This is a genomic window from Streptomyces sp. NBC_01013 (assembly GCF_045162765.1).
In the GTDB taxonomy this organism is placed as follows: Bacteria; Actinomycetota; Actinomycetes; order Streptomycetales; family Streptomycetaceae; genus Streptomyces.
Map to the genome: position 1 here is coordinate 4,872,335 of NZ_CP108687.1, position 229,657 is coordinate 5,101,991.

The window sequence follows — 229,657 nt, forward strand, 5'->3', positions numbered from 1 at the left end:
CGGACAGCTTCCTCCTGGTCGACGAGGCGGGGGTCGAGCTCGGTACACCGACCGGTGAACTGCGGTTCAGCTGGGCGGAGATCGGGACGGTGGAGTACGCCGCCGCGGGCCCGAAACACCTCGGAGTCACGGTCCGCCTCCGCGACGGCGCCGCCTGGCCGTGCGTGATCGCCGCGCGCAGGCGGTCCCGACTCCGGGAGTGGCTGGAGGACCTGCCGCTGATTCTCGAGTACTACGGGTAGCGAGGTCTCTCCGTACTCAGCGAAGACCGCGCTTCTGGCGTTCGGCTTCGACCAGCTCCTCCATGAGCTTCTCCGGGTCCACCCGGTACTCCGGTTCATCAAGGGCGTCGTAGTCCTGGGTGCTCAACGGTAGCCCGAGCCGAGCGAGTTCGGCGGCCAGGTGTGTGAACGCGACCCGCTCCTCGGGCTCATCCCGGTAGCTTGCCCGCTCGGCGGCGGCTCCCTCGGTCAGAGCGACACCGACCAGGCTCCAGAAGCTGAACTCGGTGTCCAGCTCGATGAGACGCCAGGCACGGTCCGCCGGTTCGTCGGGGTGCAGCCAGTAGCCCATCCACCCCTTTCCGCCCTTCGCCACGAGCTTGACGTACGTGGCCATCTCCGCGGCAGCGGCGTTGACGGCCTGCATCTCCGGGTCCGCGCGTTCCTTCTCGCTCAGATAGCTTGTGTCCAGCAGCGGGTGTACCTCTCCCGCCTCGAAGAAGTCGAGGTCGAGGAGACGGGTGAAGTCGGTGCGGCCTTCCCACTGCGCCACCAGCAGCACCCGCAGATCGTCCGGTACGGGGCGGCCGTCCAGCCGCTCGCGGGAGAACTCCGCGAGCCGTTCGTCGTGCATACGCCCTCTCCAGAGGTGGGCCTGACATCCTCACGTCAACGTAACAGCGGCGTCTGACAAGCGAGCGGCGCAGGGGGCGGACACGGCCAGGGCGACGGCGGTCCGGACGCGCTTCGTCACCCTCCGCAGCGGGAGCCGGGGATCCTCCTCACGGCGGCGGTCCGTCCAGGATGCGGCCCACCAGGTCGGCCACCGCCCCCTCGGAGCAGGGTGCGACCACGATGTCCGCGGCCTTCAGGACCTGGGGGTGGCCGTCGCCGACCGCCGCGCCGAGCCCCGCGAGGCGGATCATGCCGGTGTCGTTGGGGTTGTCCCCGATGGCGGCGATCCGGGTGACGTCCATGCCGTACCGCGCGGCCATCTCCCGCAGCGCGGCCTCCTTTCCGGCGCCGGGAGGCAGCACTTCCAGGTACGTGTCCTCCGACTGGACGAGCAGGGCGTCCGGGCAGTGGCGGGTCACCAGGTCGGCGAGCGGCGCCGGGCTCCGGCCGTCGGAGATCAGCATCACCTTGGTGGGCGGGCGGTCCGGCGGGTCGGGGAGCAGCGCGATGCGGTCGCGGCGGGCGTAGTCCGTCAGGGCGGGGGCGGGGCGCAGGATGTGGGCGTCGCCCCCGCTGAAGGCGACCGCGCCCACGCCGTCGGGGAGGGCGGGCAGCACCAGGTCCCGCAGTGGGGGCCAGACCGGGCCCAGGTCCAGGTCCAGGAGGTGGGCGCCGGTCCCGGGGTCGGTGATGCGGGCCCCGTTGTAGAGGATCATCGGGGTGTCCAGGCCGAGTTCCCGGTGGTACGGGGTGGCGGACTCCTCGTTGCGGCCGGTGGCGATGAAGACCGTGCCGCCGAGGTCCCGGTAGCGGCGCAGTGCCTCGACGCTGCGGGGGACGAGGCCGAGGTCCCGGTCGACGAGGGTGCCGTCGAGGTCGGTGACGATCCACGCGTGGCTCAGCCCGGTCTCGGGGAAGGCGGCGGCGCTCATCGGCCTTTCCCCGCCGCCCGGTTGGTGTACCAGGTGGTGAACTCCCGCAGCGCGGTGGGCTTCAGGTCGCGGGTGTGCGCCGCGTAGCACGGCTGGTCCCAGCCGGGCTCGCCGCCGAACGGGGTGTAGGTGCCGCCGGCCTGCTCGACGAGCATGTGGGCCGCGCAGATGTCCCACGCGTTGACGGTCGTGCCGAGGGCGGCGTCGCTCCAGCCCGCGGCCACATGGGCGAGGGTGAGCGCGGCGCTGCCCGTGCGGCGCACGGTGCCGTAGCGGGAGACGAGGCCGGCGAACCGCACCGGGGACTCGGGGTCGCCCGAGGCGAGCTCCCTGCTGTTGGGGAAGCCGGTGATGAGGAGGGCGCGGGCCTCGTCCGTCGTACCGGCCGATATCAGGGGGGCGTCGCCGAGGCGGGCGCCGGAGAGGTCGGCGGAGAAGACGTGGCCCGCGATCGGGTCGACCACGGCGGCGGCCACCGGACGGCCGTCGATGACGGCGCCGATCGCGGTGCAGAAGAAGGCCAGACCATGGGCGAAGTTCGCGGTGCCGTCGATCGGGTCGACGTACCAGGAGATCCGGCCGCTGCCGTCCTGGCGTCCGCCCTCCTCGCCGATGACCGTGCTGTCCGGCACCTTGCCGAGGAGGGCGTGCCGGATGCGTTCCTCGGCCCGCCGGTCGTGTTCGGTCACGGGGTCGTGCTCGTCGCGCTTGAACTCCACGTCCATCCGGCCGCGGAACGCCGCCCGCAGGTCGGGTGCGACCGCGAGCGCGGCCTCGACCGCCACGGTGCGCAGGTGGGCGGAGAGTTCCTCGGTCTCGTTCATGCGTGTTCCCCTCGGTCGTCCGTGTCGGGCCCGGTCAGTGCGGAACGGAGCAGGGCCAGCAGGCCGTTGCCGCCGTGGACGACGGTGTCGGGCTGCGGTTGTGCGGCGGGGTCGAGGCGGTCCGCCGGGCGCATCAGGACCGTGCGGCCGACCCCTGCCCGGACCCCGCACACCACATCGCGGTCGTAGTTGTCGCCCACGTACCAGCAGTCCGCCGGCTCCGTGCCGAGGGCCCGGGCGGCCAGCAGGATCAGCTGCGGGCCGGGCTTGCGGTGCCCGGTCTCGTCCGAGTAGACCTGCACGCCGAGGTAGGGCGTGAGGCCGCCGGCCGCCGCCATCTCGCGGTTGAGCGCGCCGACCAGGGTGTTGCTGACGATGCCGGTGCGGATGCCGTGCTCCTTGCAGAGCCGCAGCACCTGGACCATGGCGGGGTCGTGGGTCTTGTCGCTCTCGGCGAGGACCAGGGCGCGGCACAGCCCGGTCGCCTCGGCGCTCACGGCCGCGCGGGCCGGTTCGGGCCAGTCGGCCGCGATGAACTCCGCCCACAGCTCCCGGTGGGTGACCTCGCGCGGGGCGGTGGAGCGGACGCCGCCGTTCTTCCAGTGGCCGTACGCGGCCCGGCCGGCGCGGATGTCGTGGAGCACCCGGTCCCGGTCGAGGCCGGTCAGTCCGCCGGCGAGGGCGAGCACGTGGTCGGCGAACGCGGGCAGACGCTCCGGGCGTTTGACCGACCGGGCCAGGACGCCGCCGTGGTCCAGGAGCAGGGCGCGGGGCGGACAGTCCGGCGTCCGGGGGCTACGCGGCATGGTCCGCTCCCGTGCCCGGCTCCGCGAGCGTGGCGATCAGCAGGTCGCGGAGCCCGTACGGGTCGGCGACCACGGCGTCCGGCTCGACCCGGACCACGTACGGGCGCTCGTACGTCCCGCGGGCCTCCATCAGCACGCTCGCGCCGACCCCGGCCCGGCGCCCGCACAGCACGTCGCGGTCGAAGTTGTCGCCGACGTACCAGGTCCGCGCCGCGGGGACGTCGAGGGCCCGGGCCGCGAGGTGGATCATCTCGGGGTTGGGCTTACGGACGCCCGCCTCGTCGCTGTAGACCTGCAGGGCCAGTCGCTTGTCCAGGCCGGTGCTGCGCAGGTAGTCGCGGTGCACGGAGCCGCTCAGGGCGTTGGAGACGATCGCTACCGGAAGGCCGAACCGGTCGGCCGCGTCGAGCAGTTCGACCATGCCGGCGCGTGTCTCGCGGTCCTGCCGCAGCTCACCCTGCCGGTGGCACAGCACCAGGGCGTGGGCGGTGACGAAGGCGCGGGCGGCCGGGGGCCAGTCGGCGGCGACGAACTCCGTCCAGTAGCGGTGGGCGGTCATCTCGACGGGCGCGGCCGGCCGGGACATGGCGTTCTTCCAGTGCGAGTCGGCGACGGCCGCCGCCTCGAGGTCGCTGACGATGTCGTCGTGCGTCAGCGCGTGGCAGCCGGCGGCCACGAGGTCGTGGTGCAGTTCGGCTGCCAGCTCCTCGGTCCAGGAGGGGCGGTTGGTGGTGGCGACGACGACTCCACCGAAGTCGAGAAGCAGAGCTGCGGGGCGGATCAGCTGGTCCACGGTGCGGTGTTCTCCTTGCTGGGCCGTGCGGCGGAGGGCTCGGGGGCGGTGGGCGGCTCGGAAACGGCAAAGGGCCTGGCAGCGGCTGCGGTCCTGGCGGTGGCGGAAGGCTCCGGGAGCCTGGCCTGGGCGCCGTCGAACAGGTGCAGGTCGCTCAGGTCGACCGAGCAGCGGACGGTGTCTCCGGGGGCGGCGGTCACCGCCTGGAAGGACACCAGGTACAGCTCGGTGTCCGCCGCGTCCAGCGACACCGTGGTGCTGGAGCCGGTCGGCAGCACGGTGGTGACGGTGGCGTCGAACTCCAGGACGCCGTCCGGATCCGGGCCGGTGGACCGGGGGAGCGTGGAGATCCGGATCGCCTCCGGGCGGACGCCGACCGTGCGCAACCGCCCGTTCAGCTCCGGGCGTTCGGCGACGATGCGGTCGTGTACGGCGCCACGGAACGGGCCGTCGTCGTCGGTCCCGGCGTCGAACAGGTTCATCGGGGGGCTGCCGACGAACTGGGCCACGAACGTGTTGGCCGGGCGGTGGTAGACCTCCAGCGGCGGGGCGAGCTGCTGCACCTCTCCCTTGTTCATCACGACGACGTGGGTGGCCATCGTCATGGCCTCCAGCTGGTCGTGGGTGACGAAGACGATGGTGTGGCCCGTCTCGTCGTGGAGCCGCTTCAGCTCGGCCCGCATCTCCAACCGCAGCTGGGCGTCCAGGTTGGACAACGGCTCGTCCAGGAGCAGCACTTCGGGGTTGATGACGAGCATGCGGGCCAGTGAGACGCGCTGTTGCTGACCGCCGGAGAGCTGTGCGGGATAACGGTCGGCGGCCCAGTCGATCTGCATCATCTTCAGGGCCTTCATGGTGCGTTCGGCCCGCTCGGCGGCGCGGACCTTGCGGACCCGCAGGCCGAACTCGACGTTCTTGGCCACCGTCAGGTGCGGCCACAGGGCGTAGTTCTGGAAGACCAGGCCCATCCCGCGCTCCTCGGGAGGCACGAACACGCCCTGCTCCACGCTGTCCCTGAGCCGCCCGCCGACCTCGATGGATCCCGAGTCGAGGTGCTCCAGGCCGGCGATCATGCGGAGCGTGGTGGTCTTTCCGCAGCCGGAGGGGCCGAGCAGGCAGGTGAAGGACCCGTCGGGTATCTCCAGGTCGAGATTGTCGATGGCGGGGGGATTGGAGCCGTAGCTCTTCCGCACCGCGGTGAGCGCAATGGTGGGCATGGCGTCAGCCTCCGAGTCCCGAGGACAGGTTGGTCCTGGTCAGGCGTTGGGTCAGGTACGTGGCGAGGAACGAGATCAGCGAGATGACGAGCACCACCGCGTTCGCCATCTGGTCGTAGGCGTAGTCCACGAGGTTGATGGAGAGCGTGGTGAGCAGCTGGGTGCCGGTGGTGGTCAGCATGATCACGATGCTGAGTTCCTTGAGCCCGGAGATGAACGGGAGCACCACCCCGGTCACCAGGGCACCGCGCTGGATGGGAATGACCACCTTGCGCATGCGGGTGAACCAGCCGGCGCCCGTCACCTGCGCGGCCTCCTCCGGTTCCGGGCCGAGCTGCATCATGGCGCTGATGCCCGAGCGCGAGGAGTACGGCAGATGGGTCACCGCGAGCACGATGACCAGCAGGGTGATCGACCCGTACAGGGCAGGAACGGGCCCTCGCTGTACGGCGAACAGGGTGAGGAACGCCGCGGCGAAGGCGATGCCGGGGACCATGTAGGGCAGGAAGCTGATCTGCCGCAGGGCGGTGCCCATCCGGCTGCCGCCCGAGCGGACCACGACGTAACCGATCAGCAGTCCGACGGCCCCGCAGATCAGTGAGGCCAGGCCGACGATGCGCAGGCTGTTCCAGGCGGCGTCCCACAGCTGGGTGCCGCGCAGCACACCGTGTGGGAAGCCGGGGGCGCCGGCGATGTGCTCGCCGATCCAGTACTTCAGCGTGAAGTTGTCCAGGCTGAACACGCCGGGTGTCTTGCTGACGGTGGACAGGGCCAGGGTCGCGACGGGGACCACCACCCCCACGGCGAAGATGGAGAGCGCGACGCCCAGTGCGGCCGGGCGCCAGCGGCCGAGGGGGCTGATCCGGTCCATCGCCCCCTTGCCGCCGACGGTCACGAACCGGCGCTGCTCGCGCACCAGCCGGGTGTCGATGATGATCACGACGATGCCGATCGCCACGATGACGCCGGCGAGCACGGCGGTGACGCCCTGCTGGTGGTCGTGGACGGCGCGGAACAGCGAGGTGGACAGCAACTCGTAGTTGACGGGCAGCCCGAGGATGTACGGCGTACCGAAGGTGCCCAGGATGCGGCCGAAGACCAGCAGTACGGACGAGGACATGGCCGGCAGCATCAGGGGCAGGGTGATCCGCCCCAGTACCGTGCCGCGCCGCGCTCCCAGCACCCGTGCGGAGTCCTCCAGTTGACTGTCGATGCGCCGCAGCGCGTTGCCGAGCAGCAGGAGGACGAAGGGGTAGTAGTGCAGCCCCAGGCAGATGATGATGGGTACGGCGCCGTAGGCGAGCCAGTCGGGGGTGTGGACGCCCCAGGCCTCCAGCAGGCCGATCTGGCCTCCCGAGCTGTCGTTCTTGAAGAGCGCCAGCCACGCCAGCGCGAACGTCCAGGACGGCAGCATGTAGGGGACGACCAGCGCGGTGGAGAGCCACTTGCGACCCGGTATGTCGGTACGGGTGAGCAGCCAGGCGGCGGTGCCGCCGAGTATCACAGCGAGCAGGGTGACGCCGAGGGCGACGACCACGGTGTGCCGCAGCGGTTCCCAGAAGAGGAAGTCGCTGACGGGTGAGCGGAACACGCGCCACAGGTAGTAGCCGGTGAGCGCGCCGACCGACTGCCCGGACTTCCCGTCGTCGCCGACCTGGACACGGGCGGCGTCGGAGAGCACCGCGACCAGGGGTGCCACCACGAGGTAGGCGAGCAGGACGACGAGTACGCCCCCGACCAGGTAGGTGGGTTCGTGGCGCAGCACGTTCAGGCGGTAGCGCAGTCGGTTGAGTCGTCCGGAGCCGCGCTTCCCGGTGGGGCCGCCTCCCCCGGCGGGGGCAGGGTCGGGACGGGGCGGATCGGCTGCGGGAGCGGTGTCGGGGTCGGCCACGGCCATGGGCGTTCTCCAGAGAGGGTGCGTGGTCCGGCCGGCCCGTCGGGGGAGGCCGGGCCGGCCGGAAAGGGGCTACGTCTGCGGGGGAGGGGCCGGGGAGGTCAGCTGTGGCTGATGCGCCACAGGTCCTGCATGGCCTCGGTGTCGGCGAAGTCCTTCGCCAGGTACTTGGGGTCGAAGGCGAACAGCTCCTTCTTCCAGTCGGTCAGACCGGGCGGGCTGAAGGAGCCCTGCTTCACCGCCGAGCTGCCGGGGATTCCCCCCGCGTCCATCTCGTGGCTGATGCCCTCCTCGGTGAGGACGAAGTGGGTGAAGAGCTTGGCGGCGTTGGGGTGCGTGCTCTTCGTGGCGATCGCCGAGTACTTCGGGTAGAGGTATCCGCTCCACGGCTTGAGCGTGTCGCAGACCTTCATCGAGTAGTTCTTCTCCTCGACGTCACGGAACTTGGCGTTGGACACGAGCCCGATGCGCGGCTGCTTCTGGTTGGGGGAGGCCACCGCGGCAGCCACGTCGTCGTCGGCGGAGGTGAGCACGGGGGAGTTCTTCGCCAGCCTGACGACCCACTCCTGGCCTGCCGACTTCTGCGAGGTCTTCAGCTCCCCGCCGGGGTGCGCGGCTGAGTGCGCGTCACGCAGGGCCTGGTCGGCGCCGTTGGACATCTGGTTGAACCACTCGACGATGTTGGGCTTGCCCAGCGGGTCCTGGAGGGCGACCTTGCCCTTCCACTCGGGCCCGACCAGGTCCCAGATGTTGTCGACCGGGCAGCCCTTGGGGAAGAGCTTCGGGTTGTACACCCAGACGTTGGCCTTCTGCAGGACGAGCAGCGGGCTGCGGTTCCCCTGCGGGATCTGCTCCGCCAGGTCGGCGGGTATCCAGGTGTGGACGACCTTCTGCGGCAGCAGCTCGCCGACCAGGCTGGGGCCGTCCTCGTACAGGGTCATGTCGATGGTGACGTTGTCGGCCTGCGCCTCCCTGGTCATCTTCTCCAGGGTGTCACCGACCTTGTTCTTCACGCCGGTTGCCTTGATCCCGTACTTGGCGGTGAACGCCTTGGCGACCTTGGTGATGTCGCCGGAGCTGTCGTAGACGGTGATCGACCCCTCCTTCTTCGCGGCCGCCTCCAGGGCGTCCAGGTCGAAGTCGGCGGCATCGTCGATGACGGCGGACGGGGTCGCGCCGCCGGGGGCGGCCGCGCCCCCTCCCTGTTGGCTCGACGGTGCGCAGGCCGCGGCGCCGGCGAGGACGGTGACCAGGGCCGCGAGGGCGATTCTGGGGACCGGTCGCTGCGTGCCACCGGTGCCGTGAGTGCTGCTGGACAATGCCTGACCTCCTGCGTGGGCCCGGCGGAGCCGGGCTGCTCCTGAGTGGGTCGGCCTTCTCCGCAACGCGGTCGGGGCGACTTGGGGAGCAGCTTCCGCCCGCCTTCTTCACTATGTCAAGACATGCTGATGTAACTCTGTGGAAAACCACGGATGTTGGCGTATCCGGGAGGCGCTTATGTCCGCAGCCTTTTATGTCAGCACATACTTATGTACTGTCCTGGCCATCCCGCACCGCCCAACCCACTCCGGGAGGCACGATGCACCTGTCCAGACGTTTGACCACGGTCTGTCTGGCGGCGGCGACCGCCGCACTGATGGCGACACCGGCGAACCCCGCGGCCGCCGCGAACACCCCGTCCGTGTACGCCGTCAGCGAGACCCCGGCCCAGTTCGACGACACGGCCGGCGGTGACGCCAACGCGGACGACCCGGCGATCTGGTTCAACGAGGCGGACCCCGACGCCAGCCTCGTCATCGCCACGGCCAAGCAGGGTGGACTGCGCGTCCACGACCTCGACGGCAACGAGATCCAGTCGATCCAGGCGCCCCCCGCGCCCGGCCCGGACAGCGAGCCCGGCCGGTACAACAACGTCGACCTGCTCCCGGGGTTGAAGATCAAGGGCACTCGTACCGACATCGCCGTCGTCTCCGACCGGGGACGCGACCGGCTGCGGATCTACGGCATCGACCGCAACCACCCCGACGCGCCGCTCACCGACCTCACCGACCCCGCCGCCCCGCGGGTGTTCAGCGCCACCGAGGCCGACGTGGACGAACAGGAGACCGCCTACGGCCTCGCCACCTGGCGCAACGCCGCCAACGGCCGCTACTACGCCCTTGCCAGCCAGCGCCACACGACCGGCCTCGCGCTCATGGAGCTGACCGCGACCGCCGCCGGAAAGGTCACCTACCAGCGGATCCGGACCCTGAACCTGCCGGCCTCGTTCGACATCGGCAACGGCACCCGCTGGACCCCCTGTGACGAGCCCGGCCGCACCCCCCAGGTCGAGGGCATGGTCGTGGACACCGAACGGGGTGTCCTCTACGCGGCCCAGGAGGACGTCGGCATCTGGCGGATGCGGGCCGACCTCACGGGAACGCCCCGGATCGTCGACAAGGTGCGCGAGTTCGGAATACCCGGGACCTATGACCCGGTGGCGGACGAGTGCACCGCCGGCACGGACCCGGGTGTGGGCGGCAAGCGCATCACCGCAGACGTCGAAGGACTGACGATCTACCGCGAGGACGACGGCGAGGGTTACCTGCTCGCCTCCAGCCAGGGCGACAACACCTTCGTCGCCTACGAGCGCCAGGGCGACAACGACTACGTGGGCAACTTCCGCGTCGCCCCATCGGCTTCCGGGGGGTCGGACGCGATCGACGGCTCCGAGGAGTGCGACGGCGCGGCGGTGCTCAACGCCCCGCTGGGCGACGCGTACCCGCACGGACTGCTCGTGGTCCACGACGGCTTCAACGCCCCGGACGTGACCGGGGAGGACGGAGAGGTCCGCACCAACACGAACTTCAAGTTCGTCGACTGGGACGACGTGGCCGACGCACTGGACGACTGACGGCCCCCGGGGCGGCGCGCACACCGGGGTCACCGGGTGCGCGCCGCCCCCACCACGTGAGGTAGCACCTTCCTTGACCACCACTGTCGCGTTGATCGTCACCGCCCTGGCCTTCGTCCTCGTCTGCGGTGCCAACGACGGTGCCTCGCTGCTCGCCATGGCCGTACGCCACAGCAGCGGTTCATCGGTTCCCGTACTGCTGATGCTGACCGCCGCCGTGGCCGCCGGGCCCGCCCTGTTCGGGGTGCGGGTGGCCCGCACCTTCACCGACGGACTCATACCGGGCGACGCCGCACACCCCGCGCTCATCTTCCTGTGCGGAGCCGCGGCCGCCCTCGTCCTCGTCCTGCTCCTCACCTGGCGGGGCATCCCCACCTCGATCACGCTGGCCGTCCTCGGCGGGCTGGCCGGCGCCGGTTCCGGACTGGGCGAACGTCCGCAGTGGGTCAGGCTCGGGCTGGTTCTGGGGATCGCGGCGGCAGCCCCGCTGATCGGCGCCGCCGCCGGGTTCGCCCTGGGCCGCGGTGCCCGCCGGATGCCGGCGACACCCGGGATGCCGCGCCTGGTGCACGGGGCGCACCTGGCGGCCTTCGGCTGCCAGTGCCTGGCCTACGCGGCCAACGACGGCCAGAAGATGTTCGCCGTCGCAGCCGTGGCGTCGGCCGGCAACGTCGGTGGCAGCCTGGACACACCCCCCGGTCTCGCACCCACCGTCGCCGTGGCGCTGGTCTTCGCGGTGGGGACCGTCCTCAGCCTGCGCCGGGTCTCCGGCGGGGCGTCGGTCCGGCTGCTGGCCGCCCGCCCCTGGCAGGTCGCCTCGGCGGAGATGGCCTCGTCCGCCACGGTGCTTTCCAGCGCCGCCCTGGGCGCACCCGTGAGCATGACCCAGACGGTGATCGGCGGACTGGTGGGTGCGGGGGCCAGTGAGGGGGGCCGCCGGGTGCGCTGGCAGTTCGCCGTCCCGCTGGTCACCGCATGGGGTGTGACCCTGCCCGCCGCCTACGCGGCCGGCCTGCTGGCCGGCCTTCTCGCCAGAGGAGTGACCGCATGACCCTCCGCAGAATCGTCGACGATCTCACCGGCCGTTCGCACCATCAGCTGACCGACCTGATCGCCTCCCAACTCGACGCGGCCATCGAGGGGGTGGGCCTGGCCTCCGCGATGGCCGACGGCACGCTCACGCCCGCCGAGGCCCGCGGGGCCATGGTCGAGGTCGAGCACCGGGGGGACACCGGCCGTGCCCGCCTGGTCGCCGAACTCGCCGTCGCCCTGACCACGCCGATCGACCGCGAGGACCTCTACCGGTTCTCCCGCTGCGTCGACGACGTACTGGACAACCTCCGCGACCTGGTGCGGGAGACCGATCTGTACGGTGCCGAGGGGGAGCCCGCGGACCTGCCCGCACTGGCCGGGGTGGCGGAGGGCCTGGCGGCGCTGCGCGGCGCGGTGCGGGGGCTGGCGGACCGGCCGGGGGAGGTGGACGCGGCCACCTCGGCTGCCCGTAAGTCGGCGGGACAGGTGCGCCGGCACTACCAGTTGGCGATGGCCGAGCTGCTGCGGCAGGACGTCGGCAGCGACACCCTCACCCGGCGCGAGCTGCTGCGCCGGCTGGACGTGGTGGGTCTGCGGCTGGGTGAGTCCGTGGCCGCGCTGTCGGACGCCATGCTGAAGCGCAGCCACTGATACCGACCGGCCCCTGCGGGCGGCCTGGTGCGGGCGGCGCCGAGGGCCGCCCGCACCAGGCCGCCCGCAGCGCCGTTCAGTGTGCGGTCAGCGTCATCTCGAAGGAGTACCGCGACGCGCGGTAGAGGTGGGACCCGAACTCGACCGGGCGTCCCCCGTCGCCCTGGACCGTACGTTCCATGGTGAGCAGCGTGCCGCTGCGGCCCTCACCCAGCAGCCGGGCCTCCGCCGCCGTGGCCCTGCGCGCCCCGACGGTCTGACGGGCGGTGCGCAGGGAGACGCCCGCCCGCTTGAGGAGTTCGTAGAGCCCGTATTCGGTGAGGTCGTTCTCGGTCAGGGGCAGCAGGTCCGCCGGGAGGTGGTTGTGCATGACGGCTATGGGTTCGTCGTTCGCGTAACGAAGCCTGCGCAGCGCCACGGTCGGCGTTCCGGGCTCGACTTCGAGCGCGAGGGCGACGGTGCCCATGGCCGGCACGGTCTCCATGGACAGCACCTCGGTGCGCGGCCGGCGGTCGTCCCGCTTGAGGTCCTCGAAGAGACTGGTCAGCTCGATCTGCCTGCGCACCCGGTTGTTGACGACCTGGGTACCCACGCCGCGCTTGCGTGCCAGGAGCCCCTTGTCGACGAGATGCTGCATAGCCTGACGCATCGTCGGGCGGGAGAGCCCGAACTTGTCCGCCAGCGCGATCTCGTTCTCCAGGCGGGTGCCGGGCGCCAATGTGCCGGACTCGATGAGCTGTTGGAGCTGCTGCGCGACCTGGAAGTACAGCGGTACGGGACTGCTGCGGTCGATGCTTATCAGCCTGGTGATCGATTCCATGGGGACTCCTCGACGCGACGAACCAGGCGTTCAGTATGCCGCACACTTCGACTCAAGCTCTGTACGTATATATGTCAGAACAAATGCTTGACTCGTTGTGAGTGCCGAGGATACAAATCAGGGACAGGCATCCACTCCTCCTCGAACCGGAGGCATTCGCGCATGCGCATCGGACTCATCGGTACCGGCCGCATCGGCACGTTCCACGCCGAGACCCTGATCGGACTGCCCGCCGTGTCGCGGGTCGTCCTCCACGACGCCCGTGAACACCAGGCGCACGACCTGGCCCTCAAACTCGGTGCCGAGCACGCGGGCGACCTCGACGGCCTGCTGGGATCCGGCCTGGACGCCGTCGTGATCGCGGCCCCCACCACCACTCACGCAGACCTCGTACGGGCCGCGGCCGCCGCGGGAGTGCCGGTCTTCTGCGAGAAACCGATCGCCGGCACCCTCGACCAGACCCGCGCCCTGCTGGCCGAGCTCGACGGCACCGGCATCCCGCTCCAGGTCGGCTTCCAGCGCCGCTTCGACGCCGGCTACGCCGCACTGCGTGACGCCGTCGCCGCCGGCGAACTGGGCTGGCTCCACACCATCCGGGCCTGTACCGCCGACCCGGCACCGCCACCGGCCGGATACCTGCCCGCCTCGGGCGGCATCTTCCGGGACTGCGCGGTTCACGACTTCGACATCGTGCGCTGGGTCACCGGCCGCGAGGTCGTCGAGGTCAGCGCCACCGGATCCAACCGGGGCGAGCCCTACTTCACCGCCGCCGGGGACGTCGACACCGCCGTCACCGTCCTCACCCTGGACGACGGCACGCTCGTGACCTGCACCGCCACCCGCTACAACGGCGCCGGTTACGACGTACGGATGGAGGTCGCCGGCTCCACCGGCACCCTGGCGACCGGCCTCGACCCCCACGCCCCCCTCCGTTTCACCCCCGGCGGACCGCAGCCCGCGGCCGTTTCCCACGACGGATTCCTCAGCCGCTTCCGTGACGCGTACGTCGCCGAGCTGACCGCCTTCACCGAGGTCGCCGCGGGTACCCGCCCCAGCCCCTGCACCGGGGAGGACGCACTGGCCGCCCTGCTGGTCGCCGAGGCCGCCGACCGGTCCTGCCGCACCGGTCGTCCCGTACGAGTAGAGGAGGCGGGCCGATGATCCGCGTTGCCGGAGCACCCATCTCCTGGGGCGTGTGCGAAGTCCCCGGCTGGGGACACCAGATGGCCCCGGAGCGGGTCCTCGACGAGATGGCCGCCGCCGGTCTGGCCGCCACGGAGTTCGGGCCCGACGGCTTCCTGCCGCAGGACCCCGAGGCCCGCTCCGCCCTGCTCGCCGGACACGGGCTGGCCGCCGTCGGCGGATTCGTCCCCGTCTTCCTGCACGACCCCGGCCGCGACCCGCTGCCCGGGGTCCGGCGCGCCCTCGCCGGGTTCGGCTCCGCGCGGACCCTGGTCCTGGCCGCCGCGACCGGGTCGGACGGCTACGACGCCCGCCCCGAACTCTCCGCACGGGAGTGGGGCGCGCTGCTGACCAACCTCGACCGGATCGCCGCCCACGCGGCGACGGAGGGCATCACCGCCACCCTCCACCCGCACATCGGCACGATGGTCGAGGGCCCGGACGAGGTCGAGAGGGTCCTCACCGGCAGCACCGTCCCCCTCTGCCTGGACACCGGCCACCTGCTGGCCGGCGGCAGCGACCCCGTGGACCTGGCCCGCCGGGCCGCCGACCGCATCGCCCACGTCCATCTCAAGGACGTCGACGCGGCGCTCGCCGCCCGGGTCCGGGCCGGGGACGTCACGTACACCGAAGCCGTCCGGTCCGGCCTCTACCAGCCGCTCGGCCGGGGCGACGTGGACATCTCCGCGATCACCACCGCCCTGGACGCGGCCGGATACGACGGGTGGTACGTGCTGGAACAGGACACCGTCCTCGATGCCGAACCCGCGCTCGGAGAAGGCCCGTTGGCGGACGTGACGGCCTCCCTCGCCCATCTGCGCAAGGTGACGTCGTGACAGCCCCGGCCCGTGCCCCCGAGGTGCTCGTCATGGGGCGGCTCGGCGTGGACCTCTACCCGCTCCAGCAGGGGGTGGGTCTGGCCGACGTCGAGTCCTTCGGCAAACACCTGGGCGGCAGCGCGGCCAACGTCTCCGTCGCCGCCGCCCGGCACGGCCGCCGCACCGCCCTGATCAGCCGCACCGGCCAGGACCCCTTCGGCGACTACCTCAGGGCCGAACTGGGCCGGTACGGGGTCGACGCGGCCCGCGTCCGTCCCGTCGCCGGACCCCCGACCCCGGTCACCTTCTGCGAGGTCTTCCCGCCCGACGACTTCCCCATCTGGTTCTACCGCCCGCCCGGCACCCCGGACCTCCGGATCCACCCCGGGGAACTGGACCTGGACGAGGTGCGCGCGGCCGGACTGCTCTGGATCACCGGCACCGGACTGTCCGCCGAACCCAGCGCCGCCGCCCATCTCGCCGCCCTGGCCGCGCGCGACCGGTCCGGGATCACGGTGCTCGACCTCGACTACCGGCCCGGGCTCTGGTCCTCCCCGCAGGCGGCCGGACCCGCACTGCGGGCCGCTCTCGCGGGGGCCACCGTGGCCGTCGGCAACCTCGACGAGTGCGAGGCAGCCGTCGGCGAACGGGACCCGGACGCCGCGGCCGACGCCCTGCTGGCCACCGGCATCGAACTGGCCGTGGTCAAACAAGGACCCGCGGGGGTGCTGGCACGCACCGCGAAGGAGCGGGTCGTGGTCGCACCCCACCCCGTCCGCGTCGTCAACGGCCTCGGCGCGGGCGACGCCTTCGGCGGCGCCCTGTGCCACGGCCTGCTCGCGGGCTGGCCACTGACGCGGACCCTCCGCTTCGCCAACGCCGCAGGCGCCTTCGTCGCGGGGCGGCTCTTCTGCGCCCCCGACATGCCGACTACCCCACAGGTGGAGGACATGATGGACCACGCGCACTCCCCGGAAGCGGCACCGCATGCGTGACGGAGCGCTGCAGACCCTGATGGAGACCCGGGCCCGGCGGCCCGAGGCGATCCTGGAGGCGGCCCAGCGCCGCAGCCGACGCCCGATGATCCAGCCGTCCGGCCGACTGATGCTGGTGGCCGCCGACCATCCGGCCCGCGGCGCCCTCGGTGTACGCGGCCGGCCCGACGCCATGGCGAACCGCGCCGGGCTGCTCGACCGCCTGCTGACCGCCCTGGAACGCCCGGGCGTGGACGGCGTGCTCGGCACCCCCGACGTCCTGGAGGACCTGCTGCTGCTCGGCGCCCTGGAGGACAAGGTCGTCATCGGCTCGATGAACCGCGGCGGCGTGCCCGACACCGTGTTCGAGATCGACGACCGGTTCACCGCCTACGACGCCGCCTCGATCGAGGAGATGGGCTTCAACGCCGGAAAGATGCTTCTTCGCATCGACCCCTCCGACCCGGCCACCGCTGCCACCCTGGAGGGCTGTGCGGACGCCGTCTCCTCCCTCGCCGACCGCAGGCTCACCGCCCTCGTCGAGCCCTTCTGGGTCCGGCGCGGCCCGGACGGGCGAGCCGTCAACGACCTGCGGCCCGAGCCCATGGTCCGAGCGCTGGCCATCGCCCAGGGACTGGGACGCACCTCCGCCTACACCTGGCTGAAGGTGCCGGTCGTCGACAACATGGAGGCGGTGATGGAGGCGTCGACGCTGCCCGCGCTGCTGCTCGGCGGAGACCCTCCGGGCACCCCTGACGAGACGTACGCCTCGTGGGAGAAGGCACTCCGGCTCCCCACCGTGCGGGGACTGGTGGCCGGACGGTCCCTGCTCTACCCGCCCGACGACGACGTGGCCGCCGCGGTGGACACCGCCGTCGGCCTGCTGTGAGAGGAGACGCCATGGACGGCCATCAGCCCGCGGGCAGCACCGCGCACGGCCCCTGGACCGTGGACACCGGTATGCGGCACACCGGACTCAGAGTGCTGGAGCTCGCCCCCGGCGGCTCGCAGTCCTTCGGTACGCAGGAACGCGAGGTGATCGTGCTGCCCCTGTCCGGCTCCTGCTCCGTGCGCTGCGGAGCCGGGGAGTTCGAACTGGCCGGGCGCCCCGGCGTCTTCGAGGGCGTGAGCGACTTCGCGTACGTCCCCCGGCGCAGCGACGCCGTCATCAGCAGTCCCGGGGGCGGGCGCTTCGCGCTGGCGAGCGGCACCGCCCGGCGGGATCTGCCGTTCCGCCGCGGCCCGGCCGAGGCGGTGCCGGTCGAGACACGGGGCGCGGGCTCCTGCCGCCGCCAGGTCAACAACCTGGCCAGCGCCGACGGCTTCGCGTGCGACCGGCTGATCGTGGTGGAGGTCCTCACCCCGGACGGCAACTGGTCCAGCTATCCGCCGCACAAGCACGACGAGCACACCGCGACCGAATCGGAGCTGGAGGAGGTCTACTACTTCGAGATCGGCCGCGGCGGCTTCGGGCAGCACCGGCTCGGCGGCAGCCCGCCCGGACCCGCCGGCGAGACGGCCGAAGTCCGCACCGGTGACGTCGTGCTGGTCCCCGACGGCTGGCACGGCCCGTCGGCCGCACTGCCCGGCTACCCGATGTACTACCTCAACGTGATGGCCGGCCCGCACGACGAGCGCGCCTGGCGGATCACCGACGACCCGGCGCACGCCTGGGTCCGGGAAACCTGGGAAGGCGCGACGGACACCACCGGAGCACCGTCCGCGGAAGGAGCAGCATGATCCGGCTCACCGTCGCACAGGCACTGGTACGTTTCCTCGTCGCCCAGCACACCGAGCGGGACGGGGAGAGCAGGCGCCTGTTCGCCGGCTGCTTCGGCATCTTCGGGCACGGCAACGTGGCCGGTCTGGGCCAGGCGCTCTGGGAGAACCGCGACCTGACGTACTACCAGGCCCGCAACGAGCAGGCGATGGTGCACACCGCCGCCGCGTACGCCCGGATGACCGACCGGCTCTCCACGTTCGCCTGCACCGCATCGGTCGGCCCCGGGGCCACCAACATGATCACCGCCGCCGCCGGGGCCACCGTCAACCGGCTCCCCGTGCTGCTCCTGCCCGGGGACACCTTCGCCACCCGCGTCGCCGAACCGGTGCTCCAGCAGCTGGAGATGCCATGGGCGGGCGACATGACGGTCAACGACGCCTTCCGGCCCGTCTCCCGGTACTTCGACCGGATCGGCCGACCCGAGCAGCTGATGGGCGCCGCCCTGGCGGCCGTACGCACCCTGACCGACCCCGTGGACACCGGTGCGGTGACGCTCGCGCTGCCGCAGGACGTCCAGGCCGAGGCGTACGACTGGCCGGAGGAGTTCCTGGCGCCCAGGGTGTGGCGCATCGACCGCCCGGCCCCGCAGCCCCAGGTGCTGGCCGATGCCGTCGGGATGATCCGGGCCGCGCGCCGCCCCCTCGTCGTCGCCGGGGGAGGCGTCGTCTACGCGGGCGCCACCGAGGCGCTGGACGTCTTCGCCCGCGCCACCGGCATCCCGGTCGCCGAGACCCAGGCGGGCAAGGGGGCGCTCCGGCACGACCACCCGTCCTCGGCCGGCGCCATCGGGCACACCGGCACGACGGCGGCCGACGCACTGGCCCGGGAGGCCGACCTGGTGATCGGGATCGGTACCCGCTACAGCGACTTCACCACCGCCTCGCACACCCAGTTCGCCGACGCCGGGGTCCGGTTCCTCAACATCAACGTCGCCCGGTTCGACGCCGTCAAGCACGCCGGACTGGCGATGGTCGCCGACGCCCGCACCGCCCTGGAGGCGCTGACAGCCGCACTGTCGGACTGGCAGGTGCCCCCGGAGCACCGCGCACGGACCGTCGCCCTGGCACGCGACTGGGACGCGGCCGTGGACGCCGCCCACCACCTGGGGCACACCCCGAAGCCCGCGCAGTCCGAGGTGGTCGGGGCGGTCAACGAGGCAGCCGGCGAGGACGGTGTCGTGGTCTGCGCGGCCGGATCGCTCCCGGGCGACCTGCACAAGCTCTGGCGGGCGGCGGACCCGAAGCAGTACCACGTCGAGTACGGGTATTCCTGCATGGGTTACGAGATCGCCGGCGGGCTCGGCGTGAAGCTCGCAGCCCCGGAGCGCGAGGTCTTCGTCATGGTGGGCGACGGCTCCTACCTGATGATGGCGCAGGAACTGCTGACGGCCGTCTCCGAAGGGATCAAGCTCATCGTGGTGCTGGTCCAGAACCACGGCTTCGCGTCGATCGGGGCGCTCTCCGAAACGGTGGGCGCGCCCCGCTTCGGCACCTGGTACCGCTATCGCGACGCGGACAGCGGAGCGCTGGAGGGCGACCGGCTGCCCGTGGACCTGGCGGCCAACGCGGCCAGCCTGGGGGCGGACGTCCTGCGCGTCGCCGGTATCGCCGGACTCCGCAAGGCGCTCGCCGAGGCCAGGGCCGCCGACCGGTGCACGGTGATCCACGTCGAGACGGACCCGATGGTGTCCGCGCCGTCCTCCGGGGCCTGGTGGGACGTGCCGGTCGCGGAGGTCTCCGACGCCCCGGAGACCAGGGCGGCCCGGGAGGCGTACGTGAGGGCCAAGTCCGTCCAGCGGCCGTACCTCTGAGGCCGGCACCGGTGGGCCGGGCACCGCGTGCGAGGCGGGGCCCGGCCCGCGGGCGCAGCCCGCGTACCGGAGTCCGGCCGGGCGGGCACAGGGCTACAACGCCCGCAGCACCCTCGGGCGCGTCGGCTCCGGCGCGTCCGGTGTCCTGCTCAGGAGGGCCGGCAGCTCCGTCAGCGCGTTGATACGGAAGTCCGCGGTGTCCACCACGTCCGGGTGGTCCGCCCACCAGTACCCGCACGCCCCCCGCCGGATGTGCGCCGCCCGCAGCCCCGAGGACTTGGCCGGGAACAGGTCGCCCGCCGGGTGGTCACCGACGTACAGCGTGGACCGCGGGTCCGAACCGGACAGCTCCAGCACGCGTGCGAAGAAGGCCGGGTCGGGCTTGGCGACGCCCCACTCGTCCGAGGTGGCCACCAGATCCGCGGGCAGGTCCAGCGCCCGCAGCAGCTCCCCGGCCCGCACCGTCCCGTTGCCCGCGACCAGTACCCGTACGCCCAGCGACCGCAGTTCCGCCAGCGCCGGCCGCACGTCCGGGTAGAGGTCCGACTCGTCCAGGTGCTCGCCGCGCCCCGCGGCGGTGCGGGCGAGCGAGGCCTCGGTGACGTCCATGTCGGGGCGCAGCATGGTCAGCGCGTCGGCGCTGTCCCGCCCCTGGACGACCGCGGCCCCGACCAGCGCACTCAGCGTGTGCGGCGGGACGCCGAGCCAGTTGGCCCAGGACGCCCAGTAGCGGTCGTCGCGGACGAGTGTCTCGCCGATGTCGAAGACGATCGTTTCCATCACCGGGCCGAGCCTACGGGTCGGGGACCGCTGCGCGGCCGAGGCGCCAGGGGCGCGGGTGACCTGCGGGAGATCCACCCCGTCACCGGCCGGATCCTCGCTCGTATGCTCGGTTCATGACCGATCCTCAGGGCGGACGCCCCACCACCAACTCCATGCGACGTGCGCTCAAGCGTGCCAGAGACGGTGTCGCCCTCGACGTGGGGGAGGCCGCCGTCCTGCTCCAGGCGCGCGGCGACGATCTGACGGATCTCGCCGCGTCCGCCGCACGGGTGCGGGACGCGGGTCTGGAGGCGGCGGGCCGGCCCGGTGTCATCACGTACTCCCGCAAGGTCTTCATCCCGCTGACCCGGCTCTGCCGCGACAAGTGCCACTACTGCACCTTCGTCACCGTCCCCGGCAAGCTCCGGCGCGACGGCCACGGCATGTTCCTGTCCCCGGACGAGGTCCTCGCCATCGCCCGCGAGGGCGCGGCGATGGGCTGCAAGGAAGCGCTGTTCACGCTGGGCGACCGGCCGGAGGACCGCTGGCCCGAGGCGCGGGAGTGGCTGGAGGCGGAGGGATACGACGACACCCTCGCGTACGTACGGGCCATGGCGATCCGGGTCCTGGAGGAGACGGGGCTCCTCCCGCACCTCAACCCGGGCGTGCTGACCTGGACCGACCTCCAGCGCCTGAAGCCGGTCGCACCCTCCATGGGCATGATGCTGGAGACGACCGCCACCCGGCTGTGGTCGGAGCCCGGCGGCCCGCACCACGGCTCCCCGGACAAGGAACCGGCCGTGCGACTGCGGGTGCTGGAGGACGCGGGCCGGTCCAACGTCCCGTTCACCACCGGCATCCTCATCGGGATCGGCGAGTCGTACGAGGAGCGCGCCGACTCCCTCTTCGAGCTGCGCAGGACTGCCCGCGCCTACCACGGCATCCAGGAAGTCATCGTCCAGAACTTCCGGGCCAAGCCCGACACGGCGATGCGGGCCATGCCGGACGCGGAGCTGGAGGAACTGGCCGCCGCCATCGCCGTCGCCCGCCACATCCTGGGCCCGTCCGCCCGCATCCAGGCCCCGCCGAACCTCGTCGACGCGCAGTACGCGCTGATCGTCGGCGCCGGGATCGACGACTGGGGCGGCGTCTCGCCGCTGACGCCGGACCACGTGAACCCCGAGCGCCCGTGGCCGCACATCGACGATCTCGCCGCCAGGACCGCCGAGGTGGGTTTCGAGCTGCGCGAGCGCCTCACCATCTACCCGGAGTTCATCCAGCGCGGCGAGCCCTGGCTCGACCCCCGCCTCCTCCCGCACGTCCGCGCCCTCGCCGACCCGGAGACCGGGCTGGCGAAGGAGGGGGCGATCCCGGCCGGGCTGCCCTGGCAGGAGCCCGACGAGGGGTTCAACGCCTCCGGTCGCACCGATCTGCACCGCACCATCGACACCGAGGGCCGCACCGGCGACCGCCGCGACGACTTCGACGAGGTGTACGGGGACTGGGAGGCGCTCCGCGAGGCGGCGGCGCCCGGCATGGTCCCCTCCCGCATCGACACCGATGTGAAGGGCGCCCTGAGCCAGGCCGCCGCCGACCCGACGAAGCTCACCGATGCCCAGGCGCTCGCCCTGCTGCACGCGGACGGGCCCGCGCTCGACGAACTCTGCCGGATCGCGGACACCCTGCGCCGTGACGTCGTCGGCGACGACGTCACGTACATCGTCACGCGCAACATCAACTTCACCAACGTCTGCTACACCGGCTGCCGCTTCTGCGCCTTCGCCCAGCGGCGCACCGACGCCGACGCCTACACCCTCTCCCTGGACCAGGTCGCCGACCGTGCCGCGCAGGCCTGGGATGTCGGCGCGGTCGAGGTCTGCATGCAGGGCGGCATCCACCCGGACCTGCCCGGCACCGCGTACTTCGACATCGCGCGGGCGGTGAAGGAACGCGTCCCCGGCATGCACGTGCACGCGTTCTCGCCGATGGAGGTCGTCAACGGCGCCACCCGCACGGGAATGTCCATCCGGGACTGGCTGGTCGCCGCCAAGGAGGCCGGGCTCGACTCGATCCCCGGCACCGCGGCGGAGATCCTGGACGACGAGGTCCGCTGGGTCCTCACCAAGGGCAAGCTGCCCACCGCGACCTGGCTGGAGGTCATCAGGACCGCCCATGAGGTGGGCCTGCGCTCCTCGTCCACGATGATGTACGGCCACGTCGACCAGCCCCGCCACTGGCTGGGCCACCTGCGCACCCTCGCGAACCTCCAGCAGGAGACCGGCGGCTTCACGGAGTTCGTGACCCTGCCGTTCATCCACACCAACGCACCCGTCTACCTCGCCGGCATCGCCCGCCCCGGCCCGACCGACCGCGACAACCGGGCCGTGGTCGCGATGGCCCGCCTCCTGCTCCACCCGCACATCACCAACATCCAGACGAGCTGGGTGAAGCTCGGCACGGAAGGCGCGGCGGAGATGCTCCGCTCGGGCGCGAACGACCTGGGCGGCACGCTGATGGAGGAGACCATCTCCCGCATGGCCGGGTCGAGTTACGGCTCGTACCGGTCCATCCAGGACCTGGTCGCCATCGCGGAGCTCGCAGGCCGGCCGGCGAAGCCGCGGACGACGCTGTACGGGGAGGTGCCGGCCGAGCGCGTGACGGCGGCGACCGCCTCGGACGGGCACCTGCCGGAGCTGCTGCCGGTGCTGCCCTGAAGAGGTAGGGGGGCGGGCGGCCCGGCGCGAGCCGGGCCGCCCGCCCCCCTACGCCACGGGTGAGCGACACACCGCGCAGCGGCCGTGACGCCCGGCGAGTGCCGGGCCGGCGGCGCGGGTCGGGGGCTGCGTCAGTCCAGGCGGCGCGGGCTCCCGAGGAGCCCGGTCTCGACGTCGGTCGGCACCATCTTGACCAGCTTCCGGTGCTGGGTCGTGCACCACAGCATCATGTCGTCACCGAGTGAGGGCAGCGCTTCCGCCTGCACCCGGGGCAGTCCCAGAATGCGCCCGAGGACGGCCGCCTCCTCGGGGGAGACCCGCTGGATGCCGACCAGTCCCGCGTGCTCCAGCAGCTTCGGCGCCGTCGGGCCCAGGAACGGCAGCAGTGTCAGCACGGACTGCCACGGCCCGGGCGCCAGCCGGCTGCGCGGCGGGCGCACACCGCAGTCCCGCACGACCAGGACGGGACTGGCGACCGACGCGCCCTGCGGTCCCACCTGCTTGACGTCGTGCACCGTCATGCACTGCTGCCCCCCGCCTGCGGCCTGCGCGAGCCCCGTCCACGCCTGCGGCCTGGCGGTCTCGACGGCGACGCGCGCGCCGGTGCCCGCAGTGCGCAGCGCCAGTACCTGCGCCGTCCACACGCTGCCGATGACCACGACGTCGAGCTGGGTGGGCCGGAAGAGGCCGAGTACCGCGGGCTGCCTCTTCGCGTCGACGCCCACCACGACCCCGTCGTCGCCGAGCGGCAGTGACAGCGCGGCGAGCTGTTCCACGGGCAGCACGTGCCGGTCGCGGCGTGGGCCGAGCAGCCCGAACCCGGCCCTGGCGCGTCCGCCCGCCGGCGGGGCGGGGACGGCCGGGCCGGCGGCGCCGGGGGGCGTGATGCGAGGGGTGGTCAACGGGTACCTCCGAGGGGCAGGGTGGCCAGCACACCGGGGAGCTGTTCGCGGTCGAGCCGTACGAGACTGACCTTCACACTTCGTGCGGCCCGTTCCAACTGTCGTCGTACCGCGACCAGTTCGTCACTGCCGCGCGCGGTGAGGCGCACGTAGCCGCTGACGGCCGGCGTGCCACCGGTCCCGCGCGACACCGCCATGCTGAAGGTGCTGGCCGGCGCCGGCATCGACGTCAGCAGCGCCACCAGCTGTGCGGACGGCACGGCCTCCGTGCCCAGGTGCGGCCAGCGGCCGACCCAGTAGGTCGTGTGCCAGCGGTCGTCGCAGCGCCAGGCGCGGGCGGACTCGGCGGTGCGCCGCAGCGGCACGTCTGCCCGCATCGCCTGCGTGCTGGCCTGCGGATTCACCCCGGCCGACGTCGCGAGCGCGGACGTCACCTGCGCCTCGGTCAGTACCGAGGCGTCGAACCCCGCCCCCGCCAGCCTGCTCGCCAGCTGATCCGTGGCCCGCAGGAGCGCGCGCTGCGCTCCGCCGACCCCGCCGCCGCGTGCGCGTACCGCCTCCGGACACAGCTCCGGGTCGAGCTTCAGGGCTATCCATGTCAACCGGACCGCGGGGGTGCCGACCTGGGCCTGGAGCGGCGCGTAGGACCGTGCCGCCGCGGCCTGCTCGGGCACGTGCGGTCCGGGCGCGGGCTGCGTGTGCTGCACGACCTGGACCGACTCCAGCCGGATGTCGTCCACCTCCAGGGCGTCGTGCAGCAGCCCGAGCTCCAGGGGCCGCGCGTCCCGGGCCATCCGCAGCGGCTCGTTCCGTGGCTGCACGAGCAGCACGGCCGTCAGGAACGTACCGTCCCCCACCATCCCGATGCTGCGCTCGCGCTGCCGGTCGGTGTAGGTGTACGTCCGCAACGCCGTCTCGCACTCGACGACCGGCGCCAGAGCGGGATCCACCCCTTCCGCGGACCACGGCCGTCGTGCGGCCCTCAGCCGCCCGCGCAGAGCCATGACCGCGTTGATCCACTCCATCACCGGCCGCCCCCGCCGCCGCAGGACCGCCAGCAGCACCAGAACGGCCGCGACCAGGCCGATCGGCACCATCAGGATCCTGTTCGTCACCCACGCGATCAGCATCAGCGCGCCGGCGACCTCCATCAGCACCACCTGGTGCAACCGCACCCCGCCGATCCGCCCCGGCTTCGGGTGCACGCTCATCACTGCAGTCGTCGCGCTGCTCATCCCCCGGTATGTCCCTCCGTGTCACGGCACTACGGCGTGTGCGAGCCGGCCCGCCCCTCGGCACACGGGCCCGCGACCGCCCACTGTCCCACGCCCTGCGATGAGGGGGTCGAACGGGGGTTCGCGGTGCGCCCTGTCGAGCAGGGGTGTCGGCCGCCTCCCCCAAGCATGGACCCGCACGGCGGCGAACGAGCGTCGGCGGGCATAGTGGGTGGCGCTCGCGCGGCAGTCGTAACCACGGGGAGAAAAAGGGCAGATGGCATCACGGCGGGACGAACTCAATGCCTACACCTTCGCGAAGAAGCGGCTGACCGCCGCCTTTCTGCAACCGTCCGCCGTCGGTACGGACGAGGGGGCGCCGCGCCCGCTGCGGGCCGTGCTGCCGGGAGTGGTGGTCGGCGCGCTGCTCGTCGCGGGCTTCGGGGCCTGGGGCATCTTCAAGCCCAAGGTTCCCGACGGCTGGGACGACCCCGGTGCCCACGTCATCGTCGGCAGTGAATCGACGACCCGTTACGTCGTCCTGGAGACCGACGGGGTCAAGCGCCTGCACCCCGTGCTGAACTTCTCCTCCGCGAAACTCCTCCTGGACCCGGACACCTCCTCGGTGGTCCAGGTGGCCGAGTCCGAGCTCGACAACGGAAAGCTCCAGCGCGGCCCGATGCTCGGCATACCGTACGCACCCGACCGGTTGCCCAGCGGCGAGGACGCGGGCCGGAGCAAGCTCTGGGCCGTCTGTGAGCAGCCGGGCGCCGGCTCCGGAGGCAGCGTGCAGAAGGCCGTCTTCCTGCTCGCCGAGCGGGAGGCGGACAAGGTGGGCGGCAAGCAGCAGCTCCGCGCCGGTCAGGCCCTCTACGTCGAGGCGGACGGCGGGACCGGAACGCGGTACCTGGTGGACGCGGACGGCACCCAGCACGTCATCGGGACCACCGGCGGCAAGAAGCTCTCGGCCCGGGACGAGGTACTGCGCCGCTCACTGTTCAGTGAGGGAGCCAAGCCCCAGAAGGTCACCAAGGACTGGCTGGGCACCCTCCACGCCGGCGCGCCCATCGACTTCCCGAAGCTCCCCGGCAAGGTCGGCGACCCGGCCGGCGTCCAGGGCCTGGACCCCGCCCTGAACAAAGTGGGCACCGTACTCAAGGCCCTGGCAGGCACCGGCATGCAGCAGTACGTCGTCCTGCCGCGGGCGGTCGCTCCGGTGTCCGATCTCGTCGCCAGGCTCCTCCTGACGAGCCCCGAGGCGGAGGTGCTGGGCCAGAAGGCGCAGGCCACCGAAGTGGGACCGCAGTCCTTCACCCCCTCGCCCGACGAGTTCTACGCGAAGTACGGCTGGCCGGAGAAGGTGCCGACGCAGGCCAACGACACCTCGGTCGGCACCGGAACCGTCTGCAACGTGCTGCACGGAGTCAACGCGGCGGGTGTGCCGGAGCTGACCACGTGGGCCGGGTCCGCGTATCCGGTCGGCTTCCTGGACGGAGCCACCAGCGCGTACGTCACGCCCGGCAGCGGCGAGCTCTACCGGCAGTTCAACGGCTCGTCCCCCACCACCGGTTCGCTCTTCCTCGTGACGGACACCGGGTTGCGGTACGCCGTGCAGACGAACAACGACAGCAGCGCGGACCCCTCCAAGATCGGGGCGGACCCGACGCCCGGGTCCGCGGAGGAGCAGGCCGCCGACGTCAACCAGGCCCAGATCAGGCTCGGTTACCAGGACGTGAAGCCGGTTCCGGTGCCGGACAACTGGTCCGCGCTCCTGCCCAAGGGGCCGCGACTCGACACCAACAGCGCCAAGCAGCCGCAGAGTTCCTGACGACGGAAGGGAGGAAGCGCGTGATGATCTCTCGCAGGAGGTTTCGTTCCTCGGCCGTCGTGCTGCTCCTGACGGGCTCGGTGGCGGTCGGACTGCCGACGCTCGCCCGGACGCCCGCGGTGGCGCAGGAGGCCGGCCCGCAGACGGGTTCCGAGGGCAGCGGTGAGTGCACGTTCCCCATGAAGAAGCAGATCCAGGGCCGCCCCTGGGCGCTCCAGCGGCTGGTGTTCGACCGGCTCTGGCAGGACACCAAGGGGAAGGGTGTCCGGGTCGCGGTGATCGACACCGGTGTCGACACCACGAATCCCCAGCTGAAGACCGCGGTGGACCGGGCGGCCGGGGCCGATCTGCTCCCGCCGCCGAAGGACGGGACCCAGGACCCCGCGGCGGGCAAGGGCGGCGGTAAGGGCACGACCGATGTCATCGGCCACGGCACCAAGGTGGCCGGCATCATCGCGGCCCGCTCGCGTCCGGGCACGGGTTTCGTCGGTCTGGCTCCGGAAGCGACGATCATCCCCATCCGGCAGAACGACGACAAGGGCACCGGCACCGCGGCCACGATGGCCGCGGCCATCCGCCACGCCATCGCGAAGCGCGCCACGGTGATCAACATCTCCCAGGACACCGCCAAGCCGTTGAAGGCCGATTCCGACCTGGCGCTCGCGGTGCGCGAAGCCCTGGACAAGGACATCGTCGTGGTGGCGTCGGCGGGCAACGACGGCCTCGCCGGCAAGGTCAAGCTGACGTATCCGGCGGCCTATCCGGGCGTCCTGGCGGTGGCCGCGTCGGACCGCAACGACGAGCGGGCTCCGTTCTCCCAGACCGGATCCTTCGTGGGCGTCGCGGCGCCGGGCGTCGACATGGTCTCGACCGTGCCGAAGGGCGGCCAGTGCGTCGACAACGGCACGAGCTTCTCGGCGCCCTACGTCGCCGGGGTCGCCGCACTGATACGGGCCAAGCACCCGGGCTGGAAGCAGTTCCAGGTGGTCGCCCAGATCGAGCAGACCGCCGAACGGGCGGTCAAGGGGCGGGACGACTTCATCGGGTGGGGGGTCGTCGATCCGGTGCGCGCACTCAATGAGGACGAACACCCCGTAAACGCCCCCACTCCGGACCGGGCCGTTTCGAATGGGCCCGCCGGACCGGAACCAATCGCGCTCCAGATGGGTGAGACAAGGCAGGAACGGTTCGAGCGAATCTCGATCTATGTCCTGGCGGCCACGGGGCTCCTCGTCGCAGTGATCGCGGGAACAGCGATTGTGTTGCGGGACCGTCGCCGACGGTAATTAAGTGAATAGCCAACAACTTCACTCGTGGGTATCGCTGTTGGTTTGAGTGGCAGCCGCAGCTAAAGTGATTATTGACAACTTTGGTCCGATGCAGACGTGGCGCCCGACAGTCCGAGCCCACGACATCCGATTCATGGGGGAAGGTGCGTTATGGGAGACAAGCTCAGGCTTTCAGCCGATCAGATCGACAAGCTGATCGGCGAACTCGGCAACATGCACGACACGCTCGAGAGCAGGATCAGCCACCTCAACGGCATCATCGACGCCGTCGAGGGTCACTGGAAGGGTGTTGCCGCCAACGCGTACAACGGCCTCCAGACGCAGGTCAACCTCGATGTCCGCAACCTGAAGGAGCTTCTCGCCTTCACGAAGGAAGCGGTGCAGATGAGCCGCGACGGCTTCGACGCGGAAGAGGTCGAGCGACTCAACAGCTTCAAGGGTGTCGACGGCGGCAACTTGGGCAGCAACGGCGTCCTGGACCGGTTCCAGGTCTCTTCGTAACCCTCTTCCATCCCGCCTCGTACCAGGAGACTTTCCATGGAGATTACGTACTCCGGGGTCGTCGAAGCCTCTAACCAGGTCAAGTCGACTGCCAACACCATCAAGACCCAGCTCGATGAGCTGAACACCAAGGTCAAGGCCGTCGTCGCCACGTGGGACGGTGAGACGCAGCAGGCGTTCTACGACCGCCACAGCGGCTGGGACGTCAAGGTGAACCACATGCACGAGACGCTGCTGACGATCTCGACGAAGCTTCTGGAAGCCACCGAGGGCTACCGGGCGAACGACCTGGCCCAGGCCCGGCGCTTCCAGGGCTGACCCAGGCTCAGATGAACACAGACGGAACCGGCATGCTGTGGGTGTGGGACGCGGTCACCGCGTCCCACACCCACGCCTGCGGTTCCGCGGCACTTTAGGGGAGGTGCTTTCATGGGATCCGAACTTCCGGACGACGGCCCGCACGCGCCGGTGTACGGGCCGTTCCTTCCGGGCAAGGGGCCGAGCGCGCCGGATCTGGCGACGCCCTCCGAGTCTCTGCAGAAGTTCAAAGTCCGGGTGGACAAGCTTCTGACGACGCTCGACGGGTCGCCGGCCGCGCACAGCCGCATCACCGAACAGAAGGTCACCAGCGCCGCGTACGGCACCGGCTTTCCGGAGGCGATGGGACTTTCCAGCGCCTACGACATGGTGCACGCGCGCCTGGCGGTGCTCTCCAAGACGCTCGGCGATCAGCTGGAAGCGATGGGTATCACCGTCGACATCGCCGACCGCGGCTACCAGAACGTCGATCAGGAGCACTCGGAGCGGCTGAACGCCATCCAGCAGCGCACCGAGATCTACTACAGGAAACCGGGAGCCGACAAGGATCCGGGAGCGCCTGGGGCGGACAAGGGCAAAACCGGTGAGGGTTCGTCCAGCGGCAACGACGGTTTCTAACACGTGATGTGAACGGGGGAGAGGGACAAGCATGGGTGACTCAGGCAAGCTGCCACCACTCAACGCCTGCTACAACACCAGCGACTTCGAGCACGCTTCGTACGAGGACATGCTCGCCATGGTCCGTGGCGTCGACCCCACGGCGATCATGGGCCGCGGCACGGCCCTGGTCGACGCGCAGACCGAGATCGAGAAGATCGGCACCGAGCTCAAGGAACACGTCGGCCGCACCACCTGGAAGGGTGCGGGCGGTGACGCCTTCCGCGAGTGGGGCGACGACTTCGCCAAGGAGACCCTGAAGCTGGCCGACTACGCGGGCGCCGCGGGCACCTCGCTGCAGACGGCGGGCCAGGCGCTCAGCGAGGTCGCCAAGGTGATCCAGGGACATCCCGACGCCACGCTGATGTGCTACGCGGACGAGAAGAAGGAAAAGGCCCGGATCGCGGCCGTCGAGACGGCGCGGAACGAAGCCATTCCGCAGATGAACAAGCTCGCCTCGTACTACATGATGGCGCAGCAGTCGATCTCCTCGCAGGAGGAGCCGAACTTCAAGCCGCTGCCTAAGGAAGTCCTGCCGGACAGGCCCTACGACGGTGGGAAGACGAGCTACGGCACCTCGGGTAGCCCTTCTTCCGGCAGTACGTACTCGGTGAACGGCCCTCAGGGCAGTGGCACGTCGACGGGCGACCACCACTACTCGGTCTCCAGCCCCGGCGACGTGAGCGGGTCGTCCCAGAACGGCGCCTCCATCGTGCACACACCGCAGCACGTGTCCGCGGTCCCCAGTGCGCCGGACACCACGGGGACGAACATCGACACGGTGACGATGCCGCAGGCCCCGCCGACCACCGCGCCCCTGCCCACGGGTGGACTGCCTCCGCAGGGCCCGGGTGGCGGCGGACTCCAGACACCGCCGCCGCCCATGGTGGTTCCTCCGCGGCAGGGCCCGGTCAATTCCGGAAACTACACAGTGCGCCCTCCGACCACCGGGCCGGGTGGCAGGGGCGGCGTCGACGCCGTACGGCCCCCCACGACCATCCCCGGCAGGGGCGGCGTGGAAGGTGTCCGGCCTCCCCTGTCCACCACCCGGACCGACACGGGCATCCACGGCGGTACACCGGCGCAGGGCGGCCGGACCGGGACCGGCCCGGTCCGGGGCACGCCGCGTGGAACGGTGATCGGTGGCGAGAAGCCCTCGGCCGGCCGTGGAATGATGCCGGGCCACGCGGGTGGCGGCCCCGGCATGACCGGGCGTCCCGGGGGTCTCGGCGGCGGTTCGCAGCGCCTGGTCACGGAGCCCGGCGGCACCGTGCGGGCCCCGCGCGGAACGCAGCCGGGAGCAGGCCGTGAGTTCACCCAGGGGGGCACCGGACTCGTCCGTGAGTCGTCCAGGACGGGCGGTGCCATGGGCCCGATGGGCGGGGCGATGGGCGGTGCGTCCAAGGGCACCCGACGTCCGCAGCGACGTGACGGCGGAAACCCGGGATACCTCGAAGAGGACGAGGAGAGCTGGACCACGGGAGACGACGGCGTCGTTCCCCCCGTGATCGACTAGATCCGGTCGCGGAGCAGCGACGCCGGATGGCGGACAGAGGACGACGAGTGGGTGGCATGAGGTCAATGGTCAGGCGTCGAGGCAGGCGAGCGCCGGCGGTGGTGGCAGCGCTGGGCTCCCTGCTCCTCCTCGGCGGCGCCGTCGCTCCGGCCGCGTCCGCGGACACCATGCGCGATCGCGAGTGGTACCTGGACCGGATGCAGGCCGCGGAGATGTGGAAGACCAGCACCGGTAAGGGGATCACGGTCGCTCTCCTCGATACCGGGGTGATTCCTTCTGTTCCCGAACTTGCGGGGAAAGTGCTCCTGGGGAAGAACTTTGTCGAGCCCAAGCGGGGTGCGCACAAGGACAAGGACGGGCATGGCACTGCCATGGCGATGCTCGTCGCGGGGAACGGGGCGAACAATCAGGGCGTGAAGGGTCTCGCGCCGGACGCGCGCATCCTCCCCCTGACCGTCTTCGGATCCAGCAAGGAATCGGGCACCAACAGCATTCCCGCTCTGGTTGCGGCCATTCGGTACGCCGCCGACAGTGAAGCCAAGATCATCAATATGTCGTTGGGCTACGAGGACTACATGCTCGACGACGAGGAGCGGGACCAGATCCAACAGGCAGTGGATTACGCCGTGGCACGCGGGAAGCTGCTTCTGGCGGCGACCGGCAACAGGGGCGACAAAGAGAATAATGTCTCGTACCCGGCGGCGAGCGTCGGCGTCGCGGGCATCGGGGCCGTCGACAAGACCTCCTCGGTCACGAAGTTCTCGGTGTCAGGACCTCAGGTGGCGCTTGCCGCCCCGGGTAAGGACATCCCGATCCTGTGTGGTGGCGGCATGGCCGGCTACTGCAGCAGCTGGGGCACCAGTCAGGCGACCGCCATCGCCTCCGCATCGGCCGCCCTCATCTGGTCCAAGCACCCCTCCTGGACCGGCAACCAGGTCCTCCGCGTCATGATGAACACCGCGGGCAAGCCGACCGAGGGCAAGGTCCCCAGCCGCTACATCGGCTACGGCACGATCCGGCCCCGCCTGGCCGTACTCGGCAATCCCGGAGACCCGGGCCCGGCCGACGTAAACCCGCTGGTGGCCGCCCGGTCGCCCAAGTCGCCTTCGCCGTCCGCCCCGAGCGGATCCGGCAGCCCCACGGCCGACTCCAAGCAGTCGGCAGCGCCCGCCGCCTCGGCGACGGCCGATGAGGGCAAGGGCGGCGGCGCGACCGTCTGGATCATCGTCGGAGCCGGCGTGGCCGTCGTCGTCGGCGCGGTGCTCCTGCTGCGCCGGAGAGCTGCCGGCCCTCGGCGTTGAACGTGTGTCGTCACGCACGTCACCCTCATCTGTGAAATCACCCGTACGCACATAGGCCAAGAAGAGGCATCGTGGACGAAGAATTCATACGCGGACTGCAGCAGTTCCAGGAACATGCCTCGAATCTGCAGAACATGATGACGGACATGCAGAACCGGATGCCCCAGGGCGCCGAAGGAACGGACGCCCAAGGCGCCGTGACCGTACGGATGGCGGCGGACGGGCTTCCGGAATTCATCCGGGTCACGTCGGACTGGCAGCGTCGGCAGGAGCCGGAGGCTGTCGGCGCTGCGGTCAGCGAGGCTTACGGGGCGGCCATGAGCCAGCAGATGACGGCATGGGCCCAGGCGTTCGAGGACGGCAACTGGCAGGCCAAGGCGGACCAGCTGGACAGCCAGGCAGCTCGACCGGCTACTCCTGCCGCTCCCGCCGTGCAGCCCGAGATCCCTGAACGGGACCTGCGCTATGTCATCTCCCGCCCTCTCGATGAGCTGGCCGAAGATGTCCTTTCGGCTTTCGACATGGTGGACCGGCTGGGCGAGGCGGCCTCCGAGCCCGCCGAGGTCGAGGGAATCTCCGCCGGCCGCCAGGTGACCCTCGTGGTGACCAAGGGCGCTCTGCGCTCCTGCGAGGTGGATCGACAGTGGGCGACCGGGCAGTCGTACATCGGGCTGAACCAGGCTTTTGAAGAGGCCCTCGTTGATGCCAGGGACAAGCTGAGCAGCACCGAGGCCGCCGGTGCGGACGGCATTGCGGGCCTTCAGGTGGACAGCTTGCTGGACGAGGCACTGGCCATGCTCCGCAATCCGCAACGTTTCATTGACTGAGTGACGAAGGGCAGGTCGGCATGGCAGATCTGAAGCACATCACCGATGCGCTGCGGACCGAGGCGGGAATGTGGGACAAGCAGAGCGCTTCCATGGGGGAGGTGGGACACGCTGCTGATGGGATGAGGCTGACACGTCTCCAGGCCGGCCTGTTCCAGCTGGTCGTCTCCAACTACAACGAGGCCATCGATCAAATCTCCTCCCGATGCCTTGAGGGACAGAGTCGCATGTCGGAGGTCGCGGATGCATTGATCAAGAATGCAAACGCCTACGACAATCACGAGGCGGATACCACCAAGTCCGTCGAAGACGCCTACTGATACGAGGGACTTGAAATGGCGTTCAACGTAGCTCAAACAGAGGCGACCGTGGAGAAGCTGAACTCCGGAGTCGTCAAGATGCAGGCCAAGCTGCAGGCAATCGGTCCGGCCGCCGAGTCGGCAGTGAATCACTGGTATGTGCCGGATGCCATCGCCAAGCCGCTGATTTGGTTTGCGAACAAGATGATCGAACTCGGATCCTGGATCCTGGACAAGATCGTCGAATGCCTCCAGGGTGCTGTCGCGCCGGTTATGTTCTACCTGGATGCTCAGGAATGGGAAGGGGCGTCGATCCGCGGCAAGGTGTCAGGCGTTGCCGGGAACACTGCAGGCGAAGCACTCAAGGCACCCCTCAGCTGGAAGGGGGAGGGCGCCGACGCGTACGCCGCAGCCGTGAAGGGCCAGCCGACCGCCGCTACCCAGATCGAGACGAGTGCGGACAAGCTCGCGACGGCACTGACGATCTGCGCGGTTGCCGGGGCGGCGTTCTATTTGGCACTGCTGGCTGTCTTGATCAAGGCGATCGTCGTCATGATCGCGGCAGCCGTGGCTGCGGGCTCCGTCGTGTTCTCGTGGGCAGGGCTTCTTGCCGGTGTCGCAGAAGCGGCGTCGGACGCCGGCATCATCACCGGGCTCGTGGTGACCCTGGTCGGGGTGCTGACAGCACAGGCCGCTCAGGTAGCCGTTGCCAAGGGTGAGGCCAACGACAACAGCGCCTTCCCGAACGGTAAGTGGCCGGTCGCAACGGCCTGATGGAGCTGCGAGGCGGGCGGAGCTTCTGCTCACCCAGCAGTGCTTGATGAGGCGGGAAGGCAGAATCTCGGAATGATGGGTGATGGTCTCGTATGCACTGGATTCGAGTAACGCTGTGGGGTGTGGCCTTGGCCTGCTTCTATGCGCTGTTCTCTGTCCGGCCTCATAGCGTGCCGCTGATGATCCTTCTTTACGCCCTGTTCGTTCTCCTTCCGGCCTGTGGCGAGGGATACGCGCAGCGGCGGCGCCAGAAGGACTGGTACGGACAGTTCGGGTCCACCGAAGCATTGCGGTCGATCGTGACGAACGAGGCGGAACTTCGCCGGATCCGTGACGAAAAGGGGTTGCTGGTGGCTGCCCGCCGGTTCAGGCGCCAATTCCCTCGGTGCCCCTTGCCCGAAGCCCTGAAGCTCGTTCAGTCGCTGTGACCGCTCCACGCCCTGTCCCGCGGCCGTCGAGGTCGGAACTGGCACTCATGAGGCCGCCTTGCGTTCGGCGCTGTCCGGTGTCGGCAGGGTCGCCTTCTACGTAGCGCCGGGCGTCATCCTGGCGCAGTGCAACGGAACCCGGCGTCGCGATCGTGTCGCCGGGTTTTGCGCGTCATGAGGGTGGGCGGCTCGGTGCATTGCGCGAGATCAAGCGTCAGTATCCGGGGATCCTGATCGATATGGCCGCAACACAGATCAAGGAGCTGTGAGCCCGCGAGTCCCGAGTTGTCGAGTTGTGGGTCCGCGCATCGCGGGACGAGCCGGCTCGCCGTGCGCACGGCGGCGGAGCACGGTGTGCAGCATGTCCTCAGTGATGACGGGCATGACTACCCGGCCCGTCGGGCGACTGAAAACCAGGGGAGGGACCGTGGCAGTTCACGTGTTGACATTGCGCTGCCAGCTTGGCCAGCTCATACGGGATGTCCCTCACGCTTCGCCGGCGAGGAGTTGAGCGTCATGCACTCGCCGCCCGAACCTCAACGAAGGAAACACCATGACCACACCCTCCAACACCACCGAAGGGCTCTCGCTCCCCGCTGAGCGGGCGCGCCGCGGCGGGTTCTACCTCGGGTTGATCCTCGCGGCGATGCTCTGCCTGGTGCTCCTCGAAGGACTCGTTTTCTTTGTGATCGGTGTACTGATCATGGGTGAGGACATGGGGTTCATGGGCGAGCCCGGTGTCGCCGGATACGTAGGACTACCGGTGCTGGGAGGGGTGGTGGCCCTGCTGCCGCTGGTCGCCCTGGTGTCGCGAACGCCGGCCCTGCGCATCGATCCGGCGGGCATGAGCAAGGTGCGGCGTGGGGGCACCGAGACCGTGCGGTGGGCTGATATCGACCAGGTCCGGTTCAACAGCAGGCAGAGCCTGCTGCTACTGGAGCTGAAGGACGGGGCTCTCCCGGACAGGCCGATCGGCGGGGGCGGGCGGAAGATGGTCATTCTCTACTCGCTCGGAAGCTCCCTCTGGCGCCGGCGGAGGCCGCATCACGCTGCCCTGATCGTTGAGGCAGTCGAGCGCTTCGCGCCAGGAAAGTACACCGTCGAACCCTGGAACCCGGGCAAGGCCGGCGCGTAGAAGAGGTGCCGTCTCGGCGCGTATCGAAGGAGGGGGTCAGCCCGAAACCGGGCCGACCCCCTCCTCCGTTTCCTCCGTGACCCGCTCAGCCCAGGTCCGGCGGCAGCCAGCCCGTCTGGATCAGGGCGGGTGCCCCGCGGCGGGAGACGAACAGGCCGCGGCCCGGAGGCAGCGGGCGGGCCTTCACGTCGCCGAGGAGTTCGCCCTCGCCGGGGTGGCCGGACAGGACGACGCCCTGGGCGCCGAGCTCCTTGAAGCGCTGCATGAAGGGCTCGTACGAGGAGCGACCCGCTCCTGCGCTGCTGCGCGCGATGATGAAGTTGACGCCTGCGTCGCGTGCGTAGGGCAGGTTGTCGACCAGCTGCGCCATGGGGTTGCCGGACGACGTCGCGACCAGGTCGTAGTCGTCGACGATGATGAACGCCCGCGGCCCCCGCCACCAGCTGCGCGTGCGCAGCTGCTGCGGGGTCACATCGGGGCCGGGGATGCGGCTGGTGATGAGGGTGTTCATGTCCTGGAGGTACTTGTCGAACGCGTTCTGAGTCGTCGAGTATCCGACCAGGTACGGCTCGGGCACGCACTCCAGCAGGCTGCGCCGGTAGTCACCGACACAGATCAACGCCTCCTGCGGGGTGTACCGCTCGGTGATCTGCTTGATGAGCAGCCGCAGCACCGCACTCTTCCCGGACTCCGACTCACCGAAGACCGCGAACAGCGGATCGGTGTCGAAGTCGACGAAGACCGGTGCGAGGTTCATCTCGTCGATACCGAAGGCGACACCGCCGCGCGACTGCTCGGGACCGCTCGGCAGCTCGCGCGCGGACAGCATCCTGGGCAGCATGCGGACCTGCGGGGCGTGTGGGCCGGGCCAGTTGTCCGTCGCGGCCCGCACGAAGGCCGCGGTGGCCTCGGACAGGTCGTCGCCGGAGCCCGCGGAGTCGTCGATGCGCGGCAGCCCGCCCATGAAGTGCAGCTTCTCCGCGGTCAGGCCGCGGCCCGGTGTGCCGACGGGGACGTTCACCGCGATCTTGCGGTCCAGTTCGGAGTCGGTCGGGTCGCCGAGGCGCAGCTCCAGCCGGTTGAGCAACTGGTCCTTGAGCGCCGCCCGCATCTCCATGTACCGGGCGACCGTGGCGATCAGGTGGACGCCGAGCCCCAGACCGCGGGCGGCGATGTCGGCGACGACGGGCTCCAGGAACTCGTAGTCCGTCTTGAAGGACTGCCAGCCGTCGATGACCAGGAAGACGTCGCCCCACGGCTCGCCCGGCAGCTGGCCGGCGGCGCGGAGCCGTCGGTAGGTGGCGATCGAGTCGATGTTGTTGTCCCGGAAGAACTCCTCGCGCCGGTTGAGGATCCCCGAGACCTCGGCGACCGTGCGGCGGATCTTCTCCGGGTCGAGCCGGGAGGCCACTCCGCCGACGTGAGGCAGCCCTTCGACGGCGATCATGCCGCCGCCGCCGAAGTCCATCCCGTAGAACTGCACCTCGTGCGGCGTGTGCGTGAGGGCGAAGGAGCCGATGAGCGCACGCAGGAGGGTGGACTTGCCGGAGCGGGGGCCGCCGACGATCAGCATGTGACCGGCGGCACCCGAGAAGTCCCGTACCAGCGAGTCGCGGCGCTGCTCGAAGGGCTTGTCCACCAGACCGAAGGGGACGACGAGGGCGCCGTTCCGGTCGTACTGCGGGGAGTGGAGTCCGCGCTCGGGCGTCACCGCCAGCGGCGGCAGCATCTGGTCGAGGGACGGGGCCTCGGTCAGGGGCGGCAGCCATACCTGGTGAGCGAGGGGTCCCTGACCCTCCAGGCGGCGTGCGATGACGTCGAGGACGGTGTCAGCCAGCGCGTCGGGCGTTCCCTGACCGGGGCTGTAGGAGACGTGCGGATCGGGCTCGGGGTAGTGGACCGCCACCGGGTCCGCGGTGAAGAGCACGGGGCGCCGGTCGATGGGCAGTTCGCCGCTGCCCACGACGGGGGTGACCCCCGGGCGGTAGGTGCCCGACACGTAGGCGGCCTTGAAGCGGGTCATCCCCTCGGTGCCGAACTTGAGGAACCCGGAGCCGGGTACCGAAGGCAGGTGGTAGGCGTCGGGCACGCCCAGAGCGGTACGGGATTCGGCGGCGGAGAAGGTGCGCAGACCGATCCGGTAGGACAGATAGGTGTCCAGACCGCGCAGGCGGCCCTCCTCCAGCCTCTGCGAGGCGAGCAGCAGGTGCACGCCCAGGGACCGGCCGATACGGCCGATCTGGATGAACATGTCGATGAAGTCGGGCTTCGCGGTGAGCAGCTCGCTGAACTCGTCGATCACCAGGACGAGCGAGGCCAGGGGTTCGAGCGGGGCACCGGCGGCGCGCGCCTTCTCGTAGTCGGTGAGGTTCGCGTAGTTGCCCGACGAACGCAGGAGCTCCTGGCGGCGCTGCAGCTCACCCGTGATGGAGTCCCGCATGCGGTCGACCAGGGTGAGGTCGTCCGCCAGGTTGGTGATGACCGCGGCGACGTGCGGAAGCTCGGACATCCCCGCGAACGTCGCGCCGCCCTTGAAGTCGGCGAGGACGAAGTTGAGCGTCTCGGAGGAGTGGGTGACCGCCAGACCGAGCACCAGGGTGCGCAGCAGCTCGGACTTGCCGGAACCGGTCGCACCCACACACAGTCCGTGCGGGCCCATACCCTCCTGCGCGGCCTCCTTGAGGTCGAGCATGACGGGCGAGCCGTCCTCGCCGATGCCGATCGGTACGCGCAGCCGGTCGGCCGTGGAACGCGGCCGCCAGACGGTGTTGGTGTCCACCGCTGCCGGATCGCCGATCCCCAGCAGATCCGTGAAGTCCAGGTTGGCGAGCAGAGGCTCGTCGTCCTCCGACCCGATGCCCATCCGCAGCGGGGCGAGCTGACGCCCCAGGGCTTCCGCGGTCTCGACCGGCAGGAGGTCGGGCGTGCCGTGATAGGTGGCCGCGGCCGACTCCAGCCGGAGCCGTCCCGGCCGTACGGCGATGTGCAGCTGGCCGCGCGGCTCGTCGAGCTCTTCCGGAACGATCTCCACGACGGTCACCCCCTGGAGTCCCTCCGAGGAGGCGAGCAGCGACTCCGCCGGGACGAGCGCGCCGTCCAGCACGACGATCACGTGCGGCTGGTCGAGGAGCGGTGATCCCTCGCGGTTGAACCTCGACCGGCCCGTGAGGGTGTTCTTGAGCAGCTCCTCGACCTCCGCCAGGTTGTCGGCGAACAGCCGCTTCGTGCCGGCGCCGTCGGACGACCCGGGGACCTGGGCGTGCGGCAGCCACTTCGTCCAGTCCCACTCGTCGGTCACGTCCGGGGACGCCGCCACGGCGACCATGAGGTCGTCGGGTGAGTGCAGCGCGACCAGGCCGGCCACCATCGCGCGTGCCGAAGCGCGCACCGGACCCGGCTCGCCCGAGAACACGACGTGGTAGAAGGCGCGGAGCGATACCGCCATGGGAAGCCGGTCGAGCGAACCGTGAGCGGCCAGGAACTGGTGCATGGCTCCGGCCGACAGCGGCTCCAGCTCGTCCAGCGGCGCGGTGCTCGGAGCCACCAGCGGCGTCCACAGCTGCTGCGGTCCGAGACCCACGCGGACCTGGGCGAAGTCGTTGTCGCCGATCCGCCGCTCCCAGAGCCGCTCGCCCTCGGCCACCAGCGACCACAACTGGTCCGGGTCCGGGTGCAGGTAGAACTGCGCGTCCCTCTGGGCCCGCGCGGTCTTGCGCACCTTGCGCCGGGTCTGCGCCAGATACTTCAGGTAGTCCCGGCGGCCTTCCGAGGCTTCGCCCTGGGTTCCCTTGCGGTGCCGCATCACCTGGGCTATCGCCATGGCTACCGTCGACATCAGCATCATGACGCCCATGATCTTCATGAACGGCTGCGAGCCGGGCATGAAGAAGAACACCACGGACGAGCCCATGCCGAGCATCGGCAGCAGCTGCATGGCCATGCCCTCCTGCTGCCCGCGCGGCAGTTCAGGAGGCGACTCAAGTCTTACTTCCGCCGCGGACGTCTCAGGCGGCATGGCCCGGGGCGGGCGTTTGACGACGATCTGGGTCACCGGCGAATCAATCCCTCAGTGCGGCCCGGAGAGTTGTGGGCCGGCACCCCCGTGGCAGCGACCTACCTCCGCGTGCCGATAATCCTACGTGCAGTCCGTGCAGGCGCCCCCGATAGGGTGACGCTCTTGCCCAGGAGCGCGGTGCACAACGAACCAGGGGGATGTATCAGGTGAGTTCGACCCTTTCAACCGGTTTTTGCCGAATAACGGTCGTGGCACCGGACAGCCGCATCGACGTCGCCCTCCCGGACGACGTCGCGGTCGCCGATCTCCTTCCGGAGATCCTGCGGCTGACCGGCCAGACCACGCCCCCGGGGGCACCACCCGGCTACCACCTGGTCCGCCGCGACGGCACCCTCCTGGACCTCACCCACCCGATGGCCGTCCAGCGTGTCCTGGACGGGGACGTCCTGCGGCTTCGGCCCTTCGCCGAATCGCTGCCGCCGGCCGTCTTCGACGACGTCACCGACGCGGTCGCTTCCGCTGTCCGCCGCGACCGCGCCCTCTGGAGCGACCAGCTGTTCCGCGCCTCCGGCCTCTTCGGCGGTGCGCTCCTTCTCGTACTCATGGGCTTCGTGCTCTGGTTCTCCGACCCGGTCCAGCACGACATGCACGGCCTGCCGGGCATCGTCGCCGGCGTCGTGGGTGTCCTGCTCGTCACGCTCGCCGCCATCAGGGCGCGGAGCTACGGCGACCGGGCCTCCGCGATCGCGCTCGGCCTCGCGGCTCTGCCGCACCTGATGATCGCCGGGTCCGGCATCCTCGCGCTCGATCCGGGCGTCGGCATCGGGCGCCTCCAGTTCCTGCTCGGCTGTGCCACGGTGCTCTGCTTCTCCGCCGGACTCGTCGCCGCGATGCCGTCCGGCGACGCGCCCTTCGTCGCCGTCGTCTTCGCCTCGGCGGTCGGCACCCTCGCGACGTTCTGCGCGATCCTCACGGAAGCCAGTCCCAGCGAGACCGCCGCCGTCTGCGCGGTGGTCGCGATCGGAGCCGTGGCCTTCCTCCCCGGACTCTCCGCGAGGGTGGCCCACCTGCCGATCGGCTACGCGGCCCCCCGCCCCACGACGGACGCCGACCTCGACCGCGAGCCGGGTGCCGGCGACCGCGGTCCCGTCGACGCCGAGCGCATCGCGGCCCAGGCCCGGCGCGGGCACGAGCTGCTGCTGGGCCTTGCCGGAGGCTGCTGCGTGGTGGTCGTCGCGGCTGCCGCCGTCCTGGGCTTCTCCTCCAACGTCTGGGGCCAGGCCCTCGCCCTGGTCGCCGGCCTGGCCATGCTGCTGCGGGCACGGCTCTTCCGCTACACCGCCCAGGTCGTCGCGGTGCTGGGTGCGGGCCTGGCCTCCCTCGGCCTGCTGGTGCTGGGGCTCTCGCTCAACCCGCCGGCCGACGCCGTCATCAAGCTCCTGACGGAACAGGACCGCGGACCGCTCGACATCCGTACCCTGTGGCTCGCCGCGGCCGTCACCGCCGGTGCCGCCCTGCTGGTCGGCATCGCGCTGATCATTCCGAAGAAGGGGCTGTCCCCCTTCTGGGGCCGCTTCTCCGACCTGGCCGAGGTGATCCTCCTCCTCGCGCTCGTCCCCCTGTGCCTCGCCGTTCTCGACATCTACTCCTCGGCGCGCAGCATGACCAGCTAAGGGCTGTCCCGCGACTCCCGGGCCGGTCGCCGCGCCAGTGCCGGCGACCGGCCCGAGCCGCCTGAACGGCCGCCCAGGAGGCGGCCGTCACCGGTATCCCGTCGCGTCCGCCGGCCTCCCGGCGGCGTCCACCTCGACCAGGTAGCGCCAGCAGTCGGGCCGCGAACCGTCGAGGTCGGTGAACGCGTACTCCCGGGCGAGCTGCCCGCTGGACAGCGACTGACCGTTCCAGCGGGCAAGGTCGGCGTCACCGGCCAGAGCCGCGACCGCGCGCCCGACGTACGCGGGGCTCTCCGAGATGCAGAAGTGCGGCACCTCGGTCAGCGCGTCGCGCCAGTTCTCCTCGGCCACGCCGAAGGCGTCGAGCATCATCTCCGAACGCAGCCAGCCCGGGGTGAGCGCCACCGCCGTCCCGCCATGCGGCTTCAGCTCGTGGGCGAGCACGAACGCCATGCGCAGCACGCTGTTCTTGACCAGGTCGTAGAAGTAGGAGTTGCGGTAGTTCGCCGCGTTGTACGCGGACGTCCCGTCCGTCATCTCGACCACGAGCCCGCCCGGTTGCCGCACCAGCAGCGGAAGCGCGAAGTGGCTGGTGATCGCGTGCGTCTCCACGCCGAGCCGGAGCAGCCGCAGTCCGTCGTCCAGGTCGTGCTCCCACACCGGCTTGTCGAACGCGAACAGCCGCTCGCCGCCCCAGATGTCGTTGACGAGCACGTCGAGCCGCCCCTGGTCGGCATCGATGCGTTCGGTCAGCGCGCGGACCTGGTCGGGCACCAAGTGGTCGGTCGGCACCGCGATGCCGGTCCCGCCCGCGGCGGTGACGAGTTCCGCGGTCTCCTCGATCGTCTCGGGCCGGTCGTACTCCGAGCGCCGTTCCCGGGTCGTGCGGCCGGTGACGTAGACGGTCGCACCCGCTGCGCCGAGCTGGACGGCGATACCGCGCCCGGCACCCCGGGTGGCCCCCGCGACCAGCGCGATCTTTCCCTGGAGTGCTGGTTTCGATGTGTCGGACATGAATCCCCTTGAGGTCGCTCGTGCCTGCCGGCCCCGGCCGTACGACATGGATGACGACCGGTGCCCCCATGCTGGAGGTAAAACCGGACACCATCTGTCGTGTTTCTTCACCCATTGCCACGCAACCGCCCGGCGGCGCTCCAGGACGGCACGACGGCAGGGCGGCAGAACGGCAGAATGGCGCGGCGGCAGGGAAGGGCTGTGGCAGACGGGCCCCGGTGTCAGCCGAACAGGTCGTGATCGGTCAGCACGGCATCGATGACACGCAGCTCCGACGCGGCCCGGTCCCGGTCCGTTCCGAGGAACCCGGTCAGGTTCAGCAGCGCCTTCCACAGGAGCCAGCCCCGCGCCCGCGCCCAGGTCCCGGCGTCCTGGCCGACCGCGCGCCGGAACGCCTCCCGGCTGTCGCCGGAGAACATCCCCCACGCGATCACCAGGTCACAGGCCGGGTCGCCGACGCCCGACGTGCCGAAGTCGATGACCGCCGACAACTCGCCGCCGTCGACCAGCAGATTGCCCGAGGCGATATCGCCGTGGAACCACACGGGTTCCCCGTGCCACTCGGCGGCGAGGGCGGCGTCCCAGACCGCGCGAGCCCGGTCCGTGTCGACGTGGCCCTCCAGCGCGGCCAGGCAGCGCCGGGTCTCCTCGTCGTAATGGGCGGGCGAGGCGCCGCGGTACCAGCTGTGCTCCCCGGCGAGCGGGCCGCCCGTCGCGTCGCAGCCCTGGAGGGCGCGGACGAACTCGGCCACCTGGACCGCGAACTGCGGTAGATCGTCGATACGGCCCCGAGCGGCTGTCTCGCCCCGCAACCAGCGCCGGACCGACCACGGATGCGGATAGCCCTCGCCCGGCGCCCCCAGGGCCAGCACCGGCGGAACAGCGACCGGCAGCCTCGGGGCGAGACGGGGCAGCCAGTGGTGCTCCTTCTCCACCGCGGGGGCGTACCCGGCGGCAGTGGGCAGCCGGACCGTCATGGCGTTGCCGAGTCGGTAGGTCCGGTTGTCCCACCCGTCGACTTCGACCGGTGTCACGGGCAGCCCGCTCCACTGCGGGAACTGGCCGGCGATCAGACGCTTCACGAGCGCGGCGTCGATTCCGGCGCGGCCGTCGGGGTGAGGAGATGCCATCGCGCGATCATCGCTCCGCGGGTCTCGCCCCGCAACGGAATTCGGACTGGTCCCGCGGCGTGCGGCGGACCGGTCCGGCGGTCCGCCCGGCCCACCGGCAGGTCCCGCTTCAGCGCGCGGATGTGCCCGGCGTCCGGCCAGGCGCGCGCTTCTCGTACGGGGTGAAGGAGCCGACCCTCTTCCCCGCCTCCGTGAAGCCCGAGTTCAGGTACGCGGGGCGCACGCCGAGCAGCGGCTCGTACCGCGGCCTGCGGTGGTGAACCGTCGAGCGCGTCGGAGCAGTAGGTCCCGCCCCTCTTCACCCAACGGCCGTCCGTGGCGCGGCAGCCGCCCGCCTCACGGAAGCCGACCGCGCCCCGTAGAGGGATCAGCCGGTCCGCGAGATGCGGGACGCCGCCGCGCTCGGGCACGAGGCCGAACCGCTGACGGGCGGCCGCCGGCAGCCTCCGGACCGTGATCCGGCCCGTCGGGCCGCCGGTGCGAGCGATCGCCTCAGCGAGGGCGTGCCCCTGATCCGGCGAACCCCACGAACGCGGACCAGGCCCCGGGCCCGAAGACGAGCGCGGGACCGGCGGGGGTCTTGCTGTCGCGCACGGGGACGAGGCCGGGGAAGCTGTCCGACACCTCGACGCAGTTGTTGGCACCGCCGTCGCTGTAGGTGGACTTGCGCCAGGCCGCTGCGGAGAGGTCGGGGATACGGCTCATGATCTGTGCTCCTCCAGGACACCCCTGATGAACGCGGTGGAATCCGGCGGGGGCAGCGCCAGATCCCGGAGCCGATCGTAGGACAGCCGGTAGCGCGTCACGGCGGCCGGATCCTCGATCAACTCCGCGCATCCGTTGCCTTCCGTGTAGGCAACCGCGCTCGCGTCGTCCTGCCACAGCAACGTCAGGGAACCATCCATCAGATGGTGCGCCCCGGCAGAGAAGGGCAGGACCTGGAGCACGACGGAGGACACCTCGCTCATGTCGACGAGGTGCGTCAGCTGTTCGTCCCACGCCTTGGGGTCCGTGACCGGACGGCGCAGCGCGTACTCGTCCATGATGATCCGCACGGAGGGCGCCGGCCTGCGGTGCAGCAGTTGCTGTCGGCCCATGCGCACGATGACCTGCTCCTCCACCAACTCGGCCTCGGCGTCGCTCTCCTGGGCGCCGGACAGCAGCTCCCGTGCCACCTCCTCCGTCTGGAGCAGGCCCGGGATACCGAGCGTGAACAGGTGCATGATGCGGGCCGTCGGCTCCAGCCGCATGAACTCCTTGTACCGGTCCTTGAAGACCTCCTTGCGCGCCACCTTCCAGAGCTGCACCAGCAGGCCACCGGAGTCGTAGAACCAGTCCAGGTCCTCCATCACCGCGAGCTTGGACAGGCGTTGGCTCACCTCCAGGCGGTAGAGGTAGCTCTTGTCGTAGCGCGTCTTCTCGGCGAGCTGTCCGAGGGACAGGCCGGCCTTCTCGCGGAGGTAGCGCAGTGCGCGCCCGAGCGCGGCGCGGCCCGACTCCTCGTCCGCGGGGGTGAGTTCGGTCATCGGCGGCCCTCCGTTGTCCTGCGTACGGGCAAGCGTGTCCCTCTGTCCGAGCGTACGGCGGTCGCGTAATCATCGGGGCACGTTCCGTCACCGTCACCCGTCGGTGGCACGTACCCGCTCACCGACCGTCAGGAGCAGTCATGACCGACCTTCCTCCGCGCCTCCTTCCCTGGGCCTCCCCGGAGGGCAAGCCGTGCTGGCTCAGCACCGACGATCCCGACAGCCTGATGTCACGGCTGGCCGACGCCATGGAGGACGAGCAGATCGAGTGCGGCGAGCAGGTGTGGGCCGGGACGCGGGCCGTGCTGGCGGACCGGGCTGCGGGCGAGCGAGCGGTGCGGTTCGCGCTCACCCGGGCCGTCGAATCGCTCGGGGACGTACTGCGGATCGCACACAGCAGGGGCGGCCGGATGCAGGGGCAATCCCCGGAGATTGCCGCGCAAAACTGAACCGAACCAGCAACTTCGTACATACCGTTCCGGCCCCGTCGGCCCCGTGGTCGTTCGGTTACAGTGCTGCGCAGTTACCGAACAGTCGCACACGGGAACGGACCGACCGACCGAGGGAAGGGGCACGGTGAGCTCAGCGACCACCGCTGTCTGGGGCCGTGCCGAACAGCAGGACTTCCGCAGCCGGGTACGCGGCGCACTGCTCGGCGGCGCCATCGGGGACGCGCTCGGCGCGGGCGTCAGCGGGCTCACGCTGGAGGAGATCCGCGAGGCCCACGGGGCCGACGCCGTCACCGACTTCGTCCCCGCACACGGCGGCCGCGGCTTCGTCACCTCGGTCACCCAGCTCACCCTGTTCACCGTCGACGGGCTGATCCGCGCCCAGGTCCGCCGCGACACCGGCGCCTGGCACCCGCCCACCGATGTGCACCAGGCCCATCTGCGCTGGGCCGCCACCCAGCACGACTGGGGGCCCGACGAACGGCGCAAGGACAACGGCTGGCTCGCCACGCAGGAGTGGCTCTACAGCCGCCGCGCACCCACCCGCGAGTGCCTGGGCGGCCTCGGCGACACCGTCATGGGCACCCTCGACCGGCCCAAGAACCCGGCCGCGCACGACTCGGCCGCGCTCACCCGCTCCGCGCCCTACGGGCTGCTCGTCGGCTGGGAGCCGCAGCTCGTGCTCCAGCTCGCCGTGGAGTGCGCCGCCCAGACCCACGGCCACCCCACCGCCCTGCTGTCCGCCGGCGCCCTCGCGGTGATCGTGCACGGGCTGGCGCGCGGCGAGACGCTGGACGGCTCCGTGCAGCACGCGCTGGCCCTGCTCACCGAGCGGCCGGGCCACGAACCCGTCACCGAGGCGCTCCAGCAGGCCCTCGGCACCGTGCGCCAGGGCATCCCGGGCCCCGCGCTCATCGAGTCGCTGGGCGCCACGGACTCCGCAGAGGAGGTCCTCGCCGTGGCCGTGTACTGCGCCCTCGTCGGCGAGGACATCCGGCACGGGCTGCGGTTGGCCGTGAACCACGGCGGGCCTTCCGCGGCCACCGGGGCCCTGTGCGGGGCGCTGCTCGGTGCGCTGCACGGCGAGACCGCGCTGCCCCCGGCCTGGCTGGCCGAGCTGGAGGGGCGCCCCACCCTTCTCGAACTCGCCGACGACTTCGCCATGGAGATGACACAGGGACCCGCGCTGCACGGTCCGGCCGCCGCCGCACCGGGCTGGCTGGCCCGCTACCCGCGCGGCTGAGCCCGGGAACAGGTGCGGGGCGGGGTTACGGAAGCCGCCGCATCCGTAACCCCGCCCCGCACCTGCGTACAGCCGCAGGCGTCAGTCCTTCACGCCCTTGGCGCCCTCCACGACCTCGACGTCCTCGGGGCCGCGCTGGACGGGCAGGGGTGCACCGGTCCGGGAACCGTCGCCGTCCGAGTTGATCTGCTCGATGATCGCGTCGCGCTCCGGGGTGTCCTCCGGCTTGATGAAGCCGATGACGATGTAGAGCACCAGCGAGATCGCCAGCGGCAGCGCCACCTGGTACTGCAGGGCGACGTCCGTCTTCACCGAGCCGTCGAAGTTGTAGTTGGTGAAGTAGAACGCCAGCAGGCCCGCGGCCCAGCTGGTGAGCGCCGCCGTCGGCCCGGACTTACGGAACCTGCGCAGCAGACCCAGCATGAACGGGATCGCGATCGGCCCCATCAGACCGGCGACCCACTTGATGACGACCGAGATGATGTCCTTGAACGTCGGCGAGTTGATCTGGGTCGCCAGCGCCATGGACAGGCCCAGGAAGCCGAGCGTGGAGAGCCGCGCGGCCATCAGGCCGGCCCGGTCGCTCCAGTTGCGGGCGGCCTTGGAGAAGACCGGGGCGATGTCGCGGGTGAAGACCGCCGCGATGGCGTTGGCGTCCGAGGAGCACATCGCCATCGTGTGCGAGAAGAAGCCGACGACGACCAGGCCCAGCAGACCGTGCGGCAGGAGCTGCTCGGTCATCAGCGCGTAGCTGTCCGAGGCGTCCGGCTTCTGCGCGTGGACGAGCAGCGGGGCGCACCACATCGGGAAGAACAGGACCGTCGGCCAGACCAGCCACAGGAGGGCGGAGAGGCGTGCCGACCGGGTCGCGGAGGCGGCGGAGTCCGTGGCCATGTAGCGCTGGGCCTGGTTCCACATGCCGCCGTTGTACTCGAAGGTCTTGATGAACAGGTACGCCAGCAGGAAGGTCACGGTGTACGGACCGGCCGTCGGGTCCGTGTGGCCCTCCGGCAGCTTGTCCCAGACGGTCCACAGGGTGCTGACGCCGTCGAGCTTGCTCATCGCGGTGACGAGCATCGCGATACCGGCGAACAGCTGGATGACGAACTGCCCCAGCTCGGTGAGCGCGTCGGCCCACAGGCCGCCGACCGTGCAGTAGACGGCCGTGATGAGGCCGGTGATGAAGATGCCCTGGGTCAGGGTGATGCCCGTGAAGACGGAGAGCAGCGTGGCGATGGCCGCCCACTTGGCGCCCACGTCCACGATCTTCAGCAGCAGACCGGACCAGGCGAGCGCCTGCTGGGTCTGGATGTTGTAGCGGTTCTTCAGGTATTCGAGCGGCGAGGCGACGTGCAGGCGCGAGCGCAGCCGGTTCAGCCGGGGAGCGAAGAGCTTGGCGCCGATGCCGATGCCGATGGCGATGGGGAGCGACCACGTCACGAAGGACGTGACGCCGTACTGGTACGCGATGCCGGCGTAGCCGGTGAACATCACGGCGCTGTAGCCGGACATGTGGTGCGAGATGCCGGAAAGCCACCACGGCATCTTGCCGCCGGCCGTGAAGAAGTCGCTGACGTTGTCGACACGCTTGTGGGACCAGAGTCCGATCGCGATCATCACGCCGAAGTAGCCGATGAGCACGACCCAGTCGAGACTGTTCATGTGCCCCCTCCTGGGGTCCGCCTTGTGAACGGGTACGCACTTCGTCAGTACGGCCGTTCAGCGGGGTCCCCGTGCGGGAGCGGGGACTTCGGGGATTGAACCGCCTGTTCGGTCCCTCGGTCAAGGTCTGCAGCGGTCAGGGATGTGAACGCGGATCAGTAAGTCGAACGATTTTGCTTGTTCTTGACCGGCGAGGGCGTTGTCGCGAACGTGACGGCGGCCACACCATGAGCGGGCACTTCGTCAGGCTGTGCAGAGAACCCAAGAACGTCCAGGAGCGCCGAAGAGCACAGAAAGACCGCACGGGATGCGGGTCCCGTGCGGCCGAGAAGGAGGAGATCTGATCCTGCCGAACCCCCTGCGGGGCGGGCCCGCGCGTCAGCGCATCAGCTCGCCGGCGTTGACCAGCAGGGACTGCCCGGTGATCGCCCGAGCCCGGTCGGAGGCCAGGAAGACCGCGGCCTCCGCCACATCGCCGTCCGTCGCCAGCTCCGGCAGCGCCATGCGGTCCGAGAGCCTCCCCAGTACCTCGGACTCGGGCACCTTCTCGGTGTGGGCGGTGAACTGCACGTAGGCCTGCACCGGCGGCCCCCACATCCAGCCCGGCAGTACGGTGTTCACCCTGATCCGGTGCGGTCCGAACTCCCACGCCATGGAGTACATCGCCGAGGTGAGCGCACCCTTGGAGGCCGCGTACGCCGCCTGCCGCACCTGGGACGGTGCCGCCACCGCGGACTGTGTGCCGATGACGACGACCGAACCGCCCCGCTCCTTGAGGGCGGGCAGGCAGGCGCGCGTCATCCGCAGGGTGCCGAGCAGATTGACGTCGACGACCGCCTTCCAGGTGTCCAGGTCGGCGTCCTCGACGCCGCCGAAGTAGCTGTCCCAGGCCGCGACATGGACCACCGCGTCGATCCGCCCGAACCGCTCGACGGCCAGCGCCGCGAGCGCCTCGCACTGCGCCTCGTCGGTGATGTCGGTGGCCAGGTGCGCGGTGTGCAGACCCTCCGGGTCGATCTCGGCGGCCGACTTGGCGAGGTTGGCCGCGGTGCGCGCGCCGAGCACCGCGTTGCCCCCGTCCCGTACGACCGTGGCGGCGATCCGATGCCCGAGCCCGGCACCCACCCCGGACACGATGACGGTCCTTCCCGCGAGCAACATCGGCGCCTCCCGGCTCTGGCAGTTTTTCTGACGGGGCGTCAGAGTAGGTCCCTCCGGCGGAGTACGGAAGGGGAACGGCATGGGCGAGGGAGCGAAGGGTGAAGGGGTGCGGGACGGCGGGACGCGGAGCGACACCTACGCCGAACTGGCCGCGCTGGGGCCGTACGGAGTCCACCCCGGTCACGCGCTGATCACCATGGTGGAGCCGCACCGGGGGCATGAGTTCGCGTACAACCGCTGGTACGAGGACGACCACTTCTACGCCGGCGCGATGGCGATGCCCTGGATGTTCTCCGGTCGGCGCTGGGTGGCCACGCGGGAGCTCCAGGAGCTGCGATACCCGGACGAGTCCGCGATCGCGCAGCCGGTCGGTGCCGGGTGCTACCTGTCGACGTACTGGGTGACGGACGGGCGCTACGACGACCACATGAAGTGGACCGTCGGCATCAACAAGCGGCTGAACCGCGACGGCCGCGTCTACCAGGACCGTACCCACGTCTTCACGGCGTTCCAGGACCACGAGGCGACGGTCTACCGGGACGGGGCCGCGGGCCCCCGGGACTTCCATGCCCTCGATCATCCGTACCGCGGGCTGGTCCTGGAGGTGATCGACAGTGAAGGACCGCAGCAGCGCGCCGAGCTGCTGGAGTGGCTGCGCTCGCGGCATCTGCCGAAGCGGCTGAGCGGGTCGCCCGCGGCGATGGTGACCGTGTTCCGTCCCACGCCGTTGCCGGGCGACCGGATGACCTATGTGAAGCAGGTCGAGGGCGTCGACTCCCGGCTGACCCTGCTCTGGTTCCTCCAGGAGGATCCGCGAGCGTGCTGGGCGGAGCATTTCGCCGGGCTCGGCGCGGCGGTGGCGGAATCAGGTCTGGGGCGGGTGGAGCTGATGGCGCCGTTCATCCCGACCGTGCCGGGAACGGATCGGTACGTCGACCAGCTGCGGTGAACCGGGCGACGGGCACTGCCGTGCGGTGGGCTCGCTCCCCGCTGTCGCGCGGGGAGCCCCCTCGGCCAGGACGGCGAGCCGGACGAGAGGGCAACCGGCAGCACCTGGAGCGGTGCGGCTCAAGGAGGACATCGCTCAGGCGTTGAGGGAGCCCTCGGCGACATCACGCACGAACGCACTCCAGGCGCCGGGGACGAAGGTGAGCGAAGGGCCTTCGGGCGCCTTCGAGTCACGTACGGCGATCGCCTGCACAAGAGGGGACTTGACTTCGACGCAGGCGCCGTTGCCCCCGGAATACGACGACTTCGTCCAGTTTTCCGTAGCACCCTGACGAATGGCCATGTTCACTCCGGTTCAAAGAGTTGTGTGAGCGCCATCGGATTCCCCGGTGGCGTGATCGACGCTACTCGCCAAGCTCCCTGAGTGAAGGGGTCGTTCACTCGACCGGATGGTATATACCACGTAGGTCTTCCATTGCGAGGTGGCGACGGTGTACCGTGCCGTCGCCTCACTCGTAACATCGCTTCATTTCTCTCATACCGGACTTTGTGGGCTGGCTGGTTTAAGCGCCCGTCCATCCGGATTTCACGCTGCGTTCAGGCGGGTGTAGTCCTTCGCGATCCTGTCGATGAAATGCCGGGTCTGTTCCACATTCAGCGCCTGTGCCCTCAGGTGCTCGTACATGACGCTGTACCGCTGGACGTCATTCGCCTTCTCCAGATAGAGGTCGCTGGTGACGCCCTCGATATAGACCACGCTGGAATCCGCGGCGTCCGGGAATTCCAGAATGGCGTACTGCCCGTTGATGCCCGGATGTGCGCCCATGTCGAACGGCAGCACCTGGACGGTCACGTGCGGCAGGTGCGACAGCTCCACCAGGCGCTCCAGCTGCTCGATCATCACCTGCTTGCCGCCCACCAGCCGGCGCAGCGCGGACTCGTCGATGACCGCCCACAGGCGCAACGGGTGCTCGGGGTCGGTGATCCGGTCCTGGCGGCGCGCGCGGACGCTGACGCGCTTGTCGATGTCCGTCTGCGGGGCCTCGGGCAGCGCGCCGTTGATCAGGGCCTCGGCGTACTGCCGGGTCTGCAACAGGCCGGGCACCACCTGGGGTTCGTACACCCGCAGCGACTCGGCGTCGGTCTCCAGGCCGATGTAGACGCTGTACGGGATGTCACCGAAGGCATGCCACCAGCCCTGCTGGCGGGAGTCCTTGGCCATCTGCATGAGCGAGTCGACGACCCGGTGGTCCTCGACCTCGTACACCCCGCAGAGGTCGCGCACGTCGCGCTGACTGATGGAGCGGCGGCCGTTCTCCAGGCGGCTGATCTTGGACTGCGAGACCAGCAGCCGCTCCGCGACCTCCTCGGCCGTCATGCCCTTGATCTCGCGCAGTCGGCGCAATTCCTGACCCAACCGGCGTCGCCTGACGGTGGGATTGACGTTGGACGGCACGGAAACGGCACCTCCGGCTATGTAGCTGTGCGTATCTACTGCTCAGCAGATTGCCACCCGTTCCCCCGGCCGCGCTGGAAAACGGCCACACGCAGCGGCGCGGGGCAGCCGGTGGTACCGGCTGCCCCGCGCTTGGTGCGGCTCCCGAACCGGGTCTTTGGGGACGTCGGCGCGGCGGTATTCGGTTGTTGCGGTGGTGCGTGGTGGTGCGGGTGCTGCGTCAGGCCGGTGCGGTCCCAGGTTCAGTGGACCGCGGTGTGCGCCATGCTGTCGCGGCGTGACTGCGACTGCACTTGCTGTTGCAACGGAACGCCGGCCGCCTGGTTGCGGCGCGGTTGTGCGACCGCCCCGTTCTGGACGTCCATCACGGCGTGCGCCACGAGACCGCCCATGGGGTCGTGCCTGATCAGGTCCCGGAGCCGGGAGCGCGAGGAGCGCCCCTCGTTCCCGGGGTACAGGTGCTTGCCGAGTCCGACCGCGTGGGCCAGCGCGGCGAGCGCCGCGGTCCGCGGGTCCGGCGGTACGCCGGTGCGGATCGCACTGTCCAGCCTGGCTCTGATGTCCCGGCTGATTGCCGTGTCCGTCGCCTGGTAGCGAGTTGTCGGCAGCACTCCGCACATCTGGCCCGCCACGGCATGCACCATGCCGCACCGCTCCAGATGAGCGAGGTAAATCTGGCGGAGCCCCAGCCGGGGTCCGCCGATCCAGTGGACGGCCCGGACCGGGCTGCCGCGTCTGCGCAGCAGTTCCAGTGCGGAGTCCAGAGTCGGATCTCCTGTCGGCCGTGGCATCACCACGGCGATACGATCCCCATCAGGGGCTATCCGTCCTGCCAGAGCCAGCTCTACTAGCTGTGCTCCGGCGAGGCCGAGGTCGAGCGACTGCGGCTGCGCTGTGGTACCCGTGGTCGGGTCCAGAGCGAGCAACAGAAGCTCCTCCGGAATTGTTCTGCGGCTCCTGCCCATCCATGCCTCCCCGCGTGGATGAGTGACAGGGTGACCCCTCTCACATCTGTCTGTCGAGGGCGCCTGGGTGCTTTATACGGGAACCAGTAGGTATGTCGTTCTCGTCTAGCAGCCCGGCCAAGGGTTCACACGGGACACTGGTAGATGGTTCGGACAGCGCGGGGATGTCCCCGCGCCGCATGGAGGAGGCATCGGTGGCGGGCGAGTCCCCCGACAAGTCGGAGCAGCAGAAGTCGTCGGGAACGACTCGGAGCGACGCCGATCCGCGTCTTGCCGTGTTCCGTGAACCCGGCTCTCCGGTGGAGTCCGGGAGCGGTGTGGACACGGCCACGGCCGTTTTCCGTACGCCGGCGTCGTCCGGAACGCCGGCGAAGGCCGCCGAGGGCGGGGCAGTGGACGAGGCGGAGGGTGCGGGGCCTGCGGGCGCCGATGGCGATGGCGATGGCGATTCCGGCACCGAGGTCGACGTTGCCGCTGACGCCGGCGCGGACGCCGGTGAGTCCGCTTCGAGTGACTCGGCGGAGCCGGACGAGGTGGCTCCTGCGGCGGCCGAGGCCGCCGAGGGCGCCGAACGTGACGCAGCAGGGCCCCCAGAAGGCGCTGAGAGCCCGGCAGAGGCCTCTGGGGCCGCCCCGGACGCCTCGGAGGCGCACGCGGAGCCCGAGGAGCCTGTGGAGCCCGCCGAGGCCGTGGAGCCCGCCGAGGCGCTGAAGGCCGCCGAGGACGAGCCCACGCGGGAGCCGGCGGAGACTGCCGAGCCCGAGGAGGGCGATGCGCGGCTGCGCGCCGCCGTGGCCGCGTGGGTGTCCAAGGGCGAGGACGCGGAGGGCGGCGACGCGAAGAGCGACACGCCCGCTAGCGCTACCGACACCGCTACCGACACCGACACCGACACCGATGCCGGGGCGATTGCGAAGCCCGCTCACGGTTCCGACGAGGCGGCGGCCGTGGAGCCTGCGGAGTCGCGAGGTGAGGACGCGGCGCCCGAGGACGGCGGGACGCCGACCGGATCCGCCGACGCCGACGCCTCCGAGGCCTCGGACGACGACTCTGTTGCCGCTTCCGACGATGCGGCTTCCGACGGCGATGCGACCGACGACGCCGACTCCGCCGATGCCACTACCGGAGACGCCGCTACCCGCGATGCCGCTTCCGGCAGCGCTGTCCCGGACAGCGCTTCCGAGGCACGCGTACCGCGGAGCCGCGAGGAGTCCGGCGACGAAGCGCAGCCTGCCGGGGACGACCGCGGGATCGATCAGGCGACGGCGGTCTTCAAGGCGCCGAGGCTGCCCCGCGTCGACCAGCCGACGACCGCGCTGAAGATCACCCCGCCCCCCGCCGAGCAGAAGCCGGAGACCGGATCCGAGCCGGAGGCCCCCGCAGAGCGGACCAGCACGTTCGTACCGCTGCGTGCGGACGATGTACGGCCGGCTCCCGCGCCCCGCGCGCCCGAGGCACTCGCACCTGCCCGCCCCGCGCCTCCCGGTGCGGGCCAGCAGCCGCCAGCCGCGTCGCTCAGCGGCGCCGAGCGGACCCGGCAGCAGCCGATGCCGCCCCGGCCGCCGCTCGACCTGCTGGCCGAACTGACGAACACCCCGCCGCCGCCGGAGACCCCGGTCCGCACGGCCGTGCGCCGGGTCAAGATCTGGACCCCGCTGGTCCTCCTGCTGCTGCTCGTGTTTGCAATCGTGCAGATGGTGCGTCCGCTGCCGGTCCCCGCACTCACGATGACGGCGGAGTCCGCGTACACCTTCAAGGGCGACGGCCTGAACCTCTCCTGGCCGGAGCAGGGTCAGTCGGCCGTCACCGTGGACGGCGTCGGGACGATGGGTTCGTCGGGGGCGCAGAAGCCGGCTCCCATCGCCAGCGTGGCCAAGATCATGACGGCGTACGTGGTGCTCAAGGAGCACCCGCTCACCGGCAAGGAGCAGGGCGAGAAGATCACCGTCGACCAGCAGGCGGAGGACGAGTCCAAGCTGGGTGACGAGTCCACCGCCCCGATCTCCAAGGGGCAGCAGTTCACCGAGAAGCAGCTGCTGCAACTCCTGATGATCCCCTCCGGCAACAACGCCGCGCGCCTGTTTGCACGTTGGGACTCGTCCGAGACCGAGTTCGTCGCGAAGATGAACGCCGCGGCCAAGGACCTCGGGATGAACGGCACCACGTACACGGACCCGAGCGGGCTGAAGAAGACGACGGTGTCCACCGCCGTCGACCAGCTGAAGCTGGCCCGGGCCGTGATGCAGAACGAGGTGCTGCGGGAGATCGTCGACACTCCCCAGATCAAGATCGACGGCGTCGCCCCGACGATCTACAACAACAACACGATCCTGCTTCAGCCGGGCGTGAGCGGCATCAAGACGGGCTCCTCCACGCCGGCCGGCGGCAACCTCGTCTGGTCCGCCAACACGGTCGTGGACGGCAAGAAGCTGTGGATCTACGGCGCGGTCATGGGGCAGCAGGCGGGCACCGGCCAGCCGTACGACAGCCTGGTGATGGCGCTGAACAACAGCCTCGATCTGATCAAGGACGTGCAGAAGGCCGTGACGTCCGCCACCGTCGTCAAGAAGGGCGATGTCGTGGGATACGTCGACGACGGGTTCGGCGGCCGCACGCCGCTGGTCGCGACCGCTGATCTCAAGGCGAAGGGCTGGCCGGGGCTCAAGGTCGAGCTGTCCGTGAAGGACGCCGGCAAGGAGATCTCCCGCAGCATGAAGGCGGGCACGAAGGTCGGTGTGGTGACCGTGGGTACGGGGCCCGGCAAGGTCAGCGCCCCGGTCGCCCTCCAGCAGGACCTGAAGGACCCCACCTTCGGCCAGAAGCTGACGCGGATCGGCTGACGCGTCCGCGCCGGCCCGGCGCGCACCGCCGGTGCCCTGCGGGATCCACTCCCGCAGGGCACCTCCGCATCCGGCGTCCGCCGAGGTGCGAGCCACCTCACGGGCTGTTCCGGGGCGGCGACGAGAGTGTGCGTGTTAGCGTCCCGGGGGCAACGCGTGGACCCTGGAACGCGTCTTCCCGCCCATGAGACCCGAGCAGGCAAGCCGGCGGTTCCAACGCGTCCGGGGAGGGACGGGGAGAGTCGCAGTGACCACTGCCGAGCCGACACGGGCGAAGCGCAACGCAGGCTCCACGGAGGCGCCCGCCGGGGCCGGCGGTCCGGACGGGACGGGTGGGTTCCCAGAAGGGCTCGACGGCCTCAAGCAACGCTGTCTGCGGCACCCGGTGCTGCTGACGACCGCCGTGGCGGCGGCCGTGCACGTCCTGTGGTTCCTCTTCTTCGCCAACAGCGGCGGTGACATCGCGGCCCAGGACGCCTGGGCCGAGTTCGTCGGCCGGCACCCCGGAACGGCGTACAACCTTGCCTGGTACGGGGGCATGCACCCCGTCTCGTACAGCGTCGTCTCGCCCTATCTGATGTCGCTGCTCGGCGTACGCACGACGATGATGATCGTCGGGACGGTCTCGTCCGGACTGACCGCGCTGATCCTGTACCGGGTGAAGGCGGTGCGCAATCCGCTGGCCTGCTCGATGGCGGGTGTCTTCGCGTATCTGTGCAACGCGCTGTCGGGCCGGGTGACGTTCGGGCTCGGCATGATGTTCGCGGTCGGCGCGGTGGCGGCGGTGTTCTGCTGGCCGCACCGCTGGCGGTACAAGCGCTGGGCGAAGGCGGCCGTCGCCGCACCCCTCGCCGCGCTCGCGACGGCGGGCAGCCCGGTGGCCGGACTCTTCCTCGGTGTGATCGCGGCCGCGCTGTTCCTGAACAATCGGCGCCCCGGCGCGTACGCCCTGGGGCTCGCGCCGGTCGCGGTGGTGGCCCTGTCCGCGTGGCTGTTCCCCTTCTCCGGTACGCAGCCGATGTCGATCGCGACGCTGTCGCTGCCGTTCGTCTTCGCCGCTCTCGTCTTTTTCCTGGTGCCGGGCGACTGGAGGACGGTGCGCACCGCCGCCGCCGTCTACGGGATCGGGACGCTGCTGACGTACGTGATCGACTCGCAGATCGGCTCGAACATCTCGCGGATGGCGATGCTGTTCGCCGGGGTGGTGCTGCTCGCGGCCCTGCCGTACACCGTGCCCCGCTCACGCAAGTGGTACGCGCTGGTCATCGCGTTCGCCGGACTGAACTTCTGGATCGGGTTCAAGGGCGTCGACGACATCGTCCGGACCGCGCCCACCGCGTCATGGGCGCGGGCGCTGGCTCCGCTCGTCGATCAGCTCCAGCAGGTCGGTGCCGACCGGGGCCGGGTCGAGGTGGTCCCCCCGAGCAGCCACCGGGAGGCGGCCGCGATGCTGCAGCACGTCAACCTGGCCCGTGGGTGGAACCGGCAGGCCGACATGGAGCGCAACCCGCTCTTCTACGACGACACCCTGAACCCGGTCAACTACCGCCAGTGGCTCGACCGCTGGGCCGTCCACTACGTGGTGCTGCCGAAGGGCGACCCGGACTCCAGCGGCGCCGTCCAGGAGACGGAGCTGGTCGACAAGGGACTGCCGTACCTCAAGGCGATCTGGTCCGACGAGAACTGGCGGCTCTTCGCGGTCGACAGCCCCGTGCCGATGGCCGATCCGCCGGCGACGGTGGACAAGGCCGGTGCCGAGGAGCTGACCATCCATGTGAAGAAGGCCGGCCGGGTACTGATCCGTATCCCGTACTCGCCGTGGCTCGCCGTCGTCGACGAGGAGGGCAGGAGCCTGGAGCGGCCGCAGGAGACCGAGGCCTCCAAGCGGCGTGCGGACGAGGACACCCCGAAGTCCTTCGCCAACACCAACGGCTGCCTGATCAAGTTGGAGGAGGACGAGTACGGCGACGAGTGGACGGAGCTGCTCGCCCCGCGCCCCGGCGTGTACCGGCTCGGTGCCCCCTACCAACTGCCCCCCGGGACCCCGTGTCCGGACGAACTGCGCTGACGCCCGGGACCTCGTCTCCGGGCGAACGGCACTGACGCCCGCCGCCGGTGCCCGGGCAGGGCGCGGGCCGGCCGGACCAATTCCGCACGACCTCTCCCAGCGGGGACGCGGCACTGGCATGGTGTGCTGCCATGAGGTGCCAACAGTGCGGCGGTGAACGGCGTGGGGCGCTGCCCGGTATGCGCTGTCCCGATTGCGAGTCCGTGACGCGTGCGGGCAGCGGGGACGGCGCGTGGATCGCCCGGGAGACGCTCGCGGGCCGGATATCCACTCTTCCCGGAAGCCGTAAGGCATGGCTGGCGGCGGGTGTCGTGGTGCTGACCGGCTCGCTGGTCACGGCGGTGTCGCTCATCGCGTCGGCCGGCGGGGAGACCCGCATCGGGGCCGTCGGCCGCCCGGGCACCGGGGCTGGCGACCGGGTGGGCGGCGCCCCCACCCGCATCAGCCCTTCGGCTGCCGGACCGGGCGCCTCCGCCTCCGTCCCCGCTTCCTCGCCGGCCACGGCTCCCACCCCGTCGGAGCAGCCCCGGTACCGCTACACGGCGTGGGCGGGCCCCGGCTGTTCGACGGGGGAGTACCGCGAGCACGGGCGCTTCGAGAACGGGGACGTGGGCTGGTACACGGTCACCTCGGGCGGCTTTCACGGTGATACGTGCGACGGCCGGTTCAGTGCGGTCCCGATGTCCGGCAGCCCGGACGAGGACCGCGGCAACACCGCGACCTGGTCCTGGCATCTGGGAGCCGGATACCGGGAGTGCGCGCTGACCGTCTTCGTTCCGCGTTCGGACCGCGACCGGGACGTCGCCGGGAACCCCACCGTCTACCGGGTGCTGTCCGACCCCGCGAACGCGGACTCCGCGTACACCGGCTTCGCGGTCCGCCAGACCGTGCACCGGGGCAGCGCGGTCGATGTGAACAGCTACCCGGTCAAGGGCGACACCTTCGCGGTCCAGCTGATCGACCGCGGCCGGGACTGGGGCAGTGCGCACCTGGTGGGCGCGCATCATGCGGCGGCGCAGCTCAAGGTCTCCTGCCGCTGAGGCGGCAGTCCGCCGGGCATAATTTCTTGATGGACACATCAAAGGCTGCCTGGCGCAACACGACGCACGACTGGGCGGGCGTCGTCGATGCCGGCCATCTGGAGAGCATCCGGCGCAACCCGGCCGCGTTCGCCCCGGGTGGCGTGCGGCACCTGATCCTCGAGGTCGTCGCGTATGCCGCCGACGAGGCGGAGTGCAACGACGGAGGGAATGCCCTCCTCACGCTGTACGCCGACGGGTCGGTGTCCGTGGCGGACGACGGGCGGGGCACCGACACCCGCCGCGACGAGCGGGGCGAGCTCGTGAAGAAGCCCGTCATGGCCACGAAGGACCTGCGCTTCTTCGACCTGCCGGACGTGCGGACACTGCCCGACGGACACCCGCGGCGCGGCATGTCCGTCGTCGCGGCGCTGAGCGAGAGCCTCGTCCACACCAACCGCCGCCGCAACGGCTCCTGGACCCAGCGCTACGAGCACGGCGTTCCCGTAACCGGTCTGGACCCCGTCGACGACGACGGCACGACGGGCACGCTGGTCCACTTCCGTCCGGCCGGGCCGCTTCGCGCAGGGTCCGGGCCGTCGGCGGACGAGCTTGCGCGGTGGGCGGCGGCGTGGCCGGACCTGACCGTCGAGGTCGACGACCGCCGCGAGGACTGACGGTGCGCCCCTGCGTGACCGACGCGGGCCGGTGCGGTCAGGGGCGCCGGTCGGTACGCGGAGGGGCCGGCACTCAGCAGTCGCGCTGAGTACCGGCCCCGGTGTTTCCTGCCCGCGCCGTTACGGCGTCAGCGTCTGGCCCACGTGGGCCGCTGCCGGAGTGCCGATGTTGGAGCGGCCGTAGTAGATGGTGCTCTTGGGGGAGACACCCGCGCTGCCGCTGTCCAGCTGCAGGAAGACGCCGTCGCCGGCGTTCTCGCCGTCCGCGCCGATCGCCAGGTCCGCACGGCCGTAGCCGGACAGGTCCTGGAGGAGGACGGAGGACCCGAGCCGGTCGCCGGACTCGGTGTCACCGGAGATGTCGGCCGTGTCCTGGCTGTACGCGATCGAGCCGGTGCCGGAGATGCCGGTGGAGCTTCCCTTGAAGAGGATCACCGTGCCGGCGTCCACCCGGCTCACGCCGCCACGGGCGATGTCCTCGTTCGGGGCTCCGGCCAGGACGTCCGCGTAGCCGTCGAGGTTGTAGTCGCCGACGGCGACGGAGGCGCCGAGGTCGTCGCCCGTCTCGCCGGTGCCCGGCACATTGGCGGAGTCCTGTCCGAGGGTGATCGCGCCGGTCGCGGTGAGGCCGGTCGTCGTGCCCTTGAGCAGGGTGACGCTGCCGCCCTTGACGGTCGTACCCGACTCGGTCGTACCCGGCTGGCCGACGACCAGGTCGTCGATGCCGTCGCCGGTGACGTCGCCGGCGGCGAGGGAGCGGCCACCCTTTGCGGAGAGAATCCCGACGCGCTGCAGCCCGGCGGACGAGCCCTTCAGCCACAGGACCCGGGAAATGCCGGTCGGGTCACGGAAGTTGACGGCTGCGTCCGCGTATCCGTCCTGGTTGAAGTCGCCAGTGGCGACGGCCGCGTAGGAGACGGCCGCGGTGTACGCGGAGGTGTTCAGGTACCCCGACTTGGCTGCGCCGGTCTTGGAGTCGTACGACCACCAGCGGCCGGGCTTGCCGGGCGCGACCGAGAAGACGTCGGAGTTGCCGTCCGCGTTGAAGTCACCGGTGGCGACGGAGGTGCCGAGCTTCTCACCGGCGGCGCGGGTCGCGGTCGCGGTCCCGTACGACGTGCCGGTGGTGAGCGCGGGGCCGTACATCACGGAGATGAAGCCCGAGTCGGCGTGGCCGCTGGTGTCGTCCTCGCCGGGCGAGCCGATGACCAGGTCGCCGTATCCGTCGCCGTTGACATCGCCGTACGCGTTGGACGAGCCGAACAGGTCGCCGGACTCGCTGCTCCCGGGGACACCGTCGCTGTTCTGGTCGATCGTCTTCTTGGCGGAGGCGACCGGGCCGCTGTCACCGCCGGGGACGACCGTGAGCGAACCGGCGCTGCTGCTCGTCTTCGGGGTGCCTGCGACCATGTCGGTCACGCCGTCACCGTTGAAGTCCGACCGGGTGAGGGCGTGCGAGATGCCGGGCGAGGCGGCGAGGGTACGGATCAGCGGCAGCTTGTTGTAGAGGGCGTCGCCGGGGCAGAGCGTGGAGTTGGTGTTGCGGTGGCCGAAGACCCGGGGCAGCGTGATCGAGGTGCCCTCGGCGACCTTGTTGCCGTCCTGGCCGAGCGGTGAACCGGACACCAGGGTCACGCTGGAGGTCGGGCTGATGCCGTACATGCCGAACTTCCAGGCGACGACGCGGGAGATGGCCTCCAGGCCGGCCCGCGTCGGGTTCAGCGTCATCGTGTTACCGATGTACGAGATGCCGACCGTGTTGGTGTTGAAGCCGACGTCGTGGGCGCCGATCACCGGAAGGTCCATGCCGCCGCTTCGGCCCTCGAAGATCTGGCCGCAGCGGTCGACGACGAAGTTGTAGCCGATGTCGTAGTAGCCGCGGGCGAAGTGCTCCTGCTGGATGGTGCGCATCCGGGCCATCGACTGGCTGCAGGGGACGCCGTTGTCCTGGTCGACGCCGGTGTGATGGATGACGGCGGCCTTGATCTCCTGGCCGTAACCGGGCGTGCCGTCGTAGTCCGTGGAGGCACCCCACTGCGCCTGGGTGATGATCGGCGGCTTGACGACCGTCGAGGGGAGGGGTGCCGGGACGGTCGGCGACGGGGAGGCCGTCGCCGTCTCGCTGGAGGTGGCGCTGGGCGACGCGCTGTCCGTGGCCGTGGCCGTGTCCGTGGGCGTCACGGTGCCGGCCGGGTCCGTCGGGGTCGCCGTGTCACCGGCCGGTGGCGTCGCGGTGTCCGTGGGCGTGGCCGTGTCGGTCGCGGTGTCCGCCGGGGTCGGCGTGACGTCCTGCGCGTACGCGACGGGCTTCGCGGTGCCCGTGGGGTCGGTGCCCGGGTCGAGGAGCTTCACGTCCATGCCGGACGGGAGGGCGGCGGCGGAGCCGTCGGCGGCGACCACCCGCACCTCCACACCGTCCGACGGTCCGGTCCACACCGCGGCGGTGCCGCCGCGGGTGGCCGCGTCCTCGGCCTCCTTGCCGTCGGCGGAGAAGGGATCGTCCGGCAGGGCCTGCCAGCCCGACCACTTGCCGCTCTCGACCTCCTTCGAACGGATCTGGGCGGTCCCCTTGAGCTTGGCGTCCGGGTCCGACCAGGTCAGCAGGACGGCGCTGTACTGCTTGGTGTCCTGCTTCGGCAGCCCCTTGCGCCCGGCACCCTGCCCGGCGAGCTTGACCGTACGCACGGCCGCGTCCCGCCCCTTCTGGTCGCTCGCCGGCCCGTTGTCGGCCGGCCCGGCGACCGCGTAGGCAGCTGCCCCCGCCCCGCCCAGCACGACGGCGCCGACGGTCAGCAACGCCCGTCTCTTCAGGCTCAGCGGTTTGTACGCGTGCTTCTTACGCGGGCTCAATGCCCCACCCCATTGGTTCCGTTCGCGGTCTCGTGTGCACCACAAGTCTCATTGATGGTCTGAAGTATCCAGCGTCTGTGGAGCGTGGAGTGTCACACCAAGGGGCTTGCCGGGAAGTGTCATTGGGCCCGGCTGCCCGCCACGGAGCGGGCCGATGAGCGCGCACCGACGTATGGCCGGGGCACGGCACGGAGTCGCGTCAGGGCCTTCCGGACCCGCGCGACATGGCCGGGCGCCCGGCCCGGCCAGGCCGACGGGTCCGGGCCGGCTTCTCAGTCTGCTGGGAGTAGGTGCGCCCAGACGGCAAGGAGTCTTCCGAGCAAGACACGCTGCTCGTCGATCCAGCCGCGATCCACGTCGAGGGAGATGGCCAGCCGGGTGGTTTGCTGGTCGGCGATGGTGACGGTGATTCGATCGGAATCGTTCTCTCGCCAGTCCAAACGGATGCCTATTTCAGCGACTCGCGCAGCCTCGCGCCAGACGGCGCTGCGCCCAGCGGCAACCTCGTCCAACACGTGCGCCCAGCCGGCCAGGTCCCTTGGCTCCACGAAGGTGTCGTGAATGCCGGACACGAAGTCGTTGTGGACCAGAAGCTGTCCCTGCACATCCGGGATGCCCGGGGCGTAAGAGTCGTTCAACTGGACCATGACACTGCCGCCATGCTTGCCGATGATCCGCAGCAGTGTGAACCGCTCGCACTCCTCCACGCCCTACCCCCGGGTGCTCGATCTTGTGCCGACATTACGCACTCCAGCCGTGCCGAGGCTTCGCACTCCAGGTGGCACCACTGACTCACTGTCGGGTTCCAGCCCTGAAGGGATGGCTCCATCCCCGGCCCCTCTGGGGGCGGCTCCGCAGACGTTCGTGGGCGCCGCCATCGTACGTTTACGTCGTCGCTCAGTCAGACACTCACCCGCTCAACATCCGCCGTGAAACGGAAACCGAGACGGATGGGCATGCAGGGATGAGGCGCCCGACCTGCCGGATTGCTGGTCTGACGGCTTTCTCCGTACGAGGATGCTGCCATGCGTTGCGCAGACGAAGAGGAAGAGCCGCTCAAGCTGATCCGCCGCTACGTCACGCCCGACCAGCGGTACCTCAAACTCGGCGGCAGCCTTCTCGGGATGAGCGGTGGCGACCGAGCCAAGTTCCTCCGGAAACTGGGCCGGGCTGCCTGTGAGATCAGTCCTCGTGAACTGGACACGCTGTTTGACCGAGGGTGGCGCGAGCGCAAGACGGCAGCCTGGCTCGTCGCCGTGGCCGGCAGATCCGAGTTCCGGGATCGTCTCGGCGAACTCCTGCTCGCCAGTGAAGGGCCCTACGCGGGGATGGCGTACTGCGTCGCTCTGGCCACCTTCGGCACCCGGGCTGACGCCGACCTCCTGGTCGCTTACCTCGACCGCTACCTTCGGCGCCCCGACCTCTGTTACGACCAGGAAGCCGCCCTCGGTGCACTCCTATTGCTCGACGCCAGACTCGGCGCTGACCACGCGGCCCGGTTCCTCGTGCCTGACGGTCTCTGGCAGCAGTGGATCGACGGGCCGCCGAGCAAGGACGGCGAGGTCCCCGCCAGCTGTCGAGAGTTCATCGGCAAGCTCTGCACTTTCGCTGCTGAGGCGGCCAAGCACTGCTCGGACAGGCTGACATGAGTCCCCGGGCCAAGGATGGTCACCACCATCACCCAGCGCGTAGACCCCTGCGGCTACGGCCAGGGAATCGCACCGGGTACTCCGCACAGCCCTCACCTCGGCCTGCCGCGAGGAGCTGGTCGCTCGGAACGTAGCGAGCCTCGTCGAACTGCCACAGCGAAGTCGCGAGAGCTGAGCCCCTGGTCCCTGAACGAGACCCTCTCGCGTTGCCGAGTTCGCCGGCCTCCGGGTGAACCGCCTGCACGACGCCCGACACGGCTGCGCCACCATCCTCACCGCGGGCGGGGTGTCTCCTCGTGTCGCGAGGGAGAACCTCGGGCACAGCCATATCGGCATCATCATGGACGTCCATACGCACGTCGTGCAGGACACTCAGCGCGAGGCCGTCAGCCACATGGACCGGCTGCTCAAGAGGCGGCCCGGCCGCGAGTGACCACTGCCGTCGACGTCAGACGTGGATGTCAAAGACCCCGGACCGTGATCGGTCCGGGGTCTTTTCGCTTGTGCCCCCGGCAGGATTCGAACCTGCGACACCCGCTTTAGGAGAGCGGTGCTCTATCCCCTGAGCTACGAAGGCGGGGATCTGTACAAAAAGTGTCGGAAACGGCGCAATGTGCGGAGCCGATTCTTGACAGGCTTTGAACAGGTGGGTGATCAACCCGTGAGGGTCTGCTCGCCGCCGCCAGTGTAGCGGGTGGCGTGCTCGGTGCGCGGAGTGTGGGGCGGGGTGGGTTTTGCCCGCGTTTGTGGACATCCTCCTGCTGGTCGGATCGCGGGATCCGGCAGGGAGGTGTCGTGCTGGGCACAGGTCGGTCTGCGGAACAGAGCGGGCAGGGGGAGTGTCCGCGCCCAGCAACGGCCGTACCGGTCGAAGGTACTTCCGGGCTCGTCCCCGCTCAACTGCCCCTGTGTCAGGGGGTGGGGAGCGAAGAGGTGTCGGTGGCCACGGCGTGCAGGCGGTTCAGGATTCCCTTGGCCGCCTTGTCGTAGCAGGTGAACTCGTTGTGGAGGACGGATTCGGCGTTGGCCATCTCCATCAGTGCGACGAGCTCGAACACGAGCTGGGGCGCGTCGGCGTTCTCATCGATCTCGCCCGCCTGTTGCGCTTCGCGCACGGTCTGCTCGACGAAGGCGAACCAGCTGGTGCGGGCCGAGGCCAGTGCGTCGTGGACCTTGCCCTCGCGGGCGTCGTACTCGGCCGAGACGGAGTAGAAGAAGCAGCCGCCCGGGAAGACCCGCTGCCGCGAGTAGTCGAGCCAGCCGGCACACACCCGCCACAGGCGGTCGACGCCCGGCGGCAGGTCGCGGGTCGGCTGGACGACGTGCTCCAGGTAGACCTTGATGGCCGCCCGGACCGTCGCGAGCTGGAGGTCCTCCTTGGAGCCGAACAGAGCGAATACGCCGCTCTTGCTGAGCTTGAGTTCGGTCGAGAGCCGTCCCAGTGACAAGCCCTCCAGGCCCTGGACGGAGGCGATCTCCACGGCACGCCGGAGGACCACCTGACGCGTCTGGTTCCCGCGCGCGATCCGTCCGTCGGTGCGTGCCGCTGTCATGCCCTGCCCGTCCCCTGTGCCGGCTCGCCTGCCGGCTCCCCTGCGCAGGTCTTCCGGTGGCGGCCCCTGCGCACAGGCTCCCCGGTGCCGCCGCCGGGGCTCAGCCTACCGAGCGTGACCGAGCGTGGAGACGGCCGTGCCGTCAGTAGGTTGCGCGCTTCGGTGGCTGGGTAGCGCGGAACGGTCCGGCCGGTCGGGCCGCGCTCGACAGAGCCGAGGACAGCGCGGACGACGTGGTGAGTGTGCGCCCGAGCCTCGAACTCGTCCTGCTGATCGTGGAGGGCGGTCAGGATGTCGCGGTACGCGAGAGTCGTCGCGCCGCGACCGATGGTGTCGCCTTGGGATGGCCACCGTGTGACGGGATCAGGGCGCGGGCGTCACGGCAGCGGCCTCCCAGCCGAATCCGTCCGGGTCGGTGAAGGCTCCGGCGTCGCCCACGAGCGCGATCCGGTGCGAGCCGGTGCCGTCGATGGGCACGCCGACGTCCTTGGCGAGGGCCCGGCGCCCGTACAGCGCCAGTTTGATCGGGCTGCCCTGGGTGTCGAACTCGACGTACTTGCTGCCGAAGCTCTTGGCTACGGTGAGGCCGCGCTCGACGTAGAAGCGCTTGCTCGCGGTCACGCTCGCCGTGCCCAGCAGGAGCACCATCTGCTCGATCTCCCCGGTGGCCGGGCCGGTGTCCTTCTTCGCCGATGTCGCGATCTTCCAGATCGTCCCGTCCGGGGCCTGGAAGACGCCGCCGTAGCCCCAGAACGACTTCGTGGCGGGCTTCAGCGCCGTGGCGCCGGCAGCGAGCGCGGCGTCGACGAGGCCGTGGACATCGGCAGGCTGGGCGACCGTGAGCGACAGCGAGAACCCGCGGAATCCCGTGGTGGGCGCATCCGAGGCACGGAGGCCTACGCGCTTGTCCAGACCGAGGGCGGTGTAGAAGTGGTGGGCGGCCGTGGTGTCGGCCACTTCGAGGGTGAGGGCTTCGATGGAGGTCATGCGTTTCACGCTAGTTGCGGCCCCGCCGCGGGCGCTTCTTGATTCCTGACCGGTTCGGCTGCCGGCCGGTCGGTCGCCGCTCACTTCTTTCGGCGGTCGGCCGGTGACGGTGGACGATCACGAGGTCAGAGGCCGTCCGCTGCGCTCCTTGAGCGAGGTCGGAGGCCGTTCCGGGTACGGCCGCCGAGGGAAGCGGCCCGCGTTCGGCCGGGCGGAGGGCGGCGGGTGGGTCTCTTGACGGGGTGGGGGCGCGGGCCTAGCGTCGCGACGATCGTGAGCAAGCACCGAGGAAGGTCGTTCGTGCCGCATACCGACCGGACCCCAGCCAGACCTCCCTCACCCGAGCCGGCCACATCGGAGACTGAGCCAGCCGCAGCCGCAGCCGCAGCCGCAGCCGCAGCCGCAGCCGCCGAGGCGGCGGTTCGTGTGCGCGCCGCGCTGACCGGTCCCGGTGGTCCTTTCGCTGTCGTACGGGCCGAGGACGGGCCGCAGGCCGGTTCGCTCGTGTACGCGGACGGGCCGAGGACGCTCCGTGAGTTCGTGGAGACCACGTGGGCATTCGGCGACCAGCCGTTCCTGATCGCGGGGGAGCGCAGCTGCTCGTACGGGGAGTTCTTCGCCGCCGCGTCCGCGCTGGCGTGCCGGCTGAGCGAGGTGTACGGGCTCCGGCAGGGTGACCGGGCCGTGGTCGCGATGGGCAACCGTCCGGAGTGGCAGATCGCGTTCTGGGCCGCCCAGCTGGCCGGGCTGGTCGCCGTTCCGCTGAACACGCGGTGGACGGAGGAGGAGTTCACGTATGCGCTCGACGACTCCGGACCACGGGTGCTGCTGGTCGACGGCGAGCGGCTGCCGCTGGTCGCGGACTGGGCCCGGAAGGCCGGGGCGCGCGTGATCGTCTTTCACGGCGGAGACCACAGCCGCGCCCACCGGGCCCGGGCCGGCCGGCTCAGCGAGGGCGTCGAACCGTACGTCGACGGCGTCGAACCGTACGTCGAGGGCGTCGAACGGTACGAGGACCTGCCGGCGCCCGATCCGCTCGCCGCACCGCCCGAGGTCGAGATCCGGCCCGAGGACGACGCGACGATCATCTACACCTCGGCCACCGACGGCAGGCCCAAGGGTGCCGTTGCCACGCACCTCGCCCAGGCGGGTGCCGCACGCAACCCGCGGTTCCACGCGGCGGCATCCGCGCTCGGCCGGGGGGTCATCCCCGGTCAGGGGCCCGCACCCGTCACGCTGCTGAACGTCCCGTTCTTCCACGTCGCCGCGTTCGCCGGCGTCTGTGCCGCGATGTCGTCGGGTGGCGCCGTCGTCCTGATGAGCACGTGGGATGCGCAGGAGGCGCTGCGGCTGATCCGGAAGCATCGCGTCACGCACTACTCCGGGGTGCCCGCAACCGCACGCCGGCTGCTTGCCGCGGCCACCCGGACGGGGGACGGGCTGGAGAGCCTTCGGATCGTCGACACGGGCGGGGCGGCGCCGCTCCCTGACCTGGTCGGGGAGCTGACCGCCCGCTACGGGGAGCGCATCGAGCCGCACCAGGGTTACGGGCTGACGGAGACCGGCGGTGATGTGCTGGCGGCTTCCGGCGACGAGTGCCGCTTGCATCCGGGCAGCGGGGGGCGGCCGACGCCGTGCACCGAGGTGCGGATCGCCGGTCCGGCGGGCGAGGCGCTGCCCGAGGGGGAGACCGGTGAGCTGTGGCTCCGCGGCCAGGCGCTGGCGCGTGGCTACTGGCGCGACGAGGAGGCCACGGCGCAGGCGTTCACCGGCGGCTGGTTCCGTACCGGGGACCTGGCCGTGATCCAGGAGGGGCGGGTCCGCGTCGTCGAGCGGGAGGCACCCGGACCGGTGGAGTGTGAGGGGGAGACGGTCAGAGGCGAGTGATGCGCACGCGGTAGTCGCCCCGGGAGTCCTTGTCGAGCACCGAGATACGGATTCCGTTGGCCCGGTCGGTGAAGTTCTGGCCGGGCTGGAACGGGGCGTCGGAGAGTTCGGCGTGCACGTTCGGGAGCCGGGTGCAGCCGCTGCTGTCCTTGGTGCTGTCGGTGACGGACACGGGGCCCTGGCCGGTGTCGACGTCGGAGCTCACCTTGTAGATCAGCACGCCCGGCCGGCAGACCTCCTGGTCGTTGCCCGCCTGGGTCCGTACCTCCACCGCATAGCCGGATTCCGCGCTCAGCGGTACGAACGCCAGCTTCGTGCCGCCGTGGGTGGCCAGCGGCTCCAGGACGTGGTCGCTGGTGCCGGGCTGGGAGGCGCAGCTGATCTGGTTGTTGTCCAGCCAGCCGAGCTTCCATTTGTGCCAGCCCAGCAGGTCGTTGTTGGCCCCCCAGTCCTCCGACATGATGTCCCAGTGCCCGACCGAGCCCCCGCCCTCCATGGTGTAGAGGTCGGGCAGGCCGAAGACGTGGCCGTTCTCGTGGGGCAGGACGCGGTAGCCGGTCTGGGGGTACGAGCCCGAGCCGTCGTCCTGGCGGCTGTAGACGAAGGACGTGTTGGAGAGCGGGACGCCGTCCGCGTACGGGGCGTCGTCGTTGCCCGAGAAGGTCACGGACAGCACGGTGTCCAGGGCCGAGGGCCCGGCGTTCGGGGTGACCAGGATGTTGACCAGGTCGTAAGCGGTGAAGTCCACTTCGGCGTCGGCGGCGGCGACGATGTCCTGGACGAGGTGGTGGTAGCCCGGTTCGTACGGTGATCCGCGCTCGATCCCGTACTCCGCGAACGGCAGCGGCATCCGCAGCCAGGACTTCACCGGGGCGTCGGGGACGTAGGTGAGCCGTCCGTAGGAACTGGTGCGGAACCAGTCCGTGGTCTGCGGGAAGAACTCCGCGAGCCGGTCCATGGCCGGTTCCTTCCCCGGTGCGTCGGGAAAGTCGATCATCAGGTTCAGCGCGTGGATCTGACCGGTGGAACGGGCGTAGCCCGGCTGCGTGGGCATGCCCTCCGACATCTGCACCCCCATGGCCGCCGATATCCGGCACGGGCCCAGACCCGCGGAGCGGGCGGTGGTCATCGGCCCGGCCGAGGCGCGGCTCGGCAGGGGGAGGGTGCTGCTGGCGGATGCCAGTGCCGCGATGACCAGGGCTGTTGCCGCGCCGAGGGCCACCGGGCGGCGATGCTTGCGTATCCGGTGGCGGGGCTGCTGCATAGAGGCGCCTTCGGGTCCGCGGCAGTCGGCCGACCCTGACTGCGCTCTGTCGATCAGCCTCGGCCGGGCGGTGCGGCGCCGCGCGTTGGGTGCGCCGATCGGTGGGTTTTTCCTCCGCTCGGGGCGTGTGGCTCAGGTCACATCGGGGTGGGAAATAACCGGGGAGCCTTTCCCCGTTTGCACCGGTGTCCCTGCGAAACGGGGAAGCGGTCCCCGGTTACGCGGAAGACCGCAGCAGTAGGCCGCGAGTGGCCGCAGCAGCGGAAGGCCGCTCGCGGTCGTCGCAGCAGAAGACCGCACGTGACAGAACCCGTAGCCGGAAGACCAGGAAGAGAAGGAGCGCCGCCGTGGACACCGTCGCCCGCACCGCAGCCGGAACCGCGCAGCCGCATGCGCCCCGCCCGAGGGCCGACGCGCTGCGCAACCGGGAGCGGATCGTGACGGCCGCGCGAGAGATGTTCGTCGAGTTCGGCCCCGATGTGCCGCTCGACGACGTCGCCCGCCGTGCCGGCGTCGGCAACGCCACCCTCTACCGCAACTTCCCCGACCGGGCCGCACTGACCCACGAGGTCGTCCTGGCGGTCACCTCCCGCACCACCGACCGCGCCGAAGAGGCTGCGAACGAGGAGCAGGACCCCTTCGTCGCGCTCAGCCGCTTCGTGCACGCGGCGGCCGACGAACGGATCGGGGCCCTGTGTCCCATGCTGTCCGGCGGCTTCGACAAGGACCATCCCGAACTGCTCGCCGAGCGCCGGCGCCTCGAAGAGGCCGTCCAGGGGCTCGTCGAGCGCGCCATGTCCGCAGGGCGCCTGCGTGCCGACATCGCCGTCGGCGACGTACTGGTCGTCCTCTCCCAGCTCACCCGGCCACTGCCGGGCATCGCCTGCCCGAACATCGACCGGTTCACCCACCGTCACATCCAGCTGTTCCTGGACGGACTGGAGGCTCCGGCCCGGTCCCGACTGCCCGGGACGGCGGCGACCCTGGAGGACCTGCGGCGCCGGGCCTGACCACCGCGCCGGGTTCCTGCACCTGACACCCGGCCGTGTGGCGGCCACGCCGCGACCACTCTCTTCTTCCTGACCAGAACCCACCCCGCTCCACATCGCCCTTGCTCTCGCCCGGCCCTCACCGGGTCCACCGGCTTTCACCGAACGCACGGTTCACGACCTCGCGCGCCTTCGCGCGTCCTTAGGTGGCTACTTCCATGTCAAAAACAGCTGATATCCGACTCCCGGACCCCAGCCGCTGGAAAGCGCTGGCGTTCATCGCTCTCGCGCAGTTGATGGTCGTGCTCGACGCCACGATCGTGAACATCGCGCTTCCGCACGCCCAGACGGACCTCGGCATCACCGATGCCAACAAGCAGTGGGTCATCACCGCCTATGCGCTCGCCTTCGGTGGCCTGCTGCTCTTCGGAGGGCGGATCGCCGACCTCTGGGGGCGTAAGCGCACCTTCGTCGTCGGTCTGATCGGCTTCGCGCTGGCCTCCGCGCTCGGTGGCGCGGCGCAGAACCAGGGCATGCTGTTCGGTTCCCGTGCCCTTCAGGGTGTGTTCGGCGCACTGCTCGCCCCGGCAGCCCTCTCGCTGCTCGCGGTGATGTTCACCGACGCCAAGGAGCGCGCCAAGGCGTTCGGTATCTACGGTGCGATCGCCGGCGGCGGTGGCGCCGTCGGTCTGATCCTCGGCGGTCTCCTCACCCAGACGCTGAACTGGCGCTGGACGTTCTTCGTGAACATCCCGTTCGCGATCGTCGCCGCGGCCGGTGCCTACTTCGTGATCCGGGAGCCGGCCGGCAGCCGTAACCGTTCGTCGCTCGACATCCCCGGCGTCGTCCTGTCCGCCCTCGGTCTGGTCTCGCTGGTGTACGGATTCACCCGCGCCGAGTCCAGCGGCTGGTCGGACGCGCTGACCATCGGTACGTTCGTGGCCTCCGGCGTGCTGCTGCTGGCCTTCGTCCTCACTGAGGCCAAGGTCAAGTCGCCGCTGCTCCCGCTGCGCGTGGTGATGGACCGCAACCGCGGCGGCGTCTACCTCTCGCTGGGTCTCGCCATCATCGCGATGTTCGGGCTGTTCCTGTTCCTCACGTACTACCTGCAGGTCGTCAAGGGCTACTCGCCGATCAAGACGGGCTTCGCCTTCATGCCGATGATCGTCGGCATGATCACCGGCTCGACGCAGATCGGCGCCCGGCTGATGACCCGGGTCCCGGCCCGCATGCTGATGGCCCCCGGCTTCCTGACCGCTGCCGTCGGCATGCTGCTGCTCACCCAGCTGGAGATCGACTCGTCCTACGCGGCGGTCATCCTGCCGGGTCAGCTCCTGCTGGGTCTGGGTATGGGTACGGCGTTCATGCCCGCCATGTCGCTGGCCACGCACGGCATCGAGCCGCGTGACGCGGGTGTCGCCTCCGCGATGGTCAACACCTCGCAGCAGGTCGGCGGTGCGATCGGTACGGCGCTGCTCAACACCATCGCCGCCTCCGCCGCCACGGCGTACGCCACCTCGCACGCGGCACTCGGTGCTACCGACCCGGAGCTGTTGAAGCTCCAGTCGATGGTGCACGGCTTCACCGGTGCCATCTGGTGGGCCGTCGGCATCCTGGCGGTGGCCGCCGCGATCGCCGCGACCTTCATCAACGCCGGCCGCCCCTCGGCCACCACGACGCCCGGGGGCACTGGTTCCGGTGACGCCGAGGGCGTCGAGGACGAGTTCAGGGTGCCGGTCGTCGCGCACTGACACCTGTGCGTGCAGGCCCGTGACCTCTGTGACGGGTGAAGCGAGCTCTGCCCCGGTTCCGTTCGTACGGAGCCGGGGCAGAGGCGTGTGCGGGAGCGGTGCGGTCAGCGGAGCCAGGGGAGGTCCGCGTCGGTGCCCTCCGGCTGGAGTCCGGACGCCATGACCTGCATGATCTGGCCGAGCGTGCGCACCTGCTCGGGGGTGAGACGGTCGAACATCGCCTCGCGTACGGCGCTGACGTGACCCGGGGCCGAGCGGCGGAGCATCTCGTAGCCCTCGTCGGTGAGGACCGCGTTCTGGCCGCGCTTGTCGGACGGGCAGTCCTCGCGGCGCACCCAGCCGCTCTTCTCCAGCCGGGCCACCGCGTGCGAGAGCCGGGAGCGGGTGATCTTGGCGTCCTTGGCCAGTTCGGTCATCCGCATCTGGCGCCGGGGTGCCTGGGAGAGCTGGACGAGCAGTCCGTAGTAGATGTGCGGCATGCCGGCATCGCGCTGCAACTGGCGGTCGAGGTAATCCTCCATGAGCGTGGTGGCGTGCAGATACGCACGCCAGACGCTCTGTTCTTCGTCGGTGAGCCAGCGCGGCCCACCGGTGGGTGCCGTGGTCATGTACTCCACTGTACGACCTTTTCTTGAATGTTGAACTAGATAGAGCTAAGGTCTCCGAAGGTAGGAGCTTGAATCTTAAAGAACTGTTCCTGTCGAAGGACCTGTCGAAGGACCTGTAGAAGACTTACCTTGAGTAGCAGTGGATGGGGAGTGTCATGACTGTCACCGCGGAGCGCATGCCCGCCCTCTATCTCTCCCACGGCGCACCGCCGCTGGCCGATGATCCGGTCTGGCCCGGCGAACTGGCTGCCTGGTCCGCGGGGCTGCCACGCCCCACCGCCGTCCTCATGGTCTCCGCCCACTGGGAGGAGGCCCCGCTCGCCCTCGGCGCCACCGAGACGATCCCGCTGGTCTACGACTTCTGGGGCTTCCCCGAGCACTACTACCAGGTGCGGTACGCCGCGCCGGGTGCCCCCGCGCTGGCCGAGAGCGTACGCAAGCTGCTGCGCGGCGCCGGTACGCCGGTCCAGGACATCCCCGACCGGGGCCTCGACCACGGGGCGTACGTCCCACTGGTGGAGATGTTCCCGGCGGCCGACATTCCGGTGTTGCAGATCTCCATGCCGACGCTGGACCCGCAGAAGCTGATGGACATCGGGCGCAAGCTCGCGCCCCTGCGCGACGAGGGCGTCCTGATCGTCGGCAGCGGCTTCTTCACCCACAACCTGGCCGCGCTGCGGCATCCGGGTGGAGGCATCCCCTCCTGGTCGACGGAGTTCGACGACTGGGGGCACCGGGCCCTTCAGGCGCAGGACATCGACGCGCTGCTGGACTTCGAGCACAAGTCGCCGGCCGGCCGCCTGGCCCACCCGCGCACCGAGCACTTCGCCCCCCTCTTCGTCACGCTCGGGGCCGCGGAGCAGGAGCTGGACCGCGGGCGCAGCGTGATCGACGGCTTCTGGCTCGGGCTGGCCAAGCGCTCGCTGCAGTTCGGCTGAGGGGCGCGGGCCCCCACCTGCCGGGCCGGTCCGGCAGGTGGCGGCGGACGGTCGGAGCGCCGGAGGGGCCCTCTCGATCGACCGCCCGGCCCTCGCGTTCGGGATCTTGCCGGGCCCGCGGGGCATGGCATGACGCACTTGTGGCGTTGTCCTCGGTCTCCCTTGCGCCGGCCGGTACCCCACCGGCAGCGCGTCCCGCCCCGGGGCGGCGCACCGCACCCGTCTCGCTCGATTCGTCCGCATTGCGGGCAGCCTGAGCAACCAGAAGCGGGTGCGGGCCGTCTACAGGGTGAGAGCGCAACCGGGGCAAGCCCTGCTCGGGAGCGAAGGGGACTGCGTCGCATGTGTGGGCGGTCTCACGCACCTCACAGTCGTGGGGGCCTCCAGATCAGTCGCGACGCCGGGCCTGACCTGCGGTTCCGTGTTCTGTCGCATCAGTACTCCCCCCTCGTGGCGCGACAGGGTACTGCATGATCGCGAAAATGAATGCCGGTCATGGGAATTCTGTCCGGATTCCAGTCGTTGTTTCCAACGGATGCAGGGCACCCGAAAGGGTGTCGCGACCTACTCAGCAAGGGAGCACGCATGGCAACCCGTGCCGTCGCCCGTCGTTCGTCCGCCACCGGCGGGACCAACCGGGCAAGCAGTGTTCGCGCCGTGGGCGGGGAGATCGCCGATCGCGACCTGGTCGGCATGTACCTGGACGAGATCGCGCGCACGCCGCTGCTCGATGCCGCCAAGGAGGTCGAGCTGTCGCAGACCCTGGAAGCGGGCGTTTTCGCGCGGCAGGTCCTCGACGGTGCGGTGGAGAGCGAAGCCGGCGGGGCCTCGCGCGAGGAGCTGGAGGCGCTGGTCGCCGAGGGCGAGCGCGCCAAGGACATATTCATCCGTTCCAACCTGCGACTCGTCGTCGCGGTCGCCCGCCGCTATCCGAGGGCCGGGCTGCCCCTGCTCGACCTGATCCAGGAGGGCAACGCCGGTCTGGTGCGTGCGGTTGAGAAGTTCGACTACGCCAAGGGCTTCAAGTTCTCCACGTATGCGACGTGGTGGATCCGGCAGGCCATCACCCGCTCCATAGCCGACCAGTCACGCACGATCCGGCTCCCCGTCCACCTCGTGGAGGAGCTCGGCCGGATCCGCCGTGTCCAGCGCGAATTCAACCGCGAGAACGGGCGCGACCCCGAGCACGCGGAGATCGCCGCCGAGCTGGACTCGACCCCCGGGCGCGTCGGCGACGTCCTGGACTGGGCCCGCGATCCGGTCAGTCTGAACATGTCGGTGGACGACAACGGCGACACGCAGTTCGGTGACCTCCTGGAGGACACCTCCGCCGTCTCGCCCGAGCAGTCCGTCATGACGCTGCTGCGCAGCGAGGAGCTGGAGGAGCTGATCGGCAAGCTCGACAACCGCACCGCGTCGATCATCCGTATGCGGTACGGCATCGAGGACGGCCGTGAGCGGACCCTCACCGAGGTGGGCAAGCAGCACGGGCTCACCCGCGAGCGGATCCGGCAGATCGAGAAGCACGCACTGCTCGAACTGAAGCGAATGGCTCACGACACGGGCTTTGACGCTGCGGCATGAGCTCGCGTCCAGTAACCTCCGAATTGGGCCGCTTCACATCGGCGGCCATCTGAGCTGAGTCCCGGCGCCCACCCCCCCCTGGCGCCGGGGCTCATCCTTTTTTCCGGTCCCTCCGGTCCCTTTCCGGCAGGGCCTGCGGGCCTACGACGCCGACGTCTCCGGGGGCGCCGCCGCGCGGGTGAGCCTCCCGCCCAGGTCGTTCAGATACGTCACCAGCTGCGGCGGCTGGTGCGCGGTGAACTCGCAGTCCACCAGGGCGAGGCGCAGCGCCACCCATTCCAGCGAATCGGTCAGCACCGTCCGCAGTCGGCAGCCGTGCTCACCGGTCTGCTCCAGCGGTCCGATCGAGGCGGGCAGCCGCGAGGCCACGAACTCGGCGGGGGCCGCGAAGCTCACGTCGACCGCCAGCTCCGGCTGCCTGCGCGCCATGGAGCTGCTGAGGAACTCCGCCGCGTCACCGGTCGGCAGTTCGCGCGGGGTGAAACGGGCCCCCGTGGCCAGCGGATCACTCACCCGGTCGACCCGGAAGGTGCGCCAGTCCTCCCGCTCCAGGTCGTACGCGACGAGATACCAGCGCCACCCGGTGCTCACCAGGCGGTACGGCTCCACCTGCCGCCGCGTCTCGGCGCCGTCCCCCGCGCGGTACGCGAACCGCAGCCGCTCCCGTCCGGTGACCGCCGACGCCATCACGGTCAGCGTCTGCGGGTCGATGGTCGAGCCGTCCCCACGAGCCAGTGGCATCGTGGCGTTCTGCAGGGTGGAGACCCGGTGCCGCAGCCGTGAGGGCAGCACCTGTTCCAGCTTGGCCAGGGCCCGTACGGAGGCCTCGTCGACGCCCTCGATGGCATGGCCGGCCCCGGCCCGCAGGCCCACCGCGATGGCCACCGCCTCCTCGTCGTCCAGCAGCAGCGGCGGCATCGCGGTGCCGGCCACGAGCCGGTAGCCGCCGATCGATCCGCGTGACGCCTCGACGGGGTAGCCCAGGTCACGGAGGCGGTCGATGTCGCGGCGGATGGTGCGCGGGCTGACGTCGAGCCGCTCGGCCAGTTCACTGCCCGGCCACTCGCGCGGCGTCTGGAGCAGTGACAGCAGGTTCAGCAGTCGTGCCGGGGTGTCGGTCATGTCACTCAGGATGCCTGTCCATTGGGTCATGACCTGACCTAATGGACGTTTAACTTTCTCATATGACTTCTTCCGCACCCCTGCCGACCCCGGCGGACACCTCGGCGTCGTCCCCCGATCCGTCGGACCGCCGCCGATGGTTCGCGCTGGCCATCGTGATGACCGCGGCCTTCATGGACCTGGTCGACGTCACGATCGTCAACATCGCCATCCCGAGCATCAAGGCGGATACCGGCGCCTCGTTCAGCTCGATCCAGTGGATCACCGCCGGATACGCCCTGGCGTTCGCCGCCGGTCTGATCACCGGTGGCCGGCTCGGCGACATCTACGGTCGCAAGCGGCTGTTCCTCATCGGGATCGGTGGCTTCACCGTGGCCTCCGCCCTCTGCGGCTTCGCCGCGAACCCGGAGATGCTCGTCGCCTCCCGCATCCTCCAGGGCGGCACGGCCGCGCTGATGGTGCCGCAGGTGCTGTCGATCGTGCACGCCACCTTCCCCGCGCACGAGCGCGGCAAGGTCTTCGGTCTCTTCGGTGCCATCGTCGGCCTCGGCGCCGTGTCCGGTCCGCTGCTGGGCGCGCTGCTCACCGAGTGGAACATCGCCGGCCTCGAATGGCGCCCGATCTTCCTGATCAACCTGCCGGTCGGCATCGCGGGCCTGATCCTGGGGCGGAAGTTCATCACCGAGTCCAAGGCGCCGAAGGCGCTCCGTCTCGACCTGGTCGGTGTGGTGCTGGTGACGCTGGGGATGCTCATGCTCATCTATCCGCTGACCCGCGGCGAGGAGCTGGGCTGGCCGCTCTGGGGCTACCTGTCGATGGCCGGCAGCATCGTGGTCTTCGCCGCACTCGTGCTGTTCGAGCGGGCGAAGGCGCTCCGGGACGGTTCGCCGCTGGTCGAGCTGTCGCTGTTCCGGGTCAAGAGCTTCGCCGCGGGCATCGCCGTGCAGCTGACCTTCGGCGTCGGCCTCGGCATCTTCTTCCTGGTCTGGACGCTGTACATGCAGGAGGGGCTCGGCTGGAGTGCGCTGCGGGCCGGCACGACCGGCATCCCGTTCTCGGTCGCCGTCTCGGTCGCGGCCGGTATCTCCGTACAGAAGCTGGTCCCGCGCTTCGGGCGCAAGGTGCTCCAGGCGGGGGCGCTGCTCATGATCGCCGGTCTGCTGCTCTACATCTGGGAGTCCGACCGCTACGGCATGGGGATCACGTCCTGGCAGATGGCGCTGCCGCTGGTGGTCATGGGTGTGGGCATGGGGCTGATCGTGGCTCCGCTGGCCGACGCGGTGCTGTCCGAGGTCCCCAGGGAGCACTCCGGATCGGCGTCCGGGCTGTTCAACACCGTGCAGCAGATGGGCAATGCGCTCGGGCTCGCTCTTGTCTCGGTCGTCTTCTTCGGCGCGATGGGCGACAGGCTGACGCCGCCGCAGATCGGCCCGGCGTTCGCCGATGCCTTCGAGCACTCGCTGTGGTGGGTGGCCGGTGTGCTCGCGGTGATCTTCCTGGTGATGTTCGCGCTGCCCGCCCGGCCGAAGCAGCACGTGGAGGGCGGCGAGGACAGCGGCGACCACAGCGTCGGCGCCGTCGAGGAGCCCGCCAAGGAGCCCACGCTGACGCACTGAGCAGGCGGAACGCGGAAGCGGAAGACGGAAGAACGACGGTGCCCGCACCCCGGCCGGGGTGCGGGCACCGTCGTGCCCGTACGGTGCCGGGCCGAACGTCAGCAGATGCGGGTACGGCTCTCCATCGCGCCGCGCGCCGCTTCCTCGTCGCCGTACACCTCGCACATGTGGCGGCCGTCGGGCGTCGCCGTGTGCTCGACCTCCCACAGACTGCTCTCGCTGCCGTCGAGAAGCAGGAAGGCGTGCTCGTACAGCGTGAAACCCGCGTCGCGACCGTCCACCCGGCACTGCCGGCCGAAGATCTGGGTGATGTGGTGGGCGAAGGCCGCCCGCAGCCGGTGGGCTGTCTCCTCGCCCGGCACGTCCCGGTTCTCCGCCCGGCGCAGCACCCGGCGGGCGTGGTCCGCGGAGTTGTCCGGGGCGTACATCCGGGGCAGCGGGGCCGGGGGCGCCGCCATCAGGGCATCGATGATCTCCAGGTCCGTCTGCGGGCCGTCGTGCCCGAAGGCGGGGCCGTCGCAGAAGCCGCCGGTCAGCCGGGCTGCCGCGATGTGGGCGTCGGACTCGTCGTCGTACAGCTCGTGCTGCCGCAGGGCGGACTCCTCGCCGTGCCCCCGGCCCGCCTCGCGCGGGCCGCAGTGCACCAGCTCCCACAGGGTGAGCGGCGTGCCGTCGGCCAGCAGGTACGTATGCCGGTACGTCTCGCGGTGCAGGGAGGAACTGTGGTGCGAGGAGTGCAGGGAGCTGCTGTGGGCGAGTGCGGTGTCGAGCCGCTCGACCGTGCTGTCGGGCAGGTCGAACGAGTTGAGAGCCCGCCGCAGGATTCGCTCGAGGTGCTGCTCGGTTGTCTCGTACGGATCGCTCAAGGTGCTGTCTCCAGGCCGTCGCCGCGTGTGACTTGATGCGTGCTCAACGTAGTCCCTGGGTCTGACATCGTGACCGGGGTTGGGAAAAACGTACGGTGCACGCAGAAGGTTCCCTCCTGTGTGCCCGAACTTCCCTATGCCGACGATGAGTCGACTCCGTACCCCTTGTCCTCGTGCGGCGGCGTCGAGGGCGGTGGTGTGCCATAGAGATCACCGTAGGCGGGGTATGTGCCACCGCCGGCGCGGCCGTTGACGCCGGTGGCGGCCCGCACCGCTTTCACGATGGCCCGGGTCACGGCCTCCGCACCCGCTGCCAGCAGGTCGTTGAGTGCGAGCGGGTTCGCCGGATCCAGCGGCCGTCCGCCGGTGGACAGGGCGAAAACGGTGTCCCCGTCGCTCATCAGATGGACGGGCCGGATGGCGCGCGCCAGCCCGTCGTGCGCCGTCCCCGCGAGCTTCTGCGCCTGTGCGCGGCCGAGCTCGGCGTCCGTGGCGACGACGGCGAGCGTGGTGTTGAGCGGGGGGCGTGTGTTTGCCTCGTGCGCCTGTTCCAGGCGCCTTTGCGCCGCACGGTGTGTCTCCGGTGCGGGTGCGACGGCCGGCTCGGCGCCGCCGTACTCCCCGTACAGCACGCCGGTGCGGGGATCGAGCACGGAGCCCGCCGCGTTCACCACGGCCAGCGCGGCCACCGTGATCCCGGACGGCAGCAGGACGCTCGCCGTGCCCACCCCGCCCTTCAGCTGCCCGGCGACCGCACCCGTACCCGCGCCCACGCAGCCCTCGGCGACTGCGGCGCCCGGCTCCGTGCGCGCCGCCTCCTCCACCGCCGCCCGGCCGGTCGACGCGTCCGGCCGGGCCCGCCAGTCGCCGCCCCGCCCCAGGTCGAAGACGCAGGCCGCGGGGACGACCGGAACCACCTGGGACGGATCGGCGCCCACCCGCACACCGCGCCCCTGCTCCTCCAGCCAGGCCATCACCCCTGACGCCGCGTCGAGGCCGTACGCGCTGCCGCCCGTGAGGACCACGGCGTCGATGCGCTGCACCAGGTTGCGCGGATCGAGTGCGTCCGTCTCGCGGGTGCCCGGGCCGCCGCCGCGCACGTCGACGGCCGCGACCGCACCGCCTTCGGGCGCGAGGATCACGGTGGTGCCGCTGAGCGCGCCCTCGCCCTCGACCCGCGCATGTCCGACGCGCACCCCGGCGACATCGGTGAGCGCGTCCCTCCGGTGCGGCGCGGGCATGGGGGCTGTGGGGTCCTGGCCGGTCATCCGGTTGCTCCTCGTGGTGCGGGTCGCCGACTGCGGGGCCGTCCACGGTGAACGTACCCGGCCGACGGCGGGAGTTCGCCGTCAGGCCCTGGAGGCGAGCCGCCTGCCGCGGATCGCGGGACGGCCGCTGGAGCCCACGCCGGACACGAAGCGGCAGGCGCCGGCCGAACCGTTCACCCTGTATGACGCCCCGTCGCCCACCCTCGGACCGGTCACCGTCGCCCGCAGGACGTGCGCCCCGCACGGGCTGCGTGCCGGGTGAGCCGTACGCCCTGCTCCTCGACCGGCCATCGCACCGCCGAGCCGCGACGCGCTCACCCCGTAGAGTCATAAAACAGGACTAATGTCCCCATACGGCCCTACGCTGACGGGGTGACCGAGCCCCCAGAAGCCTCTGCCGCCGCTGCGCAGCCCGCCCCCGGTGCCAGTACCGGTTCCGCCGGCACGGCCGTCGCTCTGCCGCCTTCCGGCGAGTCCGACCGCTCCGGCGCCACCGCCCGCCGGTCCGTCACCGCCCGCGCGACGGCGGCCGGCGTGATCGTCGCCCTCGTGCTCATCGTGGCCATCGTGCTCGGCAGCAGGTTCCTGGAGAACTTCGACTCCGCGCTCCTGCCGTACGCCGTGGCCACGGTCTTCCTCGCCTTCGGCGTCGCCTACCGCTACACGGTCTGGGTCTCCGCGCCGGGAGCCAGGCGGCTGTTCAAGAAGGGGTGGGGGAGCCTCTTCTCGGCCGAGAACTTCCGTAGGGCACCCACCGCCCTGCCGAAGATGATCGCCACCTACCTCGGCTTCCAGAAGTTCCTCGGAGCCCGTTCGCATGCCCGCTGGGCCGCCCACCAGCTGATCTTCTGGGGCTGCATCCTCGCCTCGCTGATCACCTTCCCGCTCACCTGGGGCTGGTTCACCTTCACCTCCGGCAGCGGCTCCGGACCCGGCTACGAGATGCGCATCTGGGGCTTCAAGATCATCGGCTTCGACTCCCTGGACATCCTCGGCTGGCTGATGTTTCACGGCCTGGACATCGCCGCGGTCCTGGTCATCCCCGGCGCCTCCTACTTCCTCTGGCGCCGGATGAAGGACCGCGGCGCCATCACCGGCCAGCGGTTCGGCTACGACCTGGTGCCGCTGATCGCGCTGATCGTCATCTCCGTGACGGGACTGCTCCTCACCTTCTCGTCGATCTTCCTGCACGGCGGGGGATACGAGTTCCTGGCGATCCTGCACATGGTGGCGGTGGTCTTCACGCTCATCTACATCCCGTTCGGGAAGTTCTTCCACATCGTCCAGCGCCCCGCCGCAGTCGGCATGCAGCTGTTCAAGTACACCGGGCGGCAGGACCAGGAGGTCTTCCACTGCCGGCGCTGCGAGGAACCCATCGACACCACCCCGTACGTCGAGAACCTCCGCGGCACCATGCGCGACCTCAGCCTCGACTTCGACCAGTGGGCCGAGTACTGCCCGCGCTGCAAGCGGGTGCTGCGCGGCAGCGCCTACCTCTCCCAGGTGAAGAAGGGCTTCAAGTGACCGAGGACCCGCGAGCAGCCGCCACCCGTGCGGCCGTCCCCCTCGACCCCTCCCTCGCTCCGCCCGGAACCCGCGCCTTCCGGGACGCCGGTGGCATCCCCGCCGACCAGTGGCACGCCGACCAGAACGGCGAGACGCTCGTGCCCACCCACTGCTGCTTCTGCGGGGTGCAGTGCGGGATGTATCTGCGCGTCGACCGCGGCGGCAAGGTCTTCGGCGTCGAACCCCGCAACCACGACATCAACCGGATGCGCCTGTGTCCCAAGGGCATCAACGCGTACCAGCAGGTCAACCACCCCGACCGGCTCACCGCCCCGCTCATGCGCCGCTCCCGTGACGAGGAGTTCCGCGAGGTCTCCTGGGAGGAGGCGCTCGACTTCACCGTCGCCGAGATCAAGCGCATCCAGCAGAGCTACGGCAACGACGCCTTCGGGCTCCTGGGCGGAGCGAGCCTCTTCTCCGAGAAGACCTATCTGGTCGGCAAGTTCGCCCGGGTCGCACTGAAGACCCGGCATGTCGACTACAACGGCCGTCTCTGCATGGTCAGCGCGGCGGGCGCCAACAAGCTCGCCTTCGGCATCGACCGGGCCGGCAACCCCTTCTCCGACATCCTGCTCACCGACTGCCTCCTGATCGCGGGCTCCAACGTCGGCGAGTGCTTCCCCGTGATGACCCAGTACGTGTGGGGGGCCCGGGACCGCGGCGCCAGCCTGATCGTCGTCGACCCGCGCGAGACGGCCATCGCCCGGACCGCCGACATCCATGTCGCCCTCAAGCCCGGGACCGACTCGGCGTTCTTCAACTCCGTGCTGCACGTGGTCATCGAGGAAGGCCTCACCGACGAGGCCTACATCGCCGCCCACACCACCGGCTGGGAGGAGGTGAAGGCCAAGGTCGCGGAGTACCCGCCCGCCCGGGCCGCCGAGATCTGCGGTATCCCCGCCGAACAGATCGTGCAGGTCGCCCGGACCTTCGCCCGCGCCCCCAAGGCCATGGCCTGGCACGCCCGCGGCATCGAGCACCACTCGCAGGGCGTCGAGAACTGCCTCACCGTGATCAACCTCTGCACCGCCACCGGACACATCGGCAAGCCCGGTGCCGGCTACGGCACCATCACCGGCCAGGGCAACGGACAGGGTGGCCGCGAGCACGGCCAGAAGGCCGACCTCCTGCCCGGTGGCCGCTCGATCATGAACGAGGAGCACCGACGGCAGATCTGCGAGATCTGGGGCATCGAGGAGTCCGAACTCCCGCCCGCCGGGACCTCGATGATGGAGATGGTCTGGCAGATGCAGCGCCGGGAGATCCGTGGGCTGATCGGCATCTGCAACAACCCGTTCGTCTCCCTGCCCAACTATCAGGTGGTCAAGGAGGGGTACGACGCCGCCGAGTTCCACGCCCAATTCGACTTCTTCCTTTCCGAGACCGCGGCCAACGCGCACGTCGTCTTCCCCGTCACCACCTGGGCCGAGGACAACGGTGTGATGGCCAATGCCGAGGCCCGGGTGGTCAAGCACAACAAGGCCCAGGACCCGCCCCCCGGCGTGCGGACCGACACCTGGGTGATGTGCGAACTCGCCAGGCGCCTGGGCGCGGGCGACAAATTCGCCTTCGCCGACTCCCGCGAGGTCTTCGACGAGCTGCGGATCGCCTCCGCCGGCACCGTCAACGACTACTACGGCATCACCTACGAACGGCTGGAGGAGACCGGCGGAATCGCCTGGCCCTGCCCCTCCACCGACCACCCCGGCACCCCCCGGCTCTTCGAGGACGGCAGGACGTACCACCCCGACGGCAAGATCCATATGCAGGTCGTCGAATGGCACGTGCCGATGGACCCGTACGACGACGACCACCCCATGTCCCTCACCACCGGTCGCACCGTCGCGCACTTCCTCTCCGGCAACCAGACACGCCGCCTGGGCGCCCTCGTCGAGCAGACCCCGCGCCCCTGGGCCGAGATCCACCCCTCGCACGGCTTCCGCAACGGAGAACCGGTCCGCGTCGTCACCCGGCGCGGCAGCGAGGTCTTCCCCGCCCTGGTCACCGAGGCCATCCGCCCCGACACCGTCTTCATCCCCTACCACTGGCCGGTGCCCACCGCCGCCAACGCGCTGACCATCGATGCCCTGGATCCCCGCTCCAAGATCCCCGAGTACAAGGTGTGCGCCTGCCGCATCGAGCACGCCGAGAAGATCGACGAGGTTCCCGCACCCCCGGTCGCGCCGGGCCATGTCGCCTACCCGGAGACCCAGGTCTCCCGTACCGACCCGCTGCCGCCCACGTCGCCGCAGGGCCGTGGCACCTCGGAAAGGAGCTGATGTCCCCATGATGGGCAGAACGATCTTCATCGACCCGGGGCGCTGCATCGGCTGCCAGGCCTGTGTCTCCGCCTGCCGCGAATGCGATTCGCACCGCGGCAAGTCGATGATCCACCTCGACTACACCGACGAGGGCCAGTCCGTCGCCTCCCTCCCCACGGTCTGCATGCACTGCGAGGACCCCGTCGCCCCCTGTGCCGAGGTCTGTCCCGCCGACGCGATCCTGGTGACCGCGGACGGGGTGGTGCAGCAGGCGGACACCACCCGCTGCATCGGCTGTGCCAACTGCGTCAACGCCTGCCCCTTCGGCGTGCCGAAGATCGACCTCCAGGCGAAGCTGCAGATGAAGTGCAACCTCTGCTACGACCGCACCGCCTACGGTCTCGCCCCCATGTGCGCCACCGTCTGTCCGACCGGAGCGCTCTTCTACGGGACCGTCGAGGAACTCCAGGCCGAACGCCCCGGCGTCCAGGTGGCCGACACCTTCGTCTTCGGCGAGACCGAGGTCCGCACCGGTGTCGCCATGGTCGTCCCCGCCGACCGGGTCCAGTGGCCGGTGCCGGGCGGCCTGCCCGTCGTGGAGATCAACGGGAAGGACGTCCGCCGGTGACCGTCACCGAACAGCCATCACCCGGGGACCCGCGAGAGCCGTCCTCCGGGGACCCGCGGGAGGCCCTGCACGACCGGATCGCGGCGGACTCCCTCACCACCCGCCGCGACTACCTCCGCATCGTCGCCACGGTCTCCGGCGGTCTTGCCGTCGGCGGACTCGGCGTCGCGGGCGGCATGCTCCCGCGCCACGGCGACCCCGAGGACGACAAGGCGCCCGCGCCCAGGAGGATCAGCTCCCAGCTGCTGCCGGGGGAGTCCCTCGCCTTCAGCTACCCGGAGGAGGAGGACAAGGCGGTCGCCGTCCGGCTCGACGACGGCACCCTCGTGGGTTACTCGGCGATCTGCACCCACCTGGCCTGCGCCGTGCTCTGGCGGAAGGACCGGGGTACCGAGGGTGAGCTGTACTGCCCCTGTCACGAGGGAGTCTTCGACGCCCGCACCGGTGAGGTCACCGCCGGTCCGCCTCCCCGCGGACTCCCCAAGGTGATCCTCACCGAGCAGAAGGACGGCAGCATCTGGGCCGTCGGCACCACCCGCTCCGGGGAGAGCATCGAGAAGGGGCTGTGCCGCCAGCTCGGCGACGAACGCCCGGACCTCGCCTCCCGGATCGGCTGTCCCGGTGTCGGCAGCGGTGCCGAAGCCCCCGAGGCCGCCGGTACCTCCCGTGCCGGGGCCACCGAGCCCGAGACCACCGGCAGGCGGACATGAGCGACGCCCAGCAGCCCACCGGCCCGCACTACCCGGAATACCACCCGGGCAGCGCGCGGCCCGAACTCAACCGGCCCGTCCACGAGCGCTACCCGCAGATCCGGTCCACCAGCGGCTACGGCGACCCCCGCGTCCGCCACACCGGGCCGGGTCCCGGAGCGGGCAGCGACCAGGAACCGGAGCGGTCCTCCAAGCTGACGGCACGGCTGACCCTGGCCATGACCGTCGTCATCGGGCAGCTCTGGGGCCTCACAGTCATCATCGACGAGTACATGGAGGGCAACACCGGTACCGCATGGTGGGGAGCCGGGTTCCTCTGCCTGTCGTTCCTCGTGGTGCTCGTGCTCTGGTGGCTCGACCCCAAGGACCGCTGAGCGGCGCCCCGCCCCCGCTTCGAAGGCGAGCGCAGGCCGGGGCGCCCCAGCGCCCGCGGGGCAGTCGTACCCTGGGAGGTATGAGTACCGCCCCCGCCCCTGGACCGCGCGATGCGAAGCCGAGCTCGCCGGACCGGCCGAAGCCCAAGCCGGCACTGGTCTTCGACGATCCGCTGGACCAGCAGTCCGCGGACGATACGGACCGGGGATGGGGTGAGCGGGCCCCCTCCGGCGGCGGCCCCGCCGACTTGGCCCGCTTCCTCGACGAGAAGCCGCCCCACCACATCTGAGGCGCTCTCCTACCCCTGACCGTCCTGCCCCGGGTCCTCGCCGCGAAATCCCCCCGCCGGGCCGCTGCGCTGCGCGACCAGTGCGTCGCGGATCTCCTTCAGGACCTCCAGCTCGCTCACCTCCAACGTCTCCTGCACGCCTTCCTTCGCCGCCTGCATGGCGGCCCGCCTGGCGAGGTACTTCGCCATGGGCAGCACCATCAGGAAGTAGACGACGGCGGCGGTGATCAGGAAGCTGAGGGTGGCACTGAGCACCGAGCCCCACAGGATCCGGATGCCATCGGTCGCCTCGCCCGTCTTCGGGTCGATCCGGCACGGGCCCTTGAGACACGAGCTGTAGCTCTCCAGGTCCTTGGTACCGAACGCGCCGACGAGCGGGTTGATGACGCCCCTGACGATCGCGTTCACGATGTTCGTGAACGCGGCTCCGATGACGACGGCCACCGCCAGGTCGATCACGTTGCCGCGCATCAGGAAGGCCTTGAAGCCCTCCAGCAGGCTGACCTTCTTCTTCTCGCTCACGTCTCTTGAGCCGTCCTTCATGTGTGCCGTAAGGGGAGGGAACTGTTCCGCAACCTACGGCAGTACAGGGCGCATCCCCCTCATCCGCGCATGACGTCCGGTGACGTGATAGCTCGTCAGTGCGAATCAACACAGGATCACCGCAAACCCGGCGGAGATGCCCGCCCCGGCCAATGTCGCGGCCGTTGTCCGCGGCACGGCGAGCACGATCAGTGCCCCGTCCGCCGCCGAGCCCTCGGTGGACTCCGAAGGCACCTGGGTCACTCGCGCCCCCTTCGCCAGCACCCGGGAGTCCGCCCCTGCGCCCTCCGAAGCGATCACGTCGACCCGGTCTCCCGGTCGCAGCAGCCGTACGGTCGCCGCGTCGGCGATCCGGACGGGCGCGGACACCAAGCGGACGGGCGGCGACGCGCGACGCTGGGCCGCACCCGCCGCCCCGTGCCCGCCGACGGACGCCCCGCCCTCGCCCCCGCTCCCCCCGAGCCCCGAAGCGGCCAGCGCGGCAGCCGTCAGCGTCAGCCCCGCGGCCAGCGCGCGCCGCTGCCGCCACGCCGCCCGCCGCAGCCGGTGTCCACCGCCCCCGCGCACCCGCAGCGGGGGGAACTGCGGCACCCCGCAGGACGGCGGTGGCGGCGCGGGGGAGGGCAGGGGCAATGACGCCGAGGAGGAAGGGGCTGAGGACTGCGAGGACTTGGAGGGAGGACCGTACGGGGGCATGCCAAACACCGCCTGCGGTGAGGGAGTTCAGGGACCGGACGCATCTGATCGTGAGCCCGGCCGTAGGTAACGGCCGGGCAGCACCCACGAATCGCATCGTGAGTCCGGCCGACAGGACTGCCGGGCAGCATGCACGAATCGCATCGTGAGTCCGGCCGGTGGAGGCGGCCGGACAGCACCCACGATCCACCAGCCGCGAGATGCCCGCTGTGACCTGTGGACGGCCCACAGAATGTGGAGAACTCCCTCACTCGCCGGAGGGACACCGGCGGTCGAACTGCTTACGGCAGTTCGATCCCCGTGTCGATCCCGTCCAGCGCGTGCGCGCACAGACAGTCCCGGTCCGCCTCCGCGGGCAGAGCGGCCACCGCGTCGAAGAGGACCGTCCGCAGCCGGTCGACATTGGCCGCGAACACCTTGAGCACCTCCTCGTGGGAAACGCCCTCGCCGGCCTCCGCGCCCGCGTCCAGGTCCGTCACCAGCGTCATCGTCGTGTAGCAGAGCCCCAGCTCACGGGCGAGCACGGCCTCGGGGTGCCCGGTCATCCCTACCACCGACCAGCCCATCGCCGCATGCCAGCGCGACTCCGCCCGGGTCGAGAACCGCGGCCCCTCGACGACCACGAGCGTCCCCCCGTCGACCGCTTCCCAGGCCCTTCCACGGGCCGCCGCGAGGGCGGCCTTGCGTCCCTCGGGGCAGTACGGGTCGGCGAACCCCAGATGCACCACGTTCGGTGTCGCCCCGTCCGCCCGGGTCTCCCCGTCGTAGAACGTCTGGACCCGGGTCTTCGTACGGTCGACCAACTGGTCCGGCACGAGCAGCGTCCCCGGCCCGTACTCCGGCCGCAGCCCGCCCACCGCGCACGGGCCGAGCACCTGGCGTACGCCGACCGAGCGCAGCGCCCACAGATTGGCGCGGTAGTTGATGCGATGCGGCGGCACATGGTGGCCGCGTCCGTGACGGGGAAGGAAGGCGACCCGGCGGCCGCCGATCTCACCGAGGAAGACGGAGTCGCTCGGCGCTCCGTAAGGGGTCTCCACGCGTACCTCGGTGACGTCCTCCAGGAAGGAGTACAGCCCCGAACCGCCGATCACACCGATCTCTGCGTTCACCATGCGGTCACAGTAGGCGTTCGCCCTCCGCCCGGTGCGGGCGGGCGGGCAACGCCGAGGACCCCGCCGAGTGGATCGGCGGGGTCCCGGTGAAGCCAGGTGGAGCGGTCGGGCGGGCGCCTCAGGCGGCCGACGAGCCGCTCGACGAGGACGACGAAGAAGAAGTGGACGACGAGGAAGACGCCGTGGAAGCGCTGGACGATCCGGAGGAGGACGTCGACGAAGAGGACGACTTCGCATCCGATCCCGTCGAGGACGAGGATCCGGACGCCTTCGCGGCGGCCGGGGCCGGCGTGCTGCTCGACGAGGAACCACGGCTGTCGTTCCGGTAGAAACCGGAACCCTTGAACACGATGCCGACCGCCGAGAACACCTTCTTCAGGCGTCCATTGCAGCTCGGGCACACCGTGAGCGCGTCATCGGTGAACTTCTGCACCGCTTCGAGGCCCTCGCCACACTCGGTGCACTGGTACTGGTAGGTCGGCACTTGTTCCTCCTGGCACTCTGACTCGATGAGTGCTAACGACGCTCCATAGTGACTTATTCCGCTGGATCAGTCCACCGTGACCGGCCCGCGGTGACCGATCCCACGTGCCACGGTCCGCCCCGAGCTCCTCGGGAGGAGCCGGGAACGCAGCGCCACCAGGGTCGCCAGGGCCAGCACGGTGCCCACCAGCGGCACCAGGAATCCGGTGCTCGCGCCGTGGGCGTCCGCGAGCCGACCGGCCACCGTCACCGCGGCCGCCTGCCCGAGCGCGACGGCGCCCGTCAGCCAGGTGAACGCCTCGGTTCGCGCGGAGCCCGGCACCAGCGCCTCGATCAGGGTGTAGCCGCTGATCAGTGCGGGTGCGATGGAGAGGCCGACCAGCAGCCCGAGCCCGGCCAGCAGCGGTACGGAGTGCACCGCCCACAGGCCCGACGCGGTGAGGGTCAGGGCCGTGTATCCGGCGATCAGCCGACGCCGCGGCCCGGTCTTCCATGCGATGGCGCCGCAGGCGATGCCGGCCAGCATGTTGCCGGCCGCGAAGATCCCGTACAGCAGACCGTTCGCACCCGGGCTGCCGATCTCCTCGGCGAAGGCGGTCAGCGACACCTGCATCCCGCCGAAGACCGCGCCGATCCCGAGAAAGGCCACCGCGAGCACGCGTACGCCGGGGACGGACAGTGCGGAGACATGCCGCTGCGCCCCTGCGGGCCGGTTGCCGCGTACCGCGGGCTGGGTGGCGCGCTGCGCGGCGAAGAACAGGCCGCCGAACAGGGTCAGGGCGGCTTCGGCGATCAGCCCCGCCGCCGGGTGCACCCCGGTGCAGAGCGCGGTGGCGAGGACCGGTCCGATGACGAAGGTGAACTCGTCCGTCACCGATTCGAAGGCCGCCGCCGTCGACATGAGCGGCGAGGCCTCCCGGCCCGGCGCCGCCCCGAGCACGGCCGCCCATCGGGCCCGCACCATCGGGCCGATCTGCGGGACGGAGGCGCCCGTCGGTACGGCCGCGGCGAACAGCGCCCACATCGGGGCGCCGGCCAGTGCGAGCGCGGTCAGACCCGAGACGGCTGCCGTGTGCACGAGGACGCCCGGCAGCAGTACCGCGCGCTGGCCGAAGCGGTCGGCGAGCTTGCCTGTCTGCGGGGCGAACAGGGCCATGGAGACCCCGGTCACGGCGGCGACGGCACCGGCACTGCCGTACGAGCCGGTGGTGTGCTGGACGAGCAGGACGATGCCGATGGTCAGCATCGCGAAGGGCTGCCGTGCGGCGAAGCCCGGCAGGAGGAAGGTCCACGCACCCGGGGTGCGCAGCAACTGCCCGTATCCGGGGCGGTCGGAGACCGTGGACGCCACGGTCCATGCCTTTCTGCCGCCTGGTGGCCGTGCTCCTGCGGTCCGGGCCGGCACGTGCGTGCGGGCCCGGTCAGAAGCTGCCGAGAGCTGTCCTCTTCGCGCGGAACTGCGGTAGATGCCGGGCGCTCGCAGCAGAGGCGGAGGACGCCACGACCGCCATACGGTCGCGCCAGCTCTGCTTCAGGCAGAGTTGGTGGATCAAATAGGTCGATCTGGGTTTCCTTCATGCTACAGGCACAGATGCCGGCACACCTGTGATTGTGTGCAGCGCAACGCCTGCCACCTGTGAACGTGGGGGCAGGCAGGCATCCTCAGTGGTGCGCCTTGGCATCCCGGGCCGCCCGGTCCCGGTCCTCCTGCTTCTTGACGTCGTCCGTCCTGCCCAGCTTCTTCACTGCTTTGAGGGCGTTGGACATGTGGGGTCCGGCCAAGGCATCGGCGGCGGCGTTCCCTCCGCTGCCCAGCCAGCCGGCCAGCTTGCCGCCCTCGCCGATCGCGCGCAGCCGGGCCTCGGTCGCGTCGCGCACGGGGTCGGTCGTCACGACCAGCAGTTCGTCGCCTCGGCGCAGCACGGTCGCGGGGGCCGGCACGAAGCTCTTGTTCTCCCGGACGACGAGCGTCACCGCGGCGCCCGCGGGCAGGCGCAGTTCGCCGACCTCGACCCCGTGCATCTTCGACTCCGCGGGGATGGCCACCGAGAGCAGATGTCCGCGCAGCCGCTCCAGGGGCGCCGACTCGATGCCCAGGTCCGCAGCGTCGGAGGGATCGTCGGCGATCTTGAGGGCCTTCGCGAGCCAGGGCAGGGTCGGCCCCTGGATGAGGGTGTAGACGACGACGAGTACGAAGACGATGTTGAAGACCCGTGTGGAGCCCTCGATTCCGGACACCATGGGAATCGTCGCCAGGATGATGGGCACCGCGCCGCGCAGCCCGGCCCACGACATGAGGGCCTTCTCCTGCCAGGGCAGCCGGAAGGGTGCGAGGGAGATGAAGACCTCCAGCGGCCGGGCCACGACGGTCAGCACCAGTCCCACGACGACGGCGGGCCAGAAGTCGTCGAGCAGGTCGTGCGGGGTGACCAGCAGGCCGAGCAGGACGAACATGCCGATCTGGGCCAGCCAGCCGAGGCCGTCGGCGAAGCCGCGGGTCGCGGGCCAGTGCGGCAGCTTGGCGTTGCCGAGGATCATCGCAGCGAGGTAGACGGCGAGGAATCCGCTTCCGTGGAGCATCGCGCCCGCGGCGTACGCGGACACCGCGATCGCCATCACGGCGATGGGGTAGAGGCCCGAGGCGGGCAGGGCCACATGCCTCAGTCCGTACGAGCCGAGCCAGCCGACGGCGATGCCGAGCGCGGCGCCGATCGCCAGCTCCAGTGCTATCTCGCCGATCAGCACGTACCAGCTGTCGACCGGTCCGACGGTCGAGAAGGCCACCACCAGGATCACCACAGGGGCGTCGTTGAAACCTGACTCGGCCTCCAGCACGCCGGTGATCCGGGCGGGCAGCGGCACCTTGCGCAGGACGGAGAAGACCGCGGCGGCGTCCGTCGAGGAGACGACCGCACCGATGATCAGCGCCTGCCGCCATTCCAGACCCACCAGGTAGTGCGCTCCGGCAGCGGTCACGCCCACGCTCACGCCCACGCCGACGAGGGAGAGGACGACGGCCGCGGGCAGCGCGGGTTTGATCTCTTTCCACTTCGTGCCGAGGCCGCCCTCGGCGAGGATCACGACCAGGGCGGCGTAGCCGATCACCTGCGTCAGTTCCGCATTGTCGAACTTGACGTCGAAGAACCCGTCCTGGCCCATGGCGATCCCGATGCCGAGGTACAGGAGCAGGCTGGGGAGCCCGCTGCGGGACGAGATGCGCACCGCCGCCACGGCGACGAGCAGGACGAGCGAGCAGACGAGCAGGAGTTCGTTGAGCGCGTGGACAGTCAGTGGCCGGTCCTTCCCTGCGTACGCCTGCCGGATCGACTTCCGGCGGCCGGTTACTTCGTTACCTTACCTAATCTTTAACGTTTTCTTGATGCCTTCGAGCATTCGTACGATCGCTACGCAATTCGAACCATCCCCATACCGCGTCGGACCGCCCTCGGCGCTGCGCCTATGGTTGCTCCTGCACTCCCAGGACCACCCTGCCCCTCGAAGGACAGCGATGCCCGCCAACACAACCGCCCCTTCCGGCTCCACCGGTACCGCCGGCGGCGGGCCGCGCAAGAAGAAGGGGCGACGCGCTCGCCTGATCGTGATCGTTCTGGTGCTGGCGCTGGTCGCGGGTATCGGTTACGGAACGTACTGGTCCGTATCCACCGTGCGCGCCTCGTACCCGCAGACCAACGGGACGGCCACGCTCGCCGGACTCGACGGCACCGTCGAGGTGAAGCGCGACAGCTACGGAATCCCGCAGATCTACGCGGACTCCGACGCGGACCTGTTCCGCGCCCAGGGCTTCGTCCAGGCGCAGGACCGCTTCTGGGAGATGGACGTCCGCCGCCACATGACGGCCGGCCGGCTCTCCGAGATGTTCGGCTCCGGTCAGGTCGAGACGGATGCCTTCCTGCGCACGCTGGGCTGGCGCAAGGTCGCCCAGGAGGAGTACGACAACGTCCTGTCGGACGAGACCAAGAAGAACCTCCAGGCGTATGCGGACGGGGTGAACGCCTACCTCAAGGACCGCGACGGCAAGGACATCTCCGTCGAGTACGCGGCCCTCGGCTTCACCAACGACTACAAGCCCACCGAGTGGACCCCGGTCGACTCGGTCGCCTGGCTGAAGGCCATGGCCTGGGATCTGCGCGGCAACATGCAGGACGAGATCGACCGTTCGCTGATGACCAGCCGGCTCGACGCGAAGCAGATCCAGGACCTGTACCCGCCCTACCCGTACGACAAGCACAAGCCGATCGTCAGTGGGGGCGCGATCTCCCCGGCCACCGGGAAGTTCGAGGCGCAGGCGACGCCGTCCGAGGGCGTCGGTACGGCGACCGCCCAGGACGCCACCGCGGGCCTCACCTCCCAGCTCGGCGCGCTGTCCGACACCCTCGACGAGATCCCCGCACTGCTGGGCCCCAACGGCACCGGCATCGGGTCGAACTCCTGGGTGGTCTCGGGCAACTACACGACCACCGGCAAGCCGCTGCTCGCCAACGACCCGCACCTGGCGCCGCAGCTGCCCTCTCTCTGGTACCAGATGGGCCTGCACTGCCGCGCCGTCTCGGCGATCTGCACATACGACACCGCCGGTTACACGTTCTCCGGCATGCCCGGTGTGATCATCGGTCACAACCGGGACATCGCCTGGGGCTTCACCAACCTCGGCGCCGACGTCACGGACCTCTTCCTGGAGAAGGTCTCGGGCGACGGCTACCTGTACGACGGCAAGGTGAGGCCCTTCACCGTCCGCGAGGAGACCATCAAGGTCGCGGGCGGCAGGAGCCGGCACATCACCGTGCGCGAGACCAACAACGGCCCGCTGGTCTCCGACCGCAGCGGCGAGCTGGAGAAGGTCGGCCAGAAGGCTCCCGTCAGCAATGCCGCCCCCGACCGGGCGGACGGCTACGGGGTGGCCCTCAAGTGGACGGCGCTGGAGCCGGGTCACTCCATGGACGCCGTCTTCGAGCTCAACCGGGCCAAGGACTTCACCACGTTCCGCGCGGCGGCCGAGCACTTCGAGGTCCCCTCGCAGAACCTCATCTACGCCGACACCAAGGGCAACATCGGCTACCAGGCGCCGGGGAAGATCCCGGTCCGCACGTCCGGCGACGGCACGCTGCCCAGCCCCGGCTGGTCCTCCTCGTACGGCTGGAAGAAGGACCCGATCCCCTTCGACGCCCTGCCCTACGAGTACAACCCGAAGCGCGGCTACATCGTCACCGCCAACCAGGCCGTGATCGACGAGGACGCGTACCCGAACATGCTCACCAAGGACTGGGGCTACGGCAGCCGCAGTCAGCGGATCAACGACCTCATCGAGTCGAAGATCAAGGGCGGCGGGAAGATCTCGACCGAAGACATGCAGAAGATGCAGATGGACAACACCAGCGAGATCGCCGCGCTGCTGGTGCCCGAGCTGATGAAGATCAACATCTCGGACAAGGACATCCGCGAGGCGCAGAAGCTGCTGGAGGGCTGGGACTACACCCAGGAGGCCGACTCGGCGGCCGCCGCGTACTTCAACGCGGTCTGGCGCAACATCCTCAAGCTGGCCTTCGGCGACAAGCTGCCCAAGGAGATGCGCGTCGAGGGCGAGTGCCTGAACGTGCCCCCGGCCAAGAGCTCGGGTCCGCTCGACGAGCAGGACCGGCTGGTGCGCGAATGCGGCCAACGCGACGCGGACTCGGCGCAGCCGGACGGCGGTGACCGCTGGTACCAGGTGGTCGCGAACCTCATGGACAAGCCGGACAGCGAGTGGTGGAAGGCGCCGGCGAACCGCAAGGACAAGGCGACCGAGAACCGCGAGGAGCTCTTCGCCCGCGCCATGGAGGACGCCCGCTGGGAGCTGACGGCCAAGCTCGGCAAGGACATCACCACGTGGAACTGGGGCCGGCTGCACCAGCTGACCCTGAAGAACCAGACCCTCGGCACGGAGGGGCCCGGACTGCTCCAGCGGGTGCTCAACCGGGGGCCGTGGGACCTCGGCGGCGGCGAGGCCGCGGTGAACGCGACCGGCTGGAACGCGGCCGGAGGCTACGAGGTCGTCTGGGTCCCGTCGATGCGGATGGTCGTCAACGTGGGGGACTGGGACAAGTCCCGCTGGATCAACCTCACCGGCGCCTCCGGGCACGCGTTCAGCGCGCACTACACCGATCAGACCGACAAGTGGGTCAACGGTGAACTGCTCGACTGGTCCTTCGGCACGAACGCGGTGTCCGCGGCGACGAAGGACACGCTGACCCTGAAACCGTAGGGCGGCCTCCCGGCCCTTCAGCCACCGCCGAAGCGCCGGAAGCCGGCCGGTGTCACCACGGCGTCCACGGGGTGGTCGTGCGGTTCCTCCGGGACCCGCGCGGCCACCTCGTCGCCGTACAGCAGCACGATCAGTGCGGGATGTGCCCCGGCCGCCGACAGACGCGCCAGCACCCGGTCGTAGCTGCCCCCGCCACGGCCGAGCCGCATCCCGCGCCCGTCCACGGCCAGGCCCGGCAGGAGTACGACGTCCGCGTCCAGGACCGCGTCCGGGCCGAGCCGCTCGCCGACGGGTTCGAGAAGCCCGCGGCCGGCCTTCTCGAGGCCGTCAGCCCCCTCGTACGCCGCCCAGTCCAGGTCGTTGTCCGCGAGGAGTACTGGCAGCAGGACACGCACGCCCCGGGTGCGCAGTGCGTCGAGCAGGGCACGGGTCCCCGGTTCGCTCCCCACCGAGACATACGCGGCGACGGTGCGGGCCCCGGCGAGCTCCGGGAGTTCGAGTGCGCGACGGGCCAGAACCGCGGCGGCCCGTTGGACGTCCTCACTGGTCAGGAGGCGTCGTGCGGCGAGCAATTCACGCCGCAAGAGTGCCTTTGCGGACATGTCGGTGTTCAACGGGGCACCTACAGACCTCTCGTACCGGCATATGTGAGTACAAAGTTAACCGGAGCCTCATCTTCCGCCCATGTACGCCGGTTAGGGTTCGGCGCATGACTCAGTCGAACCTCAGGATCAGCAAGGCTGTCATCCCGGCGGCGGGCCTCGGTACCCGCTTCCTGCCGGCCACCAAAGCCACTCCCAAAGAGATGCTGCCTGTCGTCGACAAGCCTGCCATCCAGTACGTCGTCGAGGAGGCGGTAGCCGCCGGACTCTCCGACGTCCTGATGATCACCGGTCGCAACAAGCGTCCCCTGGAGGACCACTTCGACCGCAATTACGAACTGGAGTCGGCGCTGACCCGCAAGGGCGACGCCGAACGGCTTCGCCGGGTCCAGGAGTCGAGCGACCTCGCCACCATGCACTACGTCCGCCAGGGTGACCCGAGGGGCCTCGGTCACGCGGTGCTGTGCGCGGCCCCGCACGTCGGCGACCAGCCGTTCGCGGTCCTGCTCGGCGACGACCTGATCGACCCCCGCGACCCGCTGCTGGCGCGCATGGTGGAGATCCAGGAGCGCGAGGGAGGCAGCGTCATCGCGCTCATGGAGGTCGCGCCCGAACTGATCCACCAGTACGGCTGCGCGGCCGTCGAGCCGACCGCCGAGGGCGACGTGGTGCGGATCACCGGCTTGGTCGAGAAGCCCGAGCCCGCCGACGCGCCCAGCAATCTGGCCATCATCGGCCGCTACGTCCTGGACCCCGCGGTCTTCGCCATACTGCGCAGGACCGAGCCGGGCCGCGGCGGCGAGATCCAGCTGACGGACGCCCTCCAACTCCTGGCCGAGGACGAGAAGGCCGGCGGTCCGGTGCACGGTGTCGTCTTCAAGGGCCGCCGCTATGACACCGGTGACCGGAGCGATTACCTCCGTGCCATTGTCAGACTTGCGTGCGAACGTGAAGACCTGGGTCCGGAGTTCCGGACCTGGCTCCGCAGTTACGTCACCGAGGAGATGTAGGACCTTGAGCAGCACGATCTGGTCGGTGGACGAGCACCTGGAAGACATCCTCGCCGCGGTGAGGCCGCTCGAACCCATCGAGCTGCAACTGCCCGAGGCCCAGGGCTGCGTCCTGGTCGAGGACGTCGTGGTGGAGATCGCCCTGCCGCCCTTCGACAACAGCTCGATGGACGGCTACGCGGTGCGCGTCGCCGATGTGGAGGGCGCCACCGAGGAGTTCCCCGCCGTCCTCACCGTCATCGGAGACGTCGCGGCGGGCGATACCGGCCTGCTCGGCAACCAGCGTGTGGGGCCGGGCGAGGCCGCACGCATCATGACGGGTGCCCCGCTCCCTGCCGGTGCCGAGGCCGTGATCCCGGTCGAATGGACCGACGGCGGCAGCGGCGGTGGGCCCGCCGCCACGATGCGCGCCCACAGTGACGACCCCGAGGGCGCGCGCGGCGAGGTCCGCGTGCACCGCCCGGCCGAGGCCCGCGCCCACGTCCGGGCCCGCGGCAGCGACGTGCGGCCGGGGGACATGGCGCTGCGCGCCGGTTCGGTGGTGGGGCCGCCCCAGATCGGCCTGCTCGCCGCGATCGGCCGCTCGACGGTGAAGGTGCGGCCCCGGCCGCGCGTCGTCGTCATCTCCACCGGCAGCGAACTGGTCCAGCCCGGCGAGGAACTGACCGGCGGCCAGATCTACGACTCGAACAGCTTCGCGCTGACGGCCGCCGCGCGCGACGCCGGAGCGATCGCCTACCGCGTCGGCGCCGTCTCCGACGATGCGCAGACGCTCCGGGCCACGATCGAGGACCAGCTGATCCGTGCCGACATCGTCGTCACGACGGGAGGCGTCAGCGTGGGCGCGTACGACGTCGTCAAGGAGGCCCTGTCCTCCGTCGGCGACGAGGACGAGCCGGGCGGCGGCGTCGACTTCCGCAAGCTCGCCATGCAGCCGGGCAAGCCGCAGGGCTTCGGCTCCATCGGCCCCGATCACACCCCGCTGCTGGCACTGCCTGGTAACCCGGTCTCCAGTTACGTCTCCTTCGAACTGTTCGTACGACCCGCGATCCGCACCCTGATGGGCCTGCCCGACGTGAACCGCCCGACCGTCAGGGCCTCGTTGGTCACCGACAAGGCGCTGTCCTCGCCGGCCGGCAAACGGCAGTTCCTGCGCGGGACGTACGACGCGGAGGCGGGCACGGTCACCCCCGTCGGCGGCTCCGGATCGCATCTGATCGCCGCTCTCGCCCGGGCGGACGCCCTGATCGTGCTGCCCGAGGACGTCACTTCCGCCGAGCCCGGCGCGGACACCGAGGTGATCGTGCTCCGCTGACCGGCGCCCGGTGGCGGTACGGTGTCTGCCGCTGTGCCTTCCGGGGGACACCCCCCGGACCCCGGGCCTGCACCCCGGTGCAGCCCCGGGGCAACCGGCGCCCTACCGCTAGGCGGAGTTAGTTGAGTACGCAGAACAGGCTGACGCACATCGACGAGGCGGGCGCCGCCCGTATGGTCGACGTCTCCGCGAAGGACGTCACCGCGCGTGTCGCCCGCGCCAGCGGCAGGGTCCTCGTCTCGCCGCGTGTCATCGAGCTGCTCCGGGGCGGGGGGGTCCCCAAGGGCGACGCCCTCGCCACCGCGCGCATCGCCGGGATCATGGGCGCCAAGCGCACCCCCGACCTCATCCCCCTCTGCCACCCCCTCGCCGTCTCCGGCGTCACGGTCGACCTCGCCGTGGCCGACGACGCCGTGGAGATCACGGCCACCGTGAAGACGACGGACCGCACCGGCGTGGAGATGGAGGCCCTGACCGCGGTGTCGGTCGCCGCGCTCACCGTCATCGACATGATCAAGGCCGTCGACAAGTCCGCGGTCATCACTGATGTCCGGGTCGAGGCGAAGTCGGGCGGCAAGTCCGGCGACTACCGGCACCATGCGCCTTCCGGGGCGGAGGCATGAGCGCCCAGGGGCCGGCTGCCGCCGGCTACCGGGCCCTCGTGGTGACGGCGTCGAACCGCGCCGCCGCCGGGGTCTACGCGGACAAGGGTGGCCCGCTGATCACCGAGGCGCTGTCCGCGCTCGGCTTCACCGTCGACGGGCCGCAGGTCGTCCCGGACGGCGACCCGGTCGAGCAGGCGCTGCGGGACGGGGTGGCCGCCGCGTACGACGTCATCGTGACCACCGGCGGTACGGGCATCTCGCCCACCGACCGCACCCCCGACGTCACGCGCAACGTCCTGGACCACGAAGTCCCCGGCATCCCCGAGGCGATCCGTGCCGAGGGCCGGGACAAGGTCCCCACGGCCGCGCTCTCGCGCGGTCTGGCGGGCGTCGCCGGCCGTACGCTCATCGTCAATCTGCCCGGGTCCACCGGCGGGGTGCGAGATGGGCTCGCGGTCCTGAGCCGACTCCTGGTGCACGCCGTCGACCAGCTCCGCGGCGGCGATCACCCCCGACCCGGGAGCCCGAGCTGAACGTCCCGACGTGGCCGGTGATCCTGGTGGACGGCGATGTCGCCCTCCGGCCGATAAAGGCGCGTGACCAGCGCATGTGGCGCGAGGTCAACCGGCGCAACCGGGACTGGCTGCGCCCCTGGGAGGCGACCGTGCCCCCGCCCGCCCCCGGCGGACCGGTGGCCCAGCGCCCCACGTACCGCCAGATGGTCCGTCATCTGCGGGCCGAGGCCAACGCCGGCCGGATGCTGCCGTTCGCGATCGAGTACGAGGGCCGGCTGGTCGGTCAGCTGACCGTGGCCGGGATCACCTGGGGCTCGATGTGCTCGGGCCATGTCGGCTACTGGGTGGACCAGGAAGTGGCGGGGCGGGGCGTGATGCCGACCGCGGTCGCCCTCGCCGTCGACCATTGTTTCCGCGCGGTCGGACTGCACCGCATCGAGGTGTGCATTCGCCCCGAGAACGGGCCCAGCCGTCGGGTCGTGGAGAAACTCGGATTCCGCGAGGAAGGGCTTCGGCCCCGCTATCTGCACATCGACGGCGCCTGGCGGGACCATCTGATCTACGCGCTCACCGCGGAGGAGGTGCCCGACGGGCTCCTCCGGAGGTGGCACCGCGCACGTCCCGAACGTCCGGAGTACCGCTCAAAATGAAATGTCTGTTCGAAATTGATCGGGCGGTGACCGCTAACGAGCGGGCAAACATCGACTGTTGATCCGAACAATCACAAAAAAAGTCCGTGATATCAGCCGGATCGTGCGACACACCGCGCCAATTGGCGGATGCCTCCACGCAAACCCCTCTACGGTGTGAGATGTGAGCAGCAGCGGCCTGATCTACGCAGTCATTGTCGGGGCCTGGGCCGCCTACTTGGTGCCGATGTGGCTCCGCAGGCAGGACGAGCTCAACGAAGCCCGTCCGACGGAACGCTTCAGCACCGCCATCCGGCTGCTGTCCGGACGGGCGGCGATGGAGCGCCGGTATGCCAGGGAACTGCGGGAGCGCACCGACGAGGAGGCGGCGCCCGACGCCGACCCGGACGCAGTCACGGACCGAATGGATTCCGTCGACGTCCGGGCCTTTTCCGCGCCTCCGGCGCACACCGAGGCCCGGGTGCACGACCCGGCTCGTACGCCGGAGCGCCCCGCCCAGGAGCGGGGGGCGCAGAAGCGCCAGGCCCGCGAACGGCCCGTGCCCCCTTCCGATTCCTCCGCATCCGAGCCCGCCAGGCGTCCGCGCCCCGGCGGAATCGACGCGGAGCGTGCCCGGCGTGCGCAGCGCCTGCAGGTCCTCGCGCGCCGTCGCCGCACCACCGTCGTCCTCTTCCTCGGGTTCACGCTCGGTGCGGTCGTCGCCGCGGTCGGCGGCCTCCGCCTGCTCTGGGCCCCGGCCGTTCCGGCAGTGCTCCTGAGCACGTACATCGTGCACCTGCGTGCCCAGGAGCGGCGCAGGTTCGCCTTCACCATGGACCGGCGCCGGGCGGAGATCGCGGCGCAGCGGCTCCGGGAGAACCGCCCCCGCCGCCATCAGCCGGCCACGACCGCCTCGGCCGACTCCGACGAGGATCCGGAAGCCCGCCACCCCGTCCCCGAGCCCACTCCCACGGTCTCCCCGCAGGAAGCCGGCCGCCGCGCCCTGGTCGAGCAGACGGACCACGCGGAGTGGGTCGACCAGCAGCGCGAGCGTGGCCGGGTCCAGGGCGACAGCTGGGAGCCCGTCCCGGTCCCGCTGCCGACCTACGTCACCGCCCCCGTCGCCCCACGGGCCACGGGCGGCATCGAGGTCGGCAACCCGGAGACCTGGAGCGCGGCACGCTCCAGCAGCGCCGAGCCGGCCCAGCCCGCCGCCCCGCAGACCGCGGCGACCCCGGTGGACCCTGCGCCGCGCCAGCGCTCGGCGCAGTCCCGCCGCTCCCGCGACAGGGGCCGTACCCCGCTCTTCGACCAGTACGACGAGGGCGACCGCCCCCGCGCGGCCAACGAGTGAGACGCCCGCTTCGCCCGCTGCGACACCGACTCGGCTGACCAGCGCGGAACGGATTTCCGAGCACCCCGGTCGGGGTGCTAAAGTTTCACTCGTTGCAAGGGCCTGTGGCGCAGTCTGGTAGCGCACCTCGTTCGCATCGAGGGGGTCTGGGGTTCAAATCCCCACAGGTCCACCGCGCAACTGTTCTTGAGTCAGCTCAGGAATGGTGAAGACCCCGTCCGATCGAAAGATCGGGCGGGGTCTTCGCGTTGCGCGGAAAGCGACGGACGGCCACGGCCCGCCGATGCCGGTTACCGCCAGCCCTTGGTGCCGATGAGTGGCAAGGCCGTGATGCTGTGCCGGCGGCAGCCCGCGGACTGGTGGCCGTTCAGTCCAACAGTCGCTTCCTGACCGCGCCGAGGACTTCCGCACGGCTGCGGGGGCCGTTGTCGGCGGCGATGAGGTGGTCGCCGATGCGCAGCGAGAAGGTGATCAGGCAGCGCGCCTCGACATCGCCCTCGTCTGGACAGAAGGCCCCGTAGAGCTCGCGCAGATAGTTCATGCGCCGGTTGTCGGCGCGGCGGAGGCGAAGTGCGACGCTTTCGTCGCGCCGGGCCCAGTCGCGGATCGCGAGCTCGATCCCGGCGTTGGTCACGGGGTTCTCGCCCGCCCCCACGAAGTCGAAGAGACGGCCGAGCCGCTCCCGGGCGTCGCCTCCGTCGCGTTCGATGCGCTCGATGACGCCCTCGGTGACCCCGCGCTCCCAGGTCTCGAGCATCTCGTCCAGCAGGGCGGCGCGGTTGCGGAAGTAACCGTAGAAGCCGCCCTTGCTGACTCCGAGGGCCTGGGCGAGGACCTCGACCCGGACGGCCTCGGGGCCACCGGCGGCGAGCGCCCGCAGCCCTTCCTCGATCCACTTGTCCCGCGGCGTGCGGATCGTGCCCATGCCGTGTCTCCCCTCGCTTGTCGCAGCGAGTATACGCAGCCGTATAGACGGCGCTATGCTCGATCTATACGGCACCGTATAGACAGGGGTCCGACATGAGCCATCTGCGCCTTCACCCGACCGACCACACCTCCCGCCCCTGGCGGATCCATGAGATCGCCGGCGACTTCCGGCTCGAGGACGTGTGGGAGCTGCCGACGCCGGGCGGCCCTGACGATCTGCACCACCTGGCTCAGCAAATGGCGGACGGCAAGGATGGCAAGGACGGCCCGGACGGCGGCAATCCCGTGGGCCGCTTCCTCTTCGCGGTGCGCTGGAAGCTGGGCTCGCTCCTCGGCTGGGACAAGCCGGAGTCGGGCGTGGGTGGCCGGGTGGCGACGCTGCGGGACCGGCTGCCGGACGACCTGCGCGACGGGCCGCGGGGGCCCGAATTCGCCGCGGCGCGCTTCACGTCGGTCTTTCAGACGCACGACGAGTGGGCGGCCGAGTACGCCAACGGGACGATGCACGGAGTGCTGCACATCGGCTGGGTCTCCGACGGGAGCGGTGGCTACCGCGGCCAGATGGCCGTCCTGGTGAAACCCAACGGCCGCCTCGGCTCGCTGTACATGCTGGGCATCAGACCCTTCCGGTATCTGGGGGTGTATCCGGCGTTGCTTCGATCGATCGGCCGGGAGTGGCGAGAGGGCGCGGAGCGCCGGTCGGCTCGCTGACGCTCAGTCACTAGCCGAGTGCCTGCCGCTGTGCGGGCAGGTGGCCGTCGGCAGTGCGCTACGGGTTCTGGACGGCATTGCCGGTGCATGCCTGCGAATGCCTCACGTGAACCGCTTCACGCTCGCTGGCTGCGGGCGAGGCGGTAGATGCCGTAGGTGATGCCCAGAATGATGTCCACGGCCACCCACCGCAGCTCAGAGCCCCTGTCGGAAAAACCCGGCAGGGGCTCTTTGGCGTGGCCGGCAGCGAAGTGCGGCATCCGCATCCGATCTTCCTCGGCATCCTCCGCGCGCGCGGATCGGGCCGCCCGCTGCGGCCGCAATCAGGCGAATCCCTCTCGTCCGTGGCGCCGGGCACTCTTCACCGACTCCTTCATCGAAAGTCTTCGAAACTTTCGAATGTTTCGATCGTTGATTCCGATGGCGTGATGAGGCCTCGTGAGTGCTTCCTGAATTTCTCGGACTCGACAGTGCCATTGACCTGGTATTTCGAGCCCTGGTGGCTTCGCGCGGTCGGTCGACTGTTTCGTAGCGAATGTCGAAACCATTGACAGTTGATGAGGGCACATCAACACTGGCGCCGTCGGCAGAGCTCAACCCCTGCTGATTCGGGTCCACCACGACCCGTCACCGGAGCCCGGCCGCCCCACACGCAACGGACGGCCCGGTTCGGCCGAGCCGCGTGACACCCCCACGCGGATGCGCCGTTGTCGCCCGTTCGTCGGCCCTCCGCAACGCGTGCCCCGCTGCCCGGCCCCCAACGGCCTTACGAGGACGAGGAGTTATTACGCACATGAACGCCGCACCCGCAAGAACAGTGAGCCGCACAAGCGGCCGCACCAAGCCAGTGAGCCGCTTCAAGCTGCTTGTCCGCAGTGTCTTCGCCATGGCGATGGCCACCATCGCCGCCATCGCACTGCCCGGTGCCGCCAGCGCCGACACCGCCGTCAACTCGAACCAGACCGGTACCAACAACGGTTACTACTACTCGTTCTGGACGGACAGTTCCGGAACCGTCTCGATGAACCTGGGATCCGGCGGCAACTACAGCACGTCGTGGAGCAACACGGGCAACTTCGTGGCCGGTAAGGGCTGGAGCACGGGTGGACGCCGCAGCGTCACCTACTCGGGCACCTTCAACCCGTCCGGGAACGCCTACCTGGCGCTCTACGGGTGGTCGACGAACCCGCTCGTGGAGTACTACATCGTCGACAACTGGGGCACCTACCGGCCCACGGGAACCTTCAAGGGCACCGTCACCAGTGATGGCGGCACGTACGACATCTACCAGACGACGCGCACCAACCAGCCCTCCATCGAAGGCACCAAGACCTTCCAGCAGTACTGGAGTGTCAGGCAGTCGAAGCGAACCGGCGGAACCATCACCACCGGCAATCACTTCGATGCGTGGGCCTCGAAGGGAATGAGCCTGGGGACCCACAACTACATGATCATGGCCACCGAGGGCTACCAGAGCAGCGGGAACTCCAACATCACGGTGGACGGTACCGGTGGCGGTAGTGGCGGCGGCACCGGTGGTGGCGGCACGGGCGGCGGTGGCGGTGGCTGCACCGCGACCCTCTCCGCGGGCGACAAGTGGAGCGACCGGTACAACCTCAACGTCGCGGTCTCCGGCTCCAGCAACTGGACCGTGACGATGAATGTCCCGTCTCCCGAGAAGGTCCTCTCGACCTGGAACACCACTGCCTCCTACCCGAGCGCCCAGGTACTGACGGCCAAACCCAACGGGAGCGGCAACAACTTCGGGGTCACCATCCAGACCAACGGGTCCTGGACCTGGCCGACGGTTTCCTGCAGTGCGGCGTGACCTTCCGTAGAGCACGTCCGTAACACCGCACCAGCGGGGCGGCGGCACCCCTGCCGCCGCCCCGATCGTGGCTCACATGCCGGACACCCGTGGAGCGGACTTGGGCACGCACGTGCGCGGGGGGACGGCGGCCGGGCTCACGGTCCGGGCCGCGGCAGCCGTGTCAACGGCGGGCATGAGCCGCTCCGCCCTCCGGCCCGAGGACCGCACCCCGTGCCCCCGCACCGGGCTCGGCGGGCAGGCGCAGTCGGCGGTGGATGTCCAGGGCGGCCGTGGAATGGTTGAGGGTGATGTAGTGCAGCCCGGGTGCCTGGGCGTCCAGGAGCTCCTGCGCGAGCGCGGTGGCGTGTTCCACTCCTATGCGGTGGGCCCGGGCCGGATCGTGCCGGGCCGCGTCCAGCCGGGCGGCGAGGTCGGCGGGGAACGTGGCGTTGCTGAGCTCGGCGAACCGGCGGATCTGCCGTACGTCGGTGGCGGGCATGATCTCGGGGATGACCGGGGTGTCGCAGCCTGCGGCCAGGAGCCGGTCGCGCAGGCCGAAGTAGTCCTCCGCGCGGAAGAACATCTGGGTGATGGCGTAATCGGCACCGGCCCGGCACTTCGCGGCGAAGTGCCGGATGTCCTCGTCCCAGCCGGCGGAGCGGGGGTGGCGCTCCGGGAAGGCCGCCACCCCGACGGAGAAGTCACCGCAGGCACGGATCAGCCGCACCAGGTCGGCGGCGTGCCGGAGCCCCTGCGGATGCGATGTCCACGATCCCCGCGGATCACCGGGCGGGTCGCCGCGCAGGGCGAGGATGTCCCGGATGCCCGCGTCGGCGTAACTGCCGATGATGCGGCGGAGTTCGGCGACGGAGTGGCCGACGGCAGTGAGGTGGGCGACCGGCCGCAGCGTGGTCTCCTCCGCGATGCGCCGGGTGAGATGGACGGTACGGGCACGCGAGGAGCCGCCCGCGCCGTAGGTGACCGAGACGAACGCGGGGCGTACCGCCTCGACGCGGCGCACGGCCTCCCACAGGAGACGCTCGCCCTTCTCCGTACGGGGCGGGAAGAACTCGAAGGAGTACGAGCGCACCCCCGCCGCCAGGAGCTGTGCCACGGACGGACGCGGCCCGGACGGAGGCCCGCCGGGCCGCGCACCGGCCGGCGGTGCGACGGCGGGCGGTGCGACGGCGGACGACGCCAGGACCGGCGACGCGGCGGCCGGTGCGGCGGTCATAGTGGTGCTCCCGCCATCAGGGCCGCAGCGCCGGGTCCGTAGGTGGCTGTCAGAGACTCCTCCAGCAGGCCGGGGTCCGGCTCGTAGGTCTGCGGTCCCACGCTCCGCAGTGCGAGGGTGGCCAGGGCGGATCCGGCCCTGGCCGCCCCCACCACATCGTGTCCGTGGCCGGTCGCGGACAGGAACCCGGCGCGGAACGCGTCACCGACACCCGTGGGGTCCACGGACTCGGTCGTGGGTACGGCCTCGACCTCGACGCAGGGCTCGCCGCGACGTTCGATGCGGCTGCCCTTGGCGCCCCGGGTGGTGATCCAGGTGCCGACCCGGTCCAGGACGTCCCGTTCGTGCCAGCCGGTCTTGTCGAGCAGGAGCGCCCGCTCGTACTCGTTGGTGAACAACAACTGCGCGCCGTCCACGAGTTCGCGGATAGCGGGTCCGTCCAGCCACGCCAGCTGCTGCGAGGGGTCGGCCGCGAACGGCATGCCGAGCGTGCGGCAGGTCCGCGTATGGCGGGCCATCGCGGCGGGGTCGTCGGCGCCGATGTGCACGAAGTCGAAACCGGCGCCGGCGCGGAGGACGTCGGCGAGGTCGATGACGGAGGCTTCGGCCATGGCGCCGGCGTAGAACGAGGCCAGCTGGTTGTCCGAGGCGTCGGTGGTGCAGATGAAGCGGGCGGTGTGGCGGGTCGCGGAGACACGGACCGCCCCCATGTCCACTCCGAGCGAGGCGAGGTGGGCGTGGTGCGTCTCGTAGTCCCGGCCCACCGCTCCCACCAGGAGGGGGCGATGGCCCAGACGGGCCAGGCCGTAGGCGATGTTGGCGCCCACGCCGCCGTGCCGGATGTCGAGGGTGTCGACGAGGAACGACAGGGAGATGTGGCCGAGTTGGCCGGCCAGGAGCTGATCCTCGAAACGGCCGGGGAAGACCATCAGGTGGTCGGTGGCGATGGAGCCGGTGACGGCGATTCGCACGTCACAGCCCCGCAGCCGTGCGCAGCGCGTCCACCCGGTCGGTGCGCTCCCACGTGAAGCCGGGGAGCTCGCGGCCGAAGTGGCCGTACGCGGCGGTCTGCGCGTAGACCGGACGCAGCAGGTCGAGATCGCGGATGATCGCGGCGGGGCGCAGGTCGAAGACGTCGCCGATGGCGGCTCCGATCCTGTCCTCGTCCACCGCGGCCGTGCCGAAGGTCTCGACGAAGAGCCCCACGGGTTCGGCCTTGCCGATCGCGTACGCGACCTGCACCTCGCAGCGCGTGGCGAGTCCGGCGGCGACGACGTTCTTCGCGACCCAGCGCATGGCGTAGGCAGCCGAACGGTCCACCTTCGAGGGGTCCTTGCCCGAGAAGGCGCCGCCGCCGTGACGGGCCATCCCGCCGTAGGTGTCGATGATGATCTTGCGGCCGGTCAGACCGGCGTCGCCCATCGGGCCGCCGATCTCGAAGCGCCCGGTGGGGTTGACCAGCAGCCGGTAGTTGTCCGTCTCCAGCTTCGTCCCCTGGGCGGCGAGTTCGGCGAGGACCGGTTCCACGACATGGCGTCGTACGTCGGGGGCGAGGAGTCCTCCGAGATCGATGCCGGCCGCGTGCTGGCTGGAGACGACGACGGTGTCGAGCCGGGTCGGGCGGTGCTCCCGGTACTCGATGGTGACCTGTGTCTTGCCGTCGGGGCGCAGGTAGGGCACGGTGCCGTCCTTGCGGACCTGGGTCAGTCTGGACGACAGCCGGTGGGCGAGCTGGATCGGCAGCGGCATCAACTCCGGTGTCTCGTCGCACGCGTAGCCGAACATCAGGCCCTGGTCACCTGCCCCCTGACCGTCCAGGGCGTCGGCCTGCCCGTCCTTCGTGTCGACGCCGAGGGCGATGTCGGGCGACTGCGCTCCGATGGAGACCGAGACCCCGCACGAGGCGCCGTCGAAGCCCTTCGTGGACGAGTCGTAGCCGATCTCCAGAATCCTGTCGCGGACCAGTTGCGCAATCGGGGCGTAGGCCGTGGTCGTGACCTCGCCGGCCACATGGACCTGGCCGGTGGTGATCAGGGTTTCCACGGCGACCCGGGATGCCGGGTCGCTGCGGAGCAGCGCGTCGAGGATGGAGTCGCTTATCTGGTCGGCGATCTTGTCGGGGTGGCCCTCGGTCACGGACTCGGAAGTGAACAGACGACGGGACACAGTGCTCCCTCGGGTTGCGGCGGCTACCGGCTCGGACGGGGTGGGGGCGGGAAGCGGAGCCCGGTGCGGGCGCCGGCTCCCGCCGCGGAACGGCCTCGCTGGGGAGGCCTGATCCGTGGCCGTCGCACGGGGGCCGCCGGCCGTGGACACGGCCGGCGGCCCCGGTGGGGACGGCCGGGCTGGAGAGTCCCGGGGCCTCAGCTCTCGGGGTGGTGGAGCGCGTACACGGTGTAGGCGTGCGGGTCGGGCTTGGCCAGCTCCGCCGCGCGTTCCCGGGCGGCCTGGATGTCGGGGTCGCCCAGTGCCGCCTTGATGTCGGCCTTGCTGCGCCACTGCGCGATGTAGAGGAGCCGCTTGCCGTCGTTGCTCGTGAGGAGGTTCACCGAGAGGCATCCCGTGTGGTGCCGGATGTACTTGTCGGCGCACTCGCTCATGACCTCGGCGAGTTCCTTCTGGTTCTCCGGGGCGACGTCGAAGACGTTGATCATGAAGGCCGCGCCGTCCTCGGCGCGGATGACGGTCTCGGTCATGGTGGTGTTCCTTTCCTTGGGGGACGGCACGTGCGGGACAGCTTCGGCGGGATGCCGTGCTGCGGTGGGTGCCGGGTTCATGCGGGCGGGTTCGCCCACACGCGTGCCACTTCGACGGCCTGGGCCGGGTTGAGGCGGGGGTCGCAGTGGGAGGACAGGGGGTGGGACGGTCCGCGGGCGCCGCGGCCGGAATCCACTTCGGAGAGGTCGTCGCCCCAGACGCATTCCGTGACGTCGTGCGGGGTCGTCTCCAGGTGCAGGCCGGCGGGCGTTCCGCCGGCCTCGGTCACCGCCTTCAGGAAGCCCCGGACCTCGGCGACGATCGCGGTCACCGGGCGGACCTTCGTACCGGCGGGCGAGGTCGCCGTGTTGCCGTGCATGGGGTCGCTCAGCCACACGACGCGGTGACCCGCCTCGCGTACGGCGGCGACGAGCGGCGGCAGCGCGGTGGCCACCGCCTCGGCGCCCATGCGGGCGATGAGGGTGAGGCGGCCGGGCTCGTGTCGAGGATCGAGCCGGGCGCACAGGGCGAGCAGGTCCTCCGGCTGCGTCGTGGGTCCGACCTTGCACGCCACCGGGTTGGCCACCTGGGCCAGCATCATGGCGTGCGGGCCGTCGTGCTGCCGCGTCCGCTCGCCGATCCACGGGAGGTGGGTGGAGGCCAGCAGGGTGTCACCGGTGACGGTGCGGCGCAGCAGGGGCAGTTCGTAGTCGAAGACGAGCGCCTCGTGGCTGGTCCACACCGGGGCGCCGGTGGGCGGCATCCAGGCGCTGGTGCGCTGTCGTAGATAGGTGACGGCACGGAACGCCGCGTGATAGCAGTCCAGCATGCGCGTCGGATCGGCCTGCCGGGCGGCGAGGGTGGGTTCGGGTCCGTTGACCAGATGGCCCCGGTAGACCGGCAGTTCGACCCCTCCGACGGTCTCGGTGGTCGCGCTGCGGGGCTTGGCGAACTGCCCGGCGATACGTCCGATGCGCACGACCGGCTTACCGGTGCCGGCCACCATCACACCGGCCAGCGCGTCGATCAGTCCGGCCTTGCGCATGACCGCCCACGGTTCGCACTCCGCCGGGTCCTCGGCGCAGTCCCCCGCCTGGACCACCAGGTACTGGCCGGCGGCGGCCTCGGCGAGCAGGGTCCTGAGCAGGCGGACCTCCTCCCAGGTGACCAGACCGGGCAGGTGGGCCAGTTCGGCGCGCACGGCCGCGGCCTGTACGGGGTCGGCCCAGACGGGCTGCTGTTCGGCCGTGCTCAGGTCCCAGGGATACTCCTCGTCGAGTTCCACGAACGGGCCTTCGGCCCCGAGCGAGGGAAGCGGGTGGCCCACTCCGGTCACGGCGTTCACGTGAGTCCTCCTTCCGGGCGTCTCCGGGGGCGTGGGGCTTGGCGCACTCTGCGGCGCGCCATCAGACCGGGGTCTCGCCGGACGGCAGCCGGCGGGCCATCGTCAGGCCGTCGGCGACCGGCAGCATGACCAGCTGTACGCGCTCGTCCTTGCGGGCGTGCTCGTTGAACGCCCGGACGGCGGCGGGCTTCATCGCGGGCTCGTCGTCGATCACCTCGCCGTTGAAGAGCGTGTTGTCGACCAGCAGGAGCCCGCCGGGGCGCAGACGCGGAACCAGCTCTTCCCAGTAGCCGATGTAGCCCGGCTTGTCCGCGTCGATGAAGGCGAGGTCCAGGTGAGGTTCGGCCGGCAGCGCGCGCAGGGTGTCCAGCGCGCTGCCGAGCCGCAGTTCGATGCGGTCGGCCACCCCGGCCCGGGACCAGAAGTCGCGCGCGAGGGACGTCCATTCGGCGGAGATGTCGCAGGTGATCAGTGAGCCGCCGGGCGGCAGGCCGCGGGCCAGGCAGAGCGAGGAGTACCCGGTGAAGGTGCCCACTTCGACGATGCTGCGGGCCCCGAGCAGCCGTACCAGGAAGGTCAGCAGGGCACCCTCCTCGGGCGCGACCGTCATGTGCGCCTGGTCGGGTATCGCCTTGTGCGTGTGCTCGATCAGTTCGGCGAGGACCGGGTCGGGCGTCATCCTGCCCTGGTCGAGGAGATAGGCGTGCAGTTCGGGGGTGAGGGCCAGGTTCCTGGCGGTCAGCGTGTCGTTCCGCAACACAGTGTGCTCCTGGGTACGTGGAGGAAGAGAGGAGGCAGGGCTGGGGCGGGCGGGACAGGTCTCAGATGTGCGCTACGTGCTCGGTGCGGCGCCATGCGGTGTAGGCGTGGCGGACGGCTTCGGTGTCGCGCGGAATGCGGGCGGTGAACTCCCGGAGGTCGCCGGCGCAGTGCAGCTCGAACCGGCGGCGCCGTGCGGGCCGGGCGTGGTCGCGTACGAAGTACATGACCGTCGATCCCCGCGGGCCCTCATGGGGGTTGTAGCCGCCGCCCTCCCACAGCAACCCGGCCTCGGCGCGCCAGGCGGTGACGAGGCTTTCGAGAACGGCCGCGTCCGGGCGTCCGCACACGAACGCGGTGTGCTGCTCGAAGCCGTGCGCGACCTCGGACTTCTCGATGTCCCGGTCGAACGCGGCGCTGTCGCGGGGGAAGAGGAACACCTCGACCGAGGCGTGGCGCCGGCCGTCGGGTAACTCCGGCCGGATGCGCGTGATGTGGACGCCCGCCTCCGTCGGATCAAGACCGTAGCGCTCGCTCAGTCTTCGGCGGACCACCGTGCTGGGCACGGTGGGGAGCGGAGCGAGGCCCTGTTGTTCCAGGTGGTGCAGGCCCGCGTCGAGGGTGCGCGGGAACAACAGCACGGCGCAGTGGTCGAAGGTGCAGTGCTGTTCGGTCAGGAAGGTGGCATCGCCGCCGGTCTCCACCAGCGAGAGGAGTGACGAGGCCGACGCGGTCCACGCGGAACGGGCATCGTGGATGGCGTCGGAGAGACGCCCCAGGTCGGCTCCGGAGAAGGCGCTTTCCCCGGAGATGAAATCGAAGGGCCGCGTGCGTTCATTCGCTTTACCGGAAGGTCGTGCAACGGACATCGATACCTCCTGTGTCGGGGCCGTCGACATTCTGGGGCGGTTCTCTCCCGCTCAGCAAGCCCGCCTGGGGAGGCGAAATCAAGAAATGCGCGGCCGGAAATGATTCGGCCCCGTAAACGTGCCGGATGTCCTGGGCGAATGCGTTGTTTCGGTCTTCGCGATGGCATCCATCGGCCTCACCGAACGACTGTGCGGAGGTCGGGCACATGGATGGTTCGGGCGAATTTTCGGACCGTCTCCATTGAGATTTCTTACCGACCCGAGCCCGAAGGAGCGCAGGCCGGAGCGCGATGACACAGCAAGGCGCCCGGTATCCGGGCCGGCGGCGCATGGTTCGGCCCGGCCGATGTCACGGATCGGACGGGCCGAACCGTGCGCCGCCGGCCGCTGTGAATCCGGGGCTGCCAACGGAAACCGATCACGGGATAAGGGTTGCTTATTGTTTTTCCAGGGCGGTCAGGATCATAAATATTTATGAGGGGTTCCCTGGACGATTCCTCGGCTCACGGCCCAGAATCCGTGTCGGCCTGCCGACGCATGTTCGTTCTGCCGTAGACGGAGGATCCTCGTGAGCACTCCCCACCCAGAATCGACGACAATGCTTCCGACGTTCACCGAAGCTCTGGACCGTGCCGCCGCCCGTGGTGCGGGGCCTGCCGTGTGGGACGGCGCCCTGTGGCGGACCTGGCGCGACTGCCGGCTCCAGGCCGAGCGGACCGCCGGGGTCCTGGTCCGGCGGGGGCTGCGGGCCGGTGACGTACTGGCGGCCCAACTGCCCAACTGCTGGGAGTGGGTGGTGCTGCACGCGGCCACCGCACGGCTGGGCGTCCTGCTGCTCCCGCTGCACGCGAACTACGGGGTCCGTGAGGTGCGGTCGCTGATCGAGCAGTCCGGGGCCGTCGCGCTGGTGGCACGTGGGGCGCACCGTGGCCGGGACCGCGTGGGCGACCTCGTCGCCCTGCGCGAACACTGTCCGTCCCTGCGGGACGTCTGGGTCTCCTCCGGACCGCCCTCGGGCACCGGCGCATCCCGGCTGAGGACGCTCGGGCTCCGGGACTCGGCCGAGCTGTTGGAAGAGGCCCCGGACCCGGCCGGGACACCCGTGGACCGTCCGCAGGACCCGGACGCGCCACTGATGCTCCTCGCCTCCTCGGGAACGACGTCCCGGCAGCCCAAACTCTGCGTGCACACCCATGCGGGCCTGCTCGGCAACGCGGCAGCCGTGGCGCACGACGGCGGTCTCGGCGCGACGGACACGATCGTCTCCGCGAGCCCGCTCAGCCATGCCTTCGGTCTGCTCTCGGTGCACCTGGCGCTGGTCACCGGTGGACGCGTCGGCCTCTTCGAGGGGTGGGACGCGCGGCGATTTTTGGCGGCCCTGCGCGCCGCTTCGGCGACCGCGGCGTTCGCGGTGCCGGCTCAACTGCGCGACGTACTGGCCGTACTGAACGAGGAGGCGCCCGGCGCCGGCGCCCGGGCCCGACTGCGCGAGGTACGCACCGGCGGCGCACCCGTGCCCCGCGAGCTGGCCGACGACGTACGCCGCACGCTGGGCGCGCGCCTCATCGTCCAGTGGGGCATGACGGAGATCGGCGCGGGCACCTGCACACGTCCCGGCGATCCGCCCGAAGCGGCATCCACCATAGGGCGGCCGGTGTCCGGCGCGGAGGTCAGAGTGGTGGACAGGGACGGTGCCCCTGTCGCGCCGGGTACGGCCGGAGAGCTGCAGTACCGCAGTCCCTACATGTTCCGCGGGTACCACGGTGCCCAGGAGCTCACCCGGGCCGCGCTCACCGACGACGGCTGGCTCCGCTCCGGGGACCTGGCGGCACTCAACCCGGACGGCTCGGTCGGCTACCGGGGACGCGCCGACGAACTGATCAACCGCGGCGGACTGAAGTTCAGCGCGCTGGAGGTGGAGGAACTGCTCAACGATCTTCCGCAGCTCGCGCAGCACGCCGTGCTGGGGCGGCCGGATCCGCGCCTCGGCCAGCGCTCCTGCCTGGTGGCCGCGCTCCGCGCGGGCGCCGGTGAACTGACCCTGGGGGAGGTGACCGCCCATCTGGCGGCCAAGGGGCTGGCCACCTACAAACTGCCCGAGCAACTGGTGATCATCGACGCACTGCCCACCACGGTCACCGGAAAGATCGCCCGCGCCCGGCTGAAGGCGATCCCCCTGCCGCCACTCGCGGAGCCGCGGACGACGACCCCACCGCCGCCCGCACCCGCATCGTCGACGACAGCGCCGGCCCCCGCACCGCTGGGCACCGCACCCGAACCGCAGGCCGTGCGGCCGTGACCGGGTATCGGCGGTGGTCAGCCGCCCAGCTGCTCGCGCAACACCGCCTGGAAACCCGCCAGACTGGGGTTGGTGGAATTGCGGTCCAGCCAGGTCATGGTCACCGTGGTGCGCAGGTCGGTGTCGCCGACCTCCACGACGGCCACCTCACCCCGGTCGGCCTGTCCGCGTACGGAGATCAGCGGGAGCAGCGCGCAGCCCATTCCGGCCGCCACGCACGCGCCCAGGGTGCCGATGCCGGAGACCTCCGCGATCGGCTCCTTCGAGGGCGCGGCCCCGAAGGTGTTGTCGTACATCTCCCGGAAGCCGCACCCCCGCTCGGTGGCGAGAAACGGCTCCGCCACCAGCTCGTCCAGGCCGGCCCGTCCGCGTTCGGCGAGGTGGTGGCCCGGAGGCACGATGACGACCAGCGGCTGTTCGGCCAGGGTCTCGAAGCGCAGGCTCGCGTCGGCGGGCGGTTCACCGAAGGTCAGGCAGAGGTCCAGGTCGCCCCTGCGCACCGCCTTGTACAGCTCGCCGCGGCTGTCCTGCCCGACCCGCACCCGGGACTGCGGGTAGAGCGACCGGTAGTACGTGAGAACGGTGGGCAGCAGGTGCAGCCCCACTGTCTCCAGCGTCCCGATGGCCAGTTCCGAACCGGGGCGCGAGACAGCCCACCGTGTCTCCTCCAGAAGTTTCAGGATTCGGTCGGTGTACTCCGACAGCACCGCACCCTGCGCAGTGAGCCGGACTTTACGCTGCGACCTGTCGAGGAGGTCGACCCCCAATTCGCGTTCCAATGACTGAATTTGGTCGCTCACACTGGACTGCGCGTAGTGCAGCTCACGGGCCGCCTGCGTGACGCTGAGTGTCCGGGCCACCGTTTCGAACGTCCGAAGATGCCGCAACTCCATGCTGATGCCCCCCAGTTGCTGATCCATCGGTCGTGCCGATGTCACCCATAGGGTATTCCCTCCGCCACCAGCGTCAATTCCACTTCCGGGTCCGCTTGAATGAAGAGTCCGTCCCGACGAACCGGCTCCGGCGACGGAAAGACCGATTCTGAATCCGAGGAGAAACACATGGCAACGCAGGCGGAACCACAGCGGGCTTCCGTCACCGAGGAACCGACCGGTAAGCCGTCGCGCACTCTGCTGGTAGGACTTTCACTCGGCTACTTCATGGTCCTGCTGGACATGACCATCGTCTCGGTCGCCCTCCCCGCCATCTCCCGGGATCTGCACATCGGGCTGAGCGGGCTGCAGTGGGTCACCAACGGCTACACCATCACCTTCGCCGCGCTGCTGCTCACGGCGGGCTGGCTGTCGGACCGGTACGGCGGGCGGCGGATCTTCATCTGGGGACTCGTCGCGTTCGGAGTGCTCTCCGGCGTCTCGGCCGCGGCGACGACGCTCAACGCTCTCGTGGTGCTGCGCCTGGCCCTCGGCGTGGCGGGAGCACTTCTGCTTCCGGCATCGCTGGCCGTGATCACCAACGCGTACACCGAGGCGGCCGAGCGGGCCCGCGCGGTCGGCTCCTGGGCCGCGATCACCGGCGCCGCGCTCGCCGCCGGTCCGCTGGTGGGCGGTGTCCTGACCGACACGGTCGGGTGGCGGGCCATCTTCCTGATCAACGTGCCGCTGGCCGTGGTCAGCCTGGTCATCACCCTGCGACTGGCCCCGGAGACCGCGCGCAAGCAGCGCAGTGGCCTCGACCTGACCGGACAGCTCAGCGGGGTGACCGCTCTGGCGGCGCTGGTGTACGGCCTGATCGAGGGCCCCTCCAAGGGCTGGTCGGACGGGGGCGTGCTGATCGCCTTCGCGCTGGCGGTGGCCGCGGTGGTGACCTTCCTCGTGGCCGAGTCCCGTGCCGGTGACGCGGCGATGCTTCCGCTGCGGATGTTCCGCAGCCGTGGCTTCTCGTCCGCGCTGGCGGCCGGCCTGCTGGCCAACTTCGGCCTGTCCGGGCTCCTGTTCGTGCTGTCGCTCTTCTTCCAGGACAGCCGCGGGTACTCCTCCTTCAGCGCCGGCCTCGCCTTCCTCCCGCTGACGCTGCCGACCGCGTTCAACCCGATCTACACCGGCCGGCTCGTCGGCCGTATCGGCCCGCGCCGCCCGGCCACGATCGGCTTCGTCCTGATGGGCACCGGCGCGCTGCTCCAGGCGCCGTTCACCGGAAACTCCGCCATCGATCTCACCGTCACCGTGGTGGGCCTGCTCGCCTTCGGGTTCGGGATCTCCTTCGCCCTGCCCGCCCTGGTGGCCGGGATGGCGAGCTCGATCCCGGTCGACCTCGCCGGCATCGGGGCAGGCGCCCTCAACTCCGCGCGTCAGGTGGGCGCCTCGCTGGGCGTCGCCGCCTTCGGCGTGATCCTCAACCTCGCCTCGACCAACGCCGACGGGACCCGGTGGGCCCTGGTCGCCGGCGGGGTGGCCCTGCTGATCGGTGCTCTCATCACCGGCACCGGGCTGCGCGGGAAGACCCCCTCTCCCGCACGCTGACCCGCCGCCTCACCGGCAGCGCGCCGGTCTCTGCCGTCCCGCCCCTATGAACGAGGAGGAACATTGGAGAGCGCATCACCGCCCTCGCAGGCCCGCCGGCCGGGCCTGCGGCTGGACGGCGTCGACCATCTGGCCTTCGTCACCTGGAACCCGCGCGCTACCCAGGAGTTCTACACCCAGGCCCTCGGGATGCCCCTGATCCACGCCATCACGGCGACGGGCTGGGTCACCGAGGACTACCCGGACTTCGTGCACTTCTTCTTCGACATGGGCCGGGGGAACCGGATCGCGTTCTTCTACTACTTCGGCCTGCCGGACGAAGAGCCGCCGAGCGACCTGATGCACCGCTCCCGCCACGTCGCCTTCCACGTCGACACCGAGGAAGAGCTGCTGGCGTGGCGGGACCGGCTGAAGGCACACGGAGTCCGGGTCACCCGGCCGATGGGGCACGAGCTGATCGAGTCGATCTACTTCGACGACCCCAACGGAATCCAGTTGGAGATCACCCGGCCGCTTCGCGAGATGTCGGCGGCCGATGCCCGCGACGCGGAACTGACCCTGGCCGCGCTCGCCGACGTCTCCGAGTCCTCCCGGCCCTCGGCGCAGGCACTGTGGCAGCGCAAGGCGGAGCTCATACGTAAGAACTCGGAGGTGCCCGGCGCATGACCGTGTCGGTGTACGTGCTCGACGTACCGGAGTTCGAACCCGTGGTCCACACCGCGCGGACCGCCGGTATGGCCGCCCACCGGGTGGGCGACTACCTGAAGCTGACCACCGAGGACCGAGACGTCGTCCTCCACCGCAAGGAGACCGGAATGCGCCCTGCCCTGTGGCACGCCATGCTGACCGGCGGCCTCGACGGCCGCATCGTCTCCTTCACGCCCGATGTCGTTCACCTGACCGAGGAGGACGGGGCATGAGCACCGGCACCGGACCGACGTCCCGCCATCCCGTTCTGGTCGTCGGCGCAGGCCCGGCCGGGCTCAGCGCCGCGCTGGCGCTGCGCGCCGCCGGCCTGCCCGCCGTGGTGCTGGACAAGCGTGTCCAGGACACGGTGCGGCCCGGAAGCCGCGCCGCGTACCTGCACGGAGCGTCACTGCGCGAGCTGGAGCGGCTCAGTCCCGGGCTCGGCCAGGAGATCGCCGGCCGTGGCCTGATGTGGTCCACCAAAAGGTCGTTCTGGGCCGGGCGGGAGATATACGCGCGGACCTATCCGCCGTTGCACCGCGAGGGACTGCCCCCGTTCACCAGCCTGCCGCAGGTGCAGACGGAGGACCTGATGGCCACCGCGTGCGAGAAGCAGGGGGTGGAGTTCCACTGGGGCGTGGAGGTGGCCTCGGCCGAAAGCGGCCCGGACGGCGTACGGCTGGTGGACTCCTCGGGCGCCGAGTGGCAGGCGGACTACGTGATCGCCGCGGACGGGTCGCGCTCGCCGCTGCGGTCCGCCATAGGCAGTCCACTGGAGGGCCCGCGCTCGCGCAACACCTTCGTGGTGGTGGATCTTGACGACGACCCCGCACACCCGCTGCCCATCGAGCGGGTCTTCCACTACCACCACCCGGGGGTCGGTGGCCGCAACGTGCTGATCGTCCCGTTCGCCGGCGGCTGGCGGGTCGACCTCAACCTCCTGGTGAACGACGACCCGGAGCAGTACATCTCGCCCGAGGGACTGCGGCGGTGGATCCCCCGGGTGATGCCCGCGTCCTACGGGGAGCGGGTGCGGTGGGTGTCCACCTATCGCTTCGCCCAGCAGGTGGCCGCCACCTTCACGGACGTTCACCGCCGGGTGCTGCTGACGGGCGAGGCATCGCACCTGTTCGCGCCGTTCGGTGCGCGGGGCATGAACTCCAGCATCCCGGACGCGGTCCGCGCGGTTCAGGCCGTGCAAGCGGCTCTGTCGGCGGGGAGTTCCGTCGCAGCGCAGGCGGAGATCGTGCGGTTCGCCGACGAGCGCAAGGAGGCAGCCGGGTACAACCGTGCCTGTGCCAGTGCGGCTCTGGAACACATGCTGGCGGAACGGCCGTCGGTCCGCTTGCGGCGACGGGCAGCCGCCGCGGTCGCCTCGGCCGGACTGAAGGCGGGGGCCTGGCTGGACGCCGCCCCCTACGGTCCCAAGCTGGTGCAACGCGGCGCGGCCCGCACCTCGTACTGACCGGCCGGTGCGGCCCGGCACACCCTCGCGCCCGGGTCGCACGGAACCGGGGCCGCAGGGCCGGCCGGATCGGCCGGCCCTGCGGCCCGGACCTCACAGAGGCAGGAGGGGCATGTCCCTGAGGGTCGCGCGCGCCACGGCGCGCGCCGCCTCGAGCACGGGCTTGCAGGCTGTGGAGGAGAAGGCCAGGTGGACGAGCAGGGGTTCGGGCGGGGGTCCGAGAACACCGGCCGGAGTGGGGCGCAGGGAAAGGTGGTTGTGGTGGGTGTTGGCGGGCAGGGCCGTGTAGGCCAGGCCCGCCTGCACGGAGGCGCGGATCGAGAGGGGATCGGAGCACCAGGGGACCGAATGCCAGGGCACTTTGCGCTCGGTCAGCGTATCGATGATCCGTGTGCTGAGCGCCGAGCGCTCACTGTTGAACGCCATCGGGATGCTGTCCCCCGAAGCGAGGGGGGCTTCGCCGAACCAGGCCAGACGCAGCCGCCCCAGCACCTCGCTGCGCGGCGTCTCCGTCCCCAGCAGCAGGGCTGCCTCCAGTTCGCCGCGGGCGAGTTTCTCGGCCAGCGCGGAGCTGAGTCCGGTCGTCATCGCCCCTCGCAGGTGCGGCCGTTCCACCGCCAGTTGGCTGATCATGGTCTTCAGGCCGTCGGCAAGGTGCACCGAACACCCCATGCTGAACGACTGATGGCTCTGTATGGCCGACAACTCGCTGAGGACTTCGCTGTTCAGCAGGATGACGCGCCGGGCATGAGCCACCAGTTCACGACCGACCGGCGTGAGTTGAAGCGGCCGTTTGCCGCGCTGGAACAACGGAGCCTGGATAACGGATTCCAGGCGCTGCATCTGCTGACTCACGGTCGGCTGTGTCACGTGCAGTGTCTGGGCCGCGCGGGCAAAGCCGTTCTCGTCGACAATGGCTACGAGAGTACGCAGAAGTTTCACTTCGATGTCACGCTGCAACATTGTTCAGCACCTGATCCCGGTAGGCGTGGGCCAAAAGCATGAGCACGCGTACGGTCACGACGCGCCTGTCGACGCGTCGTGGGCCGGGCACAGGGCGGCGGTCCATCAGAAAGCCCTGTATTCCCAGTAGTTATTGCGGTGTGAACAATCAAGGCCTGAGTACATGAGGGCTGCGGACGACCCTCTGCCGGAAGGAATGGCGCCCGGTGTGCGCATATTCGCCGGCGGGTCTCGGCGGCAGGTGGGAGTAGCGACAGAACACAGTACGGCCCCCGTGTGGCTACGTCTCCGATGGTGCGGTCGTCCCCATCTTCACATAATCCATCAGTTGTGCGGTGTTGGATTTGGTATTCGAGCGTCGCTGGCGCCCGTATTGTCTGTCAAATTTGACTCGCCCTATACCCGGCGACAGTTCCCCGACGGGTACTCACTACCGGCCATCGTGACCGGTATTGATGAGCGCGTGCAGGGAAGTGCGCCACAACTCCGCGACGACGGAGGGGGATCGGCTCCCGGGGCCCCGGACGGGTTCGCCTACGCTGAAAGCATTTACCCGTACGTGAAGTACTCCGCACCGAGGAGCGAGCTGTGACGGCAGGCATACCCGAGCCCCAGCCCCGGATCGACACCAGTAAGCCTCACCCCGCCCGCGTCTACGACTGGTTGCTCTGCGGCAAGGACAACTACCCGGTGGACCAGCAGGTAGCGGAGAGCCTGCCGGAGGAGGCGCGCGGGAACGCCGCACGGAACCGGGCGTTCATGCACCGGGCCTCCGCCTGGCTGGCGCGCGGCGGGATCGACCAGTTCCTGGACATCGGCACCGGCATCCCCACGGAGCCCAACCTCCACCAGATCGTCCAGGCGATCTCGCCGGCCGCCCGGATCGTCTACGCGGACAACGACCCGATCGTGCTGCGGCACGCCGAAGCCCTCCTGGTCAGTGCTCCCGAGGGGGCCACCGACTACCTCCACGCGGATGTGCGGGAGCCGGAAGCGATCCTCGAACGGGCCGGGAAGCTGCTGGACTTCGACCGGCCCATCGCCCTGTCGCTGATCGCGCTGATGCACTTCCTGCCGGACGACCAGGATCCGTACGGCATCACCCGCACCCTGGTCGACGCGCTGCCCAACGGCAGTTACCTGGTCCTCTCGCACGGCACCGCAGATCAGCACCCGGAGCTGAAGCAGGAGACCGAGACGGCGTACAAGAAGGGCGCCATCGCGCTGCGGATGCGTACGCGCGCCGAGGTCGAGCCGTTCTTCGAGGGGCTGGAGCTCGTCGAGCCGGGGCTCGTCCCCGCGACCGAGTGGTACCGGGAGGGGCCGGCGCCGGTCGTCGAGCGGAGCGGCTTCTACGTGGGTGTCGGGCGGGTGGCCCGGTGACCGAGCGCTTCACGGCAGCCGACGGCACCGTGCTCGCCTATGACGACCTGGGAGCGGCCGGGGACCGGCCGCCCGTCGTCCTCGTGCACGGGCATCCGTTCAACCGGACCATGTGGCGGCCGCAGACCGCCGCGCTGGTCACGGCCGGATACCGGGTGATCGTGCCCGATCTGCGGGGGTACGGGGACAGTGACGTCGTCCCGGGTCACACCCCGTTCGCACGGTTCGCCGACGACATCGCCGCGTTGCTGGACCGGCTGGGCGTCGCGCGGGCCGTCGTGGGCGGTGTCTCCATGGGCGGGCAGATCGCCATGGAGTTCCACCGCCTCCATCCGGGCCGGGTGGCGGCGCTGGTCCTGGCCGACACCTCGCCGGTCGCCGAGACCGAGGACGGCAAGGCGTTCCGCAACCGTCTCGCGGACCGGCTGCTCGCCGAGGGGATGGACGGGTACGCGAGCGAGGTCATCGACAGGATGATGGCCCCGTACAACGTCACCGCCCTGCCCGAAGCCGCCGCGCAGGTGGACGAGATGATGCGGACCACCGCGCCCGAGGGGGCGGCCGCCGCCCTGCGGGGCCGGGCGGAGCGGCCCGACTACCGCGACTCGCTCGCCGGGGCCGGCGTGCCGGTCCTCGTCCTCGTCGGTGCGGACGACGTCTACACGCCCGTCGCGGAGGCCCGGGCTCTGCACGGGCTGATCCGGGAGGCGGAGCTGGTCGTGATCGAGGGGGCCGGTCACCTGCCCGGACTGGAGCGGCCCGAGCCGTTCAACGAGGCGGTGGTGCATTTCCTGGCGCGGACCGGCGGCGGGGTCTGAGGGGCCTCCCGCGCACCCGCGGGGGATCGCGTGGCAGCTGTCAGGACTGCAGGGGCTTCGCGAAGCAGCGGCTGCTGTCGTACGTCCGGTAGTGGCCGAACTTCTCACAGGGCGTGTAGCCGCTGGAGAGGTACAGCGCGATCGCCTCGGGCTGGCGGTCGCCGGTCTCCAGCACCATGCGGGTGCGGCCCGCCGCGCGGGCGTCCGCCTCAAGGGCGGCCAGGATGCGGCGGGCCAGTCCCTGTCCCCGCCCCTCGGCTATGACGAACATCCGCTTGAGCTCGGCGTCGCCGTCGGAGTAGCCCTCGTCGTTGCGCTCCTGCGAACGCCAGCCGCCGGTGGCGACCGGGCGGCCCGACGGATCGTAGGCAAGCAGGTACAGCCCGTGCGGCGGGTCGAACATCGTGGCGTCCAGCGGTGTGATGTCGCCCTCGTCCCCGTAGAGCTCGGCGTATTCGAGCTGCACGAGATCGTTGAGTTTCACGGCGTCGGGGTGATCGTAAGGGCATGACTGGATAAGCATGCGATAAATGGTACATCTATGCGTAGGCTCGGGTGGGTATCGTGCCGGAATGCTCACTGTGACCTCCGTGAATGTAAACGGTCTCCGCGCCGCCGCGAAAAAGGGCTTCGTCGAGTGGCTGGCGCAGACCGACGCCGACGTGATCTGCCTCCAGGAGGTACGGGCCGAGCCGCAGCAGCTGCCCGACGAGGTGCGTGAGCCCGAGGGCTGGCACACCGTCCATGCGCCGGCCGCCGCCAAGGGCCGGGCCGGTGTCTCGCTCTACTCCCGGCGGGCGCCGGAGCGCGTGCAGATCGGCTTCGGCGGCTTCGGTGACGCGGGGAGCGAGGAGTTCGACGCGAGCGGCCGGTACGTCGAGATCGACCTGCCCGGTGTCACGGTCGCGAGCCTGTACCTGCCGTCCGGTGAGGTCGGCACGGAGAAGCAGGACGAGAAGGAACGCTTCATGGCCGCCTTCCTGCCCTACCTCACCGGCCTGAAGGCGCGGGCCGCGGCCGAGGGCCGTGAGGTCGTGGTGTGCGGGGACTGGAACATCGCCCACCAGGAGGCCGACCTCAAGAACTGGAAGGCCAACCGGAAGAGCTCCGGCTTCCTCCCCGAGGAGCGGGAGTGGCTGACCCGGGTCTTCGACGAGGCGGCGTACGTCGATGTCGTACGCGCCCTGCACCCGGACGTGGAGGGGCCGTACTCGTGGTGGTCCTACCGCGGGCGCGCCTTCGACAACGACACGGGCTGGCGCATCGACTACCAGGTGGCGACCCCCGGTCTCGCCGCGCGCGCGGTGAAGGCGCTGGTCGAGCGGGCCGCGACGCACGGGGAGCGGTGGAGCGACCACGCGCCGGTGACGGTGGTGTACGAGCGGTAAGGACTACGCCGGCGGCTGCGGCGCCTCCGCGTCGCGACGCAGTCGCCGGTCCAGGGCCATGGAGAGTTCCGCGTCCACCACCGCACGGGCCAGCGGGCGCAGTTGGGGCGGTTCGGCCTGTGTGGTGTGGGCGCGCAGAGTGGCCACGAAGAGGTCGGCCAGGGCGTCCGCGTGCTCACGGACCCGGCGGCCCGAGGCGAGCACCTCGGCGAGCGGGACCCCTTCGCGTACGAGCTCGGACGACACCTCCAGCAGGCGGCGGCTGATGTGCACGATCTCGTCGCCGTCCGTGCCGAGGTAGCCCAGCTCCATGGCCGTCGCGAGGTTCTCCGGCGTGGAGTCGTCCTTGAAGTAGTCCGCCAACTGCTCCGGTGTGAGCCGGATCGGGGTCTCCTCGGTCGGTTCGCCCAGGCCGAGCACCTCGGCGACGTCGCGGCCGCTCTCGAAGGTGCGGGCCAGATCGGCGATGCCGGTGAGGGTGTGGCCGCGTTCCAGCAGGCCGGCGATGGTGCGCAGACGGGCCAGGTGGTGGTCGTCGTACCAGGCGATGCGGCCCTCGCGCCGGGGCGGCGAGATCAGGCCGCGTTCCCGGTAGAAGCGCACGGTCCGGACGGGGATGCCGGCTTCCCTGGCCAGCTCCTCCATGCGGTATTCGCGGTGCTCGCGTCCTTCTGCCACCCCCGCACCCTACCGGCCTCCCCTTCGCGGGGGGCCGTGGCAGTACCGCCGGTAACTTCCTGCGCCCGACCCCTACCCATCGGTACGAAGCTGCTCTAGTCTCCCAACAATGCCAGTGATTGCTGGCGGAGTCGTGTGACGTACCGCGGGAGGCGGCAGCATGGCCGAGCACGAACAAGTACGCGTGGCGGTGATCGGATCCGGTTTCGGGGGGCTTGGGGCCGCCGTCCGGCTGCGCCGCGAAGGCATCACCGACTTCGTGGTCCTGGAGCGGGCCGATTCGGTCGGCGGCACCTGGCGCGACAACAGCTATCCGGGCTGCGCCTGCGACGTACCGTCCCACCTCTACTCCTTCTCGTTCGCCCCCAACCCCGAGTGGCCGCGCACCTTTTCCGGGCAGGAGCACATACGCGCCTACCTGGAGCACGTCGCCGACACCTTCGGACTCCGGCCGCACCTCAGGCTGAACCACGAGGTGACCGTGATGCGTTGGGACAACGACGAGCTGCACTGGGTCATCGAGTGCGCGAACGGCAGGACCGTCGTCGCCGACGTCGTCGTCTCCGCGACCGGCCCGCTCTCCGACCCGAAGACGCCCGACATCCCGGGGCTCGCCGACTTCCCCGGCAAGGTCTTCCACTCCGCCCGCTGGGACCACGAAGCCGACCTGGCCGGCAAGCGCGTCGCGATGGTCGGCACCGGTGCCTCCGCGATCCAGATCGTGCCGTCGATCCAGCCGAAGGTGGGCAAGCTGACGCTGTTCCAGCGCACCCCGCCGTGGGTCATGCCGCGGATGGACCGGCAGATCAGCGGCGCCGAGCGCTGGCTGCACCGCACGCTCCCCTTCACCGGCACCGCGCGCCGCGGACTGCTGTGGGGTATAAGGGAGTTGCAGGTCAGCGCCTTCACCAAGCACCCGAACGAACTGGGCCTCGTCGAGCGCATCGCCAAGTCCAACATGGCGAGGGCGATCAAGGACCCGGCGCTGCGGGCCAAGCTGACCCCCTCGTACCGCATCGGCTGCAAGCGCATCCTGCTCTCCAGCGCCTACTACCCGGCGCTCGCCCAGCCCAATGTGGATGTCGTCGCTTCCGGTCTGAGCGAGGTGCGCGGCTCGACGGTCGTCGCCTCCGACGGCACGGAGGCCGAGGTCGACGCGATCATCTTCGGTACCGGCTTCCACGTCACCGACATGCCGATCGCCGAGCGGGTGGTGGGCGCGGACGGCATCACGCTCACCGAGTCCTGGAAGGACGGCATGCAGGCGCTGCGCGGCGCGAGCGCGGCCGGCTTCCCCAACTGGATGACGATCATCGGCCCCAACACCGGCCTCGGCAACTCCTCGATGATCCTCATGATCGAGGCCCAGCTGAACTACATGGCCGACTACATGCGGCAGTTGAACGTGCTGGGCGGCCGCGTGGCGCTCGACGCCCGCCCCTCGGCCGTCGGCGCCTGGAACCGCCACGTCCAGGAGCGCATGAAGCGCACGGTCTGGAACACCGGCGGCTGCAACAGCTGGTACCTGGACGCCAACGGCCGCAACACCACCGTCTGGCCCGGCACCACCGCCGAGTTCCGCAAGGTGACGCGGACGGTCGACCTCACGGAGTACCAGGTCGTACGGGTGCCCGCGCAACGGGGCACCAGGAACGCCGTCGCCGAGGAGGTGGCGGGATGAGCCGGCCGCTGCGCAACCAGCACCCCCGGCCGGTGCCGGCAAGCGAACTGATGGCCGAATCGGCCGACGGCTCCCGCATCCACGTCGAGGTGCACGGACAGGACGGCGCCCCGGCCGTCGTCCTCGCCCACGGCTGGACCTGCAACACCCACTTCTGGGACGCCCAGATCCGGGACCTCGCCCTGGACCACCGCGTCATCGCCTACGACCAGCGCGGCCACGGCACCTCGCCTGCCGTGGGACGCGCGGGGTACAGCACCGAGGCGCTGGCCGACGACCTCGAAGCGGTCCTCGCCGCCACCCTCGCCCCGGGCGAGAAGGCCGTACTGGCCGGGCACTCCATGGGCGGCATGACGATCATGTCCGCCTCCCGGCGCGCCGGGCTGCGTGAGCACGCGGCAGCCGTCCTGCTGTGCAGCACGGGCAGCTCCCGGCTGATAGCGGAGTCCCTCGTCGTGCCGATGCGGCCCGGCGCCGTGCGGACCCGGATGACGCGTGCCATCCTCGGGGCGCGGGCGCCGCTCGGGCCGGTCACACCGGTCTCCCGTCGGATCCTCAAGTACGGCACGATGGGGCCTGGTTCGGCCCCGGACCGGGTCGACGTCTGCGCACGGATCGTGCACGACTGCCCGCGGGCGGCCCGGGTCGCCTGGGGGCACGTGCTCGCGGACCTCGATCTCGATGAGGGCGTACGGGAGTTGCGGGTGCCCACCGCGGTGATCGCGGGTACGGACGACCGGCTGACGCCGCCCGTCCACGCCCGGGCACTGGCCGCGGCTCTGCCCGACTGCCTCGGCCTCACCGAACTGACGGGCATGGGGCACATGACGCCGGTCGAGGCACCGGAGATCGTCACGGCGAAGATCCGGGAACTGGTGACCGCGTACCTCCCGGTACGGGGTGCGGCCGATGTCGAGGGCAAGGAGGAGGTCGTATGAGCGGCAGGCACAGTCTCGAAGGACAGGTGGTCGTCGTCACGGGCGCGGCGCGCGGCGTGGGTGAGCTGCTGGCGCGCAAGCTCTCGGCGCGCGGGGCCAAGCTGGCTCTGGTCGGCCTGGAGCCGGACGAGCTGAAGAAGGTCTCCGAGCGGCTGCACGGCGACAGCGACCACTGGCACGCGGACGTCACCGACCACGAGGCCATGGCGCGGGTCGCTCAGGAGGTCAAGGAGCGCTTCGGGAAGATCGACATAGTCGTCGCCAACGCGGGCGTGGCCACGGGCGGACCGTTCGTCGACTCCGATCCGGTGGCCTGGCGGCGGGTCATCGAGGTCAACCTGATCGGCGGCGCGGTCACCGGCCGGGCCTTCCTGCCGATCCTGATGGAGAGCCGCGGATACTTCCTCCAGATCGCCTCCCTCGCCGCGATCACCCCGGCCCCGATGATGACCGCCTACTGCGCGTCCAAGTCGGGCGTCGAGGCGTTCGCGCACAGCCTGCGGGCGGAGGTCGGCTACCGGGGCGTGAAGGTCGGCGTCGGCTACCTCTCCTGGACCGACACCGACATGGTGCGCGGCGCGGACGAGGACGACGTGATGCGGGAGCTGCGCCAGCGGCTGCCGTGGCCCTGCAACCGCACGTACCCGCTGGGCCCGGCCGTCGACCGCATCGTGGCCGGCATCGAGCGCCGCTCCCCGCACGTGTACGCCCAGTGGTGGCTGCGGGGCATGCAGTCGGTACGGGGCTACCTGCCGAGCCTGATCGGTGTCGTCGGGCAGCGGGAGATGAAGCGGTTCGGGTCACGTCTGGAGGGTGTCGGCAAGGGCCTCGTGGGGGCCGGAGGTGCCGCTGACCAGGACGAACGGGCGGCGCGACGGACGCCGGATACGCAGCGTAAGTGATCGAAATGCGTCGGATGTCCCGCCGTGTAAGTCTGGTCGAGGCCCCCACGGGGCCACCCCCCAAGCACCCTCACATAGGAGTGAACAGCATGGGCATCGCCGACCAGTTCAAGGACAAGGCGCAGGAGCTTGCCGACCAGGGTCAGAAGAAGATGAAGGGCGGCAAGGGCGACGACCAGCGTCAGGGTCAGCGCCAGGGCCAGGGCCAGGACCGTCGTCAGGACGCGTCCGACCGCGCCCGCCAGGCGTCCGAGCAGGGTCGCGACCGCGCCCAGGGTGCGGCGGACGACATGCGGGAGCGCTTCGACCGTTGACGCATGTACGGCTGACGCGTTCTACGCGTCGCATGGTGAGGGGCGCGCCCGGTTCTTTCGGGGCGCGCCCCTTTCCGTGGGGCGGATGCGCCGTGCCGCTGGACATGGGTCGGCCTGAGGTCGGAGGCCTGAGCCGCCTGAGGCCGGAGCTTCAGCCTGAAGCCGGAGGGCAGCCTGAAGTGAGACGGCACCCAGAAGTCAGAGGTCGCCCTGAAGGTAGGCGCGAGCCGCGGTCATGACTTCCTTGTAGCGCTCACTGGCGATCGCCTGAAGTGGCGAGTCGTCGTCGAGTTGGGGATTCATCCCGATCATCCAGGCCCGAGCGGTGTGGAGATTCTCGGCACTCTCGATGAACTTGAAGATCTGGTAGGCGGTGCGCAGGCGCATTTCGGAGTCGAAGCGCGGTGCGTTCTGCTCCCTGCACCACTTTCCGACCTGCTTGGGATCTTCGATGCCGGCGATGAACGCGACGACGCGCTGGCTGAAGGTGTCCTGCAGGAAGCGCGCGATGCCTGCGATGGACTGTTCCGTCGTGTCGCGGAGTGCGCGGGCTTCGGCGGTGGTCTCTCGCTGAGTTTGCATGGTCTCCTCGTTTCCTCGTCGCTCGCCGGTGAGGCGTCAGCGGAGGATGGGTGCGCTGGATGCGCGAAGGCTGAGCGTGGGCGCGATTCGCTGCCGTTCGTCAGCCATGTCTGTGGGGTGCTTGCGGCGAGTGGGCAAGGGGTATTGCCGCAGCCGTGGTGTGCACCACTACAGGCGGGAGGAGGTGACCGGGGTGCCGGGGCGAGCTGATCGCTCTGCCTCTGCGGATGGGCGCAGCACTCGATAAACGTAAGTGACTCGTGGTCAACATTGCATCCCCCCTGTGGTGTTGAGCAAATGGTACCCGTTTACACGCAACTTACTCCATAGATTTCCCCCCTTGAAAGGGTGGTAAATCCCTCCTCATGTTGCCGGTCGGGCCCGTGAGCTGCATGTATTCCACGGTGTCTGCTGACGCGGACTCACAGGTGGTGTGCCGTGCGAATCACTCAGACACCAGATCGGGGGACATTTCGCACGGCCAGTCGGTCGATCGCGCCGCGGTCACCAGACGGTGAGTCCGTACTCGCGAGCCACTTCCTGTAGGTCGACGGACTCGGCGAGGATCGGTCGGCGTTCCGCCTCGGTGTAGTCGGTACCGCTCAGGACGGCCCAGCAGCGGCGGCCGCCGAACCCGGACCGGTAGACGATGCCCTGGGCCAGTTGGTGGCCCTCGGTGTTGCGCTGGGCGACGGTCCAGGCGGCGATCTGGCGGGCGACGCGGCGGTCCTTGCCGTGGATGTGGTCGTCGGTCAGTTCCCCGTCGACTCCCCATTCGCTGAACTCGTTGCGGAGCTCGTGTGCGAGTACCTCGCGGGTGATGTCCGCGTCCACGTCGAGGAACCGGGCCTCGGCCGCAAGCTTCAGCCGGACCAGGATGTGGGCGTCGCGCCAGCCGGACGCGAGGTGGCCGATCCTCATGTGACCGGGCTTGTGGGGTTCGTCGGCGAGGAGGCCGCGCACCTCCGGATGGACGCGGAAGTAGGCGAGCGCCTCGGCGTAGCAGCCGGTCGGTTCGGAGGCGCAGTACAACATGCCGTAAGTGAAGAGACTGAAGCGGCCGGCCGAGGAGCCTCCGATGGTCTCGGGCTCGACGCGGTTGAACTTCAGCGGTGCCCCCGCCTTGCCCAGGCGCCATACGCCCCGGTCGGGGGCGCGGGCGAGTACGACGGGGGGAACGTAGACGGTCATGCCAGCTGCCCCCGTCCGGCGAGGTCGGCCCCTCGTCTCCCCGTTCGTTCCCCGCGTTCGTCACGTGCGTCGAACATGTGCGGGTGGGGTCGGGGCAAGAGGCCGGCGACAGGAGCTAAGACAGCGGTCATGGATCCTCGACAAGGCTTTTCTCGAAGGTTGTTGGGCAGGGTCCGGCGGCGGGTCCGGGCGGGCCTGTGCGCCCGCCGACGCGGCTGATCATTGTTGCGCAGGTGAGTGTCGCGCGGCGGCCCGCTCGCCGACACCGAACGGGCGCAAAGGCGTCGCGCCGAGGCGCGCAGAGGGCGCATCCGGCCTCACAGGCGGTCGTGATGGATGCGGAAGATCATGGTGCCTGCCTCTCCCGTCGCCAGGAGGACCGTGGAGGGTTCGCCGGGTTGCTGCGGTTCTGTGCGCAGCGCGTTGACGCGATACCCGGTGACGATCTGAAGGAGGTGCCGGTCGGCCGCCGGGTCCCACAAGTGGATGCTGGTGCTGCCGGCTGCGGCGAAGGCGACGCGCTGTCCCTGGACCGGGAAAGCCGTCACCGCGTTCAATTCGCCGTCTCCCGGGTCGAACTCGCGCAGGGCTTCGGGTCCTGTGTCCGGCTCCCACAATCTGAGGGTGCCGCTCTGTCCGGCGGTGACGAGCTGCGGGCCGGCCGCGCCACGCCCGGGGGCGAAGGCGACGTCGTTGACGATGTTCTGACCGCACCGGATGGTGCGGCCGTACTGGGTCAGATCTGCCGCTTCCCAGATCCGGAGGTTGCCGTCACTGCCGCCCGATGCGAGAAGGACACCGCCTTCGGAGCTCTTGGAGGCCAGGCACCGGACGCTGAACTTGTGGTCCCTGCGAATCGCCAGGGCCTGCTCGGTATCGAGGTCCCACAGACGCACGGATCCGTCGGCACTCGCGCTCGCGAGCCGGGAGGACGCGCCGGGGCCCTCGATGGCCACGAGTGCGAGGGCGGGGGAGTAGTGACCGCGCAGGGTCGCCAAGGGAGCCGAATCCCTGGGGGCGGAAGCATCGAACAGGGCGATGCTGTTGTCGCTGCGTGCGGCGGCCAGCAGCACACGGTCACGCAGCCTCACCCAGGCGAGGGCGGTGACCGGTTCGTCATCGATGACGGGTTGCTTCACGCCGGTGTCGATGTTCCACGCCAGGGTGCTGCTCCCCTCGGTGACCGCGAGCCGGTGCGGTGGCCCGGGTGACAGCGCGCTGGCGGTGACCGGGGTCCAGGCGGCCCGGCCGTGCCGGAACGTGGCACCGGCCAGGGGCCAGTTCCGGACGGTGCTATCGGCTCCGGCCGTGATGAGGCGGGCGCCCGGCCGTTCGGTGAACGAGGAGAGCGCGGTGACCGGGGCGGAGTGGGCCTGAATCGGCTGACCGAGCGGTTCCAGCGGGTCGGTCCGCCACAGGCACACAGTGCCGTCCGCCCCGGCACTGGCAAGCGCCTGCCGGTCCTCGAACTCGACCAGCGCCAGCGCTGTCACGGCGCCCTCGGACGTCGCGTCGGTGCTGACGACGCAGGCCCGCCCGTGGGCGGCCACGTCGTGTACGGACAGGGTGCCGTTGCCGTCGCCCACGGCGTAGTGCCCGGCCGTCGGCAGGGCGACGAGGGCGCGAACGGCCGCCGGATGGCGGGACCGCATGACGGCTGTGCGCCCGTCGAAGCTGCTGACGGTGTCGTGCTGGGCGTAGAGCAGGAGGCCGGACCCGTCCGGCCGGGTCGTACCGCGCAGAATGGCCGCTGCCCGCTCAAGCCTGGGGAGAGGTATGTCGACCTGCTGGAACGCCGCGGTGTTGAACGCGGCGATGTGGCCGTCACTCCACGCGGCGAGCAGCACCTGGGCCCGGTCCCGCGGCCGGTAGAGCGTCAGCGAACTGACCCAGTTGCCCGGGCGCCGGAGCACCGGCACGATGGTGCGGCCGCGGAGAGCGTCCAGGACCGAGACGGTGCCGTCGGTGGCGCCCGTGGCGAGCAGGCCTTCATGCAGCGTGACCAGGTGCTCGATGGCGCCGTCGTGCACGGCGATCGGCGGCGCGGCGGCGGATCCGTCGTGCCGCAGGATACGGATGACACCGTGGTCGTCCCCCGTGACCAGCAGCGGCTGGACCCGGGCGCGCCGGCCCGCGTTCACCGTGGTCAGCGAGGTGACGGCGGCCTCGGTTACGGCCCACACGTTGTCCGGACTCGCGCAGTCGCTCCAGAGCGGGGTGACCGGCGACCCGGTGAGCACCGCGTTCCCCGGGGGCGAAGGGGGCAGGGGCTGGTGGCGTGCCGTGGCCGCGTGGTGGGCCAGGTGCAGGCTGGTCAGCCGCGACAGCGGAGTGAGCCCCCGGGAGAAGGGTTCCAACTTCGCCCAGGCCTGAAGCCATTGCTGACGGTCCGACGGGTTGTTGCCGCCCGCCAGCAGCCGGCCGAGACCGGAGCTGGATTCCCACGGCAGCAGGGAAGGGGGCACGTGCGCGTCGTCCAGCACACGTCCCTGAGCGGCATGCTGCGCCAGATGGCGTCGGAGATAGGGGTGCGGCGGGATGCCGGGATCGTCGGGCACCAGCTCGGCGAGGGCCTCTGCCAGCCGGCGGTGGATCTCGGCATGCCGGTCGCCCCCGGGCCGCCGGTTCATTCGGCTGCGCCCGGGGTGAGCGGGTCTGCGCCCGGGGCAAGCGGGTTTTTGGCGGTGGCGAGCGGGTCTGCGACCGAGGCGAGCGGGGCGCCCGGGGCGAGCCCGTCCTCGGCGGCGTCGAGCAGGGCCGCGTCGAGGTCGCAGAGCACCTCGGCCACCGCTTCGTGAGCCGGCCGGTAGACCCGCCGGTCATCCTCGTGATCGTGCGCGAGATAGCCGTTCAGGCGGCTCTTCAGCAGCTTTCCGATCATGTCGTCCCAGTCCGGTAACTGACGGCCCAGGAACACCCGGCCCATCTGCGGCCAGATGTTCGACCAGGGGATTCCCGCCCCCGCGGCGAACGCCGATGCCCGCAGAAGTGCCAGCGCCACGTCGGACGGAAGGCCGTCCCCTGCCACGAGTGCGAGGTCGCGTCTGAGGAGCCCCGTCATACCCCGCCGAAGCATCGCCAGCCACTCCGGCTGCCGCGCAACCGCTGCGGGATCCTCGGTGGAACGCAGCTGCTCCCCGGCGAGACGGGCCGAGATGAAGGACGGCCACACCTCGGGTGCCACCAGGGCTGCGGCCTCCTTGGCCGTATCGCGATGCCCGCCCTCGCAGATGAGCGCGTGCAGATACTGCTCGATGTCCTTCATGCTCCCCTTGCCGTCCGTCCGCTGCTCCTCGGCGGTGGGAAACGCGGCTTGAAGGGCCTCGCTGAGTCCCTGCTCCGCGTCGGGCAGTTCCACAGGGGAGTCGCTGAGCGGCAGGCTGGAGCGCACGCCGATGAGCAGGCGCAGGCCGGCAGGCGTGGAGGGGGGAGACGGGTCGCGGTCGTGCCGGGGGGCGGGTACCTGTCCGAGCTGCGGGGAGCAGAACTCGCTGAGCGGGGCGAGGACATCGTCGATGACACGGGAGAGTTCGACCGCCTCGTCGAGACCGTCGATGACCAGCGTGACCGGCTCGCTGCGGCCACGGAGGGTCTCGATGATCTGCTGCGTACAGGTGACGACGGGATCCTCGGTCGAGGCCGGCGGTCCGGGTTCGGCCCCCAGGGCCCGCAGGATGTCGCGGGCCAGGTCTGCCGGGCCTCGGTGACGCGCCAGAATCGCCCCGGTGATGGAACCGGGAGTGGGCACGGTGCCGTCCGCGGCCAGATCGACCGCGGTCTTGAAGACGGGTTCGTCCTGGAACGACGGATTGCTCAGCACCACCGCCCGTGCCAGTACGGCGGACTTGCCACTGCCGGCGGTTCCGGTGATCAGCAGGACCCCTCGTGAGCGCGCGGGGCTCAGGAACTCGGTGACACTGCGATTGATGTCGTCACGCCCGCGGAAGTACCACCCCGGATCGCTGTCCTGCGTACGTCCGGTGGCCCGGTCGAGCCAGTAGTCGGCGGCCGGAGTGCCGGCCTGGCGCAGCCCCGCTCCGACCAGGTCATGGCCGTAGCGGTAACCCGGGTTGGGGATGCAGGGCGTCGGGGTGAGGATGCCGCTGCCGTCGACCACCCGGTGCAGACGGTGCTGTCTGATCGCGGTCTCCGTGCCCAGCCCGCGTTCGAACTCGGCCATGAGCTCGGCGACCGTGAGGTACGGGGTGGTGATGCCCGCGGTAGTCCGCAGCCGCTGAAGGGCACCGCGCAGCAGTGTGGGAAACCGCCGCACCTGAACAGGCCTGTCGTGCCCGCACGTCACCAGGACATCGAGACTGCACTGGGTACGCCGCTCCGCCCGGATGTCCTCCAGCACGTCGTCGAGCTCGCTGCGGATCTTTCCCGCGTAACAGGTGTTGACGATCACGAGGACGTTCCGGACGTGCGAGTCGAGGGCGGCGGTGATGAGTTCCGTGGTGCGTACCGAGGTGTTGAGATGCCGTCCTTTGACGGAGCCGGGCAGCTTGAGGAAGTGGGTCCGCGCGCTGGAGACACCATGTCCGGTGATGAACATGACGAGCGCCTGCCCCTCCATCTCCCTCACTCCGTGCTCACGCAGGAAGTCCTCGACGTCCTCGCGCTTCGCCAGATGGGGGGGAGGGATCTGGTGGAAGGAGGACTCGGCCCCGCCCCCCTGGCCGGACCACCATTCCGTCACGACCTCCAGCTGCTCGTCGATCCCCTCGGTGAAGCTGTCGTTCCCGTCGCCGTAGTCACGCACCGCCAGGGTCAGCAGAGTCCGCCGCGATCCGGAATCCGCCTCGGTTTCCTGCGTTTGCGTGAACTCCCCCGTCCTGTTCTGCATCTCTTTAGTGTTTCAGGCATGACTGAGCAGCCGCAGACGAATCCGCCGGGCCGCGTCCCCGGCGGCCGTCCCCGTACAACTCCCGGACTGACCCCCGCCGTAACGCACGACGCCGTCGTTCTCGTCCCGGGAATCATGGGCAGCGAGCTGTACGACACCAGCACCGGCAAGGTGCTCTGGGGCCTGGCACATCCCGCGTGGCTGGCCAAGGCCTGGCTGACGAAGAGCGGGCTCGCGCCCCTGCACTTCACCGCCGAGGAGCAGGCCGGGGAGTACGGCCGGATCAAGGCGCGCAGGCTCCTGCAGATTCCGGCGTGGAGCCCGGTCCTGCGAGGCATCGAGCCGTACCACAAGATGACCTCGGCCATCGAGAACGCCGTCGCCCATCCCGCTGCCATCCTGCCGTTCCCGTACGACTGGCGGCTGCCGGTCGAGGTCAACGCGCGACGGCTCGCGAGGGAAGCCCGTGATCACCTGGAACGGTGGCGACAGCACCCGGCCCACGCGGAGGCACGCCTCCAGGCGGTGGACGAGCGCGAGGCACGTCTCGTCTTCGTCGCCCACTCGATGGGCGGCCTCGTCACCTACGCGGCCCTCACTCTCGGCTACGACTCCGGTCTCGAGGCGGACACCCGCGGCGTCATGACCCTCGGCACGCCCTTCCACGGTTCGGTCGTCGCGGCGAACATCCTGAACACGGCCCAGGGCGCCCCGCTGCCACTGCCGCACAGCCGCCTTGCCGCGCTCGCCTCCGCGATGCCCGGCGTCCACGACCTTCTGCCCGGCTTCCTCTGCGTCGAGGAGGGCCTCGACGTCCGCCGCCTCACCCCCTCCGACGTCGGCGCACTGGGCGGTGACAAGGACCTGGCCCGAAGCTCCCAGGAGTTCTTCGACGCGCTCCGGGCGAAGCCGTTCCCGCACCATCGCCCGGTCGTCGGCATCCGTCAGGAGACCGTGCAGTCGATGCGGCTGGAGAACGGCACGGTCATCGCCTCCGAGTACTGCTTCCGGACCCACTCGGACGGCGAGCTGATGCGCGACCCGGACGGGGCGCCTCGCCGTTTCCAAGTCGGGGGTGACGGAACGGTCCACCGCGAATCGGCGTCCCTGACACGTCGTACGGTGCCACTCGCCCTGCAGCACGGCGCCCTCGCCAGCGACAGGGCGGCGCGGCAGGCCGTGGTCGACTTCCTCCTGGAGGACGACCACTTGGGCCCCGACCAGGCAGACGACGGCCTCGGCCTGACTGTCCCGGACTACGTGGTGCCGAACGGCGAATGGACGGTGCGCATCACCGGCACGGACGACCCGTCGGGGGTCGACTGCACCGTGGCAGCGGTCGACGGCGCCTTCCAGCAGGAGGCCCGCCTCTACGCCGGTGACGACGATGCGCTCGGAGCGGATCTGGAGGTCCCCGATGCGGGCCTCTACCGGGTCACGGTGGAGGCGGACTACCTCCCTTCCCCGCTCACCCAGCTCGTCTTCGCGGGCCCGGGAGGCACGACGCCGCTGGACGACTGACCGGGTGGTGCCGGCCGGGGGCGGCGGCGACTTCGAGGCAGTCGCCGCCGCGTCTCACCGTGCGGTGAGCTCCGCGTGGGGCTCCCGCGGGCCGCGCAGCGGCAGCGTCCGGCTGAAGACGAGGTTGGTGGTCGTGCTCCCGAACTCGGCCAGCGCGTCGACGACTTCCTCCAGGTGGGCCATCGAGGTGGCCGCCACCTTCAGCACGTAGCAGTCGTCCCCGGTGGTACGCAGGCACTCCAGGATCTCCGGCCGCTCCCGGAGCATCCGGCGCAACGGCTCGTGCCGGCTCCCCGGGTACTTCAGCCGGACGACCGCCAGGGCCACATACCCGGCCCGCTCCAGATCCACCTCGGCCCGGTACCCCGTGACGACCCCGGCCGCCTCCAGCCGCCGCACCCGCTCCGTCGTCGCCGACGCGCTCAGGTTCACCCGCCGGGCCAGCTCCGTGAACGCGATCCTGCCGTCGCGCTGGAGCTCGTCGAGGATCGCCCAGTCGGTCGTATCAAGATTCTCGGCCATTCGCGCAGATTACCGGGGGATCCACGGGTGAACTGCGCCCGGACAGGCAGGAATCCCTTCTGCCGGCCGGTACGGCCTGGCTAGGCTCGGCAGCGTGAAGATCGGAGTGAACGTCCTCAATTTCGGACCCGGCACCGACCCCGGAGTCCTGCACAGCTGGGCCCAGACCGTGGAGGGACTGGGCTTCGACCTGCTGATGGTCTCCGACCACATCGCCATCACGCCCGACGTCGCCGAGCAGTATCCGGCCCCCTTCTACGAGCCCTTCACCACCCTGTCCTGGCTTGCCGGTCTCACCACCCGGATCCGGCTCGGTACGACGGTCCTCATCGCTCCCTACCGGCACCCGTTGCTCACCGCCCGGATGGCGGCCAACCTGAACGCGCTCAGCGGCGGCCGGCTCGTCCTCGGCGTGGGGGTGGGCTGGGCCCGGCAGGAGTTCGCCGCCCTCGGCATCCCCTTCGAGCAGCGAGGACGGCTGACCGACGCCGCCCTGAAGGACATGCGGGCGGCCTGGGCCGACACGGCCGCGTACGGAAACGGGAGGATCCCGGTGTGGGTCGGCGGCAACAGCGACGCGGGCATACGCAGGGCCGTGCGACTCGGTGATGCCTGGCACCCGCTGCGCTGCACGATGCCCTGGCTGCGGGAGGCCGCGGACCGGCTGAAGTCGACCGCGTACGAACAGGGCCTTCCCGTCCCCGCCTTTCCGGGGCGACTCGGACGGACCCGGGCAGGGCGGGTGACGCCCACAGCAGTCGCCCGAAGGGATCGGTGAGGACCTGGACGTTCATGCCGTGGCGCTTGTGTTTCCCAGAGTAGTACGGGGCGTCGGCGGCGATCCGGTCGATCGGCAGGAGGGTGCCGTCCAGGATCACGAACGCCTTGGTCCGGATGGTCTTCATCGCCTCGGTCAGGGTGGGGGCGAGGGTGGCCAGGACGTCGATGACCTCGCGTATGTAGCGGTAGACCGTCGCGATGCCGATGCGGAACCCGGCGGCGAGCTGGGCATAGGTATCGCCGCACCGCAGGTGGGCCAAGGCGAGCAGGGCCTGTCGGCCTGCGGGCAGACGCCGCCAGCGCGTCCCGATCTCCCGCCGCCGGGCATGCAGACGATCGCTCAGATAGCGCAGGGTGCGGCTGGACAGATCAATCGACGACGGGTAGACAAGCACGCGAAGCTCCTGGTGGGGCACGGTGGATCTTGGTCGTGACACCTCCTACCAGGAGCTTCACCGCGATGCAGAGCCGCCCAACTGACGGACACCGGCCGTCAGGTTGGAAACAGCTCACCGTTCGCTGCGCAGACCCGCCCTGCTACCGCGGCGGCAATGGCGGCCTTCGCCGATCCGGGGCCGTGTCGTAAGTAGGCGCCGTCGCCGGCGGGTGCGCCGCCAGCAGGTCCAGGGCGACCCGCACCGCGTCGTCCAGTACCGCGTGCCGTCCCTCCGCCCAGTCCAGCGGCGTGCGCAGCGCCTCCAGGTCCGGCTCGACGCCGTGGTTCTCCACCGACCAGCCGTACGTGTCGAACCAGGCGGCGTTCATCGGCACCGTGATCACCGTGCCGTCGCCCAGGCGGTGGCGGCCCGTCATGCCGACGACCCCGCCCCAGGTGCGCTGGCCCACGACCGGGCCCAGCTTCAGCAGGCGGAACGCGGCGGTGATCATGTCGCCGTCGGAGGAGGTCGCCTCGTCGGCCAGGGCGACGACCGGGCCCCGGGGGGCGTTGGAGGCGTACGAGACGGGCTGGGCGTTGCGGGTGAGGTCCCAGCCGAGGATGGTGCGGGTGAGTTTTTCGACGACCAGTTCGCTGATGTGGCCGCCCGCGTTGCCGCGTACGTCGACGATCAGGGCCGGGCGGGAGACCTCCAGGCGGAGGTCTCGGTTGAACTGGGCCCAGCCGGAGCCGCCCATGTCGGGGATGTGCAGGTAGCCGCAGCGGCCGCCGCTCAGCTCGCGTACGACTTCGCGGCGTTTGGCCACCCAGTCCTGGTAGCGCAGGGGGCGTTCGTCGACCAGCGGGACGATCGCGACGCGGCGGGAGCGGCCTCCGCCCTCGGCGGGGCGGAAGGTCAGCTCGACCGTGGTGCCGCCCGCCGCTGAGAGCAGGGGGTAGGGGCCGGCGACCGGGTCGACCGGGCGGCCGTCGATGTGGGTGAGGACCGCGCCCTCGCGGATGCCCGTACCGGCCAGTGGGGAGCGGGCCTTGGAGTCCGAGGAGTCGCCGGGCAGGATGCGCAGGAGGGTCCAGTCGCCGTCCCGGCACGTGAAGTTGGCGCCGAGCAGGCCGATCGCCCGCTGGTAGTGCGGGGGGCCCTCGTTGCGGCGGGCGGGGGAGACGTAGGCGTGGGACGTGCCCAGTTCGCCCAGGACTTCGCGCAGGAGGTCGGCGAACTCGTCGGGTGTGGCGACCCGTTCGACCAGCGGGCGGTACTGGTCCAGGATCGCCGGCCAGTCGATGCCGCACATGTCCGGCTCCCAGAAGTAGGAGCGGATGAGGCGTCCGGCCTCGCCGTACGCCCCTCGCCACTCCGCCGGCGGGTCGGCCTCGTGCAGGATGCGGCGCAGGTCGATGTAGACCGTGGAGTCGTTGTCTCCGGGCTCGGTCGCGGGGACGGCGCGCAGTTCGCCGTCGTCCATGACGACGAGGCGGGAGGCGTCGCCGCTGACGGCGAACCAGTCGAGGTGGGAGACGAGTTCGGTCTTCTTCGCCTTGGCGATGTTGAAGTACTCCAGGGTCGGGCGTCCTGACATGTCCGCCGGGTTGGCGAACGTCTCGCCGAGCGCGCCGGAGATCGGCCAGCGCAGCCAGACAAGCCCGCCGCCGCTGACCGGGTACAGCGCCGAGTACTTGGAGGCGGAGACCGGGAACGGCGTGACCCGGCTCTCCAGGCCCTCGAACTCGACGGAGACCGTGGAGCCCTCGGCCGTCTCCACCTCGTCGGAGTCCACCGGGTCCAGGCCGCCCGCGGCGGGACGCCCGTCGGGGGAGAGGGCGAAGGGGGAGGGGGTCGCCGAGGAGAGCGGGACGAGGTACGGGCGGCAGCCGAGCGGGAAGGAGAGGTCCCCGGTGTGCACGTCGTAGACCGGGTCGAAGCCCCGCCAGGAGAGGAAGGCGAGATAGCGGCCGTCACCGGTGAACACGGGGTTCTCGTCCTCGAAGCGGCCGTTGGTGACGTCGACGATCACAGGGTCGCCGGGGCCTTGGATGCGGGCGAGCTTGATCTTGCGCAGCGAGCGGCCGATGCCGGGGTGCGACCAGGTCAGCCAGGCACCGTCCGGGGAGAAGGCCAGATCGCGGACCGGGCCGTTGACGGAACGGATCAGTTCCGTGGGCTCGCCGGTGGACGTCTCCTCGTCGGTGTCCAGGAGGAGCAGCCGGCCGTCGTGGGTGGCGATGGCGAGCCGTTCGCCGTCCGGGTCGGCGATCAGTTCCTGGACGCGTCCGACCCGGCCGGAGGCGAGCCGGCGTGGTGGGCGGTCGCCGCTGGCGCGCGGCAGGGAGGCGATCTCGATCGCGTCCTCGCCCTCCGCGTCGGTGACGTACGCGACCTGGCCGCCGCTGCCGAGCATCTCCGGCAGCCGGACGCGGACGCCGGGGGTGTCGGCGATGGTGCGGGCGGGGCCGTCGCGGTGGGTGAGCCAGTAGAGGCTGCCGCGTACCGCGACGGCGCTGGCCCGGCCGGTCTCGTCCACGGAGAGGGAGTCGATGTTGCTGGCGGCCGGCACCTGGTAGGTCCGGCGTCCGGCGCGCGGGCCGCCGAGCCGGACGTCCAGCTTGCGGGGCACGGCGTCGGGCGACTGGAGGTCGTCGACCAGCCACACCTCGCCCGCGCACTGGTAGACGACCCGCCGTCCGTCGCTGGAGGCGTGCCGGGCGTAGAACGCGTCGTGGTCCGTGTGGCGGCGCAGGTCGGTGCCGTCGGGGCGGCAGGAGTACAGGTTGCCGACGCCCTCGTGGTCGGAGAGGAACGCGATGCGGCCGCCGACGAACATCGGTGAGTCGAGGTGCCCGCCGATGTCCGGGAGCAGCCGCTCGCCGTGCAACCACAGGCGCCCGGTCGCACCGCCCCGGTACCGCTTCCAGGCGGCCGGCTCGTGCGGCGGCTTTCCGGTGAGCAGCAGGGTGCGGCGCTCGCCGTCGATCTCCCCGACCGCGATGTCGGAGACCGGGCCCCAGGGAAGCCGGCCGCCGGGGCTGCCGTCCGTGGGCACGCTGTAGGCCCAGGAGAAGTACGAGAAGGGCTGGCGGTGCGAGGACACGGCGAGGATCTGCGCCCCGGTGTCCCCGCAGTCGGGGGTCCAGCCGCAGACCCGGGCGTCCGTCGACCCCCAGTAGGTGAGCCGGCGGGCCGGTCCGCCGGCGACCGGCGCCAGATGGATCTCCGGGTCGAGGCTGCGCCACGTCGTGTAGGCGATCCGGGTCCCGTCGGGCGAGAAGCGCGGATGGCTCACTCTGGTGCGGTCGACGGTCACACGCCAGGCGCGTCCGGGCACCTCGCCCTCGGGGACGAGCGGGGCCACCCAGAGATCGTCCTCCGCGGCGAAGCAGAGCAGATCGTCGTGGAGGTGCGGGAACCGGAGATACGAGACGTCGTCACTCACCCCCCAATGCTTTCCGTGCGAGGGGGGCGCGGCAACTTGTGGTGCGGAACACAAGCGAAACGATTTCGTTTCGCTGAGTGCACCGGGTACCGTCGAGGTGTACGAAACAGTTTCGTTCGATTGACTGATGTGCGCATCGCATCGGCTGACGTTCGAACCGCATCGACTGACGTAGGAAACGCACGAGCTCAGGAACAGGAGGTCGACCCATGGCACGCACACGGCTCACGCCCGAGCGTGAGAGCGAGCTGTACGCCGCCGTGCTCGACCTGCTCCGCGAGGTCGGATACGACGCCCTCACGATGGACGCCGTCGCCGCCCGCACCCGTTCCAGCAAGGCCACCCTCTACCGCCAGTGGGGGAGCAAGCCCGAGCTCGTCGTCACGGCCCTGCGGCACAACAAGCCCGTGACGCTGGGTGAGGTCGACACCGGCTCGCTGCGCGGTGACTTCCACGCCGTCCTGGGCCGCAGTGACGACTGCCAGATGGAGAAGGACGCCGCGCTGATGCGGGGTCTGAGCCATGCCGTCCATGACAACCCCGATCTTCTCCAGGCCCTGCGCGAACTGCTGATCGAACCGGAAATGACCGGTCTCGACCAGCTGCTGCGCCGTGCCGTGGACCGGGGTGAGCTGCGTCCGGACAATCCGGCGCTGAAATACGTACCGCACATGCTGATCGGCGCCGTCGCCGCTCGGCAGCTGGTCGAGGACCGCGCCGTCGACCAGGCGTTCCTTCTTGACTACGTCGACTCCGTGATCCTCCCCGCTCTCGGCGTCTGACGCAGCCGTCCCCACGGCCTTCTCCCCAAAGCCCCACCTGACACGCCGCTCTCGTCGTCGGGCTGGTTCCTCACGCCCTTTTCCACTCAACGACCTGACCGGGAGTACGCCTCCGTGGCCACATTCCTCTACAAGCTCGGACGGCTCGCCTTCCGGCGCCGCCGCTATGTCGCCCTGATCTGGGTGGCACTGCTGGCGCTCGCCGGATTCGGTGCGGCCTCCGCGTCCACCGCCACCTCCAGCTCCTTCTCGATCCCGGGTACGGAGGCCCAGAAGGCCTTCGACCTGCTGGAACAGCGATTCCCCGCAGCCAGCGCCGACGGCGCGAGCGCGCGCATCGTCTTCAAGGCCCCCGAGGGCGAGAAGATGACGGACCCGGCCAACAAGGCCGAGGTCAACAAGATCACCGGTGAGCTCAAGTCCGGCTCGGACCAGATCGCCTCGGTCGTCGACCCGTACGCCGGCAAGGCTGTCTCCAAGGACGGTTCGACCGCGTACATCTCGGTGACGTACAAGGTCAACTCGATGGAGCTGACCGACGCCACCCGGGACGCCCTGGAGGGCTCGGGTGAGGCGGCGCAGAAGAGCGGGATGACCGTGGAGATCGGCGGTGACGCGCTCCAGGTGATGCCGGAGACCGGGGCCACCGAGGTCATCGGCATCGCGCTGGCCGCGGTGGTGCTCGTCATCACCTTCGGCTCGCTGATCGCGGCGGGGCTGCCGCTGCTCACCGCGCTGATCGGGGTCGGCATCGGCGTCTCGTCGATCACGGCGCTGGCCAATGTGCTCGACCTGGGCTCGACCACCTCCACCCTGGCGATGATGATCGGCCTCGCGGTCGGCATCGACTACGCGCTCTTCATCGTCTCCCGCTACCGGGCCGAGCTGGCCGAGGGCCGGGAGCGCGAGGAGGCGGCGGGGCGTGCGGTCGGCACGGCCGGTTCCGCGGTCGTCTTCGCCGGGCTCACCGTGGTCATCGCCCTGGTCGGCCTGGCCGTCGTCAACATCCCGATGCTGTCGAAGATGGGCTTCGCCGCCGCCGGTACGGTCGCCATCGCCGTCCTCATCGCCCTCACCCTCGTCCCGGCCATGCTGGGCTTCGTGGGCAAGCGGGTCGTGGGACGCAAGGCGCGCAAGGCCGCCGAGGCCGAGAACAAGCCCGAGGCCAAGCCGAACATGGGCACCCGCTGGGCGCGGTTCGTGCTGCGCAAGCCGGTGTGGGTGCTGCTGGTCGGTGTGATCGGTCTGGGCACGATCGCCGTGCCGGCCGCGTCGCTGGAGATGGGCCTGCCGGACGACGGCTCCCAGCCCACCAGTACCACTCAGCGCCGTGCCTACGATCTGTTGTCGGAAGGCTTCGGCCCCGGCTTCAACGGCTCGCTGCTGGTCGTCGTCGACACCGCGAACAGCTCCGACGGCAAGACCGCCGCGAAGCAGGTCGGTGACGAGATCTCCGGCATGAAGGGTGTCGTCGCCGTCACCCCGGCCACCTTCAACAAGGCCGGCGACGCGGCGATGATCACCGTCGTCCCGAAGGACCGGCCCAGCTCCGTCGAGACGGAGAACGTGGTCCACGCCATCCGCGACACGGGCAAGGACATCAAGTCCGGCACCGGTGCCGAGGTGCTGGTCACCGGCGCCACCGCGATGAACATCGACTTCTCGCAGAAGATGAACGACGCGCTGCTGCCGTACCTGGCACTCGTCGTCGGCCTCGCCTTCCTGCTGCTGATGGTGGTCTTCCGGTCGGTTCTGGTGCCGCTGAAGGCGGCGCTCGGCTTCCTGCTCTCGGTCGTCGCCGCTCTGGGCGCGGTCGTCGCGGTCTTCCAGTGGGGCTGGCTCGGTGGGCTGTTCGGGGTTGAGCAGACCGGTCCGATCATGTCGATGATGCCGATCTTCATGGTGGGCGTGGTCTTCGGTCTCGCGATGGACTACGAGGTGTTCCTCGTGACCCGGATGCGCGAGGCGTACGTCCACGGCGAGAAGCCCGGCCAGGCCATCGTCACCGGCTTCAAGCACGGGGCCCGGGTCGTCACGGCCGCAGCCGTGATCATGATGGCGGTCTTCTCCGGATTCATCGGTTCCAGCGAGTCGATGATCAAGATGATCGGCTTCTCGCTCGCCATCGCCGTCTTCTTCGACGCGTTCGTCGTCCGCATGGCCATCGTGCCCGCGGTCCTCGCGCTGCTCGGGAAGCGGGCCTGGTGGCTGCCGCGCTGGCTGGACCGCGTGCTGCCCAACGTGGACGTCGAGGGTGAGGGCCTGCGCAAGGAGCTGGCCGGCACCCCCGCCGACGCCGGCGACGCCGGTCCGGATGCCGGGGGCGGGCGCGAACTGACCCGCGTCTGAGCCGGCCGATGAGCCGCTGACCACCGGGGCCGTGTCTGAGCGGAACGCGGCCCCGGGAGCGCCGGTTACCTGTGGGGACGGGGGGCCGGGGCGACGAGAGCCCCCGTGCACACCGTGCACGGGGGCTCTCGTCATGTCGTGGATCAGGCGGGCGCGGTCTCGGTTCTGGCCCGGCTGTGCGTACGCCGCAGGAAACGGATCAGAGGTGCGCAGTCGAACTGCACCACGTCGACGCCGTCCGCCGTATGGCGTTCGACGACCAGCTGGGCCCGGCCGCACGGCCAGATCCGGAAGCTGTCGTGTTCGACGGGGGCGCGCAGGCCGCGCTCCAGCAGATCGCGGCCGACAGCCCACTCCGTGCCGCCGGGGAAGGCGACCTGGACCGTGTCGGGGGCGGCGGCGGTGTCGTATCGCAGCTCGACCGGGACCACGGGCAGGTCGCGGGCGTCGGTGACGAGCCGGGCTCGGGCATGTTCTTTGATCACGGGGGACATGGGCCGGCTCCTCCTGTGTGCGCATGCATCTGTGTCCTCTAATGTCCCATATTTTCGTAAAAGAGCACGATGAGACCGCTTGTTAGTTGTGACAGACCCGCTCTTGCGAACGCTTCGCAACAAGGCCCTATCATTGAGAGGTTCATGACCCCGCGCAGCAATGCAGGAACGCAGGAAGCGGAGCCGCCCCCATGCATGTACCCGACGGATTCATCAACGCACCCGTCTCCGCCGTCGCCGCAGTGGCGGCCGCCGGTGCGGTGGCCGTCAGCCTGAAGGGGGCCCGGCGTGAACTGAACGAACGCACCGCGCCACTGGCAGGACTGGTCGCGGCCTTCATCTTCGCCGTGCAGATGCTGAACTTCCCCGTCGCGGCCGGCACCAGCGGGCACCTGCTCGGCGGGGCGCTGGCAGCGATCCTGGTCGGGCCCTACACCGGAGTGCTCTGCATCTCCGTCGTGCTCCTGATGCAGGGCATCCTCTTCGCCGACGGCGGGCTCACCGCGCTCGGGGTGAACGTCCTCGACATGGGCGTCGTGACCACCGTCGTCGCCTACGCCCTCTTCCGCGGTCTCGTGAGCGTGCTGCCGCGCACCCGCCGCTCCACGACCGCCGCGTCCTTCGTCGCCGCACTGGTCTCCGTACCGGCCGCGGCTGTCGCCTTCACGCTGATGTACTGGATCGGCGGAACCACCGACATCCCGATCGGCAAGGTCTTCACCGCCATGGTCGGGGTCCACCTCCTGATCGGCCTCGGGGAGGCCGCCATCACCGCGCTGACCGTCGGCGCCGTCATCGCCGTCCGTCCCGACCTGGTCCACGGCGCCCGCGGCCTCACCGCCCCGCTCAAGCTCCGCATCGACGGCGAGCTGGTCGACGCCCTCGCCGCCGCGCCCGAGCCCGCCGCGGCCGCCCACCGCTCCACCCGGGGCCTGTGGGCCACCGGCCTGGTCACGGCCCTCGTCCTGGCCGGATTCGTCTCCTTCTACGCCTCCGCGAACCCGGACGGCCTGGAGAAGGTCGCGTCCGACCAGGGCATCGACAAGGAGGCCAAGGACCACGCCGCCAAGGACTCCCCGCTCGCCGACTACGGCGTCGAGGACGTCTCCGACGCCCGGCTCTCCGGCGGCCTCGCCGGCGTGATCGGTGTCGGCGCCACCCTCGTCGTCGGCAGCGGTGCGTTCTACGTGGTCGGCCGTCGCCGTCGCACGAAGGACGAGGCGCCCGTCACCTCCCGCATCGACGAGAAGGTCTGATGGGCGCCGGGCACGCCCACAAGCTCTACCGGCACGGGCACTCGCCGGTCCACGACCTGCCGCCCCACTGCAAACTCGCTGCCGTCTTCGCCTTCGTCGTGGTCGTCGTCACCACCCCGCGCGAGGCGGTGTGGGCCTTCGGGCTGTACGCGCTGCTGATCGCGGGCGCCACCGCCGCGGCCCGCATCCCGGCCACCTTCCTCCTCAAGCGGCTGCTGATCGAGGTGCCGTTCGTCGCCTTCGCGCTGCTCATGCCGTTCGTCGTGCCCGGCGAGCAGACCCACGTCCTCGGGCTCTCCGTCAGCGTCCCCGGACTCTGGGGTGCCTGGAACGTCCTCGCCAAGGGCACCCTCGGCGTCGCGGCCTCCGTGCTCCTCGCCTCCACCACCGAACTGCGCTCGCTGCTGCTCGGCCTCCAGCGCCTGAGGCTGCCGCCGCTGCTCGTCCAGATCGCCTCCTTCATGATCCGGTACGGCGATGTGATCACCGACGAGATGCGCCGGATGTCCGTCGCCCGCCGCTCGCGCGGATTCGAGGCGCGGGGGATACGGCAGTGGGGTGTGCTGGGCAAGTCGGCGGGCGCCCTCTTCATCCGGTCGTACGAGCGCGGCGAACGCGTCCACCTCGCGATGGTGAGCCGCGGCTACACCGGCTCCATGCCGGTCATCGACGAGGTGACGGCCTCGCGTGCCCAATGGGCGTACGCCTCGGCACTCCCCCTGCTCGCCCTCGTCGTGTGTCTGCTGGGATGGACCGTATGAGCCAGTCCACGCCCGTCGCCCCCGCACCGCCCTCTCTTGAGGTCAGCGGTCTCGCCTACGCCTACCCCGACGGCCATCAGGCGCTCTTCGGCGTCGACCTGACCGTCGCGCGCGGCGAACGCGTCGCCCTGCTCGGCCCGAACGGCGCCGGCAAGACCACCCTGGTCCTCCACCTCAACGGCATCCTCGACGCGGGCGCCGGCAGCGTCCGCGTCGCCGGGCTCCCGGTCGAGAAGCGCAACCTCGCCGAGATCCGCCGCCGCGTCGGCATCGTCTTCCAGGACCCCGACGACCAGCTCTTCATGCCGACCGTCCGCGAGGACGTCGCCTTCGGACCGGCCTCCGGCGGGCTGCGCGGCGCCGAACTGGAGGAGCGCGTCGCCGAAGCCCTCCAGCAGGTGGGCATGGAGGAGTACGCGAACCGGCCCCCGCACCACCTCTCCTTCGGCCAGCGTCGCCGCGTCGCGGTCGCCACGGTCCTCGCCATGCGGCCGGAGATCCTCGTCCTGGACGAGCCCTCCTCCAACCTGGACCCGGCCTCACGTCGCGAACTCGCCGACATCCTGCGCTCGTTGGACGTCACCGTGCTGATGGTGACGCACGACCTGCCGTACGCCCTGGAGCTCTGCGGCCGCGCCGTCATCCTCAGCGAGGGCGTCATCGCCGCCGACGACCGCACCCAGGACCTCCTGTGCGACGAGGAACTCATGCGCGCCCACCGGCTGGAGCTCCCCTTCGGGTTCGATCCGCGTTCCGTAACGGTGAACATGAGGTGACCCGCCCCACTCGCGACCTGCGGCGCAATGCACCATGGGGGCATGAGCGGGAGCGCAGGAGCAGGCGTGGACGTACGGGGCACGGCAGCGCCCGGATTCGAACCGGTCCGGGATGCCTTCATCCGTAACTTCGAACAGCGCGGGGACCGTGGGGCAGCGGTCACCGTCTACCGGCACGGACAGAAGGTCGTCGACCTGTGGGCCGGCACCAGAGACGTCGACGGCGTCGAACCGTGGGCCGTCGACACCGTGCAGATCGTCCGCTCGGCCGGGAAGGGCATCGCCGCCGCCGTCCCGCTGCTGCTGCACCAGCGCGGCCAGATCGACCTGCACGCCCCGGTCGGCACGTACTGGCCGGAGTTCAAGGCGAACGGCAAGGAGCGCGTCCTCGTCCGCCACCTCCTCGCCCACCGGGCCGGCATCCCGGCCCTGGACCGGCCACTGACCCCCGACGAGGCGGCCGACGGCGTGAGCGGACCCCGGGCGGTCGCCGCGCAGCGCCCCCAGTGGGAGCCCGGCACCGACCACGGCTACCACGCGCAGACCTACAGCTGGCTCGTCGGCGAACTGGTGCGGCGCGTCACCGGCCGGACCGTCGGCCGCTGGGTCGCCGAGGAGATCGCCCGCCCGCTCGGCCTGGACTTCTGGTTCGGCATCCCGGCCGACGAGGCACACCGGGTGGGCCGGATCGGCCCCGTCGAGCCCCCCGCGGGCGACGGCACGGGAGCGCTGCGGATGCGTCCCAAGCGCTCGGTCGTCGACGCCTACCGCGACCCGGACTCGCTGACCCGCCGGGCGTTCGGCGCCATCGACCCGTTCCCCGACGAGAACGACCGCGGTTACCGGGCCGCCGAACTCCCCGCGTCCAACGGCACCGCCACCGCCCGCGGCCTGGCCCGCTGCTATGCCGCGATGATCGGCCCGGTCGACGGCCACCGGCTGTTCGCCCCGGCCACCCTCACCCTGGCCCGCACCGAGGAGTCGGCGGGCCCGGACCGGGTCCTGGTCGTGAGCACCCGCTTCGGCCTCGGCTACATGCTGCACGGACCGGCGGCCCCGCTGCTGGCCCCGGGCTCCTTCGGACACCCGGGCCGGGGCGGTTCGCTGGGCTTCGCCGACCCCGAATCAGGCATCGCCTTCGGCTATGTGACGAACGGTCTGCAGAAGGGAGTCACCGCCGATCCCCGTGCCCAGGCACTGGTCCGCGCAGTACGGTCGGTTCTATGACCCCTGAGATCCCCGAGACGACTTCGACCCCCGAGGACTCCGAGACCCCGGCCGGCCCCGCGGTCCCCGAGACTCCCGCCATTCCCGAGACGTTCGAGACCGCCGGGCTCTCCGCGGCCGCCGCCGCCTCGGTGGTCCCCGAGCTCCTCGCGGACCCAGCGGCCTCCGGTGCGCTCGCGCGCTTCGACGGATACAGGGCTCTCGTCACCGGGGCGGGCCGGGGCATCGGCGCCGCGATCGCCCGCAGACTCGCTGCGGAGGGCGCCTGGGTCCTGGTCACCGACCTGGACGGGGCCCGGGCGGCGCAGGTGGCGGCGGAGATCCGGGAGCACGGCGGCACGGCCGACTCGCTGGCCTGCGACGTGGCCGACCGGGCAGCGGTCGAGGCGGCGGTGGCCCACGCCGTCTCGGTGTTCGGCGGGCTCGACGTGCTGGTCAACAACGCCTACGCGTGCACCCCCGACGCCGCGCTCTTCGAGGACGAGCCGGACGAGACGTGGCAGCGCGACCTGGACATCACGCTGAGCGGTGCCTACCGGTGCGCGCGCGCCGCGCTGCCGCACCTCGCCGCGTCGGGCCGGGGCGCGATCGTCGGCATCGGCTCCGTCAACGGCGTGCAGGACTTCGGCAACCACGCCTACAGCGCCGCCAAGGCGGGACTGGCGAGCCTCACCCGCACCCTCGCCGGCCATGCGGGACCGCGCGGGGTGCGGGTCAACCTGGTCACCCCCGGCACGATCCGCACCGACGCCTGGTCGGGCCGCGAAGCCGAACTGGCCAAGGTGAGCGGCCTCTATCCGCTCGGCAGGGTGGGTGAACCGGACGACATCGCGGGGGCCGTCGCCTTCCTCGCCTCGCGCGACGCGGCGTGGATCACCGGCACGACGCTGTGCGTGGACGGCGGGCTGACCGCGGTGAACACGGGCTTCCGGCAGGCACTCGCACACGACTGAGACCGGTCCGGGCGCGCGGGGGCGCCCGACCGGTCAACTCGTGTGCAGCATCAGCCCGATCCCGACCACCATCAGGCCGGCCGCCGCGATCCGCGGGGCACCGAACCGCTCCTTGAAGAACACGGCCCCGATGGCAGCGCCCACGATGATCGACGACTCGCGCAGCGCGGCGACCGGGGCGAGTGCCGCGCGGGTCTGGGCCCACAGGACGAGCCCGTACGCCGTCACCGACAGGGCCGCGCCGAGCAGGCCGCGTACCGCGTGGGGGCGGAGTTGGGCGGGCAGGGCGGAGCGGCGGCGGCAGAGGGCGTACAGCGGGATGGCGATGCCCTCCAGGACCATCAGCCAGGCGACGTACCCGAGCGAGCTGCCCGAGGCGCGGACGCCCAGGCCGTCGACCGTGGTGTAACCGGCGATGGCGAGGCCGGTCGCCAGGGCCGCCAGGATCGCCGGGCGGTGGGGGCGCTTGCCGGAGCCGCGGATGCCCCACAGGGCCAGCCCGACCAGTCCCGCCGAGGCGACCGCCACGCCCGCCGTCGCCCAGCCGTCCGGGCGCTCACCCACGAACACGGCGGCGAGGACGGTGACCACGAGCGGGGCCGTGCCGCGCGCGATCGGATACATCTGGCCGAAGTCGCCCAGCGTGAACGACCGCATCAGCAACAGCATGTACGCCACGTGCAGGGCGGCGGACACGAACAGGCAGGGCCAGGCCCCGGCGGCCGGGAACGGGACGAAGGAGGCGGCGGCCGCGCCGATCAGCAGACCGCCCCCGGAGATCAGGGTGAAGGAGAGCAGCTGGTCCTTGATCGCGTGCGCGATGGCGTTCCAGCCGGCGTGGGTGAAAGCGGCCGTCAGGACGGCCATGGCGACGAGCGGGGTCACGCCGTCTGCTCGCGCACGTCCACCAGGGTGCCGCCGGCGTGCTCGATCAGCGTCTGCGGGGCGAGCGGGAAGACCGTGTACGGGGTGCCGGCGGCCGCCCAGACCACCTCGTGGGCGAGCAGCCCTCGGTCGGCCAGTACCCGGGTCCTGGTGCGGTGCCCGAAGGGCGGCACGCCACCGATCGCGTAACCGGTGGCCTCCCGGACCACGTCCGCACCGGGCCGCCGCACCATCGACGCCCCCAACTCCTGCCGTACGAGCTCCACATCAACGCGGGAGGAGCCGTCCACCAGGACCAGGACCGGCACCCCGTCGGCCTCGAAGACCAGCGACTTGACGATCTCGCCGAGCTCGCAGCCGAGGGCGGCGGCGGCCTCGGCCGCGGTGCGCGTGGCCTCCGGGAAGCGGCGGATCTCGACGTCGAGGCCGAGTGCGCGCAGCGCCTCGGCGAACCGGGGGTGGGCGGCGGTGTCGTGGCTCGTCGGGGCGTGGGCGTCGGAAGTGCTCATGCCGTGCACGCTATCGGCCGTGGTCCGGAGCGTGCGACGGGTTTGGTCCGAAGGGACGACGAGGGCCTCTGCCGCAGGCGCGGCGAAGGCTCCGAGTCCGTCCGGCTCCCCGTCACGGCCCCGCGAGCAGGACCTCCGCGACGACCGGGCCGGCCGCGTCCCCGCCGTGGCCACCGGACTGGACGAGGGCCGCCGCCGCGAGGTCGTTGCTGAATCCGGTGAACCAACTGTCGGACGTGGCATGGCCGTCGACCTCCGACGAGCCGGTCTTGCCGCCCTTCCTGCCGCCCACGCTCGCCATCGCGCGGGTGGCCGTGCCCTCCTGGGACGTGGCGGTGTAGTGCAGCATCTGTTCCAACTGCGCGGAGACTCCGCCCGGCAGCGGGCGGGCGGTGGCGAACTTCCGGTCGTCCAGGGCCCGCGGGACGATGTACGGCTGCAGGAACTGACCATGGACGGCGGTGGCGGTGATGGACGCCATGTTCAGCGGATTCATCTGGATCTTGCCCTGACCGATGAACGACGCGGCGGTCTCGGCACCCTCGGAGGCCGGTACCGCGCCGTCCCACGTCACGATGCCGGTCTGCCAGACCTGGCCGATGCCGAAGTACTGCGAGGCCTCGTTGCCGAGCGCGGTGTCCCGCTTGCCGCTGCCCAACGGCAGGATCGGCTTGATGAACGCGGTGTTGCAGGACTTCGCGAAGGCTCGCTGCAGCGTGGCGTTCGGCAGTGCGAAGTCGTTCAGGTTATGGAAGGTCCGGCCCTCCCAGGGCACCGTGGACGGACACTCGACCGCCGAGTTCGCGCTGCCCAGCCCGTTCTGGATGATCATCGCGGCCGTCACGATCTTCATCGTCGAGCCGGGCGCCACCTTGGCCAGGCGCGCCGATTCGAAGCCGTCCGCGGGGTTGTTGGCGATGGCCCGGATCGCGCCGGTCGACGGCTCGACGGCCGCCACGGACGACTTGTCGTACTTCTTCACGGCCTTCTCGGCGGCTGCCTGCACCTTCGCGTCCAGCGTGGTCGGCACCCTGCCCGGCTTCCCCTTGACCAGCGTCAGCAGCGTCCTGTCCACCCCGTCGGCGTTCGCGCTGTTGATCCAGGTCTCGATGCCCGTGGTGCCGCCCGCCTTCTGACCGTACTTCTTGCGCAGCTCGTCCAGGATGCCGCCCAGCGACGGGTACTTCTCCTTGGTGAGCACCTGTCCGGAGCGGTCGACCGCCTCGATCGACGCCGTCTTCGATTCGCCCGTCTCCAGCGACTCGCCCCTGTCCAGCTCCGGATGGATGACGGAGGGCGTCCAGTCGACGAGCGCGTGGCCCGTCGTCACCCCCCGCACCACGGTCAGCTTGGAGTCGTACGACCAGGACTTCGTCTTCCCGCCGTAGGAGACGGTCGCCTCGACCGTGTACGGAACGGTCGAGCCGGTCGCCGGGGCCGGGGTGATCACGGCCTTGGTGACGTGGGCCGATTCGCTGTAGCCGGTCAGCGCGGGCCCGGCGTCGCCCTCGTTGTTGGTGAGCCCGGCGGCGACGGCCGCGTCGCCCTTCGCCCAGGCCGCGAGGAACTTCTTCGACGTCTCGGCGATCTCGTCCTTGGTGACCGGGCCCGTCCGCACCTCGGCCGAGGAGGCCTTGCTGTCCGTGCCGCCCCCGACGCCGCTGTCTCCGAGTCCGTCCAGGATGTTGTACGCCCCGTATCCCACCCCGCCGACCACGACCGCGAACACCCCGCCGATCACGGCTACCTTCGCCCCGCTCCGCATCCCTGCAGTCCCCCTCCCCAGGAGACCCCCTTGAACATGTTCAAGGGGGCTTTTCCGGGGGACTTTACGGGACTGCCGTGACAGCGGGGCCGGTTGTTATCGGAATGCGATCCGGGTCCGCGTGAACAGACCGGTCAAATCCAGGTATCCAGCCACATGCGATCCCGCCACGAATCCTCCGGAATCAGGGTCCCGGTATACAGCGGCCAGAAATAGATGAAATTCCAGATGATCAGAAGGACCAGTACGCCGGCCGCGACCGCCCCCAGTGTCCTGCGTCGTTCGCCCGAGGGATCCTCCTTTGCGAGGCCCAGTTCGTGTTTCTCCCCCGTGCCCGCCGCCGGGCCCAGCATCGCGCCGATCATCATCGCGACCGCGAGACAGAGGAAGGGTACGAAGACGACCGCGTAGAAAAAGAAAATGGTGCGTTCCTGGTAGAGGAACCACGGCACCCACCCCGCCGCCACCCCGCAGGCGATCGCGCCCGCCCGCCAGTCGCGACGGAAGAACCAGCGCCACAGCACGTACAGCAGGGCGAAGCACGCGGCCCACCACAGCAGGGGCGTGCCGAGGGCCAGCACCTCCTGCGCGCACTTGCCGTTCGACGACCGGGTGCAGCCGTTCTGCTCCTCGTAGAAGTACGAGACGGGCCGGCCCAGCACGATCCAGCTCCACGGATTGGACTGGTAGGTGTGGCCGGACGTCAGGTTCACATGGAACTCGTAGACCTGGTTCTCGTAGTGCCACAGGCTGCGCAGCCAGTCCGGCAGCCAGGTCCAGCTGCCGCCCTTGCCGTCGGTCGCCGCCCAGTCCCGGTAGTAGCCGTGCCGGTCGGGGTCGTTGCGCATGATCCAGCCGGTCCACGAGGCGAGGTACGTGAGGACCGCGACCGGCACCGTGGAGACGAACGCCGGCACCAGGTCCCGCTTCAGCACCGCCTTGTAGGGCTGCACCGCGCCCGTGGTCCTTCGCGCGCCCGCGTCCCACAGGACCGTCATCAGGCCGAACGCGACCATGATGTACAGCCCGTTCCACTTGGTGCCGAAGGCCAGCCCCAGTGAGATCCCGGCCGCGATCCGCCACGGACGCCAGCCCAGCCGCAGCCCCTCCGCGACCCCGGTGTCCGGCCGCAGCACGCCGTCCTCGTCGACCGGCAGCGCGGCCGCCAGCCGGCGCCTCGCCCAGTCCCGGTCGATCAGCAGACAGCCGAACGCGGCCAGCACGAAGAACATCAGCACCAGGTCGAGCAGCGCGGTGCGGCTCATCACGAAGTGCAGCCCGTCCACCGCGAGCAGCGCGCCCGCCAGACAGCCCAGGAACGTCGAGCGGAACAGCCTGCGGCCGATCCGGCACAGCATCAGCACCGACAGCGTGCCGAGCACGGCGACCATGAACCGCCAGCCGAACGGCGTGAACCCGAAGAGCTGCTCACCGATCCCGATGATCCACTTGCCGACCGGCGGGTGCACCACGTACCCCGGATCGGTCGGGACCGGCACCTGGGACGGGTCGTTGAGGATCAGCTTGTCGACGTCCTTGGGCCATGCCCCCTCGTACCCCTGCTTGATGAGCGCCCAGGAGTCCTTGGCGTAATACGTCTCATCGAATATCACCGCGTGCGGGCTGCCCAGTTTCCAGAACCGCAGCAGCCCGGCGACCGCCGCGACCAGCAGCGGACCGCCCCACGCCGACCAGCGCACCAGCCGGTCCGCGAGCCGCGGGGGCACTCCGAGCACCGCCCACACCTGGCCGCCCGGGCGGGTGTACGGCGGAACAAGCCGCTCGCGCAGCCCGATACCGGGGCGCGGGGAATGGCCGAAGCGGCGCAGCCGCTGCTGCCAGGATGTCGGCTCCGGGCCGTGTTGTTCCCCGGCGTCTTGGCCCTGCCGGGCCTCGGGCGCAGTACTCGTCACCGCGCCATCGTAGGGAACGCATCTGTGCGAGTGGTGCCGCCCGTGCTGGGAGGATGGACGTTGTGACTGGAACGACTGGAACGCTGGTACTCGCAGGGACCCCCATCGGCGATGTGGCGGACGCCCCGCCACGACTCGCCGCCGAACTGGAGACGGCCGATGTCGTCGCCGCCGAGGACACCCGCCGGCTGCGCCGGCTGACCCAGGCGCTGGGCATCCACACCACGGGGCGTGTCGTCTCCTACTTCGAGGGCAACGAGTCCGCCCGTACACCCGAACTCGTCGAGGCGCTGATGGGCGGCGCCCGCGTGCTGCTGGTCACGGACGCCGGAATGCCGTCCGTGTCCGACCCCGGCTACCGCCTGGTCGCCGCCGCCGTGGAGAAGGACATCAAGGTCACCGCGGTGCCGGGCCCGTCGGCGGTGCTCACCGCCCTCGCGCTGTCCGCGCTGCCGGTGGACCGGTTCTGCTTCGAGGGCTTCCTGCCGCGCAAGGCCGGTGAGCGCCTCGGCAAGCTCCGTGAGGTCGCCGACGAGCGCCGCACCATGGTCTTCTTCGAGGCCCCGCACCGGCTCGACGACACCCTCGCCGCGATGGCCGAGGTCTTCGGCGCCGACCGGCGCGCCGCGGTGTGCCGGGAGCTGACCAAGACGTACGAGGAAGTGAAGCGCGGCCCGCTGGGCGACCTCGCCGTCTGGGCGGCCGAGGGCGTACGCGGCGAGATCACCGTCGTCGTCGAGGGCGCGGCCGAGTCCGGAGGCGAGGAACTGGACGCCGAGGAGCTGGTGCGCAGGGTGCAGGTGCGCGAGGAGGCGGGGGAGCGGCGAAAGGAGGCGATCGCCGCCGTCGCCGCCGCGGCGGGGCTGCCCAAGCGCGAGGTGTTCGACGCGGTCGTCGCAGCAAAGAATGCGGCTCGGACCGGCCCAGCGGACGGCAAAGGACTATCGTGAAAGGCAAAGCGCGAGCCGCGTTCCGGCCCCTTTTGCCACGAGAAGGCCAAAACCGGTCCAACACTCGACAGGGCCCGGTGCGCTCCCGCCGGTAAAGGCGTCCACTGGATCCAGGACGCATTCTCCGGAGTGCTTGTCCGGCGGACAAGAGGAGCAGGCATGAGCGAGATCGCATCAACCACCGTGCACGAGGCGTATGCCTTCGCCTGCATGAGGTGCGGATACGGCTGGGAACAGGCCTACGAAATAGAGCACCACATCGACGCCTCCCACCATGCGTACGTGGTCTACAAGGCGGACGGCGAACGCGTGCCGTCACCGCTTTCCACACCGACCTGCACGAACTGCGGCGGACACGTCGTCCGGATCATGCGGGCCGGCCGGGTGTCGTCGGTTCAGCAGCTGCTCCAGAGCCGCCGCCCGGCCGACGCCGACACGGAGGCGCGGGAGCCCGTCGCCGCCACCGCCGCTCCCACGGGCGACCGCCACTGGCACTTCTCCGACCTGCTCCATCCCTTCCACCGACGGTGATGCCCGCACGGTGACCTCACCGGCCACGGTCCTCGTACGATCGTGGCCATGAGCCGTACCGAAGCCCCGCCGCTGCCCGAGCCCCTCCGGGTGCCGGTCGCCGATTCGCACACCCATCTGGACATGCAGGACGGCACCGTCGAGGAGGCCCTCGCCAGGGCCGCCGCGGTGAACGTGACGACCGTGATCCAGGTGGGCTGCGACGTGAAGGGCTCCCGCTGGGCGTCCGAGACGGCGGCCGCGCACGCGAGTGTGTACGCGGCCGTGGCCCTGCACCCCAACGAGGCGCCGAGGATCGTCCACGGCGATCCGGACGGCTGGTCGCGCCAGGGGGCACGCGAGGGCGGCGGGGACGCCGCGCTGCACGAGGCGCTCGCCGAGATCGACGCGCTGGCCGCACTGGACCACGTCCGCGGCGTCGGCGAGACGGGCCTCGACCACTTCCGCACCGGCCCCGAGGGCATGGCCGCCCAGGAGGAGTCCTTCCGGGCCCACATCGAGATCGCCAAACGGCACGACAAGGCGCTCGTCATCCACGATCGCGAGGCGCACGCCGATGTGCTGCGCATCCTGGCCGACGCGGGCGCCCCCGAGCGGACCGTCTTCCACTGCTACTCGGGCGACGCCGACATGGCCCGGGTGTGCGCGGACGCCGGGTACTTCATGTCCTTCGCGGGCAACATGACGTTCAAGAACGCCCAGCCGCTGCGCGACGCCCTGGCCGTGGCGCCGATGGAACTGGTCCTGGTCGAGACGGACGCCCCCTTCCTCACCCCCGCGCCGTACCGCGGACGGCCTAACGCGCCCTACCTGATTCCGGTCACGCTGCGCGCCATGGCAGCCGTCAAGGGCGTCGACGAGGACACCCTGGCGTCGGCGATCGCCGACAACACGGCTCGCGCGTTCGACTACTGAGCGAAGCTCCGCCACGCTGGGTAGTCGCGTCGCTTTGGAGAGTGACCCGCCGCTCCGCTATCGTCCCGGGCGCGCAAGAGTGAGCCGGCCGGTACGGATCTTCTGGAGCGAGCGTCGTGAGCAATTCGCAGGGCAGTCACCGTGCAGCACGCGGCAGGGGGCGTACGGCGGGCACCGGGACGCGCGGGCCCGCCACCGTCGTCGTGCCGGGCCCGTCCCCCGTACCGCCGCACGAGGAGCTGACGCTCGCCGCGTGGCCCCGCCGCACGCCGACCGTCGTCGACATGCCCACGGGCCGGACCGTGGCCGCGACCGGCGGCGCGAGCCGTACCGCGCAGGCCCCCACCGTCACCGCGCTCCCCGTGCCGGCCTCCGGCGGCAGGCCCGGTGCGCGGAGGGGTGCTCGGCGGCGCCGGGTGTCCGTGCGTCCCGAGCAGCTGCGCCGCCTGGTGCCGCAGGCCCTCGTGGTGGCGTTCCTGGCGGGCGGGACGACTGCGTTCGTCGCCGAGGACAAGGCCGTGACGCTGGACCTCGACGGGGAGCCCCGCACCCTGCACACCTTCGCGGACGACGTCGGAGAACTCCTCGCCGAACAGGGCATCGACGCCGACGACGGCACCGCGGTGTCCCCGGCCCCCGGCACCCGCCTCTCCGACGGTGACGTGATCACCGTCGGCGGCCCCCGCCCGGTGACGCTCACGCTCGACGGGGTGCGGCGCCGGGTCTGGACCTCCGAAGCCACCGTGGGCGCCGCCCTGCGCCGGCTCGGCGTGCGGGCCGACGGCGCCTACCTCTCCGTCCCCCCGGCCGCGCCGATCGGGCGCAACGGACTGACGCTGGACGTGCGCACCGAGCGCACCGTCACCGTGATGGCCGACGGCCGCGAGCACACCGTCCGCACCAACGCCGCCACCGTCCGCGAGGCCGTGGCCGGGGCCGGAGTGATCCTGCACGGCGAGGACACCACGTCCGTGGCCCCGGAGAGCTTCCCGCGCGAGGGCCAGACCGTCTCGGTGCTCCGGATCGCCACCCTCAAGGTGGTGCGTGAGGAGCTGCTGCCGTACGGCGTGGAGCGGTCCGGTGACGGGTCCCTGGCCGTCGGCACGGAGGTGGTCGAACGGGAGGGGCGGGACGGGTCGCGCCGGGTCATGTACGCCCTGCGGACCGTCAACGGTGTGCGGCAGAAGCCCCGCGTGCTGGCCTCGGAGGTCGTACGGGAGCCGGTCAGCCAGGTGGTGAAGGCCGGCACCGGGCCCCGCACGGCCGGGCGGGGGAGGAAGCCGGACCTCCAGCGGGGGCGGGCCCCCGGGGGCGCTCAGCGGCCGTAGGCTTAACGGGTGAGCACCACAGAGCCCGACGCCCTCCTGGGCCCCGCAGACATCCGCGAGCTGGCCGCGACGCTGGGCGTACGCCCCACGAAGCAGCGCGGTCAGAACTTCGTCATCGACGCCAACACGGTCCGCCGGATCGTGCGCACCGCGGAGGTCCGCCCCGACGACGTGGTGGTGGAGGTCGGCCCCGGTCTGGGCTCGCTGACCCTGGCGCTTCTGGAGGCGGCCGACCGGGTCGTGGCCGTCGAGATCGACGACGTACTGGCGAGCGCCCTGCCGGCCACGGTCGCCGCCCGGATGCCCGGGCGCGCCGACCGGTTCAGCCTCGTCCACTCGGACGCGATGCTCGTGCGTGAGCTGCCGGGCCCCCCGCCGACCGCGCTGGTCGCCAACCTCCCGTACAACGTCGCGGTGCCCGTGCTGCTCACCATGCTCGACCGCTTCCCCAGCATCGAGCGGACCCTGGTCATGGTGCAGGCCGAGGTCGCCGACCGGCTGGCCGCCAGGCCCGGCAACAAGGTCTACGGCGTGCCGTCGGTGAAGGCCAACTGGTACACCGACGTCAAGCGCGCCGGCTCCATCGGCCGCAAGGTCTTCTGGCCCGCGCCGAACGTCGACTCCGGCCTGGTGTCGCTGGTGCGCAGGACCGAGCCCGTCGCCACCACGGCGAGCAAGGCCGAGGTCTTCGCGGTCGTCGACGCCGCCTTCGCCCAGCGTCGCAAGACGCTGCGCGCGGCCCTGGCCGGCTGGGCGGGCTCCGCCCCCGCCGCCGAAGCGGCCCTGGTCGCGGCCGGCATCTCGCCGCAGGCCCGCGGAGAGGCACTCACGGTCGAGGAGTTCGCCGCCATCGCCGAGAACAAGCCGGAGCTGTCCGCATGAGCGAGAGCGTCACCGTCCGGGTACCCGCCAAGGTCAACGTCCAGCTCACGGTCGGCGCCGCGCGCCCCGACGGCTTCCACGACCTCGCCAACGTGTTCCTCGCCGTCGGCCTGTACGACGAGGTCACCGTCACCCCGGCCGACGAGCTGCGCATCACCTGCTCGGGCCCGGACGCCGCCCAGGTGCCGCTGGACGCCTCCAACCTCGCCGCCCGCGCCGCGATCGCGCTGGCCGAGCGGCACGGCGTCGCGCCCGATGTGCACATCCACATCGCCAAGGACATCCCCGTCGCGGGCGGCATGGCGGGCGGCAGCGCCGACGGGGCAGGCGCGCTGCTGGCGTGCGACGCGCTCTGGTCCACCGGCGCCACCCGCGACGAGCTCCTCGCCCTCTGTGCCGAGCTGGGCAGCGATGTGCCGTTCAGCCTGGTCGGCGGGGCCGCCCTCGGGGTCGGCCGCGGGGAGCAGCTGACCCCCGTCGAGGTCGGCGGCACCTTCCACTGGGTCTTCGCGGTCGCCGACGGCGGCCTCTCCACCCCGGCCGTCTACCGCGAGTTCGACCGGCTCACGGCGGGCACCCACGTGCCCGAGCCCGCCGCGTCCACCGCACTGCTGGACGCACTGCGGTCCGGAGACCCGGTCGCGCTCGCCGCGACCCTCGGCAACGACCTGCAGGCCGCCGCGCTGTCGCTCCGGCCCTCGCTGGCCGACACACTCGCGGCGGGCACCGCCGCGGGCGCACTGGCCGCGCTGGTCTCGGGCTCCGGGCCGACCACCGCGTTCCTCACCGAGGACGAGGCGTCGGCCCGCAAGGTCGCCGACGCGCTGACCGCCTCGGGGACCTGCCGCACCGCCCGGATCGCGGCGTCCCCGGCGCCGGGCGCCACACTCCGCTGAGCGCGACGCCCCGGCCGGGCTCCCGGGCCGGGGCATCGTGGACGTGGCGTGGTTCAGCCGAGCCGCACGCTCCGCTTCGCCAGCTCGAACGCCGGGAGCATCCCCTTGTGCTCCTGCGCGTCCAGCCCGCCCACGTGCACCACGACCGGCCCGTCCGGGGTGGCGACGGCGAAGGCGCGGGCCGGGCGCGACTCCTCCATGATCTTGCTGTAAATCGTGTAGCCCACCTCGGTCACGGCCAGCTTTCCGACCGTGGTCTGCGTGTACGTGATCTTCGAGGCGTTCTCGTCGGCCTTCACGAAGCCCTCCAGGGCCCGGCGCGCCGTGCTCCCCTTGCCGTCGCCCTGCCACACCCGCAGGAAGCCGATGTGCCCCGCGGGCTTCGCGTCGATCTCGCAGACCATGCTCACCGGCCCCTGCGTACTGAGCGCGGCGAACTCCGAGTCCGCCTCGACGGGCTCCACGGCCTTCGCCTTCCAGTGCTGCGCCAGGTCGAAGACGACCGGCAGCTCGCATCCGGAACCGGAACCGCCGACCGTGCCGCCCTTCGCCGCGGCCTTGTCGCCCGCCCCGTGTGCGGCCGCGCCGCCGCCCGGCTTCGTGTCCGCCTTCGCACCGTCGCCGGATGCCGACGAGCAGCCCGTCAGCGCGACGGCTGCCAGCAGGACGGGCGCCAGCCCGCGAACCGTACGTCGTGTCATGAAGTCCCCCACCCGGTGAGGCCCGGGAACCGCCCCGGGCCTTGATCAATCCGCGCAAGGTACCGCACCGAGGTGTCCGCGCGACCGCCGTGCCCGGCCTGTCCCGCACGGGTGAGCGGGCGCTCGTACGGAGTCCGGCGCCGCGGCGACTACGCTGAAGGTCAGTGTTTCTCCTTCGAGCTGGAGCGTTTGTGGCCGTCAACCTCGTCAATGTCGAGCAGGTCAGCAAGGTGTACGGCACCCGTGCGCTGCTCGACGGTGTGTCCCTCGGTGTGTCCGAAGGGGACCGGATCGGTGTCGTCGGTCGTAACGGAGACGGCAAGACGACCCTCATCCGGATGCTCGCCAAGCTGGAGGAGGCGGACACCGGCCGGGTCACGCACAACGGCGGGCTGCGCCTCGGCGTCCTGACCCAGCACGACTCCCTCGACCCGAAGGCCACGATCCGCCACGAGGTCATCGGCGATCTCGCCGACCACGAGTGGGCGGGCAGCGCCAAGATCCGCGACGTGCTGACCGGGCTCTTCGGCGGCCTCGACCTGGCCGGCTTCGAGCAGGGCCTGGACACCGTCATCGCCCCGCTCTCCGGTGGCGAGCGCCGCCGGATCGCGCTGGCCAAGCTGCTCATCGCCGAGCAGGACCTGATCGTCCTCGACGAGCCGACCAACCACCTCGACGTCGAGGGCATCTCCTGGCTCGCCGGACATCTGCGCGCCCGCCGCTCCGCACTGGTCTGCGTCACCCACGACCGGTGGTTCCTCGACCAGGTCTGCACCCGCATGTGGGACGTCCAGCGCGGCACGGTCCACGAGTACGAGGGCGGCTACAGCGACTACGTCTTCGCCCGGGCCGAACGGGAGCGGATCGCCGCCACCGAAGAGGGCAAGCGGCAGAACCTGATGCGCAAGGAGCTGGCCTGGCTGCGGCGCGGCGCCCCCGCCCGTACGTCCAAGCCCCGCTACCGCATCGAGGCGGCCAACGAGCTGATCGCCGACGTGCCGCCGCCCCGTGACACCAGCGCGCTGATGAAGTTCGCCAACGCCCGGCTCGGCAAGACGGTCTTCGAGCTGGAGGACGTGACCGTCCAGGCCGGACCCAAGACGCTGCTCACCCACCTCACCTGGCAGCTCGGCCCCGGCGACCGGATCGGCCTGGTCGGGGTCAACGGTGCCGGCAAGACCTCGCTGCTGCGGGCGCTGGAGCAGGCGGCCCGCACCCAGGGCGAGGCGCAGCCGGCGGCCGGCAAGATCGTCGTCGGAAAGACCGTGAAGCTGGCCTACCTCTCGCAGGAGGTCGCGGAGCTCAACCCGAACCTCCGGGTGCTGGAGGCCGTGCAGCAGGTGCGCGACCGGGTCGACCTCGGCAAGGGCCGGGAGATGACCGCGGGCCAGCTCTGCGAGCAGTTCGGCTTCTCGAAGGAGAAGCAGTGGACGCCGGTCGGTGACCTGTCGGGCGGTGAGCGCCGCAGGCTGCAGATCCTGCGGCTGCTGATGGACGAGCCGAACGTCCTCTTCCTCGACGAGCCCACCAACGACCTCGACATCGAGACCCTGACCCAGCTGGAGGACCTCCTCGACGGCTGGCCCGGGTCGATGATCGTGATCTCCCACGACCGGTTCTTCATCGAGCGGACCACGGACCGGGTGCTGGCCCTTCTCGGCGACAAGTCGCTGCGGATGCTGCCGCGGGGCATCGACGAGTACCTGGAGCGCAGGCTGCAGATGGCCGGGGCCGCAACCCCCGCCGCCGTACCCTCCGCGGCCTCCCCGGCCACCGCCCCGGCACCCGGCGTCTCGCCGCAGGAGGCACGTGCGGCCAAGAAGGAGCTGCAGAAGGTCGAGCGGCAGCTCGACAAGATGTCGACCCGTGAGACGACGCTGCACGCCCAGATCGCCGACAACGCCACGGACTTCGAGAAGGTCGCGAAGCTCGACGCCGAACTGCGCGAACTGGTCGCGGAACGCGATGTGTTGGAGATGCGCTGGCTGGAACTGGCCGAGGACGCCTGACCGCACGCCGAAGCGTGTGGGGCCTGTCCGGCGGAGCGCCTCGGCAGGCCCCGGCTGCGTGGTGGGGGCAACTGTCGTGACCGGTGTGGCCGATGAGGTCTGTGGGACGGGTGGTAGAAAGAAACCCTGCCCGGTGCGGCAGCCGAACCTCGGCGCACCGCACGGACCGCCGGAACGACAACGGAACAGGGGGACGGGCCGATGAGCCAGCCGCCCGGACAGCAGCCGCCACAGGGCGGGTTCGGAGCTCCTGACGACCCGCCGTCCGGCGCCCAGCCGCAGCCGACCGGCCCGTACGGCGGTCAGCCCGGCCCGTACACGCAGCCCGGCCCGTACGGCGGTCAGCCCGGCCCGTACACGCAGCCCGGTTCGTACGGCGGTCAGCCCGGCCCGTACACGCAGCCCGGTTCGTACGGCGGTCAGCCCGGCCCGTACACGCAGCCCGGTTCGTACGGCGGTCAGCCCGGCCCGTACACGCAGCCCGGTTCGTACGGCGGTCAGCCCGGCCCGTACACCCAGCCGACGCAGGGGTACGGGTACGGCTACCCGCCCCAGCAACAGCCCCAGCAGCAGGGCTACGGCTATCCGACGCAGCCTCCACGCCCCAGCGGTCCGCAGGGCGGCGGCCGGTTCCGGGGCCGGACCGGGATGATCATCGGCGGCCTGCTCGCTGTGGTGCTCCTGGCCGGCGCCGGTATCTGGCTCGCCTCCGGCGACGACGGCAAGCCCACGGCGAACGGCGGCCACAGCTCCGCGCCGCCGCCGCCCTCCCCCACCGGGAGCGGGCCGGACGACGACGAGAACAACGACACGATCAGCCCGCGCGCCGAGGCCGCCGCCATCAACGCGAAGCGCAAGCCGGGGGAGGCGAAGGCCCTCTGGCTGCAGAGGAGCGGTGTCGATCTGCCGGAGGGCGGCGAGGACGTGTACGGCCCGTGGTTCGCCGGCGACATCGTCGTCACGGCCATGTACCACACCGTCACGGGCTATTCGATCTCAGACGGCACGCTCAAGTGGAGCCTGCGGCTGCCCACCAACGCGTGCGCGGCGCCCACGCAGCCCACCGCGGACGGCAAGATCGTCCTGGGCATCGAGCACAGCACCGCGAGCGACGCGTTCTGCGACAACCTTCAGATGGTCGACCTCACGACGGGCAAGGCGGGCTGGCGCAAGGCGTACGTCCGCGACGGTGCCTGGGACGGGCTCTCCGACCTCGCGATGGCGATCAACGCGGACACCGTGACCGTGGGGCGCACCAGCAGGACCGACGCCTTCCGGGTCAGCGACGGCAAGGTGCTGTTCGGGAAACTACCGGGCAACTGCCAGCCGTTCGGCTTCGCCAGCGGTCCCGTGGCGATCGCCGCGGCGAGCTGTCAGACCGCCGCGGACGACCACAAGGAACACCTGGTGCAGCGGATCGACCCCGCCACCGGCAAGGTCCAGTGGACGTACAAGGTCAAGAAGGGCTGGCAGGTCGCGCAGATCTACTCCGCCGATCCCCTCGTGATCTCGCTCAAGCAGGAGAAGAAGTGGGGCATCCTGGTGCTCAACGCCAACGGCACCTATCGCACCCAGCTCTCCGGCGGGCCGGGCAACTACGCGCCCAAGTGCGACAAGGACCAGCGCGTCCAGGGGTCCAACCTCGACAGCTGCGTCGGGGTGGCCGCCGGTGCGAACACCTTCTACATGGCGACCGGGGCCGTCGACCTCAAAGCCGGTGAGGGCAACAAGGTCGCCGCCTTCGACCTGTCCACCGGCAAGTTCAAGTGGACCGTCACCTCGCCGGTGGACCAGCCCCTCACGCCGCTGCGGACGGAGGGCGGCAAGCTGCTGATGTACCTCGCGCCGGCCAAGAACAAGGGCGGTGGCATCGCCTCCCTCCCGTCCACCGGCGGTGACTGGAAGATGCTGCTGCGGCACCCGGCCGCGGCCGCCACCGTCGAGCGCGCCTTCTTCGAGCCGCGTGTCTCCTACGTGGGCGGACGCAGCTTCCTCACGCATTCGAGGATCAGCGGCATGGACGACGAGGAAATCGAGACGCGATCCCTCGCTGCCTTCGGCAACTGACGGCCGCCTGAGGGCCTGCGGGGAAGCGACACCTTGATTCCCTGCAGGCCCTCAGGCGTAACGGCGGCATCACGGGCCGGTTCTCCCTTGGGAACAGGGAGGGACCGAACCGGAATGGGTGACGGGGCGGGTGGTACAAAGAAGCCCCGCTCGACTGACGTAACACTGCGGGATCCATGCCCGATTCGCTCCATTTCGCTGGTAATTCAGGGGTCTTGGCCGACCCTTGGGGCTCCGGCGTGATCGCGGGGGAGTCCGGACCGGGCACCGGACCGCATGAAGGGGGACGCGCTGATGACCCAGCCGCCCAGCCAGCAACCGCCGCAGGGAGGCTTCGGCGCTCCGCAGGGGCCGCCGCAGGGGATTCCTCAGCAGCCACCCCAGGGCCCGCCGCAGACGCCGCCGCCGGCGCAGCCGCCCCAGGCGCCGGCCGCCCAGCCGGGTTACGGCTACCCCCAGCAGCCGCCGCAGGCGCCGCAGCCGGGGTACGGCTACCCCCAGCAGCCCGGTCCGTACGCCCAGCAGCAGCCCGGTCCCTACGGCCAGCCGCAGCAGCCCGGTCCGTACGGCTCGCAGCCCGGCCCGTACGGGCAGCCGCAGCAGCCGGGTTACGGCTACCCGCAGCAGCAGTACCCCGGCGCACCCGTTCCGCCCGGTCCGGCGGGCCCCGGTGGCGGCAACCCCTTCAAGGGCAAGCCCGCCGTGATCATCGGTGCCGCGGTTGCCGCGCTCCTGGTCATAGGCGGCGGTGTCTACCTGGCGACGAGCGGCGGTGACGACGGCAAGAAGCCCGTCGTGAAGAAGAGCGAAGAGGTCCTGAAGCCGACCACCTCGCCGTCCGTCGACGAGGGCGACGGCAACGGCACCGGCCGGGAGGGCGACGACGACCTGAACGGCGGGCGCAAGCCCGGCGAGGCGAAGGTGCTCTGGCTCCAGACGAACGACGTCGACCTGCCGCGCAACGGCGCGGACGTGTACGGCCCGTGGATCGTCGGCGACACCATCGTCAAGGGCATGTACCGCACGGTCTCCGGCTACTCGGCGGCCGACGGCAAGCAGAAGTGGACGCTGAAGCTGCCCGCGGACATCTGTTCCGCGCCGGCGCAGACGACCGCGGACGGCAAGATCGTCATCGCGGTCAAGAACGGCACGACCGACAAGGCCGACTGCTCCGACCTCCAGCTGATCGACCTCAACACCGGCAAGGCGGGCTGGAAGAAGCCGGTCAAGAGCAGCGGGCTCTTCGACCTGATGTCGGACATCTCCCTGGCCATCAGCGGCAACACCGTGACGGTCGGCCGCACCGGCGCCTCCAACGCGTTCCGGGTGAGCGACGGCAAGGAGCTGTTCGGCAAGCGCGCCGGCATCTGCCAGCCGTTCGCCTTCGCGGGCGGCCCCAAGCTGATCGCCGCCACCAACTGCCGTACCGACGACCTCGACAACCCGCAGCAGCAGATCGAGCGGATCGACCCGAACACCGGCAAGCCCAAGTGGACCTACAAGCCCGCGCGTGGCTGGGAGGTCGACAAGGTCTACTCGGTGAGTCCCCTCATCGTGTCGCTGACCAAGGGAAGCAGCAGCGACAACAAGAAGTGGAGCATCCTCGCGTTCCGGGAGAACGGCACGCTCCGCTCCCAGATCGTCAGCGACAAGGGCGACAAGTTCGCACCGGACTGCGGTGGCGCGTTCGCCATCTTCGGTCAGCGCCTCGACGGGTGCACCGGTGTCGCGGCCGATGCCAACACCTTCTACATGGCGACGCAGGACGACACCAGCGGCTCCGCCCGCACCAACCAGGTCGTCGCGTTCAACCTGAACACCGGTAAGACGAAGTGGAAGGCGAAGGCCCCGGCCGGCCAGACCATGAAGCCGCTGCGGATGGAGGGCGCCGACGTGCTCCTCTACCTGGACGCCGGTTACAACAAGGGCGGCGGGATCGCGACCCTGGCACCCTCCGGTGGCAGCCCGAAGACGGTGCTCCAGCATCCGGCGTCGACGGCGCAGATCGAGAGCTCCTTCTGGGACGCGGAGGTGCTCTACGCGAACGGCCGCTCGTTCATCACGAGCGGGCGGGTCAGCGCGAGCAACGACGAAGAAGAGCTGGAGACGAAGACGATGATGGCCTTCGGCAAGTAACCGCTCTCCACGGCACCCGCAGGAACATCACCGGTCGCGGGCGGCACAGACCCGCCCGCGACCGGCTCCGGCCCACCGCCCCCCGAATCCCCTTCCCCCGAGGTACGCAACGCCATGACGCAGCCGCCCCAGCCGCCGCCCAACGACCCGCCGCAGGGCGGGTTCGGCGCGCCGCAGGACCCCCCACCCGGTGGTTTCGGTGCCCCGCAGGACACCCCGCCCGGTGGTTTCGGAGCCCCGCAGGACACTCCGCCCGATGGCTTCGGCGCACCGACGCCGCCGCCTGCCGACCCGTTCGGCAAGCAGCCGGCCACCCCGCCGCCCCCGGCCCCCGGTGCCTACGGGACCCCGCCGCCCGCCGGACCGCCCCAGCAGCAGCCCGGTTACGGCTACCCGCAGGGCCCGCCGCAGCAGTCCGGCTACGGATTCCCGCCCGGCCAGCCCCCTCAGCAGGGGTACGGGTTCCCGCCCGGCCAGGCCCCTCAGCAGGGCTACGGATTCCCGCCCGGCCAGCCGCCGCAGCAGGGCTACGGCTACCCGACCACCCCGATGCAGCAGCCGTACCAGCCGCAGCAGCCCGGCGGCGGACCCAAGAAGTTCTCCACCCAGTCCCGGATCATCGTCGCCGCGGCGGTCGCCGTGGCGCTGATCATCGGTGGCGGCGTCTGGTTCGCGTCCAGTGGCGGCGAGGGCGGCGGGAAGAAGGACGAGGCGTCCACCTCCACCGGCACCACCGGCGAGAACAAGGGCGGTTCGGACGACGGCGGCAGCACCGGAGGCGGTGGCAAGGAGAAGGCCCCGGCCAACGTCAAGTCCCAGGTCGGCTTCCAGCTCCCGCAGCCCAAGGTCACCGAGGTCACCACGGTCGCCGGCTCGTGGCTGACCGACAAGGCGTACGTGAAGACGGGCGTCAACGAGATCGTCGGCTACGACCTGGCCAAGGGCACCAAGCTCTGGTCGATCCCGCTGGACGGCCAGCTGTGCGCCGCGTCCCGGCACATGACCAAGGACTTCAAGACGGCCGTCGCCTTCGAGGAGGGCAAGCGGTCCGCGGCGAACAAGTACCCCAGCTGCAACCAGGTGGGCGCCCTTGACCTGAGCACCGGCAAGCTCATGTGGAACAAGTCGGTCACCGCCTCCACCGGTGGCGACCGCCCGGTCCGGTTCGACGAGATCACCCTCAGCGGCATCACGGTCGCCGCCGGTGGCACCGACGGCGGCGCGGCCTTCGACCTGAACACCGGCGCCGAGCGCTGGAAGCCGAAGGTCAGCACGGACGGCTGCTACGACAAGGGGTACGGCGGCGGCGAAGCGCTTGCGGTGGTCCGCAAGTGCGGTACGTACGACGACCCGCAGCTCGTCATCCAGGCGCTGAACCCGACCACCGGGGCCCCGCTCTCCTCGTACAAGATGCCGCCCGGAGTCGAATACGCGAGCATCGTCTCCACCAAGCCGCTCGTCGTCGCCGCCGATGTCGGCGACACCGCGGGCGACGGCAGCGGCATCTCGGACTTCTTCTCGATCGACGCGGCCAGCGGCAAGCTGCTGACCCGGATCGCGGCGGACGGCGAGAAGTACGCGGCGAGCTGCCGCGCCACCAAGGTGGAGAGCTGCCAGCACCTCACCGTCGGCAACAACCGCATCTACGTGCCCACCGAGGAGCACGAGGGCACCGAGGAGTACGGCCGGACCAACGAGATCGTCTCGTTCGACCTGACCACCGGCAAGCCGACCAGCGACCGGGCCGACGCAGGCGACCGCTACTCGATGTTCCCGGTCCGCATGGACGGCGGCAACATCATCGCGTACAAGGAGCCCCCCTACGACAAGGGCGGCCAGATCGTCTCCATCGACGGCGCGACCTTCAAGCAGACCGTGCTGATGGACAACCCGGCCGACGAGTCCGTCCGGGACGCGGAGACGAGCTTCTCCTCGGACTACGCCGAGTACCTCTACGGCGGCGGCAAGCTGTACATCTCCGAGACGATGGTCAGCAAGCCGCGGCAGAGCTCGCTGGACGACAAGGAGTACCTCGTCGTCTCGTTCAGCACGAGCTGACCGCGGCACATGCGTGAGGGGGTGGAGCCGGCCGGCTCCACCCCCTCACGCATGTCCCGCCCCGTCAGGACGAGCGGAGTCCCGGGGAGAGGCAGGATTCCCCCGAAGCCGATCCGTAATGGTCAGCAAGCAGGTCGCACCGGCCTGAATTCGGCCATGATGGGCCATCAACTCGCTCTCGAAGCACCCGATGTCGGCTATCTCGATCCTTCTGTCCGCTAAGACACCCGCCGCCTCGAACAAGCGTGTAACTTGCCGGGTCTAGAGAGGGCCGGGGGGCCTGCCGCTGCTATGGGGGGGTTGCTCGATGGGCGTGCGGCTCATGGTGGTCGATGACCACCGACTACTGGCCGAGGCGCTCGCCTCGGCACTGAAGCTGCGGGGGCACCGGGTGCTCGCCGCTGCCGCGCCCACCTCCGGTGCGGCGGAACTGGTGGTCAGCAGAGCTCCGGAGATCTGTCTTTTCGGCACGGGAGCGCCCGCCGAGCCGGGCACCTTCGACCCGATCGTCAGGATCAGGCGCGAGCGCCCGCAGACCGCCGTGGTGGTCCTGGGCCCCGTGCCCAGTCCGCGCGGCATCGCGGCGGCCTTCGCCGCAGGCGCCGCCGGGTACGTACGGCACGACGAGCGCATCGAGGGTGTGGAGCGGGCGATGGTCAAGGCGCGGGCGGGTGAGGCGGTGATCGCGCCGCAGCTGCTCCAGGGCGCCTTCGCCGAGCTGCTCAACCCCGCGGTGCAGCCGGACGACGAGGGCCGTCGGCTGCTGGGGATGCTCACCCCGCGCGAGGTCGAGGTCCTGGTCCGGGTCGCCGAGGGCGAGGACACCCGGCTGATCGCGGCCGGTATGCGGATCGCGCCCAGCACCGCCCGCACCCATGTGCAGCGCGTGCTGATGAAGCTGGGGGTCGGCTCCCGGCTGGAGGCGGCGGCACTCGCCGCCCGCACCGGTCTGCTGGACCGCGCGGCCCTGGGGACGCCGCAGGGGCCGGACACCGTCGGCTGACGGTGTCCGGCCCCTGCGACCGGCTACCGAGCGGGTGTCAGTTACCGGGTGCGTCCGTGGCGTCCGGCGCGGCGGCCGGCGGCTGGATCGGGCGCAGCTTCAGCCAGATCAGGAAGAACAGCCCCAGGGCCAGCATGGCGATGCCGGTCCACAGGTTGATGTGGACGCCCTCGGCCTTCTTCAGGTCCGCCTCGGACGGGCTGATCCCGGCGATGGTGACGATGATCCCGTAGACGACGAAGAGGCCGCCGATGATCCGCCGGATGTCGAACAGCCGGGCCGCCGTGGCGGACTTCTTCTCCAGATCGGAGACTTCCTTGTGCAGGTCGGACATGGTGGGTGACTCCGATCAGAACGAGTAGGGGACGTAGCACAGGGCGGCGAGCACGATCGCGCCCCAGCCCAGCAGCGCAGGCTTGCGGTACCAGGCGTCGTCGCCCTCCTCGGGCACCTCTTCGGCGTCCGGCGACTCGGTTCCGTAGACCAGACCGGCCAGTTCGGCCTCGGGCTTGGGAGCCGTGAACAGGGTGACGGCGACCATGACCACCGCACCGGCGACGAAGCCGACGATCGCGGAGACGAAGTTGGCGCCCTGGTCGGTCGGGATGTCGATGACGCCCTGCTTGTAGATCACGAAGTAGTTGACCATCGCGGCCGTCGTGCCCGCGAGCAGGCCCCAGACACCCGACTTCATCGAGGCGCGCTTCCAGAACATTCCGATGATGAAGACGACGAACATCGGGACGTTGAAGAAGGAGAACAGCGTCTGGAGGTAGCTCATGATGTTGGAGAAGCTGGCGGCGATGAACGCCGTGCCGATGGAGGCCAGCACCCCGATCGCCGTGATCATCCGGCCGAAGCGCAGGTAGTACGCGTCGGGCCGGTCCTTCTTCACGTACCGCGCCCAGATGTCCGTGGTGAACACCGTGTTGAACGAGGAGACGTTGGCGGCCATGCCGGCCATGAACGCGGCCAGCAGACCCGTCACCGCGATGCCGAGCACACCGTTGGGCAGCAGCTCCTGCATCAGCAGCGGGATCGCGTCGTTGTAGGTCAGGTCCGAGCCGGGCGTGCCGATCTTCGGCACGAGGACGGCGGCGACCAGGCCCGGGATCATCACGAGGAAGACGATGAAGATCTTCGGGAACGCGGCGATCAGCGGGGTGCGCTGGGCGGCCGAGAGGTTCTTCGCGGACAGGGCGCGCTGCACCTCGGCGAAGTTGGTGGTCCAGTAGCCGAATGAGAGCACGAAGCCCAGACCGAGGATGATCGTCAGCCAGTTGGCGCCCAGCGGGTTGGCGTCACCGATGCCCGTGCCGCCCCAGGCGGACAGGAAGTCCTGACCGTGGCTCTTCTCCAGCGAACCGGTCAGTCCGTCCCAGCCGCCGACGCGCTTGAGGCCCAGCAGGGTCAGCGGGATCAGGGCGGCGAGGATGACGAAGAACTGCAGCACCTCGTTGTAGATCGCGGAGGAGAGTCCGCCGATGGTGATGTAGATCAGCACGAAGAGGCCCGCGACCACGATCGCGACCCACTGCGGCCAGCCGAGGAGCGCCTCCACGACGATCGACAGGGCGTACAGGTTGACGCCCGCGATCAGGATCGCCGCGAAGGCGAAGAGTATGGAGCTCAGCAGGTGTGCCGACTTGTCGAAGCGCTGGAGGAGGAACTCCGGTACGGAGCGCACCTTCGAGCGGTAGTAGAAGGGCATCATCACGAGGCCGAGGAAGACCATGGCCGGGATGGCGCCGATCCAGTACCAGTGGACGACCGCGACGCCGTACTGCGCGCCGGTCGCCGCCATGCCGAGGATCTCGGTGGCGCCGAGATTCGCCGCGACGAAGGCCAGACCGGTCACCCATGCGGGCAGTGACCGTCCGGACAGGAAGAAGTCGAGGCTCGTCTTCACGCTCGCCCGAGCGGCGAAGCCGATGCCGAGAACGACGACGAAGTAGATCGCCAGGATCGTGTAGTCGAGCCCGTTCGTGGGGAGCCGGAGCCCGGCAGCCAGAGAGTGCATGTGGGGGTATCTCGCTTCGTTGCGCGAACTGAACCCGAAGGAAACTACGCTCTTGTGTTCAGAAAATGAACAGTCTCGATGAGGTTCTTTGTTGGATTGTGATCGTATTGCCTCAAACTTCAGCCCCAACCCCCCGAGATTCCCGTCACATCGCGGACCGCGTACTCATTGACGAGTCTGTTGATTTGTGGTTCATTGTGTTCGGTTCTGTTTGGGAGGAGTCTGGTGAAGAAGACGGTTACGACGCTGGCCGACGGCCGGGAGCTGATCTACTACGACAGCCGCGACGACGTCGTGCGCGACGCCGTGGACCCGCGCCCGCTCGACCCCGTCTCGACCTCGTCCGAGGTCCGCCGCGACCCGCTCCTCGGCGACAGCGTCGCCATCGCCTCCCACCGCCAGGGCCGCATCTACCACCCCCCGGCCGACGAGTGCCCGCTCTGCCCCTCGCGGGAGGGCCGGCAGAGCGAGATCCCGGAGCCGGACTACGACGTCGCGGTCTTCGAGAACCGCTTCCCCTCGCTCGCCGGCGACTCCGGCCGCTGCGAGGTCGTCTGCTTCACCTCCGACCACGAAGCGTCCTTCGCCGACCTCACCGAAGAGCAGGCCGCCCTCGTCCTGGAGGCGTGGACCGACCGCACCGCCGAGTTCGCCGAGCTCCCCCAGGTCACGCAGGTGTTCTGCTTCGAGAACCGGGGCGCCGAGATCGGCGTCACCCTCGGCCACCCGCACGGCCAGATCTACGGCTACCCCTTCGTCACCCCGCGCACCGAGCTGATGCTCCGCTCCGCGGCGGCCCACCGCGCCGAGACCGGCGGCAACCTCTTCGACGACATCGTGGCCCGCGAGGAGGCCGACGGTTCGCGGATCGTCCTCGCCGGCGAGCACTGGGTGGCCTTCGTGCCGTACGCGGCGCACTGGCCGTACGAGGTCCACCTGTACCCGCGCCGCCGTGTCCCGGACCTGCGGGAGCTCGACGAGGCCGCCCGCACGGAATTCCCACAGGTCTATCTGGAACTCTTGAGGCGATTCGACCGGATCTTCGGCCCCGGCGAGCCGCCGACCCCGTACATCTCCGCCTGGCACCAGGCGCCGTTCGGAGTCGAGGGGCGCGAGGACTTCGGGCTCCATCTGGAGCTTTTCACCATCCGACGTACCTCCGGCAAGCTGAAGTTCCTCGCGGGTTCCGAATCCGGCATGAGCGTGTTCATCAACGACGTGCCGCCGGAGACCGCGGCCCAGCGACTGCGAGAGGTAGCGAGCGAGTGAGCAAGTCCCCGAAGAAGTACCTGGTGACGGGCGGCGCGGGATACGTGGGCAGTGTGGTCGCGCAGCACCTGCTGGAGGCGGGGCACACCGTCACCGTCCTCGACGACCTCTCCACCGGCTTCCGCGCGGGCGTCCCGGCCGGCGCCGAGTTCATCGAGGGCCGCATCCAGGACGCGGCGAAGTGGCTCGACTCCTCCTACGACGGGGTGCTGCACTTCGCCGCGTACTCCCAGGTCGGCGAGTCCGTCGCCGACCCGGAGAAGTACTGGGTCAACAACGTCGGCGGCTCCACCGCCCTGCTCGCCGCGATGCGCGACGCCGGGGTGCGCACCCTGGTCTTCTCCTCCACCGCCGCCACCTACGGCGAACCGGTCTCCAGCCCCATCACCGAGGCCGACCCCACCGCCCCGACCAGCCCGTACGGCGCCACCAAGCTCGCCGTCGACCACATGATCACCGGTGAGGCGGCCGCCCACGGCCTGGCCGCCGTCTCGCTGCGCTACTTCAACGTGGCGGGGGCGTACGGCACCTGCGGCGAGCGGCACAGCCCCGAGTCCCACCTCATCCCGCTGGTCCTCCAGGTCGCCCTCGGGCAGCGCGCGTCCATCTCCGTCTACGGCGACGACTACCCCACCCCCGACGGCACCTGTGTCCGCGACTACATCCACGTCGCCGACCTCGCCGAGGCCCACCTGCTGGCCCTCGACGCCGCCACCGCGGGCGAGCACCTGATCTGCAACCTCGGCAACGGCAACGGCTTCTCGGTCCGCGAGGTCATCGAGACGGTGCGCCAGGTCACCGGCCACCCGGTTCCCGAAACCGCGGCCCCGCGCCGCGGCGGCGACCCGGCCGTCCTCGTCGCCTCCGCGGCCACCGCCAGGGAGCGCCTCGGCTGGCAGCCGTCCCGCGCAGACCTGGCCGGAATCGTCTCCGACGCCTGGACGTTCGCCCGCCGAGAGGAGCCCACCGCACCATGACCGACAACGCTGAGCTGACCGCCTCCTTCACCGAGCTCTACGGGACCGCCCCCGAGGGAGTCTGGGCCGCCCCCGGCCGAGTCAACCTGATCGGCGAGTACACCGACTTCAACGACGGCTTCGTCATGCCGCTCGCGCTGCCGCACACCGCACGGGCCGCCGTCGCCCGCCGCACCGACGGCGAGCTGCGGCTCCACTCCACCGACGTACCCGGCGGTGTGGTCCAGCTCCGCGTCGACGAGCTGGCCCCGCATTCCGGCCACGGCTGGGCGGCCTACCCGGCCGGTGTCGTCTGGGCGCTGCGCGAGGCGGGTCACGAGATCACCGGTGCGGACATCCAGCTGTCCTCCACCGTCCCGACCGGCGCCGGGCTCTCCTCGTCCGCCGCCCTCGAAGTGGTGACCGGACTGGCCCTGAACGACCTCTTCGGGCTCGGCCTCACCGCGCCCGAACTCGCGGTCCTCGCCCAGCGTGCCGAGAACGCCTTCGTCGGCGTCCCCTGCGGCGTCATGGACCAGATGGCGTCGGCCTGCTGCACCGACGGCCACGCCCTGCACCTGGACACCCGCGACCTCACCCAGCGCCAGGTCCCCTTCGACCTGGCCGCCCACGGCCTCCAGCTCCTCGTCGTCGACACCCGCGTCAAGCACGCACTCGGCGACGGCGCGTACGCGGAGCGGCGCTCCGGCTGCGAGGAGGGCGCCCGACTCCTCGGCATCCGTACGCTGCGCGAGCTTCCGTACGAGGCACTGGGCGACGCGCTCGACACGCTGGCCGCGTCCGGCGCGGACGAGTCCGTCGTGCGCTACGTACGCCACGTGGTCGGAGACAACCAGCGCGTCGAGCAGGTCATCGCGCTCCTCGACTCCGGCGAGGTGCGCGCGGCCGGTCCGGTCCTCACGGCCGGCCATGTCTCGCTCCGGGAGGATCTGCGGGTCTCCTGCGTGGAGTTGGACCTGGTCGTCGAGACCGCCAACGCGGCCGGTGCGCTCGGCGCACGGATGACCGGCGGCGGCTTCGGTGGTTCGGCGATCGTGCTCGTCGAGGAGGCGCAGGCGGACACGGTCGGAAAGTCCGTGCAGGAGGCGTTCGCCGCGGCAGGCTACGCGGCCCCGGGCATCTTCCCCGCGGTGCCGTCCGCCGGAGCCCGCCGGCTCGTCTGAGCCGGACGGTCCGGTCAGGGGCTCGCCGCCCCGGGCCGGACCGGTCCGAGCTCCTTGACGAGGGTGAACTCGGTGACGCCCGGAGGGTAGTTCTCGATCTGCCCCCGCACCTCGTAACCCCGCTTCCGGTAGAAGTCCGGGGCCTGGAAGTCCCAGGTCTCCACCCGTGAGCGGGCACAGGACCGCTCCGTGCGGGCCACGCTCTCCGCCTCGGCCAGCAGTCGCGAGCCGAGGCCGGACCCACGATGACGGGTGTCGACCCAGAGCAGGTCCACATGGAGCCAGTACGCCCAGGTGCGGCCGGTCAGCCCGGCGGCGAGCCGGCCGTCGTCGTCCAGCGCCCATACCTCCAGCGGTACTTCGAGCGCGGCGGGCGTATCGCGCAGGGCGCGGATCCGTGGTGAGCGCGCGGTGTTGTCGTCTCGGAGCCACCTGTTCAGCAGCTGACGTCGTTCTTTGTCCACTTCTGTCTCAAGACGGAACATGAACCACACCCTAGGACCCGACTGGCCGCCAGTTCTGTGAATCTCCTTCCCCTCGCGGCCACCGCCCGTACCCTGATGCACAGCACCGGTGGGGGCCGGTGCTGATTCAGGGGTACGAGACAGCCGGGTGCGACGCCCGGAAGGGGTGGCAGTCGGATCACGGCGGCGGCCGTGGACTGCGGTTCAGCTCCCCGCTCCGGGCGTCGTACCCGTGCCGGTCCGCCCCTGCCGGGGGTCGCACGCTTCGGGCGCCCCAGAACACACAGCGTGGGGGTGCCTGTGGCCCGTATCCGGGTTCTCGTCGTCGACGACCACCGCATTTTCGCCGAGTCGCTCGCCGCGGCGCTCGCCGCCGAGCCGGACGTCGATGTGGCCGCGGCGGGCAGTGGCCCGGCCGCCCTGCGCTGCATGGAACGCGCGGCGGCCGAGGGGCGCGGATACGACGTGATACTGGTCGACGCCGAACTGGGCCTCGTGCGCCCGCCCGGCCGCCCGGCCGCGGTACCGGTGCCGGTGCGGACCGCCGGGGCGAACAGCCTGGTCGACGGAATTTCCCTGGTGGCCGGCATCCGGTCGGCGCGGCCGTCGGTGCGCCCGGTGGTGCTCGCCGAGAAGGACGACCCGCGCCGGGCCGCGCTCGCTCTCCAGGCCGGCGCCTGCGGCTGGGTCGCCAAGGACAGCTCGCTGCAACGGCTGCTCGCCGTGATCCGGGGCGTACTGCGCGACGAGACGCACCTGCCGCCCGCGCTGCTCACGGGAGTGCTGCGGGAGCTGATGGCGGACCGCAAGCACCGCACCGAGAGCGAACAGCTCGTCGAGTCCCTGACCCCGCGCGAGCGTGAGGTGCTGCGCTGCATGGTGGCGGGGCTCGGCCGCAAGGCGGTGGCGGAGCGGCTCTTCCTCTCCCCTCACACCGTGCGTACGCACATGCAGAACGTGCTGGGGAAGCTGGGCGTGCACTCGACGCTGGCGGCGGTGGCCCTGGCCCGGCGGGCGGGCGTCGGACCGGCCGACCTCGGCGCGGAGGCCCCGGTGCCGGTCCTAACCGGGAATGTTGTCGAACGGGGCGGTCAACTGGCGTAGCAGTCCGGCCAGTTCGCTCCGCTGCTGGCGGGACAGCTCGCCCAGGATGGCTCGCTCCTGAGCGAGCAGGCCGGCCAGGGACTGGTCGGCCTTGTCGCGGCCCTCGGCGGTGAGCCGGACCAGCACACCGCGGCGGTCGCTGGGATCGGGCAGCCGTTCGACGAGGTTCTTCTTGGTCAGCCGGTCGATGCGGTTGGTCATCGTGCCCGACGTGACCAGGGTCTGGGTGAGGAGCTGACCGGGTGAGAGCTGGTACGGGGCGCCCGCGCGCCGCAGCGACGTGAGGACGTCGAACTCCCACGGCTCCAGGTGGTGCTCGGCGAAGGCGATTCTGCGGGCCCGGTCGAGGTGACGGGCCAGGCGGGAGACGCGGCTGAGGACCTCGAGTGGTTCCACGTCGAGGTCGGGGCGCTCTCGGCGCCATGCAGCGACCAGTCGGTCGACCTCGTCCTCCATGTGGATCAGTGTAGAGGGTCTGTCGACATGAAGTCTCTTGAATTCAAGTGTCTTGACATCAAGATACTTCCCCTCGATGCTGGACGGCATGACCGCGCCTACCTGGGACCCGCAGCAGTATCTGCGCCACGCGGACCATCGCACCCGCCCCTTCCACGACCTGCTGGCCCGCATCCCCGAGCCGCCGGACGCCGCGCCCCGCATCGCCGACCTCGGCTGCGGCGCGGGCAACGTCACCGCCCTGCTCGCCGAGCGCTGGCCCCGGGCCCGTATCACCGGCTACGACAACTCCCCGCAGATGCTGGAACGGGCCCGCGCCCACACCACCGACCTGCTCGACTTCGCCGAGGCCGACGCCGCGACCTGGATCCCCTCGGAGCCGTACGACCTGATCGTCTCCAACGCGCTGCTCCAATGGGTCCCCGGCCACGCCGACCGCCTCCCCGGCTGGCTGGACGCCCTCACCCCCGGCGGCACCCTCGCCCTCCAGGTCCCGGGCAACTTCGACCAGCCCTCGCACGCCCTGATGCGCGAACTCGCCGAGTCCCCCCGCTGGCGCGCCCGTCTCGCCGGCCGGCTGCGCCACACGGACGCGGTCCTGAGCCCCTCCGGCTACCTGGACCGCCTCACCGCACCCGGCCGCACCGCCGATGTCTGGGAGACCACCTACCTCCACCTCCTGCGGGGCGAGGACCCCGTCCTCGACTGGGTGAAGGGCACCGGACTGCGGCCCCTCCTCACCGCCCTCGCCGACGACCAGGACGCCAGGGACGCCTTCCTCGCCGAGTACCGCGACCTGCTGCGCACCGCGTACCCCGCGGGCCCGCACGGCACGGTCTTCCCGTTCCGCCGCATCTTCGCCGTCGCACACCGGGAGAAGTCGTGATCGCCGCCGTGGACCACGTTCAGCTGGCCGCCCCCGCAGGCTCCGAGGACGCGCTGCGCACGTACTACGTACACATCCTCGGGATGACGGAGGTCCCCAAGCCTCCCGTCCTGGCCGCCCGCGGCGGCTGCTGGTTCCGGACCGGCCCCGTCCAGCTGCACCTGGGCATCGAGGCGGAGTTCCGTCCGGCCCGCAAGGCACACCCGGGCCTGCGGGTGCGGGACATCGAGGCGTACGCGGCGCGGCTGACGGAGCGCGGCGCCGAGGTGCGGTGGGACGGGGACCTGCCGGGACACCGTCGCTTCTTCAGCCACGACCCGGTCGGCAACCGGCTGGAGTTCCTGGAACCGGAAGGGGCCCCGGCACCGGAGAACCGGTGACGGGGCCCCTTCCGGGCCGACCGCAGGGCGGGTGGGGGGAATGCGTACGACGCCCGCCCGCCGGTCAGCGGCGCTGCTCAGCTCCTGCGGTGGCCTATCAGCCGCGGCTTCGACTCCAGGTTCTCCAGACCGTGCCAGGCCAGATTCACCAGATGGGCGGCGACCTCCGCCTTCTTCGGCTTGCGCGCGTTCACCCACCACTGACCCGTCAGCGCCACCATCCCGACCAGCGCCTGCGCATACAGGGGGGCCAGCTTCGGATCGAAACCCCGGGCCTTGAACTCCAGCCCCAGGATGTCCTCCACCTGGGTGGCGATATCGCTGATGAGAGAGGCGAACGTCCCCGTCGACTGGGCCACCGGCGAGTCCCGGACCAGGATGCGGAAACCGTCCGTGGACGTCTCGATGTAGTCGAGCAGTGCGAACGCCGCCTGCTCCAGCAGCTCACGCGGATGGCCCGCGGTCAGCGCACTGGTCACCATGTCCAGGAGCTGACGCATCTCCCGGTCCACCACCACGGCGTACAGCCCCTCCTTGCCGCCGAAGTGCTCGTACACCACCGGCTTGGAGACCCCGGCACGCGCCGCGATCTCCTCCACCGACGTGCCTTCGAAACCCTTGTCGGCGAAGAGGGTGCGACCGATGTCCAGCAGCTGCTCGCGGCGTTCCTTCCCGGTCATCCGCACCCGGCGGGCCCGCCGGGCGGAAGGTGCATGGGTGTTCTCGCTGCTTGTGCTTCCATCGGTCGCCACGTCGTCAATCATGCCGCGTCGGCCCGCACGGGGTGGCGCCGGGACTCGATACGGGCGGAGTCGGGCCAGCGCACGTCGGTCGCCCAGCCCAGCTTCTCGAACCAGCGGATCAGCCGCGCACTCGAATCGATCTGACCTCGCATCACACCGTGGCGGGCACTCGTCGGGTCGGCGTGGTGCAGGTTGTGCCAGGACTCACCGCACGACAGGACCGCCAGCCACCACACGTTGCCCGACTTGTCACGGGACTTGAACGGACGCTTCCCGACCGCGTGGCAGATCGAGTTGATCGACCATGTCACGTGGTGCAACAGCGCCACCCGGACCAGCGAGCCCCAGAAGAACGCGGTGGCCGCACCCCACCACGACATCGTGACCAGACCGCCCACCATCGGCGGAATGGCCAGCGAGACGATCGTGAAGAAGAGGAAGTGACGGGAGATCCCGCGGATCGCCGGGTCCCTGATCAGATCGGGGGCGTACTTGTGCTGAGGAGTCCGCTCCTCGTCGAACATCCAGGCGATGTGAGCCCACCAGAGGCCCTTCAGCAGAGCCGGCAGCGTCTCACCGAATCGCCACGGCGAGTGCGGGTCGCCCTCCGCGTCCGAAAAGCGGTGATGCTTGCGGTGATCGGCCACCCAGCGCACCACAGGGCCCTCCACCGCCAGCGAACCGGCCACGGCCAAGGCGATGCGGAGCGGACGCTTCGCCTTGAACGAACCATGCGTGAAGTACCGGTGGAAACCGATCGTGATGCCGTGGCAGCCGATGTAGTACATCGCCACCAGCAGGCCCAGGTCGAGCCAGCTCACACCGCGGCCCCAGGCCAGCGGCACCGCCGCGACCAGAGCCACGAACGGCACGACGATGAACAGCAGGAGCGCGATCTGCTCGATCGACCGCTTGTTGTCCCCGCCGAGCGTGGCGGGGGGAAGAACCTGACCGTCGGCCGCATCAGCGGCCTCGATCACTTCGGGGCTGGACTTCATGGGGAGTCCCCTGTGGGTAGGAATGCAGCGGACAGTCGGGTTACGCACCCGTAACCTACGGCGTCGTAAGTATGGCAGCGAGAAGGCCCGCCACACGAGAGGACGACCGACCGGCACGGACGGGCGCCCCACGGGGTAGGGGAGTACGAGGCGCACCTCGCACGTACCCGCCGTGAACAGCGGGCACTCTCGGGGCGCGAACAGCACCGACAGCACGGACACCTATCCTGGAGAGGTCGGACAGCGCGGTCCGCACCCTGCCACCGGGGGGTCGCGTCGGCACCGCAGCCGATCGCGGGCCCCGGATCCCGTGCTCAACCACTGCAAGGAGCCGCACACTGTGAGCAGTGCCGACCAGACACCTGCCGCCAGCCCCGAGCTGCGCGCCGACATCCGCCGCCTCGGTGACCTGCTGGGCGAGACCCTCGTACGTCAGGAAGGCCAGGAGCTCCTCGACCTCGTCGAGCGCGTCCGCGCCCTCACCCGTACCGACGGCGAGGCCGCGGCCGAGCTCCTCGGCGACACGGACCTGGAGACCGCCGCACAGCTCGTGCGTGCCTTCTCCACCTACTTCCACCTCGCCAACGTCACCGAGCAGGTCCACCGCGCCCACGAGATGCGCGACCGGCGCGCCGCCGAGGGCGGTCTCCTCGCCCGTACGGCCGACCGGCTCAAGGACGCGGACCCCGAGCACCTGCGCGAGACCGTCAAGAACCTGAACGTACGGCCCGTGTTCACCGCGCACCCCACCGAGGCCGCGCGGCGCTCCGTACTGAACAAGCTCCGCCGCATCGCCGCGCTCCTGGAGACCCCGGTCATCGAGGCCGACCGGCGCCGTCAGGACATCCGGCTCGCCGAGAACATCGACCTCATCTGGCAGACCGACGAACTCCGCGTGGTCCGCCCGGAGCCCGCCGACGAGGCCCGCAACGCCATCTACTACCTCGACGAGCTCCACGCCAACGCCGTGGGCGACGTCCTGGAGGACCTGGCCGCCGAACTGGAGCGCGTCGGCGTCGAGCTGCCCGCCGGCACCCGCCCGCTCACCTTCGGCACCTGGATCGGCGGCGACCGCGACGGCAACCCCAACGTGACGCCCGCCGTCACCTGGGAGGTGCTGATCCTCCAGCACGAGCACGGCATCACCGACGCCCTCGAACTCGTCGACCAGCTGCGCGGACTGCTCTCCAACTCCATCCGCTACACCGGAGCCACCGACGAGCTCCTCGCCTCCCTCCAGACCGATCTGGAGCGCCTGCCCGAGATCAGCCCCCGCTACAAGCGGCTGAACGCCGAGGAGCCCTACCGGCTCAAGGCCACCTGCATCCGGCAGAAGCTCGTCAACACCCGCGAGCGCCTCGCCGCCGGCACCCCGCACCGCCCCGGCTGCGACTACCTCGGCACCGCCGAGCTCATCGCGGACCTGGCCCTCATCCAGACCTCGCTGCGCGAGCACAGGGGCGGCATCGTCGCCGACGGCCGGATGGACCGCACCATCCGCACGCTCTCCGCGTTCGGCCTCCAGCTCGCCACCATGGACGTACGCGAGCACGCAGACGCCCACCACCACGCGCTCGGCCAGCTCTTCGACCGCCTCGGCGAAGAATCCTGGCGTTACGCCGACATGCCGCGCGACTACCGGCAGAAGCTCCTCGCCAAGGAGCTCCGCTCCCGTCGGCCCCTCGCGCCCACCCCGGCCCCGCTGGACGCCGCCGGCGAGAAGACCCTCGGCGTCTTCCACACCATCAGCCAGGCCTTCGAGCGCTTCGGTCCCGAGGTCATCGAGTCCTACATCATCTCGATGTGCCAGGGCGCCGACGACGTCTTCGCCGCCGCCGTCCTCGCCCGCGAGGCGGGACTCCTCGACCTGCACGGCGGCTGGGCCAAGATCGGCATCGTCCCGCTCCTGGAGACCACCGACGAGCTCAAGGCCGCCGACGTCATCCTCGACGAGATGCTCGCCGACCCCTCCTACCGCCGCCTCGTCTCGCTCCGTGGCGACGTCCAGGAGGTCATGCTCGGCTACTCCGACTCCTCCAAGTTCGGTGGTATCACCACCTCCCAGTGGGAGATCCACCGCGCCCAGCGCCGACTCCGGGACGTCGCCCACCGCTACGGCGTGCGCCTGCGCCTCTTCCACGGCCGCGGTGGCACCGTCGGCCGCGGCGGCGGCCCCTCGCACGACGCGATCCTCGCGCAGCCGTGGGGCACGCTGGAGGGCGAGATCAAGGTGACCGAGCAGGGCGAGGTCATCTCCGACAAGTACCTCATCCCCGCGCTCGCCCGCGAGAACCTGGAACTGACCGTCGCGGCCACCCTCCAGGCCTCCGCGCTGCACACCGCGCCCCGTCAGTCCGACGAAGCCCTTGCCCGCTGGGACGCGGCCATGGACACCGTCTCGGACGCCGCCCACGCCGCGTACCGCAAGCTGGTCGAGGACCCCGACCTGCCGACGTACTTCCTCGCCTCCACCCCGGTGGACCAGCTCGCCGACCTGCACCTGGGCTCGCGGCCCTCCCGCCGCCCCGGCTCGGGCGTGTCGCTCGACGGACTGCGCGCCATCCCGTGGGTCTTCGGCTGGACCCAGTCACGGCAGATCGTGCCCGGCTGGTACGGCGTCGGCTCCGGCCTCAAGGCCCTGCGCGAGGCCGGTATGGACACCGTCCTGGAAGAGATGCACGAACACTGGCACTTCTTCCGGAACTTCCTCTCCAACGTCGAGATGACGCTCGCCAAGACCGACCTGCGCATCGCCCGGCACTACGTCGACACCCTCGTCCCCGACGAGCTCAAGCACGTCTTCGCCGACATCGAGGCCGAACACGCACTGACCGTGCAGGAAGTCCTCAAGATCACCGGCAACACCGAACTGCTCGGCACCAGCCCGGTGCTCCAGCAGACCTTCGCCATCCGCGACGCGTACCTGGACCCCATCTCCTACCTCCAGGTGTCCCTGCTGGCCCGCCAGCGCCAGGCGGCCGAGCGCGGCGAGGAAGCCGACCCGCTGCTCGCCCGCGCTCTGCTGCTCACCGTCAACGGCGTCGCGGCCGGACTGCGTAACACCGGCTGATCAACGCGCGCGGACGGGGCCCCCTCACAGGGCGATGAACGTCGCCACGAGCAGGGCCCCGCCCGCGATGCCGGCACCCCAGCCGACCCGGGGCAGCCGCAGCCCGCCGCCGATCACCAGCCCGGCCAGGACCAGGGCCCCGCCCAGCGGCATCCACGCATGCAGGAACCCCGGCGTCCCGGTGCGTACGACCTCGAACGTGCCCGGCTTCACGACGACGGGGAAACGATCCCCCTTCTTCGCCGCGACGGACTCCTCCACGGACACCCGGGAGCGCGCGGCGCCACCGTCGGACGGCGTGTAGGGCCCCGTGCAGACCTCGCTGCCGCACCCCGTGACCGTCATCGTCCCGTGCTCCCGGCCCTTCGCCAGCACGATGTGGTGCGCCGAGTCCCACGAGGACAGCACCCCTGCGACAAGCAACAGCAGGACGACGCAGCCGAGCGCCGCGCTGCGGCCGTACTGCAGGGCACGGTGGGAGGAGCTCCGCTTCATGGGGGCCGATCTTTGGCCAGGGCCCTGCAGTCGGTCAAGCTGTGGCCGAAAACAGCCCGATTACCGGTGGGTATGTCGGGTATGGCGCCGCGGCGCGGCTCAGGAGTTGTACGCGCTCTGCGCGCGCTCCAGGCCCTCCGCCAGCAGGCACTCGACCGAGTCCGCCGCGCGGTCCACCAGGAAGGCGAGTTCCTTGCGCTCGGTGGACGAGAAGTCCTTCAACACGAAATCCGCCACCTGCATCCGGCCCGGCGGACGCCCGATCCCGAACCTGATCCGGTGGTAGTCGGGACCCATCGACTTGGTCATCGACTTCAGTCCGTTGTGACCGTTGTCGCCCCCGCCCAGCTTCAACCGCAGGGTCCCGTAGTCGATGTCCAGCTCGTCGTGCACCGCCACGACGTGATCCAGCGGCACCTTGTAGAAGTCGCGCAACGCCGTGACCGGGCCACCCGACAGATTCATGTACGACATCGGCTTCGCCACCACCACCCGGCGGCTCAACGGTCCGGGCGGGCCGATCCGCCCCTCCAGCACCTGTGCCTGGGCCTTGGGGGCCCGCTTGAACTTCCCGCCGATCCGCTCCGCGAGGAGGTCGGCGACCATGAAACCGACGTTGTGCCGGTTCGCCGCGTACTCGGGACCGGGATTCCCCAGGCCCACGATCAGCCAGGGGTCGGTGGCGTCGGACATCGCGCTGGGTCTCCTCGCGTACGGGCGGTCGGCGGCAGGGACAGGCAAACGGGGCGGCAGGCTCCCGGAAGGAGACCGCCACCCCGTCAGTCAAGCAGGTGGGGTGAGGCTCAGGCCTCGGCGGGAGCCTCCTCCGCGGGGGCCTCCTCGACCTGAGCGGTGACGACCTGGAGCACGACGGCGTCCTCGTCCCCGGCCAGCACGGAGCCCTTGGGCAGCGGGACGTCCTTGGCGAGGATCGAGTCGCCGGCGTCCAGCCCCGCGATGGAGACCGTGACGGACTCGGGGATGTGCGTGGCCTCGGCCTCGACGAGCAGGGTGTTCTGCACGTACTCGAGCAGGTTGCCGCCCGGGGCCAGCTCGCCCTCGACGTGCACCGCGATCTCGACCTCGACCTTTTCGCCGCGCTTCACGGTCAGCAGGTCGACGTGCTCGATGTTGCCCTTGAGGGCGTTGCGCTGCACGGCCTTCGGGATGACCAGGGCGTCCTTGCCGTCGATCTCGAGACCGATGAGGACGTTGGCGGTACGGAGCGCGAGCTGCAGCTCGTGGGCCGGCAGCGTGATGTGGACCGCGTCGGCGCCGTGGCCGTAGACGACGGCGGGAACCAGGTTGGCGCGACGGGTACGGCGGGCGGCGCCCTTGCCGAACTCGGAACGGACCTCGGCGGCGAGCTTGATCTCGGCCATGACTGCACTCCTCGTAAGGTGACAAAACTGCGGATGGTCACCCGGCCCACGACAGGCCTGCTACGAAGAGCGCGTCGATAACGGACCGCCGTACCTATGAGTACGGCCTCCCTCGCCGAGCAACTCGCTGAGTCTACCCGGCGGGGAGGCCGCACCCAAAGTGGATCTTCTGTGACGCCTTTTCCTACTGCTCCTCGAAGAGGCTCGTGACCGAACCGTCCTCGAACACCTCGCGCACCGCGCGCGCGATCGTCGGCGCGATCGAGAGCACCGTGATCTTGTCGAGCTCCAGCTCGCCCGGGGTCGGCAGGCTGTCCGTGAAGACGAACTCGCTGACCTTCGAGTTCTTCAGCCGGTCGGCGGCCGGACCCGAGAGCACCCCGTGCGTGGCCGTCACTATGACGTCCTCGGCACCGTGGGCGAACAGGGCGTCGGCGGCGGCGCAGATGGTGCCGCCGGTGTCGATCATGTCGTCGACCAGGACGCAGACCCGGCCCCTCACGTTGCCGACGACCTCGTGGACGCTGACCTGGTTGGGCACGTCCTTGTCGCGGCGCTTGTGCACGATCGCCAGCGGAGCGTCCAGCCGGTCGCACCAACGGTCGGCGACACGGACACGGCCGGCGTCCGGCGACACGATCGTCAGCTTCGAACGGTCGACCTTGGCGCCCACGTAGTCGGCCAGGATCGGCAGCGCGAAGAGGTGGTCGACCGGGCCGTCGAAGAAGCCCTGGATCTGGTCGGTGTGCAGATCGACGGTGAGGATGCGGTCCGCACCCGCCGTCTTCATCAGGTCCGCGATCAGACGCGCCGAGATCGGCTCACGACCACGGTGCTTCTTGTCCTGACGGGCGTAGCCGTAGAACGGCACGATCACCGTGATCGAACGGGCAGACGCGCGCTTCAGCGCGTCCAGCATGATCAGCTGCTCCATGATCCACTTGTTGATCGGAGCCGTGTGGCTCTGGATCAGGAAGCAGTCGGCGCCGCGGGCGGACTCCTGGAAGCGGACGTAGATCTCACCGTTGGCGAAATCGAAGGCCTTCGTCGGCACGAGGCCCACACCCAGTTGGTGCGCAACCTCCTCGGCCAGCTCGGGGTGGGCGCGGCCGGAGAAGAACATCAGTTTCTTCTCGCCGGTCGTCTTGATCCCGGTCACAGCACAGTCTCCTCAGACGTGTTCCTGGCGCTGCACGCAGATGTCCCGATGTGCAACGAGCCAGCCGAAATGGGGTGAGCATCTATCACGGTACGCCGTGCGCGACGCACCTGTTTCCGGTCAGCTTTCGCTGCCGGTGTCCTCCGCCGCGGCCTGAGCCGCCTGCGCGGCCGCACTCCCCGGACGCTTACGGGCCACCCAGCCCTCGATATTCCGTTGCTGGCCACGGGCCACGGCCAGCGAACCGGCCGGCACGTCCTTCGTGATGACCGAACCCGCCGCCGTGTAGACGCCGTCTCCGACCGTGACAGGCGCCACAAACATATTGTCCGAACCGGTCCGGCAGTGTGAGCCGATCGTCGTGTGGTGCTTGTTCACGCCGTCGTAGTTCACGAAGACGCTCGCCGCGCCGATGTTGGTGTGGTCACCGATCGTCGCGTCGCCCACGTACGACAGGTGCGGGACCTTCGTCCCCTCGCCGATCGTCGCGTTCTTCATCTCCACGTACGTACCGGCCTTGGCCTTCGCGCCCAGCTTCGTGCCCGGCCGCAGATACGCGAACGGACCCACCGACGCACCCGGACCGACCTCGGCCCCGTCCGCGACCGTGTTGTCCACCCGCGCACCCGCTCCGACGACGGTGTCCTTCAGCCGCGAGTTCGGACCGACCTCGGCGTCCTCCGCCAGGTGCGTGGCGCCGAGCAGCTGGGTGCCCGGGTGGACGAGGGCGTCCCGCTCGAAGGTCACGGTCACGTCGATCAGCGTCGACGCCGGATCAACCACCGTCACACCCGCAGTCATCGCCCGCTCCAGCAGCCGCTGGTTCAGGAGCCGGCGGGCCTCGGCGAGCTGGACCCGGTTGTTGATCCCGAGGATCTCCCGGTGGTCGCCCGCGACCGACGCCCCGACCCGGTGCCCGGCCTCGCGCAGGATGGACAGCACGTCCGTGAGGTACTCCTCGCCCTGGCTGTTGTCGGTACGGACCTTGCCGAGCGCCTCCGAGAGCAGCCGTCCGTCGAACGCGAACACCCCGGAGTTGATCTCCCGGATGGCACGCTGCTCGTCGGTGGCGTCCTTGTGCTCGACGATCTCGGTGACCGCGCCGGTCGCCGCGTCGCGGACGATCCGGCCGTAGCCGGTGGCGTCGGGGACCTCGGCGCTGAGCACGGTGACGGCGTTGCCGTCGGCGGTGTGGGTGCCGGCGAGCGAGGCGAGCGTCGCGCCGGACAGCAGTGGGGTGTCGCCGCAGACGACGATCACGGTGCCCTCGACGCTCCCGCCCAGCTCGTCGAGCCCGACGCGCACCGCGTTCCCGGTGCCCTTCTGCTCGGCCTGGTAGGCGGTGCGCACCCGGGCGTCCGCGGCGGTGAGGTGGGCGGTGACCTGCTCGCTCGCATGGCCGACGACCACGACGAGGTGCTGCGGGTCCAGCTCGCGGGAGGCGGCGACGACATGTCCGACGAGCGAACGCCCGGAGATCTCGTGCAGGACCTTGGGGGTCTTCGACTTCATGCGGGTGCCCTCACCCGCTGCGAGGACGACGACGGCTGCCGGGCGTACGGAGCTCACGGATAGGCCCTTCGGCTTCGGGTGATGGACATCCGCAGGATACCGGGGGGCGTTGGGGCGGACATGGCTGCGGGCCCCGACCGGTTCGGTCGGGGCCCGCAGCGGAATGCTCCCCCACCAGGACTCGAACCCGGACAAATAGCACCAAAAGCTACTGTGCTGCCAATTACACCATGGGGGAATAAAGCCGAACTAACCGGACATTGCGTCAGGTCGCCGGATTGGCACCCAACACTATGCCGTACCACCGGCCCTCGACGCGACGGTACAGGTCCGCGCTTTCGTTCACGCGGACCTCCACTCATTCGAATCCGTTCGACGGCACGACGTGCCGCACAGGTCACCCGAAAATGAGGTGCGGCCGCCCGTACGCTGGATGCCATGACCGCAACGGGGGCAGACCGGGAAGCGGCGGGATCGACCACCCGCAGCTACTGGTGGTGGGAACGGCGACGGAGTGTCGCACTGGATGTGGGGCTGGCGCTGGCTTCGGCGCTGGAGTGCGGATTGGAAGGGGTGGTGTTCGCGGGGAACACCGGGCTGCCGGTGCCGCTCGGGGTGCTGTTCGGGCTCTTCGCCGGGTCCGTGCTGTTGGTGCGCCGGAAGTGGCCGATCGCCGTGGTGCTGGTGTCGATCGCGACCACGCCGGCCGAGATGGGCTTCCTGATGGGCCTGGTCGGCCTGTACACGCTGGCCGCGTCCGAGGTGCCGCGGCGGATCACCGCGGTGCTCATGAGCATGTCGTTGGTGGGGACGTTCATCGTCACGTACGTGCGGCTGCGGCAGGGCGTCGACGCCGACGCGGACTTCGGACCCGGCGACTGGTACGTGCCGATGCTGTCCCTCTTCATGGCGTTGGGCCTGACCGCGCCGCCGGTGCTGTTCGGCCTCTACATAGGGGCGCGGCGCCGGTTGATGGAGAGCTTGCGGGAACGGGCGGATTCGCTGGAGCGGGAGCTGTCGTTGCTCGCTGACCGGGCCGAGGAGCGGGCGGAGTGGGCGCGTACGGAGGAGCGGAACCGGATCGCCCGGGAGATGCATGACGTGGTGGCGCACCGGGTGAGCCTGATGGTGGTTCATGCGGCTGCTCTGCAGGCGGTGGCGCCGAAGGACCCGGCGAAGGCGGTGCGGAACGCGGCGCTGGTGGGTGACATGGGGCGCCAGGCGTTGACGGAGCTGCGCGAGATGCTCGGCGTGCTGCGTACCGGGGAGCCGATGATGGCGCGGGTGACGAAGGTGCCACTGGCTTCCGTGGGACGCGCGGTGCCGGTGGCGCCGGAGGACGGGCCGCGGCTCGACGAGATGGAGACGCTCGTGGGCGAGTCGCGGGCGGCCGGGATGACGGTGGAGCTGTCGGTGGAGGGCGAGGCGCGTTCGTACGCGCCGGAGGTCGAGCAGACGGCGTACCGGGTGGTGCAGGAGGCCCTGACGAACGTGCACAAGCACGCGGCGGGAGCGAGGACATGGGTGCGCCTCGCGCACCGGGGTGCCGAGGTCGCCATGCAGGTCGAGAACGGCCCGTCGGACGCGGCGACGGCGGACGCCGGGCTGCCCAGCGGGGGCAATGGGCTGGTCGGCATGCGGGAGCGGGTGCTCGGGCTGGGGGGCGTGTTCGTGTCCGGTCCGACGGATGCGGGCGGCTTCCGGGTGTCGGCGGTCCTGCCGGACGTCGACGTGGTGTAGCCGCACGGACGCCGGGGTGGCGGGGAGGCGCGGACGTCTGCGCGGCGCCGGGGCGCGGACGTCTGCGCGGCGCCGGGGCGCGGACGTCGTCGCGGCGCAAGGGCGTAGAAGCGCCGCGCGCTCAGCCCGAGACCAGGCGTTCCGGCTGGATGCCCGTCACGAGTGTGGAGAGCGCGCTGTCGATGTCGGGTCCGAGGTACCAGTCGCCGGTGTGGTCGATGCTGTAGACCCGGCCCTCGATGTCGATGGCGAGGACGGCCTGGTCGTCCCCCTCCCCGCCCAGGGGCGCGACTTCGGTCTCCAGGGCGCGTCCGAGGTCTCCCAGGGTCCGTGCCAGGTGGAGCCCTATGAGCGGGTCGATCCGCACCGCGGGCGGGGTGATCTGCCGCCCGGGTGCCGTGGCGGTGATGTGCAGTCCGCCGAATTCGGCCCAGGCCTCCACGGCGGCGGGGAAGACGGCGTGCTGGTGCCCGGCGGGGGAGGCGTGCGAGCGCAGGGCGTCGGCCCATTCCTCGGCCTGGCGGATGTCCCAGCGGCCGGGCTGCCAGCCGGCGGCGCGCAGGGCGGCGTCGACGGCGACGGGGAAGCGGGTGGAGCTGTGGTCCCGGTTCGCCGGGCCGGCCTGCTCGGGCAGTTCGGTTCGGTCGTGCATGGGGGCGCGGTCAGCCCTTCTCGGCGGCGGTGGCCGCTCCGGTCGTGGTGAGGTCGACGGGACGCACGCCGAAGTGGGCGAGCATCACGGAGCAGGAGCGGCAGGGTGCCGCGTAGCTGCCGTGGAGGGGGTCGCCGTCCTCGCGGATGCGGCGTGCGGTGAGACGGGCGTGTTTGAGCGCGCGGCGGGCTTCGCCGTTGGTGAGGGGCTTGCGCTGGGCTCGTTTGGAGCGGCCCGATTCCGCGGCGGCGAGGTGCCGGGACAGCAGTATGGCTTCGGGGCAGCGGCCGGTGAAGCGCTCGCGCTGTCCGGTGGGGAGGGCGTCGAGGAAGTCCTGGACGAGGTGGTGGAGTACGGGCGGCTGGTCGCCCTTGCCCGCGGTGCAGGTGAGTGTCTCGCCGCGTACGGACAGGGCTGCGGCCACCGCGGGCAGGATGCCGTCGCGGCGGTGGGTCAGACGGGGGGTGTGGCCGTTCTCGCTGCTGCTCCAGCTGAGTCGGGGGTCCCCGGTCGTAACGGTCTGTGCAGAGTGTGCGGTGTGCATGGTGCTGTGTCCCTCCCGTGCCCGCAGCGGCTGCTGCCGAATGTGCACGCCCCCCATGTATGCGGGTGACAGCCTGCCAAATGTGTCGGGTCCTGTGAAAGCTGGGTCGGTGAAAGGTGTCTGCGTGTCGCGCTTCAGTGTCCTGTTCGTCGCTCGTCCGTCACCCTGTTGTGACGGTTGGTGACGGATGTGGTCGGGGGGGCGGAGGGGCGGGGTCTGTTGCGGGCTCACCGCATAGGCTGTGCCTGGACCGCCCCCGTGGGCAGGTCGGTCCTCATCAGCCAGACGCAGCAGGGGGCAACCGCCATGACGACAGGTCGGCTCGGGCAGCAAGCCGCGCCACCGAACGCGGCCTACGCCGGTCAGCTCGTGCACTTCCCGGATCCGGTCCGGGCGTCCCGCCACCCCAGGGGTGTGCGTATGGACGGGAACGGCTGTCCGGACTTCGCGCCGTACGCGCGTGCCGCCGCGGAGATCGCCGAGCCTCCGCAGGGGTTCGGTGTGGACGAGCTGCGGCTCACCGACTACGTGTCGGCGAATGCGGCGCTGGCGGCGAGCGGGCATGAGCTGTGGGGCACGATTCCCGCGGTGGCCACTCCGCACGGCTGGACCTGGCACCACGTGCCCGGTGGCCGGCGGATGGAGCTGGTCCCGGTCGAGGTGAAGGCGTTGCTGCGGCATCACGGTGGTCTGGCGACCACCGCGGTGGATCAGAACAAGCGGGGCACGCGTCCGCTGCAGGAGACCCGGCCCGCGCACTTCCGGCTGCCCAAGGGCGCCGTGGCCGTGAGCGAGCAGCAGATCCAGGGCGTCGAGGAGGATCTGGGCTACCGGTTGCCGGGTGCGTATCGCTCGTTCCTGAAGGCGGCCGGTGGCTCGGCCCCGCTGGGTGCGGCGCTCGACGCGGAGCTCGGTCTTCTGGTGGACCAGCCGTTCTTCACGGTGCGCGAGGAAGCCGGCGTGAACGACCTGGTGTACGTGAACAAGTGCCTGCGGGACCACCTGACCAAGGACTACCTGGGGGTCGCTTTCGTCCAGGGCGGCATCCTCGCGGTGAAGGTCCGCGGGGACGGCATCGGTTCGGTCTGGTTCTGTGCGTACGACGACGCGCGTGATCAGGACGGCTGGAGCGTGCAGGAGCGGGTGGACCGGCTGCTGTTGCCCTGCGGCGCTGATTTCGACGCGTTCCTTCAGCGGCTGGCCGGCAATCCGCCGGAGCTGGAGACGGTGGCGAACCTGATGGTGGACGGCGGCTTCGCGCGTGCCGTCCCGGTGGAGGGGTGAGCGCGATGGTGACCTTTGCGCAGGCGCAGGAGCGCGCGGACGAGTGGGTCAACGGTGACGTCCCGGCGTATCAGCACCGGGAGGTGCGGGTCCGTGAGTTCGAACTGGGTTTCGTGGTGTGGGCCGAGGACCGTGCCGAAGGCCCGGTGTCGGACGGTGGACGGCAGCGGTTGGTGATCGCCCGGGACAGTGGCGAGGCGACGCTGTGGCCGGGGCTGCCGGTGGGTGAGGTGATCCGGCGGTACGAGGAGGAGTACGGGTCCTTGACCGGCGCTCCGTCGGCGCCGGAGCCGCCGCAGCGTATCGATCTGAATCAGACGTCGTTCCTGTTGAGCCCCCCGGAGTGGCTCCAGGAAGCGGCGGACAAGCTGGGGATTCCGGACCGGCGGGCGGAAGGGGCGGGGCAGACCCCTCCGCCGGCTCCTGCTCCGGCAGTTCCGTCCCCTTCTCCCTCCCCGTCCCCTTCTTCTGCGCAGGGCGGGCCGGTTCCGTACGAGCCGACGGCCGGTGCGCAGCCTTCGGCGCCGCAGCCGCCTGTCGGGGCCACTCCGTGGGCGGGTACCGACACGAACGCGGGCTCCGACGAGGGTGAAGTGGCCTTGCCGGCCACGGTGTTCGCACCGCCGCTCTCGGGTGCGGACGACGAGGGCGCGCCGCCCCGGGTGGTGTCGGCCGACGCCCCGACGGCGCTGATGTCGGGCGGTAGTCAGCTGCCGCAGACGTCGATCGCTCCCGGCCTGCCTCCGCAGGGCGGTCCCGCGGCCCCGCCCGCGCCGGTCCACGGCGGCCCCGGTGCTCCGCCGATTCCGGCTCCCGTCCCGGGCCGTCCGGCGGGTCCGGGCCCGAGGCCCAGTGCCGGTGACATCTCGGACGAGGCGACCAGCAAGGCCGTCGTGCCGCCGCGCGGTGCGCGTGGTGGTGGTTCGACGACTCCGCCGCCGCCGGGTGCCCCGGGTACTCCTGGCGCCCGGCCGGGCGTGCCTCTGCCGCCGCCTTCGGGGCCGGGTGCGCCGGGTGCCCCGGCGGGTGGGTACGTGCCGACGCAGCTCGTGTCGCAGCTGGGTCCGCCCGGGGCTCCGCAGCCCCCGGCGCCGCCCGGTTCCACGCCGCCGCCCGGTGGGGGCAACGTGCACCATGCGGCGACGATGTTCGCCGAGCCCGGTCAGGTGGGGCCGTCGGCTCCGCGTCCGCCGGGTCCGCCCGGGGCTCCGGGCGCGCCGCAGCCGCCTGCGCCACCCGGTTCCACGCCGCCGCCCGGTGGCGGCAACGTGCACCATGCGGCGACGATGCTCGCGGCTCCGGGTCCGGTCGGGCCATCGGGCCCCAAGCCGCCGGGTCCGCCCGGTCCGCCGGGTCCGCCGGGTGCGCCGATGGGCGCGGGCGCGTCGTTCGGCGGGGCCCCCGGGCCCGTACCACCGCCGGGTCACACTCCGCCGCCCGCGTACGGGTATCCGCAGGCGCCGGTGGGGCAGCCGACCGTGGGACCCGGCTATCAGGCCGTCCTGCGCTTTCGCGCGCCGGACGGCAGTGAGCAGCAGCTGATCCGACGTTCGGCGCCGGGCACTCCGCATCCCGAGTGGCAGATGCTGCACGAGCTGCGGGCGATGAACGTGCCGCCGCAGCAGGTCATCGAGCTGCACACGGAGCTGGAGTCGTGTGAGCTGCCGGGTGGTTACTGTGCCCGGATGATTCGCGAGACGTGGCCGCAGGTGCGGATCACGAGCGTCGCTCCGTACGGAACGGACCACGCGAGCCGGCAGCAGGGCATGCAGCATCTGCTCACCCACCAGGGTGAGCTGCATCAGGTCGCGGACGGTCCGGCGCGTCCGGCGCCGGTGCGGGCTCCGTTGCCGCAGGTGCCGCCGGCGATGCAGGTGCCGCCGGAGGCGATCGCGGAGGAGATGCTGCAGTCGTTCGGTCCGCAGGGGGTGCTGCGCTTCGATCAGCGCGCGGTGTCCCGGCAGGGCGTACCGGAGATCGTGGCGCGGACGCTGGTGTGGGCGGGGCTGCCCGCCGACTTCGGCCCGTTCTTCTGGGCGCAGCCGGGTCAGCCGGTGGTGCCCACGCTGGCGGAGCTGGCGGCGCAGCGGCAGGTTCAGGCGGCTCCTGACGCGGGGTCGTATCTGGTGATGGGGTCCGACTTCGGCCGGGCGATCTGTGTCCAGTACGGGACGGCGAACATCGTGGCCGTGCCGGTGGAGGCGGGCCCGGGCGGGCAGTCGGCGGCGCCGCAGTTCGTGAACACGGGGCTGCCGGAGTTCGCGCGTTCGATGGCGTTGCTGGGCCGGATGTGGCGGCTGCGGTTCGGGTTGAATCCTGAGCAGGCAGGGCGTTGGACGGTCGATTTCCAGGCGCAGCTGGTGGCGGTCGATCCGGCGGCTCTGGCGTCGCCGGAGAGCTGGTGGTCGGTGCTGCTGGAGCAGATGTGGGACGGACTGATCTGACGGGCCGCTCATCGATGTCGTACGGGGTGTGGCGCTCCTTCCCTTCGGGGGAGGGGCGCCACACCTCTTGTGTGGGCTGTGATGCCTGTCGCTTCCGTCCGGAAAGCATCGAATCGATTCCGACTTCTTGACCAATTGCCGCATCCTTGACGTATTGCTCGGTGGTCGGAGAGACGGAAAGAGGCGTCAAGGATGAGTTCTGCACCGGTGTCCGCGCATGGCTTCGTCGCCGTACGCGGTCGTGGTTACCGTCCTGAGCAGGTGGACCGGATGGTGGCCGCGCTGTCGGCGGAGCGGGACGGGGCGCAGGAGCGGGTGGCGCGGCTGACGGCGCTGGCGGAGGCGCTGGTGGCGGAGTCGGCTCGGCTGGACGAGGTCGTCGCCGCGCTGGCACCGCAGGACTACGCGTCGTTGGGGGAGCGGGCGCAGCAGATTCTGGCGCTGGCGGAAGGCGAGGCGGAGTCGGTCCGGGCCGTCGCCGTGGAGGAGTCGCAGGCGCTGCGGCACGAGGCGGATGTGGCGGCGCGGGCCCTGCGCGAGTCGGCGAGGGCTGACGCGGAGGCGATGCGGGCGGCGGCGACGAGTCGCGCGGAGCAGGTGGTGGCCGCCGCCGAGGATGCGGCCGGCGAGGAGCTGTCCGCGGCCCGGTCGGAGGCGGCGCAGGTGCGCGAGGAGGCGGAAGCCGCCATGGAGGCGACCCGGAGCCGCACGGCGAGTGTGCTGGCGCATCAGGAGCAGGAGCACGGTGAGCGCTGGAAGGCCGCCGGGCAGGAGCTGGCGGATGCCGAGGCGGCGCAGTCGGCGGAGCACACGGCACTGACGGAGCGGGCGGAGGCCGGTCTCGCGGCTGCGCGGCGCGCGTTGGCCGAGGTCGAGGAGGCCGCGCGGCACGGCCAGGAGGACGCGGAGGCGCAGGGGGCCGAACTGATCGCTGCGGCTCGGGTGCGCGAGGAGCGGGTGGTGCGGGAGACCGAGCGGATCCTGCGCGAGCACGAGGAGGGCCGGGAGGACGTGCAGGCGCACATGGCGCATGTGCGCAGTTCGCTGGCGGCGCTGACCGGGCGGGTGGCTCCGGGGGAGGACTGAGGGCCTCGGGCCTACCGGACCTGCGGGTCAGGGGCGGGGCCAGGGGCGCTTGGAGAGTCGCTCGATGCTGCTGTTGAAGCGCTTGAGGTAGCCGGCGAAGGCGGCGATGTCGTCGTCGGGCCAGTCGTTCATGACCTGGTCCAGGGACCGGACGACGCGTTCGCGTTCCGCGTCGAGGAGTTCGGCGCCCCGCTCGGTGATGCGGAATTTGCGGGCCATGCCGCCGTCGGGGTCGGCGATGCGTTCGGCGAGTCCGGCGCGGGTCACGGCGGCGGTCTGACGGTTGAGGGTGGAGGTGTCGAGGCCGAAGGCGTCGCTCAGCTCGCCGTTGGACATGGGGCCCTGGACGCGGAGGCGGCTGAGCAGGGTGTACGCGCTCCGGTCCAGGAGGGCGTTCTTGTGGCGCCCGCCCCGGTGGTCGGCGAGGCCGTGGCGTCCCAGCAGCATCTGCTCGTACTCCACTTCTTCTGTGGGCCTGGGCATGTCTGCGGCCTCCTGCTTCTGCGCCGGGGTCGGTCGTACGTCGGATTCTGAGCGGCGGCCCATGCTCTCACGGAGTGTGTACTGGACACATGAAGTGTATGACGCAATAGGCATGTACGATGCACGTCGCTGTCCCGGCAGACGGGACCACGACCCCAAGGAGTTCCTCCTCATGGATGCCCCCCAGCCGACAGCCGGATCAGGCGGTGTGATCGCCACGCTGGCCTTCGCCGGCACTGTGGCGGCGGTCATGCAGACCCTGGTCACGCCGCTCATCGCCGAACTGCCGAAGCTCCTCGACACGACCTCCTCCAACGCCGCCTGGGTGATCACCGTCACCCTGCTGGTCTCCGCGGTGTGCGTGCCGGTCTCGGGACGGCTGGGCGACCTGCTGGGCAAGCGCCGGATGCTGCTCGTGTGCTCGGTGCCGCTGTTCGCCGGCTCGGTGGTGTGCGCCCTCTCGGCCACCGTCGTCCCGATGATCGTCGGACGTGGTCTGCAGGGCATGGGCATGGGCATGGTGCCGCTCGGCATCGCGCTGCTGCGTGACGTGGTGCCGCGGGAGAAGCTGAGCTCCTCCATCGCGCTCGTCAGCGCCTCCCTCGGTATCGGTGGCGCTCTCGGCCTGCCGATCGCCTCGGCGGTCGCCCAGTACGCGAACTGGCGGGTGCTGTTCTGGGGTTCCGCGGTGCTGGCCCTGACCATCTCCGCACTGATCTGGTTCCTGATCCCGGACGTGCCGGCTGCCGCCAAGGGGCAGCGCTTCGACGTTCCCGGCGCCGTCGGCCTGGCCGTCGGTCTGGTCTGCCTGCTGCTCGCCGTCTCCAAGGGCGCCGAGTGGGGCTGGACCTCCGCGACGACGATCGGGCTGTTCGTCGCCTCCGTCGTGGTGCTCGTGGCCTGGGGCTTCTGGGAGCTGCGCACCACGGACCCGCTGGTCGACCTGCGCACCACGGCCCGCCCCCGCGTGCTGATCACCAACCTCGCGTCGCTCTTCGTCGGCTTCGGCATGTACGCCGGCATGCTGATCGCGCCCCAGCTGCTGCAGTTCCCCGAGGCCACCGGTTACGGCCTGGGGCAGTCGATGCTGCAGGCAGGTCTGTGGATGGCGCCCGGCGGCATCATGATGATGATCGTCTCCCCGTTCGGCGGAAAGCTCACCGACGCCCGCGGCCCGAAGTTCACCCTGATCTCCGGCGTGCTGGTCATCGCCGCGGCCTACGGGATCGGGATGCTCCTGATGGGCTCCGCCTGGGGCCTGATGCTGTTCCTCATGGTCAGCAGCAGCGGTGTGGGCCTTGCCTACGGGGCCATGCCCGCCCTGATCATGAGCTCGGTGCCGGTGTCCGAGACGGCCGCCGCCAACGGGTTCAACACCCTCATGCGTGCGCTCGGCACGTCGATCGGCGCCGCTGTCATCGGTGCGGTCCTCGCGCAGATGACCACGGAGACGGCCGGCTACAGCTTCACCTCCGAGGCCGGGTTCCGCACCGGTCTGATGTTCGGCTGCGGGGTCGCCCTCGTCGCCCTGGTGATCTCGACGTTCATCCCGGCCGTCCGTGGGCCGGCCGCGGCCGGCGAGAAGGCGGACGGGGCCGCCTCGCCGGAGGTGGCCGCGGCCAAGGGCTGATCCGGCCCACGGCCCGCCGGAACCGAACTGCCCGGCTCCGTCCCCCGACGAGGGGTCCGGAGCCGGGCAGTTCGGCGTCGTGGCCGCCTCGGCGGCGCTCGGTGCGCTACTTGATGTCGAGGAGTTGTTCCAGCGGATCGATCGCGAAGTAGACGAGGAAGAGCGCCGCGGTGATCCAGAGCAGCCAGTGGACTTCACGCGCCTTGCCCAGGCATGCCTTGATGATGACGTAAGTGACGAAACCGGCGCCGATGCCGTTGGTGATGGAGTAGGTGAACGGCATGACGGTGATGGTGAGGAACGCCGGAATGGCGAGGTCGTAGCGGTCCCAGTCGATGTGCTTGACCTGGGTCATCATCAGGAATCCGACCGCGACCAGCGCGGGCGACGCGGCCTGCATGGGCACGATCGTCAGGACGGGGGCGAAGAAGAGCGCCAAGGCGAACATGCCGCCCGTGATCAGGTTGGCGAAACCCGTGCGGGCGCCTTCACCGACACCCGCGGCGGACTCGACGTACGTGGTGGCGGAGGACGAGGAGGCGGCACCGCCGGCCACCGCGGCCGCGCCGTCGATGAGCAGGACCCGGCCCAGGCCCGGGACCTGGCCCCGTTCGTCGAGGAGGCCTGCTTCGGCGGTGACGCCGACGACGGTACCCATCGTGTCGAAGAAGTCCGACAGGATGAGGGTGAAGATGAGCAGGATGACGGTCAGGACGCTGATCTGGCCGAACGAGCCGAACAGGTCGAACTTGCCGAGCAGCCCGAAGTCGGGGGCGGCGACGGGCTTGTCGGGCATGGCGGGGACGGTCAGACCCCAGGACTTCACGTCGGCCGCGGAGTTGATGACGAGGGAGACCACGGTCATCACGACGATGCTGATGAGGATGGCGCCCTTGACCTTGCGGGCGAGGAGCACGATCGTCAGGATCACGCCGAGGCAGAAGACGAGCATGGGCCAGCCGCTGAGGGTGCCGCTGCCGAGCTGGACGGGCACGGTGGAGTTCGCTGCGTCCGGTACGCGCGTGACGAACCCGGCGTCGACGAAGCCGATGAAGGCGATGAACAGGCCGATGCCGACACTGATGGCTTGCTTGAGCGCTTGCGGGATGGCGTGCATGATCGCTTCGCGCAGGCCCGTTGCCACGAGTGCGCAGATCAGCAGGCCCTCGAACACGATGAGGCCCATCGCGTCGTCCCAGGCCATGAGGGGGGCGACCTGGTACGCGACGACGGCGTTGATGCCCAGGCCCGCGGCCAGGGCGAGCGGCAGGTTGCCGCCCACGCCCATGATCAGGGTCATCACCGCGGCCACCAGGGCGGTGGCGGTCACCAGCTGAACGGTGTCCAGCTGATCGCCGAACTTGTCCTTCGCGCTGCCGAGGATGATCGGGTTGAGCACGAGGATGTACGCCATGGTGAAGAAGGTCGCGAAGCCACCGCGCACTTCCCGGCCGTAGGTCGATCCGCGTTCGGTGATGCGGAAGAACCGGTCGAGGGCGCCATGACCGGCTCCGCCATCGGATCCGGTCGGCCGTATGTCGGCCGGGCTGGTCTTGCTGGGGTGCATGAGAACGTCTCCTGGGCCTGCGACGGACAAGGGGGAAGGGGAGGCGCAGCCGCTGCCCGGGATCGGTGACAGGCAGTCGTGCGAACACACATGCGGCGCCTTGCGAGCGGATCATACGTGTCATGGCCCTGCCCTCAAGGGGCTTACTGGATACCGTTGTTGATGACTCGAAACCGTCTGTCGCTTCCTACTAAATCGCCGGTGATCTATTGCGGCAAACCGTGATTCAGGCGACAGCGGCCATGGATTTTCCGGTGACGATGCCCATACGTTCTGTGCGTGCACCCTCCACCCCCCTTCAATGCGCGTGCTGCCCGAGCCCTGCGTGAAAAGCTCGGGATGGCCCACGGTCACGTCGCGTACGGGATGAGGGCCTCCTTCGGGATGGCTCACATCACCCCGGACCACATCGCGGCGTGGGAACGCGGCGCCGCCGCGCCCGACTCGAAGGAACTCGCCGCTCTTTCAGGGGTGTTGTGGTGTCATCCGAGCGAGATCATGGGGCACCCCCGGACCCTGCGCGAGCACCGCATCGCGTGCGGTATGTCGGCCGAGGATGTCGCGTACGGCACGGGCCTGCCCCTGGACGCCTACCTCCGCATGGAGGAGACCGGCCGGTGGGCCGGTGACAAGAGGCAGTCCGCGAAACTCGGCGCCCTGCTCCGCCTCCCGCCGCGCGACCACATCGCCATCACCGGGCTCGAGGACGAACTCGCCCGCCTGCTCACGGAGGCCGTCAGCACCCGGTGGCAGGCGCATGTTCGAGCCATCTCCAAGCTCATCTCCGTGGACCGCAAACAGCTGCAGGAGCCGCTGGACTCCATGTACAACGAGTACCAGGCCCTCATGGCGGCCACCCTCAGCCGGGCCAGCGGCAGCACCGCTTCCGGCGAGGACGGGCGGCGCTACGTCGAGGGGATCGTCGACCGCTTCTGGGCCAGGCTGCCGGAGTAGCCGGGCGGGGGCCGGAGCAGCGGGCACCGCTTCCGGCCCTGACTGCGAGCGGCCGGCCGCTGGGGGGGGGCAACCGTCATCGCTCCCGGTCCGGCTGTCCGAGGCTGCGGTCCTCGATGTCGGCCGGCAACAAGCCTCCCTGGCTCGGCTGTTGGCCCGGCCCCCGGTGGTCGTCCCGGTGCCGGGAGCCGGTCGGCCGGCATCGACCCAGAACCCGGCCGGGGCCGCAAAGAACGAGCTGGACGGGGGCGGATCCGGCGCGGCTCGATGACGCTCGCGCCCGGCAGGGGCGGCGAGCGGGTCCGTACGCCTCAGAGGCCGAGGCTCAGTACGCGGTCGACGGTGACCTCGATGACCACCAGGTCCGGCGGGGCGGGCGGGGCCGCCCCGTAGCGGGCGGTGTAGCGGCCGACCGCCTCGGCCAGGCGTACGTGGTCGTCGTCGACCGCCGCCCGCCCTTCGAGGGTGATCCAGCGGAAGCCGTCCGCCTGACAGAGCGCGACACGAGCCGCCGGGCCGCCCTCCGACACGTTGCGGGCCTTGCGCGACCCTGCCCTGGTGGTCACTCGGGCCAGACCGGCGGACGCGTCGAAGGTGAAGCGCACGGGCGCGACGTGCGGGGTGCCGTCGGGGCGCAGTGTGGTGAAGGTGGCCGTACCCGAGAGGGCGAGGAAGTGCAGTGCCACGGGCGAGAGTTGCTCGACTACCGGACTCACTTCTTCTTCACGCCCTCGTTCCAGATCAGCTTGGCGATGTTCGGCTTCACCGCGGGGGTGATGACACCCATGGCCGTACGGACGTAGCGACGCTCCTCCAGTTCGCGCAGCATGCTCGATGCGAGGTCCGCACGTGCGGTGAAGACGCCGTCGGCGCTGCTCGGCGCGGTGCGGTAGTCCGTGACGACGGGGTGCTCGAAGAGGCCCGAGGGGCGCACGAGGGTCCAGTCGAGTCCGGTCTCGCGGATCACGTCCTCCATGCGGCGCATGTCCTCGTGGAGGGTGCGGCCGAGGCGACGGTTCACCAGCGGGTCGAGCACATGGTTGAAGAAGTGCGCGCCGGTGGGCCGCCAGCCGGGGTCGGCGATACTGGAACTGATGGCGAGCAGCCGCTTGATGCCGTGGTGGCCCATGGCATCGGTGATGGCGGTGGCGCTTGCCGAGTACATGGTGATGGTCTGTTTGCTGAAGCGGGCGCCCAGGGCCGAGAGGACGGCGTCCGTGCCGCCGATCGCGGCGTCGACGGCCACCGGGTCGGTGGCGTCGGCGACGGCCACGGTGAGGCCGGGGCGTGCGGGCAGGGAGCCGGGGCGGCGGGTCACGGCGACGACCTCGTGACCGGCGGCGAGTGCCTGTTCGGTGAGGTGGCGGCCGGTCGGTCCGTTGGCGCCGAAGACTGCGATACGCATGGGGGAGGCATCCCTTCGTGTGGTGGCCGGAACGCCCTTGACTGTGCCGAGCGCGAAACGCAGGCTCAACGCTGATGAATAACGCCGACCCCGCCCCCGCACGCACCCGAGGTCGGCCCCGCGGGAATCCGCCGACCCGGGAATCGATCGTCCCGGTGGCCCGGATGCTGTTCCTGGAGCGCGGCTACCGGGCCACGACCCTGCGCGCGGTGGCCGGGGCCGCCGGTGTCGACCCGGCGCTGATCGCGTACCACTTCGGCTCGAAGAAGGGCCTGTTCGCGGACGTCATGCAGTTCCAGTGCGCCAACGCGCTGGCGGTGGACGAGGTCCTGGGCGGCGACCCGGCCACGCTCCCCGGCCGGCTCATCGACGCGGTGACGGAGCTGTGGGAGGACGCCGACTTCCGCCGGCTGACCGTGCAGGGCGACGAGGCCGCGGCGGTGATCCGCGAGTACCTGGAACGTGAGCTGCTGGCCCGCCTTGTGGAATTCCTCGGCGGCCGGGACGCGACCGCCCGCGCCACCGCCGTCGTCACGATCCTCGGCGGCCTCATCTACACCCGCTATCTCAATCCGCTCGCGACCCCCGCCGCCCTCACCCCGGCCGAAACGCGCTCCGTCCTCACCCCCGCCCTGCGCGCGGCGCTGGCCCCGAGGCCGCGCACCACGCCGGCCCCCGGCGCGGGACGTCTGCGCTAGGGCCCCCAGCAGGGCTTCTCCGTACCGCTGGGCCCTGCCCGCTCCACCCAGTGGTGTGGACCCGGGGGCGCAGCCCCTGAGATGCGTGTCCACCCTCGGGACCAGACCCCTAGGGGTAGCTCCTTACTTCTGCCCAGGGGCCGTTCCTCCCGCCGGAGGACGTGCCGGGCCCTGCTCGCTCCGTAGCGTGGTCATGCACCGAGATTGCGGCAGACCGCAGGGGGCGGGGTGGGGAAAACCCCACCCGAAGACTGCGCTGGGCACCAGCGCGCCGGACCCCCTTCAACGACCAGACTTCCCAGCAGAACGGCGACAACCTGTCGCCGACCGACATAGGAGAAATACCGTGACAACGGCTGTAACCATTCCCAGGCACGGGGGCACTGGAGGGCGTACGGCCGTCGCTGCGCGAGCGCGGCAGGTCGTCAAGGCGTACGGCGTCGGTGAGACCCGGGTCGTCGCGCTCGACCACGTCGACGTCGACATCGCCCGTGGGCAGTTCACGGCCATCATGGGCCCGTCCGGCTCCGGCAAGTCCACGCTGATGCACTGCCTCGCCGGTCTGGACACCGTGACCTCCGGGCAGATCCACCTCGCCGAGACCGAGATCACCGGCCTCAAGGACAAGAAGCTCACCCAGCTGCGCCGCGACCGCATCGGCTTCATCTTCCAGGCGTTCAACCTCCTGCCGACGCTGAACGCGCTGGAGAACATCACGCTGCCGATGGACATCGCGGGTCGTAAGCCGGACGCCGCCTGGCTGCGGCAGGTCGTCGAGACCGTCGGTCTCGCCGAGCGGCTCAAGCACCGGCCGACCGAGCTCTCCGGGGGTCAGCAGCAGCGCGTCGCGGTGGCGCGGGCGCTCGCCGCGCAGCCGGAGATCATCTTCGGTGACGAGCCGACCGGGAACCTGGACTCGCGGGCCGGCGCCGAGGTGCTGAACTTCCTGCGCAAGTCCGTCGACGAGCTGGGCCAGACCATCGTCATGGTCACCCACGACCCGGTCGCCGCCTCCTACGCCGACCGTGTGCTGTACCTCGCGGACGGGCGCATCGTCGACGAGATGCTCAACCCGACCGCCGACCAGGTGCTGGACCGCATGAAGGACTTCGACGCGCGCGGGCGGACGTCATGACCGTCTGGAAGACCTCGATGCGCAACTTCTTCGCGCACAAGGGACGCATGGCCCTGTCCGCCGTCGCCGTCCTGTTGTCGGTGGCGTTCGTGTGCGGCACGCTCGTCTTCACCGACACGATGAACACCACGTTCGACAAGCTCTTCGCCGCGACATCGGCCGACGTCACCGTCAGCCCGAAGACGGCGAAGGTCGACGACACCCCCGAGAACGGCAAGCCCCAGTCGCTGCCCGCCTCCGTCATCGCGCAGGTCGAGAAGGCCGACGGGGTGAAGAAGGCCGAGGGCGCCGTCTCCAGCTCGGCGGTCACGGTCGTCGACAGCCACAACAAGAACATGGGCTCCGACACCGGCGCCCCGACGCTCGCCGGCAACTGGACCTCCAACGACCTGCGTTCCATGGAGATCACCTCGGGCCACGCCCCGCGCGGCCCGACCGAGGTCATGGTGGACGCCGACACCGCGGACAAGCACGACCTGAAGATCGGTGACGAGCTGCGCACCATCGCGGTCACCGGCGACATCAGGGCGCGCATCAGCGGCATCGCCACCTTCAAGGTCACCAACCCGGGCGCGGCCATCGTCTACCTCGACACGGCCACCTCCCAGCAGAAGCTGCTCGGCAGCCCCGGCGTCTTCACGCAGATCGCCATCACCGCCGAACCCGGCTTCAGCGACACGCAGTTGAAGCAGAACGTCACCGCGGCGCTGGCCGGCTCGACCGCGTACAAGGTGCAGACCCAGAAGGAGGCCGCGGAGGCCAACAAGGACTCCATGGGGTCGTTCCTGGACGTCATGAAGTACGCGATGCTCGGCTTCGCCGGGATCGCCTTCCTCGTCGGCATCTTCCTCATCGTCAACACCTTCTCGATGCTGGTCGCCCAGCGGACCCGCGAGATCGGCCTGATGCGGGCCATCGGCTCCAGCCGCAAGCAGGTCAACCGGTCCGTGCTGCTCGAAGCGGTGCTCCTGGGCATCGTCGGATCGATCCTCGGCGTCGCTGCCGGCGTCGGCCTGGCCGTCGGGCTGATGAAGCTCATGGGCGCTATCGGCATGGAGCTGTCCACCGGTGACCTCACCGTCGCCTGGACGACCCCGGCGATCGGCCTAGCACTCGGCATCATCGTGACCGTCCTGGCTGCCTACATCCCGGCCCGCCGGGCCGGCAAGGTCTCCCCGATGGCCGCCCTGCGCGACGCCGGAACGCCGGCGGACGCCAAGTCGGGCTGGATCCGGGCCGGCATCGGCCTGGTCCTCACCGGCGCCGGCGCCGCCGCCCTGTGGGCGACGACGCAGGCGGACAAGGCGAGCGACGGCTCGCTGTTCCTCGGCGTGGGCGTGGTCCTCACCCTCATCGGCTTCATCGTCATCGGCCCGCTGCTCGCCGGGGTCGTCGTACGGGCGCTCAGCGTCGTCGTCCTGCGGCTGTTCGGCCCGGTCGGCCGGCTGGCCGAGCGCAACGCGCTGCGCAACCCGCGCCGGACCGGTGCGACCGGTGCGGCCCTGATGATCGGCCTGGCCCTGGTGGCCTGCCTGTCGGTGGTGGGCTCCTCCATGGTCGCCTCGGCCACGGACGAGCTGGACAAGTCGGTGGGCGCGGACTTCATCGTGCAGGGCGGCCCCGGTCAGCTGATCGTGCCCCAGGCGGCGAAGGCGCTGAAGACCGCTCCCGGCATCGAGCACATCACGAACTACAAGGTTCTCGGCGCGAAGCTCACCAACCCCGACGGTTCGACGACGGACGAGGACGTCACCGCCGCCGACCCGACGTACCCGAGCGACCTGCGGCGCGAGACCGTCGCCGGTGAGCTGGCCGCGGCGTACGGCAAGAACGCCATGTCGGTCGGGGACGAGTACGCCACCAAGCACGGGATCAAGGTCGGTGACACGGTCACCGTCGCGTTCAAGGCGGGCGACACGGCGAAGCTGAAGGTCGCCGCGATCACCTCGGACGACACGACCGTGGACCAGGGCGCGATGTACATGAACACCACGACCGCCGAGCGCTACGTCCCGGCCGACAAGATGCCCCAGAACATGATCATGTTCGCCAAGGCGCAGGACGGCAAGGAGAAGGAGGCCTACGCGGCCCTGAAGAGCTCGCTCCACGAGTACCCGACGTACAAGGTGCAGAATCAGGCCGACTTCAAGCAGGACCTGAAGGACCAGATCGGTCAGCTCCTGAACATCGTCTACGGCCTGCTCGCCCTGGCGATCATCGTCGCGGTGCTCGGGGTCGTGAACACCCTCGCCCTGTCCGTGGTCGAGCGGACCCGCGAGATCGGCCTGATGCGCGCCATCGGCCTCTCCCGTCGCCAGCTGCGCCGGATGATCCGGCTGGAGTCCGTGGTCATCGCCCTGTTCGGGGCCCTGCTCGGCCTCGGCCTGGGCATGGGCTGGGGCACCTCGGCCCAGAAGCTGCTGGCCCTGGAGGGCCTCGGTGTCCTGGAGATCCCGTGGCCGACCATCATCACGGTGTTCGTCGCCTCGGCCTTCGTCGGACTGTTCGCGGCCCTGGTCCCGGCGTTCCGCGCAGGACGGATGAACGTCCTGAACGCCATCGCCACGGACGGGTGAGGCGGGCGGTCCGCATAGACTGACGGTTCCGGCTCCGGGGCGTTCCTCCAAACGCCCCGGAGCCGGATTTCGTACGTGAGGACTCTTCGGGGGCGGCGACGCTCAGCCCCGTTGCGGGAGCGGCTGTCACCCCGGAGTCGTACGCTGGGAACCCCGGCCCGTCAGACGTGTCGGGCCCTTCGTGTTGCCCCTGGCAGCAGCCGGCTGTCAGACCTCGCCCTCGTTACCCGGACGGAAGCCCCTTCATGAGCCTGCACGGTCTGCTGGATGTCGTCGTACGTGATCCGGCGCTCGACGAAGCGGTGAAGGCCGCCGGTGACGGGCACCGGATGCACATCGACCTGGTGGGCCCGTCCGCCGCGCGGCCCTTCGCCGTGGCGGCGCTCGCCCGGGACGCCGGGCGGACCGTGCTCGCCGTCACCGCGACCGGGCGCGAGGCCGAGGACCTGGCCGCCGCACTGCGCACCCTGCTGCCGCCGGACACGATCGCGGAGTTCCCGTCCTGGGAGACGCTGCCGCACGAGCGGCTCTCGCCGCGCTCCGACACCGTGGGGCGCCGGCTGGCCGTGCTGCGGCGCCTGGCGCACCCGAGGGCGGACGACCCGGAGACGGGGCCGGTCTCCGTGGTCGTCGCGCCGATCCGTTCCGTGCTCCAGCCACAGGTCAAGGGGCTCGGTGACCTGGAGCCCGTGGCGCTGCGGATCGGGCAGAGCGCGGACCTCGGCAAGACGGTCGAGGCGCTGGCGGCAGCCGCGTACTCCCGGGTCGAACTGGTCGAGAAGCGCGGGGAGTTCGCGGTGCGTGGCGGCATCCTGGACGTCTTCCCGCCGACCGAGGAGCACCCGCTGCGGGTGGAGTTCTGGGGCGACGACGTCGAGGAGATCCGCTACTTCAAGATCGCCGACCAGCGGTCGCTGGAGATCGCCGAGCACGGGCTGTGGGCGCCGCCCTGCCGCGAGCTGCTGCTGACCGACGAGGTCCGCGAGCGGGCCGCCGCGCTCGCCGAGGCCCACCCGGAGCTGGGCGAACTGCTCAACAAGATCGCCGAGGGCATCGCGGTCGAGGGCATGGAGTCCCTCGCCCCGGTCCTCGTCGACGACATGGAACTGCTGATCGACGTGCTGCCCCAGGGCTCCATGGCCGTCGTGTGCGACCCCGAGCGGGTCCGTACCCGGGCCGCGGACCTGGTCGCCACCAGCCAGGAGTTCCTGGAGGCGTCCTGGGCGGCCACCGCGGGCGGCGGCGAGGCCCCCATCGACGTCGGCGCGGCGTCGCTGCGGGGCATCGCGGACGTCCGCGACCGGGCCCGCGAGCTGAACATGATGTGGTGGTCCGTCTCCCCGTTCGCCGCGGACGACGAGCTGGACGAGGACACCCTCAAGCTCCGGATGCACGCCCCGGAGGCGTACCGCGGCGACACCGCCCGCGCGCTCGCCGACACCAAGGGCTGGCTGGCCGACGGCTGGCGCACGGTGTACGTCACCGAGGGCCAGGGGCTCGCCTCCCGTACCGTCGAGGTGCTCGGCGGCGAGGGCATCGCGGCCCGCCTGGACGCGGACCTCGGGGAGGTCACCCCCTCACTCGTCCACGTCTCCTGCGGCGCCATCGACCACGGCTTCGTCGACCCCGAGCTCAGGCTCGCCGTCCTCACCGAGACGGACCTGACGGGGCAGCGCACCGCCACCAAGGACCTGGGCCGGATGCCGGCCCGCCGCCGCAAGACCATCGACCCGCTGACGCTGGAGACGGGCGACTACATCGTCCACGAGCAGCACGGTGTCGGCCGCTACATCGAGATGGTGCAGCGCACCGTGCAGGGCGCCACTCGCGAGTACCTGCTCGTCGAGTACGCACCGGCCAAGCGCGGCCAGCCCGGCGACCGGCTCTACATCCCGACGGACCAGCTGGAGCAGGTCACCAAGTACGTCGGCGGCGAGGCCCCGACCCTGCACCGGCTGGGCGGCGCAGACTGGACCAAGACGAAGGCGCGCGCCAAGAAGGCCGTCAAGGAGATCGCCGCCGACCTGATCAAGCTCTACTCGGCGCGGATGGCGGCCCCCGGCCATGTCTTCGGCCCGGACACCCCGTGGCAGCGCGAACTGGAGGACGCCTTCCCCTACGCGGAGACGCCCGACCAGCTCACCACCATCGCCGAGGTCAAGGAGGACATGGAGAAGTCCGTCCCCATGGACCGGCTGATCTGCGGTGACGTCGGCTACGGCAAGACGGAGATCGCGGTGCGGGCGGCCTTCAAGGCGGTCCAGGACGGCAAGCAGGTCGCCGTCCTCGTCCCGACGACGCTTCTCGTCCAGCAGCACTTCGGTACGTTCACCGAGCGCTACTCCCAGTTCCCCGTCAAGGTACGGGCGCTGAGCCGTTTCCAGTCGGAATCCGAGTCCAAGGCGACGCTCGAAGGGCTCCGTGAGGGCTCCGTCGACCTGGTCATCGGCACCCACCGCCTCTTCTCCTCCGAGACGAAGTTCAAGGATCTCGGCCTGGTCATCGTCGACGAGGAGCAGCGCTTCGGCGTCGAGCACAAGGAGCAGCTGAAGAAGCTCCGCGCCAACGTGGACGTCCTGACCATGTCCGCGACCCCCATCCCCCGTACGCTCGAAATGGCGGTCACCGGCATCCGCGAGATGTCGACGATCACCACCCCGCCCGAGGAGCGCCACCCGGTCCTCACGTTCGTCGGACCGTACGAGGAGAAGCAGATCGGCGCGGCCATCCGCCGTGAACTGCTCCGCGAGGGGCAGGCGTTCTACATCCACAACCGTGTCGAGTCGATCGACCGTGCCGCCGCCCGGCTGCGCGAGATCGTGCCGGAGGCACGGATCGCCACCGCGCACGGCCAGATGTCGGAACAGGCCCTGGAACAGGTGGTGGTGGACTTCTGGGAGAAGAAGTTCGACGTCCTGGTATCCACCACGATCGTCGAGTCCGGCATCGACATCTCCAACGCCAACACCCTCATCGTGGAGCGCGGCGACAACTTCGGCCTCTCCCAGCTCCATCAGCTGCGCGGTCGGGTCGGCCGTGGCCGCGACCGCGGCTACGCCTACTTCCTCTACCCGCCGGAGAAGCCGCTCACCGAGACGGCCCACGAACGCCTCGCCACGATCGCCCAGCACACCGAGATGGGCGCGGGTATGTACGTGGCGATGAAGGACCTCGAAATCCGCGGCGCGGGAAACCTCCTGGGCGGCGAACAGTCCGGCCACATCGCGGGCGTCGGCTTCGACCTGTACGTCCGCATGGTCGGCGAGGCGGTCGCGGACTACCGGGCCTCCCTCGAAGGCGGCGTGGAGGAGGAGCCGCCGCTGGAGGTCAAGATCGAGCTCCCCGTCGACGCGCACGTCCCGCACGACTACGCCCCGGGCGAGCGGCTTCGCCTCCAGGCATACCGCTCCATCGCCTCGGCCTCGTCGGAGGACGACATCAGGGCGGTGCGCGAGGAGCTCACCGACCGCTACGGCAAGCTCCCGGAGCCGGTCGAGAACCTCCTCCTGGTGGCGGGCCTGCGCATGCTGGCGCGCGCCTGCGGCGTCGGCGACATCGTGCTCCAGGGCTCGAACATCCGCTTCGCGCCGGTGGAGCTTCGGGAGTCGCAGGAACTGCGCCTGAAGCGCCTGTACCCGAAGACGATCATCAAGCCCGCCCTGCACCAGATCCTGGTGCCGCGCCCCACCGGCGGCAAGATCGGCGGGAAGCCGGTCGTGGGGCGTGAACTGCTCGCGTGGACGGGGGAGTTCCTCACGACGATCCTGGGGTCCTGACGGGACGGCCGGGCCGTCGCCGTCTTTATGAGAGTTGACTCTCACGAATTGTGAGAGGATGCTCTCACGTTATGGACTCCAGTAACCGCATGGGCGATGTCGAGATCACCGATCCGCAGGCGATGCGGGCGCTGGCGCATCCGGTGCGGCTGGCGATCCTCGATCGCCTGCGCCGCGACGGCCCGGCGACCGCGACCGAACTCGCACCGGACGTCGGGGCGACCCCGTCGGTGACCAGCTGGCATCTCCGCCATCTGGCGAGCTTCGGCCTGGTCCGTGACAGCGAGCCCGGGCCGGATCGCCGCAGCCGGCGGTGGGAGGCGGTGGCGCGCGGCTTCCGGTTCGAGACGCCGCAGGACCCGGCGGACGACGAGGGCCGGACGGCCGCGCGGGAGCTCTCACGCCAGATGTTCCTGCGATACGCCGATGTTCCGGGCCGCTGGGCCGCCGAGGTCGAGCCCGGGCTCGACCCGGCCTGGCGCGGGGCCGCCGGGCTGGCCCACACCCGCGTCGTGGTCACCGTCGAGGAGCTCGCCGCCATTGAGGACGGGATCGAGCGCGTTCTCGCGCCGTACGTCACCCGGGACCCCGCCGACCGGCCCGCCGACAGCCGGAGCGTCGCGCTGATGCGCTACGTCCTGCCGGAAGCCGACGGGGACCGGGGCGGGGAGCGGACAGGGCGGACGACGTGAACGGCCGCCAGGACTCACCCCCCGCCATATCGTTGTGGCGGGACCGGCGGTTCTCCCGCTTCTGGGCCGGCCAATCGGCCTCACAGGTCGGCGACCGGATCTCCGAGCTGGCCCTGCCGCTGATCGCCGTCGGCGCGCTGAACGCCTCGGCCGGCCAGGTGGCATGGCTGACGGCGCTCATCTGGACCCCCAACCTGCTCGCGATCCTTCTGGGGGCCTGGGTCGATCAACAGCCCCGCAAGCGCCGCCTGATGATCCTTGCCGACCTGCTGCGCGCCGCGGTGCTCCTGAGCCTGCCGGCGGCCTACGTGTTCGGGGCGGTGACGCTCACGCACCTGTACGCCGTGGCGATCCTGACGGGCTCGGCCGGGGTCCTGTTCAACACCGCCTACCCGCCGTTCTTCGTGCGCCTCGTGCCCCGCGCTTCCTACGTCGACGCGAACAGCAAGCTCAGCGCCGGCCGTTCGGTCTCCCAGGTGGCCGGTCCCGCGATCGGCGGCGTGCTGGTCCAGGCGCTCACCGCACCGGTCGCCATCGTGGCGGACGCCCTGAGCTTTCTGGCGTCGGCGCTTCTCATCGGCCGGATTCGGGTGGACGAAGCGCCGGCGGCGACTGCGGCGGACGGCCCTGCCGCGGCCGCGCCTTCGCTGGTGCGACGTGCCGGGGAGGGCCTCGCGTTCGTCGTGCGCCACCCCGTGCTGCGGGCCACCCTTGGCTGCGCGGCCACCATCAACTTCTTCACCTTCGTCGCGGGAAGCGGCCTGGTCGTGCTCTTCGCCAGCAGGAGCCTCGGGCTGTCCGCAGGGGTGATCGGTGCCGCGATGGGGCTCGGTGCGACCGGCGCCCTGCTCGGCGCGGTGACCGCTCCGACGCTCTCGCGGCGGCTCGGTGTGGGGCGCAGCGTCATGGCGGGCGCCGTGCTGTTCCCCGCGCCGATCGCCATCGCTGCCGCCGCGGACGGTCCCCTCTGGCTCCGTGCCGGGGTGCTGGCCGCGGCGGAGTTCTTCTCCGGATTCGGCGTCATGCTGTTCGACGTCAATCTCAACTCGCTCCAGGCGGCGGTGATCCCCGACCGGATGCGCAGTCGCGTCGCGGGCGCGTACAGCACGGTCAACTACGGCGTGCGGCCGGTCGGCGCCGTCGTCGGCGGCGTGCTCGCCACGCTCGTCGGCCTGAGGCCGACGCTCCTCGTGGCCGCCGTCGGAGGGGCCCTTTCGGTGCTCTGGCTGCTGCCCTCGCCGATACCCCGTATCCACGCCCTGGCCCTGGCGTCTCCGGCCGTCGACGCGGACGAGGCCGATCGGCCGGTGCCTCGCTGACTTGGGAGCCGGGGGAGCCGGGTCGAACGGTGGGTGAGAGGGGTCCGCGTGCCGTGCCCCGGCGGAGTCACCTCCCCCCGCTCACTCGCCGGTGGGGCTCTTCGGATCGAACAGCAGGGACGCGAGCCCCCTGAACACCTCCTCCGGGTCACGCTCACCCACTGCCCCGCTCAGATTCCCGCTGAGCAGCAGCGTGGCGAAGCCGTGGGCCAGGGACCAGGCGGCCACGCCCGCGAGCCGGGCGTCGTCCCCGCGTCCGGCGGCGGGCAGCCCGGTGACGCCCGCCCGCAGCTCCGCCGAGGCCCGCTCCTTCGCCGCGAGCAGGCCGGGGTCGTCGTCGCGGTAGAGGTCCGGCTGGAACATCACCTGGAAGTGGGCCGGGTGTTCGGCCGCGAACCGCACGTACCGCACGCCCCGCTCCCGCAGGTCCGGCGCGTCGGCCAGGGCGTCGGCGAACAAGGCGTAGCCCTCGGCCGCGATGGCGGTGAGCAGGCCCGTGCGGTCCTTGAAGTGGTGGGCGGGTGCGGCGTGGGAGACGCCGGCCCGGCGGGCCAGGTCGCGCAGGCTCAATGCGGTGGGGCCCTCGGTGCGGATGACATCGAGGGCGGCGGCGAGGACGGCCCGCCGCAGGTCGCCGTGGTGGTAGGTGCGGTCGCTGCTCATGGGAAGCACCCTACGCAGAATCTAGTCATTGACAAGTTTGCGGTGCGGGTGCATCCTGACTGCCCCGAGCATCTAGTCGGTGACTAGATCGAAGTTGCTGCGGAAGGCGGAGACATGTCCGACGAGCTGGGTCGCGTACGGCAGATGTGGCACCTGCTGGAGCCCCTGCACGCCGTTCTCTACTACGCGCCGGAGGCCTTCGAGGAGGCGTCGGCGCTCGGATATGCCGTGGACGAGCGCTGGCCGAGCTACTTCGCGTGGCGGGCGGCGCCACTCGGGGAGGCCGGGGCCGAAAGGGTCGTGGACACCTTCTACAGCTTCAGTCCGGCGATGGTGGGCGCGTACGTTCCCGCCATCTGGTCCGTCGCCTCGCCCGAGGCGGTGCTCGCCGCCCGGCGCCGGGCCGTCGACCGTACGTACCGGACCCTGCTGGGGGAGGCGGCCGCTGCCCCGGAGACGGCAGAGGCCGCCGCGCTCGTGCGGCGCGTGGCGGAGGCCGCCGACGCGACGGGCCGTCCGCTCGCCGCCGCCAACGCCGCCCTGCCCTGGCCGGACGAACCGCACCTCGCGCTCTGGCAGGCGGCGACCGCCCTGCGCGAACACCGCGGCGACGGGCACCTCGCGGCGCTCGCGGCAGCGGAGCTCGACCCGGTCGAGGCGCTGGTCTCCTTCGCCGCCATCGGCGCGGCCCGCCCGGAGGTGTTCGCGAGCCGGGGATGGGGCGGCGAGGAGTGGTCGCAGGCCCGCGAACGGCTGTTGAAGCGAGGCCTGTTGGCGGATGACGGTACGGCGACTGAGGCGGGCGGGGCGCTGCGCGCGGAGGTCGAGCGGCGCACGGACGAGGCGGCGGCCGCCCCGTGGCGGGCGTTGGGGGACGAGGAGCGGGAGCGGCTCGTGGAGCTGCTGGGGCCGCTTTGGGTGGCGGCGATCGGCTCCGGGCTGCTGCCGTCGGAGAACACGCTGGGCATTGGCAAGGTGTGATTGGGGCTGCATCGACGGTGAATGCATGCCATGAAGATGTCCTGGCGGGGAAGACGCCCGTACGATTCCCGAGTTGGTTCGGCTTTCTCCCCGTCAGGACGGCTTCGAGTGATATCTCCCCGCGATTGTCGAGTGATCGTGCCCGCCCTGGGCCTGGCGACGGTGCTGGCTCTGACCGGCTGCGACCCCGACCAGGTGGCCTCCGGTGCGGGAGGGGTGAACAGCAGCTCGAACGACGGCGGCCAGCCCGCCACCCGCTACGGCGCCAGCCCGCTGGACAACCCGGACGGTACGAAGCCGGGCCTCGCCCCCCTCACCTCCGACGCGGACCGGGCGGCGGCCCGGAAGGTCATCGAGAAGGTGGCGACCAAGGGCCGCGGTCCCAAGACCGGCTACGAGCGGGACAAGTTCGGCTACGCCTGGAAGGACTCGGTCGACGGCATCCCGCTCTCGCGCAACGGCTGCGACACCCGGAACGATCTGCTGGCCCGGGACGGCAAGGACGTCGCACTCCGGTCGGGTTCGGACTGCGTGGTCGTCGCCATGACGCTCATGGACCCGTACACCGGCTCCGCCATCGACTGGCGCAAGAAGCAGGCCACCAAGGTCCAGATCGACCACGTCATGCCGTTGTCGTACGACTGGCAGATGGGCGCCGCTCGCTGGAACGAGGCCAAGAGGCAGCAGATCGCCAATGACCCGCTGAATCTCCTGCCCGTGGACGGCCCGGCCAACAATGCCAAGCGCGACTCGGGCCCCGCGTCCTGGCTGCCGCCGTACAAGCCGGTGCGCTGCGCGTACGCGCTGCGCTTCGCCCAGGTCTCACTGAAGTACGAACTCCCGGTCACCGCCCCGGACAAGAAGGTCATGCTGGAGCTGTGCGGCGGCTGAGGCGGAGCCGGACCGCCGGGCGGCGAGGCCGCTCAGGGCCGTCCCGCAGTTCCTGGCGGCCGCACGACGACAGCTACGGCACCTCGCCGCGTTGTCGAGACGCCCGGACACGTCCACGATGCGAGGGCTTCTCCGCCCTGCCACGCACCGCGGTTGACGCCGCGCGCTGATCCACCAGGAACTGCGGGACATCCCTTAGGATGCGGGCGGACGCGGCACGCCCGTATCGCGTCCGGGAAGAAGCACCCATGGACGACGTGGTCGCCCGCATCCACGCCAAGCTGTCGGCGGCCTGTCCGGAGCCGGTTCCGCGGCGGCCGGCATTCGTGCGCGCACCGGGCGGGCGCCGTCTGGGCAGTCCGCTCGGCGAACAGCGCGTGGCAGCCTTCGAGGCGGTGAACGGCGTCCGCCTGCCCGCCGCGTACCGCACGTTCCTGCGTGAGATCGGCAACGGGGGCATAGGCCCCGACTGCGGCCTTCTGCCCCTCACCCGCTGGAAGGTCCGTGACATCCCTGAAGGTGGCGGGCGGCTGGGGCAGCCCTTCGCGTGGGATCCGGACGGCTGTGTGCCGGCGGAGTGGGCGCGTCTCTGCGCCGGTCAGACCGATCCGTACGCGGGAACCCATCGCGTCGTCCACCGGGGCTGCATGGAGATGACCCTGCTGGTCATCACCGGGCCCGCCCGGGGCCGACTCCTCGAGGCCAACCTCGGGGACTTGGCCGCACCCCCGGCGTTCCACCCGGCGCCGGACTTTCTCCGGTGGTACGAGGACTGGTTGGACGGGTTGCCGGAGGGGAGGCTGGTTCCTGACTTCAGGGGCCAGTCACCGGGCAGCAGTGATGAGCTCGTCGACCGGCTGACCGGCTCCGACTCCGCCGACGAGCGGCTGGCTGCCGCCTACACCCTGGGCGGTCGTCATCCGCTCGGCAGCCGAGCCCGGGAGGCACTGCTTGCGGCCCTCGCGGGCGACCCCCATCGCGGAGTCCGGATGGAAGCGGCGAAGACCCTGGCGGATCTGTACGGCGGGGCTGCCGGGGCCCTTGCGCGGGCGCTGGGCGATCCGGATCACTGGGTCAGGCGGCGGGCCCTGGTCCGTCTGCTGGAGGTCACCGACGATGAGCGGGCCTACGGCTCCGCGGCCCGCGCACTCCTGCACGACGAGAACCCGAACGTCAGGATGGCGGCGACCGACCTCCTCGGCCGCGCCGGCTGGGCGTGAACGCACGGGCGGAACCCGCCCGTGGGCGGGTTCCGTCGTGTCGGGCGGGTGAGGTGCGCTTCGGCGCGGGTCAGAGCTTCAGGTCCCACTGCGTCGCTTCGTACGTGAAGCCGGGGTTGACCTCGACGGTCAGGTTCTTGGCGTCCGCGGGGGCGTCGAAGGCGAAGAGGACCGTGACCTTCTTGCCCGGCAGGACCGTACCGCTGAAGCCCTCGCCGACCTTGCCGTCGAAGATCTGCTCGGCGTCGACCCCGTCCTGCCCGGCGCGCGCCGCGACGCTGACGAGAGTGGAGTCGAACTTCTCCTTGCCCGCGTTCTCGACGACGACGGCCACCCGGTAGGCCTTGTTGCCCTTGGTGTGACCGGCGGCGAACTGGCCGGGGCTGTAGGAGGTCGCGTCGCCGACCGTGACGGTGAGGTCGTCGTCGTAGACCGCCGAGTCGCCGGCCTCCAGGGCCTCGGCGGCGTCCTCCTTCTTGCCTTCGCCCTTGGCGCTCGTGCCGTCCGTGTCCTTGCCGGCGGTGGCTCCGCCCGCCTTCGGCTTCGCGGAGGCTGTCGTGTCCGACACCGCCTTGTTCAGGTCGCTCACCGCGTCGTCGACCGCCTTGAAGGTGATCACTGCGCCGACCACCGACAGGATCAGCGCGATCAGGCCGAGCGCCGCGCCGAACGTGGCCATGTTCTTGTTCGTCGCCTCGCCCTTCTTGGCGCGGCCGCGGCCGACCAGGCCCAGGATCAGCGCGATCAGGCCGAGGGTGCCCGCCAGCCAGAAGAAGAACGGGATCAGGCCCGAGACCGCACCGATGAGACCGAGGATCAGCGCCGCGACCCCGAGCCCGTTGCGCGCGGGGCGCAGGCCGGGTGTCTGGACGGGGGCGTACGGCTGCTGCGGCTGGGACTGCGGGGACTGCGGGGACTGCGGCGGCTGGGTGAACTGGGACATGGCTGTGCCCTTCGGCAAGTGCGGAGATGGGTGGTGAGCGGTTCCACGTGCCGCCTCGTGCAGCGACAGGTCAATGACACCATCTCCTGTGAACCGAGTCAACATGGTTCACAAGGATTCAATGAATGCACGCTGTGAATCGTGTGCTGTGAGCAGGTCGGTATGCTCGCCGGCACAGCAGTGAGCACGGACGGGCCATCAGCGGTACGAGCACCAGGGAGACAGCAAGTGCCGGACAACGCGACAGAGGTGACCGCCGCCGGGATCGCCCGGCTGGCGGGGGTGGGACGTGCCGCCGTCAGTAACTGGCGCAGGCGGCACACCGACTTCCCCAAGCCCGTCGGCGGCACCGAGACAAGCCCCTCGTTCGCGCTGCCCGAGGTCGAGCAGTGGCTTCGTGACCAGGGAAAACTCGCCGAGGTCCCGCTCCGTGAGCGCGTCTGGCAGCAGCTCGCCGGGCACCCCGCAGGCGCCCTCCCCGCCCTGTGCCACGTCGGATGCGCACTGCTCCTCGTACGGGACCGGCCCTCCGCCTGGCGCGAGATCACCGGAGTGTCCGACGAGCGGATGGCGGGTGTGCTCTCCCTCGCGCTGAACGAGGTGCTCACCGCGCGGTTCGGACCGGCCGCCGAGAGCGGCCGTGCGGTTCACAGCCCGGACCGCTCCGAACTCCTGCCGTCCGTCCCGCTGCTGCGGGGCGCCGCAGAGCTCGCCGCCGGGTCCGGGGCCCGGGAGACCTTCGAGTTCCTGCTGGGCCGTCAGCTCGACGCCAACCCGCGCCAGTACACGCTCACGCCGCCCGGCCTCGCGGAGCTGATGGCCGCGCTGGCGGACACCGGCCGCCCCCTGCGCTCGGTCCTCGACCCGGCGGCGGGCACCGGGGCCCTGCTCGGCGCCGTCGTGCGGCCCGGTGCGCTGTACGCGCAGGAGAGCGATCCGGACCTCGCGGCACTCACCGCGCTCCGTCTCGCCCTGCACGCCGATCCCGGCGAGTGCACGCTCGCCGTGCGGACCGGCGACACCCTGCGCGCTGATGCCTTCCCCCGCCTCTCCGTCGACGCCGTGCTCTGCCATCCGCCGTTCAACGAGCGCAACTGGGGCCACGAGGAGCTCGCCTACGACCCGCGCTGGGAGTACGGCTTTCCCGCCCGCACGGAGTCCGAACTCGCCTGGGTCCAGCATGCGCTGGCCCATCTGCGCGAGGGCGGCACCGCGGTTCTCCTGATGCCGCCCGCCGCCGCGTCGCGCCGCTCCGGCCGCCGCATCCGCGCCGATCTGCTGCGCCGGGGCGCCCTGCGGGCTGTCATCGCGCTTCCGGCCGGCGCCGCACCCCCGTACGGCATCCCGCTCCACCTCTGGGTCCTGCGCAAGCCGGACGCCGTGCCGCACCCCTCGCCCGAACTGCTCCTGGTCGACACCGCCGAGCCCGCAGAGCCGGCGTCCAGCCAGAGCGGCCGCGACCGGCTCGACTGGCCGGCCCTGCACACCGCCGTTCTCGCCGCCTGGCGGCCGTTCAGCGGCGAGGCCGGTGAGGCGGGTGAGGCCGGCGGTAAGCCCGGCGTGCCCGGTGAGCCCGGGGTGACAGGAGGTGGGGCGGCAGGGGCCGGAAGCCTCGCGGCCGGAGAGAACAGCAGGCCCCGCACCGGCGTCAGCCGCGTCGTCCCGGTCATCGAACTCCTCGACGACGATGTCGACCTGGCCCCCGCCCGCCATCTGCCGTCCGCGGCGGCGGCAGCAGCGGCCGCTCCCGCCGAGCTGATCGACGTACGCGAGCGCCTGACGAAGAGCCTGGGCCTCGCCGGCCGCCTCACTCCGCCGCCCGTGGAGGTCACCGCCCCCGCCCGCTGGCCGCTCACCACCGTCGGTGAACTCGCCAGGGCCGGCGCCCTCCAGCTCCGGACCGGCGGCTCCGGCACCGGTGCGGGCCCCGTCCTCACCGAGCACGACGTCCTCGGCTCCGCCGCCCCGTCGGGGAGCCTGCCGGCCGACGGGCCGCACGAGGAGCCCATGGTCGTCCAGGCAGGCGATGTCGTCGTCCCCGTGCTCGGCGGCGGCTCGGTCACCCGCGTCATCGACGAGGCCACCGCGGGTGCCGCGCTCGGCCGTAACCTCCAGCTGCTGCGCCCCGACCCGGCGGCGCTCGACCCCTGGTTCCTCGCCGGCTTCCTGCGTGGCACCGCCAACAACCGCCGGGCCAGCAGCTACGCCTCCACGGCGACCCGGCTCGACGCCCGCCGCCTCCAACTGCCCCGGCTGCCCCTGGCGGAGCAGCAGCGGTACGGCGAACGGTTCCGCACCCTTGCCGCGTTCGAGGACGCACTGCGCCTCGCCGGGCGGCTCGGCGGCCGACTCGTCCAGGGGATGTACGACGGCCTGACGGACGGTACGGTCACGCCGGAGTGAGCGGAACCACAACGGTTCCGCACAACCCGGGGCTCCTTGTCGGTGTCGCCCTCTACGCTCGGTCCTGCGCGCACGCCCAGGTGCGCGCGGACGTTCCATGACCAGGTATCCAGGAGCAGCCATGTACGCCCCGGGTCTTCCGCCGACGGCGCCGCGCAGAGTCCCCAGCAGGTCCTGGATCGTGTCCATGCGCGTGCTGTTCACCGTGCTCGCGGTGTTCTCCTGCGGCCTGCTCCTGTGGGCACCCCTGCTGCGGCTGGCGATCGTGCGCCGCAGAACCCTCGACTGGTGGGTGGCGGGGGCCGGCTTCGTGCTCGTCTGCGTACTGCTGCCCGTCATCGGCAGGGACGGCAACGACACCGATGCCCACGGCGTCGACTACGTCCTCATACCCGTGCTGCTGCTTGCCATGGTCGCCGCTCCCGTGCACTTCCTCGTCGCCGACATCCGCCACTACGCGCAGCTGACGGGGCAGAACGTCATGGGCGGCCCCGTGCCGCCGATGGGGGGCTACCCCTACGTGCCCACGGTGCCCATGCAGACGCCGATGCAGCCGCCCGGGCAACCCCTGCCCCCGCAGCCGTACGCGCAGCAGCAGTACCAGCAGCCCCAGCCCACGCCCCAGCCCCACTCCACGCCCCACTCCCAGCCCGTGCCCTCCGCACACCAGCCGCAGCCGCCCACCCGGCAACCGTCCTCCGGGCCGCACCCCCAGCGCATCGACCAGGTCCGCGCCGAGCTCGACGAGCTGAGCGACTACCTCCGTAAGGAGGAGGGCCGGTGAGCGGTCGCCTCATCGGCGGGCGGTACGAGCTGGCGACGATCCTCGGGCAGGGCGGCATGGGCCAGGTCTGGACGGCCTACGACCAGCGCCTGGACCGCCGGGTCGCGGTCAAGCTGCTGCGCCCGGACCGGGTCACCGGCCCCATCGGCAGTGACGCCGCAGGCGAGCTGCGCCGCCGCTTCGTCCGCGAGTGCCGGGTCACCGCCCAGGTGGACCACCCGGGCCTCGTCACCGTCCACGACGCCGGCAGCGACGGCGAGGAACTGTTTCTCGTCATGCAGTACGTCGAGGGTGCCGACCTCGGCGACCATCTCGCCGAGCACGACCCGTACCCCTGGCAGTGGTCCGTCGCGGTCGCCGCCCAGCTCTGCGCCGTCCTGAGCGCCGTGCACGCGGTGCCGATCGTCCACCGCGACCTCAAGCCCCGCAACCTGATGGTGCGCCCGGACGGCACCGTCGTCGTCCTCGACCTGGGTGTCGCCTCCGTCCTGGACACCGACACCACCCGCCTCACCCACACCGGTTCACCGATCGGCTCCCCGGCGTACATGGCCCCCGAGCAGGCCATGGGCGGTGCCGTCGGCCCGTACACCGATCTGTACGCGCTGGGCGTGCTCCTGCACGAACTCCTCAGTGGAGACGTGCCGTTCGCCGGTTCCACCGCCCTCGGTGTGCTCCACCGCCACCTCTACGAGCCGCCGGCCCCCGTCCGGCAGATCCGGCCCGACATCCCCGAACCGCTCGAAGCGCTCGTCCTGCGACTGCTCGCCAAGGATCCGCAGCACCGTCCGGGCAGCGCCCAGGAGGTGTACGAACACCTCGCCCCGCTGCTGCCCACCCGGAACGCCGCCCAGCCTTCGGGACCGCTCGACCCGACCCGTCCCTTCCTGCGCCCGCACGCTCCGTGGCCCGACCGCGCCACGACCCCGCCGGCCGACCGCCCCGCGCCGATGCCCGCCCGGCCGGACGTCGCGGCGGCCGTCGACGAGGTCAAGAGGCTGCTGGGCGAAGGCCGGATCACCCAGGCCGTCGACATGCTCGGCGGCATCCTCCCGGCCGCCGCCGAGCAGCACGGCGAAGGCTCCCCGGTCGTCCGCATCCTGCGCAAGCAGTACGCCGCGACGCTGATGGACGACGGCCAGTACCGCCGCGCCCTGCCCGAACTGCGCCGGCTGGCCGACGACCGCGCCGCGGAAGCCGGGCCGGCCGACCTGCAGACCCTGCAGTTCCGGTACGACGCCGCACAGTGCCTGGAACAACTCGGCGAACCCGCCGCCGCGCTCGCCGAGTACCGCGCGGTCCTTCCGTACTACGAGAACCAGTACGCGACGAACAACGACCCGGCCCGCTCCTACGAGATCCGCCACCGCATCGGTCAGCTGCTTCTGGCCCTCGGCGACCACGCGGGTGCCCGCGGCCAGCTCCAGTCACTGCTGTACGACACCGAGCGGATGTACGGGCCGCACCACCCGCTGCCGGTCGAACTGCGACGGCAACTGGAGCGCCAACTGAGGGTCAGGGGCGGCTGAACCGCCGCCGCATCGGCGCAGCGGCATCGGGTGCGCCGTGCACCCGGGGGCGGCGGCGCGCGCCCGCGGCCGCGTCGAAGGAGAGGGGCGACAACGTCCCCACCCAGGTCACCGTGGGGCGCTGGGGCTCCATGAACGTCTTCCTCTGCCGGGCGGACCACACCCATCCACCGCGGATCGGATTCCAGGGCCGACCGGCGGGGGACAAGCCGGCGGGGGACGCGCCGAGGCCTCCGCCCCTATAGCCGTGCGGCCCGAATCGGGCCGTAGGAGGGCCAGTTCACCCAATCGTCGTCCCCAGGCCACGCCTGCCATCCGCTCCCGACACTTTGACCGGCTGATGTACATTCGTGCTGATCTCTCTGGTGGTGCCCTGCTTCAACGAGGAAGAGATCCTCGAACTCTTCCATGAACGCGTGACGGAGGAGATGACCCGCCTGGGTCATGCCTTCCAGCTCGTGTACGTGGACGACGGGAGTGCGGACCGGACCCTGCCGATCCTCCAGAAGTTGGCAGCCGCCGATCCCCGGGCCCGCTACGTCTCCTTCAGCCGCAACTTCGGCAAGGAGGCCGCCATGCTGGCCGGCCTCCAGCACGCCGAGGGTGACGCCGTCGTCCTCATGGACGCCGACCTCCAGCACCCGCCTGAGCTCGTCGGCCGCATGCTCCAGGAGCACGCTCAGGGCTACGACCAGGTGATCGCCCGCCGCACCCGCAAGGGCGACCGCGTCACCCGCACCCTCACCGCGCGCGCCTACTACTGGCTCATCAACCGCCTCGTGGACGTCGAACTGGTCGACGGGGTGGGCGACTTCCGGCTGTTGTCCCGGCGGGCGGCCGACGCCGTACTCGAACTCACCGAGTACAACCGCTTCTCCAAGGGCCTCTTCGCCTGGGTCGGCTTCCCCACCACGACGTTCAGCTATGAGAACGCCGTCCGGGAGGAGGGGCGCTCGGCCTGGACCTTCGGCAAGCTGCTGAACTACGGCCTCGACGGGCTCCTCTCCTTCAACAACAAGCCGCTGCGCGCGGCGCTCTACCTCGGCATGCTGCTGGTGTCCCTGGCTTTCGTCTACGCCGCCTGGATCGTCGGTGTCGCCCTGGTGAAGGGCGTCGACACCCCCGGATACGTCACCCTTCTCGTGGTGTTCACCGCACTCGCCGGCGTCCAGATGGTGATGGTCGGGGTGGTGGGGGAGTACGTCGGCAGGATCTACTACGAGGTGAAGCGCCGCCCGCACTTCCTGGTCAAGGCCACCAACATCCAGACCCGCCGGCCGGCCCCGGAGCCGGAACCCCTGGAGTTCGTACGCCGATGACGATCAAGGCGCAGATGGTCCGGTTCGCCCTCGTGGGCGCCGTCAACACCGGCACGTACTACGGCTTCTACCTCGTGCTGCTGCACTGGCTGCCGTACCTGGCCGCGCACGCACTGGCCTTCGTGCTCAGCATGACCGGGTCGTTCTTCCTCAACTCGTACTTCACCTACCGCACCCGGCCCACCTGGCGGAAGTTCCTGCTCTTCCCGCTCACCAACGCGGCCAACTTCGTGATCACCACCGGCGGCGTCTACCTGCTGGTCGACCTGGCCGGGTTCAGCAGCCGGTACGCCCCACTGGTCGCGGCCGCGGCCGCCATCCCCATCACGTTCGTGGTCTCGCGCACGATCATGCTGCGGCCGGACACCCCGCCGAAAACGGCCGAACGGGTCGGCTGAGCCGGGCGGTGCGGAGCCCGGGCTTCCGTATGGCAAGGTGTCCCGGTCATATGCGCTGAGCCGGGCAAAACCGCCGCGCCGTGCAGCGCCGGTGCGGTGCTGCCTTCGGCGTGACTCCTCACGGCCCGCTCGCCGCACCGTATTCCTTGATCCATTCAGAGGTGTGTTGTGAACGCGAGAAGACGCCGGGCCCTGCTGAAAGCCGTCACGGTCATGCTGGAGCCCGGTGAGCAGGTCGAGGCGACGTCACTGGTGAATCTCAGCGAGGTCTCCGTCAAGAAGAACATAGCCATGGGCCTCGCCGCGGCGGTCCTGAGCGGCGGGACGATGATCGCTGCGGCGGCCCCGCAGCCGATGTACCTCGCGGCCAGCGGTGAACGCCTGTTCCTGTTCCTGGCCAATCCGACCTTCGCGAAGCCGGACCGGCACCTGGCCACGTTCGAGATCAAGGACGTGAAGCGGACCGAGATCAAGCGCGGATTCGTGAAGAACTCGTTCATCCTGCTCGACGAGTCCAGGGGGAGCGCGCTGCGCATCTTCTTCCAGCGGTTCGGCGGCAGCAAGGACCTGGACGCGGTGGCAGCACTCGTTCCCCAGGCGTCGGTGTAGCGGCCGGACGGTGCGGGCGGGCCTCGCCCCACGAGAGACCCGCCGAAACCGGCCGAAGGCGCCGTCCGAGCCGCGCCGCCGGACGCCCACATCCCCAACTCCTCCCGAATCGTTGGTCGAATCAGTGGCCGGGACCAGTTCCACTGCCCAAGAGCAGCCGGCACGCGGGGGGCGGCGTCGCGGGTCCGAGCACGCGCATCTGCGGCGTTGTCGTCCGTCAACAACGCTCCGCGTCGCCTCGATCCTCCGCCTTGCAGCTGCACGCACCCGGACCCGCTCCTTTTCCTGCCCCCCAAGTGCCGGATGCTCTAGCATCGATCACCGCAAGGCCTTGTGCACCGCCGCACAATCTCCTCGGGAGGCTCCTTTGCACCGCCGCCGTCGCACCGCGCTCACCGTCTCCGCCGCACTGCTCACCGCAGGGCCGCTCCTCGCCGCCTGCGGCAGCCAGGCCCACCCGGGCGCCGCGGCCGTCGTGGGCGGGGACCGGATCACGGTGGCCACCGTGCAGGGCCAGGTGGCGGACGTGCGCCAGGCGCAGGACACCTCGAAGCAGGCCGTCCAGATCACCAACCAGTCCGGCCAGCTGGTCCGCGCCAAGCTGCACGGGCTGATCCTCGACCGGGTCCTGGACAAGGCCTCGGCCGACGCGGGGGTGACCGTCACCCGCGCCGAGATCCAGCAGATGCGGCAGCAGGCCGTCGCCCAGTACAAGGGGGAGGGCGGACTGCGGGCCGCGGTGCTTCAGGAGCGCTGGATCGCCCCGGACCAGATCGACGCCTTCCTGCGCGAGCAGATCCAGCTGACCAAGCTCGGCCAGGCGCTCGGCGCCGACCCGACGACCCCGGCCGGCACGAAGGTCCTCGGCGACGCGCTGACCAAGGCGTCCAAGGCGCTGAAGGTCGACGTCAACCCTCGCTTCGGCACCTGGAACAACCAGCAGATCCAGCTCGCCGATTTCAAGGCCCCCTGGATCACCCAGGTCACCAAGCCGGCCCAGTCGGCCGCGGAGGCCGGGGCCTGATCCCGGTCCGACGGCCGGGGTAGATTCGACGCGTGAACGCTGAAGACCCCGGCCGCATCGTCCTGCTCACCGCCAGCCACCGCGTCGCGCCCGGACTGCTGTCCTGGCCCGCCTGGCAGACACTGCACGCCGCCGACCGGGTGCACTGCGCGGAGCAGGACCAGCCGCAGCTGCCGTATCTGCGCGAGGCCGGTGTCACCGTCACGCCCGGCGTGCCCGACGCGCAGGAACTCGTCGACGCGTGCGCGGGCGGCCGCACCGTGGTCGTCCTCACCGGCGGCGAGGGCAACCAGCCGCTGACCGACGGGCTGGCCCGGCTGGCCGGTTCGGGGCGGGTGCGGATGCCGAACCTGGAGCTGCTGCCCGGTTCGTACGACCTGCCCGGCGCCCGGCTCCTCGATCTCGTCCAGGTCATGGACCGGATCCGGCTCGAATGCCCCTGGACCTCGCAGAAGACTCACCAGGGCCTGGCCAAGTACGCCATTGAGGAGGCGTACGAACTCGTCGAGGCGATCGAGGACGGCAACCGCGAGGAACTGCGCGAGGAACTCGGGGACGTACTGCTCCAGGTCGTCTTCCACGCACGCATCGCGCAGGAGGACGAGGAGGAGCCGTTCTCCGTGGACGATGTCGCGGCCACCCTCGTCGAGAAGCTGATCCACCGCCACCCGCACGTCTTCGGTGACGAGACCGCCGAGACGCCGGAGGACGTCCACGCGCACTGGCTGCGCACGAAGGCGATCGAGAAGCAGCGCGAGTCCGTCACCGACGGGGTGCCGCTCGGCCAGCCCGGCCTGGCGCTCGCCGCGAAGCTCGCGAGCCGGGTCCGTACCGCCGGACTCGACGTGCCGCTCCCCGCCGGGAGCGGGAGCGAGGGCGGCGACATCGGCTACCGGCTCCTCTCCCTGGCCGTGCGCGCCCAGGAGGACGGCATCGACCCGGAGGCCGCCCTGCGGGCCGCAGGCCGCGCGTACCGGGACGCCATCAGGGCCGCGGAGGGAATCGGTCAGGGGCCGGCGGATAACGTCGGGGAGTGAACGACCGACCCGCCGCCGCCCCCGCCGGCTGCCCCGCCCACGCGACGCCACCCGCGCCCGAACTCTTCACCTGGGAGTTCGCCACCGACCCGTACCCCGCCTACGCCTGGCTGCGCGAGCACAGCCCGGTGCACCGCACCACACTGCCCAGCGGGGTCGAGGCCTGGCTGGTGACGCGGTACGCGGACGCCAGGGAGGCCCTGGCCGACAACCGGCTGTCCAAGAACCCGGCCCACCACGCCGAGTCCGCACACGCCAAGGGGAAGACGGGGATCCCGGGCGAGCGCAAGGCGGAGCTCATGACGCATCTGCTGAACATCGACCCGCCCGATCACACCCGGCTGCGCAGGCTCGTGTCCAAGGCGTTCACCCCGCGCCGCATCGCGGAATTCGCACCGCGCGTGCAGGAGCTGACCGACCGGCTCATCGACCGGTTCATCGAGAGGGGGGAGGCGGACCTCATCCACGAGTTCGCCTTCCCGCTCCCCATCTACGCGATCTGCGACCTGCTCGGCGTCCCGCCTGAGGACCAGGACGACTTCCGCGACTGGGCGGGCATGATGATCCGCCACGGCGGCGGCCCGCGCGGTGGGGTGGCCCGTTCCGTGAAGAAGATGCGGAGCTATCTCCTCGAACTGATCCACCGCAAGCGCGAGAACCCGGGCGACGACCTGATCTCGGGTCTGATCCGGGCGAGCGACCACGGTGAGCACCTGACGGAGAACGAGGCCGCGGCGATGGCCTTCATCATCCTGTTCGCCGGTTTCGAGACGACGGTCAATCTGATCGGCAACGGAGTGCACACGCTGCTGGGCCATCCGGAGCAGCGTGCGCGGCTCCAGCGCTCCGTGGCCGCGGGGGAGACGGAGCTGCTGGCCACGGGGGTCGAGGAACTGCTGCGGTACGACGGCCCGGTGGAGCTGGCGACCTGGCGCTACGCCACCGAGGCGCTGACGATCGGCGGGCAGCGGGTCGGTGGGGGAGACCCGGTGCTGGTGGTGCTGGCGGCCGCCGACCGGGACCCGGAACGCTTCGACGGGCCGGACACGCTGGACCTTGCACGGCGTGACAATCAGCACCTCGGTTACGGTCACGGGATCCACTACTGCCTGGGGGCACCGCTCGCCCGGCTGGAGGGCCGGGCCGCTCTCGCGACGCTGCTGAAACGCCTTCCTGACCTGCGACTCGCGGTGGATCCTGCCGATTTGCGATGGCGTGGCGGGCTCATCATGCGCGGACTGCGCACGCTTCCGGTGGAGTTCACGCCGGGTCCGGTGATCGGTGAAGGTGACACTCTGTCAACTCTGTGACTTTCACGTGATCTCTGCTGCATCGACTTGTGACACACGTTCGAGTCCCGCTAGGTTCACCGTTCGACTCACCAGTCACTCGTCAGTCACACGGAAGGCATTCCCATGGGCTCCGCGAACGGCAGACACCGTCGCCCTCGGCAGGCACCCGCGATCGTCGTCGCCGCAGGCGTGACCGGCTCGGCCATCGCCATCCCGCTGCTCGGTGCGGCAGGTGCGCACGCCGCCGACGCCTCGACCTGGGACCGGGTGGCCGAGTGCGAGAGCGGCGGCATGTGGAGCGCCGACCTCGGCAACGGCTACTACGGCGGGCTCCAGTTCTCCCAGGAGGTCTGGAAGTCGTACGGCGGCGAGTCCTACGCCGAGCGTGCCGACCTCGCCAGCCGCTCGCAGCAGATCGCCGTGGCGGAGAAGCTCCTGGAGGACCAGGGGCCGAAGGCGTGGCCCAGCTGCGCGGTCATCTCGGGCCTCGTCGCGGACACCGGTCTGCCGGGCGTGGACCCGGGCAGCACCCCGTCCGTCGACCCCGCCGCAAGCGCGGACCCGTCCGCGAGCGCCGACCCCTCCGGGGACGCCGGTGCGTCGGACGACGCGTCAGAGGAGGGGGCGTCGAAGTCCGCAGACGGCGCCAAGGGCGGGACCGGGAAGCCGGATGCGTCCGCATCCTCGTCGGCCACGCCCTCCGCCACGCCCCCGGGCGACTCCTCCTCTGCCACGAAGGCCCCCTCGGAGGGCCAGGAGAAGGCCGGCAAGCACCGCGGCACGCCCGCCCCCGAGGGGACCCGGGAGAGCGGCCGCGGCAGTGACCGGGACGCGGGGCGGCACGCCTCGCGCGGTGACGGTGACGCACGCGACACCGGGATTCCGGCTGCTGACGGTACGTACACCGTCCGCGCGGGCGACAACCTGTGGGCGATTGCTGATGCACAGGAGCTGCCTGGTGGGTGGACACAGCTGTACGAGACCAACAAGGCGGAAGTGGGGTCCGACCCGGACCTCATCCTGCCTGGCCAGAGCCTCGAACTCGGCGTGAAGGCCGAATGAGCGCAGTCTGATGATCAGCTGAAAACACCCCTGAAGTTGGGGTAGTTAAGAGGCCTATGTCCCACTTTTGACTAAGTGAGACATGGGTCTCTTTGCGTGAACTGGCGCATCTTGTCCGGGAGGTCCCGCCGCATCCCTCCTCACCTGCACAAACAGTGCTTCTTCGGGTGCCCGGAAGGGCTGTTCATCCGGTATGTCCATCTTTGGATATGAGGGTTGGGTGTGTTTACGGTCGGAACCGCTCGCACCGCGGGCCCCGTCGACCGTCACGCCGAATCCTGCCGTCGGTCGAAGGGAACAGACGCGTAAAGCGCCGTAGGCAGGAGCGGGGGACCCAGGTAGGCGCCGGGCCCGATCGTCGCAGGACGCATCAGGACCGGCTTGGGGTGAAGTCGTGCGCTAGGACGTGCGACCGGGCAACTCACTTGGCCCGAACCCGACAGCTCACCTCGCAGGCGTCGGTGAGGAGAAGTCTCGATGCTGCTCAACAGCAAGGGCAACAAGCACCGTCGCCCGTCCAAGGCCGTCCGTATCGCCACGCTCGCCGGTGTCGCCGGTGCCGCCATCGCCGTGCCCCTGATGGGTGCGACCGGCGCCTCCGCCGCCTCCGTGTCCACGTGGGACGCCGTCGCCCAGTGCGAGTCCGGTGGCAACTGGTCCATCAACACCGGCAACGGCTACTACGGCGGTCTGCAGTTCTCGCAGTCCAGCTGGGCGGCCGCCGGCGGTACGCAGTACGCGGCACGCGCCGACCTGGCCACCAAGTCCCAGCAGATCGCCGTCGCCGAGAAGCTCCTCGACATGCAGGGTCCGGGCGCCTGGTCCTGTGCCGGTGCCGGCAACCTGAGCAACGACGGTGTCGACCCGGGTGTCGACACCGGCTCCTCCGCCAAGACCGAGGCCGCCCCCAAGCAGGAGGCGCCGGTCCAGAAGGCCGAGCCGAAGAAGGCCGAGCGCACCGAGGCCCCCGCCACCAACCGCTCGGACCGTTCGACCGCCCCCAAGGCCGAGTCGAAGACCGTCACCACCCCGACCGGCAAGAAGGTCGAGAAGGGTGACGGCGAGTACAAGGTCGTGACCGGTGACTCCCTGAGCAAGATCGCCGCCGACCACAAGGTCGAGGGCGGCTGGGAGCAGCTGTTCAAGCTGAACAAG

201 protein-coding genes, 3 tRNA genes, 3 pseudogenes and 1 riboswitch (2 of these 208 cut by a window edge) are annotated in these 229,657 nt (G+C 70.7%); of the genes and pseudogenes, 121 read left to right on the forward strand and 86 right to left on the reverse strand.

What is annotated here, in order from left to right; genetic code table 11:
• Positions 1-242, forward strand: partial view of a serine/threonine-protein kinase gene (locus OG538_RS21200; RefSeq protein ID WP_406100240.1) — the end only. Its footprint begins 955 nt before the window's first position; 242 of the gene's 1,197 nt are visible here — the last part of the coding sequence; the start codon falls outside the window, past its left edge; its stop codon occupies positions 240-242.
• A gap of 16 nt (positions 243-258) precedes the next feature.
• Here OG538_RS21200 and OG538_RS21205 read toward each other — a convergent pair whose 3' ends face one another.
• The 8 genes from OG538_RS21205 to OG538_RS21240 form a co-directional block, all read right to left on the reverse strand.
• Positions 259-855 (reverse strand): hypothetical protein, encoded by a 597-nt coding sequence (locus tag OG538_RS21205; protein WP_406095863.1) that lies wholly within the window; start codon positions 853-855, stop codon positions 259-261.
• Between the two features lie 148 nt (positions 856-1,003).
• Positions 1,004-1,828: an HAD family hydrolase gene (locus OG538_RS21210; protein WP_406095865.1), complete on the reverse strand. Its 825-nt coding sequence runs from the start codon at positions 1,826-1,828 to the stop codon at positions 1,004-1,006.
• Positions 1,825-2,652, reverse strand: a complete 828-nt coding sequence (locus tag OG538_RS21215; RefSeq protein ID WP_406095867.1) for an inositol monophosphatase family protein — start codon at positions 2,650-2,652, stop codon at positions 1,825-1,827. Before OG538_RS21215 ends, OG538_RS21210 begins: the two co-directional genes overlap by 4 nt.
• The gene (locus tag OG538_RS21220; RefSeq protein ID WP_406095869.1) at positions 2,649-3,458 is read right to left on the reverse strand and encodes an HAD family hydrolase; all 810 of its coding nucleotides are present in this window, start codon (positions 3,456-3,458) and stop codon (positions 2,649-2,651) included. The genes OG538_RS21215 and OG538_RS21220 overlap by 4 nt, the downstream gene beginning before the upstream one ends.
• Positions 3,448-4,251 (reverse strand): HAD family hydrolase, encoded by an 804-nt coding sequence (locus OG538_RS21225; protein ID WP_406095871.1) that lies wholly within the window; start codon positions 4,249-4,251, stop codon positions 3,448-3,450. Before OG538_RS21225 ends, OG538_RS21220 begins: the two co-directional genes overlap by 11 nt.
• Positions 4,239-5,468: an ABC transporter ATP-binding protein gene (locus OG538_RS21230; protein WP_406095872.1), complete on the reverse strand. Its 1,230-nt coding sequence runs from the start codon at positions 5,466-5,468 to the stop codon at positions 4,239-4,241. The genes OG538_RS21225 and OG538_RS21230 overlap by 13 nt, the downstream gene beginning before the upstream one ends.
• Positions 5,469-5,472: 4 nt before the next feature.
• Complete coding sequence (locus OG538_RS21235) at positions 5,473-7,365, reverse strand: ABC transporter permease (RefSeq protein ID WP_406095874.1); 1,893 nt, start codon at positions 7,363-7,365, stop codon at positions 5,473-5,475.
• Positions 7,366-7,463: 98 nt separating this feature from the next.
• Positions 7,464-8,681, reverse strand: a complete 1,218-nt coding sequence (locus tag OG538_RS21240) for an extracellular solute-binding protein (protein ID WP_406095876.1) — start codon at positions 8,679-8,681, stop codon at positions 7,464-7,466.
• A gap of 260 nt (positions 8,682-8,941) precedes the next feature.
• Here OG538_RS21240 and OG538_RS21245 point away from each other — a divergent pair, with 260 nt between their 5' ends.
• The 3 genes from OG538_RS21245 (at position 8,942) to OG538_RS21255 (ending at position 11,938) form a co-directional block, all read left to right on the forward strand.
• On the forward strand, positions 8,942-10,255 hold the full coding sequence (locus tag OG538_RS21245) for a phytase (protein WP_406095878.1): 1,314 nt from the start codon (positions 8,942-8,944) through the stop codon (positions 10,253-10,255).
• Positions 10,256-10,328: 73 nt separating this feature from the next.
• Positions 10,329-11,306: an anion permease gene (locus OG538_RS21250; RefSeq protein WP_406095880.1), complete on the forward strand. Its 978-nt coding sequence runs from the start codon at positions 10,329-10,331 to the stop codon at positions 11,304-11,306.
• Positions 11,303-11,938, forward strand: coding sequence for a DUF47 domain-containing protein (locus OG538_RS21255; RefSeq protein ID WP_406095882.1), 636 nt, complete (start codon positions 11,303-11,305; stop codon positions 11,936-11,938). The genes OG538_RS21250 and OG538_RS21255 overlap by 4 nt, the downstream gene beginning before the upstream one ends.
• 76 nt (positions 11,939-12,014) lie before the next feature.
• Here the strand turns inward: OG538_RS21255 and OG538_RS21260 are convergent, their stop codons facing one another.
• Positions 12,015-12,758, reverse strand: a complete 744-nt coding sequence (locus OG538_RS21260) for a GntR family transcriptional regulator (RefSeq protein ID WP_406095884.1) — start codon at positions 12,756-12,758, stop codon at positions 12,015-12,017.
• 162 nt (positions 12,759-12,920) lie between these two features.
• Here OG538_RS21260 and OG538_RS21265 point away from each other — a divergent pair, with 162 nt between their 5' ends.
• From OG538_RS21265 to iolD, 6 genes are read left to right on the forward strand one after another with little or no spacing between them, the layout of a single operon-like run.
• Entirely contained in the window at positions 12,921-13,919 is a 999-nt protein-coding gene (locus tag OG538_RS21265; protein ID WP_406095886.1) for a Gfo/Idh/MocA family oxidoreductase, read from the forward strand.
• Positions 13,919-14,776, forward strand: a complete 858-nt coding sequence (locus OG538_RS21270; RefSeq protein ID WP_406100241.1) for a TIM barrel protein — start codon at positions 13,919-13,921, stop codon at positions 14,774-14,776. Before OG538_RS21265 ends, OG538_RS21270 begins: the two co-directional genes overlap by 1 nt.
• Before the next feature lie 32 nt (positions 14,777-14,808).
• Positions 14,809-15,753: a 5-dehydro-2-deoxygluconokinase gene (gene iolC / locus OG538_RS21275; RefSeq protein ID WP_406100242.1), complete on the forward strand. Its 945-nt coding sequence runs from the start codon at positions 14,809-14,811 to the stop codon at positions 15,751-15,753.
• Entirely contained in the window at positions 15,746-16,621 is an 876-nt protein-coding gene (locus tag OG538_RS21280; RefSeq protein ID WP_406095888.1) for a deoxyribose-phosphate aldolase, read from the forward strand. Before iolC ends, OG538_RS21280 begins: the two co-directional genes overlap by 8 nt.
• Positions 16,622-16,632: 11 nt before the next feature.
• Positions 16,633-17,472, forward strand: a complete 840-nt coding sequence (gene iolB, locus OG538_RS21285; RefSeq protein ID WP_406095890.1) for a 5-deoxy-glucuronate isomerase — start codon at positions 16,633-16,635, stop codon at positions 17,470-17,472.
• A complete protein-coding gene (iolD, locus tag OG538_RS21290) occupies positions 17,469-19,325 on the forward strand; it encodes a 3D-(3,5/4)-trihydroxycyclohexane-1,2-dione acylhydrolase (decyclizing) (RefSeq protein ID WP_406095892.1) in 1,857 nt (618 codons plus the stop codon). The genes iolB and iolD overlap by 4 nt, the downstream gene beginning before the upstream one ends.
• Positions 19,326-19,418: 93 nt before the next feature.
• Here iolD and OG538_RS21295 read toward each other — a convergent pair whose 3' ends face one another.
• Positions 19,419-20,105 (reverse strand): HAD family hydrolase, encoded by a 687-nt coding sequence (locus tag OG538_RS21295; protein WP_406100244.1) that lies wholly within the window; start codon positions 20,103-20,105, stop codon positions 19,419-19,421.
• Positions 20,106-20,221: 116 nt separating this feature from the next.
• Between OG538_RS21295 and OG538_RS21300 the strand changes: the two genes are divergently transcribed.
• Positions 20,222-22,801, forward strand: a complete 2,580-nt coding sequence (locus OG538_RS21300; RefSeq protein WP_406095894.1) for a bifunctional FO biosynthesis protein CofGH — start codon at positions 20,222-20,224, stop codon at positions 22,799-22,801.
• Between the two features lie 131 nt (positions 22,802-22,932).
• Here OG538_RS21300 and OG538_RS21305 read toward each other — a convergent pair whose 3' ends face one another.
• Both OG538_RS21305 and eccE read right to left on the reverse strand, forming a co-directional pair.
• Complete coding sequence (locus OG538_RS21305) at positions 22,933-23,703, reverse strand: hypothetical protein (protein WP_406095896.1); 771 nt, start codon at positions 23,701-23,703, stop codon at positions 22,933-22,935.
• Positions 23,700-24,878 carry a type VII secretion protein EccE gene (gene eccE, locus OG538_RS21310; RefSeq protein WP_406100245.1) on the reverse strand — a complete coding sequence of 393 codons (1,179 nt, stop codon included), beginning with the start codon at positions 24,876-24,878 and terminating at the stop codon, positions 23,700-23,702. Before eccE ends, OG538_RS21305 begins: the two co-directional genes overlap by 4 nt.
• A gap of 316 nt (positions 24,879-25,194) precedes the next feature.
• On the opposite strand from eccE, the gene eccB reads away from it, so the two are divergent.
• The 12 genes from eccB to OG538_RS21370 all read left to right on the forward strand — a co-directional run bounded on the left by eccB (position 25,195) and on the right by OG538_RS21370 (position 35,790).
• The gene (gene eccB / locus OG538_RS21315) at positions 25,195-26,745 is read left to right on the forward strand and encodes a type VII secretion protein EccB (protein ID WP_406095898.1); all 1,551 of its coding nucleotides are present in this window, start codon (positions 25,195-25,197) and stop codon (positions 26,743-26,745) included.
• Between the two features lie 179 nt (positions 26,746-26,924).
• Complete coding sequence (gene mycP / locus OG538_RS21320) at positions 26,925-28,031, forward strand: type VII secretion-associated serine protease mycosin (protein WP_406100247.1); 1,107 nt, start codon at positions 26,925-26,927, stop codon at positions 28,029-28,031.
• A 153-nt stretch (positions 28,032-28,184) separates the two neighbouring features.
• The gene (locus OG538_RS21325; RefSeq protein WP_406095900.1) at positions 28,185-28,535 is read left to right on the forward strand and encodes a WXG100 family type VII secretion target; all 351 of its coding nucleotides are present in this window, start codon (positions 28,185-28,187) and stop codon (positions 28,533-28,535) included.
• Between the two features lie 36 nt (positions 28,536-28,571).
• Positions 28,572-28,853: a WXG100 family type VII secretion target gene (locus OG538_RS21330; RefSeq protein WP_362557448.1), complete on the forward strand. Its 282-nt coding sequence runs from the start codon at positions 28,572-28,574 to the stop codon at positions 28,851-28,853.
• Between the two features lie 111 nt (positions 28,854-28,964).
• Positions 28,965-29,471 (forward strand): hypothetical protein, encoded by a 507-nt coding sequence (locus tag OG538_RS21335; RefSeq protein ID WP_406095902.1) that lies wholly within the window; start codon positions 28,965-28,967, stop codon positions 29,469-29,471.
• Between the two features lie 31 nt (positions 29,472-29,502).
• Complete coding sequence (locus tag OG538_RS21340; RefSeq protein WP_406095904.1) at positions 29,503-31,026, forward strand: WXG100 family type VII secretion target; 1,524 nt, start codon at positions 29,503-29,505, stop codon at positions 31,024-31,026.
• Positions 31,027-31,124: 98 nt separating this feature from the next.
• Positions 31,125-32,327: a S8 family serine peptidase gene (locus OG538_RS21345; protein WP_406095906.1), complete on the forward strand. Its 1,203-nt coding sequence runs from the start codon at positions 31,125-31,127 to the stop codon at positions 32,325-32,327.
• 71 nt (positions 32,328-32,398) lie between these two features.
• Complete coding sequence (locus OG538_RS21350; RefSeq protein ID WP_406095908.1) at positions 32,399-33,154, forward strand: hypothetical protein; 756 nt, start codon at positions 32,399-32,401, stop codon at positions 33,152-33,154.
• Between the two features lie 20 nt (positions 33,155-33,174).
• Positions 33,175-33,474 carry a hypothetical protein gene (locus tag OG538_RS21355; protein ID WP_406095910.1) on the forward strand — a complete coding sequence of 100 codons (300 nt, stop codon included), beginning with the start codon at positions 33,175-33,177 and terminating at the stop codon, positions 33,472-33,474.
• Between the two features lie 15 nt (positions 33,475-33,489).
• Positions 33,490-34,227: a hypothetical protein gene (locus tag OG538_RS21360; RefSeq protein WP_406095912.1), complete on the forward strand. Its 738-nt coding sequence runs from the start codon at positions 33,490-33,492 to the stop codon at positions 34,225-34,227.
• Between the two features lie 92 nt (positions 34,228-34,319).
• The gene (locus tag OG538_RS21365) at positions 34,320-34,655 is read left to right on the forward strand and encodes a hypothetical protein (RefSeq protein WP_406095914.1); all 336 of its coding nucleotides are present in this window, start codon (positions 34,320-34,322) and stop codon (positions 34,653-34,655) included.
• A 553-nt stretch (positions 34,656-35,208) separates the two neighbouring features.
• A complete protein-coding gene (locus OG538_RS21370) occupies positions 35,209-35,790 on the forward strand; it encodes a PH domain-containing protein (protein ID WP_406095915.1) in 582 nt (193 codons plus the stop codon).
• A gap of 85 nt (positions 35,791-35,875) precedes the next feature.
• Here the strand turns inward: OG538_RS21370 and eccCa are convergent, their stop codons facing one another.
• Entirely contained in the window at positions 35,876-39,841 is a 3,966-nt protein-coding gene (gene eccCa / locus OG538_RS21375; protein WP_406095917.1) for a type VII secretion protein EccCa, read from the reverse strand.
• Between the two features lie 161 nt (positions 39,842-40,002).
• Here eccCa and eccD point away from each other — a divergent pair, with 161 nt between their 5' ends.
• Positions 40,003-41,478, forward strand: coding sequence for a type VII secretion integral membrane protein EccD (gene eccD, locus OG538_RS21380; RefSeq protein WP_406095919.1), 1,476 nt, complete (start codon positions 40,003-40,005; stop codon positions 41,476-41,478).
• An 87-nt stretch (positions 41,479-41,565) separates the two neighbouring features.
• On the opposite strand, the gene OG538_RS21385 is transcribed toward eccD, so the two are convergent.
• From OG538_RS21385 to OG538_RS21400, 4 genes are all read right to left on the reverse strand, one after another.
• Positions 41,566-42,492: an SDR family oxidoreductase gene (locus OG538_RS21385; RefSeq protein WP_406095921.1), complete on the reverse strand. Its 927-nt coding sequence runs from the start codon at positions 42,490-42,492 to the stop codon at positions 41,566-41,568.
• Positions 42,493-42,713: 221 nt separating this feature from the next.
• Positions 42,714-43,622 (reverse strand): aminoglycoside phosphotransferase family protein, encoded by a 909-nt coding sequence (locus OG538_RS21390; protein WP_406095923.1) that lies wholly within the window; start codon positions 43,620-43,622, stop codon positions 42,714-42,716.
• A 492-nt stretch (positions 43,623-44,114) separates the two neighbouring features.
• On the reverse strand, positions 44,115-44,327 hold the full coding sequence (locus OG538_RS21395; RefSeq protein ID WP_406095925.1) for a DUF397 domain-containing protein: 213 nt from the start codon (positions 44,325-44,327) through the stop codon (positions 44,115-44,117).
• Positions 44,324-45,148, reverse strand: a complete 825-nt coding sequence (locus OG538_RS21400) for a helix-turn-helix domain-containing protein (RefSeq protein WP_406095927.1) — start codon at positions 45,146-45,148, stop codon at positions 44,324-44,326. The genes OG538_RS21395 and OG538_RS21400 overlap by 4 nt, the downstream gene beginning before the upstream one ends.
• Before the next feature lie 140 nt (positions 45,149-45,288).
• Between OG538_RS21400 and OG538_RS21405 the strand changes: the two genes are divergently transcribed.
• Positions 45,289-45,597, forward strand: coding sequence for a hypothetical protein (locus OG538_RS21405; protein ID WP_406095929.1), 309 nt, complete (start codon positions 45,289-45,291; stop codon positions 45,595-45,597).
• A gap of 127 nt (positions 45,598-45,724) precedes the next feature.
• Positions 45,725-46,840, forward strand: coding sequence for an ADP-ribosylglycohydrolase family protein (locus tag OG538_RS21410; RefSeq protein WP_406095931.1), 1,116 nt, complete (start codon positions 45,725-45,727; stop codon positions 46,838-46,840).
• Between the two features lie 81 nt (positions 46,841-46,921).
• Here OG538_RS21410 and OG538_RS21415 read toward each other — a convergent pair whose 3' ends face one another.
• Both OG538_RS21415 and OG538_RS21420 read right to left on the reverse strand, forming a co-directional pair.
• Positions 46,922-48,502 (reverse strand): sodium:solute symporter family protein, encoded by a 1,581-nt coding sequence (locus OG538_RS21415; protein ID WP_406095933.1) that lies wholly within the window; start codon positions 48,500-48,502, stop codon positions 46,922-46,924.
• Between the two features lie 378 nt (positions 48,503-48,880).
• The gene (locus tag OG538_RS21420; protein WP_406095935.1) at positions 48,881-49,663 is read right to left on the reverse strand and encodes an SDR family oxidoreductase; all 783 of its coding nucleotides are present in this window, start codon (positions 49,661-49,663) and stop codon (positions 48,881-48,883) included.
• Between the two features lie 79 nt (positions 49,664-49,742).
• Between OG538_RS21420 and OG538_RS21425 the strand changes: the two genes are divergently transcribed.
• Positions 49,743-50,612: a hypothetical protein gene (locus OG538_RS21425; RefSeq protein ID WP_406095937.1), complete on the forward strand. Its 870-nt coding sequence runs from the start codon at positions 49,743-49,745 to the stop codon at positions 50,610-50,612.
• A 135-nt stretch (positions 50,613-50,747) separates the two neighbouring features.
• On the opposite strand, the gene OG538_RS21430 is transcribed toward OG538_RS21425, so the two are convergent.
• The 3 genes from OG538_RS21430 to OG538_RS21440 form a co-directional block, all read right to left on the reverse strand.
• Positions 50,748-50,954 carry a DUF397 domain-containing protein gene (locus OG538_RS21430; RefSeq protein ID WP_406095938.1) on the reverse strand — a complete coding sequence of 69 codons (207 nt, stop codon included), beginning with the start codon at positions 50,952-50,954 and terminating at the stop codon, positions 50,748-50,750.
• 243 nt (positions 50,955-51,197) lie between these two features.
• On the reverse strand, positions 51,198-52,067 hold the full coding sequence (locus OG538_RS21435) for a helix-turn-helix domain-containing protein (protein WP_406095940.1): 870 nt from the start codon (positions 52,065-52,067) through the stop codon (positions 51,198-51,200).
• A gap of 242 nt (positions 52,068-52,309) precedes the next feature.
• Positions 52,310-53,032 carry a GPP34 family phosphoprotein gene (locus tag OG538_RS21440; RefSeq protein WP_352124161.1) on the reverse strand — a complete coding sequence of 241 codons (723 nt, stop codon included), beginning with the start codon at positions 53,030-53,032 and terminating at the stop codon, positions 52,310-52,312.
• A gap of 194 nt (positions 53,033-53,226) precedes the next feature.
• Here OG538_RS21440 and OG538_RS21445 point away from each other — a divergent pair, with 194 nt between their 5' ends.
• The 4 genes from OG538_RS21445 (at position 53,227) to OG538_RS21460 (ending at position 59,636) form a co-directional block, all read left to right on the forward strand.
• Positions 53,227-55,872, forward strand: a complete 2,646-nt coding sequence (locus OG538_RS21445; protein WP_406100248.1) for a serine hydrolase — start codon at positions 53,227-53,229, stop codon at positions 55,870-55,872.
• A gap of 247 nt (positions 55,873-56,119) precedes the next feature.
• Positions 56,120-57,940: an MFS transporter gene (locus OG538_RS21450; protein WP_406095942.1), complete on the forward strand. Its 1,821-nt coding sequence runs from the start codon at positions 56,120-56,122 to the stop codon at positions 57,938-57,940.
• Between the two features lie 179 nt (positions 57,941-58,119).
• Positions 58,120-58,980 carry an adhesin gene (locus OG538_RS21455; RefSeq protein ID WP_406095944.1) on the forward strand — a complete coding sequence of 287 codons (861 nt, stop codon included), beginning with the start codon at positions 58,120-58,122 and terminating at the stop codon, positions 58,978-58,980.
• Between the two features lie 29 nt (positions 58,981-59,009).
• A complete protein-coding gene (locus OG538_RS21460; RefSeq protein WP_406095946.1) occupies positions 59,010-59,636 on the forward strand; it encodes an ATP-binding protein in 627 nt (208 codons plus the stop codon).
• Positions 59,637-59,756: 120 nt separating this feature from the next.
• Here OG538_RS21460 and OG538_RS21465 read toward each other — a convergent pair whose 3' ends face one another.
• Both OG538_RS21465 and OG538_RS21470 read right to left on the reverse strand, forming a co-directional pair.
• Positions 59,757-62,486, reverse strand: coding sequence for an FG-GAP-like repeat-containing protein (locus OG538_RS21465; RefSeq protein ID WP_406095948.1), 2,730 nt, complete (start codon positions 62,484-62,486; stop codon positions 59,757-59,759).
• 272 nt (positions 62,487-62,758) lie between these two features.
• Complete coding sequence (locus OG538_RS21470) at positions 62,759-63,193, reverse strand: DUF5959 family protein (RefSeq protein ID WP_406095950.1); 435 nt, start codon at positions 63,191-63,193, stop codon at positions 62,759-62,761.
• 318 nt (positions 63,194-63,511) lie between these two features.
• Here OG538_RS21470 and OG538_RS21475 point away from each other — a divergent pair, with 318 nt between their 5' ends.
• Together OG538_RS21475 and OG538_RS21480 are read left to right on the forward strand one after the other, a co-directional pair.
• Positions 63,512-64,135 carry a DUF6000 family protein gene (locus OG538_RS21475; RefSeq protein ID WP_406095952.1) on the forward strand — a complete coding sequence of 208 codons (624 nt, stop codon included), beginning with the start codon at positions 63,512-63,514 and terminating at the stop codon, positions 64,133-64,135.
• Between the two features lie 43 nt (positions 64,136-64,178).
• Positions 64,179-64,568: pseudogene (locus tag OG538_RS21480) on the forward strand (tyrosine-type recombinase/integrase); the annotation flags it as partial.
• 71 nt (positions 64,569-64,639) lie between these two features.
• Here the strand turns inward: OG538_RS21480 and OG538_RS21485 are convergent.
• From OG538_RS21485 to OG538_RS21495, 3 genes are all read right to left on the reverse strand, one after another.
• Positions 64,640-64,712, reverse strand: a tRNA-Arg gene (locus OG538_RS21485).
• Between the two features lie 334 nt (positions 64,713-65,046).
• Positions 65,047-65,688, reverse strand: a complete 642-nt coding sequence (locus tag OG538_RS21490) for a TetR/AcrR family transcriptional regulator (RefSeq protein WP_406095954.1) — start codon at positions 65,686-65,688, stop codon at positions 65,047-65,049.
• A gap of 363 nt (positions 65,689-66,051) precedes the next feature.
• Positions 66,052-66,675, reverse strand: coding sequence for a glyoxalase (locus OG538_RS21495; RefSeq protein WP_406095956.1), 624 nt, complete (start codon positions 66,673-66,675; stop codon positions 66,052-66,054).
• A gap of 426 nt (positions 66,676-67,101) precedes the next feature.
• Between OG538_RS21495 and OG538_RS21500 the strand changes: the two genes are divergently transcribed.
• Positions 67,102-68,562 (forward strand): class I adenylate-forming enzyme family protein, encoded by a 1,461-nt coding sequence (locus tag OG538_RS21500; protein ID WP_406095957.1) that lies wholly within the window; start codon positions 67,102-67,104, stop codon positions 68,560-68,562.
• Here OG538_RS21500 and OG538_RS21505 read toward each other — a convergent pair.
• A complete protein-coding gene (locus tag OG538_RS21505) occupies positions 68,549-69,826 on the reverse strand; it encodes a M6 family metalloprotease domain-containing protein (protein WP_406095959.1) in 1,278 nt (425 codons plus the stop codon). The genes OG538_RS21500 and OG538_RS21505 overlap by 14 nt on opposite strands.
• A 347-nt stretch (positions 69,827-70,173) precedes the next feature.
• On the opposite strand from OG538_RS21505, the gene OG538_RS21510 reads away from it, so the two are divergent.
• Together OG538_RS21510 and OG538_RS21515 are read left to right on the forward strand one after the other, a co-directional pair.
• Positions 70,174-70,836 (forward strand): TetR/AcrR family transcriptional regulator, encoded by a 663-nt coding sequence (locus OG538_RS21510; protein WP_406095961.1) that lies wholly within the window; start codon positions 70,174-70,176, stop codon positions 70,834-70,836.
• Positions 70,837-71,033: 197 nt separating this feature from the next.
• Positions 71,034-72,566: an MFS transporter gene (locus OG538_RS21515; RefSeq protein ID WP_406095963.1), complete on the forward strand. Its 1,533-nt coding sequence runs from the start codon at positions 71,034-71,036 to the stop codon at positions 72,564-72,566.
• A 104-nt stretch (positions 72,567-72,670) separates the two neighbouring features.
• Here OG538_RS21515 and OG538_RS21520 read toward each other — a convergent pair whose 3' ends face one another.
• Positions 72,671-73,183, reverse strand: coding sequence for a MarR family winged helix-turn-helix transcriptional regulator (locus OG538_RS21520; RefSeq protein ID WP_406095965.1), 513 nt, complete (start codon positions 73,181-73,183; stop codon positions 72,671-72,673).
• A gap of 146 nt (positions 73,184-73,329) precedes the next feature.
• Between OG538_RS21520 and OG538_RS21525 the strand changes: the two genes are divergently transcribed.
• Together OG538_RS21525 and OG538_RS21530 are read left to right on the forward strand one after the other, a co-directional pair.
• Positions 73,330-74,112 carry a dioxygenase gene (locus OG538_RS21525; protein WP_406095967.1) on the forward strand — a complete coding sequence of 261 codons (783 nt, stop codon included), beginning with the start codon at positions 73,330-73,332 and terminating at the stop codon, positions 74,110-74,112.
• A 585-nt stretch (positions 74,113-74,697) separates the two neighbouring features.
• Entirely contained in the window at positions 74,698-75,696 is a 999-nt protein-coding gene (locus OG538_RS21530; protein ID WP_406095969.1) for an RNA polymerase sigma factor RpoD/SigA, read from the forward strand.
• 141 nt (positions 75,697-75,837) lie between these two features.
• On the opposite strand, the gene OG538_RS21535 is transcribed toward OG538_RS21530, so the two are convergent.
• Positions 75,838-76,818: a helix-turn-helix transcriptional regulator gene (locus OG538_RS21535; RefSeq protein WP_406095971.1), complete on the reverse strand. Its 981-nt coding sequence runs from the start codon at positions 76,816-76,818 to the stop codon at positions 75,838-75,840.
• 62 nt (positions 76,819-76,880) lie between these two features.
• On the opposite strand from OG538_RS21535, the gene OG538_RS21540 reads away from it, so the two are divergent.
• Positions 76,881-78,434, forward strand: a complete 1,554-nt coding sequence (locus OG538_RS21540) for an MFS transporter (RefSeq protein WP_406095973.1) — start codon at positions 76,881-76,883, stop codon at positions 78,432-78,434.
• 98 nt (positions 78,435-78,532) lie between these two features.
• Here the strand turns inward: OG538_RS21540 and OG538_RS21545 are convergent, their stop codons facing one another.
• Together OG538_RS21545 and OG538_RS21550 are read right to left on the reverse strand one after the other, a co-directional pair.
• The gene (locus OG538_RS21545; protein WP_406095975.1) at positions 78,533-79,300 is read right to left on the reverse strand and encodes a DUF6227 family protein; all 768 of its coding nucleotides are present in this window, start codon (positions 79,298-79,300) and stop codon (positions 78,533-78,535) included.
• Positions 79,301-79,434: 134 nt separating this feature from the next.
• Positions 79,435-80,568, reverse strand: a complete 1,134-nt coding sequence (locus tag OG538_RS21550) for a P1 family peptidase (protein WP_406095977.1) — start codon at positions 80,566-80,568, stop codon at positions 79,435-79,437.
• On the opposite strand from OG538_RS21550, the gene OG538_RS21555 reads away from it, so the two are divergent.
• The 7 genes from OG538_RS21555 (at position 80,540) to OG538_RS21585 (ending at position 86,397) form a co-directional block, all read left to right on the forward strand.
• Positions 80,540-80,830 (forward strand): hypothetical protein, encoded by a 291-nt coding sequence (locus OG538_RS21555; RefSeq protein WP_406095979.1) that lies wholly within the window; start codon positions 80,540-80,542, stop codon positions 80,828-80,830. The genes OG538_RS21550 and OG538_RS21555 overlap by 29 nt on opposite strands.
• 110 nt (positions 80,831-80,940) lie before the next feature.
• A complete protein-coding gene (locus tag OG538_RS21560) occupies positions 80,941-82,092 on the forward strand; it encodes an MFS transporter (RefSeq protein WP_406095980.1) in 1,152 nt (383 codons plus the stop codon).
• Entirely contained in the window at positions 82,089-84,413 is a 2,325-nt protein-coding gene (locus OG538_RS21565; RefSeq protein WP_406095982.1) for a molybdopterin oxidoreductase family protein, read from the forward strand. Before OG538_RS21560 ends, OG538_RS21565 begins: the two co-directional genes overlap by 4 nt.
• Before the next feature lie 7 nt (positions 84,414-84,420).
• Entirely contained in the window at positions 84,421-85,023 is a 603-nt protein-coding gene (locus OG538_RS21570; RefSeq protein ID WP_136327991.1) for a 4Fe-4S dicluster domain-containing protein, read from the forward strand.
• Positions 85,020-85,733: a Rieske (2Fe-2S) protein gene (locus OG538_RS21575; RefSeq protein WP_406095984.1), complete on the forward strand. Its 714-nt coding sequence runs from the start codon at positions 85,020-85,022 to the stop codon at positions 85,731-85,733. The genes OG538_RS21570 and OG538_RS21575 overlap by 4 nt, the downstream gene beginning before the upstream one ends.
• Positions 85,730-86,107 carry a hypothetical protein gene (locus tag OG538_RS21580; protein WP_406095986.1) on the forward strand — a complete coding sequence of 126 codons (378 nt, stop codon included), beginning with the start codon at positions 85,730-85,732 and terminating at the stop codon, positions 86,105-86,107. The genes OG538_RS21575 and OG538_RS21580 overlap by 4 nt, the downstream gene beginning before the upstream one ends.
• Positions 86,108-86,187: 80 nt before the next feature.
• A complete protein-coding gene (locus OG538_RS21585) occupies positions 86,188-86,397 on the forward strand; it encodes a hypothetical protein (protein WP_406095988.1) in 210 nt (69 codons plus the stop codon).
• A 9-nt stretch (positions 86,398-86,406) separates the two neighbouring features.
• Here OG538_RS21585 and OG538_RS21590 read toward each other — a convergent pair whose 3' ends face one another.
• The 6 genes from OG538_RS21590 to OG538_RS21615 form a co-directional block, all read right to left on the reverse strand.
• Positions 86,407-86,940, reverse strand: coding sequence for an MscL family protein (locus OG538_RS21590; protein ID WP_406095990.1), 534 nt, complete (start codon positions 86,938-86,940; stop codon positions 86,407-86,409).
• Between the two features lie 105 nt (positions 86,941-87,045).
• Positions 87,046-87,507, reverse strand: coding sequence for a hypothetical protein (locus OG538_RS21595; RefSeq protein WP_406100249.1), 462 nt, complete (start codon positions 87,505-87,507; stop codon positions 87,046-87,048).
• Positions 87,508-87,917: 410 nt separating this feature from the next.
• The gene (locus tag OG538_RS21600; RefSeq protein ID WP_406095992.1) at positions 87,918-88,751 is read right to left on the reverse strand and encodes an S-methyl-5'-thioadenosine phosphorylase; all 834 of its coding nucleotides are present in this window, start codon (positions 88,749-88,751) and stop codon (positions 87,918-87,920) included.
• Between the two features lie 118 nt (positions 88,752-88,869).
• Positions 88,870-89,235: an FmdB family zinc ribbon protein gene (locus OG538_RS21605; RefSeq protein WP_406095994.1), complete on the reverse strand. Its 366-nt coding sequence runs from the start codon at positions 89,233-89,235 to the stop codon at positions 88,870-88,872.
• A gap of 66 nt (positions 89,236-89,301) precedes the next feature.
• A complete protein-coding gene (locus OG538_RS21610; RefSeq protein WP_406095996.1) occupies positions 89,302-90,585 on the reverse strand; it encodes an MFS transporter in 1,284 nt (427 codons plus the stop codon).
• Positions 90,586-90,896: 311 nt separating this feature from the next.
• A complete protein-coding gene (locus OG538_RS21615) occupies positions 90,897-92,465 on the reverse strand; it encodes a potassium/proton antiporter (protein ID WP_406095998.1) in 1,569 nt (522 codons plus the stop codon).
• Positions 92,466-92,742: 277 nt separating this feature from the next.
• Between OG538_RS21615 and OG538_RS21620 the strand changes: the two genes are divergently transcribed.
• Entirely contained in the window at positions 92,743-95,493 is a 2,751-nt protein-coding gene (locus OG538_RS21620; RefSeq protein ID WP_406096000.1) for a penicillin acylase family protein, read from the forward strand.
• Between the two features lie 17 nt (positions 95,494-95,510).
• On the opposite strand, the gene OG538_RS21625 is transcribed toward OG538_RS21620, so the two are convergent.
• Complete coding sequence (locus OG538_RS21625) at positions 95,511-96,095, reverse strand: 5-formyltetrahydrofolate cyclo-ligase (RefSeq protein WP_406096002.1); 585 nt, start codon at positions 96,093-96,095, stop codon at positions 95,511-95,513.
• Between the two features lie 107 nt (positions 96,096-96,202).
• Between OG538_RS21625 and galU the strand changes: the two genes are divergently transcribed.
• From galU to OG538_RS21660, 7 genes are all read left to right on the forward strand, one after another.
• Positions 96,203-97,105 (forward strand): UTP--glucose-1-phosphate uridylyltransferase GalU, encoded by a 903-nt coding sequence (gene galU, locus OG538_RS21630; RefSeq protein WP_406096004.1) that lies wholly within the window; start codon positions 96,203-96,205, stop codon positions 97,103-97,105.
• 4 nt (positions 97,106-97,109) lie between these two features.
• Positions 97,110-98,420 (forward strand): gephyrin-like molybdotransferase Glp, encoded by a 1,311-nt coding sequence (glp, locus tag OG538_RS21635; RefSeq protein WP_406096006.1) that lies wholly within the window; start codon positions 97,110-97,112, stop codon positions 98,418-98,420.
• A 122-nt stretch (positions 98,421-98,542) separates the two neighbouring features.
• Complete coding sequence (moaC, locus tag OG538_RS21640; RefSeq protein ID WP_406096007.1) at positions 98,543-99,043, forward strand: cyclic pyranopterin monophosphate synthase MoaC; 501 nt, start codon at positions 98,543-98,545, stop codon at positions 99,041-99,043.
• Positions 99,040-99,558: a molybdenum cofactor biosynthesis protein B gene (locus OG538_RS21645; protein WP_406096009.1), complete on the forward strand. Its 519-nt coding sequence runs from the start codon at positions 99,040-99,042 to the stop codon at positions 99,556-99,558. Before moaC ends, OG538_RS21645 begins: the two co-directional genes overlap by 4 nt.
• A gap of 17 nt (positions 99,559-99,575) precedes the next feature.
• Positions 99,576-100,190 (forward strand): GNAT family N-acetyltransferase, encoded by a 615-nt coding sequence (locus OG538_RS21650; protein WP_406096011.1) that lies wholly within the window; start codon positions 99,576-99,578, stop codon positions 100,188-100,190.
• Between the two features lie 163 nt (positions 100,191-100,353).
• On the forward strand, positions 100,354-101,523 hold the full coding sequence (glpR, locus tag OG538_RS21655; RefSeq protein ID WP_406096014.1) for a gephyrin-like molybdotransferase receptor GlpR: 1,170 nt from the start codon (positions 100,354-100,356) through the stop codon (positions 101,521-101,523).
• 98 nt (positions 101,524-101,621) lie between these two features.
• Positions 101,622-101,695: transfer RNA gene (locus tag OG538_RS21660), tRNA-Ala, on the forward strand.
• 195 nt (positions 101,696-101,890) lie between these two features.
• Here the strand turns inward: OG538_RS21660 and OG538_RS21665 are convergent.
• Complete coding sequence (locus OG538_RS21665) at positions 101,891-102,448, reverse strand: TetR/AcrR family transcriptional regulator (RefSeq protein ID WP_406096016.1); 558 nt, start codon at positions 102,446-102,448, stop codon at positions 101,891-101,893.
• A gap of 95 nt (positions 102,449-102,543) precedes the next feature.
• On the opposite strand from OG538_RS21665, the gene OG538_RS21670 reads away from it, so the two are divergent.
• Positions 102,544-103,161 carry a DUF2867 domain-containing protein gene (locus OG538_RS21670; protein WP_406096018.1) on the forward strand — a complete coding sequence of 206 codons (618 nt, stop codon included), beginning with the start codon at positions 102,544-102,546 and terminating at the stop codon, positions 103,159-103,161.
• 116 nt (positions 103,162-103,277) lie between these two features.
• On the opposite strand, the gene OG538_RS21675 is transcribed toward OG538_RS21670, so the two are convergent.
• Entirely contained in the window at positions 103,278-103,427 is a 150-nt protein-coding gene (locus OG538_RS21675) for a hypothetical protein (protein WP_406096020.1), read from the reverse strand.
• A gap of 527 nt (positions 103,428-103,954) precedes the next feature.
• On the opposite strand from OG538_RS21675, the gene OG538_RS21680 reads away from it, so the two are divergent.
• Entirely contained in the window at positions 103,955-104,989 is a 1,035-nt protein-coding gene (locus tag OG538_RS21680; RefSeq protein ID WP_406096022.1) for a glycoside hydrolase family 11 protein, read from the forward strand.
• A 163-nt stretch (positions 104,990-105,152) separates the two neighbouring features.
• Here OG538_RS21680 and metF read toward each other — a convergent pair whose 3' ends face one another.
• The 7 genes from metF to OG538_RS21715 form a co-directional block, all read right to left on the reverse strand.
• Complete coding sequence (metF, locus tag OG538_RS21685) at positions 105,153-106,205, reverse strand: methylenetetrahydrofolate reductase [NAD(P)H] (RefSeq protein ID WP_406096024.1); 1,053 nt, start codon at positions 106,203-106,205, stop codon at positions 105,153-105,155.
• Complete coding sequence (locus OG538_RS21690; RefSeq protein WP_406096026.1) at positions 106,202-107,176, reverse strand: carbohydrate kinase family protein; 975 nt, start codon at positions 107,174-107,176, stop codon at positions 106,202-106,204. The genes metF and OG538_RS21690 overlap by 4 nt, the downstream gene beginning before the upstream one ends.
• A 1-nt stretch (position 107,177) precedes the next feature.
• Entirely contained in the window at positions 107,178-108,371 is a 1,194-nt protein-coding gene (gene metK, locus OG538_RS21695; protein WP_406096028.1) for a methionine adenosyltransferase, read from the reverse strand.
• 197 nt (positions 108,372-108,568) lie between these two features.
• The gene (locus OG538_RS21700) at positions 108,569-108,901 is read right to left on the reverse strand and encodes an antibiotic biosynthesis monooxygenase (RefSeq protein WP_401290753.1); all 333 of its coding nucleotides are present in this window, start codon (positions 108,899-108,901) and stop codon (positions 108,569-108,571) included.
• A 77-nt stretch (positions 108,902-108,978) separates the two neighbouring features.
• Positions 108,979-110,247, reverse strand: coding sequence for a 3-deoxy-7-phosphoheptulonate synthase (locus OG538_RS21705; protein ID WP_406096030.1), 1,269 nt, complete (start codon positions 110,245-110,247; stop codon positions 108,979-108,981).
• Positions 110,248-110,308: 61 nt separating this feature from the next.
• Complete coding sequence (locus tag OG538_RS21710; protein WP_406096032.1) at positions 110,309-111,007, reverse strand: O-methyltransferase; 699 nt, start codon at positions 111,005-111,007, stop codon at positions 110,309-110,311.
• Between the two features lie 61 nt (positions 111,008-111,068).
• Positions 111,069-111,875, reverse strand: coding sequence for a hypothetical protein (locus tag OG538_RS21715; protein WP_406096034.1), 807 nt, complete (start codon positions 111,873-111,875; stop codon positions 111,069-111,071).
• A 598-nt stretch (positions 111,876-112,473) separates the two neighbouring features.
• Here OG538_RS21715 and OG538_RS21720 point away from each other — a divergent pair.
• The gene (locus tag OG538_RS21720) at positions 112,474-114,174 is read left to right on the forward strand and encodes a class I adenylate-forming enzyme family protein (RefSeq protein ID WP_406096036.1); all 1,701 of its coding nucleotides are present in this window, start codon (positions 112,474-112,476) and stop codon (positions 114,172-114,174) included.
• A 17-nt stretch (positions 114,175-114,191) separates the two neighbouring features.
• Here the strand turns inward: OG538_RS21720 and OG538_RS21725 are convergent, their stop codons facing one another.
• A complete protein-coding gene (locus tag OG538_RS21725; RefSeq protein WP_406096038.1) occupies positions 114,192-115,094 on the reverse strand; it encodes a LysR family transcriptional regulator in 903 nt (300 codons plus the stop codon).
• Between the two features lie 141 nt (positions 115,095-115,235).
• Here OG538_RS21725 and OG538_RS21730 point away from each other — a divergent pair, with 141 nt between their 5' ends.
• The 4 genes from OG538_RS21730 to OG538_RS21745 all read left to right on the forward strand — a co-directional run bounded on the left by OG538_RS21730 (position 115,236) and on the right by OG538_RS21745 (position 118,806).
• Positions 115,236-116,654 carry an MFS transporter gene (locus tag OG538_RS21730; RefSeq protein ID WP_406096040.1) on the forward strand — a complete coding sequence of 473 codons (1,419 nt, stop codon included), beginning with the start codon at positions 115,236-115,238 and terminating at the stop codon, positions 116,652-116,654.
• Positions 116,655-116,717: 63 nt separating this feature from the next.
• A complete protein-coding gene (locus OG538_RS21735) occupies positions 116,718-117,320 on the forward strand; it encodes a VOC family protein (protein ID WP_406096042.1) in 603 nt (200 codons plus the stop codon).
• On the forward strand, positions 117,317-117,574 hold the full coding sequence (locus OG538_RS21740; RefSeq protein WP_406096043.1) for a hypothetical protein: 258 nt from the start codon (positions 117,317-117,319) through the stop codon (positions 117,572-117,574). The genes OG538_RS21735 and OG538_RS21740 overlap by 4 nt, the downstream gene beginning before the upstream one ends.
• A complete protein-coding gene (locus tag OG538_RS21745; RefSeq protein WP_406096045.1) occupies positions 117,571-118,806 on the forward strand; it encodes an FAD-dependent monooxygenase in 1,236 nt (411 codons plus the stop codon). The genes OG538_RS21740 and OG538_RS21745 overlap by 4 nt, the downstream gene beginning before the upstream one ends.
• A 93-nt stretch (positions 118,807-118,899) precedes the next feature.
• Here OG538_RS21745 and OG538_RS21750 read toward each other — a convergent pair whose 3' ends face one another.
• Positions 118,900-119,769, reverse strand: coding sequence for a LysR family transcriptional regulator (locus OG538_RS21750; protein WP_406096047.1), 870 nt, complete (start codon positions 119,767-119,769; stop codon positions 118,900-118,902).
• A gap of 588 nt (positions 119,770-120,357) precedes the next feature.
• On the opposite strand from OG538_RS21750, the gene OG538_RS21755 reads away from it, so the two are divergent.
• Both OG538_RS21755 and OG538_RS21760 read left to right on the forward strand, forming a co-directional pair.
• Complete coding sequence (locus tag OG538_RS21755) at positions 120,358-121,152, forward strand: SAM-dependent methyltransferase (RefSeq protein WP_406096049.1); 795 nt, start codon at positions 120,358-120,360, stop codon at positions 121,150-121,152.
• Positions 121,149-121,970 carry an alpha/beta fold hydrolase gene (locus OG538_RS21760; protein WP_406096051.1) on the forward strand — a complete coding sequence of 274 codons (822 nt, stop codon included), beginning with the start codon at positions 121,149-121,151 and terminating at the stop codon, positions 121,968-121,970. Before OG538_RS21755 ends, OG538_RS21760 begins: the two co-directional genes overlap by 4 nt.
• A gap of 40 nt (positions 121,971-122,010) precedes the next feature.
• Here the strand turns inward: OG538_RS21760 and OG538_RS21765 are convergent, their stop codons facing one another.
• On the reverse strand, positions 122,011-122,493 hold the full coding sequence (locus OG538_RS21765) for a GNAT family N-acetyltransferase (RefSeq protein ID WP_406096053.1): 483 nt from the start codon (positions 122,491-122,493) through the stop codon (positions 122,011-122,013).
• A gap of 49 nt (positions 122,494-122,542) precedes the next feature.
• On the opposite strand from OG538_RS21765, the gene OG538_RS21770 reads away from it, so the two are divergent.
• The gene (locus tag OG538_RS21770) at positions 122,543-123,358 is read left to right on the forward strand and encodes an exodeoxyribonuclease III (protein WP_406096055.1); all 816 of its coding nucleotides are present in this window, start codon (positions 122,543-122,545) and stop codon (positions 123,356-123,358) included.
• Between the two features lie 3 nt (positions 123,359-123,361).
• Here OG538_RS21770 and OG538_RS21775 read toward each other — a convergent pair whose 3' ends face one another.
• Positions 123,362-124,003, reverse strand: coding sequence for a MerR family transcriptional regulator (locus tag OG538_RS21775; protein WP_406100250.1), 642 nt, complete (start codon positions 124,001-124,003; stop codon positions 123,362-123,364).
• 193 nt (positions 124,004-124,196) lie between these two features.
• Here OG538_RS21775 and OG538_RS21780 point away from each other — a divergent pair, with 193 nt between their 5' ends.
• The 4 genes from OG538_RS21780 to OG538_RS21795 all read left to right on the forward strand — a co-directional run bounded on the left by OG538_RS21780 (position 124,197) and on the right by OG538_RS21795 (position 127,871).
• On the forward strand, positions 124,197-125,717 hold the full coding sequence (locus OG538_RS21780; protein ID WP_406096057.1) for a flavin-containing monooxygenase: 1,521 nt from the start codon (positions 124,197-124,199) through the stop codon (positions 125,715-125,717).
• Positions 125,714-126,655 (forward strand): alpha/beta fold hydrolase, encoded by a 942-nt coding sequence (locus OG538_RS21785; protein WP_406096059.1) that lies wholly within the window; start codon positions 125,714-125,716, stop codon positions 126,653-126,655. The genes OG538_RS21780 and OG538_RS21785 overlap by 4 nt, the downstream gene beginning before the upstream one ends.
• A complete protein-coding gene (locus OG538_RS21790; RefSeq protein ID WP_406096060.1) occupies positions 126,652-127,557 on the forward strand; it encodes an SDR family oxidoreductase in 906 nt (301 codons plus the stop codon). Before OG538_RS21785 ends, OG538_RS21790 begins: the two co-directional genes overlap by 4 nt.
• 89 nt (positions 127,558-127,646) lie before the next feature.
• A complete protein-coding gene (locus OG538_RS21795; RefSeq protein WP_406096062.1) occupies positions 127,647-127,871 on the forward strand; it encodes a hypothetical protein in 225 nt (74 codons plus the stop codon).
• 198 nt (positions 127,872-128,069) lie between these two features.
• Here OG538_RS21795 and OG538_RS21800 read toward each other — a convergent pair whose 3' ends face one another.
• The 4 genes from OG538_RS21800 to OG538_RS21815 form a co-directional block, all read right to left on the reverse strand.
• A complete protein-coding gene (locus OG538_RS21800) occupies positions 128,070-128,453 on the reverse strand; it encodes an XRE family transcriptional regulator (RefSeq protein WP_406096064.1) in 384 nt (127 codons plus the stop codon).
• A 504-nt stretch (positions 128,454-128,957) separates the two neighbouring features.
• Positions 128,958-129,644 carry an RES domain-containing protein gene (locus tag OG538_RS21805; RefSeq protein ID WP_406096066.1) on the reverse strand — a complete coding sequence of 229 codons (687 nt, stop codon included), beginning with the start codon at positions 129,642-129,644 and terminating at the stop codon, positions 128,958-128,960.
• A gap of 317 nt (positions 129,645-129,961) precedes the next feature.
• Complete coding sequence (locus OG538_RS21810; protein WP_406096068.1) at positions 129,962-132,274, reverse strand: WD40 repeat domain-containing protein; 2,313 nt, start codon at positions 132,272-132,274, stop codon at positions 129,962-129,964.
• Positions 132,271-134,490 carry an AAA family ATPase gene (locus OG538_RS21815; protein ID WP_406096070.1) on the reverse strand — a complete coding sequence of 740 codons (2,220 nt, stop codon included), beginning with the start codon at positions 134,488-134,490 and terminating at the stop codon, positions 132,271-132,273. The genes OG538_RS21810 and OG538_RS21815 overlap by 4 nt, the downstream gene beginning before the upstream one ends.
• Before the next feature lie 18 nt (positions 134,491-134,508).
• Between OG538_RS21815 and OG538_RS21820 the strand changes: the two genes are divergently transcribed.
• A complete protein-coding gene (locus OG538_RS21820; RefSeq protein ID WP_406096072.1) occupies positions 134,509-136,011 on the forward strand; it encodes an esterase/lipase family protein in 1,503 nt (500 codons plus the stop codon).
• Positions 136,012-136,065: 54 nt separating this feature from the next.
• Here OG538_RS21820 and OG538_RS21825 read toward each other — a convergent pair whose 3' ends face one another.
• A complete protein-coding gene (locus OG538_RS21825) occupies positions 136,066-136,533 on the reverse strand; it encodes an Lrp/AsnC family transcriptional regulator (protein ID WP_406096074.1) in 468 nt (155 codons plus the stop codon).
• Positions 136,534-136,627: 94 nt separating this feature from the next.
• Between OG538_RS21825 and OG538_RS21830 the strand changes: the two are divergent.
• Positions 136,628-137,254, forward strand: a pseudogene (locus OG538_RS21830) (LLM class flavin-dependent oxidoreductase); the annotation flags it as partial.
• Position 137,255: 1 nt separating this feature from the next.
• On the opposite strand, the pseudogene OG538_RS21835 reads toward OG538_RS21830, so the two are convergent.
• Together OG538_RS21835 and OG538_RS21840 are read right to left on the reverse strand one after the other, a co-directional pair.
• Positions 137,256-137,708, reverse strand: a pseudogene (locus OG538_RS21835) (transposase family protein); the annotation flags it as partial.
• Between the two features lie 142 nt (positions 137,709-137,850).
• Positions 137,851-141,138: a S41 family peptidase gene (locus tag OG538_RS21840; RefSeq protein WP_406096076.1), complete on the reverse strand. Its 3,288-nt coding sequence runs from the start codon at positions 141,136-141,138 to the stop codon at positions 137,851-137,853.
• 209 nt (positions 141,139-141,347) lie between these two features.
• Between OG538_RS21840 and OG538_RS21845 the strand changes: the two genes are divergently transcribed.
• Together OG538_RS21845 and OG538_RS21850 are read left to right on the forward strand one after the other, a co-directional pair.
• Positions 141,348-141,920, forward strand: a complete 573-nt coding sequence (locus OG538_RS21845; RefSeq protein WP_406096078.1) for a TetR/AcrR family transcriptional regulator — start codon at positions 141,348-141,350, stop codon at positions 141,918-141,920.
• Between the two features lie 114 nt (positions 141,921-142,034).
• Positions 142,035-144,269, forward strand: coding sequence for an MMPL family transporter (locus OG538_RS21850; protein WP_406096080.1), 2,235 nt, complete (start codon positions 142,035-142,037; stop codon positions 144,267-144,269).
• A gap of 143 nt (positions 144,270-144,412) precedes the next feature.
• Here OG538_RS21850 and OG538_RS21855 read toward each other — a convergent pair whose 3' ends face one another.
• Entirely contained in the window at positions 144,413-144,763 is a 351-nt protein-coding gene (locus OG538_RS21855) for an SsgA family sporulation/cell division regulator (protein ID WP_406096082.1), read from the reverse strand.
• Between the two features lie 191 nt (positions 144,764-144,954).
• Between OG538_RS21855 and OG538_RS21860 the strand changes: the two genes are divergently transcribed.
• From OG538_RS21860 to OG538_RS21880, 5 genes are all read left to right on the forward strand, one after another.
• A complete protein-coding gene (locus OG538_RS21860) occupies positions 144,955-146,019 on the forward strand; it encodes an energy-coupling factor ABC transporter permease (protein WP_406096084.1) in 1,065 nt (354 codons plus the stop codon).
• Positions 146,019-146,780 (forward strand): cobalt ECF transporter T component CbiQ, encoded by a 762-nt coding sequence (cbiQ, locus tag OG538_RS21865; protein WP_406096086.1) that lies wholly within the window; start codon positions 146,019-146,021, stop codon positions 146,778-146,780. The genes OG538_RS21860 and cbiQ overlap by 1 nt, the downstream gene beginning before the upstream one ends.
• On the forward strand, positions 146,777-147,556 hold the full coding sequence (locus tag OG538_RS21870; protein ID WP_406096088.1) for an energy-coupling factor ABC transporter ATP-binding protein: 780 nt from the start codon (positions 146,777-146,779) through the stop codon (positions 147,554-147,556). Before cbiQ ends, OG538_RS21870 begins: the two co-directional genes overlap by 4 nt.
• A 66-nt stretch (positions 147,557-147,622) precedes the next feature.
• A complete protein-coding gene (locus OG538_RS21875; RefSeq protein WP_406100251.1) occupies positions 147,623-148,783 on the forward strand; it encodes a serine hydrolase domain-containing protein in 1,161 nt (386 codons plus the stop codon).
• Positions 148,780-149,736: an SDR family NAD(P)-dependent oxidoreductase gene (locus OG538_RS21880; protein ID WP_406096090.1), complete on the forward strand. Its 957-nt coding sequence runs from the start codon at positions 148,780-148,782 to the stop codon at positions 149,734-149,736. Before OG538_RS21875 ends, OG538_RS21880 begins: the two co-directional genes overlap by 4 nt.
• A 33-nt stretch (positions 149,737-149,769) precedes the next feature.
• On the opposite strand, the gene OG538_RS21885 is transcribed toward OG538_RS21880, so the two are convergent.
• The 4 genes from OG538_RS21885 to OG538_RS21900 form a co-directional block, all read right to left on the reverse strand.
• Positions 149,770-150,621, reverse strand: a complete 852-nt coding sequence (locus OG538_RS21885; protein ID WP_406096092.1) for an EamA family transporter — start codon at positions 150,619-150,621, stop codon at positions 149,770-149,772.
• Positions 150,618-151,130, reverse strand: coding sequence for a YbaK/EbsC family protein (locus OG538_RS21890; RefSeq protein ID WP_406096094.1), 513 nt, complete (start codon positions 151,128-151,130; stop codon positions 150,618-150,620). Before OG538_RS21890 ends, OG538_RS21885 begins: the two co-directional genes overlap by 4 nt.
• Before the next feature lie 112 nt (positions 151,131-151,242).
• Complete coding sequence (locus tag OG538_RS21895; RefSeq protein ID WP_406096096.1) at positions 151,243-152,895, reverse strand: penicillin-binding transpeptidase domain-containing protein; 1,653 nt, start codon at positions 152,893-152,895, stop codon at positions 151,243-151,245.
• A 134-nt stretch (positions 152,896-153,029) separates the two neighbouring features.
• Complete coding sequence (locus OG538_RS21900) at positions 153,030-154,808, reverse strand: dolichyl-phosphate-mannose--protein mannosyltransferase (RefSeq protein WP_406096098.1); 1,779 nt, start codon at positions 154,806-154,808, stop codon at positions 153,030-153,032.
• Between the two features lie 53 nt (positions 154,809-154,861).
• Here OG538_RS21900 and rsmI point away from each other — a divergent pair, with 53 nt between their 5' ends.
• The 6 genes from rsmI to OG538_RS21930 all read left to right on the forward strand — a co-directional run bounded on the left by rsmI (position 154,862) and on the right by OG538_RS21930 (position 160,310).
• Positions 154,862-155,758, forward strand: coding sequence for a 16S rRNA (cytidine(1402)-2'-O)-methyltransferase (gene rsmI / locus OG538_RS21905; protein ID WP_406096100.1), 897 nt, complete (start codon positions 154,862-154,864; stop codon positions 155,756-155,758).
• A 159-nt stretch (positions 155,759-155,917) separates the two neighbouring features.
• Entirely contained in the window at positions 155,918-156,289 is a 372-nt protein-coding gene (locus OG538_RS21910) for a hypothetical protein (protein WP_406096102.1), read from the forward strand.
• A gap of 48 nt (positions 156,290-156,337) precedes the next feature.
• Positions 156,338-157,204: a TatD family hydrolase gene (locus tag OG538_RS21915; RefSeq protein ID WP_406096104.1), complete on the forward strand. Its 867-nt coding sequence runs from the start codon at positions 156,338-156,340 to the stop codon at positions 157,202-157,204.
• 284 nt (positions 157,205-157,488) lie between these two features.
• Entirely contained in the window at positions 157,489-158,532 is a 1,044-nt protein-coding gene (locus OG538_RS21920; RefSeq protein ID WP_406100253.1) for a ubiquitin-like domain-containing protein, read from the forward strand.
• Positions 158,533-158,541: 9 nt separating this feature from the next.
• On the forward strand, positions 158,542-159,414 hold the full coding sequence (gene rsmA, locus OG538_RS21925; protein WP_406096106.1) for a 16S rRNA (adenine(1518)-N(6)/adenine(1519)-N(6))-dimethyltransferase RsmA: 873 nt from the start codon (positions 158,542-158,544) through the stop codon (positions 159,412-159,414).
• Complete coding sequence (locus OG538_RS21930) at positions 159,411-160,310, forward strand: 4-(cytidine 5'-diphospho)-2-C-methyl-D-erythritol kinase (protein WP_406096108.1); 900 nt, start codon at positions 159,411-159,413, stop codon at positions 160,308-160,310. Before rsmA ends, OG538_RS21930 begins: the two co-directional genes overlap by 4 nt.
• A 53-nt stretch (positions 160,311-160,363) precedes the next feature.
• On the opposite strand, the gene OG538_RS21935 is transcribed toward OG538_RS21930, so the two are convergent.
• Entirely contained in the window at positions 160,364-161,011 is a 648-nt protein-coding gene (locus OG538_RS21935) for a lipoprotein (protein WP_406096110.1), read from the reverse strand.
• Positions 161,012-161,202: 191 nt separating this feature from the next.
• Between OG538_RS21935 and OG538_RS21940 the strand changes: the two genes are divergently transcribed.
• The 5 genes from OG538_RS21940 (at position 161,203) to OG538_RS21960 (ending at position 170,284) form a co-directional block, all read left to right on the forward strand.
• Entirely contained in the window at positions 161,203-163,020 is a 1,818-nt protein-coding gene (locus tag OG538_RS21940) for an ABC-F family ATP-binding cassette domain-containing protein (protein WP_406096112.1), read from the forward strand.
• Positions 163,021-163,221: 201 nt separating this feature from the next.
• Positions 163,222-165,087, forward strand: coding sequence for a PQQ-binding-like beta-propeller repeat protein (locus tag OG538_RS21945; RefSeq protein ID WP_406096114.1), 1,866 nt, complete (start codon positions 163,222-163,224; stop codon positions 165,085-165,087).
• 294 nt (positions 165,088-165,381) lie between these two features.
• Entirely contained in the window at positions 165,382-167,223 is a 1,842-nt protein-coding gene (locus tag OG538_RS21950) for a PQQ-binding-like beta-propeller repeat protein (RefSeq protein WP_406096116.1), read from the forward strand.
• A gap of 114 nt (positions 167,224-167,337) precedes the next feature.
• A complete protein-coding gene (locus tag OG538_RS21955) occupies positions 167,338-169,281 on the forward strand; it encodes a PQQ-binding-like beta-propeller repeat protein (protein WP_406096118.1) in 1,944 nt (647 codons plus the stop codon).
• A 307-nt stretch (positions 169,282-169,588) separates the two neighbouring features.
• A complete protein-coding gene (locus OG538_RS21960) occupies positions 169,589-170,284 on the forward strand; it encodes a LuxR C-terminal-related transcriptional regulator (protein ID WP_406096120.1) in 696 nt (231 codons plus the stop codon).
• Between the two features lie 37 nt (positions 170,285-170,321).
• Here OG538_RS21960 and OG538_RS21965 read toward each other — a convergent pair whose 3' ends face one another.
• Positions 170,322-170,618, reverse strand: coding sequence for a hypothetical protein (locus tag OG538_RS21965; protein ID WP_406096121.1), 297 nt, complete (start codon positions 170,616-170,618; stop codon positions 170,322-170,324).
• 15 nt (positions 170,619-170,633) lie between these two features.
• Positions 170,634-172,304 carry a sodium:solute symporter family protein gene (locus OG538_RS21970; protein ID WP_406096123.1) on the reverse strand — a complete coding sequence of 557 codons (1,671 nt, stop codon included), beginning with the start codon at positions 172,302-172,304 and terminating at the stop codon, positions 170,634-170,636.
• 225 nt (positions 172,305-172,529) lie between these two features.
• Here OG538_RS21970 and galT point away from each other — a divergent pair, with 225 nt between their 5' ends.
• The 3 genes from galT to galK are packed head-to-tail and all read left to right on the forward strand — an operon-like array spanning position 172,530 to position 175,713.
• Complete coding sequence (gene galT, locus OG538_RS21975) at positions 172,530-173,573, forward strand: galactose-1-phosphate uridylyltransferase (RefSeq protein ID WP_406096125.1); 1,044 nt, start codon at positions 172,530-172,532, stop codon at positions 173,571-173,573.
• A complete protein-coding gene (galE, locus tag OG538_RS21980; RefSeq protein ID WP_406096127.1) occupies positions 173,570-174,550 on the forward strand; it encodes a UDP-glucose 4-epimerase GalE in 981 nt (326 codons plus the stop codon). Before galT ends, galE begins: the two co-directional genes overlap by 4 nt.
• The gene (gene galK, locus OG538_RS21985) at positions 174,547-175,713 is read left to right on the forward strand and encodes a galactokinase (RefSeq protein ID WP_406096129.1); all 1,167 of its coding nucleotides are present in this window, start codon (positions 174,547-174,549) and stop codon (positions 175,711-175,713) included. The genes galE and galK overlap by 4 nt, the downstream gene beginning before the upstream one ends.
• A gap of 14 nt (positions 175,714-175,727) precedes the next feature.
• Here galK and OG538_RS21990 read toward each other — a convergent pair whose 3' ends face one another.
• Positions 175,728-176,198, reverse strand: coding sequence for a GNAT family N-acetyltransferase (locus OG538_RS21990; RefSeq protein WP_406096131.1), 471 nt, complete (start codon positions 176,196-176,198; stop codon positions 175,728-175,730).
• Positions 176,199-176,477: 279 nt separating this feature from the next.
• Here OG538_RS21990 and OG538_RS21995 point away from each other — a divergent pair, with 279 nt between their 5' ends.
• Complete coding sequence (locus OG538_RS21995) at positions 176,478-177,281, forward strand: LuxR C-terminal-related transcriptional regulator (RefSeq protein WP_406100254.1); 804 nt, start codon at positions 176,478-176,480, stop codon at positions 177,279-177,281.
• On the opposite strand, the gene OG538_RS22000 is transcribed toward OG538_RS21995, so the two are convergent.
• Positions 177,240-177,737: a MarR family winged helix-turn-helix transcriptional regulator gene (locus OG538_RS22000; protein ID WP_406096132.1), complete on the reverse strand. Its 498-nt coding sequence runs from the start codon at positions 177,735-177,737 to the stop codon at positions 177,240-177,242. The two genes, OG538_RS21995 and OG538_RS22000, sit on opposite strands and share 42 nt — an antisense overlap.
• An 88-nt stretch (positions 177,738-177,825) precedes the next feature.
• Between OG538_RS22000 and OG538_RS22005 the strand changes: the two genes are divergently transcribed.
• The gene (locus OG538_RS22005) at positions 177,826-178,623 is read left to right on the forward strand and encodes a trans-aconitate 2-methyltransferase (protein ID WP_406096134.1); all 798 of its coding nucleotides are present in this window, start codon (positions 177,826-177,828) and stop codon (positions 178,621-178,623) included.
• Complete coding sequence (locus OG538_RS22010) at positions 178,620-179,003, forward strand: VOC family protein (protein ID WP_406096136.1); 384 nt, start codon at positions 178,620-178,622, stop codon at positions 179,001-179,003. Before OG538_RS22005 ends, OG538_RS22010 begins: the two co-directional genes overlap by 4 nt.
• Positions 179,004-179,080: 77 nt before the next feature.
• Here the strand turns inward: OG538_RS22010 and OG538_RS22015 are convergent, their stop codons facing one another.
• Positions 179,081-179,767, reverse strand: a complete 687-nt coding sequence (locus OG538_RS22015; protein WP_406096138.1) for a TetR family transcriptional regulator — start codon at positions 179,765-179,767, stop codon at positions 179,081-179,083.
• A complete protein-coding gene (locus OG538_RS22020) occupies positions 179,764-180,744 on the reverse strand; it encodes an acyl-CoA desaturase (RefSeq protein ID WP_406096140.1) in 981 nt (326 codons plus the stop codon). The genes OG538_RS22015 and OG538_RS22020 overlap by 4 nt, the downstream gene beginning before the upstream one ends.
• 340 nt (positions 180,745-181,084) lie before the next feature.
• Here OG538_RS22020 and ppc point away from each other — a divergent pair, with 340 nt between their 5' ends.
• Complete coding sequence (gene ppc, locus OG538_RS22025) at positions 181,085-183,814, forward strand: phosphoenolpyruvate carboxylase (protein WP_406096142.1); 2,730 nt, start codon at positions 181,085-181,087, stop codon at positions 183,812-183,814.
• A 24-nt stretch (positions 183,815-183,838) separates the two neighbouring features.
• Here the strand turns inward: ppc and OG538_RS22030 are convergent, their stop codons facing one another.
• The 6 genes from OG538_RS22030 to OG538_RS22055 all read right to left on the reverse strand — a co-directional run bounded on the left by OG538_RS22030 (position 183,839) and on the right by OG538_RS22055 (position 188,600).
• Positions 183,839-184,309, reverse strand: coding sequence for a hypothetical protein (locus OG538_RS22030; protein ID WP_406096144.1), 471 nt, complete (start codon positions 184,307-184,309; stop codon positions 183,839-183,841).
• Between the two features lie 99 nt (positions 184,310-184,408).
• Entirely contained in the window at positions 184,409-185,002 is a 594-nt protein-coding gene (pth, locus tag OG538_RS22035) for an aminoacyl-tRNA hydrolase (RefSeq protein ID WP_406096146.1), read from the reverse strand.
• 110 nt (positions 185,003-185,112) lie between these two features.
• On the reverse strand, positions 185,113-185,691 hold the full coding sequence (locus OG538_RS22040; protein ID WP_385287584.1) for a 50S ribosomal protein L25/general stress protein Ctc: 579 nt from the start codon (positions 185,689-185,691) through the stop codon (positions 185,113-185,115).
• Between the two features lie 184 nt (positions 185,692-185,875).
• Positions 185,876-186,850, reverse strand: coding sequence for a ribose-phosphate diphosphokinase (locus tag OG538_RS22045; RefSeq protein ID WP_406096148.1), 975 nt, complete (start codon positions 186,848-186,850; stop codon positions 185,876-185,878).
• Between the two features lie 120 nt (positions 186,851-186,970).
• Positions 186,971-188,419 (reverse strand): bifunctional UDP-N-acetylglucosamine diphosphorylase/glucosamine-1-phosphate N-acetyltransferase GlmU, encoded by a 1,449-nt coding sequence (gene glmU / locus OG538_RS22050; RefSeq protein ID WP_406096150.1) that lies wholly within the window; start codon positions 188,417-188,419, stop codon positions 186,971-186,973.
• A 109-nt stretch (positions 188,420-188,528) separates the two neighbouring features.
• Positions 188,529-188,600: transfer RNA gene (locus OG538_RS22055), tRNA-Gln, on the reverse strand.
• 200 nt (positions 188,601-188,800) lie between these two features.
• Here OG538_RS22055 and OG538_RS22060 point away from each other — a divergent pair.
• On the forward strand, positions 188,801-190,102 hold the full coding sequence (locus OG538_RS22060; protein ID WP_406096152.1) for a sensor histidine kinase: 1,302 nt from the start codon (positions 188,801-188,803) through the stop codon (positions 190,100-190,102).
• Between the two features lie 121 nt (positions 190,103-190,223).
• On the opposite strand, the gene OG538_RS22065 is transcribed toward OG538_RS22060, so the two are convergent.
• Together OG538_RS22065 and OG538_RS22070 are read right to left on the reverse strand one after the other, a co-directional pair.
• A complete protein-coding gene (locus OG538_RS22065; protein WP_406096154.1) occupies positions 190,224-190,754 on the reverse strand; it encodes an SUKH-3 domain-containing protein in 531 nt (176 codons plus the stop codon).
• A gap of 10 nt (positions 190,755-190,764) precedes the next feature.
• Positions 190,765-191,298 carry a YwqJ-related putative deaminase gene (locus OG538_RS22070; protein ID WP_406096156.1) on the reverse strand — a complete coding sequence of 178 codons (534 nt, stop codon included), beginning with the start codon at positions 191,296-191,298 and terminating at the stop codon, positions 190,765-190,767.
• A gap of 306 nt (positions 191,299-191,604) precedes the next feature.
• Here OG538_RS22070 and OG538_RS22075 point away from each other — a divergent pair, with 306 nt between their 5' ends.
• The 3 genes from OG538_RS22075 to OG538_RS22085 all read left to right on the forward strand — a co-directional run bounded on the left by OG538_RS22075 (position 191,605) and on the right by OG538_RS22085 (position 196,112).
• Positions 191,605-192,582 (forward strand): SMI1/KNR4 family protein, encoded by a 978-nt coding sequence (locus tag OG538_RS22075; RefSeq protein WP_406096158.1) that lies wholly within the window; start codon positions 191,605-191,607, stop codon positions 192,580-192,582.
• Between the two features lie 5 nt (positions 192,583-192,587).
• The gene (locus OG538_RS22080) at positions 192,588-195,026 is read left to right on the forward strand and encodes an SUKH-4 family immunity protein (RefSeq protein WP_406096160.1); all 2,439 of its coding nucleotides are present in this window, start codon (positions 192,588-192,590) and stop codon (positions 195,024-195,026) included.
• 192 nt (positions 195,027-195,218) lie between these two features.
• Entirely contained in the window at positions 195,219-196,112 is an 894-nt protein-coding gene (locus tag OG538_RS22085) for a cellulose-binding protein (RefSeq protein ID WP_406096162.1), read from the forward strand.
• A gap of 27 nt (positions 196,113-196,139) precedes the next feature.
• Here the strand turns inward: OG538_RS22085 and OG538_RS22090 are convergent, their stop codons facing one another.
• The gene (locus OG538_RS22090; RefSeq protein WP_406096164.1) at positions 196,140-196,595 is read right to left on the reverse strand and encodes a MarR family winged helix-turn-helix transcriptional regulator; all 456 of its coding nucleotides are present in this window, start codon (positions 196,593-196,595) and stop codon (positions 196,140-196,142) included.
• 172 nt (positions 196,596-196,767) lie between these two features.
• On the opposite strand from OG538_RS22090, the gene OG538_RS22095 reads away from it, so the two are divergent.
• Positions 196,768-198,225: an MFS transporter gene (locus tag OG538_RS22095; protein ID WP_406096166.1), complete on the forward strand. Its 1,458-nt coding sequence runs from the start codon at positions 196,768-196,770 to the stop codon at positions 198,223-198,225.
• Positions 198,226-198,331: 106 nt separating this feature from the next.
• Here the strand turns inward: OG538_RS22095 and OG538_RS22100 are convergent, their stop codons facing one another.
• Positions 198,332-199,792: an NCS2 family permease gene (locus OG538_RS22100; protein WP_406096168.1), complete on the reverse strand. Its 1,461-nt coding sequence runs from the start codon at positions 199,790-199,792 to the stop codon at positions 198,332-198,334.
• Between the two features lie 339 nt (positions 199,793-200,131).
• Between OG538_RS22100 and OG538_RS22105 the strand changes: the two genes are divergently transcribed.
• A complete protein-coding gene (locus OG538_RS22105) occupies positions 200,132-200,746 on the forward strand; it encodes an XRE family transcriptional regulator (protein WP_406096170.1) in 615 nt (204 codons plus the stop codon).
• 311 nt (positions 200,747-201,057) lie between these two features.
• Here OG538_RS22105 and OG538_RS22110 read toward each other — a convergent pair whose 3' ends face one another.
• Positions 201,058-201,462 carry a pyridoxamine 5'-phosphate oxidase family protein gene (locus tag OG538_RS22110; RefSeq protein ID WP_406096172.1) on the reverse strand — a complete coding sequence of 135 codons (405 nt, stop codon included), beginning with the start codon at positions 201,460-201,462 and terminating at the stop codon, positions 201,058-201,060.
• Positions 201,459-202,151 carry an NAD(P)-dependent oxidoreductase gene (locus tag OG538_RS22115; RefSeq protein WP_406096173.1) on the reverse strand — a complete coding sequence of 231 codons (693 nt, stop codon included), beginning with the start codon at positions 202,149-202,151 and terminating at the stop codon, positions 201,459-201,461. The genes OG538_RS22110 and OG538_RS22115 overlap by 4 nt, the downstream gene beginning before the upstream one ends.
• 74 nt (positions 202,152-202,225) lie before the next feature.
• On the opposite strand from OG538_RS22115, the gene OG538_RS22120 reads away from it, so the two are divergent.
• The 6 genes from OG538_RS22120 (at position 202,226) to OG538_RS22145 (ending at position 212,347) form a co-directional block, all read left to right on the forward strand.
• On the forward strand, positions 202,226-202,849 hold the full coding sequence (locus OG538_RS22120) for a TetR/AcrR family transcriptional regulator (protein WP_406096175.1): 624 nt from the start codon (positions 202,226-202,228) through the stop codon (positions 202,847-202,849).
• A gap of 346 nt (positions 202,850-203,195) precedes the next feature.
• The gene (locus tag OG538_RS22125) at positions 203,196-203,984 is read left to right on the forward strand and encodes an ABC transporter ATP-binding protein (protein ID WP_148019058.1); all 789 of its coding nucleotides are present in this window, start codon (positions 203,196-203,198) and stop codon (positions 203,982-203,984) included.
• Positions 203,981-206,560 carry an ABC transporter permease gene (locus OG538_RS22130; protein ID WP_406096178.1) on the forward strand — a complete coding sequence of 860 codons (2,580 nt, stop codon included), beginning with the start codon at positions 203,981-203,983 and terminating at the stop codon, positions 206,558-206,560. The genes OG538_RS22125 and OG538_RS22130 overlap by 4 nt, the downstream gene beginning before the upstream one ends.
• 245 nt (positions 206,561-206,805) lie before the next feature.
• Positions 206,806-210,336: a transcription-repair coupling factor gene (gene mfd / locus OG538_RS22135; protein WP_406096180.1), complete on the forward strand. Its 3,531-nt coding sequence runs from the start codon at positions 206,806-206,808 to the stop codon at positions 210,334-210,336.
• 71 nt (positions 210,337-210,407) lie between these two features.
• Entirely contained in the window at positions 210,408-211,028 is a 621-nt protein-coding gene (locus OG538_RS22140) for an ArsR/SmtB family transcription factor (RefSeq protein ID WP_406096182.1), read from the forward strand.
• Positions 211,025-212,347 (forward strand): MFS transporter, encoded by a 1,323-nt coding sequence (locus OG538_RS22145; protein ID WP_406096184.1) that lies wholly within the window; start codon positions 211,025-211,027, stop codon positions 212,345-212,347. The genes OG538_RS22140 and OG538_RS22145 overlap by 4 nt, the downstream gene beginning before the upstream one ends.
• Positions 212,348-212,428: 81 nt before the next feature.
• Here the strand turns inward: OG538_RS22145 and OG538_RS22150 are convergent, their stop codons facing one another.
• Positions 212,429-213,010, reverse strand: a complete 582-nt coding sequence (locus OG538_RS22150; RefSeq protein WP_406096186.1) for a TetR/AcrR family transcriptional regulator — start codon at positions 213,008-213,010, stop codon at positions 212,429-212,431.
• A 114-nt stretch (positions 213,011-213,124) separates the two neighbouring features.
• Here OG538_RS22150 and OG538_RS22155 point away from each other — a divergent pair, with 114 nt between their 5' ends.
• From OG538_RS22155 to OG538_RS22165, 3 genes are all read left to right on the forward strand, one after another.
• Positions 213,125-213,991, forward strand: coding sequence for an SCO6745 family protein (locus OG538_RS22155; RefSeq protein ID WP_406096188.1), 867 nt, complete (start codon positions 213,125-213,127; stop codon positions 213,989-213,991).
• A 108-nt stretch (positions 213,992-214,099) separates the two neighbouring features.
• A complete protein-coding gene (locus OG538_RS22160) occupies positions 214,100-214,882 on the forward strand; it encodes an HNH endonuclease family protein (protein ID WP_406096190.1) in 783 nt (260 codons plus the stop codon).
• A gap of 248 nt (positions 214,883-215,130) precedes the next feature.
• Positions 215,131-216,102, forward strand: a complete 972-nt coding sequence (locus OG538_RS22165) for a HEAT repeat domain-containing protein (protein ID WP_406096192.1) — start codon at positions 215,131-215,133, stop codon at positions 216,100-216,102.
• Positions 216,103-216,172: 70 nt separating this feature from the next.
• On the opposite strand, the gene OG538_RS22170 is transcribed toward OG538_RS22165, so the two are convergent.
• Positions 216,173-217,045: a DUF4352 domain-containing protein gene (locus OG538_RS22170; RefSeq protein ID WP_406096194.1), complete on the reverse strand. Its 873-nt coding sequence runs from the start codon at positions 217,043-217,045 to the stop codon at positions 216,173-216,175.
• A gap of 228 nt (positions 217,046-217,273) precedes the next feature.
• Here OG538_RS22170 and OG538_RS22175 point away from each other — a divergent pair, with 228 nt between their 5' ends.
• The 3 genes from OG538_RS22175 to OG538_RS22185 all read left to right on the forward strand — a co-directional run bounded on the left by OG538_RS22175 (position 217,274) and on the right by OG538_RS22185 (position 221,761).
• Positions 217,274-219,448 carry an N-6 DNA methylase gene (locus OG538_RS22175; RefSeq protein ID WP_406096196.1) on the forward strand — a complete coding sequence of 725 codons (2,175 nt, stop codon included), beginning with the start codon at positions 217,274-217,276 and terminating at the stop codon, positions 219,446-219,448.
• Positions 219,449-219,569: 121 nt separating this feature from the next.
• Positions 219,570-220,232 (forward strand): hypothetical protein, encoded by a 663-nt coding sequence (locus OG538_RS22180; RefSeq protein WP_406096198.1) that lies wholly within the window; start codon positions 219,570-219,572, stop codon positions 220,230-220,232.
• Positions 220,229-221,761 (forward strand): protein kinase domain-containing protein, encoded by a 1,533-nt coding sequence (locus OG538_RS22185; protein WP_406096200.1) that lies wholly within the window; start codon positions 220,229-220,231, stop codon positions 221,759-221,761. Before OG538_RS22180 ends, OG538_RS22185 begins: the two co-directional genes overlap by 4 nt.
• Here the strand turns inward: OG538_RS22185 and OG538_RS22190 are convergent.
• Positions 221,748-221,894 (reverse strand): hypothetical protein, encoded by a 147-nt coding sequence (locus tag OG538_RS22190; RefSeq protein WP_406096202.1) that lies wholly within the window; start codon positions 221,892-221,894, stop codon positions 221,748-221,750. The two genes, OG538_RS22185 and OG538_RS22190, sit on opposite strands and share 14 nt — an antisense overlap.
• Positions 221,895-222,111: 217 nt before the next feature.
• On the opposite strand from OG538_RS22190, the gene OG538_RS22195 reads away from it, so the two are divergent.
• The 8 genes from OG538_RS22195 to OG538_RS22230 all read left to right on the forward strand — a co-directional run.
• Positions 222,112-223,080 carry a glycosyltransferase family 2 protein gene (locus tag OG538_RS22195; RefSeq protein ID WP_406096204.1) on the forward strand — a complete coding sequence of 323 codons (969 nt, stop codon included), beginning with the start codon at positions 222,112-222,114 and terminating at the stop codon, positions 223,078-223,080.
• Positions 223,077-223,478 carry a GtrA family protein gene (locus OG538_RS22200; RefSeq protein ID WP_406096206.1) on the forward strand — a complete coding sequence of 134 codons (402 nt, stop codon included), beginning with the start codon at positions 223,077-223,079 and terminating at the stop codon, positions 223,476-223,478. The genes OG538_RS22195 and OG538_RS22200 overlap by 4 nt, the downstream gene beginning before the upstream one ends.
• A gap of 168 nt (positions 223,479-223,646) precedes the next feature.
• The gene (locus OG538_RS22205; RefSeq protein ID WP_406096208.1) at positions 223,647-224,087 is read left to right on the forward strand and encodes a hypothetical protein; all 441 of its coding nucleotides are present in this window, start codon (positions 223,647-223,649) and stop codon (positions 224,085-224,087) included.
• Positions 224,088-224,454: 367 nt separating this feature from the next.
• On the forward strand, positions 224,455-225,111 hold the full coding sequence (locus OG538_RS22210) for a SurA N-terminal domain-containing protein (RefSeq protein ID WP_406096210.1): 657 nt from the start codon (positions 224,455-224,457) through the stop codon (positions 225,109-225,111).
• Positions 225,112-225,143: 32 nt separating this feature from the next.
• A complete protein-coding gene (locus OG538_RS22215; protein WP_406096212.1) occupies positions 225,144-226,148 on the forward strand; it encodes a nucleoside triphosphate pyrophosphohydrolase in 1,005 nt (334 codons plus the stop codon).
• On the forward strand, positions 226,145-227,458 hold the full coding sequence (locus tag OG538_RS22220) for a cytochrome P450 (RefSeq protein WP_406096214.1): 1,314 nt from the start codon (positions 226,145-226,147) through the stop codon (positions 227,456-227,458). Before OG538_RS22215 ends, OG538_RS22220 begins: the two co-directional genes overlap by 4 nt.
• 105 nt (positions 227,459-227,563) lie before the next feature.
• A complete protein-coding gene (locus OG538_RS22225; RefSeq protein ID WP_406096216.1) occupies positions 227,564-228,502 on the forward strand; it encodes a transglycosylase family protein in 939 nt (312 codons plus the stop codon).
• Between the two features lie 301 nt (positions 228,503-228,803).
• Positions 228,804-228,975, forward strand: a riboswitch (cyclic di-AMP (ydaO/yuaA leader).
• A 4-nt stretch (positions 228,976-228,979) separates the two neighbouring features.
• Positions 228,980-229,657, forward strand: the 5' portion of a protein-coding gene (locus OG538_RS22230; RefSeq protein ID WP_406096218.1) for a transglycosylase family protein. Its footprint extends 60 nt past the window's final position; 678 of the gene's 738 nt are visible here — the first part of the coding sequence; it begins with the start codon at positions 228,980-228,982; its stop codon lies beyond the right edge, outside the window.

Coding starts and splice junctions, on each gene's coding strand:
- OG538_RS21945 (WP_406096114.1), top strand. CDS start 163,222: ATGAGCCAGCCGCCCGGACAGCAGCCGCCACAGGGCGGGTTCGGAGCT.
- OG538_RS21255 (WP_406095882.1), top strand. CDS start 11,303: ATGACCCTCCGCAGAATCGTCGACGATCTCACCGGCCGTTCGCACCAT.
- OG538_RS21280 (WP_406095888.1), top strand. CDS start 15,746: ATGCGTGACGGAGCGCTGCAGACCCTGATGGAGACCCGGGCCCGGCGG.
- galK (WP_406096129.1), top strand. CDS start 174,547: ATGACCGACAACGCTGAGCTGACCGCCTCCTTCACCGAGCTCTACGGG.
- OG538_RS21515 (WP_406095963.1), top strand. CDS start 71,034: ATGTCAAAAACAGCTGATATCCGACTCCCGGACCCCAGCCGCTGGAAA.
- OG538_RS21870 (WP_406096088.1), top strand. CDS start 146,777: ATGAGCCAGTCCACGCCCGTCGCCCCCGCACCGCCCTCTCTTGAGGTC.
- OG538_RS21820 (WP_406096072.1), top strand. CDS start 134,509: ATGACTGAGCAGCCGCAGACGAATCCGCCGGGCCGCGTCCCCGGCGGC.
- OG538_RS21745 (WP_406096045.1), top strand. CDS start 117,571: ATGAGCACCGGCACCGGACCGACGTCCCGCCATCCCGTTCTGGTCGTC.
- OG538_RS21555 (WP_406095979.1), top strand. CDS start 80,540: ATGGGGGCTGTGGGGTCCTGGCCGGTCATCCGGTTGCTCCTCGTGGTG.
- OG538_RS22130 (WP_406096178.1), top strand. CDS start 203,981: ATGACCGTCTGGAAGACCTCGATGCGCAACTTCTTCGCGCACAAGGGA.
- OG538_RS22005 (WP_406096134.1), top strand. CDS start 177,826: ATGACCGCGCCTACCTGGGACCCGCAGCAGTATCTGCGCCACGCGGAC.
- OG538_RS21665 (WP_406096016.1), bottom strand. CDS start 102,448: ATGGGCACGATCCGCACGCCGCGGGACAAGTGGATCGAGGAAGGGCTG.
- OG538_RS21400 (WP_406095927.1), bottom strand. CDS start 45,148: ATGACCGAACTCACCCCCGCGGACGAGGAGTCGGGCCGCGCCGCGCTC.
- OG538_RS21215 (WP_406095867.1), bottom strand. CDS start 2,652: ATGAACGAGACCGAGGAACTCTCCGCCCACCTGCGCACCGTGGCGGTC.
- OG538_RS21365 (WP_406095914.1), top strand. CDS start 34,320: ATGCACTGGATTCGAGTAACGCTGTGGGGTGTGGCCTTGGCCTGCTTC.
- metF (WP_406096024.1), bottom strand. CDS start 106,205: ATGACCGCCGCACCGGCCGCCGCGTCGCCGGTCCTGGCGTCGTCCGCC.
- OG538_RS21340 (WP_406095904.1), top strand. CDS start 29,503: ATGGGTGACTCAGGCAAGCTGCCACCACTCAACGCCTGCTACAACACC.
- OG538_RS21330 (WP_362557448.1), top strand. CDS start 28,572: ATGGAGATTACGTACTCCGGGGTCGTCGAAGCCTCTAACCAGGTCAAG.
- OG538_RS21935 (WP_406096110.1), bottom strand. CDS start 161,011: ATGACACGACGTACGGTTCGCGGGCTGGCGCCCGTCCTGCTGGCAGCC.
- rsmI (WP_406096100.1), top strand. CDS start 154,862: ATGGACGTTGTGACTGGAACGACTGGAACGCTGGTACTCGCAGGGACC.
- OG538_RS21845 (WP_406096078.1), top strand. CDS start 141,348: ATGGCACGCACACGGCTCACGCCCGAGCGTGAGAGCGAGCTGTACGCC.
- OG538_RS21715 (WP_406096034.1), bottom strand. CDS start 111,875: ATGTCCGTTGCACGACCTTCCGGTAAAGCGAATGAACGCACGCGGCCC.
- OG538_RS22100 (WP_406096168.1), bottom strand. CDS start 199,792: ATGCACCCCAGCAAGACCAGCCCGGCCGACATACGGCCGACCGGATCC.
- OG538_RS21205 (WP_406095863.1), bottom strand. CDS start 855: ATGCACGACGAACGGCTCGCGGAGTTCTCCCGCGAGCGGCTGGACGGC.
- OG538_RS21295 (WP_406100244.1), bottom strand. CDS start 20,105: ATGGAAACGATCGTCTTCGACATCGGCGAGACACTCGTCCGCGACGAC.
- OG538_RS22095 (WP_406096166.1), top strand. CDS start 196,768: ATGGATGCCCCCCAGCCGACAGCCGGATCAGGCGGTGTGATCGCCACG.
- OG538_RS21260 (WP_406095884.1), bottom strand. CDS start 12,758: ATGGAATCGATCACCAGGCTGATAAGCATCGACCGCAGCAGTCCCGTA.
- OG538_RS21455 (WP_406095944.1), top strand. CDS start 58,120: ATGCGCTGTCCCGATTGCGAGTCCGTGACGCGTGCGGGCAGCGGGGAC.
- OG538_RS21600 (WP_406095992.1), bottom strand. CDS start 88,751: ATGGTGAACGCAGAGATCGGTGTGATCGGCGGTTCGGGGCTGTACTCC.
- OG538_RS21770 (WP_406096055.1), top strand. CDS start 122,543: ATGCTCACTGTGACCTCCGTGAATGTAAACGGTCTCCGCGCCGCCGCG.
- OG538_RS21750 (WP_406096047.1), bottom strand. CDS start 119,769: ATGTTGCAGCGTGACATCGAAGTGAAACTTCTGCGTACTCTCGTAGCC.
- OG538_RS22070 (WP_406096156.1), bottom strand. CDS start 191,298: ATGCACACCGCACACTCTGCACAGACCGTTACGACCGGGGACCCCCGA.
- OG538_RS21460 (WP_406095946.1), top strand. CDS start 59,010: ATGGACACATCAAAGGCTGCCTGGCGCAACACGACGCACGACTGGGCG.
- OG538_RS21300 (WP_406095894.1), top strand. CDS start 20,222: ATGACCGATCCTCAGGGCGGACGCCCCACCACCAACTCCATGCGACGT.
- OG538_RS21475 (WP_406095952.1), top strand. CDS start 63,512: ATGCGTTGCGCAGACGAAGAGGAAGAGCCGCTCAAGCTGATCCGCCGC.
- OG538_RS21805 (WP_406096066.1), bottom strand. CDS start 129,644: ATGACCGTCTACGTTCCCCCCGTCGTACTCGCCCGCGCCCCCGACCGG.
- OG538_RS22165 (WP_406096192.1), top strand. CDS start 215,131: ATGGACGACGTGGTCGCCCGCATCCACGCCAAGCTGTCGGCGGCCTGT.
- OG538_RS21265 (WP_406095886.1), top strand. CDS start 12,921: ATGCGCATCGGACTCATCGGTACCGGCCGCATCGGCACGTTCCACGCC.
- OG538_RS21570 (WP_136327991.1), top strand. CDS start 84,421: ATGATGGGCAGAACGATCTTCATCGACCCGGGGCGCTGCATCGGCTGC.
- OG538_RS21955 (WP_406096118.1), top strand. CDS start 167,338: ATGACGCAGCCGCCCCAGCCGCCGCCCAACGACCCGCCGCAGGGCGGG.
- OG538_RS22115 (WP_406096173.1), bottom strand. CDS start 202,151: ATGCGTATCGCAGTCTTCGGCGCCAACGGACCGACCGGCCGCCACCTC.
- OG538_RS21675 (WP_406096020.1), bottom strand. CDS start 103,427: ATGCGGATGCCGCACTTCGCTGCCGGCCACGCCAAAGAGCCCCTGCCG.
- OG538_RS21535 (WP_406095971.1), bottom strand. CDS start 76,818: ATGACCGACACCCCGGCACGACTGCTGAACCTGCTGTCACTGCTCCAG.
- OG538_RS21335 (WP_406095902.1), top strand. CDS start 28,965: ATGGGATCCGAACTTCCGGACGACGGCCCGCACGCGCCGGTGTACGGG.
- OG538_RS21950 (WP_406096116.1), top strand. CDS start 165,382: ATGACCCAGCCGCCCAGCCAGCAACCGCCGCAGGGAGGCTTCGGCGCT.
- OG538_RS21810 (WP_406096068.1), bottom strand. CDS start 132,274: ATGAACCGGCGGCCCGGGGGCGACCGGCATGCCGAGATCCACCGCCGG.
- OG538_RS22150 (WP_406096186.1), bottom strand. CDS start 213,010: ATGAGCAGCGACCGCACCTACCACCACGGCGACCTGCGGCGGGCCGTC.
- OG538_RS21490 (WP_406095954.1), bottom strand. CDS start 65,688: ATGACAGCGGCACGCACCGACGGACGGATCGCGCGCGGGAACCAGACG.
- OG538_RS21440 (WP_352124161.1), bottom strand. CDS start 53,032: ATGGGCAGGAGCCGCAGAACAATTCCGGAGGAGCTTCTGTTGCTCGCT.
- OG538_RS21220 (WP_406095869.1), bottom strand. CDS start 3,458: ATGCCGCGTAGCCCCCGGACGCCGGACTGTCCGCCCCGCGCCCTGCTC.
- OG538_RS21540 (WP_406095973.1), top strand. CDS start 76,881: ATGACTTCTTCCGCACCCCTGCCGACCCCGGCGGACACCTCGGCGTCG.
- OG538_RS22000 (WP_406096132.1), bottom strand. CDS start 177,737: ATGGAGGACGAGGTCGACCGACTGGTCGCTGCATGGCGCCGAGAGCGC.
- OG538_RS21800 (WP_406096064.1), bottom strand. CDS start 128,453: ATGCAAACTCAGCGAGAGACCACCGCCGAAGCCCGCGCACTCCGCGAC.
- OG538_RS22225 (WP_406096216.1), top strand. CDS start 227,564: ATGGGCTCCGCGAACGGCAGACACCGTCGCCCTCGGCAGGCACCCGCG.
- galU (WP_406096004.1), top strand. CDS start 96,203: ATGACTCAGTCGAACCTCAGGATCAGCAAGGCTGTCATCCCGGCGGCG.
- OG538_RS21385 (WP_406095921.1), bottom strand. CDS start 42,492: ATGTCCGACACATCGAAACCAGCACTCCAGGGAAAGATCGCGCTGGTC.
- eccD (WP_406095919.1), top strand. CDS start 40,003: ATGTATCAGGTGAGTTCGACCCTTTCAACCGGTTTTTGCCGAATAACG.
- OG538_RS21325 (WP_406095900.1), top strand. CDS start 28,185: ATGGGAGACAAGCTCAGGCTTTCAGCCGATCAGATCGACAAGCTGATC.
- OG538_RS21700 (WP_401290753.1), bottom strand. CDS start 108,901: ATGACCGAGACCGTCATCCGCGCCGAGGACGGCGCGGCCTTCATGATC.
- OG538_RS22190 (WP_406096202.1), bottom strand. CDS start 221,894: ATGGAGCCCCAGCGCCCCACGGTGACCTGGGTGGGGACGTTGTCGCCC.
- OG538_RS21825 (WP_406096074.1), bottom strand. CDS start 136,533: ATGGCCGAGAATCTTGATACGACCGACTGGGCGATCCTCGACGAGCTC.
- OG538_RS22015 (WP_406096138.1), bottom strand. CDS start 179,767: ATGATTGACGACGTGGCGACCGATGGAAGCACAAGCAGCGAGAACACC.
- OG538_RS21775 (WP_406100250.1), bottom strand. CDS start 124,003: ATGGAGGAGCTGGCCAGGGAAGCCGGCATCCCCGTCCGGACCGTGCGC.
- OG538_RS21425 (WP_406095937.1), top strand. CDS start 49,743: ATGGGCGAGGGAGCGAAGGGTGAAGGGGTGCGGGACGGCGGGACGCGG.
- OG538_RS21645 (WP_406096009.1), top strand. CDS start 99,040: ATGAGCGCCCAGGGGCCGGCTGCCGCCGGCTACCGGGCCCTCGTGGTG.
- OG538_RS21790 (WP_406096060.1), top strand. CDS start 126,652: ATGAGCGGCAGGCACAGTCTCGAAGGACAGGTGGTCGTCGTCACGGGC.
- OG538_RS21430 (WP_406095938.1), bottom strand. CDS start 50,954: ATGGCCATTCGTCAGGGTGCTACGGAAAACTGGACGAAGTCGTCGTAT.
- OG538_RS22180 (WP_406096198.1), top strand. CDS start 219,570: ATGTACGCCCCGGGTCTTCCGCCGACGGCGCCGCGCAGAGTCCCCAGC.
- OG538_RS21815 (WP_406096070.1), bottom strand. CDS start 134,490: ATGCAGAACAGGACGGGGGAGTTCACGCAAACGCAGGAAACCGAGGCG.
- OG538_RS21780 (WP_406096057.1), top strand. CDS start 124,197: ATGGCCGAGCACGAACAAGTACGCGTGGCGGTGATCGGATCCGGTTTC.
- OG538_RS21730 (WP_406096040.1), top strand. CDS start 115,236: ATGGCAACGCAGGCGGAACCACAGCGGGCTTCCGTCACCGAGGAACCG.
- OG538_RS21495 (WP_406095956.1), bottom strand. CDS start 66,675: ATGACCTCCATCGAAGCCCTCACCCTCGAAGTGGCCGACACCACGGCC.
- OG538_RS21505 (WP_406095959.1), bottom strand. CDS start 69,826: ATGCAGCAGCCCCGCCACCGGATACGCAAGCATCGCCGCCCGGTGGCC.
- iolD (WP_406095892.1), top strand. CDS start 17,469: ATGATCCGGCTCACCGTCGCACAGGCACTGGTACGTTTCCTCGTCGCC.
- OG538_RS21585 (WP_406095988.1), top strand. CDS start 86,188: ATGAGTACCGCCCCCGCCCCTGGACCGCGCGATGCGAAGCCGAGCTCG.
- OG538_RS21590 (WP_406095990.1), bottom strand. CDS start 86,940: ATGAAGGACGGCTCAAGAGACGTGAGCGAGAAGAAGAAGGTCAGCCTG.
- OG538_RS21550 (WP_406095977.1), bottom strand. CDS start 80,568: ATGACCGGCCAGGACCCCACAGCCCCCATGCCCGCGCCGCACCGGAGG.
- OG538_RS21960 (WP_406096120.1), top strand. CDS start 169,589: ATGGGCGTGCGGCTCATGGTGGTCGATGACCACCGACTACTGGCCGAG.
- OG538_RS21580 (WP_406095986.1), top strand. CDS start 85,730: ATGAGCGACGCCCAGCAGCCCACCGGCCCGCACTACCCGGAATACCAC.
- OG538_RS22065 (WP_406096154.1), bottom strand. CDS start 190,754: ATGCACGACCGAACCGAACTGCCCGAGCAGGCCGGCCCGGCGAACCGG.
- OG538_RS22120 (WP_406096175.1), top strand. CDS start 202,226: ATGAATAACGCCGACCCCGCCCCCGCACGCACCCGAGGTCGGCCCCGC.
- OG538_RS21415 (WP_406095933.1), bottom strand. CDS start 48,502: ATGAACAGTCTCGACTGGGTCGTGCTCATCGGCTACTTCGGCGTGATG.
- OG538_RS21915 (WP_406096104.1), top strand. CDS start 156,338: ATGAGCCGTACCGAAGCCCCGCCGCTGCCCGAGCCCCTCCGGGTGCCG.
- OG538_RS21355 (WP_406095910.1), top strand. CDS start 33,175: ATGGCAGATCTGAAGCACATCACCGATGCGCTGCGGACCGAGGCGGGA.
- OG538_RS22075 (WP_406096158.1), top strand. CDS start 191,605: ATGACGACAGGTCGGCTCGGGCAGCAAGCCGCGCCACCGAACGCGGCC.
- OG538_RS21970 (WP_406096123.1), bottom strand. CDS start 172,304: ATGCACTCTCTGGCTGCCGGGCTCCGGCTCCCCACGAACGGGCTCGAC.
- OG538_RS21405 (WP_406095929.1), top strand. CDS start 45,289: ATGACCGACCTTCCTCCGCGCCTCCTTCCCTGGGCCTCCCCGGAGGGC.
- OG538_RS22170 (WP_406096194.1), bottom strand. CDS start 217,045: ATGTCCCAGTTCACCCAGCCGCCGCAGTCCCCGCAGTCCCCGCAGTCC.
- OG538_RS21395 (WP_406095925.1), bottom strand. CDS start 44,327: ATGAGCCGTATCCCCGACCTCTCCGCAGCGGCCTGGCGCAAGTCCACC.
- OG538_RS21990 (WP_406096131.1), bottom strand. CDS start 176,198: ATGTTCCGTCTTGAGACAGAAGTGGACAAAGAACGACGTCAGCTGCTG.
- OG538_RS21390 (WP_406095923.1), bottom strand. CDS start 43,622: ATGGCATCTCCTCACCCCGACGGCCGCGCCGGAATCGACGCCGCGCTC.
- OG538_RS22030 (WP_406096144.1), bottom strand. CDS start 184,309: ATGAAGCGGAGCTCCTCCCACCGTGCCCTGCAGTACGGCCGCAGCGCG.
- OG538_RS21525 (WP_406095967.1), top strand. CDS start 73,330: ATGACTGTCACCGCGGAGCGCATGCCCGCCCTCTATCTCTCCCACGGC.
- OG538_RS21795 (WP_406096062.1), top strand. CDS start 127,647: ATGGGCATCGCCGACCAGTTCAAGGACAAGGCGCAGGAGCTTGCCGAC.
- iolB (WP_406095890.1), top strand. CDS start 16,633: ATGGACGGCCATCAGCCCGCGGGCAGCACCGCGCACGGCCCCTGGACC.
- OG538_RS21720 (WP_406096036.1), top strand. CDS start 112,474: ATGCTTCCGACGTTCACCGAAGCTCTGGACCGTGCCGCCGCCCGTGGT.
- iolC (WP_406100242.1), top strand. CDS start 14,809: ATGGGGCGGCTCGGCGTGGACCTCTACCCGCTCCAGCAGGGGGTGGGT.
- OG538_RS22040 (WP_385287584.1), bottom strand. CDS start 185,691: ATGGCCGAGATCAAGCTCGCCGCCGAGGTCCGTTCCGAGTTCGGCAAG.
- OG538_RS21920 (WP_406100253.1), top strand. CDS start 157,489: ATGCCCACGGGCCGGACCGTGGCCGCGACCGGCGGCGCGAGCCGTACC.
- OG538_RS21855 (WP_406096082.1), bottom strand. CDS start 144,763: ATGTCCCCCGTGATCAAAGAACATGCCCGAGCCCGGCTCGTCACCGAC.
- OG538_RS21895 (WP_406096096.1), bottom strand. CDS start 152,895: ATGCGGAGCGGGGCGAAGGTAGCCGTGATCGGCGGGGTGTTCGCGGTC.
- OG538_RS21740 (WP_406096043.1), top strand. CDS start 117,317: ATGACCGTGTCGGTGTACGTGCTCGACGTACCGGAGTTCGAACCCGTG.
- OG538_RS22105 (WP_406096170.1), top strand. CDS start 200,132: ATGGCCCACGGTCACGTCGCGTACGGGATGAGGGCCTCCTTCGGGATG.
- OG538_RS22200 (WP_406096206.1), top strand. CDS start 223,077: ATGACGATCAAGGCGCAGATGGTCCGGTTCGCCCTCGTGGGCGCCGTC.
- pth (WP_406096146.1), bottom strand. CDS start 185,002: ATGTCCGACGCCACCGACCCCTGGCTGATCGTGGGCCTGGGGAATCCC.
- OG538_RS21530 (WP_406095969.1), top strand. CDS start 74,698: ATGGCAACCCGTGCCGTCGCCCGTCGTTCGTCCGCCACCGGCGGGACC.
- OG538_RS21360 (WP_406095912.1), top strand. CDS start 33,490: ATGGCGTTCAACGTAGCTCAAACAGAGGCGACCGTGGAGAAGCTGAAC.
- OG538_RS21230 (WP_406095872.1), bottom strand. CDS start 5,468: ATGCCCACCATTGCGCTCACCGCGGTGCGGAAGAGCTACGGCTCCAAT.
- OG538_RS21680 (WP_406096022.1), top strand. CDS start 103,955: ATGAACGCCGCACCCGCAAGAACAGTGAGCCGCACAAGCGGCCGCACC.
- OG538_RS21725 (WP_406096038.1), bottom strand. CDS start 115,094: ATGGATCAGCAACTGGGGGGCATCAGCATGGAGTTGCGGCATCTTCGG.
- OG538_RS21670 (WP_406096018.1), top strand. CDS start 102,544: ATGAGCCATCTGCGCCTTCACCCGACCGACCACACCTCCCGCCCCTGG.
- OG538_RS21620 (WP_406096000.1), top strand. CDS start 92,743: ATGCCCGCCAACACAACCGCCCCTTCCGGCTCCACCGGTACCGCCGGC.
- eccB (WP_406095898.1), top strand. CDS start 25,195: ATGGCATCACGGCGGGACGAACTCAATGCCTACACCTTCGCGAAGAAG.
- OG538_RS21210 (WP_406095865.1), bottom strand. CDS start 1,828: ATGAGCGCCGCCGCCTTCCCCGAGACCGGGCTGAGCCACGCGTGGATC.
- OG538_RS21245 (WP_406095878.1), top strand. CDS start 8,942: ATGCACCTGTCCAGACGTTTGACCACGGTCTGTCTGGCGGCGGCGACC.
- OG538_RS22080 (WP_406096160.1), top strand. CDS start 192,588: ATGGTGACCTTTGCGCAGGCGCAGGAGCGCGCGGACGAGTGGGTCAAC.
- mfd (WP_406096180.1), top strand. CDS start 206,806: ATGAGCCTGCACGGTCTGCTGGATGTCGTCGTACGTGATCCGGCGCTC.
- OG538_RS22090 (WP_406096164.1), bottom strand. CDS start 196,595: ATGCCCAGGCCCACAGAAGAAGTGGAGTACGAGCAGATGCTGCTGGGA.
- OG538_RS22060 (WP_406096152.1), top strand. CDS start 188,801: ATGACCGCAACGGGGGCAGACCGGGAAGCGGCGGGATCGACCACCCGC.
- OG538_RS21880 (WP_406096090.1), top strand. CDS start 148,780: ATGACCCCTGAGATCCCCGAGACGACTTCGACCCCCGAGGACTCCGAG.
- OG538_RS21370 (WP_406095915.1), top strand. CDS start 35,209: ATGACCACACCCTCCAACACCACCGAAGGGCTCTCGCTCCCCGCTGAG.
- cbiQ (WP_406096086.1), top strand. CDS start 146,019: ATGGGCGCCGGGCACGCCCACAAGCTCTACCGGCACGGGCACTCGCCG.
- OG538_RS21765 (WP_406096053.1), bottom strand. CDS start 122,493: ATGCTTATCCAGTCATGCCCTTACGATCACCCCGACGCCGTGAAACTC.
- OG538_RS21420 (WP_406095935.1), bottom strand. CDS start 49,663: ATGTTGCTCGCGGGAAGGACCGTCATCGTGTCCGGGGTGGGTGCCGGG.
- OG538_RS21930 (WP_406096108.1), top strand. CDS start 159,411: ATGAGCGAGAGCGTCACCGTCCGGGTACCCGCCAAGGTCAACGTCCAG.
- OG538_RS22140 (WP_406096182.1), top strand. CDS start 210,408: ATGGACTCCAGTAACCGCATGGGCGATGTCGAGATCACCGATCCGCAG.
- mycP (WP_406100247.1), top strand. CDS start 26,925: ATGAAGAAGCAGATCCAGGGCCGCCCCTGGGCGCTCCAGCGGCTGGTG.
- OG538_RS21785 (WP_406096059.1), top strand. CDS start 125,714: ATGAGCCGGCCGCTGCGCAACCAGCACCCCCGGCCGGTGCCGGCAAGC.
- OG538_RS21965 (WP_406096121.1), bottom strand. CDS start 170,618: ATGTCCGACCTGCACAAGGAAGTCTCCGATCTGGAGAAGAAGTCCGCC.
- OG538_RS21910 (WP_406096102.1), top strand. CDS start 155,918: ATGAGCGAGATCGCATCAACCACCGTGCACGAGGCGTATGCCTTCGCC.
- OG538_RS21625 (WP_406096002.1), bottom strand. CDS start 96,095: ATGTCCGCAAAGGCACTCTTGCGGCGTGAATTGCTCGCCGCACGACGC.
- OG538_RS21235 (WP_406095874.1), bottom strand. CDS start 7,365: ATGGCCGTGGCCGACCCCGACACCGCTCCCGCAGCCGATCCGCCCCGT.
- OG538_RS22085 (WP_406096162.1), top strand. CDS start 195,219: ATGAGTTCTGCACCGGTGTCCGCGCATGGCTTCGTCGCCGTACGCGGT.
- OG538_RS22020 (WP_406096140.1), bottom strand. CDS start 180,744: ATGAAGTCCAGCCCCGAAGTGATCGAGGCCGCTGATGCGGCCGACGGT.
- OG538_RS21890 (WP_406096094.1), bottom strand. CDS start 151,130: ATGAGCACTTCCGACGCCCACGCCCCGACGAGCCACGACACCGCCGCC.
- OG538_RS21860 (WP_406096084.1), top strand. CDS start 144,955: ATGCATGTACCCGACGGATTCATCAACGCACCCGTCTCCGCCGTCGCC.
- OG538_RS22155 (WP_406096188.1), top strand. CDS start 213,125: ATGTCCGACGAGCTGGGTCGCGTACGGCAGATGTGGCACCTGCTGGAG.